Origin of the sequence: Streptomyces sp. NBC_00207 (assembly GCF_045160965.1) — a bacterium.
Classification (GTDB): Bacteria; Actinomycetota; Actinomycetes; order Streptomycetales; family Streptomycetaceae; genus Streptomyces.
The window spans coordinates 4,016,967-4,245,031 of sequence record NZ_CP130715.1; the positions used below are offsets into that span (position 1 = coordinate 4,016,967).

At 72.1% G+C, this 228,065-nt stretch carries 195 protein-coding genes, 3 tRNA genes, 2 pseudogenes and 1 riboswitch (1 of these 201 only partly in view); of the genes and pseudogenes, 75 read left to right on the plus strand and 125 right to left on the minus strand.

Going from position 1 to position 228,065, the window contains the following annotated elements:
* On the plus strand, positions 1 to 119 hold the 3' portion of the coding sequence (locus tag OG472_RS19080) for a UDP-glucose dehydrogenase family protein (RefSeq protein WP_401608800.1). The gene continues 1,225 nt to the left of window position 1, outside the view; only the last 119 of its 1,344 coding nucleotides appear in the window; its start codon lies beyond the left edge, outside the window; it ends in the stop codon at positions 117 to 119.
* A 65-nt stretch (positions 120 to 184) separates the two neighbouring features.
* Here the strand turns inward: OG472_RS19080 and OG472_RS19085 are convergent, their stop codons facing one another.
* The 4 genes from OG472_RS19085 to OG472_RS19100 form a co-directional block, all read right to left on the minus strand.
* A complete protein-coding gene (locus OG472_RS19085; RefSeq protein WP_401608898.1) occupies positions 185 to 1,255 on the minus strand; it encodes a membrane dipeptidase in 1,071 nt (356 codons plus the stop codon).
* A 140-nt stretch (positions 1,256 to 1,395) separates the two neighbouring features.
* Complete coding sequence (locus tag OG472_RS19090; protein WP_383575641.1) at positions 1,396 to 2,574, minus strand: dipeptidase; 1,179 nt, start codon at positions 2,572 to 2,574, stop codon at positions 1,396 to 1,398.
* Positions 2,571 to 3,107 (minus strand): 5-(carboxyamino)imidazole ribonucleotide mutase, encoded by a 537-nt coding sequence (purE, locus tag OG472_RS19095; protein WP_383575639.1) that lies wholly within the window; start codon positions 3,105 to 3,107, stop codon positions 2,571 to 2,573. The genes OG472_RS19090 and purE overlap by 4 nt, the downstream gene beginning before the upstream one ends.
* Complete coding sequence (locus tag OG472_RS19100) at positions 3,104 to 4,243, minus strand: 5-(carboxyamino)imidazole ribonucleotide synthase (protein WP_401608797.1); 1,140 nt, start codon at positions 4,241 to 4,243, stop codon at positions 3,104 to 3,106. The genes purE and OG472_RS19100 overlap by 4 nt, the downstream gene beginning before the upstream one ends.
* A 187-nt stretch (positions 4,244 to 4,430) precedes the next feature.
* On the opposite strand from OG472_RS19100, the gene OG472_RS19105 reads away from it, so the two are divergent.
* The gene (locus OG472_RS19105; protein WP_383575634.1) at positions 4,431 to 4,961 is read left to right on the plus strand and encodes a GtrA family protein; all 531 of its coding nucleotides are present in this window, start codon (positions 4,431 to 4,433) and stop codon (positions 4,959 to 4,961) included.
* A 9-nt stretch (positions 4,962 to 4,970) separates the two neighbouring features.
* On the opposite strand, the gene OG472_RS19110 is transcribed toward OG472_RS19105, so the two are convergent.
* Both OG472_RS19110 and OG472_RS19115 read right to left on the minus strand, forming a co-directional pair.
* On the minus strand, positions 4,971 to 6,236 hold the full coding sequence (locus OG472_RS19110) for an ATP-binding protein (protein WP_401608793.1): 1,266 nt from the start codon (positions 6,234 to 6,236) through the stop codon (positions 4,971 to 4,973).
* 53 nt (positions 6,237 to 6,289) lie between these two features.
* Entirely contained in the window at positions 6,290 to 6,967 is a 678-nt protein-coding gene (locus tag OG472_RS19115) for a response regulator transcription factor (RefSeq protein WP_030659823.1), read from the minus strand.
* Between the two features lie 499 nt (positions 6,968 to 7,466).
* Here OG472_RS19115 and OG472_RS19120 point away from each other — a divergent pair, with 499 nt between their 5' ends.
* Positions 7,467 to 8,987 (plus strand): peptide MFS transporter, encoded by a 1,521-nt coding sequence (locus OG472_RS19120; RefSeq protein WP_401608792.1) that lies wholly within the window; start codon positions 7,467 to 7,469, stop codon positions 8,985 to 8,987.
* Between the two features lie 64 nt (positions 8,988 to 9,051).
* Here OG472_RS19120 and OG472_RS19125 read toward each other — a convergent pair whose 3' ends face one another.
* The 8 genes from OG472_RS19125 to hutU form a co-directional block, all read right to left on the minus strand.
* Complete coding sequence (locus OG472_RS19125) at positions 9,052 to 10,320, minus strand: hypothetical protein (protein ID WP_405830417.1); 1,269 nt, start codon at positions 10,318 to 10,320, stop codon at positions 9,052 to 9,054.
* Positions 10,317 to 11,459 carry a hypothetical protein gene (locus OG472_RS19130; RefSeq protein ID WP_405830419.1) on the minus strand — a complete coding sequence of 381 codons (1,143 nt, stop codon included), beginning with the start codon at positions 11,457 to 11,459 and terminating at the stop codon, positions 10,317 to 10,319. The genes OG472_RS19125 and OG472_RS19130 overlap by 4 nt, the downstream gene beginning before the upstream one ends.
* Positions 11,456 to 12,508, minus strand: coding sequence for a hypothetical protein (locus tag OG472_RS19135; protein WP_405830420.1), 1,053 nt, complete (start codon positions 12,506 to 12,508; stop codon positions 11,456 to 11,458). The genes OG472_RS19130 and OG472_RS19135 overlap by 4 nt, the downstream gene beginning before the upstream one ends.
* A 17-nt stretch (positions 12,509 to 12,525) precedes the next feature.
* Positions 12,526 to 13,203, minus strand: coding sequence for an LPXTG cell wall anchor domain-containing protein (locus tag OG472_RS19140; protein ID WP_401608786.1), 678 nt, complete (start codon positions 13,201 to 13,203; stop codon positions 12,526 to 12,528).
* Between the two features lie 113 nt (positions 13,204 to 13,316).
* Positions 13,317 to 14,495: an imidazolonepropionase gene (gene hutI, locus OG472_RS19145; protein WP_405941784.1), complete on the minus strand. Its 1,179-nt coding sequence runs from the start codon at positions 14,493 to 14,495 to the stop codon at positions 13,317 to 13,319.
* A 115-nt stretch (positions 14,496 to 14,610) separates the two neighbouring features.
* Positions 14,611 to 15,990, minus strand: coding sequence for a formimidoylglutamate deiminase (locus OG472_RS19150; RefSeq protein WP_405941785.1), 1,380 nt, complete (start codon positions 15,988 to 15,990; stop codon positions 14,611 to 14,613).
* Entirely contained in the window at positions 15,981 to 17,171 is a 1,191-nt protein-coding gene (locus OG472_RS19155) for an allantoate amidohydrolase (protein ID WP_401608896.1), read from the minus strand. Before OG472_RS19155 ends, OG472_RS19150 begins: the two co-directional genes overlap by 10 nt.
* Positions 17,172 to 17,182: 11 nt before the next feature.
* Positions 17,183 to 18,847, minus strand: coding sequence for a urocanate hydratase (hutU, locus tag OG472_RS19160; RefSeq protein ID WP_327262797.1), 1,665 nt, complete (start codon positions 18,845 to 18,847; stop codon positions 17,183 to 17,185).
* Between the two features lie 104 nt (positions 18,848 to 18,951).
* Here hutU and OG472_RS19165 point away from each other — a divergent pair, with 104 nt between their 5' ends.
* The gene (locus tag OG472_RS19165) at positions 18,952 to 20,307 is read left to right on the plus strand and encodes a diaminopimelate decarboxylase (RefSeq protein ID WP_405830425.1); all 1,356 of its coding nucleotides are present in this window, start codon (positions 18,952 to 18,954) and stop codon (positions 20,305 to 20,307) included.
* A gap of 54 nt (positions 20,308 to 20,361) precedes the next feature.
* On the opposite strand, the gene OG472_RS19170 is transcribed toward OG472_RS19165, so the two are convergent.
* Positions 20,362 to 20,919 carry a TetR family transcriptional regulator gene (locus tag OG472_RS19170; RefSeq protein ID WP_401608779.1) on the minus strand — a complete coding sequence of 186 codons (558 nt, stop codon included), beginning with the start codon at positions 20,917 to 20,919 and terminating at the stop codon, positions 20,362 to 20,364.
* A gap of 105 nt (positions 20,920 to 21,024) precedes the next feature.
* On the opposite strand from OG472_RS19170, the gene OG472_RS19175 reads away from it, so the two are divergent.
* Positions 21,025 to 22,173 (plus strand): FAD-dependent oxidoreductase, encoded by a 1,149-nt coding sequence (locus OG472_RS19175; protein ID WP_401608776.1) that lies wholly within the window; start codon positions 21,025 to 21,027, stop codon positions 22,171 to 22,173.
* 9 nt (positions 22,174 to 22,182) lie between these two features.
* Here the strand turns inward: OG472_RS19175 and OG472_RS19180 are convergent, their stop codons facing one another.
* On the minus strand, positions 22,183 to 23,025 hold the full coding sequence (locus OG472_RS19180) for a MurR/RpiR family transcriptional regulator (protein ID WP_401608774.1): 843 nt from the start codon (positions 23,023 to 23,025) through the stop codon (positions 22,183 to 22,185).
* Positions 23,026 to 23,165: 140 nt separating this feature from the next.
* Between OG472_RS19180 and OG472_RS19185 the strand changes: the two genes are divergently transcribed.
* Positions 23,166 to 23,546, plus strand: a complete 381-nt coding sequence (locus OG472_RS19185; RefSeq protein WP_401608772.1) for a hypothetical protein — start codon at positions 23,166 to 23,168, stop codon at positions 23,544 to 23,546.
* 450 nt (positions 23,547 to 23,996) lie between these two features.
* Here OG472_RS19185 and OG472_RS19190 read toward each other — a convergent pair whose 3' ends face one another.
* Positions 23,997 to 25,379, minus strand: coding sequence for a cystathionine beta-synthase (locus tag OG472_RS19190; protein WP_361756208.1), 1,383 nt, complete (start codon positions 25,377 to 25,379; stop codon positions 23,997 to 23,999).
* 128 nt (positions 25,380 to 25,507) lie between these two features.
* Between OG472_RS19190 and OG472_RS19195 the strand changes: the two genes are divergently transcribed.
* The 3 genes from OG472_RS19195 to OG472_RS19205 all read left to right on the plus strand — a co-directional run bounded on the left by OG472_RS19195 (position 25,508) and on the right by OG472_RS19205 (position 29,417).
* Complete coding sequence (locus tag OG472_RS19195) at positions 25,508 to 26,521, plus strand: SGNH/GDSL hydrolase family protein (protein WP_405830427.1); 1,014 nt, start codon at positions 25,508 to 25,510, stop codon at positions 26,519 to 26,521.
* Between the two features lie 249 nt (positions 26,522 to 26,770).
* The gene (locus OG472_RS19200) at positions 26,771 to 27,991 is read left to right on the plus strand and encodes an acetyl-CoA C-acetyltransferase (RefSeq protein ID WP_405830428.1); all 1,221 of its coding nucleotides are present in this window, start codon (positions 26,771 to 26,773) and stop codon (positions 27,989 to 27,991) included.
* Between the two features lie 610 nt (positions 27,992 to 28,601).
* Positions 28,602 to 29,417, plus strand: a complete 816-nt coding sequence (locus OG472_RS19205; RefSeq protein WP_383575689.1) for a hypothetical protein — start codon at positions 28,602 to 28,604, stop codon at positions 29,415 to 29,417.
* Here OG472_RS19205 and OG472_RS19210 read toward each other — a convergent pair.
* Entirely contained in the window at positions 29,401 to 29,745 is a 345-nt protein-coding gene (locus OG472_RS19210) for a hypothetical protein (protein WP_405830430.1), read from the minus strand. The two genes, OG472_RS19205 and OG472_RS19210, sit on opposite strands and share 17 nt — an antisense overlap.
* 101 nt (positions 29,746 to 29,846) lie before the next feature.
* On the opposite strand from OG472_RS19210, the gene OG472_RS19215 reads away from it, so the two are divergent.
* The gene (locus OG472_RS19215; RefSeq protein ID WP_030724673.1) at positions 29,847 to 30,077 is read left to right on the plus strand and encodes a DUF4287 domain-containing protein; all 231 of its coding nucleotides are present in this window, start codon (positions 29,847 to 29,849) and stop codon (positions 30,075 to 30,077) included.
* A gap of 118 nt (positions 30,078 to 30,195) precedes the next feature.
* Here OG472_RS19215 and OG472_RS19220 read toward each other — a convergent pair whose 3' ends face one another.
* Both OG472_RS19220 and OG472_RS19225 read right to left on the minus strand, forming a co-directional pair.
* The gene (locus OG472_RS19220) at positions 30,196 to 31,047 is read right to left on the minus strand and encodes a Bax inhibitor-1/YccA family protein (RefSeq protein WP_383575600.1); all 852 of its coding nucleotides are present in this window, start codon (positions 31,045 to 31,047) and stop codon (positions 30,196 to 30,198) included.
* A gap of 146 nt (positions 31,048 to 31,193) precedes the next feature.
* Positions 31,194 to 31,275 (minus strand) — tRNA-Leu (locus OG472_RS19225).
* Between the two features lie 411 nt (positions 31,276 to 31,686).
* Between OG472_RS19225 and OG472_RS19230 the strand changes: the two genes are divergently transcribed.
* Together OG472_RS19230 and OG472_RS19235 are read left to right on the plus strand one after the other, a co-directional pair.
* On the plus strand, positions 31,687 to 32,451 hold the full coding sequence (locus OG472_RS19230) for an ABC transporter ATP-binding protein (protein ID WP_362238191.1): 765 nt from the start codon (positions 31,687 to 31,689) through the stop codon (positions 32,449 to 32,451).
* Between the two features lie 59 nt (positions 32,452 to 32,510).
* A complete protein-coding gene (locus OG472_RS19235; RefSeq protein ID WP_401608762.1) occupies positions 32,511 to 35,063 on the plus strand; it encodes an ABC transporter permease in 2,553 nt (850 codons plus the stop codon).
* Between the two features lie 80 nt (positions 35,064 to 35,143).
* Here the strand turns inward: OG472_RS19235 and OG472_RS19240 are convergent, their stop codons facing one another.
* The 9 genes from OG472_RS19240 to OG472_RS19280 form a co-directional block, all read right to left on the minus strand.
* Complete coding sequence (locus tag OG472_RS19240) at positions 35,144 to 36,526, minus strand: class I SAM-dependent methyltransferase (RefSeq protein WP_405941786.1); 1,383 nt, start codon at positions 36,524 to 36,526, stop codon at positions 35,144 to 35,146.
* A gap of 145 nt (positions 36,527 to 36,671) precedes the next feature.
* Positions 36,672 to 38,048: an NAD(P)/FAD-dependent oxidoreductase gene (locus tag OG472_RS19245; RefSeq protein WP_037806875.1), complete on the minus strand. Its 1,377-nt coding sequence runs from the start codon at positions 38,046 to 38,048 to the stop codon at positions 36,672 to 36,674.
* Positions 38,049 to 38,438: 390 nt separating this feature from the next.
* Positions 38,439 to 39,380 carry an exopolyphosphatase gene (locus OG472_RS19250; RefSeq protein ID WP_405830434.1) on the minus strand — a complete coding sequence of 314 codons (942 nt, stop codon included), beginning with the start codon at positions 39,378 to 39,380 and terminating at the stop codon, positions 38,439 to 38,441.
* The gene (locus OG472_RS19255; RefSeq protein ID WP_401608756.1) at positions 39,377 to 39,919 is read right to left on the minus strand and encodes a DUF501 domain-containing protein; all 543 of its coding nucleotides are present in this window, start codon (positions 39,917 to 39,919) and stop codon (positions 39,377 to 39,379) included. Before OG472_RS19255 ends, OG472_RS19250 begins: the two co-directional genes overlap by 4 nt.
* A 71-nt stretch (positions 39,920 to 39,990) precedes the next feature.
* Positions 39,991 to 40,479: a septum formation initiator family protein gene (locus OG472_RS19260; protein WP_327414369.1), complete on the minus strand. Its 489-nt coding sequence runs from the start codon at positions 40,477 to 40,479 to the stop codon at positions 39,991 to 39,993.
* 100 nt (positions 40,480 to 40,579) lie between these two features.
* The gene (gene eno / locus OG472_RS19265; protein ID WP_301370507.1) at positions 40,580 to 41,860 is read right to left on the minus strand and encodes a phosphopyruvate hydratase; all 1,281 of its coding nucleotides are present in this window, start codon (positions 41,858 to 41,860) and stop codon (positions 40,580 to 40,582) included.
* 279 nt (positions 41,861 to 42,139) lie between these two features.
* Positions 42,140 to 42,841: a transglycosylase family protein gene (locus tag OG472_RS19270; RefSeq protein WP_383575589.1), complete on the minus strand. Its 702-nt coding sequence runs from the start codon at positions 42,839 to 42,841 to the stop codon at positions 42,140 to 42,142.
* A 3-nt stretch (positions 42,842 to 42,844) separates the two neighbouring features.
* A riboswitch (cyclic di-AMP (ydaO/yuaA leader) is annotated at positions 42,845 to 43,017 on the minus strand.
* 279 nt (positions 43,018 to 43,296) lie between these two features.
* Positions 43,297 to 44,319: a transglycosylase family protein gene (locus OG472_RS19275; RefSeq protein WP_405830436.1), complete on the minus strand. Its 1,023-nt coding sequence runs from the start codon at positions 44,317 to 44,319 to the stop codon at positions 43,297 to 43,299.
* Positions 44,320 to 44,390: 71 nt separating this feature from the next.
* Entirely contained in the window at positions 44,391 to 45,698 is a 1,308-nt protein-coding gene (locus OG472_RS19280; RefSeq protein ID WP_401608751.1) for a cytochrome P450, read from the minus strand.
* 121 nt (positions 45,699 to 45,819) lie between these two features.
* Here OG472_RS19280 and OG472_RS19285 point away from each other — a divergent pair, with 121 nt between their 5' ends.
* Positions 45,820 to 47,040 carry a globin domain-containing protein gene (locus OG472_RS19285; RefSeq protein ID WP_405830438.1) on the plus strand — a complete coding sequence of 407 codons (1,221 nt, stop codon included), beginning with the start codon at positions 45,820 to 45,822 and terminating at the stop codon, positions 47,038 to 47,040.
* Between the two features lie 12 nt (positions 47,041 to 47,052).
* On the opposite strand, the gene OG472_RS19290 is transcribed toward OG472_RS19285, so the two are convergent.
* Positions 47,053 to 48,075: a nucleoside triphosphate pyrophosphohydrolase gene (locus OG472_RS19290; RefSeq protein ID WP_401608747.1), complete on the minus strand. Its 1,023-nt coding sequence runs from the start codon at positions 48,073 to 48,075 to the stop codon at positions 47,053 to 47,055.
* Positions 48,076 to 48,103: 28 nt separating this feature from the next.
* Complete coding sequence (locus OG472_RS19295; protein WP_401608744.1) at positions 48,104 to 48,727, minus strand: SurA N-terminal domain-containing protein; 624 nt, start codon at positions 48,725 to 48,727, stop codon at positions 48,104 to 48,106.
* A gap of 177 nt (positions 48,728 to 48,904) precedes the next feature.
* Between OG472_RS19295 and OG472_RS19300 the strand changes: the two genes are divergently transcribed.
* A complete protein-coding gene (locus tag OG472_RS19300; protein WP_405830440.1) occupies positions 48,905 to 51,259 on the plus strand; it encodes a YfhO family protein in 2,355 nt (784 codons plus the stop codon).
* On the opposite strand, the gene OG472_RS19305 is transcribed toward OG472_RS19300, so the two are convergent.
* The 3 genes from OG472_RS19305 to mfd all read right to left on the minus strand — a co-directional run bounded on the left by OG472_RS19305 (position 51,247) and on the right by mfd (position 57,133).
* Entirely contained in the window at positions 51,247 to 52,767 is a 1,521-nt protein-coding gene (locus OG472_RS19305) for a protein kinase domain-containing protein (RefSeq protein ID WP_401608740.1), read from the minus strand. The two genes, OG472_RS19300 and OG472_RS19305, sit on opposite strands and share 13 nt — an antisense overlap.
* Positions 52,764 to 53,387: a hypothetical protein gene (locus OG472_RS19310; protein ID WP_401608737.1), complete on the minus strand. Its 624-nt coding sequence runs from the start codon at positions 53,385 to 53,387 to the stop codon at positions 52,764 to 52,766. The genes OG472_RS19305 and OG472_RS19310 overlap by 4 nt, the downstream gene beginning before the upstream one ends.
* Before the next feature lie 215 nt (positions 53,388 to 53,602).
* Entirely contained in the window at positions 53,603 to 57,133 is a 3,531-nt protein-coding gene (mfd, locus tag OG472_RS19315; protein WP_405830442.1) for a transcription-repair coupling factor, read from the minus strand.
* A gap of 440 nt (positions 57,134 to 57,573) precedes the next feature.
* Here mfd and OG472_RS19320 point away from each other — a divergent pair, with 440 nt between their 5' ends.
* Entirely contained in the window at positions 57,574 to 58,833 is a 1,260-nt protein-coding gene (locus OG472_RS19320) for a DUF2079 domain-containing protein (protein ID WP_401608893.1), read from the plus strand.
* A gap of 97 nt (positions 58,834 to 58,930) precedes the next feature.
* On the opposite strand, the gene OG472_RS19325 is transcribed toward OG472_RS19320, so the two are convergent.
* Together OG472_RS19325 and OG472_RS19330 are read right to left on the minus strand one after the other, a co-directional pair.
* Positions 58,931 to 61,516 (minus strand): ABC transporter permease, encoded by a 2,586-nt coding sequence (locus OG472_RS19325; RefSeq protein ID WP_405830444.1) that lies wholly within the window; start codon positions 61,514 to 61,516, stop codon positions 58,931 to 58,933.
* Entirely contained in the window at positions 61,513 to 62,289 is a 777-nt protein-coding gene (locus OG472_RS19330) for an ABC transporter ATP-binding protein (protein ID WP_279399180.1), read from the minus strand. Before OG472_RS19330 ends, OG472_RS19325 begins: the two co-directional genes overlap by 4 nt.
* Before the next feature lie 560 nt (positions 62,290 to 62,849).
* Here OG472_RS19330 and OG472_RS19335 point away from each other — a divergent pair.
* The 3 genes from OG472_RS19335 (at position 62,850) to OG472_RS19345 (ending at position 65,678) form a co-directional block, all read left to right on the plus strand.
* Positions 62,850 to 64,307, plus strand: a complete 1,458-nt coding sequence (locus OG472_RS19335) for an MFS transporter (protein WP_401608891.1) — start codon at positions 62,850 to 62,852, stop codon at positions 64,305 to 64,307.
* A gap of 141 nt (positions 64,308 to 64,448) precedes the next feature.
* Positions 64,449 to 65,318 (plus strand): hypothetical protein, encoded by an 870-nt coding sequence (locus OG472_RS19340; protein WP_405830445.1) that lies wholly within the window; start codon positions 64,449 to 64,451, stop codon positions 65,316 to 65,318.
* A 207-nt stretch (positions 65,319 to 65,525) separates the two neighbouring features.
* Positions 65,526 to 65,678 carry a hypothetical protein gene (locus OG472_RS19345; RefSeq protein WP_405941787.1) on the plus strand — a complete coding sequence of 51 codons (153 nt, stop codon included), beginning with the start codon at positions 65,526 to 65,528 and terminating at the stop codon, positions 65,676 to 65,678.
* Here OG472_RS19345 and OG472_RS19350 read toward each other — a convergent pair.
* Entirely contained in the window at positions 65,675 to 66,229 is a 555-nt protein-coding gene (locus OG472_RS19350) for a CGNR zinc finger domain-containing protein (protein WP_401608725.1), read from the minus strand. The two genes, OG472_RS19345 and OG472_RS19350, sit on opposite strands and share 4 nt — an antisense overlap.
* Before the next feature lie 81 nt (positions 66,230 to 66,310).
* Here OG472_RS19350 and OG472_RS19355 point away from each other — a divergent pair, with 81 nt between their 5' ends.
* A complete protein-coding gene (locus OG472_RS19355; protein WP_401608723.1) occupies positions 66,311 to 67,207 on the plus strand; it encodes an alpha/beta fold hydrolase in 897 nt (298 codons plus the stop codon).
* 237 nt (positions 67,208 to 67,444) lie between these two features.
* Here OG472_RS19355 and OG472_RS19360 read toward each other — a convergent pair whose 3' ends face one another.
* From OG472_RS19360 to OG472_RS19370, 3 genes are all read right to left on the minus strand, one after another.
* Positions 67,445 to 68,317 (minus strand): cellulose-binding protein, encoded by an 873-nt coding sequence (locus OG472_RS19360; RefSeq protein WP_401608721.1) that lies wholly within the window; start codon positions 68,315 to 68,317, stop codon positions 67,445 to 67,447.
* Positions 68,318 to 68,452: 135 nt separating this feature from the next.
* Positions 68,453 to 71,014 (minus strand): SUKH-4 family immunity protein, encoded by a 2,562-nt coding sequence (locus OG472_RS19365; protein WP_405941788.1) that lies wholly within the window; start codon positions 71,012 to 71,014, stop codon positions 68,453 to 68,455.
* A 7-nt stretch (positions 71,015 to 71,021) separates the two neighbouring features.
* Positions 71,022 to 72,035, minus strand: a complete 1,014-nt coding sequence (locus OG472_RS19370) for an SMI1/KNR4 family protein (RefSeq protein ID WP_401608717.1) — start codon at positions 72,033 to 72,035, stop codon at positions 71,022 to 71,024.
* 230 nt (positions 72,036 to 72,265) lie between these two features.
* On the opposite strand from OG472_RS19370, the gene OG472_RS19375 reads away from it, so the two are divergent.
* A complete protein-coding gene (locus OG472_RS19375) occupies positions 72,266 to 72,844 on the plus strand; it encodes a YwqJ-related putative deaminase (RefSeq protein ID WP_405941789.1) in 579 nt (192 codons plus the stop codon).
* A gap of 2 nt (positions 72,845 to 72,846) precedes the next feature.
* Complete coding sequence (locus tag OG472_RS19380; protein WP_327414390.1) at positions 72,847 to 73,356, plus strand: SUKH-3 domain-containing protein; 510 nt, start codon at positions 72,847 to 72,849, stop codon at positions 73,354 to 73,356.
* A gap of 497 nt (positions 73,357 to 73,853) precedes the next feature.
* On the opposite strand, the gene OG472_RS19385 is transcribed toward OG472_RS19380, so the two are convergent.
* Complete coding sequence (locus tag OG472_RS19385) at positions 73,854 to 75,140, minus strand: sensor histidine kinase (RefSeq protein WP_405941790.1); 1,287 nt, start codon at positions 75,138 to 75,140, stop codon at positions 73,854 to 73,856.
* Between the two features lie 131 nt (positions 75,141 to 75,271).
* Between OG472_RS19385 and OG472_RS19390 the strand changes: the two genes are divergently transcribed.
* The 6 genes from OG472_RS19390 (at position 75,272) to pth (ending at position 80,391) form a co-directional block, all read left to right on the plus strand.
* Positions 75,272 to 76,183: a hypothetical protein gene (locus OG472_RS19390; RefSeq protein WP_405941791.1), complete on the plus strand. Its 912-nt coding sequence runs from the start codon at positions 75,272 to 75,274 to the stop codon at positions 76,181 to 76,183.
* A 12-nt stretch (positions 76,184 to 76,195) separates the two neighbouring features.
* A tRNA-Gln gene (locus OG472_RS19395) sits at positions 76,196 to 76,267 on the plus strand.
* Positions 76,268 to 76,377: 110 nt separating this feature from the next.
* On the plus strand, positions 76,378 to 77,823 hold the full coding sequence (glmU, locus tag OG472_RS19400) for a bifunctional UDP-N-acetylglucosamine diphosphorylase/glucosamine-1-phosphate N-acetyltransferase GlmU (protein ID WP_401608707.1): 1,446 nt from the start codon (positions 76,378 to 76,380) through the stop codon (positions 77,821 to 77,823).
* 133 nt (positions 77,824 to 77,956) lie between these two features.
* Entirely contained in the window at positions 77,957 to 78,934 is a 978-nt protein-coding gene (locus OG472_RS19405; RefSeq protein ID WP_030723354.1) for a ribose-phosphate diphosphokinase, read from the plus strand.
* A 182-nt stretch (positions 78,935 to 79,116) separates the two neighbouring features.
* Positions 79,117 to 79,701 (plus strand): 50S ribosomal protein L25/general stress protein Ctc, encoded by a 585-nt coding sequence (locus OG472_RS19410; protein WP_401608704.1) that lies wholly within the window; start codon positions 79,117 to 79,119, stop codon positions 79,699 to 79,701.
* A gap of 99 nt (positions 79,702 to 79,800) precedes the next feature.
* Positions 79,801 to 80,391: an aminoacyl-tRNA hydrolase gene (gene pth / locus OG472_RS19415; RefSeq protein ID WP_383577303.1), complete on the plus strand. Its 591-nt coding sequence runs from the start codon at positions 79,801 to 79,803 to the stop codon at positions 80,389 to 80,391.
* 57 nt (positions 80,392 to 80,448) lie between these two features.
* On the opposite strand, the gene ppc is transcribed toward pth, so the two are convergent.
* On the minus strand, positions 80,449 to 83,211 hold the full coding sequence (ppc, locus tag OG472_RS19420; RefSeq protein WP_361767259.1) for a phosphoenolpyruvate carboxylase: 2,763 nt from the start codon (positions 83,209 to 83,211) through the stop codon (positions 80,449 to 80,451).
* 349 nt (positions 83,212 to 83,560) lie between these two features.
* Between ppc and OG472_RS19425 the strand changes: the two genes are divergently transcribed.
* Positions 83,561 to 84,541: an acyl-CoA desaturase gene (locus OG472_RS19425; RefSeq protein ID WP_383577299.1), complete on the plus strand. Its 981-nt coding sequence runs from the start codon at positions 83,561 to 83,563 to the stop codon at positions 84,539 to 84,541.
* Positions 84,538 to 85,212: a TetR family transcriptional regulator gene (locus tag OG472_RS19430; RefSeq protein ID WP_401608700.1), complete on the plus strand. Its 675-nt coding sequence runs from the start codon at positions 84,538 to 84,540 to the stop codon at positions 85,210 to 85,212. The genes OG472_RS19425 and OG472_RS19430 overlap by 4 nt, the downstream gene beginning before the upstream one ends.
* 97 nt (positions 85,213 to 85,309) lie before the next feature.
* On the opposite strand, the gene OG472_RS19435 is transcribed toward OG472_RS19430, so the two are convergent.
* Together OG472_RS19435 and OG472_RS19440 are read right to left on the minus strand one after the other, a co-directional pair.
* Positions 85,310 to 85,702, minus strand: coding sequence for a VOC family protein (locus OG472_RS19435; protein WP_319729240.1), 393 nt, complete (start codon positions 85,700 to 85,702; stop codon positions 85,310 to 85,312).
* A 2-nt stretch (positions 85,703 to 85,704) separates the two neighbouring features.
* Positions 85,705 to 86,562 (minus strand): trans-aconitate 2-methyltransferase, encoded by an 858-nt coding sequence (locus tag OG472_RS19440; RefSeq protein ID WP_401608699.1) that lies wholly within the window; start codon positions 86,560 to 86,562, stop codon positions 85,705 to 85,707.
* Positions 86,563 to 86,723: 161 nt separating this feature from the next.
* On the opposite strand from OG472_RS19440, the gene OG472_RS19445 reads away from it, so the two are divergent.
* Positions 86,724 to 87,221 (plus strand): MarR family winged helix-turn-helix transcriptional regulator, encoded by a 498-nt coding sequence (locus tag OG472_RS19445; protein ID WP_030386194.1) that lies wholly within the window; start codon positions 86,724 to 86,726, stop codon positions 87,219 to 87,221.
* On the opposite strand, the gene OG472_RS19450 is transcribed toward OG472_RS19445, so the two are convergent.
* From OG472_RS19450 to rsmI, 13 genes are all read right to left on the minus strand, one after another.
* Positions 87,180 to 87,944, minus strand: coding sequence for a LuxR C-terminal-related transcriptional regulator (locus OG472_RS19450; RefSeq protein WP_405941792.1), 765 nt, complete (start codon positions 87,942 to 87,944; stop codon positions 87,180 to 87,182). The genes OG472_RS19445 and OG472_RS19450 overlap by 42 nt on opposite strands.
* Positions 87,945 to 88,424: 480 nt before the next feature.
* Positions 88,425 to 89,384 (minus strand): UDP-glucose 4-epimerase GalE, encoded by a 960-nt coding sequence (galE, locus tag OG472_RS19455; RefSeq protein ID WP_401608695.1) that lies wholly within the window; start codon positions 89,382 to 89,384, stop codon positions 88,425 to 88,427.
* Positions 89,385 to 89,598: 214 nt separating this feature from the next.
* On the minus strand, positions 89,599 to 90,291 hold the full coding sequence (locus tag OG472_RS19460; RefSeq protein ID WP_383577333.1) for a response regulator transcription factor: 693 nt from the start codon (positions 90,289 to 90,291) through the stop codon (positions 89,599 to 89,601).
* 127 nt (positions 90,292 to 90,418) lie between these two features.
* Positions 90,419 to 92,209, minus strand: coding sequence for a PQQ-binding-like beta-propeller repeat protein (locus tag OG472_RS19465; RefSeq protein ID WP_405941793.1), 1,791 nt, complete (start codon positions 92,207 to 92,209; stop codon positions 90,419 to 90,421).
* A gap of 43 nt (positions 92,210 to 92,252) precedes the next feature.
* Positions 92,253 to 93,908 (minus strand): PQQ-binding-like beta-propeller repeat protein, encoded by a 1,656-nt coding sequence (locus OG472_RS19470; RefSeq protein WP_405830460.1) that lies wholly within the window; start codon positions 93,906 to 93,908, stop codon positions 92,253 to 92,255.
* Positions 93,909 to 94,063: 155 nt separating this feature from the next.
* On the minus strand, positions 94,064 to 95,872 hold the full coding sequence (locus tag OG472_RS19475) for an ABC-F family ATP-binding cassette domain-containing protein (protein WP_405941794.1): 1,809 nt from the start codon (positions 95,870 to 95,872) through the stop codon (positions 94,064 to 94,066).
* Positions 95,873 to 95,925: 53 nt separating this feature from the next.
* Positions 95,926 to 97,254, minus strand: coding sequence for an acyltransferase (locus OG472_RS19480; protein WP_405941795.1), 1,329 nt, complete (start codon positions 97,252 to 97,254; stop codon positions 95,926 to 95,928).
* A 193-nt stretch (positions 97,255 to 97,447) separates the two neighbouring features.
* Positions 97,448 to 98,359 (minus strand): 4-(cytidine 5'-diphospho)-2-C-methyl-D-erythritol kinase, encoded by a 912-nt coding sequence (locus OG472_RS19485; protein ID WP_383577284.1) that lies wholly within the window; start codon positions 98,357 to 98,359, stop codon positions 97,448 to 97,450.
* Positions 98,356 to 99,276, minus strand: coding sequence for a 16S rRNA (adenine(1518)-N(6)/adenine(1519)-N(6))-dimethyltransferase RsmA (rsmA, locus tag OG472_RS19490; protein ID WP_383577282.1), 921 nt, complete (start codon positions 99,274 to 99,276; stop codon positions 98,356 to 98,358). The genes OG472_RS19485 and rsmA overlap by 4 nt, the downstream gene beginning before the upstream one ends.
* Before the next feature lie 79 nt (positions 99,277 to 99,355).
* Positions 99,356 to 100,603: a ubiquitin-like domain-containing protein gene (locus OG472_RS19495; protein WP_401608888.1), complete on the minus strand. Its 1,248-nt coding sequence runs from the start codon at positions 100,601 to 100,603 to the stop codon at positions 99,356 to 99,358.
* 501 nt (positions 100,604 to 101,104) lie between these two features.
* A complete protein-coding gene (locus tag OG472_RS19500; protein ID WP_401608678.1) occupies positions 101,105 to 101,986 on the minus strand; it encodes a TatD family hydrolase in 882 nt (293 codons plus the stop codon).
* Positions 101,987 to 101,996: 10 nt separating this feature from the next.
* The gene (locus OG472_RS19505; protein ID WP_401608676.1) at positions 101,997 to 102,497 is read right to left on the minus strand and encodes a hypothetical protein; all 501 of its coding nucleotides are present in this window, start codon (positions 102,495 to 102,497) and stop codon (positions 101,997 to 101,999) included.
* 161 nt (positions 102,498 to 102,658) lie between these two features.
* Positions 102,659 to 103,516, minus strand: a complete 858-nt coding sequence (gene rsmI, locus OG472_RS19510; protein ID WP_405834884.1) for a 16S rRNA (cytidine(1402)-2'-O)-methyltransferase — start codon at positions 103,514 to 103,516, stop codon at positions 102,659 to 102,661.
* A 149-nt stretch (positions 103,517 to 103,665) separates the two neighbouring features.
* Here rsmI and OG472_RS19515 point away from each other — a divergent pair, with 149 nt between their 5' ends.
* On the plus strand, positions 103,666 to 105,435 hold the full coding sequence (locus tag OG472_RS19515) for a dolichyl-phosphate-mannose--protein mannosyltransferase (RefSeq protein WP_401608673.1): 1,770 nt from the start codon (positions 103,666 to 103,668) through the stop codon (positions 105,433 to 105,435).
* A gap of 1,197 nt (positions 105,436 to 106,632) precedes the next feature.
* Here the strand turns inward: OG472_RS19515 and OG472_RS19520 are convergent.
* From OG472_RS19520 to OG472_RS19530, 3 genes are all read right to left on the minus strand, one after another.
* Positions 106,633 to 107,640, minus strand: coding sequence for a pentapeptide repeat-containing protein (locus OG472_RS19520; RefSeq protein ID WP_405830465.1), 1,008 nt, complete (start codon positions 107,638 to 107,640; stop codon positions 106,633 to 106,635).
* 277 nt (positions 107,641 to 107,917) lie between these two features.
* Entirely contained in the window at positions 107,918 to 108,187 is a 270-nt protein-coding gene (locus tag OG472_RS19525) for a hypothetical protein (RefSeq protein WP_401608670.1), read from the minus strand.
* 178 nt (positions 108,188 to 108,365) lie between these two features.
* A complete protein-coding gene (locus OG472_RS19530) occupies positions 108,366 to 109,061 on the minus strand; it encodes a histone deacetylase (RefSeq protein ID WP_405941796.1) in 696 nt (231 codons plus the stop codon).
* 141 nt (positions 109,062 to 109,202) lie between these two features.
* Here OG472_RS19530 and OG472_RS19535 point away from each other — a divergent pair, with 141 nt between their 5' ends.
* Together OG472_RS19535 and OG472_RS19540 are read left to right on the plus strand one after the other, a co-directional pair.
* Complete coding sequence (locus tag OG472_RS19535; RefSeq protein WP_405830468.1) at positions 109,203 to 110,828, plus strand: penicillin-binding transpeptidase domain-containing protein; 1,626 nt, start codon at positions 109,203 to 109,205, stop codon at positions 110,826 to 110,828.
* Positions 110,829 to 110,893: 65 nt separating this feature from the next.
* The gene (locus tag OG472_RS19540; protein ID WP_401608663.1) at positions 110,894 to 111,388 is read left to right on the plus strand and encodes a YbaK/EbsC family protein; all 495 of its coding nucleotides are present in this window, start codon (positions 110,894 to 110,896) and stop codon (positions 111,386 to 111,388) included.
* On the opposite strand, the gene OG472_RS19545 is transcribed toward OG472_RS19540, so the two are convergent.
* Genes OG472_RS19545 through OG472_RS19560 form a run of 4 tightly spaced genes read right to left on the minus strand, consistent with a single transcriptional unit; the run spans position 111,377 to position 115,121 of the window.
* On the minus strand, positions 111,377 to 112,540 hold the full coding sequence (locus tag OG472_RS19545; RefSeq protein ID WP_405834885.1) for a serine hydrolase domain-containing protein: 1,164 nt from the start codon (positions 112,538 to 112,540) through the stop codon (positions 111,377 to 111,379). The two genes, OG472_RS19540 and OG472_RS19545, sit on opposite strands and share 12 nt — an antisense overlap.
* Before the next feature lie 22 nt (positions 112,541 to 112,562).
* Positions 112,563 to 113,324 (minus strand): energy-coupling factor ABC transporter ATP-binding protein, encoded by a 762-nt coding sequence (locus OG472_RS19550; protein WP_401608660.1) that lies wholly within the window; start codon positions 113,322 to 113,324, stop codon positions 112,563 to 112,565.
* Positions 113,312 to 114,073, minus strand: coding sequence for a cobalt ECF transporter T component CbiQ (gene cbiQ / locus OG472_RS19555; RefSeq protein ID WP_405941797.1), 762 nt, complete (start codon positions 114,071 to 114,073; stop codon positions 113,312 to 113,314). Before cbiQ ends, OG472_RS19550 begins: the two co-directional genes overlap by 13 nt.
* Before the next feature lies 1 nt (position 114,074).
* Positions 114,075 to 115,121 carry an energy-coupling factor ABC transporter permease gene (locus OG472_RS19560; protein ID WP_405830473.1) on the minus strand — a complete coding sequence of 349 codons (1,047 nt, stop codon included), beginning with the start codon at positions 115,119 to 115,121 and terminating at the stop codon, positions 114,075 to 114,077.
* Positions 115,122 to 115,298: 177 nt separating this feature from the next.
* Between OG472_RS19560 and OG472_RS19565 the strand changes: the two genes are divergently transcribed.
* On the plus strand, positions 115,299 to 115,751 hold the full coding sequence (locus tag OG472_RS19565; RefSeq protein ID WP_405941798.1) for an SsgA family sporulation/cell division regulator: 453 nt from the start codon (positions 115,299 to 115,301) through the stop codon (positions 115,749 to 115,751).
* Between the two features lie 89 nt (positions 115,752 to 115,840).
* On the opposite strand, the gene OG472_RS19570 is transcribed toward OG472_RS19565, so the two are convergent.
* A complete protein-coding gene (locus OG472_RS19570; protein ID WP_383576530.1) occupies positions 115,841 to 118,039 on the minus strand; it encodes an MMPL family transporter in 2,199 nt (732 codons plus the stop codon).
* A gap of 128 nt (positions 118,040 to 118,167) precedes the next feature.
* The gene (locus tag OG472_RS19575; protein ID WP_401608651.1) at positions 118,168 to 118,758 is read right to left on the minus strand and encodes a TetR/AcrR family transcriptional regulator; all 591 of its coding nucleotides are present in this window, start codon (positions 118,756 to 118,758) and stop codon (positions 118,168 to 118,170) included.
* A gap of 167 nt (positions 118,759 to 118,925) precedes the next feature.
* On the opposite strand from OG472_RS19575, the gene OG472_RS19580 reads away from it, so the two are divergent.
* Positions 118,926 to 122,189: a S41 family peptidase gene (locus OG472_RS19580; RefSeq protein WP_401608648.1), complete on the plus strand. Its 3,264-nt coding sequence runs from the start codon at positions 118,926 to 118,928 to the stop codon at positions 122,187 to 122,189.
* Between the two features lie 121 nt (positions 122,190 to 122,310).
* On the opposite strand, the gene OG472_RS19585 is transcribed toward OG472_RS19580, so the two are convergent.
* The 4 genes from OG472_RS19585 to OG472_RS19600 all read right to left on the minus strand — a co-directional run bounded on the left by OG472_RS19585 (position 122,311) and on the right by OG472_RS19600 (position 126,013).
* A complete protein-coding gene (locus OG472_RS19585; RefSeq protein WP_401608646.1) occupies positions 122,311 to 122,487 on the minus strand; it encodes a hypothetical protein in 177 nt (58 codons plus the stop codon).
* Between the two features lie 75 nt (positions 122,488 to 122,562).
* The gene (locus OG472_RS19590) at positions 122,563 to 123,447 is read right to left on the minus strand and encodes an SDR family oxidoreductase (protein WP_405830477.1); all 885 of its coding nucleotides are present in this window, start codon (positions 123,445 to 123,447) and stop codon (positions 122,563 to 122,565) included.
* Positions 123,444 to 124,370, minus strand: a complete 927-nt coding sequence (locus OG472_RS19595; protein ID WP_405941799.1) for an alpha/beta fold hydrolase — start codon at positions 124,368 to 124,370, stop codon at positions 123,444 to 123,446. Before OG472_RS19595 ends, OG472_RS19590 begins: the two co-directional genes overlap by 4 nt.
* The gene (locus OG472_RS19600; protein WP_401608641.1) at positions 124,367 to 126,013 is read right to left on the minus strand and encodes a flavin-containing monooxygenase; all 1,647 of its coding nucleotides are present in this window, start codon (positions 126,011 to 126,013) and stop codon (positions 124,367 to 124,369) included. Before OG472_RS19600 ends, OG472_RS19595 begins: the two co-directional genes overlap by 4 nt.
* 123 nt (positions 126,014 to 126,136) lie before the next feature.
* Here OG472_RS19600 and OG472_RS19605 point away from each other — a divergent pair, with 123 nt between their 5' ends.
* A complete protein-coding gene (locus OG472_RS19605) occupies positions 126,137 to 126,844 on the plus strand; it encodes a MerR family transcriptional regulator (protein WP_401608639.1) in 708 nt (235 codons plus the stop codon).
* On the opposite strand, the gene OG472_RS19610 is transcribed toward OG472_RS19605, so the two are convergent.
* Positions 126,826 to 127,629, minus strand: a complete 804-nt coding sequence (locus tag OG472_RS19610) for an exodeoxyribonuclease III (protein ID WP_405830482.1) — start codon at positions 127,627 to 127,629, stop codon at positions 126,826 to 126,828. The genes OG472_RS19605 and OG472_RS19610 overlap by 19 nt on opposite strands.
* 126 nt (positions 127,630 to 127,755) lie before the next feature.
* Between OG472_RS19610 and OG472_RS19615 the strand changes: the two genes are divergently transcribed.
* On the plus strand, positions 127,756 to 128,247 hold the full coding sequence (locus OG472_RS19615; RefSeq protein WP_401608633.1) for a GNAT family N-acetyltransferase: 492 nt from the start codon (positions 127,756 to 127,758) through the stop codon (positions 128,245 to 128,247).
* 370 nt (positions 128,248 to 128,617) lie between these two features.
* Here OG472_RS19615 and OG472_RS19620 read toward each other — a convergent pair whose 3' ends face one another.
* Positions 128,618 to 129,961 carry a CoA transferase gene (locus OG472_RS19620; protein ID WP_405830483.1) on the minus strand — a complete coding sequence of 448 codons (1,344 nt, stop codon included), beginning with the start codon at positions 129,959 to 129,961 and terminating at the stop codon, positions 128,618 to 128,620.
* Between the two features lie 146 nt (positions 129,962 to 130,107).
* On the opposite strand from OG472_RS19620, the gene OG472_RS19625 reads away from it, so the two are divergent.
* Both OG472_RS19625 and OG472_RS19630 read left to right on the plus strand, forming a co-directional pair.
* A complete protein-coding gene (locus OG472_RS19625; protein WP_405830484.1) occupies positions 130,108 to 131,124 on the plus strand; it encodes a LuxR C-terminal-related transcriptional regulator in 1,017 nt (338 codons plus the stop codon).
* Positions 131,125 to 131,377: 253 nt separating this feature from the next.
* Positions 131,378 to 132,364, plus strand: a complete 987-nt coding sequence (locus OG472_RS19630) for an aldo/keto reductase (protein WP_383576508.1) — start codon at positions 131,378 to 131,380, stop codon at positions 132,362 to 132,364.
* Between the two features lie 67 nt (positions 132,365 to 132,431).
* On the opposite strand, the gene OG472_RS19635 is transcribed toward OG472_RS19630, so the two are convergent.
* From OG472_RS19635 to galU, 8 genes are all read right to left on the minus strand, one after another.
* Positions 132,432 to 136,343: a hypothetical protein gene (locus OG472_RS19635; RefSeq protein ID WP_405941800.1), complete on the minus strand. Its 3,912-nt coding sequence runs from the start codon at positions 136,341 to 136,343 to the stop codon at positions 132,432 to 132,434.
* Positions 136,344 to 136,684: 341 nt separating this feature from the next.
* Positions 136,685 to 136,758 (minus strand) — tRNA-Ala (locus OG472_RS19640).
* A 78-nt stretch (positions 136,759 to 136,836) separates the two neighbouring features.
* Positions 136,837 to 137,871, minus strand: a complete 1,035-nt coding sequence (locus tag OG472_RS19645; protein ID WP_405830488.1) for a hypothetical protein — start codon at positions 137,869 to 137,871, stop codon at positions 136,837 to 136,839.
* Between the two features lie 169 nt (positions 137,872 to 138,040).
* Entirely contained in the window at positions 138,041 to 138,670 is a 630-nt protein-coding gene (locus tag OG472_RS19650) for a GNAT family N-acetyltransferase (protein ID WP_401608879.1), read from the minus strand.
* Positions 138,667 to 139,206, minus strand: coding sequence for a molybdenum cofactor biosynthesis protein B (locus OG472_RS19655; protein ID WP_401608877.1), 540 nt, complete (start codon positions 139,204 to 139,206; stop codon positions 138,667 to 138,669). Before OG472_RS19655 ends, OG472_RS19650 begins: the two co-directional genes overlap by 4 nt.
* A gap of 62 nt (positions 139,207 to 139,268) precedes the next feature.
* A complete protein-coding gene (gene moaC, locus OG472_RS19660; RefSeq protein WP_215015680.1) occupies positions 139,269 to 139,748 on the minus strand; it encodes a cyclic pyranopterin monophosphate synthase MoaC in 480 nt (159 codons plus the stop codon).
* A gap of 74 nt (positions 139,749 to 139,822) precedes the next feature.
* Entirely contained in the window at positions 139,823 to 141,169 is a 1,347-nt protein-coding gene (gene glp / locus OG472_RS19665) for a gephyrin-like molybdotransferase Glp (RefSeq protein ID WP_405941801.1), read from the minus strand.
* Between the two features lie 4 nt (positions 141,170 to 141,173).
* On the minus strand, positions 141,174 to 142,076 hold the full coding sequence (galU, locus tag OG472_RS19670) for a UTP--glucose-1-phosphate uridylyltransferase GalU (RefSeq protein ID WP_383576500.1): 903 nt from the start codon (positions 142,074 to 142,076) through the stop codon (positions 141,174 to 141,176).
* A gap of 61 nt (positions 142,077 to 142,137) precedes the next feature.
* On the opposite strand from galU, the gene OG472_RS19675 reads away from it, so the two are divergent.
* Positions 142,138 to 142,785: a 5-formyltetrahydrofolate cyclo-ligase gene (locus tag OG472_RS19675; RefSeq protein WP_405830490.1), complete on the plus strand. Its 648-nt coding sequence runs from the start codon at positions 142,138 to 142,140 to the stop codon at positions 142,783 to 142,785.
* On the opposite strand, the gene OG472_RS19680 is transcribed toward OG472_RS19675, so the two are convergent.
* Positions 142,780 to 145,641 (minus strand): penicillin acylase family protein, encoded by a 2,862-nt coding sequence (locus OG472_RS19680; RefSeq protein WP_405830492.1) that lies wholly within the window; start codon positions 145,639 to 145,641, stop codon positions 142,780 to 142,782. The genes OG472_RS19675 and OG472_RS19680 overlap by 6 nt on opposite strands.
* 215 nt (positions 145,642 to 145,856) lie before the next feature.
* Between OG472_RS19680 and OG472_RS19685 the strand changes: the two genes are divergently transcribed.
* The 9 genes from OG472_RS19685 (at position 145,857) to mscL (ending at position 153,730) form a co-directional block, all read left to right on the plus strand.
* Entirely contained in the window at positions 145,857 to 147,395 is a 1,539-nt protein-coding gene (locus OG472_RS19685) for a potassium/proton antiporter (protein WP_401608875.1), read from the plus strand.
* Between the two features lie 366 nt (positions 147,396 to 147,761).
* Positions 147,762 to 149,126 carry an MFS transporter gene (locus OG472_RS19690; protein WP_405830493.1) on the plus strand — a complete coding sequence of 455 codons (1,365 nt, stop codon included), beginning with the start codon at positions 147,762 to 147,764 and terminating at the stop codon, positions 149,124 to 149,126.
* Between the two features lie 67 nt (positions 149,127 to 149,193).
* Positions 149,194 to 149,499 (plus strand): FmdB family zinc ribbon protein, encoded by a 306-nt coding sequence (locus OG472_RS19695; protein ID WP_401608608.1) that lies wholly within the window; start codon positions 149,194 to 149,196, stop codon positions 149,497 to 149,499.
* Between the two features lie 73 nt (positions 149,500 to 149,572).
* Positions 149,573 to 150,406: an S-methyl-5'-thioadenosine phosphorylase gene (locus tag OG472_RS19700; RefSeq protein WP_401608606.1), complete on the plus strand. Its 834-nt coding sequence runs from the start codon at positions 149,573 to 149,575 to the stop codon at positions 150,404 to 150,406.
* A gap of 69 nt (positions 150,407 to 150,475) precedes the next feature.
* Positions 150,476 to 150,967 (plus strand): hypothetical protein, encoded by a 492-nt coding sequence (locus tag OG472_RS19705; protein ID WP_401608603.1) that lies wholly within the window; start codon positions 150,476 to 150,478, stop codon positions 150,965 to 150,967.
* Positions 150,968 to 151,049: 82 nt separating this feature from the next.
* Positions 151,050 to 151,607, plus strand: a complete 558-nt coding sequence (locus OG472_RS19710; protein WP_401608601.1) for a carboxymuconolactone decarboxylase family protein — start codon at positions 151,050 to 151,052, stop codon at positions 151,605 to 151,607.
* 16 nt (positions 151,608 to 151,623) lie between these two features.
* The gene (pyrF, locus tag OG472_RS19715; protein ID WP_405941802.1) at positions 151,624 to 152,442 is read left to right on the plus strand and encodes an orotidine-5'-phosphate decarboxylase; all 819 of its coding nucleotides are present in this window, start codon (positions 151,624 to 151,626) and stop codon (positions 152,440 to 152,442) included.
* 139 nt (positions 152,443 to 152,581) lie between these two features.
* On the plus strand, positions 152,582 to 153,106 hold the full coding sequence (locus OG472_RS19720) for a hypothetical protein (protein ID WP_401608872.1): 525 nt from the start codon (positions 152,582 to 152,584) through the stop codon (positions 153,104 to 153,106).
* Between the two features lie 120 nt (positions 153,107 to 153,226).
* Entirely contained in the window at positions 153,227 to 153,730 is a 504-nt protein-coding gene (gene mscL, locus OG472_RS19725; protein WP_405830499.1) for a large conductance mechanosensitive channel protein MscL, read from the plus strand.
* Between the two features lie 49 nt (positions 153,731 to 153,779).
* Here mscL and OG472_RS19730 read toward each other — a convergent pair whose 3' ends face one another.
* From OG472_RS19730 to OG472_RS19760, 7 genes are all read right to left on the minus strand, one after another.
* Complete coding sequence (locus OG472_RS19730) at positions 153,780 to 153,992, minus strand: hypothetical protein (RefSeq protein WP_405941803.1); 213 nt, start codon at positions 153,990 to 153,992, stop codon at positions 153,780 to 153,782.
* Between the two features lie 108 nt (positions 153,993 to 154,100).
* Positions 154,101 to 154,469 carry a hypothetical protein gene (locus OG472_RS19735; protein ID WP_401608594.1) on the minus strand — a complete coding sequence of 123 codons (369 nt, stop codon included), beginning with the start codon at positions 154,467 to 154,469 and terminating at the stop codon, positions 154,101 to 154,103.
* Positions 154,466 to 155,140, minus strand: coding sequence for a ubiquinol-cytochrome c reductase iron-sulfur subunit (locus OG472_RS19740; RefSeq protein WP_405941804.1), 675 nt, complete (start codon positions 155,138 to 155,140; stop codon positions 154,466 to 154,468). Before OG472_RS19740 ends, OG472_RS19735 begins: the two co-directional genes overlap by 4 nt.
* Entirely contained in the window at positions 155,137 to 155,793 is a 657-nt protein-coding gene (locus OG472_RS19745; RefSeq protein WP_401608590.1) for a 4Fe-4S dicluster domain-containing protein, read from the minus strand. The genes OG472_RS19740 and OG472_RS19745 overlap by 4 nt, the downstream gene beginning before the upstream one ends.
* A gap of 6 nt (positions 155,794 to 155,799) precedes the next feature.
* Complete coding sequence (locus tag OG472_RS19750) at positions 155,800 to 158,130, minus strand: molybdopterin oxidoreductase family protein (RefSeq protein ID WP_405941805.1); 2,331 nt, start codon at positions 158,128 to 158,130, stop codon at positions 155,800 to 155,802.
* Complete coding sequence (locus OG472_RS19755) at positions 158,127 to 159,269, minus strand: MFS transporter (RefSeq protein WP_405830503.1); 1,143 nt, start codon at positions 159,267 to 159,269, stop codon at positions 158,127 to 158,129. Before OG472_RS19755 ends, OG472_RS19750 begins: the two co-directional genes overlap by 4 nt.
* A gap of 28 nt (positions 159,270 to 159,297) precedes the next feature.
* Positions 159,298 to 159,480 carry a hypothetical protein gene (locus OG472_RS19760; protein ID WP_405830504.1) on the minus strand — a complete coding sequence of 61 codons (183 nt, stop codon included), beginning with the start codon at positions 159,478 to 159,480 and terminating at the stop codon, positions 159,298 to 159,300.
* 63 nt (positions 159,481 to 159,543) lie between these two features.
* Here OG472_RS19760 and OG472_RS19765 point away from each other — a divergent pair, with 63 nt between their 5' ends.
* Both OG472_RS19765 and OG472_RS19770 read left to right on the plus strand, forming a co-directional pair.
* Entirely contained in the window at positions 159,544 to 160,710 is a 1,167-nt protein-coding gene (locus tag OG472_RS19765) for a low temperature requirement protein A (RefSeq protein ID WP_401608583.1), read from the plus strand.
* A gap of 109 nt (positions 160,711 to 160,819) precedes the next feature.
* A complete protein-coding gene (locus OG472_RS19770) occupies positions 160,820 to 162,067 on the plus strand; it encodes a cytochrome P450 (protein WP_383576465.1) in 1,248 nt (415 codons plus the stop codon).
* 85 nt (positions 162,068 to 162,152) lie between these two features.
* Here the strand turns inward: OG472_RS19770 and OG472_RS19775 are convergent, their stop codons facing one another.
* The gene (locus OG472_RS19775; RefSeq protein WP_401608578.1) at positions 162,153 to 162,647 is read right to left on the minus strand and encodes a DUF5949 family protein; all 495 of its coding nucleotides are present in this window, start codon (positions 162,645 to 162,647) and stop codon (positions 162,153 to 162,155) included.
* Between the two features lie 57 nt (positions 162,648 to 162,704).
* Positions 162,705 to 163,304, minus strand: a complete 600-nt coding sequence (locus OG472_RS19780) for a hypothetical protein (RefSeq protein WP_401608576.1) — start codon at positions 163,302 to 163,304, stop codon at positions 162,705 to 162,707.
* 172 nt (positions 163,305 to 163,476) lie between these two features.
* On the opposite strand from OG472_RS19780, the gene OG472_RS19785 reads away from it, so the two are divergent.
* Positions 163,477 to 163,944: a DUF6299 family protein gene (locus tag OG472_RS19785; RefSeq protein WP_405830508.1), complete on the plus strand. Its 468-nt coding sequence runs from the start codon at positions 163,477 to 163,479 to the stop codon at positions 163,942 to 163,944.
* Positions 163,945 to 164,095: 151 nt separating this feature from the next.
* Here the strand turns inward: OG472_RS19785 and OG472_RS19790 are convergent, their stop codons facing one another.
* The 5 genes from OG472_RS19790 to OG472_RS19810 form a co-directional block, all read right to left on the minus strand.
* A complete protein-coding gene (locus tag OG472_RS19790) occupies positions 164,096 to 164,263 on the minus strand; it encodes a hypothetical protein (RefSeq protein ID WP_327414479.1) in 168 nt (55 codons plus the stop codon).
* A 71-nt stretch (positions 164,264 to 164,334) separates the two neighbouring features.
* A complete protein-coding gene (locus OG472_RS19795; protein ID WP_401608571.1) occupies positions 164,335 to 166,422 on the minus strand; it encodes a SpoIIE family protein phosphatase in 2,088 nt (695 codons plus the stop codon).
* A 12-nt stretch (positions 166,423 to 166,434) separates the two neighbouring features.
* On the minus strand, positions 166,435 to 166,707 hold the full coding sequence (locus OG472_RS19800; protein ID WP_401608570.1) for a hypothetical protein: 273 nt from the start codon (positions 166,705 to 166,707) through the stop codon (positions 166,435 to 166,437).
* Between the two features lie 24 nt (positions 166,708 to 166,731).
* Positions 166,732 to 168,033 carry an NAD(P)-binding domain-containing protein gene (locus tag OG472_RS19805; protein WP_401608869.1) on the minus strand — a complete coding sequence of 434 codons (1,302 nt, stop codon included), beginning with the start codon at positions 168,031 to 168,033 and terminating at the stop codon, positions 166,732 to 166,734.
* 67 nt (positions 168,034 to 168,100) lie between these two features.
* Positions 168,101 to 169,483, minus strand: a complete 1,383-nt coding sequence (locus OG472_RS19810; RefSeq protein ID WP_401608568.1) for an ATP-grasp domain-containing protein — start codon at positions 169,481 to 169,483, stop codon at positions 168,101 to 168,103.
* Positions 169,484 to 169,777: 294 nt separating this feature from the next.
* Here OG472_RS19810 and OG472_RS19815 point away from each other — a divergent pair, with 294 nt between their 5' ends.
* The gene (locus OG472_RS19815) at positions 169,778 to 171,415 is read left to right on the plus strand and encodes a glycosyl hydrolase (protein WP_405830511.1); all 1,638 of its coding nucleotides are present in this window, start codon (positions 169,778 to 169,780) and stop codon (positions 171,413 to 171,415) included.
* Between the two features lie 5 nt (positions 171,416 to 171,420).
* On the opposite strand, the gene OG472_RS19820 is transcribed toward OG472_RS19815, so the two are convergent.
* The 9 genes from OG472_RS19820 to OG472_RS19860 form a co-directional block, all read right to left on the minus strand.
* Complete coding sequence (locus OG472_RS19820) at positions 171,421 to 172,563, minus strand: GNAT family N-acetyltransferase (RefSeq protein ID WP_383570964.1); 1,143 nt, start codon at positions 172,561 to 172,563, stop codon at positions 171,421 to 171,423.
* Positions 172,560 to 173,423 (minus strand): lipopolysaccharide biosynthesis protein, encoded by an 864-nt coding sequence (locus OG472_RS19825; RefSeq protein ID WP_401608563.1) that lies wholly within the window; start codon positions 173,421 to 173,423, stop codon positions 172,560 to 172,562. Before OG472_RS19825 ends, OG472_RS19820 begins: the two co-directional genes overlap by 4 nt.
* Before the next feature lie 47 nt (positions 173,424 to 173,470).
* Entirely contained in the window at positions 173,471 to 174,829 is a 1,359-nt protein-coding gene (locus tag OG472_RS19830) for a glycosyltransferase (RefSeq protein ID WP_405830512.1), read from the minus strand.
* On the minus strand, positions 174,826 to 175,602 hold the full coding sequence (locus tag OG472_RS19835) for a polysaccharide deacetylase family protein (RefSeq protein ID WP_405830513.1): 777 nt from the start codon (positions 175,600 to 175,602) through the stop codon (positions 174,826 to 174,828). Before OG472_RS19835 ends, OG472_RS19830 begins: the two co-directional genes overlap by 4 nt.
* Positions 175,592 to 177,367 (minus strand): lipid II flippase MurJ, encoded by a 1,776-nt coding sequence (locus OG472_RS19840; protein WP_401608867.1) that lies wholly within the window; start codon positions 177,365 to 177,367, stop codon positions 175,592 to 175,594. Before OG472_RS19840 ends, OG472_RS19835 begins: the two co-directional genes overlap by 11 nt.
* A gap of 575 nt (positions 177,368 to 177,942) precedes the next feature.
* Positions 177,943 to 179,349: an O-antigen ligase family protein gene (locus OG472_RS19845; protein ID WP_401608554.1), complete on the minus strand. Its 1,407-nt coding sequence runs from the start codon at positions 179,347 to 179,349 to the stop codon at positions 177,943 to 177,945.
* The gene (locus OG472_RS19850) at positions 179,349 to 180,887 is read right to left on the minus strand and encodes an exopolysaccharide biosynthesis polyprenyl glycosylphosphotransferase (protein ID WP_405830515.1); all 1,539 of its coding nucleotides are present in this window, start codon (positions 180,885 to 180,887) and stop codon (positions 179,349 to 179,351) included. Before OG472_RS19850 ends, OG472_RS19845 begins: the two co-directional genes overlap by 1 nt.
* Positions 180,884 to 182,083 (minus strand): glycosyltransferase, encoded by a 1,200-nt coding sequence (locus tag OG472_RS19855; RefSeq protein WP_401608549.1) that lies wholly within the window; start codon positions 182,081 to 182,083, stop codon positions 180,884 to 180,886. The genes OG472_RS19850 and OG472_RS19855 overlap by 4 nt, the downstream gene beginning before the upstream one ends.
* A gap of 19 nt (positions 182,084 to 182,102) precedes the next feature.
* The gene (locus OG472_RS19860; RefSeq protein WP_405830517.1) at positions 182,103 to 183,191 is read right to left on the minus strand and encodes a DUF3344 domain-containing protein; all 1,089 of its coding nucleotides are present in this window, start codon (positions 183,189 to 183,191) and stop codon (positions 182,103 to 182,105) included.
* Between the two features lie 174 nt (positions 183,192 to 183,365).
* Here OG472_RS19860 and OG472_RS19865 point away from each other — a divergent pair, with 174 nt between their 5' ends.
* The 5 genes from OG472_RS19865 (at position 183,366) to OG472_RS19885 (ending at position 186,428) form a co-directional block, all read left to right on the plus strand.
* Positions 183,366 to 183,620: a chaplin gene (locus OG472_RS19865; RefSeq protein WP_401608543.1), complete on the plus strand. Its 255-nt coding sequence runs from the start codon at positions 183,366 to 183,368 to the stop codon at positions 183,618 to 183,620.
* 118 nt (positions 183,621 to 183,738) lie between these two features.
* Positions 183,739 to 184,149 carry a rodlin gene (locus tag OG472_RS19870; protein ID WP_405830519.1) on the plus strand — a complete coding sequence of 137 codons (411 nt, stop codon included), beginning with the start codon at positions 183,739 to 183,741 and terminating at the stop codon, positions 184,147 to 184,149.
* Between the two features lie 241 nt (positions 184,150 to 184,390).
* On the plus strand, positions 184,391 to 184,624 hold the full coding sequence (locus tag OG472_RS19875; RefSeq protein ID WP_405941806.1) for a chaplin: 234 nt from the start codon (positions 184,391 to 184,393) through the stop codon (positions 184,622 to 184,624).
* 121 nt (positions 184,625 to 184,745) lie between these two features.
* Positions 184,746 to 185,885, plus strand: coding sequence for a chaplin (locus OG472_RS19880; protein ID WP_405941807.1), 1,140 nt, complete (start codon positions 184,746 to 184,748; stop codon positions 185,883 to 185,885).
* Between the two features lie 195 nt (positions 185,886 to 186,080).
* Positions 186,081 to 186,428, plus strand: a complete 348-nt coding sequence (locus OG472_RS19885; RefSeq protein WP_383570999.1) for a hypothetical protein — start codon at positions 186,081 to 186,083, stop codon at positions 186,426 to 186,428.
* Positions 186,429 to 186,513: 85 nt separating this feature from the next.
* Here the strand turns inward: OG472_RS19885 and OG472_RS19890 are convergent, their stop codons facing one another.
* Both OG472_RS19890 and OG472_RS19895 read right to left on the minus strand, forming a co-directional pair.
* Positions 186,514 to 186,753, minus strand: a complete 240-nt coding sequence (locus OG472_RS19890) for a chaplin (protein ID WP_401608534.1) — start codon at positions 186,751 to 186,753, stop codon at positions 186,514 to 186,516.
* Positions 186,754 to 186,908: 155 nt separating this feature from the next.
* Complete coding sequence (locus OG472_RS19895) at positions 186,909 to 187,421, minus strand: hypothetical protein (RefSeq protein ID WP_405941808.1); 513 nt, start codon at positions 187,419 to 187,421, stop codon at positions 186,909 to 186,911.
* Between the two features lie 271 nt (positions 187,422 to 187,692).
* Between OG472_RS19895 and OG472_RS19900 the strand changes: the two genes are divergently transcribed.
* A complete protein-coding gene (locus OG472_RS19900; RefSeq protein ID WP_401608528.1) occupies positions 187,693 to 188,103 on the plus strand; it encodes a rodlin in 411 nt (136 codons plus the stop codon).
* A gap of 83 nt (positions 188,104 to 188,186) precedes the next feature.
* Here OG472_RS19900 and OG472_RS19905 read toward each other — a convergent pair whose 3' ends face one another.
* The gene (locus OG472_RS19905) at positions 188,187 to 188,828 is read right to left on the minus strand and encodes a vitamin K epoxide reductase family protein (protein WP_405941809.1); all 642 of its coding nucleotides are present in this window, start codon (positions 188,826 to 188,828) and stop codon (positions 188,187 to 188,189) included.
* Between the two features lie 192 nt (positions 188,829 to 189,020).
* Here OG472_RS19905 and OG472_RS19910 point away from each other — a divergent pair, with 192 nt between their 5' ends.
* Positions 189,021 to 189,791, plus strand: coding sequence for a DUF6227 family protein (locus OG472_RS19910; protein WP_405830525.1), 771 nt, complete (start codon positions 189,021 to 189,023; stop codon positions 189,789 to 189,791).
* Positions 189,788 to 190,930, plus strand: a complete 1,143-nt coding sequence (locus tag OG472_RS19915; protein WP_405943195.1) for a CU044_5270 family protein — start codon at positions 189,788 to 189,790, stop codon at positions 190,928 to 190,930. Before OG472_RS19910 ends, OG472_RS19915 begins: the two co-directional genes overlap by 4 nt.
* Before the next feature lie 47 nt (positions 190,931 to 190,977).
* On the opposite strand, the gene pfkB is transcribed toward OG472_RS19915, so the two are convergent.
* The 3 genes and pseudogenes from pfkB to OG472_RS19930 all read right to left on the minus strand — a co-directional run bounded on the left by pfkB (position 190,978) and on the right by OG472_RS19930 (position 193,964).
* A complete protein-coding gene (gene pfkB / locus OG472_RS19920; protein ID WP_405941810.1) occupies positions 190,978 to 191,928 on the minus strand; it encodes a 1-phosphofructokinase in 951 nt (316 codons plus the stop codon).
* A pseudogene (locus tag OG472_RS19925) lies at positions 191,925 to 192,233 on the minus strand (D-beta-D-heptose 1-phosphate adenosyltransferase); the annotation flags it as partial. The pseudogene OG472_RS19925 and the gene pfkB, both read right to left, overlap by 4 nt.
* A 162-nt stretch (positions 192,234 to 192,395) precedes the next feature.
* Positions 192,396 to 193,964 carry an MFS transporter gene (locus OG472_RS19930; RefSeq protein ID WP_401608517.1) on the minus strand — a complete coding sequence of 523 codons (1,569 nt, stop codon included), beginning with the start codon at positions 193,962 to 193,964 and terminating at the stop codon, positions 192,396 to 192,398.
* A 62-nt stretch (positions 193,965 to 194,026) separates the two neighbouring features.
* Here OG472_RS19930 and OG472_RS19935 point away from each other — a divergent pair, with 62 nt between their 5' ends.
* Positions 194,027 to 194,986: a helix-turn-helix transcriptional regulator gene (locus OG472_RS19935; protein ID WP_405941811.1), complete on the plus strand. Its 960-nt coding sequence runs from the start codon at positions 194,027 to 194,029 to the stop codon at positions 194,984 to 194,986.
* 140 nt (positions 194,987 to 195,126) lie between these two features.
* Here the strand turns inward: OG472_RS19935 and OG472_RS19940 are convergent, their stop codons facing one another.
* The 4 genes from OG472_RS19940 to OG472_RS19955 form a co-directional block, all read right to left on the minus strand.
* A complete protein-coding gene (locus OG472_RS19940; protein WP_401608511.1) occupies positions 195,127 to 196,104 on the minus strand; it encodes an RNA polymerase sigma factor RpoD/SigA in 978 nt (325 codons plus the stop codon).
* Positions 196,105 to 196,631: 527 nt separating this feature from the next.
* Complete coding sequence (locus OG472_RS19945) at positions 196,632 to 197,456, minus strand: dioxygenase (RefSeq protein ID WP_405941812.1); 825 nt, start codon at positions 197,454 to 197,456, stop codon at positions 196,632 to 196,634.
* 107 nt (positions 197,457 to 197,563) lie between these two features.
* Positions 197,564 to 199,102, minus strand: coding sequence for an MFS transporter (locus OG472_RS19950; protein ID WP_405941813.1), 1,539 nt, complete (start codon positions 199,100 to 199,102; stop codon positions 197,564 to 197,566).
* A gap of 62 nt (positions 199,103 to 199,164) precedes the next feature.
* A complete protein-coding gene (locus OG472_RS19955; RefSeq protein WP_405941814.1) occupies positions 199,165 to 199,959 on the minus strand; it encodes a TetR/AcrR family transcriptional regulator in 795 nt (264 codons plus the stop codon).
* A 279-nt stretch (positions 199,960 to 200,238) separates the two neighbouring features.
* On the opposite strand from OG472_RS19955, the gene OG472_RS19960 reads away from it, so the two are divergent.
* Positions 200,239 to 201,516: a M6 family metalloprotease domain-containing protein gene (locus OG472_RS19960; RefSeq protein ID WP_401608500.1), complete on the plus strand. Its 1,278-nt coding sequence runs from the start codon at positions 200,239 to 200,241 to the stop codon at positions 201,514 to 201,516.
* A 142-nt stretch (positions 201,517 to 201,658) separates the two neighbouring features.
* Here the strand turns inward: OG472_RS19960 and OG472_RS19965 are convergent, their stop codons facing one another.
* Together OG472_RS19965 and OG472_RS19970 are read right to left on the minus strand one after the other, a co-directional pair.
* The gene (locus tag OG472_RS19965; protein ID WP_405830536.1) at positions 201,659 to 202,501 is read right to left on the minus strand and encodes a thioesterase II family protein; all 843 of its coding nucleotides are present in this window, start codon (positions 202,499 to 202,501) and stop codon (positions 201,659 to 201,661) included.
* Positions 202,485 to 203,285: a BTAD domain-containing putative transcriptional regulator gene (locus OG472_RS19970; RefSeq protein ID WP_405941815.1), complete on the minus strand. Its 801-nt coding sequence runs from the start codon at positions 203,283 to 203,285 to the stop codon at positions 202,485 to 202,487. The genes OG472_RS19965 and OG472_RS19970 overlap by 17 nt, the downstream gene beginning before the upstream one ends.
* Positions 203,286 to 203,968: 683 nt before the next feature.
* On the opposite strand from OG472_RS19970, the gene OG472_RS19975 reads away from it, so the two are divergent.
* The 7 genes from OG472_RS19975 to OG472_RS20005 all read left to right on the plus strand — a co-directional run bounded on the left by OG472_RS19975 (position 203,969) and on the right by OG472_RS20005 (position 214,512).
* A complete protein-coding gene (locus OG472_RS19975; RefSeq protein WP_405830540.1) occupies positions 203,969 to 204,535 on the plus strand; it encodes a hypothetical protein in 567 nt (188 codons plus the stop codon).
* Between the two features lie 472 nt (positions 204,536 to 205,007).
* The gene (locus tag OG472_RS19980; protein ID WP_401608490.1) at positions 205,008 to 205,460 is read left to right on the plus strand and encodes a hypothetical protein; all 453 of its coding nucleotides are present in this window, start codon (positions 205,008 to 205,010) and stop codon (positions 205,458 to 205,460) included.
* Between the two features lie 149 nt (positions 205,461 to 205,609).
* Positions 205,610 to 206,503 (plus strand): hypothetical protein, encoded by an 894-nt coding sequence (locus OG472_RS19985; protein ID WP_405941816.1) that lies wholly within the window; start codon positions 205,610 to 205,612, stop codon positions 206,501 to 206,503.
* A 12-nt stretch (positions 206,504 to 206,515) separates the two neighbouring features.
* Positions 206,516 to 207,862, plus strand: a complete 1,347-nt coding sequence (locus OG472_RS19990) for a peptidoglycan-binding protein (RefSeq protein ID WP_405830543.1) — start codon at positions 206,516 to 206,518, stop codon at positions 207,860 to 207,862.
* Positions 207,859 to 208,566, plus strand: a complete 708-nt coding sequence (locus tag OG472_RS19995; protein WP_401608482.1) for an ABC transporter ATP-binding protein — start codon at positions 207,859 to 207,861, stop codon at positions 208,564 to 208,566. Before OG472_RS19990 ends, OG472_RS19995 begins: the two co-directional genes overlap by 4 nt.
* On the plus strand, positions 208,563 to 209,831 hold the full coding sequence (locus OG472_RS20000) for an ABC transporter permease (RefSeq protein WP_401608481.1): 1,269 nt from the start codon (positions 208,563 to 208,565) through the stop codon (positions 209,829 to 209,831). Before OG472_RS19995 ends, OG472_RS20000 begins: the two co-directional genes overlap by 4 nt.
* A gap of 214 nt (positions 209,832 to 210,045) precedes the next feature.
* Positions 210,046 to 214,512, plus strand: coding sequence for a hypothetical protein (locus OG472_RS20005; protein ID WP_405941817.1), 4,467 nt, complete (start codon positions 210,046 to 210,048; stop codon positions 214,510 to 214,512).
* A gap of 77 nt (positions 214,513 to 214,589) precedes the next feature.
* On the opposite strand, the gene OG472_RS20010 is transcribed toward OG472_RS20005, so the two are convergent.
* Positions 214,590 to 215,213: a DUF6461 domain-containing protein gene (locus OG472_RS20010; protein ID WP_401608478.1), complete on the minus strand. Its 624-nt coding sequence runs from the start codon at positions 215,211 to 215,213 to the stop codon at positions 214,590 to 214,592.
* A gap of 546 nt (positions 215,214 to 215,759) precedes the next feature.
* Here OG472_RS20010 and OG472_RS20015 point away from each other — a divergent pair.
* Together OG472_RS20015 and OG472_RS20020 are read left to right on the plus strand one after the other, a co-directional pair.
* On the plus strand, positions 215,760 to 216,665 hold the full coding sequence (locus OG472_RS20015; RefSeq protein ID WP_383571055.1) for a hypothetical protein: 906 nt from the start codon (positions 215,760 to 215,762) through the stop codon (positions 216,663 to 216,665).
* Complete coding sequence (locus OG472_RS20020) at positions 216,662 to 217,174, plus strand: hypothetical protein (protein WP_401608474.1); 513 nt, start codon at positions 216,662 to 216,664, stop codon at positions 217,172 to 217,174. The genes OG472_RS20015 and OG472_RS20020 overlap by 4 nt, the downstream gene beginning before the upstream one ends.
* A gap of 71 nt (positions 217,175 to 217,245) precedes the next feature.
* Here the strand turns inward: OG472_RS20020 and OG472_RS20025 are convergent, their stop codons facing one another.
* The 4 genes from OG472_RS20025 to OG472_RS20040 all read right to left on the minus strand — a co-directional run bounded on the left by OG472_RS20025 (position 217,246) and on the right by OG472_RS20040 (position 221,510).
* Positions 217,246 to 218,019, minus strand: a complete 774-nt coding sequence (locus OG472_RS20025; RefSeq protein WP_405941818.1) for a hypothetical protein — start codon at positions 218,017 to 218,019, stop codon at positions 217,246 to 217,248.
* Positions 218,016 to 218,516, minus strand: a complete 501-nt coding sequence (locus tag OG472_RS20030; protein WP_405830549.1) for a hypothetical protein — start codon at positions 218,514 to 218,516, stop codon at positions 218,016 to 218,018. The genes OG472_RS20025 and OG472_RS20030 overlap by 4 nt, the downstream gene beginning before the upstream one ends.
* Before the next feature lie 6 nt (positions 218,517 to 218,522).
* Entirely contained in the window at positions 218,523 to 220,754 is a 2,232-nt protein-coding gene (locus OG472_RS20035) for a glycoside hydrolase domain-containing protein (RefSeq protein ID WP_405941819.1), read from the minus strand.
* A 318-nt stretch (positions 220,755 to 221,072) separates the two neighbouring features.
* On the minus strand, positions 221,073 to 221,510 hold the full coding sequence (locus tag OG472_RS20040; protein ID WP_401608465.1) for a MarR family winged helix-turn-helix transcriptional regulator: 438 nt from the start codon (positions 221,508 to 221,510) through the stop codon (positions 221,073 to 221,075).
* A gap of 290 nt (positions 221,511 to 221,800) precedes the next feature.
* On the opposite strand from OG472_RS20040, the gene OG472_RS20045 reads away from it, so the two are divergent.
* On the plus strand, positions 221,801 to 222,268 hold the full coding sequence (locus OG472_RS20045; RefSeq protein ID WP_301370282.1) for a MarR family winged helix-turn-helix transcriptional regulator: 468 nt from the start codon (positions 221,801 to 221,803) through the stop codon (positions 222,266 to 222,268).
* A 164-nt stretch (positions 222,269 to 222,432) separates the two neighbouring features.
* Here OG472_RS20045 and OG472_RS20050 read toward each other — a convergent pair whose 3' ends face one another.
* From OG472_RS20050 to OG472_RS20060, 3 genes are read right to left on the minus strand one after another with little or no spacing between them, the layout of a single operon-like run.
* The gene (locus OG472_RS20050) at positions 222,433 to 223,074 is read right to left on the minus strand and encodes an MBL fold metallo-hydrolase (RefSeq protein ID WP_405830555.1); all 642 of its coding nucleotides are present in this window, start codon (positions 223,072 to 223,074) and stop codon (positions 222,433 to 222,435) included.
* 6 nt (positions 223,075 to 223,080) lie between these two features.
* Positions 223,081 to 224,067, minus strand: coding sequence for a zinc-binding alcohol dehydrogenase family protein (locus tag OG472_RS20055; protein WP_405830557.1), 987 nt, complete (start codon positions 224,065 to 224,067; stop codon positions 223,081 to 223,083).
* 59 nt (positions 224,068 to 224,126) lie between these two features.
* Positions 224,127 to 224,498 (minus strand): 3-hydroxyacyl-CoA dehydrogenase family protein, encoded by a 372-nt coding sequence (locus OG472_RS20060; RefSeq protein ID WP_405830558.1) that lies wholly within the window; start codon positions 224,496 to 224,498, stop codon positions 224,127 to 224,129.
* 453 nt (positions 224,499 to 224,951) lie between these two features.
* On the opposite strand from OG472_RS20060, the gene OG472_RS20065 reads away from it, so the two are divergent.
* Positions 224,952 to 225,863: an aldo/keto reductase gene (locus tag OG472_RS20065; RefSeq protein WP_405830560.1), complete on the plus strand. Its 912-nt coding sequence runs from the start codon at positions 224,952 to 224,954 to the stop codon at positions 225,861 to 225,863.
* 121 nt (positions 225,864 to 225,984) lie between these two features.
* Positions 225,985 to 226,160 (plus strand): annotated as a pseudogene (locus OG472_RS20070) (acyl-CoA carboxylase subunit epsilon).
* 86 nt (positions 226,161 to 226,246) lie between these two features.
* On the opposite strand, the gene OG472_RS20075 reads toward OG472_RS20070, so the two are convergent.
* Positions 226,247 to 227,068, minus strand: a complete 822-nt coding sequence (locus tag OG472_RS20075) for a hypothetical protein (protein WP_405830561.1) — start codon at positions 227,066 to 227,068, stop codon at positions 226,247 to 226,249.
* Between the last annotated feature and the right edge of the window lie 997 nt (positions 227,069 to 228,065).

Sequence of the window (228,065 nt, forward strand, 5' to 3'; positions counted from 1 at the left end):
CGGAGCTGGCGGGCGTCGTGACGGACCGGCTGGTGCTGGACGGCCGCAACGCGCTGGATCCCGTGCGGTGGCGCGCCGCGGGGTGGACGTACCGGGCCATGGGCCGACCGCGCGCCTGAGCCTCTGAACGACCGGGGCTCCGGCCCGGGCCCCTCCCCCGGACTCCGTCCGGGGGCCCCACGCCTCAGACGCCTGCGGGGTTGACCTTCGCGCGGCGGGCCGTGAATTCGGTGTCGCGGACTACGCGGAGGGCGTTGCCCCAGGTCAGGAGCGCCAGGTCGGATTCCGGCCAGCCTCGTTCCAGGAGTTCCGCGATCAGTCGCGGGTAGCCCGAGGGGTCGGTCAGGCCGGCCGGGTGGGGGCCCTGCGGATCGGTGCCGAAGGCGGCGCCGAGGCCGACGCCGTTCGGGCCCACGACGGCCCGTACGTGGTCGAGGTGGTCCGCGACCGCGTGCAGGGAGTCCCCGGTGCGTGCGGCGTCGAAGGTGACCATCGCGAGGCCGTTCGCCTCGCCCAGCGCGAGCAGCACCTCGTCGGGCACGTTCGCCGGGTGCGGGTTCAGCGCGGCCGCCGCCGTGTTCGAGATGATCACCGGGGACTTGGACGCCCCCGCGATCTCGCAGGCGACCGCCGGCGGGCAGCCGTCGAGGTCCAGGATCATCGCCAGCCGGTTCGCCTCCCGGACCACCTCGTGGCCGAAGGCCGTCAGGTCGTCCTGCGCCCAGGGCGCTCCCGCGGGCGCGAGGATCCGTACGCCCAGGGTGTGGAAGGCGCGCAGCGGCCCCAGCGAGTCGGTCAGCGTGCGGCCGGGCACGGGGCCCAGGAACGAGGCGATCCGGCCGCGGTTGCGGGCGTCCGCCATGTCGTCGGCGCTGAGCGCCAGGCGCAGGCTGTCGGGGTAGCGGCGCACCAGGGCCAGCGCCACGTCGATCTGTTCCAGGGTGTCGGAGACCGCCCGGTCGCCGGTGGTGTCCGCGCGCGGCCGGCCCGGCGGTACGAGCAGGGACCAGAACTGGGCCCCCACTCCCCCGGCGCGCAGCCGCGGGATGTCGGTGTCGACATTGACGTCGGGGGTGTCGATGTCGTGGTACGGGCTCTGGCGCAGGGTCCAGACGAGGGTGTTGCACCCGTCCGCCACGGGATGGACGGACAGCAGTGCGACGGCCCGGTCGAGGGCGCTCGCCGGCACCTCGGGTGCGGGGAGGTCTTCGGCTCCGATGCCCACGGAGTGGGGTTCGTCCTGCAGGTCGGCCATGGCGTTGGCTCCGGTCTCGGCGGCAGCAGGGAGGAGAGATGGTGCCACCGTGACATGTGGGACGGCAGGGACGCCCGGCGGATGTGGCGTTCGGGTGAACCAACAGGTCACACCCGGTCACCGCATCCGCCGTGCCCCTGCTAGATCACCGCGTTCGACGGGCCCCGGGACGCCGAGAGGTCGCGCGACACCGCTTCCGCGTCGCGCAGCACCCGTACCGCGTTGGACCAGGTCAGCTTCGCCAGGTCGGCCCTGGACCAGCCGCGCGCCAGCAGCTCGGCGACCAGGTTCGGGTAGCCGGCCACGTCGTCCAGCCCGGACGGGGTGAAGGCCGTGCCGTCGTAGTCGCCGCCGATGCCGATGTGGTCGACCCCGGCCACCTCGCGCATGTGGTCCAGGTGGTCGGCCACCGTGGCGGCCGTGGCCACCGGGCGCGGGCGCTCCGCCTCGAAGGCCCGGTGCAGGGCCATCGCCTCGGGGGTGGTGTCCAGGTGGTGGAAACCGTGCGCCCGCAGGTTCTCGTCCGCGGCCAGGGTCCATTCGACCGCCGCGGGGAGGATGAACTTCGGGACGAAGGTGGCCATCGCCACCCCGCCGTTGGCCGGCAGCAGCGCCAGCACGTCGTCGGGGATGTTGCGCGGGTGGTCGCAGACCGCCCGCGCCGAGGAGTGCGAGAAGACCACCGGTGCGGCCGAGACCGCGAGGGCGTCCCGCATCGTCGTCGCGGCGACGTGCGAGAGGTCCACCAGCATGCCGACGCGGTTCATCTCCCGGACGACCTCGCGGCCGAAGCCGCTCAGGCCGCCGTGCCGGGGCTCGTCGGTCGCCGAGTCCGCCCAGTCGATCGTGTCGTTGTGCGTGAGCGTCATGTACCGCACGCCCAGCTGGTGCAGGGCGCGCAGCGTGGCCAGCGAGTTGTTGATGGAGTGGCCGCCCTCGGCGCCCATCAGCGAGGCGATCCGGCCGTCGGCGCGGGCCGCCTCCATGTCGTCCGCCGTCAGCGCCCGCACGAGGTCGCCGGGGTAACGGTCGATCAGCTGGGCGACGACGTCGATCTGCTCCAGGGTGGCGCTGACCGCCTCGTCGCCGGCGTAGTCGGAGCGGACGTACACCGACCAGAACTGCGCACCGACCCCGCCGGCGCGCAGCCGCGGGATGTCGGTGTGCAGGTGGGCGGACTGGTCGCCCGCGATGTCCCGTTGCGCCAGGTCGTAGCGCACCTGCTCGCGCAGCGCCCAGGGCAGGTCGTTGTGGCCGTCCACGACGGGGTGCTCGGCCAGCAGTTCGCGCGCCTCGTCCAGACGCTGCGCGGCGCTCACTTGCCGAACCCGAAGGACTCCGCGTTCGCGACCTTCGTACGCAGCCGCTTGCCCTTCTCGGTGGCCTGGTCGTTGAGCTCCTGCTGGAAGTCGCGCATCCGGGCGAGGAGGTCCTTGTCGTGGGCGGCCAGCATCCGTACGGCCAGCAGACCCGCGTTGCGCGCCCCGGCGACCGAGACGGTGGCGACGGGAACCCCCGCGGGCATCTGGACGATCGACATCAGCGAGTCCATGCCGTCGAGGTACTTCAGCGGCACCGGCACGCCGATGACGGGCAGCGGGGTGACCGAGGCGAGCATGCCGGGCAGGTGGGCGGCCCCGCCCGCGCCCGCGATGATCGCCTTCAGACCGCGGTCGGCGGCCTGCTCCCCGTACGCGATCATCTCGCGCGGCATCCGGTGTGCGGAGACGACGTCGACCTCGTAGGGGATCTCGAACTCGTCGAGGGCCTGCGCGGCCGCCTCCATGACGGGCCAGTCCGAATCGGATCCCATGACGATGCCGACGACGGGGGCTGCGGCGGAGGTGCTCATGCGGTGACCGTTCCTCTGAGGTAGTCGGCAGCGTGGCGTGCGCGCTCCAGCACATCGTCCAGATCGTCGCCGTAGGTGTTGACGTGGCCGACCTTGCGGCCGTGTTTCACGTCCTTGCCGTACATGTGGATCTTCAGCTGGGGGTCGTGGGCCATGCAGTGCAGGTACGCCGCGTACATGTCGGGGTAGTCCCCGCCCAGCACGTTCGCCATGACCGTCCAGCGGGCCCGGGGGCGGGGGTCGCCCAGGGGGAGGTCCAGGACCGCTCGGACGTGGTTGGCGAACTGGGAGGTGACGGCACCGTCCTGGGTCCAGTGGCCGCTGTTGTGCGGGCGCATCGCCAGTTCGTTGACCAGGATCCTGCCGTCGGTGGTCTCGAACAGCTCCACGGCCAGGTGGCCGGTCACGCCGAGTTCCTTGGCGATGCGCAGGGCGAGGGCCTGGGCCTCGCCCGCCAGGGCCTCCGAGAGGTCCGGGGCGGGGGCGATCACCGTGTCGCAGACCCCGTCCACCTGGCGGGACTCGACGACGGGGTAGGCCACCGCCTGGCCGTGCGGGGAGCGGACGATGTTCGCCGCGAGCTCGCGGACGAAATCGACCTTCTCCTCCGCGAGGACCGCAACGCCCGCCTTGAAGGGGGCCTCCGCGTCCTCGGGGGTGCGGACGAACCACACGCCCTTGCCGTCGTACCCGCCGCGCACGGTCTTGAGGATGACGGGGAACCCGCCCACCTCGTCCGCGAAGGCCGCCACGTCCGCCGGATCGCTCACGATCCGGTGGCGGGGGCTGGGCGCACCGATCTCGTCGAGCTTGGCGCGCATCACCCCCTTGTCCTGGGCGTGCACCAATGCGTCGGGCCCCGGGCGGACGGGGATGCCGTCCGCCTCCAGGGCCCGTAGGTGCTCCATGGGTACGTGCTCGTGGTCGAAGGTGATCACGTCACAGCCGCGCGCGAAGGCACGCAACGTCTCCAGGTCGCGATAGTCGCCGATGACGACATCGCTCACGACCTGGGCCGCCGAGTCCTGCGGGGTGTCACTGAGGAGCTTGAATCTGATGCCGAGGGGGATGCCCGCCTCGTGGGTCATGCGGGCGAGCTGACCGCCGCCGACCATGCCGACTACCGGGAACGTCACTCCTCCAGGGTATCCGCCGGTATTCCGCCATCCGGACGTGCCCTGGCTCGGACCCGTCGGTGTGCCGTGCGTCGCACGGTGTCCGAAGGCACAGACGGGGCTGTGGGGGGACACTTACGATGGGCAGGTTGACGGAGAACACCCGACGCCCTTAGCGGGGCCGTGACCGACAGGGACTGACCTTCTGATGAGCACGCCGGGGAACGGATCTGTTCTCGAACGCGTACGCGGTCTCGTGCGAGAGGTCGCCAAGTTCGGGGCGGTCGGTGGTCTGGGTGTCCTGGTCAACCTGGGCGTCTTCAACCTGATCCGGCACACGACCGACCTGCAGGTGGTGCGCGCGAGCGTGATAGCCACCGTCGTCGCCATCGCCACGAACTACCTCGGCTTCCGCTACTTCGCCTACCGGGACCGCGCCCAGAGCGGCCGCACCCGCGAGCTGGCCCTCTTCGCCGCGTTCAGCGGGATCGGCCTGGTCATCGAGAACGGCGTGCTCTACACCGCCACCTACGGCTTCGGCTGGGACGGCTCGGTGGCCAGCAACGTCTTCAAGTTCATCGGCATCGGCACCGCCACCGTGTTCCGCTTCTGGTCGTACCGGACCTGGGTCTTCAAGGCCCTGCCCGAGGCGCGGCCCGAGGCCGCCGAGCCGCTGCCGGGGCCCGCGCCGCTGCCCAGGCCGGAGCTCCGGCCCGAGCCGGAGCCCGCGAACAACTAGTACGGCCGCCTAGCGCACGGTCGCCTCCGGCTCGGCCCGCTGCGGCGCAGTCCGGCTGAGGAACAGCGCGAACACCGGCGGCTGCGTCTGGAGCAGCTCCAGGCGTCCGCCGTCGGCCTCCGCGAGGTCCCGGGCGACCGCGAGGCCGATCCCGGTGGAATTGCGGCCGCTGATGGCCCGCTCGAAGATCCGGTTGCCCAGGTCGGGCGGGACCCCCGGCCCCTCGTCCGTGACCTCCAGCACGGCCTGGTTGCCGATGACGCGGGTGCGCAGGGCGACCGTGCCGCCGCCGTGCATCAGGGCGTTCTCCACCAGCGTGGCCAGCACCTGCGAGACCGCGCCCGGGGTGCCGACGGCGCGCACGCCCTGCTTCCCGGAGCGCACGATGGCCCGGCCCGCGCTGCGGTAGGCGGGCCGCCACTCCTCCACCTGCTGCTTGACGACCTCGTCGAGGTCGAAGGGGACCGCGGAGCCGGTCCGCGGGTCCCGCGAGTTCGTGAGCAGCCGCTGCACCACGTCCGTGAGCCGCTCCACCTGCGTGAGGGCGATCGTCGCCTCCTCCCGCACGGTCTCCAGGTCGTCGGTGACCGTGATCTCCTCCAGCCGCATGGACAGTGCGGTGAGGGGGGTCCGCAGCTGGTGCGAGGCGTCCGCGGCCAGGCGCCGCTCGGCGGTCAGCATCCGCCCGATCCGCTCGGCGCTGGAGTCCAGTACGTCGGCGACGCGGTCGAGCTCGGGGACCCCGTACCGCTTGTGCCGGGGGCGCGGGTCGCCCGACCCGAGCCGCTCCGCCGTCTCGGCGAGGTCGGTGAGCGGGGAGGCCAGCCGGTTCGCCTGGCGTACGGCGAGCAGGACGGCCGCCACGACGGCCAGCAGCGCCACCGCGCCGACCACCGCGAGGGTCCGCCCGACCTCCTTGGTGACCGTGGAGCGGGACTCCTCGACGGTGACGATCTCGCCCTGTTCGCCGCGGGCGCTGCCGCGGATGACGCTCTCGGGGATCGGGGCGCCCACCTCCACGGCCCGCTGGCCGGGGATGGTGATGCGGGCGTAGTGGCCGGCGTCCAGCTGCTCGGCGAGGGCGACCGGGTCGACCGGCTTGTGCTCCAGGACGTTCGCCTCGACGATGCCCACCAGTCGCAGCGCCTCGGACTCGATGCGGTCCTGGGCGCTGCTGGTGATGGTCCGGGTCTCCACGATGACGAGGGAGACGCCGAAGACGGCGATCACGACGAGCACCACGGCGAGCGTGGAGTTGATGAGGCGGCGGCGCATGCCCTAGAGCATGCCCTAGCGCCGGTCCGGGGCGGACCGGAGCGGGCCGGGGCTCAGCTCTTCTCGAAGCGGAAGCCGACGCCGCGGACGGTGGCGATGTAGCGGGGGTTCGCGGCGTCGTCGCCCAGCTTCTTGCGGAGCCAGGAGATGTGCATGTCGAGGGTCTTGGTGGAGGACCACCAGGTGGTGTCCCAGACCTCGCGCATGAGCTGGTCGCGGGTGACGACCCGGCCGGCGTCGCGGACCAGGACGCGCAGCAGGTCGAACTCCTTCGCCGTGAGCTGCAGCTCCTCCTCCCCCATCCAGGCGCGGTGCGACTCGACGTCGATCCGCACGCCGTGGGTGGCGGGGGGCTGGGCGGCCTCGTTGGCGCCGCGGCGGAGCAGGGCCCGGACCCGGGCCAGCAGCTCGGCGAGGCGGAAGGGCTTGGTCACGTAGTCGTCGGCGCCGGCGTCCAGGCCGACGACCGTGTCGACCTCGTCCGCGCGGGCGGTGAGGACCAGGATCGGGAAGCCGTGCCCCTCGGCCCGCAGCCGGCGGGCGACTTCCAGCCCGTCCATGCCCGGCAGGCCCAGGTCCAGGACGACGAGGTCGACGCCGCCCTGCAGTCCCGCGTCCAGGGCGGTGGGGCCGTCCTCCCGGACCTCGACCTCGTACCCCTCCCGGCGCAGGGCGCGGGCCAGGGGTTCCGAGATGGATGCGTCGTCCTCGGCGAGCAGTACACGCGTCATGTGGGTGATGGTAGTCCGCGGTGACTGGATCGAGGGGCCTGCCTGCACACCCCTTCCGAACTGGGCTTATGAACTACTAAGCGCCTTCGAATATGACCGAACGGTTCCCGGCTCGCCTTGTGATCCATCTCTCAAGTCCTTTCATATGCCGCAGTGTCGTGTCGTATGGTGGCGAGACGCCTGATGCACTACCTCAGGGACCTTTGTGCCGAAAAGCGAGCCGAGGGTCTCTATTGCTGTCCTGACCGGACAGGCGGTCTTGTTGGGACTCACCTGTTCCGGTCTCGACGACAGTGAATGACCTCTGGGCCGGGCCCCTCGCGCGAAGGTGCGCGGGCGGGCGTGGATCCCGGTTACGGATGTTCCCTTCGCCCCCAACCCCATGGGGGGCGAGACCCCGAGGCGTGGGGTGGGAGATCCGTCCGCCGGTGCCGGCCACCCCCCACCGGGCGCGGATGAGCTCACGAAGCCAAGCGTCCCGAGCAAGCAAGGATCGACCATGGCTTCCAGCCTGACGACGGCTTCTCCGAGCCCCGCTCACGAGAAGACCCTCCTCGGCCACCCGATCGGCCTGGCCACGCTGTTCATGACCGAGATGTGGGAGCGCTTCTCCTACTACGGCATGCGTGCGCTTCTCGTCCTGTACTTGGTCTCCGGCGGCGTCGACGCCGCGACCGGCAGCCAGGGCGGTGGCCTCGGCTTCACTGCGGCGACGGCCACGGCGATCTACTCCGTCTACGTGGCCATGGTCTACCTGATGGCCATGCCCGGCGGCTGGTTCGGTGACCGCGTCTGGGGTGCCCGCAAGACGGTCGCCATCGCCGGTGGCGTGATCATGGCGGGCCACTTGTCGCTCGCGCTGCCCGGCCAGATGGCGTTCTTCGTCGGTCTGCTGCTGGTCGCGGTCGGCTCCGGTCTGCTGAAGGCCAACATCTCCACGATGGTGGGCCACCTGTACCGGGGTGTGGACGACCCGCGCCGTGACAGCGGCTTCACGATCTTCTACATCGGCATCAACGTGGGTGCCCTCCTCGCACCGGTCGGCATCGGCATCGTCGGCGAGACCGTGAACTGGCACCTCGGCTTCGCGCTGGCTGCCGTCGGCATGGCCATCGGCCTCGTGGTCTACCTGCTCGCCGGCCGCACCCTGAGCCCGCAGAGCAGCATCGTCCCGAACCCGCTGAGCCCGGTCGAGCGCAAGGCCGTGATCGTCAAGGCCCTGGCCGTCCTGGCCGTCATCGCCGTCTTCTACGGCGCCGTCGTCGCCGCGGACATGTTCACCATCAAGTGGGCGCTGTACCCGATCACCATCGCCGGTCTGCTCATCCCGGTCGCCGTCCTCGTGCGGATCAAGCGGGACAAGGACCTGTCCACCGTCGAGCAGACCCGGATGAGCGCCTACATCTGGTTCTTCGTGGCCGCCGCCGTGTTCTGGATGATCTACGACCAGGGCGGTTCGACGCTCTCGCTCTTCGGTGACAAGAACTCCGAGCGCGCCCTGTTCGGCTGGGAAGTCCCGACCACCATCTTCCAGTCGCTGAACCCGCTCTTCGTGGTGGCCCTGGCCCCGGTCTTCGCCGCCGCCTGGGTGGCCCTGGCCCGCCGCAACCGCGAGCCCAGCACCATCGTGAAGTTCTCGGTGGCCCTGGTCATCGTCGGTGCCTCGTTCTTCGTCTTCGCCCTGCCGCTGAGCCAGACCGCCGGCAACGACACCAAGGTCACCATGTGGTGGCTGGTGCTCATCTTCCTGATGCACACCCTCGCCGAGCTGTGCCTCTCCCCGGTCGGCCTGTCGGTCACCACGAAGATGGCGCCGCAGAAGTACGGCTCCCAGATGATGGGCGTCTGGTTCCTGGCCGTCACCGCCGGTGACTGCATCACCGGCCTGATGGGTCTGGCCGACGTGCAGCTGAACGGCGTCGGGGTCATCCTCTTCCAGGCGGTCGCCGCGACGCTCGCCGGCCTCGCGATCTTCATGTACCGCAAGAAGGTCAACGCCCTGATGGCCGGCATGGGCTGACGGGTTCGCGCCCCGTACGACGAACGGCCCGGCACACCGGAAGGTGTGCCGGGCCGTTCGCGTGTCAGCGGGTGCCGCGCAGGCGGCGCCACGGGGTGAAGGTGAACACCGCGCCGCCGAGCAGGATCACGGTGCCGGCGACCAGGGCCAGGGCCTTGATGCCGCCCTCGTCCTCGGCGCCGGTCTCGGCGAGGCCGCCGGAGGTGGTGCTGCCGGTGGTGCTGGTCGAGGAGCCGGAGCCGCCCGGCTGGGCGGCGGTGTCCAGCTCCAGGGAGACGCCGCTGCTGGCCGCCTTGCAGGGAACGTTGATCGGCGTGGCACCGGGGGCCATCGTGACGTCGATCGTCAGCTGGTCCGGGCTCAGCGTCACCTTGCCGGACTTCCCGGGCTTGTAGGTGCCGGTCATGTCGCTGAGGCTGACCGGAGCCTTGTCCGGGATCGGGTCCGCGTTGGCCGGGCCCGATACCTTGACCGTGCCGCTGTCGGCCCCGCCCAGCTTCACGTTCATCGAGGGCTTGAGGGCTCCCGCGGGCAGGGCCATGGGCGCGGCCATCGCGCCCTTCGCGGTCTTGACCGTCAGGTCGTAGCTGCCGCCGTTCTTCTTCGCGTTGATCGTGACCGGGGTCTTGATGCCGCCGGGGACGACCGGGCCGCAGTCGAAGGCCACCTCGACCGGCTTGCCCGGGAAGTCGGTCTGGCCGCCGCCTCCCCCGGTGGTCCCGCCGTCGGCACCGCCGTTCGTGGCACCGCCGTTCGTCGCGCCGCCGTTCGTCGCGCCGCCGCTGGAGCCGGCCGACACGTCGATGGTGGCGCCGCCCTTGACCTCACCGACCGGCGCGCACTTGGTGACGAACGTGCCGAAGGAGAAGGTGACGGCGACGTCGTACTTGCCGGGGGTCAGGGTGACCTTGCCGGCCTTGGTGAGCTTCAGCTTGCCCTTCATGGCGGACATGACCATGGGGGCCTTCTTGGGGATCGGCGGGTTCTTCTTCTCCCCGACGACCTTCAGCTCGCCCGCCTGGCCGCCGCCCACCGTGATCCAGCCGGTGGGCTGGACCGCGTCCTTCGGGATGTCCATCAGGTCGGTGTTGTTCGAGGCCGGTTTGACGGTCTCCCAGACCACGTCCACCTCGTCGCCGACCTTGGCCGTGGCCGGGGCGGTGACCTTGGCGGTGGTCTCGCCCTCCACCGGGTCCCCGCCGCCGGCCGGCGGCACGCATTTGACCTTGAACGTGGCCTCGGCGGCCTGGGCGGGAGAAGCCGTGATGGCGATGCCCGCGCCGCCGAGCAGCAGCGCGACCACGGCCGCGCTCACCCTCCGTTGGGTCTTCACAATGGTCCCTTCGTCGTCGAACGGTTCTCAGACGGTGCGGACGTCTGTGGTGCTGTCTCCGGCGCGCTGTCCGGGGTGAACCACGGCAGGACCGCCGTGGTGGTCGAAGGGGGCTCCGCCGGCTGCGCGGAGCGGGCCGGCCCGGCCGGGCGCAGGGCGGGCAGCCGGGGCAGCCGGGCCGTCACCGCCGACGCGGCTTCGGCGGGCCGCGCGCCCCGGTGGCGGCCGGCCGCGGGCACGGCGCGCGGCCGGACCTTGTCGACGACGGCCATGCCGATGCGGAAGAGCGCGGCCGGGATCACGAGCAGGAGCAGGCCCCAGAAGAGCAGCACCCCGTAGGAGCGGTCCACGCCCCAGGGCTGGGTGGCCACGACGGTCTCGCCGTACTTGAGCGAGATCGTGTAGTCGCCGTGGGCGCCGGCGGTGAGGGCGGCGTCGAGGGCGATCTCCGCCTTGCCGCCCGGCGGGATGGTGCCCTTCCACCGGACCTCCTCCCACAGCGGGGCGAACACCCCGTGGGCGGTGCCGAGCTGGAAGACCGGATCCTTGACCGGGGCCGAGCCGAGATTGCCGACGGTGACCTTGAACTTCCGGCTCGGCGGGGCGCCGAACCAGGTCAGCACCCCGTCCTCGCCCTCCAGCCGGACCCCGGTGAGCATCGCGAGGCGGGCCGTGCCGGATTCGGCGGGCAGTTCGGCCACCGGGTGGTCGGTGATCTTCAGCGGGACCGCGACGGTGGACTGGTCGCCGTTGACGGAGGTGACGTTGACGACGCAGGGGCAGGGCTTGGGCGGCGCGACCACGGCCAGCCGGGCGGTGAAGCGTCCGTCGTCGGCGACGGAGACGGCGGCGCCGTCGGCGTTGGCGCAGCTGTTGGTGCCGCCGATCATGTTCTGTCCGCAGACCAGGAGCATCACCAGCGTCTTGGCCCGCCAGCCGGTGCCGGTGACGGTGATCTCGGTGCCCTTGACAGCCTCCTGGAGCGAGAGGGCGGCGGTGGCCTTGCCCTCGTCGGCCGCGGCCGGGGCGACGGGGAACAGCGCGAGGGCGCACACCGCCAGCCCCACCAGCCCCGCCAGGAGGAACCGGACCGTGGTGCCGGCCTTGCCGCGGACCTTGCCGCCGACCATGGCGCTCACCTGGACGCTCCCGTCAGTTCGTGTTCCGGTGCAGAGGTCGGGCCGGGCCGCTCGGAGGTCTCTCCCGGCTCCTCTCCGCCGGGCGGGTCCTGCCGGGTGCGCCGGCCCCGTACGAGGAACAGTGCGGCCAGCGTGGTCCCGCCGAGGCCGAGCAGGCCGAGGCCCGTCCAGCCGGCGGCCCGCCACGGCACGAACCAGGCGGACGCGCTCCCCTCGGCCCGGGCGCCGCCCGGGGCGGTGACGGTGACGCTCACGCGGACCCGGTCGAACACCGGGGCTCCGGGCCAGGGTTCGGTCAGCTCGACGCGCTGGCCGGGGAGCAGTTCGACGGGCAGGGCCCGGGCGCCACGGCCGGGTACCTCGCCGAAGCGGCCCTCGGCGCGCAGGGACAGCTCGGGGGCGAGGGCGACGTTGCCGCGGTTGACCAGGGTGTACGCGACGACCGCGGCCGCGCCCCGGCCCCGTACGGCGACGTCCTCGACGGTGAGGGCGGCCAGGGTGGGGCCGCCGACCCGCAGGTGCACCCGTACGCCCACCTCACGGCCGGCCTCGGTGGCGACCACGGCGGCGGGGTGGTCGCCGGGCGGGGACGAGGGCGGCACGGTGACGGTGAAGGGGACCACCGCGCGAGTGTGGGGCGGGATCTTCACGGTGGCTCCGGCGCCGAAGCTGATCCAGGCGCCGGCGCCGGTGGACCCGGCGGCGGGGCGCACCGCGAAGGCCCCGTCGGCGGTGTTGTAGGCGTCGGCCCCGCGCAGGGTGACCGTGTGCTCCTGGTCGGTGGTGTTGGCCAGGGCGAGGTGGTCCTCCAGCACGGTGCCGGCGGTGCCCGCCATGTAGAAGAACGGGCGCGTGAAATACGGGCGCGTGGAGTGCGGGTCGGCGCCGGTGCGGGGGACGGCCTGGCCGGCGGCGGGTTCGGCGGTCCAGCCCGGTTCGTCGGCGGCAGCGCCGTAAGCGGGCCCGGCGGGGCCCGCGTACAGGGCGGTGGCGGCGAGCAGGATCAGGCCGGCGCGCTTGAGGCGGTGGGGGGCGTGGAGCACGGGCATGGCCGGGGGTGCTCCGTTCAGGACCGGGCCCGCTGGCCGCGCCGGGTCAGCCAGAGCACGCCGGCGACGCCGGAGAGCAGCACGGTGCCGCCGAGGGTGCCGAGGGCGAGGGCGGAGTCGGTGGGTCCGGTCTGCGGGAGGGTGTCCTCGTCCGAGCCGCCGCCGGACTGGGCGGCGGCGCCGCCGGCGGCCGTGACGTCGAGCTCCAGGGACGGGCCGGGGCTGTTGCCCGGGGTGCAGGTGGTCGTGGTGCCCATCGCCTTGATGGTGAGCACGCCGGCGGTGAAGGTGACCTTGCCGCTCTTCTTGGGCGTGTAGGTGCCCGAGAGGTCGGTGATCTTGATGGGTGTGTCGGCGGGCGCTGCCTCGGGGTTGGGCGGGCCGGAGACCGGTACGGACACCTTCTCGGCGCCGTCGACGAGGATGACGGCGCTGGGGCTCATCGCGCCCTTGCCCAGTTCGATGGGGCTGGACGAGACGCCCTTCTGGAAGGACATCGTCAGCTTGTACGCCTCGCCGTCCTTGACGGCCTTGATGTCGATGGGCGAGATCGCCGACTTGTCCCCGATCGGGGTCTTGCAGTCGTACGCCACGTCGACGACGGCGGCGTGGGCTGCGGGGGCGGCCAGCAGGACCGCCGATCCGGCCAGCGCGGAGGCCAGCGCGAGCGCGGTGGAGCGTTTGCGGTCGGACACCTTCGTCTTCCCCTCGGGCCACAAATAACTGACGACACATCAGATTGGTGGCTCAAGGTACGCCCGGGGTCTTACGGAGGGAAGACAAAGGACAGCCCCGGATTGACCGTTCGTCAGTGCACCCGGCGGCCCCGCTGCCAGACGGCCGAGACGAGCGGGACGCCCGGGCGGTAGGCGAGGTGGACGTGGCTCGGGGCGTCCAGGAGGGCCAGGTCGGCGCGGGCTCCGGGGGTCACGACACCGATGTCCCCGCGGCGCAGGGCGCGGGCGCCGCCGGCGGTCGCCGACCACAGGGCCTCGTCCGGGGTCATCCGCATGTCGCGCACGGCGAGGGCGATGCAGAACGGCATGGAACTCGTGTAGGAGGAGCCGGGATTGCAGTCCGTGGACAGCGCGACGGTGGCGCCCGCGTCGATCAGCCGGCGGGCGTCGGGCCACACCGCGCGGGTGGAGAACTCGGCGCCGGGCAGCAGGGTGGCGACCGTGGTCCCCGCGGCCTGCGCGAGGGCGTCCACGTCGGCGTCGGTGAGGTGGGTGCAGTGGTCGGCGGAGGCGGCCTCCAGCTCCACGGCGAGCTGGACGCCGGGGCCGTAGGACAGCTGGTTGGCGTGCACGCGCGGGATCAGGCCGGCGGCGGCGCCCGCGGTGAGGATCGCGCGGGCCTGGTCGCCGTCGAAGGCACCCTTCTCGCAGAAGACGTCCACCCAGCGGGCGTACGGGGCGCAGGCCGCCAGCATCTCGCCGGTGACGAGGTCCACGTACGCGGCCGGGTCCTCGGCGTAGTCCGGGGAGACGATGTGCGCGCCGAGGTAGGTGACCTCCTCGGTGTGCGCGGCGGCGATGCGCAGGGCGCGGGCCTCGTCGGCGACGGTCAGGCCGTAGCCGGACTTGGTCTCGAAGGTGGTGGTGCCCTGGCGGCGGGCCTCGTCGAGGTGCCGGACGAGGCCCGCCTCCAGCTCGGCGTCGGTGGCGGCGCGGGTGGCGGCGACGGTGGTGCGGATGCCTCCGGCGGAGTAGGCGCGGCCCGACATGCGGGCGTTGAACTCCTGGGTGCGGTCGCCGGCGAAGACGAGGTGCGAGTGGGAGTCCACGAAGCCGGGGATGACGGCCCGGCCCTGCGCGTCGAAGACCTCGTCCGCGGTGGGCGCCTTGGCGGCGGGGCCGACCCAGGCGACGGTCTCGCCGTCGATGACGACGGCGGCGTTCTCGATCAGACCGAGGGGGCTGCCGTCGCCGAGGGCGGGGTCGTTGGTGACGAGGCTGCCGATGTTGGTGATGGCAGTGGTGGTCATGGGGTTCCTCTCAAAGCTTGCTTGTCCCCCACCCCGCCCCTTCCCGAAACCGGGCTCCGCCCCGGGAAACGGCGAAAGGGCGGGGTGGGGGACGAGCCCGCCGCAGGCGCCGCGGTCAGGCGCGCAGGGCTGCGATGGACTCGGACAGGGCCGTCGGGACGTCCCCGACCAGGGTGTGGTGGCCGTCGCGGACCACGTGGCGGCCGCCGACCACCGTGTGGCGGACATCGGCGGCGGTCGCCGCGAAGACGGCCGTCTCGGCGCCCAGCCGGGCCGGCGGGCCCGCCGTGCGTACGGAGTCCAGCGCGATCGTGGTGAAGTCCGCGAGCGCGCCCGCCTCCAGGCGGCCCGCGTCGTGCAGGCCCAGCGCCGCATGGCCGTCGGCGGTGGCGGCGGTGAGCAGGGCGTTCGCCGTCCAGTGGCCCCGGGTCCGGCTGCGCAGGCGCTCGTTCAGCTCCATCGCGCGGGCCTCTTCCAGCAGGTCGATCACGGCGTGGCTGTCGCTGCCGAGCGAGAGCGGGCTGCCCGCGTGCTGGAGGCGGGTCGCCGGGCCGATGCCGTCGGCGAGGTCGCGTTCGGTGGTGGGGCACATGCAGGTGCCGGTGGTGGTCCCGCCGAGGAGGGCGATGTCCGTGTCGGTGAGGTGCGTGTTGTGGACGCCGGTGGTGCGCGGGCCGAGCACGCCGTGGTCGGCCAGCAGCTGGGTCGGAGTGCGTCCGTGGGCGGCCTGGCAGGCGTCGTTCTCCGCGGTCTGCTCCGAGAGGTGGACGTGCAGGGGCGCCCGGCGCTCCTCGGCCCAGCCGGCCACGGTGGCCAGTTCGGCTGCGGGTACCGCGCGGACCGAGTGGATCGCGGCGCCGATCAGGGCGTGCTCGCGGGGCTTGAGGGCGCTCGCGCGCTCGGCCCAGGCCTCGGCGGTGCCGTCGGAGAAGCGCAGCTGGTGGGTGTTGGGGGCCTCGCCGAAGCCCGAGGACAGGTACGCGGTGTCCAGGAGCGTGATGCGGATGCCGGCCGCGGCGGCGGCCTCGATCAGGGCCTCGCCCATCGCGTTCGGGTCGGCGTACGCGGCGCCGCCGGGCGCGTGGTGGACGTAGTGGAACTCGCCGACGTTGGTGATGCCGGCCAGCGCCATCTCGGCGTAGACGGCGCGGGCGAGCGCGAAGTAGCTGTCGGGGGTGAGGTTCTGGGCGACCTTGTACATGAGGTCGCGCCAGGTCCAGAAGGTGCCGGAGCCGACCTGGACCGTGCCGCGCAGGGCCCGGTGGAAGGCGTGGCTGTGGGCGTTGGCCAGGCCCGGCAGCGTCAGGCCGCGCAGGACTTCGGCGCCGGGCGGCGGGGTCTCGACCCCGGTGCGCAGGGTGCCGATCCGCCCGTCTTCGGTGACCTCCAGGGCCACGCCCGGCTCGGTGGGGGTCCCCCCTGCTCGAGCGGAGCCGAGAGCTTGGGGGAGGGTGCCGAGCCAGGCGTGCTCCAGCCAGTACGTCGTCAACGACATGCCAGGCCTTCCAGTACGTCGGCGAGGGCGAGGACGCCGGCCACGCAGTCGTCCTCGGCGGCGAACTCCTTCGGGGAGTGGGAGACGCCGGTGGGGTTCCGCACGAACAGCATGGCGGTCGGGACGGCCGCCGACAGGATCCCTGCGTCGTGTCCCGCCCCGGTCCCGAGGACGGGGACCGAACCGCCCAGGATCCGGTTCATCTCGTCGCGCAGGGCGTGCTCGAATTCGACGACCGGGGTGAAGGACTCCCGGACGATGCCGAGGTCGATGCCGTCCTGGTCGGCGCGCTCGCGGGCCGCCTTCTCGATGGCCGTGACGACCGTGTCGAGGGTGGCCTGGTCGGCGGCCCGGGAGTCGAGCCAGCCGCGCACGAGGGAGGGGATGGCGTTGACCCCGTTGGGCTCGACCGAGATCTTCCCGAAGGTGGCGACGGCCCCCGCGAGGGCCGCCTCCGTACGGGCCGCGAGGACGGTCGCCGCGTAGGTGAGCATCGGGTCGCGGCGGTCGACCAGCCGGGTGGTGCCGGCGTGGTTGGCCTCGCCGCGGAAGTCGAACCGCCAGCGGCCGTGCGGCCAGATCGCGGAGGCGATGCCGACCCGGTCCCCGGACAGGTCCAGGGCGCGGCCCTGTTCCACGTGCAGCTCGACGAAGGCGCCGATGCGGGCGAGCCGTTCGGGGTCGGCCCCGATGGCCTCGGGGTCGTATCCGGCGGCCTCCATGGCCTGGGGCAGGCCGATGCCGTCGGCGTCGCGGAGCTCGTACGCCTTCTCCTTGGTCAGCTGCCCGGCGGCGAGCCGGGAGCCGACGCAGGCGAGCCCGAAGCGGGCCCCTTCCTCGTCACCGAAGTTGGTGATGGCAAGTGGCCTGGAGAACTCCGTACCCCTCCTGCGGAGTTCGTCCAGGGCCGCGAAGGAGGACACCACCCCGAGGGGACCGTCGAAGGCCCCGCCGTCGGGGACGGAGTCCAGGTGCGAGCCGGTGACCACGGCGTCCCCCGCGAGGGGGTCGCCGAGCCAGGCCCACTGGTTGCCGTTGCGGTCGGTCTCGTACGTCAGCCCGCGCGCCTCGGCCTGCTCCTGGAACCAGGTCCGGCAGTCGGCGTCGGCCCCGCTCCAGGCGTAGCGGCGGTATCCGCCGGTGCCGGCGTCGCGGCCGATGGGCGCGAGCTCGGCCCACATCTCGTGGAAGGTCACGCGTCGTCGCCCTCGCGCATGGGGACGCGGACGCCGCGCTCGTCGGCGACGGACTCGGCGATGTCGTAGCCGGCGTCGACGTGGCGGATGACGCCCATGCCCGGGTCGTTGGTGAGGACGCGGCGGATCTTCTCGCCGGCCAGCGGGGTGCCGTCGGCGACGGTGACCTGGCCCGCGTGGATGGAGCGGCCCATGCCGACGCCGCCGCCGTGGTGGATGGAGACCCAAGAGGCGCCGGAGGCCACGTTGACCATGGCGTTGAGCAGCGGCCAGTCGGCGATGGCGTCGGAGCCGTCGAGCATGGCCTCGGTCTCGCGGTACGGGGAGGCCACCGAGCCGCAGTCGAGGTGGTCGCGGCCGATGACCAGCGGCGCGGCGAGGGTGCCGTCGGCGACCATCTCGTTGAAGCGCTCGCCGGCCTTGTCGCGCTCGCCGTAGCCGAGCCAGCAGATGCGCGCGGGCAGGCCCTGGAAGTGGACGCGCTCGCCGGCCATCTTGATCCAGCGGTGCAGGGACTCGTTCTCCGGGAAGAGTTCGAGCATCGCCTTGTCGGTCTTGTGGATGTCCGAGGCCTCGCCGGACAGGGCGGCCCAGCGGAAGGGGCCCTTGCCCTCGCAGAACAGCGGGCGGATGTAGGCGGGGACGAAGCCGGGGAAGGCGAAGGCGCGGTCGTAGCCGGCCAGCTGGGCCTCGCCGCGGATGGAGTTGCCGTAGTCGAAGACCTCGGCGCCGGCGTCCATGAAGCCGACCATGGCCTCGACGTGCTTGGCCATGGACTCGCGGGCGCGGGTGGTGAAGCCGGCCGGGTCCTTGGCGGCGTAGGCGGCCATGTCGTCGAAGTCGACGCCGACGGGCAGGTACGCGAGCGGGTCGTGGGCCGAGGTCTGGTCGGTCACGATGTCGATGGGCGCGCCCTCGGCCAGCATCTGCGGGAGCAGCTCGGCGGCGTTGCCGAGGAGGCCGATGGAGAGCGGCTTGCGGGCGTCGCGGGCCTCGACGGCCAGCTGGAGGGCGTGGCGCAGGTTGTCGGCCTTGACGTCCAGGTAGCGGTGCTCGATGCGGCGGTCGATGGCGCGCGGGTCGACGTCGATGCAGATCGCGACGCCGTCGTTCATCGTCACGGCCAGCGGCTGGGCGCCGCCCATGCCGCCGAGGCCGGCGGTCAGGGTGATGGTGCCGGCGAGGGTGCCGTTGAACTTCTTCGCGGCGACGGCGGCGAAGGTCTCGTAGGTGCCCTGAAGGATGCCCTGGGTGCCGATGTAGATCCAGGACCCGGCGGTCATCTGGCCGTACATGGTCAGGCCCAGGTGCTCCAGGCGGCGGAACTCCTCCCAGTTGGCCCAGTCGCCGACGAGGTTGGAGTTGGCGAGCAGGACGCGCGGCGCCCACTCGTGGGTCTGCATCACGCCGACCGGGCGGCCGGACTGGACGAGCATCGTCTCGTCCTGCTTGAGGGTCTGGAGGGTGCGGACCATCGCGTCGTACGAGCGCCAGTCGCGGGCGGCCTTGCCGGTGCCGCCGTAGACGACGAGCTTGTCGGGGTGCTCGGCGACCTCGGGGTCGAGGTTGTTCTGGAGCATCCGCAGCGCGGCCTCCTGCTGCCATCCCAGGGTGCTGAGCTCGGTGCCTCGCGCGGCACGTACGGGGCGGGGTCCTGACATGGCGGTGCCTCCTCCGATGTTGGTATTTCCATTCACATCCTGACGCGCTGAATAGATTCAGTCAACAGCTGCGGGCGGCCCCGTCGAATGATGGGATGACGGGCATGGCTGCAAACACGGATGTGGGCGAGGACGCCTCCGCCCGCCGGGACCTGGCCGTACGGGCCGCCGTCGAACAGGGACTCGTGGGCGGGACCGACTCCGCGGAGCCGCTGACCTGCCTGCTCGACACCGCCGGGATCCGCGCCTCCGCCGCCGCCCTGACCAGCGCCTTCGCGGCCGCCCTGGCCCCCGGCACCCCCGTCCTGCACGCCTTTGCCGTCAAGGCCGCCCCGCTCGTCCCGGTGCTGCGGCTGCTCGCGGACGCCGGGCTCGGCTGCGAGGTGGCCAGCCCCGGCGAGCTCGCGCTGGCCCGGGCGGCCGGGGTGCCCGCCGGGCGGACCGTCCTGGACTCCCCCGCCAAGACGGCCGCGGAACTGCGCGAGGCCCTGGCCCTGGGCATCGCCGTCAACGCCGACAACCCGCAGGAGCTGGCCCGCCTCGACGCGCTCGTCGCGCAGGCCCCCACCGGGGCCCCGATCGGCCTGCGGATCAATCCGCAGACCGGCGCCGGCACCATCGACGCGCTGTCCACCGCCACGTCGACCTCGAAGTTCGGGATCGCCCTGCGCGATCCCGGCGCACGCGAGTGGCTCGTACGGGCGTACCTGGACCGGCCGTGGCTCACCCGCCTGCACGTCCACTCGGGCTCGCAGGGCGTCCCCCTGCCCCTGATCGCGGAAGGCGTACGGGAACTGCACGCGCTGGCCGAGGAGATCAACACGGCCGCCGGGCGCCGCCAGGTCGACACCCTCGACATCGGCGGCGGCCTGCCGGTGAACTTCGCCTCGGACGAGGAGACGCCCCGGTTCGCCGCGTACGTGGCCGCGCTGCGCGAGGCGGCCCCCGCGCTCTTCTCCGGCGCGTACGGCCTGGTCACGGAGTTCGGCCGGTCGCTGCTGGCCAAGCACGGGCTGGTGCTGGCCCGGGTCGAGTACACCAAGACGACCGGGTCCCGCCCGATCGCCCTCACCCACGCCGGGGTGCAGCTCGCGACGCGCACCGCGTACGCGCCGGCGGCCTGGCCGGTGCGGATCCTGCCGTACGACGCGAAGGGGGCGCCGAAGACCGGCGACCCGGTCGCCCAGGACGTAGCGGGGCCGGCCTGCTTCGCGGGGGACCTGCTCGCGACGGCCCGTGAGCTGCCGCTGCTCGCCCCCGGCGACCTGATCGGCGTCCCGGACACCGGCGCGTACTTCTTCACCGCGCACTACGGCTACAACAGCCTGCCCCGCCCGGCGGTCCACGGCTTCGCCCTCACCCCGTCGGGCGAGGTCCGCTTCAGCCTCGCCCGCCCGGCGCAGGACCTGCCGTCGATCGTGACGGAGGCGGGCGGAGACTTCCGCGACGCCCTGCTGTAGCGCCGGGGCCCGCCCCGGACCCCCGGCAGCGGCCGCGCACTCCGGACGGCGGCCTCAGGCGGAGAGGGTGGCCGCCAGGGCCGGGGCCAGGCCCCGGACCACGCCCTCCGGGGTCAGGGCGACCACCGCGGGGAGCCGCAGGAGGTAGCGGGTCAGGGCCAGACCCAGCAGCTGCGCGGAGACCAGGCCCGCCGCGGCCGCGGCCCGCTCCGGGCCGACGGCGGCCGCCAGCGCCGGGGCGACCTGCGCCGCGAACACCTCCCGCATCCGGGCCGCGGCCTGCTCGTTCGTCACCGCCGAGCGCAGCAGCACCAGCAGGGCGTCGTCGGCGGGATCGCCCTCCCACCGCTCCACGAAGTGGCGTACGAGGGCTGCGGGGAGCTCCCCGGCCGGCACGGCGCCCAGGTCGGGCAGGCGCAGGTCCACCGCGAGGGCGGCGCCGAAGAGCTGCTCCTTGCTGCCGAAGTAGCGCATGACCATCGACGGGTCGATCTCCGCGTCGGCCGCGACGGCGCGGATGGTGGTGCGCTCGTAGCCCTGCGCGGCGAAGCGCTCCCGGGCCGCCCGCAGGATCGCCGTCTTGGTCAGGTCGGAGGTACGTCGTGCCGTCATGCCAACGATCGTAGGCCAACAAGCGTTGACATGCCAGCGAGGCGGGTGCACGCTCATGTCAACAGTCGTTGGCCAACAAGCGTTGGCCCGTCGGAGGAGGCTCGCATGACCAGCACCGCCGCACTCCCTGCCCGTACGGACGTGGCCATCGTCGGCGCCGGCCCCACCGGACTCGCCCTCGCCGTGACCCTGGCCGGGGCCGGCGTCGACTTCGTTCTCCTCGACAAGCAGGCCGAGGGTGCCAACACCTCCCGCGCCGCCGTCGTGCACGCCCGCACGCTGGAGGTCCTCGACGAGCTCGACCCGTCGGGTGCCCTCTCCGCCGAGCTCGTCGGCCGCGGCATCCCCGTCACCCGGTTCCAGCTCCGCGACGGGGCCCGCCCCCTGGCCCGAGTCACCTTCGACCGCCTGCGCACGGCCCACCCGTACGCGCTGATGGTCCCCCAGTACGAGACCGAGGCCGTGCTCCTGGAGCGCCTGCGCGCCCTCGGCGGCGACGTCCACCGCCCCTACGAGGTCACCTCCGTCACCCAGGACGCGGACGGGGTCATCCTCACCACCGCCACCGGCGAAACCCTGCGCGCGGCCCACGCCGTCGGCGCCGACGGGATGCACAGCGCGGTCCGCGAGGCCGCGGGGATCGGCTTCACCGGCAGCGCCTACGGAGAGTCCTTCGTCCTCGCCGATGTCGTCATGGACTGGGCCCCCGGCCCCCGGGAGGTCTCGCTCGCCTTCGGCGCGGCCGGGCTCACCGTGGTCGCCCCGCTGCCCGGGGGCCACTACCGGATCGTCACCACGGTCGCCGAGGCCCCCGCCGCCCCGGACCTCGCCTTCGTGCAAGGTCTGCTGGACGAGCGCGTCCCCGGCCAGGCCACGGTCCGCGAGCTCGTCTGGTCCTCCCGGTTCCGGATCCACCACCGGGTCGCCGACCGCTACCGGGCCGGGCGACTGCTGCTCGCCGGGGACGCCGCGCACGTGCACAGCCCGGCCGGCGGGCAGGGCATGAACACCGGCATCCAGGACGGCCACGCCCTCGGCCGCGCCCTGGCCACCGGGGACCTCGACGGCTATGAGGCGCGCCGCCGCCCGGTCGCCCTGCGGGTGGTGGCCCTCACCGACCGGATGACCCGGATCGCGACCACCCGCAGCCGGGCGCTGCGCACCGTACGCAACGCCCTGCTCCCGGTCCTCCTGCGGATCCCGGCGCTGCGCGACCGGCTGGCGAACGAGCTGGCGGAGCTGGACTACCGCTGAGACCGCGGACTACTCCACGAACAGCCCCCGCGCCGCGGCTCGGGCGTCGAAGGCCTCCAGGCGGGCCTGCGCGTCCGGGAGGGCGTCCGCCATCGCCTCCAGCAGCACCCGCCCCAGCAGCATCGGCGCGCACGCCGTGTCGAACGCCAGCCCCGTCCCGACCGGCGCCGGGATCAGCAGGTCCGAGTGGCGGGCCACGGGCGCGAAGGCCGAGTCGGCGACCGTCACCACGGTCAGTCCGGCCGCACGCCCGTGCTCCAGCGCCTCCGCCACCTCCCGGGGATGCCGGGGCAGCGCGAAGCACAGCAGCGCCGAGGCCCCCGCGCCGGCGGCCGCGTCGATCCGGTCGGCGAGCATCGAGCCGCCCTCGTCGAGGAGGCGTACGTCCGGGTGCACCTTGGCCGCGAAGTACGCGAACCCGCGCGCCTGCGAGGACGCCGCCCGCAGCCCGAGCACCGGCAGCGGGGCCGAGGCGGCGAGCAGCCGTCCGGCCTCCTCGACGGGCGCGGGATCGGCGAGCATCTCGGCGAGCTGCCGCAGGTTCTCGATCTCGCCGAGCACGGCCTGCTGGTACTCGTTGTACGAGTCCTCCTGCGCGGCCTCGGCCCGCTCGGCGGGAGCCACCTCGCGCAGGTGCCGGCGCAGCGCGGGATACCCGTCGAAGCCCAGCGCCACCGCGAAGCGCGTCACCGACGGCTGGCTCACCCCGGCCAGCTCGGCGAGCTCGACGCTCGACAGGAAGGGCACGTCCGCCGCTCCGCGGACCATGCAGTGCGCGATCCGCCGCTGGGTCGGCGTCAGCCGGTGCCCCTCGAACAGCTTCTGCAGCCGCGTGGCCGGGCTGTCACTCATGCCGTCCCCTCCGTCCCGGTCAGATATTCAGTCACGGAGCACTCTGCATGCGGTTATGCAGCGGGGCAAGCCGTGCCCGCGATCCGGATACGGGGGCTAGCCCCAGTGCCGGGGCCCGCGGCCGTTCCTACCGTGGAGGCATGGACGCCCACGCCCAAGAGCTGAAGAAGGAACTCGACGCCACGATGGACGCCCGGCGGGAGCTGGGGCCGGAGTACGAGGCCGCGCTGGTGGACTCGTTCGTCGAGAAGGTCGACACCCAGGTCCGGCGGCGCCTCGCGGAGGAACGCCTGTCCGCGGCCCGCGGCGACACCCGCCCCTCCGCCTCGCCGGCGGACGGCAACTTCGGCGAACGCTTCGGCTTCGCGATCATCACCCTGGTGCTGGCGATCCCGCTGTCGGCCATCGCCGCAGCGGAGGCGCACCTGAGCGGCCTCCTGGTCAGCTGGGCCGGGATCGTGGGCGTGAACTTCATCCATGCCCGTCGCTCCCGGCTCGGTACGCAGACCCCCCGGGACTGACCCCGGGCCCGCCACCACCGCCGCACGGGCGAGTGAGCCGAAGGGGCGCGACGGGGGGTGGCGGCGAACGCGCGGAGGAAACCGTGAGGCACGAGCGGTTTTCGAGCACGTACGCCGTCACGAGCCGGCACAAGGCGCCCCGGAGGCGAACCGAGCCCAAAAAGAATGTGCGCGGGGACCGCCGCACCCTCGGTTGCCCGAGGGGCGGGACGACGGCGGTCCCCGCGAAGGACACGGCCGGGTCAGGGCCGTCCGCGTCCGTGGCGTCCGCGCGGTCCGGGAGCCGCTCCGGAAGTACGCGTACGCCGTTCTGTGGTGCCGGCCGGGATCCGGTCTCCCGGGCTTCCCTGCCGACAACCACCACTGTGCCGGAGCCGTGTTAAGCCGGTGCTGCCGTCACGTGTCATGCCCGTACCGTTTGCGCGAAGGCCACGCGCGGCCCCGTAAGGGCTACTTGGAGGACTTGGCGAGGAACGCCAGCAGGTCCTGACGGCTCACCACACCGGTGGGCTTGCCCTCGACCAGCACGATCGCCGCGTCGGCCTCGCCGAGCACCGCCATCAGTTCGGACACCGGCTCGCCCGAGCCGACCTGCGGCAGCGGCGAACTCATGTGCTTCTCCAGCGGGTCGGTCAGCGAGGCCCGCTGCGCGAACAGCGCCGCCAGCAGCTCCTTCTCGACGACCGAGCCGATGACCTCGGCGGCCATCACGTCCGGGTGACCGGCGCCCGGCTTGACGATCGGCATCTGCGAGACGCCGTACTCCCGCAGGACCTCGATCGCCTGGCCGACCGTCTCCTCGGGGTGCATGTGGACGAGGGAGGGGATGCCGCCCTCCTTGTCGTTCAGCACGTCGCCGATGCGCGCGGCCGGTCCGGCCTCCTCCAGGAAGCCGTGTCCGGCCATCCACTCGTCACTGAAGATCTTGCTGAGGTAGCCGCGGCCGCTGTCCGGCAGCAGGACGACGACCACGTCGTCCGGGCCGAGGCCCTCGGCGGCCTTGAGCGCGGCGACGACGGCCATGCCGCAGGAGCCGCCGACGAGCAGGCCCTCTTCCTTCGCCAGGCGGCGGGTCATCTGGAAGGAGTCCTTGTCGGACACCGCGATGATCTCGTCCGTGACGTTCGGGTCGTAGGCGGTCGGCCAGAAGTCCTCGCCGACGCCCTCGACCAGGTACGGACGCCCGGAGCCGCCGGAGTAGACCGAGCCCTCGGGGTCGGCGCCGATGACCTTGACCTTCCCGCCGCTGACCTCCTTGAGGTAGTTGCCGGTGCCGGAGATCGTGCCGCCGGTGCCGACGCCCGCGACGAAGTGGGTGATCTTCCCGTCCGTCTGGTCCCACAGCTCGGGGCCGGTGGTCTCGTAGTGCGAACGGGGGTTGTTCGGGTTGCTGTACTGGTCGGGCTTCCAAGCGCCGGGCTCGCGCGCGAGGCGGTCGGACACGTTGTAGTACGAGTCCGGGTGCTCGGGGTCGACGGCGGTCGGGCAGACCACGACCTCGGCGCCGTACGCGCGCATCACGTTGATCTTGTCCATGGACACCTTGTCAGGGCAGACGAAGATGCACTTGTAGCCCTTCTGCTGGGCCACGATGGCGAGTCCTACACCCGTGTTGCCGCTGGTCGGCTCCACGATGGTGCCGCCGGGCTTGAGGGCTCCGCTCTGCTCGGCGGCCTCGATCATCCGTACGGCGATCCGGTCCTTCACGGATCCACCGGGATTGAAGTACTCGACCTTCGCAAGGACGGTGGCCTGCAGGCCTTCGGTCACACGGTTGAGCTTCACCAGCGGGGTGTTGCCGACGAGGCTGATCATCGAGTCGTGGAATTGCACCATGTTCTCCAAGGAGGGGACTCCACGGGTTCTCCGGGAGGTCTGGCCAGAGTATGCGTAAAGGGATTGGCCGACCGTGCGTACGGGGCAGGTAGGGATCAATGAGGACCGAGGAGGTGGCCTGAAGGGTGTCCAGGGCGAGAACGGCCCGCCGGATCGCGGCGGGGGCAGCGTACGGCGGGGGCGGACTCGGACTGGTCGGGGCCGCCGCGGTGGGGCTGGTGCTGGCCGAGGTGCAGTTCGCCAAGCGGACGGTGGGCACCGGGCTGGGCGAGCCGCCGCGCGCCGACGGGCTCTACGGGAGCGAGTTCGGCGGCCCCGAGCAGAGCCCGGGCCCGCTGCGCCTGGGCATGCTGGGCGATTCCACGGCCGCGGGACTCGGCGTACGGCGGGCCCGGCAGACTCCGGCCGCCCTGCTGGCGTCCGGGCTGGCGGCGGTGGCCGAGCGGCCGGTGGAGCTGCGCAACGTGGCCCTGTCGGGGGCCATGTCGGACGACCTGGACCGGCAGGCGGGGCTGCTGCTGAACGGCGCGGGACCCGCCCCCGACGTGTGCGTGATCATGATCGGTGCGAACGACGTGACGCGCCGGATGCCGCCGACCCATTCCGTGCGCTGCCTGACCTCGGCCGTGCGGCGGCTGCGGATGGCCGGGGCCGAGGTCGTCGTGGGCACCTGCCCGGACCTGGGCACGATCGAGCCGGTGTACCAGCCGCTGCGCTGGGTGGCCCGGCGGGTCTCGCGCCAGCTGGCCGCCGCGCAGACCATAGGAGTGGTCGCGCTGGGCGCCCGTACGGTCTCCATGGGCGACCTGCTGGGCCCGGAGTTCGCCGCGAACCCGCGCGAGATGTTCGGCCCGGACTCCTACCATCCGTCGGCGGAGGGGTACGCGACCGCCGCCATGGCCGTGCTGCCGACGCTGTGCGCGGCGCTCGGCCTGTGGCCGGAGTCCGACCGGCTGGACGTGTCCCGGGACGAGGACATGCTTCCGGTGGCGAAGGCCGCGTCCGCCGCCGCGGGCCAGGCGGGCACGGAGGTCACGGCCGCCCGCGGCCCGTGGGTCCTGCTCAAACACCGCCGCCGGCGCCGCGTCCGGGCCGAAGACCCGTCAACCCCCGCGGCCGACGTCTCCGGCCCCACCTGACCCCTGCGGCGTTCGAGGCGCGGGACCCGGGGCAGCGCCCCGCTCTTGCAGCCCCGCCGGCGTTTGAGGCGCGGGGTCTGGGGCAGGGCCCCAGCAGCGGCGCCGCACATCTCGACACGCAGAGCCCGGCCCGATGGACCGCAACCCCCGCGGGAGCGACCGGCATCACACCCCCCGGCCGGTGACCTCGACCGTACGGGGCGGTAACTTCGCATGCGGTCCCGCAACGACGCACCCCTTGGAGTCCCGATGCCCGAAGCCGTCATCGTTTCCACCGCCCGCTCCCCGATCGGGCGTGCCGGCAAGGGGTCCCTCAAGGACGTGCGCCCGGACGACCTGACCGCGACGATCATCCAGGCCGCCCTCGCCAAGATCCCCGAGCTGGACCCGCGCCAGATCGACGACCTGATGCTCGGCTGCGGCCTCCCCGGCGGCGAGCAGGGTCACAACCTGGCCCGCATCGTGGCCGTGCAGATGGGCATGGACTACCTGCCGGGCACCACGATCACCCGCTACTGCTCCTCCTCGCTGCAGACCTCCCGCATGGCGCTGCACGCCATCAAGGCGGGCGAGGGCGACGTCTTCATCTCCGCGGGCGTCGAGACGGTCTCCCGGTTCGCGAAGGGCTCCTCGGACGGCCTGCCGGACACGCACAACCCGCTCTTCGGCGATGCGGAGGGCCGTACGGCCGCCGTCGCGCAGAGCGAGGGCTCCTCCTGGCGCGACCCGCGCGAGGACGGCCTGATCCCCGACGCGTACATCTCGATGGGGCAGACCGCCGAGAACCTGGCCCGCCTCAAGGGCGTGACCCGCCAGGACATGGACGAGTTCGGCGTGCGCTCGCAGAACCTCGCCGAAGAGGCCATCAAGAACGGCTTCTGGGCCCGCGAGATCACCCCGGTCACCACCCCGGACGGCACGGTCGTCTCGACCGACGACGGTCCGCGTGCCGGCGTGACCCTGGAGGGCGTGCAGGGCCTCAAGCCCGTCTTCCGCCCCGACGGCCTGGTCACGGCCGCCAACTGCTGCCCGCTCAACGACGGCGCCGCGGCGCTGGTCATCATGAGCGACACCAAGGCCCGCGAGCTGGGTCTGACCCCGCTGGCCCGGATCGTCTCCACCGGCGTCACCGCCCTCTCCCCCGAGATCATGGGCCTGGGCCCGGTCGAGGCGTCGAAGCAGGCTCTGAAGCGGGCCGGTCTGACGGTCGGCGACATCGACCTCTTCGAAATCAACGAGGCCTTCGCGGCCCAGGTCATCCCGTCGTACCGGGACCTGGAGATCCCCCTCGACAAGCTGAACGTCAACGGCGGGGCCATCGCCGTCGGTCACCCCTTCGGGATGACCGGTGCCCGCATCACCGGCACGCTGATCAACAGCCTGCAGTTCCACGACAAGCAGTTCGGCCTCGAGACGATGTGCGTCGGCGGCGGCCAGGGCATGGCCATGGTCATCGAGCGGCTGAGCTGAGCCGTAGCGGAGGGTAGGGGTCGCCCGGAGGAACGAGGGGCGGCACCTGCCCGCAGCGGTGGCGAAGCTCAGCGCGACCAAAAAAGCGAGCGGCTGAGCTGAGCCGTAGCGGAGGGTAGGGGTCGCCCGGAGGAACGAGGGGCGGCACCTGCCCGCAGCGGTGGCGAAGCTCAGCGCGACCAAAAAAGCGAGCGGCTGAGCTGAGCCGTAGCGGAGGGTAGGGGTGGCGAAGCTCAGCGCGGCCGAAAAGGCGAGCGGCCGAGTTGCCCCTCACCCGCAGCGCTAAACCTGCCGGTTTGAACCGATCCGCAGCGATCTGATCAAGAGCAGGCCCCAGTTGCCCCAAGGGATCCGGCCCGATCCCCGGGGGCGTACTGACACCGGATCTAATCCCGTCGCGGCCGACCTGTGACCGAATCTCCCCCAGGATGTGACCTATCTCCTGGGGGATTGGCATGTGTGCAGGTCAGCGGCAGTACGGGGGGTCCGGGTGTGACCAAAGCCCTGTCCAATTCGTGACGTAATGCACTGCACGCCATTCCCAGGTCGGGACACTCTGATGTAGGAAGTCGGGGGATCGAATCACCTCAGGAGTTAGTCAGTGAGCGCCATGTCTCTTGCCCTGCTGCTGACCACTGCCGCTGCCGCGGCCGTGGGCGCTGCTGCGCTGCACGCCGTCCACGGTCTGCGCAAGCAGGTCACCGCCCTGCGCACTGAGCTGGCTGCGCCGGTCCACCTCCGCGGTGCGACCGTCCCGCACGCCCGCAGCGCCGTGGAGTCCCCCGCCGCGGAGATACGAGCCGCCGTGGCCGAAGCCCTCGCCGAGGAGCGCGAGCGCGAGCTGGCCGAGGCGCGTGCCTTCTGGGCCGCGCAGGAGGCCCGTGACGCCGCCGACGCCCCGTCGCTGCTGGGCGGCCTGGCCGGGCTCGGCGAGGACAGCCCCGTCTTCCTGCCCCGGCAGGCCGACATGGTGGGTCTGGAGCCCGTCCTGGGCGAGGACGCCCTCGACGAGCTCCCCGGCTACCCCGAGGATTCGGCCGAGCTGGCCGCCGCCCGCCGGCGCCACCCCTCGCACCCCGACTTCGTACCGGTCCAGGCCTCGCACCCCGGCGCCGACCACGAGCGCACCGTCAACCGCCTGGAGGAGCTCGCGGAGGCCCGCACGGCCCTCGCGGACGTCCGCCCGGGCCCGCTGGGCACGCTCGACGTGTACGTCTTCACCGACGGCACGACGCTGTGCATGACCCCCGGGCACCGGGAGACCGCGGAGCGCCTCGCCGAGGCCCTGCGTTCGGGCACCGCCCCGGTCCTGCTCGGCGGCTCGGGCATCTCCGGCGCCTACGCGCTGACCTTCTCCTGCGGTGACTCCGAGGACCCCGACAGCAACGTCTACATCCTCGCGGACCGCGTCATCGCATCGCTCTGATCTCCGCCTGCTCCACCAGCCTCACGGCCTCGTCCAGCATCCCGGACGGGGCCGTCGCGCTGTCCGGGGTGCCGGCGGCGGCGCGCAGCGCCTCTGCGAGGTCCAGCCCGGTCACCGCCACCTGATCGCCGACCACGAAGATGCCGGCGTCCGGCACCTCCTTCGGCTCCTGCCCGGGGCTCTCGATCCGCTGGGCCCGTACGGAGAGCTCGCGGGCCAGCTCCAGGGCCGCGGCGGCGGCTCCCTGCTGCAGGCGGCTCTGCGGCGCGGCCCGCAGCCGGTCGGCGAAACGTTCCACGACGGCGGTCAGGGGCGAAGTATCAAGCACCCGGCCGACCTTACGCGCCGCCCGGGCCCCATTGCCAACGGGCGAACTCTCCGGCACGGTGGCGTGAAGAGAACAGCACGGCGATACCTCCGGAGGCGCCCATGTCCGTAGAGTTCTCCGAGCAGACACACCGCAACATGATCGACAGAATCCCCCAGACCACCGGTCGTGAGGTCTCCGACTGGCTCCGCACCGTGGACGACGGCCCCTCACTCGTCCGGTTCGAGGAGAAGGTCAGCTGGCTCCGCGGCGCGCACGAGCTGTCGTACGGCCAGGCCAAGGCGATCATCCACGAGTACGACCTGCGCAGAGCCGCACGCCGGCTCGGCTGAGCCCATCTCCCCCGACCCCGTTGTCCGTACCCCTATACGCGGGAAGGCCCCGCGAGCCGTGAGCTCGCGGGGCCTTCCCCATGCTGTGCGCAGGCCGGTGGTCGGCCTGCGGGTCCTGCTAGTCGTCGCCCGAGAGGATCGAGAAGATGCGCAGCATCTCCACGTAGATCCAGACCAGGGTCATGGTGAGGGCGAAGGCCGCCAGCCAGGCCTCCTCACGCGGGGCACCGTAGGTGATGCCGTCCTCGACCTGCTTGAAGTCGAGGGCGAGGAAGCAGGCACCGAGGATGACGCCGATGGCACCGAACAGCAGGCCGAGGCCGCCGCTGCGGAAGCCGAGGCCGTCACCGCCGCCGAACACCGCGAAGAGCGTGTTCGTGAGCATCAGCAGGATGAAGCCGAGGGCCGCGGCCATCACGAAGCCGTAGAAGCGGCGGGTGACGCGGATCCAGCCCATCTTGTACCCGAGGAGCACGGCGGCGAAGACGCACATCGTGCCCATCACGGCCTGGACGACCACACCGGCGCCCAGCCAGGTGCTGACGGCGGCGCTGATGACCCCGAGGAAGACGCCCTCGAAGGCCGCGTAGGCCAGGATCAGGCCCGGGGAGGGCTTGCGCTTGAAGGACTGGATCATCGCGAAGACGAACGCGACCAGCATGGCGCCGATGGCGATGCCGTACGACTTGTTGACGTTGGCGGCGTCGACGGGCAGGAACACCCAGGAGAGGGTGGCCGTGACGATGAGCGTGCCGAGCGTCATGGCCGTACGGCTCACGACGTCGTCCATGGTCATCGCGTTGGCGCGCGCCGGTGCCTGCGGCATGCCCGTGGTCGGGTCGGTCGCGTACGGGTTCGTCGCGTACGGGTTGGTCCCGGCCTGCTGGTGCTGCGGCGCGTCAAAGCCCGCGTAGCCACCGTTGTCGCGGCTGAACCCCCGTCGCGAGAAGACCGGGTTACTGCTCCTCATCTCACTCCTCCGTGGCCGCCGAGCGCGGCCTTGCAACAAGAGTAATGCGCTCGCAAAGAAAGCACCCTACTGCTGGAGGAGGATCTTAGGAGAAGGCAGGGCGAAGCGCAGAGGATAAAGGAGCGAGCCTCGCGAGAGCTGCGGAGTGCCCGGAGCCGGACTTGAACCGGCACGGCCCGAAGGCCAGCGAGGTTTAAGCTCGCCGTGTCTGCATTCCACCATCCGGGCAGGGCGTGGCGGCCCCCGTGGAAAAAGCCTTCAACGCTGATCCGAGCCTATCTGGAACGACGTCGCCGCTGACCGGCCGTCAATCCGATGTTGTCTGATTTTATTGGCGCTTGAGGGATCGTCAGGCCCGAGAATGCACGGTCGGCCCGTTCTGGGCGCCGATCACCACGTGTACGGGATTGACGGGATTTCGATGGCCCGCGCCACCCCGCGCGCCACCCTTCCCGCCACCCCGGGACACCGCCCCTCCGATCGGGGCTCCTGTCATACCAGAGGAGGAGGCGCGCGCGCCCTCCGTCAGACTCCAGTGGGCCGGGAAACAGGCTTGGCGGCTGATCCGGAGCGGGGGTACCCGCGGCGAGGATGGAATCGTCCCCGCACCGCAGATCGAGGAGCCGTCCTGTGACCACCATGAACTACGCCCCGCACACCGCCCAGGCCGTGGCCGCCCGCGCCACCGGCCTCTCCAAGGTGTACGGCCAGGGCGAGACCCAGGTGGTCGCCCTCGACAACGTCTCCGTGGACTTCGCACAGGGGCAGTTCACCGCGATCATGGGCCCCTCGGGCTCCGGCAAGTCCACGCTGATGCACTGCGTGGCCGGCCTGGACACCTTCTCCGCCGGCTCCGTCCGGATCGGCGACACCGAGCTGGGCACCCTCAAGGACAAGCAGCTCACCCAGCTGCGCCGGGACAAGATCGGCTTCATCTTCCAGGCCTTCAACCTGCTGCCCACCCTGACGGCCCTGGAGAACATCACGCTCCCCATGGACATCGCCGGCCGCAAGGCCGACAAGCAGTGGCTGGACAACGTGATCAGCATGGTCGGCCTCTCCGAGCGCCTCTCCCACCGCCCCACCCAGCTCTCCGGCGGCCAGCAGCAGCGCGTGGCCGTGGCCCGCGCCCTGGCCTCCCGCCCCGAGATCATCTTCGGTGACGAGCCCACCGGAAACCTCGACTCCCGCTCCGGCGCCGAGGTCCTGGGCTTCCTGCGCAACTCGGTGCGCGAGCTCGGCCAGACCGTCGTGATGGTCACCCACGACCCGGTCGCCGCCTCCTACGCGGACCGCGTCATCTTCCTCGCCGACGGCCGGATCGTCGACGAGATGTACGGGCCCACCGCCGACGGCGTGCTCGACCGCATGAAGGCCTTCGACGCCAAGGGCCGCACCAGCTGACCCGGGATCTCCCTCCCCGGCCCTCCTCCAGACTTCCAGCCCCAGGACTGAGATCCCCCATGTTCCGTACCGCCCTGCGCAACGTCCTCGCGCACAAGGCCAGGCTGCTGATGACGGTGCTCGCCGTCACCCTCGGCGTCGCCTTCGTCTCCGGCACCCTCGTGTTCACCGACACCCTCAAGAAGTCCCTCTCCGGCCAGAGCGCCAAGGACTACGCGGGAGTCGCCGTCTCCGTCACCTCGTACGGCCAGGGCCGCGACGAGAACGGCCAGAAGGAGGGCGAGCCCGGCCTCAGCCAGCAGACCCTCGACAAGGTCAAGGCGCTCCCGGGCGTCGACTCCGTCTCCGGCCGCGTTTCCGGCTTCGCCGGCGTGGGTGACGAGAACGGCAAGCTGATCGGCTCCGGCTGGTCCAACAAGGGTGGCAACTACACGCCCGTCAAGGACGGCAAGGACCCGCGCTACGCCTTCATACAGGGCGCGGGCCCGGCCAAGGCCGACGAGGTCGCGCTCGACAAGGCCACCGCCGACGCGGGCGCGTACAAGGTCGGCGACAGGGTCCGCGTCGCCACCAACGGCCCGGTCAAGGAGTACTCCCTCGCCGGCGTCTTCACGACCGAGGACGGCGCCGTCCAGGCCGGCGGCAGCCTGGTGCTCTTCGACACCAAGGTCGCCCAGGAGCTCTACCTCAAGCCCGGCTACTTCCAGGAGCTGTCGGTCGGTGCCAAGAACGGCACCTCCGCCGACAAGCTGCTCGCCGACATCAAGCCGCTGATCGACGGCAAGCACACCAAGGCGCAGACCGGCGCGGCGCTCGCCGAGGAGCAGGCCAAGCAGATCGAGAAGGGCCTCGGCCAGATGGGCACCATGCTGCTCGTCTTCGCCGGCATCTCGCTCTTCGTCGGCATCTTCCTGATCTACAACACCTTCACCATGCTGGTCACCCAGCGCACCAAGGAGCTGGCCCTGCTGCGCGCCGTCGGCGCCAACCGCGGTCAGGTCATGCGCTCGGTGCTCGCCGAGGCCCTGGTCGTCGGCTTCGTGTCCGCCGCCATCGGCCTGATCAGCGGCGTCGGCCTGGCGGTCGCCATGCGCTCGGTGATCGGTTCCTTCGGTGCCAAGCTGCCGGGCGGCGACCTCGTGATCGCCCCGGGCACCGTCATCGCGGCCCTGGTCATCGGCGTCCTCGTCACCACCCTCGCCGCCCTGCTGCCGGCCTGGCGCACCGGCCGGATCGCCCCGGTCGCCGCCATGGGCAGCGCCCACCTGCCGGCCACCGCGAAGTCCCTGGTCGTGCGCAACGTCCTCGGCTCGATCATCAGCGTCCTCGGCATCGGCCTCGTCCTGCTCGGCGTGTCCTCGGGCGGCGACACCGGCCGCATGACCATCGGCGCGGGCGCCTTCTTCATGCTCATCGGCATGATCGTGATGCTGCCGCTGCTTTCCAAGCCGGTCATCGGGGCCGTCCGCCCGCTGCTGCAGAAGGTGTTCGGGGTCCCCGGCAAGCTGGCCTCCCAGAACGCCGTCCGCAACCCGCGCCGCACCGCCGTCACCGCCGCCTCCCTGGCGATCGGCCTGACCCTGGTCACGACCCTGTCGGTGCTCGGCATCACGGTGGGCAAGGTCGTCGACCGCATGAGCACCGAGAAGCTCAAGGCGGACTACCGGGTCTCCATGGCCGGCGACATCGGCGGCCTCGACAAGTCGGTGGCCGAGACCCTGGCCAAGGCCCCCGGCATCAAGGCCGTCTCCCCGCAGACCGCCGGCTACTTCATGGTCGGCGAGAACTACCGGTCGGCCTCCGGCGTCAACCCCGCCACCATCGGCCAGCTGCTCAACGTGGAGGTCCTCAGCGGTTCGCTCGACAGCCTCGGCAAGGGTGAGCTCGCGGTCGCCGAGAAGACGGCCAAGGACCAGAAGCTCAGCGTCGGCTCCACGCTCCAGGTCCAGTACGAGGACGGGGAGAAGGGCTCCCTGAAGGTCGGCGCGGTCTACAAGGACATGGAGGGCCTGCTCTCCCCGTACGTGATCGACGACAAGATCCTCAGCCCGCACAGCGAAGAGCCGTTCGTCCGCGAGGTGTACGTCAACGTCGACGGCGGGGCGTCCAAGGCCGGCCAGCAGAAGGTCGTCGACGCCCTGGGCAAGAACCCGGCGATCACCGTCGCCACCCAGCAGGACATGCGCAACGAGATGGGCGGCATGATCAACACGATGCTGAACATCATGTACGGCCTGCTCGGCATGGCGCTGATCATCTCCGTGCTCGGTGTCGTCAACACCCTGGCGATGTCCGTCTTCGAACGCACCCAGGAGATCGGCATGCTGCGGGCGATCGGCCTCGACCGCAGCCGGGTCAAGAACATGATCCGCCTGGAGGCCGTGGTGATCTCGCTCTTCGGAGCGGTCCTGGGCATCGTCATCGGTGTCTTCCTCGCCTGGGCGGTCGGCACCACGCTGGCGAAGGCCATGCCCAGCTACGAGCTGGTCCTCCCGTGGGACCGGATCGGCATCTTCCTCCTGCTGGCCGCCGTGGTCGGCGTACTGGCCGCCATGTGGCCGGCCCGCAGCGCCGCCCGCCTGAACATGCTGACGGCCATCAAGACCGAGTAGCGGGACGCGGGACGGTGACGGGACAGGGCCCCGGGGCGACACGCCCCGGGGCCCTGTCCCGTTGTGCACATACGTTTCCGCTACGCCCCCCAGGTGCGCAGCCGCAGCGGCAGCCCGGACGTGCCGGCGGCCGAGGGCTTCACGGCGAGCACCTGGTTGACCCCGAGCCGGCCGTGCTCGAAACCGAGCGCGCAGGCCGCCATGTAGAGCTGCCAGACCCGGGCCCTGCCCGGCGAGGTGAGCCGTACCGCCTCCTCCCAGTGCTCCTCCAGCCGCGCCACCCAGGCCCGCAGGGTCAGCGCGTAGTGCTCGCGCAGCGCCTCCACGTCGCGGACCTCGAAGCCGGCCCGCTCCAGCTCCCCCACGGTGGTGCCGAGCGGGGAGAGCTCGCCGTCGGGGAAGACGTAGGCGTCGATGAACTCGTCGATCCGGTGAGCCTCTTCGTCGGGCTCCGGCGGGCGGGCGATCTGGTGGTTCAGCAGCCGCCCGCCGGGGCGCAGCAGGGCGTGCAGGGTGCGGGCGTACTCCCGGTAGCGGTCGGCTCCGACGTGTTCGGCCATCCCGATGGAGGAAACCGCGTCGTACGGGCCGTCCTTGACGTCCCGGTAGTCCTGGATGCGCAGCTCGACGAGGTCGGCCAGGCCCTCCTCGGCGACCCGCTTGCGGCCGTACGCCGCCTGCTCCCGCGAGAGCGTGACGCCGGTGACCCGGACCCCGTACTCGCGGGCTGCGTGCAGCGCCATGGAGCCCCAGCCGCAGCCGACGTCGAGGAGGCGGTCGCCGGGCTGCAGGGCGAGCTTGCGGCAGACCAGGTCGAGCTTGTCCCGCTGGGCCTGCTCCAGGGTGGAGCCGGGGCTCCAGTAGGCGCAGGAGTACACCATCGAGGGTCCGAGCACCCGCTCGTAGAAGTCGTTGCCGACGTCGTAGTGGTGGCTGATGGCCTGGCGGTCGCGGCCCTTGCTGTGGCGCGGCCCGCCGCGCCGGGCCGCCTCCTCCGCGGGGGGCGCGGGCGGCGGCAGCGGTCCGGCGAGCGCGATCAGCTCCCGTATGGCGGACCGCTGCGCCGGGTCCCGGAGCAGCCGGGCGGCTTCCGGCACGGCGATCGGGCGGGCCGGCCCGACGCGCCGCGCGAGGCCCCCGAGGGCCGCGAGCGGCCCGCCGCGGCCGGCGGGGGGCGGCGGCCCGTCCTGCGGGGGCCGTTCCCACAGGACGCCCGCCACGTGGTCCAGCAGGGCGAACAGGTCTCCCTCGACGGTCAGGTCCCCCGCCACCCACGCCCGGGCCAGGCCCAGTTCGCCGGGCTTCCACAGCACCCGCCGCACGGCTCGGCGGTCGTGGATGACGAGTACGGGGCCGGTGGGCGGGCCGGCCTCGCTGCCGTCCCAGGCCCGGATGCGCACCGGCAGCGGGGCACCCAGCAGAGTCTCGGCAACAGCGGCCAGCCGCGGCGCGGCGTCGGTCATGGCGCACCTCCACAAAAGCTCCGACCCCTCCGTCTACCCATCCCGGAGCCCGAGTACGCCGAAGGGGCCGCCCGCACCACGGATGGCGGGCGGCCCCTTCGGGGACGTGCAGGTACTGCTCAGGCTCCTGCCGGCTGGCGCCGGGTCAGGAAGCCTTGGCCTTCTGGGCCGTGGCGGCCGGAGCCGGGGCGGGCTTGGCGGCCTCGTAGAACTCCTCGCGCGGGGTCTCGAGAGCACCCAGCGAGACGACCTCGCGCTTGAGGAACATGCCGAGGGTCCAGTCGGCGAAGACGCGGATCTTGCGGTTCCAGGTCGGCATGGCCATGCCGTGGTAGCCACGGTGCATGTACCAGGCGAGCCGGCCCTTGAGCTTGATCTTCATCTTGCCCATGACGATCATCGCGACGCCCTTGTGGAGGCCGAGGCCCGCCACCGCACCCTTGTTGGAGTGCGAGTACTCGGCCTGCGGGAAGCCCCGCATGCCCGAGATGACGTTGTCGCCGAGGACCTTGGCCTGGCGCAGCGCGTGCTGGGCGTTCGGCGGGCACCAGGCGTTCTCGACGCCGGCCTTGCGGGCGGCGACGTCGGGAACCTGGGCGTTGTCGCCGGCGGTCCAGATGTAGTCCGTGCCCGTGACCTGGAGGGTCGGCTGGGCGTCCACGTGGCCGCGGGGGCCCAGCGGCAGGCCGTAGCGGGCCAGCACCGGGTTCGGCTTGACGCCGGCGGTCCAGACGATGGTGTTGGAGTCGACCTCGAGGCCGTTCTTCAGCACCACGTGGCCGTCCACGCAGGAGTCCATGGAGGTGTTGAGGTAGATCTCGATGCCGCGGGACTCGAGGTGCTCCTTGCCCCAGGTGCCGAGCTTGGGCCCGACCTCGGGAAGGATCTTGTCGGCCGCGTCGACCAGGATGAAGCGCATGTCCTCGCGCTTGATCGTGGAGTAGTACTTCGCGGCGTCGCGGGCCATGTCCTCGACCTCGCCTATGGTCTCCGCACCGGCGAAGCCGCCGCCGACGAAGACGAAGGTGAGGGCCTTGCGGCGGACGTTCTCGTCCGTCGTGGACTCGGCCTTGTCGAGCTGCTCGAGGACGTGGTTGCGCAGGCCGATGCCCTCTTCGACGCCCTTCATACCGATGCCCTGTTCGGCGAGGCCGGGGATCGGGAAGGTGCGGGAGACGGCGCCGAGCGCGATCACCAGGTAGTCGAAGGGCAGCTCGTACGCCTCGCCGACCAGCGGCGTGACGACGGCGACCTTGCGGTCCTGGTCGATGCTGGTGACCCGGCCGGTGAGAACCTCTGCCTTGGGCAGCACGCGTCGCAGCGGGACGACGACGTGCCGAGGCGAGATGCTGCCTGCGGCCACTTCAGGGAGGAAGGGCTGGTAGGTCATGTACGAGCGCGGGTCGACGACCGTGACGGTCGCCTCGCCGTAACGCATCTTCTTCATGATGCGCTTGGCTGCGTACAGGCCTACGTACCCACCTCCTACAACGAGGATCCTGGGACGCTCCGTGGTGCTCATGGAACGAGTATCCAGCACCCAAAGGGGTGCCGCTCGTGAGCCCCTTCACAAGGAGTCGGAGGGGCTCTGCTACACTCCGCCGCCCGCGTGACGGACGTCATGGCGCGCAACGGGAACCACCGTGTATCAGGAGTCGTTGTTCACCCGTCCTGAACTGGCCTCCAAGGCTTCAACCGGACTGGACCACAGGGGTTCGTCGGTACCTCTGACACGGAGCCCGCGGCGTCCGCCGATCGCACGAACACACGCGGAAAGGGGCCTGAGGGCCTCCGGAAGGCCCCAAACGGACCTTCCGATGACCCCGCAGGCCCCTTTTCCTTGTGAAGAACTTCACGAAGTTGATGTAGATCATGGGTCCGAAGACCCCTCAACCCCTGGTTCGAAGGTCGTTCAGGCGATGGACCAGGCGATTCCGTCGAGGATGTCGTGCTCGGACACGATGACCTCGGTGGCGCCGGTCCTTTCCATGATCGCCATAAGCACCAGAACGCCGGCCCCGATCACGTCCACCCGGCCCGGATGCATCACGGGGATCGCCGCGCGCTCGGCGTGCGTCGCCGTCAGCATCCGCTCGCCGACCTCGCGGACCTGCTCGTAGGAGATCCGCGAGTGGTGGATCTCCGAGGAGATGTACTCCGGCAGGCCGAGGACGATCCCGGCGACCGTGGTCACCGAACCGGCCAGGCCCACCAGGGTCCGCGCCTCGGCCAGCGGGACCGTCTCGGCCGCCAGGTCGAGGGCGGCCTCGATGTCGGCCCGCATGGCGGCGATCTGCTCCGGGTCCGGCGGGTCGGTGACGACCCCGTCCACCACCAGGTGACGCTCGGTCATCCGGACGCAGCCCACGTCCACCGAACGGGCGGCGCGCACGTGCTCCTCGCCGACCACGAACTCGGTCGAGCCGCCGCCGATGTCCACCACCAGGAACGGCCGCTCCAGGTGATCGTGCGCCGCGAGTTCCCTGGTGGCGCCGGTGAAGGAGAACTCCGCCTCCTGGTCGCCGGAGATCACCTCGGGCTCGACGCCCAGGATGCCCAGGACCCCCTGGACGAACTCGTCGCGGTTCTCGGCGTCGCGGGAGGCGGAGGTGGCCACGAAGCGCACCCGCTCCGCACCGAGTTCCCGGATGACCGACGCGTACTCGCGGCAGGCCGCGAAGGTGCGCTCCAGCGCCTCCGGGGCGAGGCGCCCGGTCCGGTCCACGCCCTGGCCGAGGCGGACGATGGTCATCCGCCGGTCCAGCTCGACCAGCTCGCCGGTGGCGGGGTCGCAGTCCGCGACGAGGAGCCGGATGGAGTTCGTACCGCAGTCGATGCCGGCGACCCGGGTCACCGGGACTCCTCTTCCTTCTTCTCCGCGCACGGGGTGACGCACGCGCCCTTGGCCCACCACTCCGGCAGCATCGCCAGGGCCTCGTCGCCGAACGGGTTCACGCCCGGGCCCGCGGCCAGGGAGTGACCGACCAGCACGTGCAGGCACTTCACCCGGTCCGGCATCCCGCCGGCGCTCGGGAAGCCCTGGAGCACCTCGATGGCGTCGCGGCGCCGGATGTAGTCCTCGTGCGCGGCCTGGTAGGCGGCGGCGAGTTCCGGGTCCTCGGCGAGCCGCGCCTGCATCTCCTTCATCACGCCGTTGGCCTCCAGCGTGCCGATCGCGGAGGCCGCGCGCGGGCACGTCAGGTAGTACAGCGTCGGGAACGGGGTGCCGTCGGGGAGCCGCGGGGCGGTCTCCACCACATCCGGCTGCCCGCAGGGGCAGCGGTGCGCGATGGCGCGCAGCCCGCGCGGCGGGCGGCCGAGCTGCTGCTCGAACGCCTCGATGTCCGCGTCGGTCGGCTCGGTCCGGTCGGTCTGGGGCGGGGGCGTCTGCATGCCTGGAGGAAGTCTCTTCGTTCTCGTGGATGGGTGCTGCGGTGCCGGGGTGCCGGCGTGCCGGGTGCGCTTCAGTCGCCGGGGCGGTCGGCCTTGTCGACGCCGTCCCAGACGTTCGAGTACCAGGGCCGGTCGGAGCCGGCCTGGCCTGTACGGTGCGGTTCCGGGGGCTGGGCCCCGGGGTCGCTCATGATGTAGCCGATCTCCCCCGGGCGCAGGAAGTGCAGGTGCCTGCGCGCCTGCTGCTCCGCGTAGGCGTCGTCCTGCCAGCGGGCCTTCTCGTCGCGCAGCCGCTCCAGGCGGACCCGCGCGGTGGCGGCCGCCCGCTGCTGCTCCGCGATCTCCGTGCGCTGGGAGACGTACTGGCGCATCGGATACGCGAGGGCGACGACCAGCGTACAGAGGACGAGCACCAGGAGCGCGGCGCGGCCCGTGAGCCGGCTGCGGCGGACCTGCCGGCGCGACTGCGAGCGGTAGACGTGGGCGGCGGTCCGCTCACCGAGCTGCTTGAGCCTGGTCGCGGTGGAGAAGGTGGAGAACCGATCCCGGTTCCCGGCCATTGGTCCGCCTCCCCTGTGTACGCACTACGCAAATACGTCCCCGCACACGGTACGGGACCGAGTGCGGGGACGTACGGAGGCCAGCCCCTCAGGGGGGTGATTAGCCCTTGAAGCGCGGGAAGGCGCTGCGGCCCGCGTACACCGCGGCGTCGTCGAGGATCTCCTCGATGCGCAGCAGCTGGTTGTACTTGGCGACGCGGTCCGAGCGGGCCGGGGCGCCGGTCTTGATCTGACCGCAGTTCACGGCGACGGCGAGGTCGGCGATGGTGACGTCCTCGGTCTCACCGGAGCGGTGGGACATCATGCACTTGAAGCCGTTGCGCTGGGCCATCTCGACGGCGTCCAGGGTCTCGGTCAGCGAGCCGATCTGGTTCACCTTGACGAGCAGGGCGTTCGCGGAGCCCTCCTCGATACCGCGGGCCAGACGCTCCGGGTTGGTGACGAACAGGTCGTCACCGACGATCTGGACCTTGGCGCCGAGGCGGTCGGTGATGGTCTTCCAGCCGTCCCAGTCGTCCTCGAACAGCGGGTCCTCGATGGAGACGAGCGGGTACGCCTCGACGAGCTCGGCGTAGTAGTCCGTCATCTCGGCGGCCGAGCGGGACTTGCCCTCGAACTCGTACTGGCCGTCCTTGTAGAACTCGGACGCGGCGACGTCGAGCGCGAGCGCGATGTCCGTGCCCGGGGTGTAGCCGGCCTGCTTGATGGCCTCGATGATGAGGTCGAGCGCGGCGCGGTTGGACTCCAGGTTCGGGGCGAAGCCGCCCTCGTCGCCCAGGCCGGTGGAGAGACCCTTGGTGTGCAGGACCTTCTTGAGGGTGTGGTAGACCTCGGCACCCCAACGCAGCGCCTCGGAGAAGGACTCCGCGCCGATGGGGGCGATCATGAACTCCTGGATGTCCACGTTGGAGTCGGCGTGCGACCCACCGTTGAGGATGTTCATCATCGGAACGGGCAGCAGGTGCGCGTTCGGACCGCCGAGGTAACGGAAGAGCGGAAGGTCCGAGGCCTCGGACGCGGCGTGCGCGACGGCGAGGGAGACGCCGAGGATGGCGTTGGCGCCGAGCGAGCCCTTGTTGTCGGTGGCATCCAGGTCGAACATGGCCTGGTCGATCAGGCGCTGCTCGGTGGCGTCGTAGCCGACGAGCTCCGGGCCGATCTGCTCGATGACGGCGAGGACGGCCTTCTCGACACCCTTGCCGAAGTAACGGTTGGGGTCACCGTCACGGAGCTCGATGGCCTCGAATGCACCGGTGGAGGCGCCGGACGGAACTGCAGCACGGCCGGTGCTGCCATCGTCGAGGCCCACCTCGACCTCGACCGTGGGGTTGCCTCGGGAGTCCAGGATTTCCCGGGCTACGACGACGTCGATGGACGGCACGAGCATCTCCTTCTGGGATGTGACGCTGGGTGTGCGGTGGCATGTCAGGCCGTGGGACGGCCTTGCCGCTTAGAGCCTAACCGGCCCGGAGCACTCGACCGCCCGACCGCCCGACCCCTGGGACGAAAAAGGGACCGAATACCCCTCTTCCGGGACATAGGTCTCCGGATATCGCCCCGGCACCCGGTACGCACACCGCCGCCCGGCGCGTGGGGGAGACGCGCCGGGCGGGGGTGGTGCTGTGCGTTGCGTACGCTCCTGCGGCTATTGCCGCAGTGTTCAGCTGAGCTTCAGCTTCTGACCCGGGAAGATCAGGTCGGCGTCCGAGACGATGTCCTTGTTCAGCTCGAAGAGCTTCTCCCAGCCGCCCTTGACGCCGTTGGCCTCGGCGATGGTGCCCAGGGTGTCGCCGGGCTTGACCTCGTAGGAGCCGTTGCCGGTCTTCGGGGCCTCGGGGGCGGCGGGGCGCTCGGAGCGGGTGGTCGGGGCCTCGGAGCGCTTGGTCTCCTTCTTCGGCGCGGCCTTGGGGGCGACCTTCTGCTCGGTCTTCTTCGAGTCGGCCTTCGGCTTGTTCTGCGTCGAGCTCTCCGTGCCGCCACCGGTGTAGGAGGAGTTCGACAGACCCTTGCCGCAGCTCGGCCAGGCGCCCTTGCCCTGGCCCTTGAGGACCTTCTCGGCGATGGCTATCTGCTGGGACTTCGAGGCCTGGTTGGCCTGCGCGGCGTACGACTTGCCGCCGTACGCGGCCCACGTGGAGGACGAGAACTGCAGGCCGCCGTAGTAGCCGTTGCCCGTGTTGATGGACCAGTTGCCACCGGACTCGCACTGCGCGACCTTGTCCCACTCGGACGCGGTGGCGGCGCTGGCGGAGCCCGCGGCCATCAGGGGGGCGGCGACGGCCACACCGGCGACACCGGCGAGCGTGACGATGCGGACGGCCTTGGAGCCGCGACGGTGCTTGCCCTTGCCGGAAAGCAGCATGGATTTTCTCCTCACCGACGCCTACGAGGTGAGCTGTCGGGTTCGGGCGAGTGAGTTGCCCGGCCGTGCGACCTAGCGCACGTCTTAACCCCTAGCCGGTGGCGTGACCGTCTCTCAACGGCCGCTCCCGGCACCTACCTTGGTTCCCCCGCTCCTGCCTTCGGCGCTTGACGCGACGACTGTTCCCCCCGTCCGCCGGCAGGATTCGGCGATGCGGTCGAAGGAGCCCGCGGTGGCGGGCGATTCAGAAGGTAGACAGGTCTCTCCCCGATGTTCAACGAGGAACATCGGGGAGAGGGGGCCCCTACTTGCGCTCTCCTCAGGGGCGTTTGCGCAGGTGAGGGCGGGGTTTGCGGAAGCCCCGAGGCGGGACACGCCAGTTGACCGGAAGAGACGCATGTCTCACTTACAGATAACCGACAATCAGGTCTTTCCGCTTGCCCGAAGTGTCCTTATTACGTGGTTAGATCCAGGTTCTGTCCGGGCTTGATCAGGTTGGCGTCCTCGCCGATGACCTGCTCGTTGGCCTCGTAGAGGCCGTTCCAGCCGCCCTTGACTCCCTTGGCAACCGCGATGGTCGCCAGGCTGTCGCCCTCCTGCACCGTGTACACGGGTGCCGCCGCGGCGCCGGACGGGACCGGGGCCTCGGCCGCGGGCGCACCGCGGTGCTTGCCGTTGCCTTCGCCCGGAGTGCCTTCCGGAGTGGCGCCCGGGGTCGCCGGAGCGGTCGGGGAGGCCGGGTCCACCGGGGTGGCGGGCGGGGTGGTGGGCGACGAGGGGTCCACCGGGAGGGTCGGAGCCGTCGGGTCGACGGGGGGCAGCGGCGTGGTGCCGGGGGTGCCCGGGAGCACCGGCTGGGACGGGTCGACGGGAGGCGTCGTCGGGGCGTCCGGCGCCGGCATGACGGGCAGTCCGACGGAGGGCGCCTCGGGGATGAGGAAGGGGCTGCCGGTCGGGCTGGGCGCCGCGTGGGTCGGGGCGCCGAAGTCCTTGGCCGGCTCGCCGCCGGTGGTGGACGGCACCGAGTCGTCCGGGCGGGACGGCGAGGGGGCGATCGGGCTGGAGGTGCCGGGCAGACCGGGGTCCACCTTGGCGGCGGGGCCCTGCTGCTCCAGACCGGCCGAGGTGGCGCACAGCGGCCACGCCTGCGGCCCCTGCGAGGCCAGCACCCGCTCGCCCACGGCGATCTGCTGGGACCGGCTCGCGAGGTCGGCCCGCTCTGCGAAGTCGAGTCCGCCGGCGTTCTGCCACTCCTCCTGGGTGAACTGCAGCCCGCCGTACGCGCCGGTGCCGGAGTTGGCGCTCCACGAGCCGCCGCTCTCGCACTCGGCGACCTTGTCCCAGGTCGCGGTGTCGGCAGCGGTGGCATTGGTGGCGGCTAGCAGCGGCAGAGCCAGCGCGGAGCCAGTGACTCCGGCTGTGACTACCAGCGCGGGGACCTGACGGGGGCGTCTGTGGCGGCCGTTCCCGGAACGCATGAGGCGTGCACCTTTCGCATAACAACAAGGTAACGGCAGAACCTAGCGGCCTTCGAACGATTGTCACAAGTTCAAGCGGGATCTGACTTTTCATCAGAAGTCGCACAAGTGTTTTGAGCCGCGAAGCGAACGGGAAGAGTACGTAGCCCTCGCATGATCAACCCCCCACGCCAGCGCAGGTCTTGGGGCGGAACAGCGAGTTCCAGATCGGGCAGACGCGTCAGCAGGGTCGCGAGTGCCGTCTGTCCCTCGAGTCGCGCGAGCGGAGCGCCCAGGCAGTAGTGGATGCCGTGCCCGTACCCGAGGTGCTGGTTGTCGGTCCGGGAGAGGTCGAGGGTATCCGGTTCCGCGAACCGCTCGGGATCGCGGTCGGCGGCCGCGAGGACGACCAGGACCGGATCCCCGGCCTCGATCCGCTGCCCGCCGAGGCTCAGCGACTCGGTGGCGAACCGCCACGTCGCCAGCTCCACGGGGCCGTCGTAGCGCAGGAGTTCCTCGACCCCGGTGGCCAGCAGCCCGGTCTCGCCGGCGGCGAGGGAGCGCTGGAGGCGCTCGCGCTGGCCGGGGTTCATGAAGAGGGAGTGGACCCCGTTGCCGATGAGGTTCACGGTCGTCTCGAAGCCGGCGAAGAGCAGGATGAAGGCCATGGCGGTGGCCTCGGCCTCCGTGAGGTGGTCGCCGTGGTCGCTCGCCCGGATCAGGTCGGAGATGAGGTCATTGCCCAGATCATCCCTTTTGCGGTGGATGAGTTCACCGAGGTAGGTCCGCATCTGCTTCACCGACCGGGCGACCCCGCCGCGCGGACCGCCGCCGTGGCGGATCATCATGCCGGCCCAGTCGCGGAAGTCGTCCTGGTCCTCGCGCGGTACGCCGAGCATCTCGCAGATGGCGTAGATGGGGAGCGGGAAGGCGAACTCGTGGATGAGGTCCGCTTCCCCCTTCGCGGCGAAGCCGTCGATCAGGTGGTCGGTGAGCGCCTGCACCCGCGGGGTGAACTCGGCGACGCGGCGCGGGGTGAACGCCTTCGACACCAACCGACGCAGCCGGGTGTGGTCCGGCGGGTCGATGTTGAGCAGGTGCGTCATCAGCTCCGCCTTGCGCTCGCCCGGGATCCCGGTCTTGCCCTTGGCGTGCGCGGGCTCCGCGTGGTGCGCCGGATTCTTGCTCAGGCGCTGGTCGGCGAGGGCCTGGCGGGCGTCGGCGTACCGGGTGACCAGCCAGGCGTCGACTCCGCTGGGGAGCTTGGTGCGGTGCACCGGGGAGTGCTCGCGCAGCCAGGCGTAGGCCGGGTAGGGGTCGGTCGCGAACTCCCAGTCGAAGAGGGTCGGGCCCTCGGCGGAAGGGGTGTCGGCGGGGTCTGCGGGGGTCTGCTCATGCACGGCACGACCGTATCCCGGCGCCGGACCGCCATCCCATATGGCCCGTTCGTCGCGGCTGTCCGCAGATCACCCATCACTTGACCTCGCCTCCCCCGGCATTCCTACTTTCGGTTTTGTGGATGTGAGGATCTTGAAAAGCAGTTTCGCGGTGGTGGAGAGGCGGGCCGAGCACGCGGTCAAGTTCTTCTACTCCCACCTCTTCTGGCACAACCCGGGAATCCGCGACCTCTTCCCGGCCTCCTTCGAGGACATGGAGCGTCAGCGGGACCGCCTCTTCGCCGCGCTCACCCACGTGATCGCCCACCTCGACGACGAGAGCCTCGTCCCCTATCTACGCGACCTGGGGCGCGACCACCGCAAGTTCCTCGCCCGCCCCGAGCACTACGCGGCCGTCGGCTGCAGCCTCCTCGCCGCCCTCGCCGAGACCTCCGGAGAGGCCTGGGCCCCGCGGGTCGAGAAGGCCTGGGGCGAGGCCTACCAGGTGATCGCCGACGCGATGATCGCCGGCGCCGACGCGAGCGAGGACCCGCCGTGGTGGGACGCGGAGGTCGTGCGCCACCTCCAGTACGGGCCGGACATCGGCGTGCTGACGCTGCGGCCGCACGCCCCCTTCCCCTATCTCCCGGGCCAGTACACGAGCGTGAGCAGCGAGCGGGTCCCCACGACGTGGCGCACCTACTCCATCGGCAACGCCCCCCGCCCCGACGGCACCGTCGACCTCCACGTCAGCCGGATCGACCAGGGGCGCCTCAGCACCGCCCTGGTCCGCGAGACGCAGCCGGGCGACGTCCTGCGGCTCGGCGCCGCCGGCGGGCGGCTGACCTTCCGCCGCGCCGACCGCCCCGTCAGCTTCATCGCCGCCGGCACCGGCTGGGCGCCGATCCGGGCCATGCTGGAGGAACTGGCGGAACACCCTCCCGATCAGGACGTACGGCTCTTCGTGGTGGCGCGGGACGGCGCGCACCTCTACGACCGCCCCCTCATCGACGCGTACGCCGCCCGGTGCGGCTGGCTCGGCGTCACCTACATCACGCCCGCCCCCGGGCGGCACCGCAACCAGGCCACCGACCGGCTCGCGACGGCGCTCGGCAACCGCGGCATGTGGCCGGACCAGGACGTGTACCTCAGCGGCCCGCCGCAGTTCATCGAGGAGACCGTCCACCTCCTCCAGGAGCTGGGCGCCCGCCCCGGCCGCCTCTTCCACGACTCCGTACCCGCCGCCGGCAAGGGCCAGGGGCCCGGAGGCCGCCCGCTGGGCTTCGGCGAGTGGTTCCTGAACCGCCCGTCGCCGCACTGGCACAACCCCGCGGGCCGCGCGCCCCGGGACCACGGGACCGGCTGAACCCCGCCGGTCCTACTCGCCGACGCCCTCGGCGGCGCGGATCGCGTCCCGGTAGACGCGGGCCGCCGCGCGCAGTGCGGTCTCGGGGTCGGTCCCCGCCGCCTCGGCACGTGCCGCCAGTGCCAGCAGCTCGTACCCGATCCCCTCGCCGCGGGGCAGCTCCACGGCCACACCGCCCGCACGGACCCGGCCCGCGAGCTTGGCCGCGAGCGCCAGACCCGGCTGGCCCACCGGGATCCCGTCGGTGACCGACTCCCGCTGCTTCTCCACCGCCTTGGTGCGCTGCCAGTGCGCGTTCACGTCCTCCGGGGTCTCGGCCTCCGCGTCGCCGAAGACGTGCGGGTGGCGGCGGATCAGCTTCTCCACGAGGGTCGCGGCCACGTCGTCGATGGAGAAGGCCCCGGCGGCGTCCTCGCCGTCCTCGCCGTCCTCGGCATCGCCGCCGCCCTCCTCCGCGATCCGCGCGTGGAAGACCACCTGGAGCAGGACGTCGCCGAGCTCCTCGCGCAGCTCCTCCCGGTCCCCGTCCTCGATGGCCTCGACGAGCTCGTACGCCTCCTCGATCGCGTACTTGGCCAGGCCCTTGTGGGTCTGCCGCGAGGTCCACGGGCACTCGCGCCGGACCCGGTCCATCACCTGGACCAGGTCGAGCAGGCGCGCGCCGGGCAGGTCGTAGGAGCCGGGCAGCAGCTCCAGGTCGGGCATGGAGACGCGGCCGGAGCCGGCCAGCCGGGCCAGCCCGTCGGTGAGGCGCCGGTCGCCCTCCCCGCTCGGGAGCAGCACGACCGTACGGCCGCCCGCGCAGGCCTCGACCAGCTCGTGCGCGTCCGGGGTCCCGAAGGCGACCTCGATGCCCGCCTCCCGCAGGTACGGCAGCTGCGGGTGCCCGGGGTCGGCGCACAGCACCCGGTCCGCGGCGTGCAGGGTCTGCCACGCCGGCCAGGACAGCACGCCGGGGGCGACCCGGTGGCTGGTGGTCAGCAGGACGATGCGGCCCGTGGGCTCGGCGGCGGTGGGCTCGGAGTGCTCGGTCACCCTCCGAACCTACCTCCGGCGGGGCGCCTCAGGCTCCGGCGGGTGCCTGCTCGGGCCGGGTCCGCTGGGTGATCCAGGGGGTCTCGCCGGCGCCGAGCCTGATCTGCCCGACGTCCCAGGAGCCGTAGCGCGGGTTGACCGCGATGTGCAGGTCGGTCGCGGCGGCCCGGGCGGGCTCCTCCAGCTTCCCCTGGCCGTACTTCGCGGTCAGCTTGGTCAGCAGGACCCGGTCCCGCAGGAAGCGGTCGACCTGGCCGGGGGCCATGGCGCCCTTCTGCAGGAGCAGCGCCTCGAACTGCTCGGTCCCCTTGTTCTCGTCCACGTACGCCGTGCGCTCGTCCTCGATCTCCTTGACGGAGGCGGAGACCCCGGCGGTTTCGGCCATCTTGTCGATGACGTGGCTCTGGAGCATCGAGTCGAGCTTCTGCCGCTCCAGGTTGGGGGTGCTCGCGATGAGCTCGGCGGCGGCCTGCCCGGTGCGGTTCTGCGCCGCGCGGACGTCGTTGACCTGGGCCTGGAGGGCGGAGGTGGTGATCCGTTCGCCGCCGACGACGGCCGCGGTGCCGGGCCGGGACTCGCCCGAGCAGGCGGACAGCAGGGGCGCCGCCAGGAGCAGGGCGGCGGATACGGAGAGCGCTGTGCGACGGTGCAAAGGAGCCTCCAGGGCCGGGAGATTGTGCGTCGGTGCACAAGGGCCGTGCGGTGATCGATGGTATGCAGTCAGGGTGGTCCGAGCCACCGGTTCGACCAACGATTCCCGAGGTGTCGGGGTGCGCGTTCATCTGGCGGCCATCCTTCGGTCCCCCGGTGGTGCCAGGGTCGGCCCACCATGTCGACACCGCACCGCTCACAGCACCGCTCGCCGCGCCGCCTGAGCCTGTCCGGCTCGGCGCTCGCCGCCCTGCTCACGGCGGTGGCCGTGTGCGCCGGGGACGCCGCCGCCCGCGTCTTCCCCTACGGATCGCGCCACCGCAGCATCAACGACCTCGGCAATCAGTTCGTGCCCTTCCACGCGCACCTGTGGGACCTCCTGCACGGCCGCGCGGAGGGCGGGCTGCTGTTCAACTGGCAGTCCGGGTACGGCACCAGCTTCCTGCCCGACCTGGGCACCTATCTGACGAGCCCGCTCTCCGTCCTCGTCGGGCTCTTCCCGCGCGCGGACATAGACCTCGCGGTGTACGTCGTCACCGTGCTGAAGATGGCGGTCGCGGCGGCGGCGATGGCCTGGCTGCTGCGCACCCAGCGCCGCGGGCCGTGGTGGGCGGCGGGGCTGCTCGGGGCCTCGTACGCGCTGTGCGGCTGGTCGGTGATCGAGGCCTCCTACAACCCCATGTGGCTGGACGGGCTGATCGCCTTCCCCCTGCTGTGCCTGACCGGCGAATGGGCCCTGCGCGGGCGCCGGCTCCTGCTCGCGCCACTGGTCGTCGCCGTCTGCTGGACGGCGAACTTCTACACCGCGTACATGGCGACGCTCGGTGCGGCGCTGGTGCTGGTGGTACGGGTGGTGCTGACCCGGGAGGGCCTGCGGACCCGGGCGGCCTTGATCGCGCGGGCGGCCGGGACGACCCTGCTGGGGATCGTGCTCGCGGCGCCGGTGCTCGTTCCCCTCTTCCTCAGCTCGGGCCGGGCCTACCCCGGGTGGGTCAAGGAGTTCCGGCCGGTGTCCTGGGCCGACCTCTTCGCGCGGCTGATGCCCGCGACGTACTCCTTCTCCTCCCCCGCCGTCTTCGTGGGCACCGGGACCCTGCTGCTGGTGGCCGCGCTGCCCTTCCACCGGGCGGTACCGGTACGCACCCGGCTGTGGTGGGCGGGGCTGACGGCAGCCGTGGCGCTCTCGCTCCAGTGGGCCCCGACCCACCTGGCCTGGCACCTCTTCGCGACCCCGAACGGAAGCCCGTACCGGCAGACCTTCGTGCTCGCCGGGATCGCCGTGATCGCCGCCTGGACCGGGCTGGCGGCGGGCCCGCCCCGGCTGCCGGCGCTGGCGGCGGGCGCGGGCCTGCTCGCGGCCGCCGTGCTGTGGGCGCGCGGGAGCACGCTCGGGACGGACTGGGGGTACGCGCTGTTCGCGGGCGGGCTCGCACTGGCGGGCGCCGCCTGGTGGGCGCTGCGCCACCGCCGGCTGGCACTCCCCGCGGCCGGGCTGCTGGCCGTGGTCCTGCTGGCCCAGGCGGCCGCGACGACCGCCTACGGTCACAAGGGAAAGCTGGGCGGGCTCGACGACTACCCGTCCTGGGGGGCGGCCCACACCGCGCGCGCCGAGGCCCTGGCCGGCGCCGAGGGCTGGCCGGCGTACCGCACCGACCCGAGCCGGCCCGCCCTGTCGGGCAACGACCCGATGCTGCTGGGCGGGGAGGGCGGCTCGTACTACAGCAGCCACACCCCGGAGGTGTTCACGCACACGATGGTCGCCCTCGGTGCCGGCTGGACCTCGCGCGGGCGCAACGTCCAGAGCATCGACAACCCGGTGACGGACGCCCTCTTCGCGGTCGGCGCGCGCCTGCAGCCCGACGGCACGGTCCGCCGCGCCGAGGTCCCCCCGCTGGTGACGACCCGCCCGCCCGGAGCACCCCTCTCCTACGGCGACTCCCCCTTCGCCAACCAGGAACTGCTGCTGGGCGCCCGGGTGTACGAGGACCCGCTCGCGCCCGGGGTCTGCCGCGCGGGCACGGAGGCCTACCTGTGGGCCCCGGAGTACAACGCGACGGCCCGCCTCGCGGACGGGCCCGCCTTCCGCCTGAACGGCAACGCCCCCCGCAACCGGGCCGCCCTGCAGCCGATGGGCGCCTCCCACGGGGCCACCTCGGCCCTGGTCTTCGACGCGGCCCCGCCCCCGCGGTGGACCCTGTCCTGCCTGGACCGCGCCCGCCTCGACACCGCGGTGGCCGGCCTGCGCGCCACTGCGGCGACCTCCCTGCGCGTCGGCTCCTCGCAGATCCGGGCCGAGCTGCCCGCGGGGGCCACGGGCACGGCGGTCCTCTCCGTCCCCGCGATCGCCGGCTGGACCTGCAACGGCCGCCCGGCCGCGGCCCATCTGGGACTGGTCGCCCTGCCCCTGGACGGCCGCACCACCACGCTCAGCTGCTCGTTCCGCCCGCCGGGGCTGCTCCCGGGCGCCGCGGCGGCGGGGCTGGCCCTGGTCGTCCTGGCGGGCCTGGCGATCGGGCGGCGTCAGCGCACCTGACCCAGCCAGTGCAGGGTCCGGCGGATCTCGGCGGGGAAGGGGTGCGCCGGGCCGTGCAGGCGGTCCGCGTCGAACAGCAGCCGGGCCAGGGTCTCGTGGGCCGCCTGCCGGTCGCCGAGGGAGAGCAGCAGGTGGGCGATCCGGCGGCGGACCTCCAGGGGCAGGCCCGGGTCCGGGTTGGCGTAGTGGTTCTCGAAGAGCGGGAGCAGCGAGCGGTACTCCGCCAGGGCGGCGGCCGGTTCGCCGAGCTGCTCCAGGCACTGGGCCGCGTCGTAGCGGAAGCGCAGGGACTGCGGGTCGCCGGCCGGGAACTCGTCGGCGAGGCGGCGCAGTTCCGGCAGGGCGCGGCGGTACTGGCCGTCGTCCATCAGCGTGGCGGCGTACTGCTTGCGCAGGGAGCGGACCACCGGGGAGTGCTCCCCGTGCTCGGCGGCCGCCGCCGGGAGGATGCCGCCGAGGATGTCCCCGGCCTGGGTGAGCCGCCCCTGGTCCAGCAGCTTGCGCGCCTCGTCCACGGCGCCGGGGATGTCGGGCCGGGCGGGCGTCGGGACCGGGGTGGGCGGTGAGGTCGGCTGCGGCGGGATCACCGTGGCCCGGTCCGGCCAGGGGGCGTGCGGACGCAGGAACGGGCGGGTCGGGTCGAGCGGGCCGGCGGGGGCCCGGCTGCCGCTGGCGGGCAGCAGCGGGGCGAGCGCCTCGTACACGGCCTGCGCGGAACCGGGGCGGTCCTGCGGGTCCTTGGCGAGCAGGCGCATCAGCAGCGCCTCCAGCTCCTGCGGGATCTCCGGGCGCTTCGGGCGGACCGGGGCCGGGGGCTCGTACAGGTGGCGGTGGAGCACGCCGAGGGCGGTCGATCCCGCGAAGGGGACGTTGCCGCTGAGGAGTTCGTAGAGCAGCACGCCCAGCGCGTACAGGTCGGTGTACGGGCCGACCGCGCCGCTCATGGCCTGCTCGGGCGCCATGTACGCGGGGCTGCCGATGGGTGTGCCGGTGCTGGTGAGGCGGGTGGTGTCGGTGTCCATCACCGAGGCCACACCGAGGTCCAGGACGAGCACGGTGCCGTCCGGGCGGATCATCACGTTGCGGGGCTTCAGGTCGCGGTGCACGATCGGCACCGCGTGCACCGCGGAGAGCACCGAGCACAGCTGCGCGACGACGGCGACCGCCCACTGCCAGGGGTAGGGGCCGTGCTCGGCGAGGTGGTCGGCGAGGTCGGTGCCCTCGACGTAGCCCATGACGAGGAACAGTTCGTCGCCGTCGCTGCCGGCGTCGTGCACGGTGACCAGGCCGGGGTGGTCGACCTGCGCGGTCACCCGGCACTCGCGCACGAAGCGGCGGCGCAGCTCCTCGGCGACGGTGCCGGGGCCGGCGACCTTGTCGGGGCGCAGCAGCTTGACGGCGACCCGGCGGTCCAGGCGCTTGTCGTACGCGGTCCAGACCTGGCCCATGCCGCCCTGTCCCAGGATGGAGGCCAGCTGGTAGCGGTCTCCGATGAGCCGGTCGGTCACTGATTCGGGTCCTGGATCGCGGTCTGGTTCGGGTCCTGGTAGGGGCCGCCGGGCGGCGGGGTCTGCTTGCGCAGCAGCTCGCTGAGCTCGTCGAGTTCGGCGCGGACCTGCCCGATGCGCGGCGGCGGGGTCGGCTGCGGGGGCACCTGCGGCGGGACCGGCGCGGCACCGGGCTGCCGGGGCACGGGCGTCTGGGCGTGCGGGTACCCGTAGGCGGGCGAGGCCTGCTGCGGGTGGTAGGGCGCGGCCGGGTAGCCGTAGGCGGGCAGCGCCGCCCTCCGGGCCTCGTGGTGCTTGATGTCGGCGACGAGGAAGTACACGCAGATCGCGAGGCCGGTGAAGATCGAGCCACCGGCCCCGAGGTTGCCCTGCCAGCCGTTGACGTCGGGCGTGGGGTCGAGCTGGATCAGCGTCATCCACAGGACGGCGAGCGCACCGCTGACCACCAGCAGCACCCAGTCACGGGACTTGCGGGTGACCAGGGCGAGCCGCAGCATCGAGCCCCAGGCCAGGAAGCCGCAGCTCAGGATGGGCAGCAGCATGAACACCACGCGCAGTGCCACCACGCCCCCGTCGGTGGACTGGGGGGCGTGCTGCGGCGGAAGGCCGGGGCCGTGCATCGCTGCTCCTGACGGGCCGTGCGGAAGAAGTTTCGGGTCTGAGGGTATACAGCGTTCCCGGCCATGAGTGAGGGGATGCGCGCAACCGTTGCACGCTCGCTGCACGGCGGTTCACCCGCGCCCGGAACGCCCCCTGAAGGGCGGTTCGCCCGGGATGCGCACGGCGGTGCGGCGGGCCGGGCGTCCGTATCGCGGACGCCCGGCCGCCGCGGCCGTCAGGAGCCGAGGATGGTGGTGAGGAACTCGCCCGTCCAGGCCAGCAGTTCCCGGCCGACCACCGGCTTGCCGCCGATCTTGCCCGCCTTCGGGCGCGGGACCAGCACCTGCGAGGTGGCGGGCTTGAGCACCGTTCCCGGGTAGAGGCGCTTGAGGCGCAGCTCCTGCGACTCGCGCAGCTCCACCGGGCCGAAGCGGATGTTGTTGCCCTGGAGGGTGATGTCCCCGACCCCGCAGGCCCGGGCGAGCATCCGCAGCCCGGCCACCAGCAGCAGGTTCTCCACCGGCTCGGGCAGCTTGCCGTAGCGGTCGGTGAGCTCCTCCCGAACGGCCTTGATGTCCGCCTCGGAGTTCGCCGACGCGATGGACCGGTACGCCTGCAGGCGCAGCCGCTCGCCGGGCGCGTAGTCGTGCGGGACGTGCGCGTCGACCGGAAGCTCGATCTTGACCTCCAGCGGCGGCTCCTCCTCCACCCCGCCCTCGACGGCGGCCCGGTAGTCGGCGACGGCCTCGCCGACCATGCGGATGTAGAGGTCGAAGCCGACGCCGGCGATGTGACCGGACTGCTCGCCGCCGAGGAGGTTGCCCGCACCGCGGATCTCCAGGTCCTTCATGGCCACGTACATGCCCGCGCCCATCTCGGTGTGCTGGGCGATGGTGGCCAGGCGCTCGTGCGCGGTCTCCGTGAGCGGCTTCTCCGGCGGGTAGAGGAAGTACGCGTAACCGCGCTCGCGGCCACGGCCGACCCGGCCGCGCAGCTGGTGCAGCTGGGACAGGCCGAAGTTGTCGCCGCGCTCCACGATCAGCGTGTTCGCGTTGGAGATGTCGATGCCGGACTCGACGATCGTCGTCGAGACGAGGACGTCGAACTTCTTCTCCCAGAAGTCGACGACGACCTGCTCCAGGGCCTGCTCCGACATCTGGCCGTGCGCCGTCGCGATCCGCGCCTCGGGCACGATCTCGCGCAGCTTGGCGGCCGCCCGGTCGATGGACTCGACCCGGTTGTGGATGTAGAAGCACTGGCCCTCGCGCAGCAGTTCACGGCGGATGGCCGCGCCGATCTGCTTCTCCTCGTACGGGCCGACGAAGGTGAGCACCGGGTGCCGCTCCTCCGGCGGGGTGGTGATCGTCGACATCTCGCGGATGCCCGTCACCGCCATCTCCAGGGTGCGCGGGATCGGCGTCGCGGACATGGTGAGCACGTCGACGTTGGCGCGGAGCTTCTTCAGCTGCTCCTTGTGCTCCACACCGAAGCGCTGCTCCTCGTCGACGATGACCAGGCCCAGGTCCTTGAACTTCGTCTCCTGCGAGAAGAGGCGGTGGGTGCCGATCACGATGTCGACCGAGCCCTCCTTCAGCCCCTCCAGGGTGGCCTTGGACTCCGTTTCGCTCTGGAAGCGGGACAGCGCCTTCACCTTGACGGGGAACTGCGCGTACCGCTCGGAGAAGGTGCCGAAGTGCTGCTGCACGAGCAGCGTGGTCGGCACGAGGACGGCGACCTGCTTGCCGTCCTGGACGGCCTTGAAGGCCGCCCGGACCGCGATCTCGGTCTTGCCGTAGCCGACGTCGCCGCAGATCAGCCGGTCCATGGGGACGGACTTCTCCATGTCCTCCTTGACCTCGGCGATGGTGGTGAGCTGGTCGGGCGTCTCCGCGTACGGGAAGGCGTCCTCCAGCTCGCGCTGCCAGGGGGTGTCCGGGCCGAAGGTGTGGCCGGGGGCAGCCATGCGGGCGCTGTAGAGCTTGATGAGGTCGGCGGCGATCTCCTTGACGGCCTTCTTCGCGCGCGCCTTCGTCTTGGTCCAGTCGGCGCCGCCGAGCCGGTGCAGGGTCGGGGCCTCGCCGCCGACGTACTTGGTGACCTGCTCCAGCTGGTCGGTGGGGATGTAGAGGCGGTCGCCGGGCTGGCCGCGCTTGGCCGGCGCGTACTCCACCAGCAGGTACTCGCGGGTGGCGCCCTGCACGGTCCGCTGGACCATCTCGACGTAGCGGCCCACGCCGTGCTGCTCGTGGACGATGTAGTCGCCGGCCTCCAGGGTCAGCGGGTCGATCGTCTTGCGGCGCCGGGTGGGCATCCGGCCCAGGTCCTTGGTGGCGGTGCGCTGCCCGGTCAGGTCCGTCTCGGTGAGGACGGCGATCTTCAGGGCCGGGTCGACGAAGCCGGTGTCGACCGAGCCGCAGGCGACGTGGACGATCGACGGCTCCAGGGTGCGGAGCTCGGCCTCCAGCCGGGCCGGGATGCCCTCGCCGCCGAGCACCTCGACGGTACGGGCGGCCGGGCCGTGGCCCTCGGTGAGGTAGACGGTGTGCCAGCCGTCGGCGATCCAGCCCTTGGTGTCGGCCAGCGCCCGGGCGGTGTCGCCGCGGTAGGCCTCCGGCGCGTGCATGCCGAGCTTCAGAGTGTCGCCGCCCACCGTCTCGTCGGCGGCGAAGGGGGAGACCGACCACCACATCATGTTCAGCTCGCGGGCGCGGTCGCGGACGTCCGCGATCCCGCGCAGCGAGGCCGCGCCGACGTCGATGGGGGCCTCGCCGCCGCCCGCCGTGGCCGCCCAGGAGGCCATCAGGAACTCCTGGCTCGTCGCGACCAGGTCGGCGGCCCGGGTGCGCACCCGCTCGGGGTCGCAGACCACGGCCATCGACCCGGCGGGCAGGACGTCGATCAGCAGCTCCATGTCGTCGACGAGGACCGGGGCCAGGGACTCCATGCCCTCGACCACGATCCCCTCGGCGATCTTGTTCAGCAGCTCGCCGAGCTCGGGATGGGCCTCGGCGAGGGCCGCGGCCCGCTCCCGTACGGCGTCGGTCAGCAGCAGCTCGCGGCAGGGCGGGGCCCACAGCCCGTGCTCGGCGACCTCCAGGGAGCGCTGGTCGGCGACCTTGAAGTAACGGATCTCCTCGACCTCGTCGCCCCAGAACTCGATGCGCAGCGGGTGTTCCTCGGTGGGCGGGAACACGTCGAGGATGCCGCCGCGCACGGCGAACTCCCCGCGCTTCTCGACGAGCTCGACGCGCCCGTACGCGGCAGCGGCCAGCGCCGCCGTGATCTCCCCGAGGTCGGCGCTCGCGCCCTGGCGCAGGCTGACCGGCACCAGGTCCCCGAGCCCCTTGACCTGCGGCTGGAGCACGGACCGGATGGGGGCGACGAGCACGCTCACCGGCCCCGCGGCCGGGTCGTCCTTGCTCGGGTGCACGAGCCGGCGCAGTACGGCGAGCCGACGGCCCATGGTGTCGCTGCGCGGGCTGAGCCGCTCGTGCGGGAGGGTCTCCCAGGACGGGTAGTCGACCACCTCGTCGGGCGGCAGCAGGGAGCGCAGCGCGGCGGCCAGGTCCTCGGCCTCGCGCCCGGTGGCGGTGACCGCGAGCACCGTCCGCTCGGTGCGACGGGCCAGCGCGGCGATCGCGAAGGGCCGCGCGGCGGCGGGGCCGACCAGGTCCACGTGCATGCGGTTGCCGTCCCCGGCCGCGGTGACCGCCTCGGCGAGGGCGGGATCCCGGGTGACGGCGTCGAGCAGTCCGTGCAGGCTCATGAAGGAGGCTTTCCGTCCGGTGAAGGGGCAACGCGAAGGGCCCGACACGTCGCACGGGCCGGGGGTTCCCACCCTACGACGCGCCCCGCCGCCACGCGCGGGGGATTCAGGTCGCCCGTGCGGGTGACGGGTCCGGTGCCCGGAAGGGCCCGGATCGGAGGGCCCGCAGGAGCAACCGGAGGCGTGTTCGCACCCCTCTACGATGTCGAGGTACTGACGTCCGAGCTCGCCGAGGGGGCACGAAGGCCGTGACGAGCGATGCCATAGTCCGGCCGGAAGCCGCGGCGGATCCGGCGCGTCCGGACCCGGTGCAGGCGAAACCGGCGCAGGCCGGACCGGTCCGGGCGAAGCCGGCCGGGGGCCGGTGGGCCGGACCGTACGCGGTCGCCGGCGGCCTGTTCCTCGTGTACCTCGTCCTCTCCGTCGGGCGGTTCCGGCGGATGGACTGGGCCTCGTGGGACCTGGGCATCTTCGAGCAGGCGATCCGCGCGTACGCGCACCTGCAGGAGCCCGTCGCCGACCTGAAGGGGCCGGGGGCCAACATCCTCGGCGACCACTTCAGCCCGATCATCGCGCTCGCCGCCCCCGTCTACCGGCTCTTCCCCGGCCCGCTCACCCTGCTCGTGGTGCAGGCCGCGCTGTTCGCTCTCTCCGCCGTCCCCGTCACCAGGGCGGCCGGACGGCTCCTGGGCCGGGCCCGCGGGGCCGCGATCGGCATCGCGTACGGGCTGTCCTGGGGCGTCCAGCGGGCGGTGGAGTTCGACTTCCACGAGATCGCCTTCGCCATGCCCCTGCTGGCCTTCTCCCTCGAGGCGGTGCTCGCCCGGCGCTGGCGGGCCGCTCTGCTGTGGGCGCTTCCGCTGGTCCTCGTCAAGGAGGACCTCGGCTTCACGCTCGCCGCCCTGGCCGTGGTCGTGGCCTGGCGGGCATGGACCACCGACCGCCGGACCGCGTGGACCGCGCTCGGCGTCGCCGCCTTCGGCGCCGTCTTCGCCGTCCTCGTGTTCACCGTCTTCATACCGGCCTTCGCCACCGAGGGCTACGGCTACTGGCACAAGATCGACGGCGGCGGCCCGTTCGCCGGAACCGGCACCAAGCTCGCCACCCTGGGGTGGGTGCTGATCCCCACCACCGGACTGCTCGCCCTGCGCTCGCCGCTGCTGCTGGTCGCCGCGCCCACCCTCGGGTGGCGGTTCCTGTCCGGGGACGACCACTACTGGTCCACCGACTGGCACTACAGCGCCGTGCTCATGCCCGTCGTCTCCCTCGCCCTCGTCGACGCCATCGACACGTTCCGGCGCAGCGAGCGGCCCCGGCTGCGCGCGTACTCCCTCCAGCTGCCCACCGCCGTCCTCGCCGCCGGCCTCGCCCTGGCCGCGACGGCCATGCCCACCGCGAAGCTCGCGGAGGCGCGTACGTACGAGAAGCCGGACCGGGTCACCGCCATCGAGCGGCTCCTCGCCCGGATCCCCGACGGGGCCACCGTGGAGGCCGACACCACGCCGCTGACCCGGCTGACCTCCCGCTGCCGGGTCCTGTGGATCGGCGGCAGCAAGGGCGTGGTCCCCGACTGGATCACCATCGACAACTCCTCCAAGTGGGCCGGTGACCCGGTCGTCTACGCCGGCCAGCTGCACCCCGGTGAGCGGTACACCCTGGTGGGCGAGGCCGCCGGGATCGTCCTCCTGCAGCGCGGCTGACCGGCGGCCGGCACGCGGACGAGGGGCGGACGAAAAGGCGCCGGCCCGGAACCGAAGGTCCCGGGCCGGCGCCCTCCCCCGAACGACCGCGCAGCGGTTACTCGCTCGCGATCGCGTTCAGAACGTTCATCCGCCCTGCCCGGAAGGCCGGGACCAGTGCGGCGAACAGGCCCACGAAGGCCGAGGCGGCGAACACCCCGATGATCGTCGGCCACGGGATCTCCAGGACCTTCAGGCCCTCGAGCGCCAGCAGCTGCTGTGCGCTGGCTCCCCAGCCCATGCCCAGCCCGAGGCCGAGCAGGGCGCCGAAGAGGGCGATGACCACCGACTCCAGGCGGATCATGCGGCGCAGCTGGCGGCGGGAGAGGCCGATGGCGCGCATCAGGCCGATCTCGCGGGTCCGCTCGACCACCGACAGGGCCAGGGTGTTCACGACGCCCAGGACCGCGACGATGATGGCGAGGCCGAGGAGCCCGTAGACCATGTTGAGCAGCTGGCCGACCTGGTCCTTGAGGGACTGCTTGTAGTCGGCCTGGTTGCGCACCGCGTACTGCGGGTACTCCGCCATCGCCGCCTTGACCGCCTTGTACGCGGCGGCGTCGGACTGCCCGTCCTTCGCGCTGGCCAGCAGCATGAAGGGCAGCGGCAGCCGGTCGGCCGGGACGTTGGCCCGGGCGACGTCGGTGCTGATGTACTTCATGGTCTTGTCGATGTTGCCGCCGTCGCTGGTGATCGCCGCGACCTTCAGCTTGACGGTGTTGCCGCCGGTGAAGGCGACCGTCAGCTCGTCGCCGAGCTTGATGTTGTGCTTGGTCGCGTACTCCGAGCCCACCGACATGGAGTCCTTGTTGTACGCCGCCGCGTGCTCGCCGGCGACCATCTTGCGCCGGATGTCCTTGGCGTACGTCGGGTCGTTGGCGCCGAGGCCCTCCTCCTCGGTGCTCCCGTCGGGGGCGGTGATCTTGGCCGGCACCTCGCGGTAGGCGGTGACGTGGTCCAGGCCCGCGGTGGCGCGCAGCGCCTGCTCGGCCTGCGGCAGCATGGGCTGCCCGGTCTCGGAGTTGATGATGTAGTCCGCGCCGACGGACTTGTCGAGCTCGTCGGTGGCGGAGGCCACCATCGAGGAGCCGACCACCGACAGGCAGGCGACCAGCGCGAGGCCGATCATCAGCGCGGCGGCGGTGGCGCCGGTGCGGCGCGGGTTGCGCAGGGCGTTGCGCTCGGCGAGCCGGCCCACCGACCCGAAGGGCCGCAGGACCACTCCGGAGAGCACCCGCACCACGCCCGCGGCGAGCAGCGGGCCGATCACGATGAAGCCGATGAGGCTGAAGAGGACGCCCAGGCCCAGCCACAGCGATCCGGTGCCGGCCTTGTCGGCGGCGGCGGCGAGGAAGAGCCCCGCGGCGCCGATGCCGGTGAGGACCAGGCCGAGGGCGGCACGGATGCGGCCGGCCTTCTTGTCGCCCGGGGTGCCGGACTCGCGCAGCGCGGCCATCGGGGAGACCTTGCCGGCGCGGCGGGCCGGGACGAAGGCGGAGACGACCGTGACGAGGACACCGAGGACGATGCCGACGACCGGGGTGGTCCAGGCGACGGTCAGGTCGTCGGTGGACAGGTGCATGCCCATCTGGCCCATGATCTTCATCAGTCCGACGGCCAGGCCCACGCCCGCGCCGACACCGAGGACCGAGCCGACGACGCCGAGCAGGAAGGCCTCGACGACCACGGACTTGAGGACCTGTCCGCTGTCGGCGCCGATGGCCCGCATCAGGCCGATCTCGCGGGTGCGCTGGGCGACCAGCATGGAGAAGGTGTTGAAGATCAGGAAGATGCCGACGAGGAAGGCGATGCCGGCGAAGCCGAGCATCACGTACTTCATGACGTTCAGGAAGGAGCCGACGTCCTTGCGGTTGGCGTCCGCGGCTTCCTTGGCGGTCTGCAGCTTGTACGTGTCCGCGCCGACGGCGGTGGCGATGTTCTGCTTGAGCTGCTCGTCGCTCACGCCGTCCTTGGCGGTGACGTTGACGTGCGTGAAGGAGCCGGCGGAGCCGAGCAGGGCCTGCTGCGAGGTGGCCGTGTCGAAGTAGACGACGGCCGCACCCGGGTTGGTCACGGTGAAGGTGGCGATGCCGGTGATCTTGGCGCGGATGTCGCCGGTGACGGCGATGGTGCGCAGCTCGTCACCGATGCCCAGTCCGTGCTTCTCCGCGGTGTCGGCGTCGACCATCATCTCGGTGGGGCCGCGCGGGGCCTGACCCGAGGTGATCTTCATGGACTTGAGCTCGTTGTCGCTCCAGTTGCCCGCGATGGTCGGGGCACCGGTGGTCGAGCCCATGTTCTCGTTCTTGCTGTTGACCACGGTGACGGACATCGAGACGACGCCGCCCTCGGCGCTCTTGACACCCTCGGCCTTCTTGACCTGCTCGACGACCGAGCCCGCGAGCATCTCGGGCTTGCCGCGGTCCGGGGTCTCCTCCCCGTCCTTGGCCGCCTTCGGGCTGACGGTCACATCGGAGTTGGTGACGGCGAACAGCTTGTCGAAGGTGGTGTTCATGGTGTCGGTGAACACCAGGGTGCCGCAGACGAAGGCGACGGAGAGCAGGACCGCGATGGCGGAGAGCGCCATCCGCCCCTTGTGCGCGACGAAGTTGCGCCGCGAGGTCTTCAGGACGGTGTTGCTCATGAGGTCCGCCCGCGCGCGTCGAAGTCCTTCATGCGGTCCAGGACCTGGTCGGCGGTGGGCCCGTACATCTCGTCGACGATCCGGCCGTCGGCCAGGAAGATGACGCGGTCCGCGTACGAGGCGGCGACCGGGTCGTGGGTGACCATGACGATGGTCTGGCCGAGCTCGTCCACCGAACGGCGCAGGAAGCCGAGGACCTCGGCGCCGGCGCGGGAGTCCAGGTTTCCGGTCGGCTCGTCGCCGAAGATGATCTGCGGGCGGGCCGCGAGGGCGCGGGCGACCGCCACGCGCTGCTGCTGGCCGCCGGAGAGCTCGGTCGGGCGGTGCTTGAGCCGGCCGGCGAGGCCCACGGTCTCCACGACCCTGTTCAGCCACTCCGCGTCGGGCTTGCGGCCCGCGATGTCCATGGGGAGCGTGATGTTCTCCAGGGCGTTGAGCGTGGGCAGCAGGTTGAAGGCCTGGAAGATGAAGCCGATCCGGTCGCGGCGCAGCTGCGTGAGCTTCTTGTCCTTCAGCCCGGTGATCTCGGTGTCGTCCAGGTGGATCTGCCCGCTGGTCACCGTGTCGAGACCGGCGAGGCAGTGCATCAGCGTGGACTTGCCGGAGCCGGAGGGGCCCATGATCGCGGTGAACTGGCCGCGCATGATGTCCACGTCCACGTCGTCGAGGGCGACGACGCGCGTCTCCCCGGAGCCGTAGGCCTTGACGACCTTGCGCGCCCGGGCCGCGACGGCTGCATGCCCTCCAGTACCCCCGTGCCTGGTTTCGGTCATAGCCGTTGTCACGGTCTTTCTCCCTTTTCGCCTGTGTGCGTCTGCGTGCCGAGTACGTGCTGTGAAGTCTGCGGCGGGTGGGGGTCCGGGCACGCTGGTGCCCATCGCCGTATCCACCCGGGGGTTATCCCCACCCCCCACCTCCCCGGCCGTATGTTCCAGTTAAGGAGGCGCCGGGGTCCCTCACCTCCTCCGCCGGGAGGAACCGCCCCTGGCCCGTTGTGTGGAGGCACCCCTAGGGGATGTCCACCCTTCGGGGCAGAAGGCCTGGGGGATATCGCGGGACGCGGGGGCGGTGAGAAGGTGTTCCCCGCAGTTACGTGCAGGGGGAAGGAATCTCGGTGGCCGCAGCGGAGAGCACGGGCGGAGGCCAGGACGGCATACCCGAGGGGCGTCCGGACCACGTGCCGGGGGCTGCGGGGGCGGCCGTTTCGGCCACGGGCCCGGAGGCACCGGCCGGTGCGCGCGGCGCCGGTGCGACCACGGCGGCCGGTGCGGGCGGCGCCGGGGACGCCCGGAAGGCCGGGGGCCGGCCACCGGCCGCCGTGGTCGCCTCGCTGATGCTCGGCATGGCCCTCGTCGCCCTCGACAGCACCATCGTCGCCACCGCCGTCCCGCAGATCGTGGGCGACCTCGGCGGCTTCTCCGTCTTCTCCTGGCTCTTCTCCGGCTATCTGCTGGCCGTCACCGTCACCCTGCCCGTCTACGGAAAGCTGTCCGACACCTTCGGCCGCAAGCCCGTCCTCCTCTTCGGCATCGGCCTCTTCCTCGTCGGCTCGCTGCTGTGCGCCCTCGCCTGGAACATGGCCGCCCTGATCGCCTTCCGGATCGTCCAGGGCCTGGGCGGCGGCGCCCTCCAGGGAACGGTCCAGACCCTGGCCGCCGACCTCTACCCGCTGAAGGACCGCCCGAAGATCCAGGCCCGGATGTCCAGCGTCTGGGCCACCTCGGCCGTGGCCGGCCCGGCGCTCGGCGGGCTCCTCGCCTCGTACGCGCACTGGCGCTGGATCTTCCTGCTCAACCTGCCGCTGGCCGCCCTGGCCCTGTGGATGGTCGGCCGCCACCTGGTGGAGCCCGTACGGTCCCCCGGGCGCCGCGGTCCCGTCGACTGGGCGGGCGCCCTGGCCGTCTTCGCCTGCGGCGGGCTGCTGCTCTTCGCGCTCGTCCAGGGCGGGGTCGCCTGGCCGTGGCTGTCCGCGCCCTCGCTGGGGCTGCTGGGCGGGAGCGCGGTGCTGGCCGCTGTGGTGGTCGTGGTGGAACGCCGGGCCGAGGAACCGATTCTGCCGGGCTGGGTCTGGCGGCGGCGCACCATCGCCGCGGTCAACCTGGCCCTGGCCGCGCTCGGGCTGCTGATGGTCGCCCCGATGGTGTTCATGCCGACGTACGCCCAGTCCGTGCTCGGCCTCGGGCCCGTCGGCGCCGGGCTGGTGATGTCCGTGATGACCCTGAGCTGGCCCATCAGCGCCGCCCTCAGCCAGCACGTCTACCGGCGCATCGGCTTCCGGAACACCGCGGTCGTCGGGATCGGCCTCGCCGCGGTGATCCTCTACTCCTTCACCCTGCTGCCGCACCCCGCCCGGCCCTGGCAGCCCGCGCTGATCATGCTGCTGCTGGGCGCCGCCCTCGGCCTCTTCCAGCTCCCGCTGATCGTCGGGGTCCAGTCCACGGTGGGCTGGGCCGAGCGCGGGACCACCACGGCCTCGGTGCTCTTCTGCCGGCAGGTCGGCCAGAGCGTCGGCGCCGCCCTGCTCGCGGCCGTGGCCAACGCGACCATCGCCGCCCGCCTGGCCGGCGCCCCCGTGCCCGGGCTCCCGGACCACCTCGACGACGTGGCGAAGGCCTTGGAGCGGCCCGAGCTGCTCCAGCGGGCCGCCGCCGACTACCTGCGCGAGGCCGTCGCCGCCGCCGTGGAACACATCTTCCTCGGCGCGAGCGCGGCCGCCGTGGCCGCGCTGCTGATCCTGCTGCTGGTGGCGCCCCGCAGGTTCCCGGTCCTGCCGGAGCTGCGCGAGGAGTAGCACGGCGCGAGGGGCGGCAGCCGGAAAGCAGCAGGCACGTCGCGACTGCCGAGTCGCAACAGCCGGGCCGCCGCGCCGACTTGTCATGGCCCCGGCCAGTGGGAGACCCTCGTACGCAGCACCGTTATCCGGGGGGACGACATGGCATCCGCACTGTGCGCACTGCTGTTACTGGCCGCGCTGGCCGGCCCGATCGGCCTGCGGCTGCGCCGCAGCCCGGCCTTCGTCACCGGCCGCGACGGCCGGCTCTCCACTTCCACGGCGCTCGCCCTGGCCTGGACGGTGATCCTGGTCTGGCTGCTGCTCGCGATCCTCGCCTACGGGCTCACCGCGGGCGGCGGAGTCGCGTACTTCCGGGGCACCGACGGCCCCTTGTCCCAGCTGACCACGGTGTACCTGCCGCTGCTCGGCGGCCCGTACGTGGCGCTGATCGCGGCGAAGACGGTCGTCGGCCTGCGCGTGGAGAACGGCTCCCTGGCCAAGCCGGCCGCGAAGCCCACGGAGTCGGGGCGGCGGCCGCTGCGGGAGCTGATCGCGAACGACAGCGGGCGCACGGACCTCGTCGACCTCCAGTACGTCGCGCTCAGCGCGGTCACGATGCTGTACGTGGTGCTGTTCTTCCTCGCGGACGTGGGCGGCGGGCTCCCGCGGCTGCCCGCCGAGATGTGGGCCCTGACGGGCGCCCCGGCGGGGGCCTACCTGGTGAACAAGATGGCCGTCCGCGCCAACCCGGTGATCACCGACGTCTCCGTCGCCGACGGCCTGCTCACCGTCTCGGGCGGCGGCTTCGGCCCCGGCCCCGCGGGCGCCCCGGCCCAGGTGAGCGTGAACGGCGCCGCCGCCCCGGCCTTCCTCGACCCCGCGACGGGCACCCTGAGCGCCCCGCTCCCGCAGGGCACGGCCGCCCCGTTCGAGGTGACGGTCACCGCCCGGGGCCTGCGCAGCGACCCCTACCGCTACGAGTCCCCGGCGAAGCCCGCCGTCCCGGCGCAGCAGCCGCCGGCGGGCTGACCCGTACCCGACTCCCGGTGAAGCCGTCCTGGCGCGCACCCCGGCGGATGCGGCTCCAGCCCGCGGCCGAGCGCCGAGACCGAGGCGTGGGAGCGCCGGCAGTTCCGCCTCGGTGAGGAAACCGTCCTGGAGATCGACGACGCCGCGCTGCCGTGGCGGCCCCTCCGCACGAGGCTGCGCCGCGGCCTGCGCGGCCGCCTCGACGGCGTGCCGTTCACGGCGCGGGACGCGGGCGGGTCGCTGCCGCCCGGCCGCCGGGGCATCCGCTTCGCCCTCGACGACGGGGGCACCCCGTCGTGCACGGCGCACCCCTTCCCCCTGCGCCCCGTCCGGGAGACCGGCGGCGAGGAGGTCTTCTAGTCGCCCTTGTGGCGGGCGTAATAGCGGGCCACCCGGGCCCGGTTGCCGCAGACGGACGCCACGCACCAGCGGCGGCGGGGGTGCGCCGGAAGGAACAGCAGCACGCAGTCGTGCGCCTCGCACGCGCGGACCTGCCCCACCCGGGGGTCCGTCAGGAGGTCGGCCACCGCCTCGGCCAGTTCCGCCGCGAGCCGGGGGGCCGGGTCGGCCGGCCGGTGCGCGGGCGCGGTCGTGCCGCCCTCCTGCGTCCAGGCCAGCACCCGGTGGGACGGCGCCGCGGCCAGGGCCCCGTTCAGCGCGGCGAGCGCCCCGGCCGGGGGCCGCTCGCCGCGCCGGACCGCGGCGAGCGCCGGGCGCGCGGCCTCCCGAACGGCCCGTACGGCGGCCACTTCGGCCGGGCCCGCCGAGCCGACCGGGGTCAGCCGCCCGGCCTGCGCGTCCAGCCAGGCCGCGAGCCCCGCCGGGTCGGCGACGAGGTCGCCTTCGGCGGTAAGGGTGTTGAGGAGGTCGAGCGCGAGCAGCTCGCCGGTGAGCGGGAAGGTCACTGTCACTCGACTAATGCTACTGCAGCCACTTGACCCATTAGCGATCACCGGCAAGACTAATGGAAACGAAGCCGCAGGAGGCATGTGATGACCGCTCGCCGCACCATCCCGACCGTCCAGCACCGCACCGTCGACGTGGACGGAGTCCGCGTCGCCTACCGCGAGAGCGGCCCCGCCGACGGCCCCGTCCTGCTGCTCCTGCACGGCTTCCCCACCGCCTCGCACCAGTTCTCCCGCCTGATGGACGCCCTCGGCGACACCCCCCACCGCCTGATCGCCCCCGACTACCCCGGCTTCGGCCGGACCGAGACCCCAGCCGGATTCACGTACACCTTCGACCGGCTCGCCGACATCGTGGAAGGCTTCACCGACGCCCTCGGGCTCGACCGCTACGCCCTGTACGTCTTCGACTTCGGCGCCCCCGTCGGACTGCGGCTCGCCGCGCGCCGCCCGGAGCGCGTGACCGGCCTGATCGTCCAGAACGGCAACGCGTACGAGGAGGGCCTGTCCGACGCGGCCCGCGAGTTCGCCGGGCTCCGGCGCGAGGTCCCCGGCAACGAGGAGCGGATCCGCGGCCTCTTCACCCTGGAGGGCACCCGCTTCCAGTACGAGACCGGCGTCGCCGACACCGGCCTGATCTCCCCCGACAGCCTGACCCTCGACGTGCACCACCTCGGGCTGCCGGGCCGCGCCGACGCCCAGGCCGACCTCGCCTTCGACTACGCCTCGAACTTCGCCCACTACCCCGCCTGGCAGGCGTGGCTGCGGAGCGCGGGGGTGCCGGTGCTCGTCGTCTGGGGCGCGGGCGACCCCTTCTTCACCCCGGCGGGCGCCAAGGCCTACCTCCAGGACGCCCCTGACGCCGCCGTCCACATCTTCGAGGGCGCGGGCCACTTCGCCCTCGAAACCCACCTCCCGGAAATCGCCCCGCTGATCGAGGACTTCCTCACCGAACTGGCCACTTCCAGCCCCGCCGGCGTATGAGGCGCGAGGTCCGGGGCCGGCTCGGGCAACGGCGCCGCTGCGCGGAGCTGCTCCCCTCCCCGCCCTTTCTCCGTTCCCGGGGCTCCGCCCCGACCCCCGCTCCTCAATCGCCGGAGGGGCTCCATCTCAGCCCCGCCGACGCTTGAGGCGTGGGGGTCCCCCGGACGGGCTCCGCGGCGGAGCCCCGGTGTTTCAGCCACGCCGGCGTTTGGGGCGCGGGCGCGGGTCGGCCGCGCCTCAGCCCTCCGCAGGAGCCCGGCCCGTGAGCGCCGCCAGGCTGGAGCGGACGTGGTTCATGTGGGCCCGCATCTCCTCCTGGGCCTCCGCATGCTCCCGCAGGATCCGCTCCGTGTCCCGCCCCGCCCGCTCCTCCCGCACCCGCGCCGCCGCCACCAGCTCCGCAGCCCGCGCCTCCGCGTCCTCCTGCCCGTGCCGCGCCGACTCCTCCGCCTCCGCGAACCCCCGCCGGGCCTCCGCCAGGCGGGCCTCCGCATGCTGCTCCAGCTCGTCGTGGCGCGCCTCCAGCTCCGCCTCCTGCACCGCCAGGCTCCGCTCCGCCGCCTCCCACCGCTCCGCCTGCTCCTGCTCGCGCTCCGCCAGCTCCGCGTCCGCCCGCCGCCGCGTCTCCGCCAGCGCGGCCCCCGCATCCGCCCGCCACGCCGCCGCGTCCTCCCGCGCCTGCGCCCGTACGTCGTCCGCCTCGCGCTGCGCCCGCAGCAGACCCTGCCGGACCCGGACCTCCGTCTGCTCGCGCACCGCCTCCGCGTCGGCCCGGGCCAGATCCGCCGCCCGGTCGGCCCGCGCCTCGGCCGCGCCCAGCGTCGCGAACGCGTCGGCCCGCGCGTCCATCCGCAGGGTGTCCGCCTCCTCCTCCGCCAGCAGCAGGATCCGGCGGGCCCGCTCGCTCAGTTCGTCGTACGTCTGCGGGGCGAGCCCGGCCACCACCTCCCGCAGCCGGGCCGCCTCCGCCTCCATCTGCTTGGCCAGGACCGTCAGCCGTGCCACCCGCTCCCAGGCGTCATCGCGGCTCCCGGAGAGCCGGGCGAGATACCGGTCGACCTCTTCCATGCGGTAGCCGCGACCGCGCACGGTCGCAATGGGTGCACTCATCCTGGATGCGCCTCTCTCGCGGGGATTCCCGTCAAGGATGCGCCATTTGAACCCAGAAGCCGGAATGGCCGGGCCAAAGACCCCCTCCGAGGGTCTCGGCCCGGCCATTCCACCGGTCACCCGATCAGGACGGCCTCAGAGCAGTCCGTCCCACATCTGCTCCAGCAGCACCGACCACCAGCTCTCCGGCGACGCCAGCGCCGCACTGTCGAGGCCCGCCAGATTCGCCTGGAAATCGACGGTCCACCGGCCGGCCTGCTCCGGCGTCAGATGCTGGCGCAGCCGCCACATGTGACCCAGCATCGCCAGCGACCGCACGAACTGCGGCAGGCTCGAGTTCACGAACTGCGGCGGCACCGGGGCACCCCCGGGACCGCCCTCGACCGGCACCGCCACGATGTGCGCGGTCCCGTACTGCACGCAGAGCGCCTTGCCGAAGTCGCTGCCGATCACCAGGTACGAGCCCGCGTCCGACGCCGGCTGCACCTGCCGCTGCGCGGCCATCTCGGCCAGCGTCGGAACCGGCTGACCCGGCACCGCCTGCGCCCAGAAGAACGGCCCGAAATCGACCGGCAGACCGGACCACATCAGCGTCTGCGCCACGATCTCCGGCACACCCTGACGGGACACCGCCCGCTGGTCGAAGCGGAACACCCCTTGCGGACCGAAGGCCCCCGTCAGTTCCTGCGCGATCGCCTCCAGCGGGATCGCCGGCTGCAGCGGAACCTGCGGCAGCGGAGCCCGTACCGGCGCGGGGCGCGCCGGACCGTCCGCCACCTGGTGCAGCTCGCCCTGGTGGGTGAGCAGGTGCCGCATGCCCGCCTGACGGCCCGCGTGGTCCTTCCCGTACGGGGCCACGCTGGTGATCCGCACCTGCGGCCAGGTCTCCCGGATCATCCGGGCGCAGTAACCGCCGGGCAGCTCACAGGACTCCAGCTCGGTGTGCAGCTCCAGGACCTGCTGCGGCGGCACGTTCATGGCGCGCAGCTCGTGCAGGATCTGCCACTCCGGGTGCGGGGTACCGGGCGCCGAGCGGCGGATGAGCTGCTGCTCGGAGCCGTCGGGCGCGCGGTAGCGCAGCACGGCCTGGTAGCCGGGGCCGACCGTGGGCGCACCGGTCGGGACCGGAGGCTGCGCCACGGGTCCGCCCGGCGGCGGGCCGGGCGGCGCGGGGGGCTGGCCCGTCACGGCGGGACCGGCCAGCATCGTCGCGGCATGGTCCAGCCCGCCACCGGGCGCACCGGGCGCACCCGGCGGACCGGGAGGCTGCGGTACGCCGGGACCAGCGAGCATCGTCGCGGCGTGATGGGCCCCGCCACCGGGCGCCCCGGGCGGGCCGGGAGGCGCCGGAGGCTGACCCGTCACGGCCGGGCCGGCCAGCATCGTCGCGGCATGGTCCAGCCCGCGGCCGAGCGATCCGGGAGCACCGGGCGGACCCGGAGGGCCGGGAGGCTGCGGCGCGCCGGCACCCGGGGCACCGGGCGGGCCGGGAGGCGCGGGCGGCTGACCCGTCACGGCGGGACCGGCCAGCATCGTCGCGGCATGGTCCAGCCCGCGGCCGAGCGATCCGGGAGCACCGGGCGGACCCGGAGGACCGGGAGGCTGCGGCGCGCCCGCACCCGGGGCACCGGGCGGGCCGGGAGGCGCGGGCGGCTGGCCCGCGCCCGGAGCACCGGGCGGACCGGGAGGCTGGGGCACACCGGGGCCGGCCAGCATGGTGGCCGCGTAGTGCGCCCCGCCACCGGCCGAGCCGCCGGCGCCGGGAGCGCCGGGCGGACCCGGCGGCGTCGACTGCTGACCCGCGCCCGCGCCGGGCGTACCGGGCGCACCGGGAGGCGTCGGCGGCCGGTCGGCCGAGCCGCCCGGCCGGGAGACCTGCGCCTTGCTCGTCGGCGCGTCGGCGATGTCGGCCGCCGGCGAGCCCAGCGCGGGCACCACGGCGGTCCTCGGCAGCTGGCTGCCACCCGGCATCAGCGTGGTCTTCGCCTCCGGGGCCACGCCGGAGGACGGCCGGTCCTCCAGGTCCGAACCGGACAGCGGCGGCGCGAACACGGTCGCGGGCAGCGGCACGGACGCGTCGTCCGTACCGGAGTTCACATCGGTACCCGCCCACGGCGTGGCGCCGGTCGGCACCACGGCCGGAGCCGGAGCCGGGGCCGCCGGTACTCCGTCGTTGGCCGTGGGCTCGTAGGGGATCTCGCCCCCGCGCCGCAACGGCACCGCTTCCACCGGCGCCGAAGGCGGGGCCGGAGCCGCGGCAGCGGCCGGCGCGGCATCGGCCGGCTCCCCGGGACCGGAAGCCGGCGCGGGCGCCGGCGGGATGCCCGCCCGGTCCGCGGCCTCCTGCAGCCACTCCGGCGGACTCAGCATGAACGAGGTCTGCTCCGAGTCGATCCGCGGCGGCGGAACCGAAGCCTCGGACGCCGCGGCGGCGGCCACGGCCCCGTACTCCTCCTCGTACCGGCGGATCACCTCACCCACCGGCAGCCCCGGCCACAGCGTCACCTCCCCGCTGTCCCGCGCGATGACCAGCCGCTGCCGGCCACCCCCGGACACCGGACCCGCCGCACGGTCCTCCGCCCACACCACGAACCCGAGCCCGAACTCCCGTACGCGCACCTCGCGGTGCTGGTACGCGGGCACGTCCCCGTTGATCCACTCTTCGGCGCGCTCCTGCGCCTGCGCAAAGGTCACCATCGCGCCGTCACCCCTCATCCGAACCGGGACGCACCGACGGAACCGGTCCCGCCACGGGAACCGAGCGTGCGAATCCGCCGTCCACCATCAGACCGGCCACCGTCTCCAGCTCCGGCGGATTGCCCGCGAGCCGCTCCAGAAAGGCGTCGAAATCAGCACCGCACGGCAGCAACAGCCGCTCCACGCGCTCCTGTACCGACCAGCCGTCCTGGTCGCGCGCATCGTCGTACGGGGAGAACCACACCGAGCCGATGCCCTGGCCCTTCACCTTGAGCGCGAGCAGCCCGCCCTGCGCGAAGGCCACGCACAGGTAATCCTTCGTCAGGTGGTCCCGCAGGCACTTGTTGACGTACACCAGGTCGTTGACCGCCGCCTCCTCACGCACCGTGAAGAACGGCTGGTCCACCAGCAGACCGAGGTCCACGTCCAGGCCCGCGCCCACCGGCGCGCAGCCGCCCGCGGCCTTCAGGAACGAGCGGTACGCCTCCGGCAGCCGGTAGCCGAGGTCCTCCTCGACCCCCTGCACCTGCTCCTCGGACACCGACACCACCGACTTAGGCAGTCCCATGTGCACCGGACGCACCTCTTGCAACGGCCGCGTCCCGCGCTTCTCGTGGTCCACCGGAGCCGTCGCCAGCCCCGCGTGGTGCCGCAGCAGCGCCTTCACCTCGACCGGAACCAGCTCCATGCGCCGCGAACCCGCCACGTGGTGCCAGGTCCAGCCGTGCGGGGTCGCCACCGGTCCGACCGTGTCCCACAACTCGTGGCCGGCGGCCTTCATCGCCGCGTTCGCGGACACGCAGTCCGTCAGCCGCAACTCGTCCACGCCGAAGCCCTCCGGCGGCTCGGCGATCTCCACCGCCGCGCGCGCGTACGCGGAGAAGTCCGGATGCCCGTTGCCGTCCATCCGCACCCCGTGGGGATGCCGAGCGGCCCGGACCGGGTCCGGGAAATGCACGACCTGCCCCGAGTAAGCGGCGTTGGGTGGCGCGGCCTGCTGCCCGAGCCGACCTGTCGTCATGGCGGTAGCCCCCTGCTGGATCTGGCTGGTTCACCACAGCCTATGCGCTGGGGCAAGAGCCTCACCCGCACCCGACCGGCACACCCGCCCGAGGGCCAGGAACATCCGAATTGATACGAATATTCGACCCCGCTTCCGCATGACAGGTGACATTTGACAGGCTGTCCCCGCAGCACGGGGGCGTGCGCGACAGCGGTCACCACCGCCGCCACGGGAGGGAAGGCGCGACCATGCACCACACGGCAACACGCACAGAACCGGGCGACACCGCCCCGGAGGCACCCGGCACGCCGCCAGCCGCAAGCCCGGCCAGCGAAGCGACCGGCCCCGCCGGCGACCCCCGCCTGCGCTGGAGCAGCACCGACGGCCGCCCCGTCGCACCCGTCCTGCGCTTCCGCCGCGACGGCATCCTCCCCACCGTCGCCGCCGCCCTCTCCGTACGCGGCGAAACCCTCACCGGCACCGCCGGCAAGGCCGACCAGCCCCCCGCGCTCCACCCGCTCGTACAGGACTTCCTCGACACCCTCACCAGCGGCCAGCGCGAACGGTTCACCGGCCGATGTCCCGAGGCGATCCTGCTCTCCCGCCACCTCGCCGCCGTCGAAGCCGCCCGCTCCCGGCGCGCCTCCCGCAAGCCCCTCTCCGCGAGCGAGGCCCGCCGCTCGCTCAAGCACGCCAAGATCACCGCCCGCCGCATCCGCGAGGACGGCGACCCCCTCCACGGCAGCTACGCACCCCCCTGCCGCTCCTGCGACGCCCTCCTCGCCCACTTCGGCGTACGCCCCGTCGACCTCACCCCAGCCGAGTAGCCATGACCCCCACCTCCGCCTCCTACGACCGCTCCTCGGCCACCCGCTTCCCGGTCGCCGTGGACTCCGCCCTGCGCACGGCCGGCTGGGAACCCGGCCGCTGGGACATCAAGCAGGCCGAGTACTGGGCCGACGCGCTCAGGGACCACACCACCCCCGCCGGACACCGGCACACCGTCTTCCCCGCCGCCGTCGAGGCCTGGGCCGAATTCGGCGGCCTCACCGTCACCGCCCCCGGACCCGGCCGCCAGATCGCCCCCACCCCGGTCCGCCTCGACCCGCTCACCGGACTCCACCTCGCGCGCACCTTCGCCGACCTCGGCCGGGCCCTGTCCACCCAGCTCTGCCCCCTCGGCGTCGAGGCCGACGGAGGCTCCCACCTCGCCCTCGACCGCGAAGGCCGCGTCTACGGCATCGACCACACCGGCGACTGGTACCTCGGCTCCACCCTCGACGAAGCCCTCACCCTCCTCCTGACAGGCCTCCAACCCACCCGCCTCACCACGGCCTGACCGTTCGGCTCCCACCGCCTCGCTGCGCGGGCCCCGCCCGACCCGCGCCTCAAACGCCGACGGGGCTGGAGCAGTGCGGCGGAGCTGGATGGTGCCGCTCAAAGATCCGGGGCTCCGCCCCGGACCCTCCCCCAGACTCCGTCCGGGGGGACCCCCACGCCTCAAACGCCGGCGGGGCTGGATGGTGCGGCGAGGCTGAATCCGGCACCCGCCGGGTCGGGTGTGTGCAGGGGCGCTCCCCGCAGGGCGCCGAACGCAAGGTGCCCCGGCCCGCCGGCCCCCCGACACGTTCGGCGCCCGAGGAGACGCCCCAGCACGCGCCCGGCCCCACCCGCACCGATCCGCCAGCCTCCGCAGCGCACCCCGGCCGGCAAAGCCACCGGCGCGCCCGGCCCCACCCGAACGAGCGGCGCAGCCCACCGGCCCGGCCCCGGCGCAGCCGACCCCTCCACCGGCCCGATCCGAAGGCACGGCCCAGCCGGCCGAGGCCGCCGCGGCTAGCGGACCGGCAGCACCGCCGACACCCGGAAACCCCCCGCATCCGTCGGCCCCGACACGAAGACCCCGCCCAGCCCGAGCACCCGCTCCCGCATGCCCAGCAGCCCGTTCCCCCCGCTCGGCAGCCCGACCCCGTCCGTCTGCCCCTCGCAGGGCCCGTTCTCCACCTGCATCGCCACCTCCGCGTCCCGGTGCGCGAGCCGCACCACGACCCGCGCGCCCGGAGCGTGCTTGTGGCAGTTGGTGAGCGCCTCCTGCACCACGCGGTACGCCGTCTGCTCGACCTCCGCCGCGTACGCCACCCCCTCGCCCTGCACCAACATCTCCACGACCATCCCGGCCGCCCGCGACTGCCCGACCAGAGCCTCCAGCTCGTCGAGCGAGGGCCCCTCCTCGGCGCACCCCGCGAGCGCGACGGCAGCCACCGGCACGGCGGCGGCCACCGCGGTCGCCGGAGCGGGCGCGGCCACCGGCGCGGCCGGCTTGGGCGCCGCCCTGAGCACGCCGAGCATCTCCCGCAGCTCCGTCAGCGCCTGCCGCCCCATGTCACCCACGAGCGCCGCGTTCTTCGCGGCCCGCGCCGGGTCCTTCGCCACCACCGCTTCCAGCGCGGCCGCGTGCACCACCATCAGCGACACCCGGTGCGCGACCACGTCGTGCATGTCCCGCGCGATCCGGGTGCGCTCCTCGGTACGGGCCCACTCGGCCCGCTCCTCCGCCCGGTCCGCCAGCAGGGACAGCTCCCGCTCCAGCGAGTCCGCCCGTTCCTGCAGGCTCTCCATCAACCGCCGCCGGGCCCCGATGTAGAGCCCGAGCAGCAAGGGCGGCACGGTCAGCGCCACCGCGACGAACCCGGACAGCGCGACCACGAGCGTCGGATCGGCCTCCACGTCCCCGCGGGTCTGCAGGTACATCACCACGAAGGTCGCGGCCAGCGACATCGAGGCCAGCGTGGCGATGATCCGCCGGGGCACCTCGGAGGAGGCGAGCGAGTACATCCCCACCACCGAGAGCAGGAACCCCATCGCGGCCGGCGCCACGGCGATCCCCACCAGCACCACGGCGATCGGCCACCGCCGCCGCAGCACGAGCGTGCTCCCCACCACCAGCCCGAACGCCACCCCGACCGCGGTCGGCAGCCCGGCCTCACGGGCGAAGGTCACGCCCTCCCACGCACACTCGACGGCGGACACCCCGCCGAGCAGCACGTCCACCACGGCATCCCGCCGCTGCGCCCACCACAAAGGCGGCCCAGCGCGGCCTTCCACTTCCCCCGTACTGGTCATGCGGTCCAGCGTACGCAGCGCCCCCAGCACACGGTCGAACGAAAATCCCAAGAACCTCGAGTAATCGCACGTACGACGGAAACGCCCGCTGGTCGAGACCTGAATCCCACATTCCGGACGACATTGGGGACATGACCGAAATCCGACGTCGTCCCGGCGACGGCACCGGCGGCCTCCGCACCGGGAGCGCGACCTTCGAGGACCTCCGCGAACAGGCGGTCGCCCTCCGCCGCGAAGGCCTCAGCCGCCGCCAGATCCGCGACCGCCTCGCCGTCCACAACAACGACATCCTCAACCGTCTCCTCGACGGCGAAGAGCCACCCGAATGGACGAAGCGCCCGAACGCCAAGGACGACGTCCGCGCCCGCGCCCGCGAACTCCGCCTCCAGGGCATGACCTACGACCAGATCCAGGTCGAACTGGGCTGCTCGAAGAGCTCGATCTCCCTCTGGGTCAGAGACCTTCCGAAGCCCACCCCGCAGCGGACCCCCGCCGAACAGGCCCAGCTCGCCTCACGGAAGCGCTGGGAACACGAAAACGCGCTCCGGGACGAGCAGCGGACCCACATCAAAGAGTCGGCACGAGCCGAGATCGGAAGGCTCAGTGACAGGGAGCTTTTCATCGTGGGGGTCACCCTCTATTGGGCGGAGGGGGCGAAGGACAAATCCTACGATCGCCGCGAGAAGGTGCAGTTCATCAACAGCGACCCCGGGGTCATCCTGGTATTCCTGGCCTGGCTGGATCTCATCGGCGTCGACAGGAAACGGATTCGCTATCGCGTGATGATCCACGAATCAGCCGACGCGAAGGCGGCCGAGGAGCACTGGGCCGCCCTCGTCGACGCGGACGCGGCACAGTTCGCCAGGGCAACCCTCAAGAAGCACAACCCGAAGACCACCCGGAAGAATGCGGGCGAGAACTACCAAGGCTGCCTGGTCCTTTACGTCAGCCGAAGCGCCGACATCTACCGTCGCGTCGAGGGCGCCTGGTGCGGCATAGTAGGGGCGTCTAGCCGAACCGGACAGATCCAATGTCCGCTTTAGACTAGATTGCCATCCCCTGTGGTGTAATTGGCAGCACTGAGGCTTTTGGTGCCTTATGTCCGGGTTCGAGTCCTGGCGGGGGAGCTCAGTCAAGTTCGGGTCCTGACCATCACGGTCGGGACCCGCGTTCGTTTGGGGTCACCGGGGCCCCGGTATCCTTCACGGGTCCACCCCCGAAGCCGAAGGGCATCCCCGTGAGCGCCAACCGCCCGGCAGCCGTCGTCGTACTCGCAGCGGGTGAAGGCACCCGCATGAAGTCGGCCACTCCCAAGGTTCTGCACGAGATCTGCGGGCGCTCGCTCGTCGGTCACGTCGTCGCCGCCTCCCGTGAGCTGGACCCCGCCCACCTCGTCGTGGTCGTCGGGCACGCCCGGGAGCAGGTCACCGCGCACCTGGCCGACGTCGACGCCGGCGTCCGCACCGCCGTCCAGTACGAGCAGAACGGCACCGGGCACGCCGTCCGCATGGCCATCGAGGAGCTCGGCGGCCCGGTCGACGGGACCGTGATCGTGGTCTGCGGCGACACCCCGCTGCTGACCGGGGAGACGCTGCGGCAGCTGGCGGCGACGCACGAGGCCGACGGCAACGCCGTCACCGTGCTCACTGCCGAGGTGCCGGACTCCACCGGCTACGGGCGGATCGTCCGGGACGCCGGCGGCGCCGTGACGGCCATCGTCGAGCACAAGGACGCCTCCGACGCCCAGCGGGCGATCCGCGAGATCAACTCCGGCGTCTTCGCCTTCGACGGGGCCCTGCTCGCCGACGCGCTCGGCAAGGTCCGTACCGACAACAGCCAGGGCGAGGAGTACCTCACCGACGTCCTCGGCATCCTGCGCGAGGCGGGGCACCGCGTCGGCGCGGCCGTCGGTAGCGACCACCGCCAGATCCTCGGGATCAACAACCGCGTCCAGCTGGCCGAGGCCCGCGCGCTGCTGAACGCGCGCCTGCTGGAGCAGGCCATGCTCGCGGGCGTGACGGTCGTCGACCCGGCGAGCACCTTCGTCGACGTGACCGTCACCTTCGGGCAGGACGCGATCGTGCACCCCGGCACGCAGCTGCTGGGCGCCACGCACATCGCCGAGGGCGCCGAGGTCGGCCCCCACACCCGGCTGAAGGACACACAGGTGGGCGCGGGCGCCCGGGTCGACAACACGGTCGCGGAGGGCGCGGTCGTGGGCCCGCAGGCGACCGTGGGGCCGTTCGCCTACCTGCGTCCGGGCACGAACCTCGGGGCGAAGGCCAAGGCCGGCACGTACGTCGAGATGAAGAACGCGACGATCGGCGAGGGCACCAAGGTGCCGCACCTGTCCTACGTGGGCGACGCGACGATCGGCGAGTACACGAACATCGGCGCCGCGAGCGTCTTCGTGAACTACGACGGTGAGCACAAGCACCACACCACCGTCGGCTCACACTGCAAGACGGGCTCGGACAACATGTTTGTGGCTCCCGTCACCATCGGGGACGGCGCCTACACGGCCGCCGGATCCGTGATCACCAAGGATGTGCCGCCCGGTGCGCTGGCCGTGGCCCGCGGCCAGCAGCGGAATATCGAGGGCTGGGTGGCCCGCAAGCGTCCGGGAAGCGCGGCCGCCACGGCGGCGCAGTCGGCGGCCTCGGAGGATTCCGAGCGCCACTGAGGTGAACTGACCGGAAACAGGTACGCCCGCGACGGCGTACCGTGATAGGTGCACGCAATTCGGCTGGCTCACCGTGTGCGGGACGGACGCACATGGGGGCGAGCAGCTTCAACACGTCTGAGGAGACAGTGCTGTGACCGGGATCAAGACGACCGGCGAGAAGAAGCTGATGCTCTTCTCCGGCCGCGCCCACCCCGAGCTGGCCGAGGAGGTCGCGCACCAGCTGGGAGTCGGCCTCGTGCCGACCAAGGCTTTCGACTTCGCGAACGGTGAGATCTACGTCCGCTTCCAGGAGTCGGCTCGTGGCGCGGACTGCTTCCTGATCCAGAGCCACACGGCTCCGATCAACAAGTGGATCATGGAGCAGCTGATCATGATCGACGCGCTGAAGCGCGCGTCGGCGCGTTCCATCACCGTGATCATCCCGTCCTACGGGTACGCCCGCCAGGACAAGAAGCACAAGGGCCGCGAGCCGATCTCGGCCCGCCTGGTCGCGGACCTGCTGAAGACCTCGGGTGCGGACCGCATCCTCACGGTCGACCTGCACACCGACCAGATCCAGGGCTTCTTCGACGGCCCGGTGGACCACCTTTCGGCCCTGAACGTCCTCGCGGACTACGTGGGCGCCAAGGTGGACCGCACCAAGCTGACGATCGTCTCCCCGGACGCCGGCCGCGTGCGCGTGGCCGACCGCTGGTGCGACCGCCTGGACGCGCCGCTGGCCATCGTGCACAAGCGCCGCGACAAGGACGTCGCCAACCAGGTGACCGTCCACGAGGTCGTCGGTGAGGTCAAGGGCCGCGTCTGCGTCCTGGTCGACGACATGATCGACACCGGTGGCACCATCTGCGCCGCGGCCGACGCGCTGTTCGCGCACGGCGCCGAGGACGTCATCGTGACGGCCACGCACGGCATCCTGTCGGGCCCGGCCGCCGACCGTCTGAAGAACTCCAAGGTCAGCGAGTTCGTGTTCACGAACACCCTGCCGGACCCGTCCGACCTGGAGCTCGACAAGATCACGGTGCTGTCGATCGCCCCGATGATCGCGCGCGCGGTGCGCGAGGTCTTCGAGGACGGTTCGGTCACCAGCCTCTTCGAGGAGCAGCAGTAACCGCTCCGCGGTAGATCCTTTTTGGTACGGCCTCCCCCGCCGGGTACACTCCATGAGTTGCTCGGCGAGGGAGGCCGTACCTGTTTCCGGTACGGACGCTCCGTTATCGACGCGCTCTTCGTAGCAGGCCGTTCCGGCCGGGTGACTGTCGTCCTTTTTCCGTCACCCCACGAGGAGTGAGCATGTCCGAGGTCAAGCTTTCCGCCAAGGTCCGCACCGAGTTCGGCAAGGGCTCTGCCCGTCAGGCCCGTCGTGACGCCCTGACCCCCGCCGTCATCTACGGCCACGGCACCGACCCGAAGCACGTCAACGTCGACGCCCACGCCCTCCAGCTGGCGCTGCGCACCCCGAACGTCCTGATCTCCCTGGACATCGCGGGCGAGGGCACCGAGCTGGTCATCCCGAAGGCCGTGCAGAAGCACCCGCTGAAGCGCTCGGTCTCGCACGTCGACTTCCTGATCGTCAAGAAGGGCGAGAAGGTCACCGTCGACGTCGCGATCGTCACCGAGGGCGAGCTGGCCGCCGGCGGCAACATGCTGGAGACCCTGCAGAACACGATCTCCGTCGAGGCCGAGGCCACCCACATCCCGACCGAGGTCACCGTCTCCATCGCGGGCCTCGAGGCCGGCGCCACCATCCACGCCAGCGACCTGGTCCTCCCGGCGGGCACCACCCTGGCCGTCGACGGCGACATCGCCGTCCTGCAGGTCGTGGCCCCGCAGGCCGAGGAGCCGGCCGCCGAGGCCGCCGAGGGCACCGAGGCCTGAGCCTCGCCTTCTCCCCTCAGCAGTTGCTGACCGACCGCCGTCCGGCTCCACTGGAGCGGGACGGCGGTCGTCTTCGTTCAAGGCCTTAAGGAGCTTTTGATGTCGGACGACGCGGCACCCTGGCTGATCGTCGGCCTCGGCAATCCCGGACCGGAGTACGCGGGCAACCGCCACAACATCGGCTTCATGGTGGCCGACCTGCTGGCGGAGCGGATCGGCGGGAAGTTCAAGGCGCACAAGGCCCGGGCCCAGGTGGTCGAGGGCCGCATCGGTGCGCCGGGACCGGCGAACCGCCGGGTGGTGCTGGCGAAGCCGATGACGTACATGAACCTCTCCGGCGGCCCGGTGACGGCCCTGCGCGACTTCTACAAGGTGCCGCTGGAGCGGATCGTCGCGGTCCACGACGAGCTGGACATCGACTACCCGACGCTGCGGCTGAAGCTGGGCGGCGGGGACAACGGCCACAACGGTCTGAAGTCGATGACGAAGTCGATGGGCCCGGACTATCACCGGGTCCGCTGCGGCATCGGCCGGCCGCCGGGCCGGATGCAGGTCGCGGACTTCGTGCTGAAGGACTTCTCGTCCACGGAGCGCAAGGAGCTGGACTGGTTCGTGGACCGGGCCGCCGACTCGGTGGAGTGCCTGATCCAGGAGGGCCTGGAGCGCGCGCAGTCCACGTACAACTCCTGACGGACACGACGGAGCCCCCGTACCGGCCGGTGCGGGGGCTCCGTCGTGTCCGGGGGCTCAGCCGGTGTTGCGCAGGCCCGCGGCGACGCCGTTGACGGTGAGCAGCAGGGCGCGGGCGAGGAGGGGGTCGGCCTCTTCGCCGCGGGCGGCGGCTGCGCGCTGGCGGGCCAGGAGGGAGACCTGGAGGTAGGAGATGGGGTCGAGGTAGGCGTCGCGGACGGCGAAGGTCTGCTGGAGGACCGGGTTGGAGTCCAGGAGTCGGCTGCCGCCGGTGATGCGCAGGACCTCGTTGACGGTGAGCTCGTGCTCGGCCTCGATGCGGGTGAAGACGTGCTTGAGGTGGTCGGGTACGAGGGTGTCGACGTAGTGGCGGGCGATCCGCAGGTCGGTCTTGGCCAGCGTCATCTCGACGTTGGACAGGAAGTTGCGGAAGAAGTGCCAGCGTTCGCCCATCTCGGTGAGGGCGTCCTGCTGTCCGGCTTCGCGCAGGGCCTTGAGGCCGGAGCCGACTCCGTACCAGCCGGGGACGATCTGGCGGGACTGGGTCCAGCCGAAGACCCACGGGATGGCGCGCAAGCCGTCGAGGCCGGCGCCCGAGTCGGGGCGGCGGGAGGGGCGCGAGCCCAGGTGGAGGTCGGCGAGCTGGTCGACGGGGGTCGCGGCGAAGAAGTACGCCGGGAGGTCCGGGTCCTCGACGAGTGCGCGGTATGCGGCGTGGGCGGCGTCGGAGACGGTGTCCATGGCCGCGTCCCAGCGGGCGAGGGCCTCGTCGGACTGGCGGGGCGCGGTGTGCAGGGCGGAGGCCTGCAGGGTGGCCGCGACGGTCAGTTCGAGGTTTTCGCGGGCCAGCGACGGGACGAGGTACTTGTCGGAGATGACCTCGCCCTGTTCGGTGACCTTGATCTCGCCTTCGAGGGTGCCCCAGGGCTGGGCGAGGATCGCGTCGTGGGAGGGGCCGCCGCCGCGGCCGACGGTGCCGCCGCGGCCGTGGAAGAGGCGCAGCCGGACGCCGTAGCGGTGGGCGACGTCGCGCAGCCGCCGCTGGGCGCGGTGGATCTCCCACTGGCTGGTGGTGATGCCGCCGAACTTGCTGGAGTCGGAGTAGCCCAGCATGACCTCCTGGACGTCGCCGCGCAGGGAGACGAGGCGCCGGTAGGAGGGGTCGGCGAGCATCTCGTCGAGGATGACGTCGGCGGCGCGCAGCTCGTCGGTGGTCTCCAGGAGCGGGACGATGCCGATCTTGGCCCAGCCGCCGTGGAGGTCGATGAGGCCGGCTTCGCGGGCGAGGACGGCGGCGGCGAAGACGTCGTCGGCGCCCTGGCACATCGAGATGATGTAGGACTCGATGACCTCGGGGCCGAACTTCTCGAAGGCGTCCTTGATGGCGAGGAAGACGCCGAGGGTCTTCTGGCCGGCGGCGTCGAGGGGCGCGGGGGTGGGGGCCAGCGGGCGGCGCGAGCGCAGTTCCTTGGCGAGGAGCTTGCCGCGGTAGTCGCGGGGCATGTCGGCGTAGCGCCAGGATTCCTCGCCGAGGCGGTCGAAGAGCTGCCCGAGCGCGTGGTGGTGGGCGTCCGCGTGCTCGCGCACGTCCATGGTGGCGAGCTGGAGGCCGAAGGCGGCCAGGGTGCGGATGGTGCGGTCCATGCGGCCGTCGGCGAAGAGGGCGCCGCGGTGCTCGCGCAGGGAGGTCTGGATGAGGGTGAGGTCGGTGAGCAGCTCGGCGGTGCCGAGGTAGTCGCGGCCTTCCTCGTGCGGGGTGCCCTTGGCGAGGCGCTCGCGGGTGTTGAGGAGCTTCTGGCGGATGCAGGTGGCCTTGAGGCGGTACGGCTCCTCGGCGTTCAGCCGCTTGTAGCGCGGGCTGATCTCGGGGAGGCGTTCGAGGTCGGCCTGGAGGGAGGCGAGGAGTTCCTCGGTGGCCCCGGTGTAGCGGATGGAGTTGGAGAGCAGGCCGCGCAGGAAGTCGATGAGTTCGAGTGCGTCGGTGATGCCGTGCTCGTGCTGGAGGATCAGCACGTCCCGGGTGACGTCGGGGGTGACGTTGGGGTTGCCGTCGCGGTCGCCGCCGATCCAGGTGCCGAAGGTGAGGGGGCGGGTGCCGGCGGGGATCTCGACGCCGACGCGCTGGAGCTCGGCGGCGAGGTCTTCGAGGACGTCGCCGACGGCGCCGGCGTGCAGCTCGTCGAGGTAGTAGATGGCGTTGCGGGCCTCGTCGGCGGGCTCGGGGCGGACCACGCGCAGCTCGTCGGTCTGCCAGACGAGGTCGATGTTCTCGGCGAGCCGCAGGTCGTGGCGGCGGCGGTCGCCGGCGCCGGTGACGGGCTCTTCCAGGAGGGCGGCGATGCGGCGCAGCTTGTTGAGGACGCTGCGGCGGGCCGCTTCGGTGGGGTGTGCGGTGAAGACGGGCCGGACGTTGAGGTTCTTGACCGTCTCGCGCAGGTGTTCGGGGTCGGCGTCCTTCAGCATGTCGGCGGTGCGGGCGAGGAGCCCGCCCTCGGCGGCACGGTGGGCGCGCAGTTCCTTGCCGCGGTGCACCTGCTCGGTGACGTTGGCGAGGTGGAAGTAGGTGGAGAAGGCGCGTACGAGCTTGGCGGCGGTCTCCAGGTCGGTGTCGCCGAGCAGCTCGGCGGCGGCCTCGCCGTCCGTGCGGGTGAGGGCGCGCACCTTTTCGACGAGGTCGAGGAGTTCCTGGCCCTCCTGGCGTACGAGGGTCTCCCCGAGGAGGTCGCCGAGGCGGCGGATGTCCGCGCGCAGTTCCGCGTTGGCGGTGGCGGCCGGGGTGACGGGGGCCTGGCCCTGGGGGGCCTGGTCAGCACTGCTCACAGGTGCGGCTCCTTGCAGTGTTCGAGCGCTACTGGGCGGTGGGCGGCCGGCCGCGCGCTCCGATGCCCTGCGGACTCCGTCCGGGGGATCGTCGCTCCTGATGCGCAGCTCGGGCTGCCCGTGCGGACCGCGCTGTCCGACGGGACCAGGATAGGTGTCCGGCGCGTGTGCCTGGGCAGACGTCTCACCAGGCGGCGCGTGAACGGTCGGCGTGTGCGTCGCGCCCCGGTCGCGCTCCTCTTGCCCCGGGACCCGGCTTTGCCATACTTACGATGCCGTAGGTTACGGGTCCGTAGGGTTCGCCGTAGCCAGGGAGCCTGCCGACTTCTCTCACCCCCCAGGGGACCCCATGACCACCAGTCCCGATCTGATCGAGGGTGCCGCGGCGCCCTCCGACACCTCTGCGCCGTCCGCGACGCTCGGCGGCGAGAACAAGCGGTCCATCGAGCAGATCGCTCTGCTGCTGTTCATCACCGTCCCCTTCGTGGCCCTGCTGGCGGCCGTCCCGCTGGCGTGGGGGTGGGGGGTGAGCTGGCTGGACCTGGGCCTGATGGTCTTCATGTACTTCCTGGCCTGCCACGGGATCACCATCGGTTTCCACCGTTACTTCACGCACGGTTCCTTCAAGGCGAAGCGGCCGCTGCGGATCGTCTTGGCCGTGATGGGTTCGATGGCGGTGGAGGGGCCGCTGGTGCGCTGGGTGGCGGATCACCGCAAGCACCACAAGTATTCGGACCACGAGGGCGACCCGCATTCGCCGTGGCGGTTCGGGGAGACGCTGCCGGCCCTGATGAAGGGGCTGTGGTGGGCGCACATCGGCTGGCTCTTCGACGAGGAGCAGACCGATCAGCAGAAGTACGCGCCCGACCTGATCAAGGATCCGGCGATCCGGCGGATCTCGCGCGACTTCATCTTCTGGACGATGCTGTCGCTGGCGATCCCGCCGCTGGTGGGCGGTCTGGTGACGATGTCCTGGTGGGGTGCGTTCACGGCGTTCTTCTGGGGTTCGCTGGTGCGCGTGGCGCTGCTGCACCACGTGACGTGGTCGATCAACTCGATCTGCCACGCGGTGGGCAAGCGGCCGTTCAAGTCCCGGGACCGCAGCGGCAACGTGTGGTGGCTGGCGGTGCTCTCCTGCGGGGAGTCCTGGCACAACCTGCACCACGCCGATCCGACCTCGGCGCGGCACGGTGTGCTGCGCGGCCAGGTCGACTCGAGCGCGCGGCTGATCCGCTGGTTCGAGCAGCTGGGCTGGGCCACGGACGTGCGCTGGCCGTCGGCGGCCCGCATCGACGCCCGGCGCAGGGAAAGCGACGCGAAAGCGGCATGATGGGGGACGTGGCGATCGACGGCGGTAATTCCAGCAGCGACAAGCCCAGGCGCGGCCGCCGGGTTCGGATGACGGGCGCGGAGCGGCGCCAGCAACTGCTGGACATCGGCCGGACCCTGTTCGCCGAAAAGGGCTTCGAAGGCACGTCGGTGGAGGAGATCGCGGCGAAGGCCGGGGTGTCCAAGCCGGTGGTGTACGAGCACTTCGGGGGCAAGGAGGGGCTGTACGCGGTGGTCGTGGACCGGGAGATGCGCCAGCTGCTGGACGGGGTGACGGGGGCGTTGACGGCCGGGCATCCGCGGGAGCTGCTGGAGCAGGCGGCGTTCGCGCTGCTGGACTACATCGAGTCGTACACGGACGGTTTCCGGATCCTGGTCCGGGACTCCCCCGTGGCGCAGTCGACCGGTACCTTCGCCTCGCTGATCAGCGACATCGCCACGCAGGTCGAGGACATCCTGGGTCTGGAGTTCAAGGCGCGGGGCTTTGACCCCAAGCTGGCGCCGCTGTACGCGCAGGCGCTGGTCGGGATGGTGGCGCTGACCGGGCAGTGGTGGCTGGACGTCCGCAAGCCGAAGAAGGCCGAGGTGGCCGCGCACCTGGTGAACCTGGCCTGGCACGGGCTGGACGGGCTGGAGTCGAAGCCCCAGCTGGTGGGCCGCCGCAAGAGCTGAGCGCCGGCTTCGAGTGCTGAGCACCGCAGCGCACCACACGACGGCGCCCCGTCACCGGATCCTCGGTGGCGGGGCGCCGTCGTGTGGTGCGGTCCGGTCAGCCGCACTCTTCCAGGGCCTGCTGTTCCAGGCTGTGCTCTTCCAGGAATTCGAGCCGGTTGCCGACGGGGTCCTCGGAGTAGAAGCGGCGGTGGCCGGGCAGGTCGTCGTCCCAGACGACCTTGGCCCCCCGCTCCTCCAGTCTGCTCGCGTAGGCCTCGATCCCGGTCACCCGCAGCCCCGGATGGGCTTTGCGGGCGGGCCGGAAGTCCTCCTCGATGCCGAGGTGCAGCTGTACGGGCCCGGCGGCGAACCAGCAGCCCCCGCGCGCGGCGAGGACGGGCGGTTTGGGGATCTCGGTCATGCCCAGTACGTCGGTGTAGTAGGCGCGGAGCCGGTCCTCCGAGTCCGGCGGCGCGGCGAGTTGTACGTGGTCGACGGCGGTGAGCACGGTCAGGCCTCCTTGCGGGCGACGGCGAAGATCCGGCGGAACGGGAAGACGGTGCCGCGGGGCCCGGCCGGGTAGGCCACGCGCAGCCGGTCGCGGTATTCGGCGAGGAAGGCGTCCGCGGCTTCGCGGTCGTCGCCGAGGGCGGTGAGGACGGGCCGCAGGGCGGTGCCCTTGACCCAGTCGAGTACGGGGTCGGGGCCCTGGAGCAGCTGGTGGTAGGTGGTGTCCCAGACGTCGGCGGAGCAGCCGAGCGCGGTGAACCGGGCAAGGTATTCGGCGGGTTCGAGGATGTGGATGTAGCGGGCGCCGTGGCCGGCGAGCCGGGCCCGCCAGCGCGGGGTGTCGCACAGTTCGGCGAGCAGGGCGTGGCTGGGGGCGGTGAAGTTGCCGGGGATCTGGAAGGCGAAGGTGCCGCCGGGGCGCAGGCTGTTGATCCAGGCGCCGAAGGAGCCGGCGTGGCCGGGGACCCACTGCAGGGCGGCGTTGGACACGATCAGGTCGTAGGGCTCCTCGGGGAGCCAGCCGGCGAGGTCCCCGTGGCGGAAGTCGAGGCTGCCGCCGCCGCTGGTGGGCCCGGCGTGCTCCTGGTTGGCGCGGTGGAGCATCTCCGGGGAGAGGTCGAAGCCGGTGATGCGGGCGCCGGCCCAGCGGTCGGCGAGGAGCGCGGTCACATTGCCGGGGCCGCAGCCGAGGTCGGCGATGCGGGCGGGCTTGCCGGGGAGCTCGGGTATGCGGGTGAGGAGGTCCAGGAAGGGCCGTGTGCGATGGCCTGCGTGCCGGAGGTACTGCTGGGGATCCCAGGTGGGAGCGGAGGGCGCGGTGGACGTGGGGGTCCCGGAGTGCGCGGTATCGGAATACATGTTCGAGCCTCCCTGCTGGCGGGGCGGTCGGAAGCGGAATCTGTTCCGGCCCCCTCCATGCCCCATGCTCGCGCGATTTATATCTCGATGTCAAGATACTTGTGATCAAGATACTTGGTATGAAGAGACTTCACGTCGACAGACCCCTTACACTGATCCGCATGGAGGACGAGGTCGACCGACTGGTGGCGGCATGGCGGCGCGAGCGCCCTGACCTCGACGTGGAACCGCTCGAGGTACTGAGCCGCGTCAGCAGGCTCGCGCGCCACCTCGACCGCGCCCGCAGGCTGGCCTTCTCCGAGCACGGCCTGGAGCCGTGGGAGTTCGACGTCCTGACGTCCCTGCGCCGGGCCGGCGCGCCCTACCAGCTCTCCCCCGGCCAGCTGTTGACCCAGACCCTGGTCACCTCCGGCACCATGACCAACCGCATCGACCGGCTCGCCAAGAAGGGCCTCGTCGAGCGGCTCCCGGACCCCAGCGACCGCCGGGGGGTCCTGGTGCGGCTCACCCCCGAGGGCCGGGACCGTGCGGACCAGGCCCTCGCCGGGCTGCTGGCGCAGGAGCGGGCGATCCTGGCCCAGCTCTCACAGAACCAGCGCGGCGATCTCGCCGGGCTGCTACGCCAGTTGACCGCTCCGTTCGACAACATCCCCGGCTAGGTCCGCCGGTCGTACGCCGGCCCGCCGGGCCAGCGCCACCGCCGCCAGGGTGGAGTGCACACCGAGCTTGCCCAGCACGTTCTGCATGTGGGTGCGGACGGTGTGCGGGGACAGGAACAGGCGTGCGGCCACGTCCTTGCGGCCCAGGCCCGCCACCATGCAGCGCAGCACCTCGTGTTCGCGCGGGGTGAGCGACTCCACGAGCCGTTCGCTGTCCGTGCGGTGCTTGCGCGCCGCGGTCAACTCCCGGAGCACTCCGGTCAGCAGCGCGGGCGGCAGGTGGGTCTCCTCCCGCAGGACCCCGCGGATGACGGCCAGCAGCCGCGAGAGCGAGCAGTCCTTCGCCACCCAGCCCGAGGCCCCGGCCTGCAGCGCGTGCGCGGCCCGGCGGGGGTCGTCGCGCTCGGCGAGCACGACCGTACGGACCCCGGGGTGGGTCACCCGCACCCCGGCGACCAGCGCGATCCCGTCCGAGCCGGGCGGCGGCCCGGAGCCCGGCTCCCGCTGGGCGGGCACGGCCCCGGCGACCACGCCGAGATCGGCGTCGACCAGCAGGACGTCGAAGCGGCGGCCCTCGGCCACCGCGCGTTCGAGACAGCGCAGCGCGGCGGGGCCGCTGCCGGCCGCGGACACGTCCACGTCCGGCTCGGCCGCGAGCGCGGCTGCGAGCGATTCGGCGAAGATGCGGTGATCGTCGACGACGAGAACCCGGATACGAACCACAAAACCCCCAAGGGTAGGGGAACGGACGACGGCGGGTACGGCGCCCGGACCGGGTGATCCGCAGCTGCCCCGGCCGCCGCCGCGACACCTCTGCACTACCCCGGACCGGACGCCGTACCCGACTTGTCTCGACCCCTGAATCAACACCGGCCCCCACCGGTGTCACGCATCAGCGTAGGGCCGGGGGCTGCTCACGGTTGGCCGAATAGCAGAAGTTTTCCCAGCGATTTTCCGGCGCAGCCGTTCTGAACTGCCTTTACGGTGGCTTGAAATCACCCGCACCAGAGGTCCGGATGGCGGCCTCCGCACCGGCGCGTGCCATGGGCAGTTGCACGGGGGGTAATTCACCCGGCGTGTGCACGCCGGGCGCCCGCGCACAGCGCCCGGCCGCAGCGCACGGCCCGAACGCACGCGCCCCCCGCACCGGGCAGGGTGCGGGGGGCGCGCAGGGCAGCGGTGTTCCGGGGGGCTACCCGTGGGTCAGGAGGTGTGGGTGCGCGCGAAGTTCCACGCGTCCGTGATGATGCCGGTCAGGTCCGAGCGGCTCGGGGTCCAGCCGAGGCGCTCGTGGGCCGTGCGCGCGGAGGCGACCAGCATCGCGGGGTCGCCGGCCCGGCGCGGGGCGACGACTTCGGGGATCTCCCGGCCGGTGACCTTGCGGACGGTCTCGACGACCTCGCGGACCGAGAACCCGCTGCCGTTGCCCAGGTTGCAGATCAGGTGCTCGCCCCCGGCGGCGACCCGCAGGGCGGCCAGGTGGGCCTCCGCCAGGTCGGCGACGTGGATGTAGTCGCGCACGCAGGTGCCGTCCGGGGTCGGGTAGTCCTCGCCGAACACCGAGATCGACTCGCGCTCGCCCAGCGCGACCTGCAGGACCAGCGGGATCAGGTGCGTCTCGGGGGTGTGCCGCTCGCCGAACTCCCCGTAGGCCCCGGCCACGTTGAAGTAGCGCAGGGACACCGCGGCCAGGCCGTGCGCCACGCACTCCCCCGCGATCATGTGGTCGACGGCCAGCTTCGAAGCGCCGTACGGGTTGGTCGGCGCGGTCACCGAGGCCTCGGTGAGCAGCCCCTCCGTCGGCTCCCCGTAGGTGGCGGCGGTGGAGGAGAACACCAGCTTGCGCACGCCCGCCTCGCGCATGGCGCCGAGCAGGGCGAGCGTGCCGCCGACGTTGTTCTCCCAGTATTTGCCCGGGTTCACGACGGACTCGCCGACCTGCGAGGAGGCCGCGAAGTGCAGCACCGCGTCGTAGGAGGAGTCCAGGTGGCGGGCGGCGTCCTGGATGCGGCCCTCGATGAAGGCGGCGCCCGCCGGGACGCCGACGCGGAAGCCGGTGCTGAGGTCGTCGAGGACGGTGACCTCGTGGCCGGCCTCCAGGAGGTGGGCCGCGACCACGCTGCCGACGTATCCGGCGCCACCGGTTACCAGGTACTTGCTCACTCGCCTACTGCCTCTCGCGGGGGAGCACGCGCGGGAGCGTGCGCGTGCTAGGACACTGGCTTACCCGATTCGGCGCCCGCGGGGAAATCGGCGGCGGGCAACCGGCGGGCCCGCACCCGGAGCGCAGCCGGCCACACCCGGCCACACCCGGACCGCCCACGGCCGCTCGCCCTGCCGGCGGGCCCGTGCGGCCCATCGGTCCCGCGCCGGTCCGTCAGTCCCGCACGGCGGCGGCCGGCCGCACCGGCAGCGCCCGGTCCAGCAGGCCGGTACGGGCGGCCAGCGCGGCCGCCTCCAGCCGCGATCCCACGCCCAGTTTCATCAGCACTCGCTGCACGTGCGTACGGGCGGTGCTCGGCGCGATCTCCATGCCCGCGGCGATCAGCCGGGTGTCCTCGCCCTCGGCGACCCGCACCAGCACCTCCACCTCGCGCGGGGTGAGCAGGCGCAGCAGCCGGCTGCCCTCGTCGTCGGGCTGGGCTGCGGGGTTCAGGAGCTCGGCGAAGGCACCCTGCAGCAGCTGCGGGGCGATCGCCACCTCGCCCGCCCGCGCCTTGGCCAGCGCCCGCTCCACGCCCTCGATGCGCTCGTCCTGGCGTACGTACCCGGAGGCGCCGGCGGCGAAGGCGGCCGCGATCCCGCGCGGGCTGGGCACCGGTCCGAGGACGACGACGGCGATCTGCGGACGCTCCCGCTTGATGCGGACGACGGGCTCGAAGACCCCGGCCTCGGCGGGGGTGGCCGTCCCGAACAGGCAGACCTCCGGGGCCCGTCCGATGACCAGCTCGGCGGCGCCCGCGGCCGGGGCGGCTGCCGCCAGGACCCGGTGGCCGCGCAGTTTCAGGGCAGAGGCCAGTGCCTCGGCCAGCAGCCGGTGCTCGTCGACCACCACGACCCGTACGCCCATTGCGGTACCCACCCCCCACCCTTCTGACCCGGCAAGCTACACGCTTGTTCGACGGTGCGCGGGGGATACCGCGCAGAAGCCCCCGGAAGGCGGACCTTCCGGGGGCTTGCGGCGGTGTGCGGGCGGATCAGCTCGCGGTGAAGGCGGTGAAGATGAACTCCGGGTCGGACGTGGCCGAGTACGGCTTCTTGACCGCGGTACGGGCGAGGAACAGCTTGCCGTTGTGGTAGCGGTACTCGTGGTAGCCGGGCGAGTAGGCCGTCTCGATGCGCTGGGTCGTCTTGTCCGACGGGTTCTCCATCAGGACGGTTTCCTTCATCGTCTTGCCGTCGATGCTGACGACCTGGCCGCCCTTGTCGTAAGGGGGCTCCTTGTAGGCGATGATGTTCGACCCGTCCATGCGCAGCGGGTACAGCTTGTACCGCTCGCCCGCGTCGGCGCGGTCGGTGGTCTGCTTGCCGGTCTCCAGGTCGAAGGAGAGCAGCTCGTTGGTCTTGCCGTAGGCGTCCTTGCCCTGGTGCTCGTAAGAGGGCAGGTAGAGCTTGCCGTTGCCGACGATCATGCCGGCGCACCGCTCGACCTCGGTGTGGCACTCACCGCCGAAGGTGCCGGAGGAGAGCGAGATCTTCGTCTTCAGCTGGCCCGCGGCGTCGAGGACGAAGAGGTCGCTGACGCCGCTGGCGTTCTTGGCGGTCTTGCCGACGTCGGCGGAGACGATCAGCGGCTTGGTGGAGACGATGCCGGCGTTCTCGATGCCCGCGGAGAGCTTGTACGAGTACTGCGGTGCGCCGGTGGTCGGGTCGAGGGCCTGCGCGTACAGGGTCGGGCTGGAGCTCTGGCCGCACCTGCGGATGACGGCGAGGGCCTCGCCGCCGCCGTAGCCGACGTCGCGGCAGCCTTCGCCGTCGACCTTGGGCAGCCACAGGGACTTGCCGTCGGCGAGGTTCCAGGCGGCGCCGCCCGAGGGGCCGCCGGCGGCGACCGTCTGCCCGCTGAGGGTGACCTCGTAGTAGGACACGGGCTTGTCGCCGCTGGTGGCGCCCTTGGCCTGGCCGGTCCACAGGAGCTTGCCGGCGTTCAGGTCGATGACGCCGACCTCGGTGCACGACGGGTACTTGACCTCCGGCGTGGGCTTCGCGGGCCGGAAGATCACCGCCGTCTTGTTGTCGGAGACGTGCCGGGAGGCTCCGCAGAGCTCACCGGGGAGGGGGACCTCCCACTTCATGGCGCCGTCGACGGTGTTGTAGCCGACGATCTTGTAGACGTCGGACTTGATGTAGGTGGACTCGGTCAGCCAGGAACCGGGGACCTGGACCATCTCGTCCGGGGTCGGGCTCGGCTGGTTGACCAGCACCTTCGACTTGGTGTTGGAGGGCACCTTCTCGCTGCCGCCCGCACCGGCCTGGGACTTGTCGTCCCCCGGCTTGGCGGGGCCGCTGTCCGCGGTGTCCTTCTTCCCCTCACCGTCGCCGGAGACGTACCAGAGGCCGCCGCCGACGATGAGGACGATGGCCAGCAGGGCCGCGCCGACGATCATCAGCTGGGTGCGCTTGTCGTTGCCGCCGCCGGCCGGGGGCCGGGCCGCGGGGGCCGCGGCACCCGGAGCGCCGAAGGGCGGCGGGGTGCCGGGGGCGCCGAAGGGCGGCGGGGTGCCGGGGGCGCCGAAGGGCGGCGGGGTGCCGGGCTGCTGCGGGTAGCCGTAGCCGGGCCCGGTCTGCGGGTAGCCGTACGCGGGCTGCGCGTCCGGCTGCTGCGCGGGTGCGGGCGGTCCGGCCGGCGGGGCGGGGGGTCCGGCCGGCGGCACGGGCGCGCCGAACCCGCCCGGGGCGGGCTGCCCCCCGGCCGGGGCCGGGGGCGGATCCTGCGGCGCGCCGAAGCCGCCGGACGGCGGCTGGCTGGGGGGCGGCGGGGTACTCATCGGTTGCTCTTGCCTCTCGCTGGGCTGCTCTTTGGACGCGTTGTCACTTGCCGAAGACCATCAGGAGCTTCTCGTCCGTGCCCTTGGCCTGCAGACGGGAGGTGGAGATGAAGAACCGTCCGTCCACGTAGTCGAGCTTCGGGGTGCGGAAGGAGCTCTCGATCGGCGCGGCCGGGCCCGACGGGTGGCGCAGGAGTGCGGTGGGGGTGCCGCCGCCGGCCGGGATGGAGACGACCTCGCCGCCCTGGTCCTCCTCGGCCTTGCGGTAGGCGATCAGCTGCCCGTTGGCGGCCTTGATCGGGGTCAGGGTGCGCTTGTCGCCGGCCGGGGTGCGCCACTTGGCCTTGCCGGAGGCCAGGTCGAAGGCGACGATCTCGTTGGCCTTGCCGGCCTCCGCCGCGGTGGGCAGGTACAGGGTGCCGGCGTCGACGACGGCCGAGGGGCAGGTCGTCAGGGCCCGGAAGAGCCCGGTGTCGCCGCAGCCGACGGCGAAGCTGCCCTCTCCGGCGAGGGTGGCGGTCTGCTTCCCGTCGGGTCCCAGGACCACGATGGAGCGCTGCTTGGCCTCCTCGTTGCCGATGTCGAGGACGAGCGGGTCCACCGAGTAGATGCTGGTGACCTTGAACTTCTTGGGGAGCCGGAAGGCCCAGGCCTTCTGGCCGGTGACGGGGTCGACCCCGTGGACCTCGGCGCTGGCGTCCGCGTCGCTGCAGGTGGCGAGGGCGATCATCTTGCCGTTGCCGGCTTCGTAGCCGTCGGGCTTGCAGCCGGTGCCCATGGCGCTCCCGAAGAGCTTGTCGCCGTTGCTGATCTTGAAGGCGCTGGCGGTGCCGCCGCGGCTGACGGCGACGGTGTCGCCGATCATGGCCAGGGTGGGGCTGGTGAAGAGGTCGAAGAGCCCTTCCTTGGGCACCTCCTTCGACCAGACCTCCTTGCCGGTCTTGAGGTCGACCACGCGCAGCTGCGTGCAGGTGGCGTTCTCCCCCTCGCCGTCGCGGTACATGACGGCCGTCTTGCCCTCGGGGGTGGTGCCCCGGGCGACGGAGCAGACCGGGGCGGGGAAGGGAAGCGTCCACTTCTCCTTGCCGTCGGTGACCGCGTAGCCGCTGAGGGACTTCCAGACGCTCTTGACGACGGTGTCGCCGACGACCCACTGGCCCGCGGACTCGACGCCCATGCCGGGACCGTCGACCTTGGCGGTCTTGAGCCAGAGGACCTTGTCCTCGCCCTGCTTGCGGCCGGAGTTGAGGTCGGCCTGCTCGCCGGTGCCGTTGCCGTTGCCGTCGCCCTGGTCCACGGAAGGGGAGCCGGAGGGCTTGGCGTCGGTGGACTCCTGCGCCACGGGCGGCTTGGGGTCCTCGTCGGACCCGGCGAAGCCGACGTAGCCGATGACCGCGACGGCGAGGACGGCTGCGGCGGCCGAGGCGGCGATCAGCACGGTCCGCTTCTTCTTCGGCGGCATCCCGGGACCGCCGGCGACGGCGGGCGCGACGGGCACGGTGGGCATCCCGGGCGGCGGCGGGTAGGCGTGGCCCGGCGGCTGCTGCTGGACGGTGGGCGGCTGTTGCGCGTACGGGGCCTGCTGCGCGTACGGGTTCTCGCCCTGCGGGTATCCGTACCCCTGCTGCGGCGGGCCGGGCAGGTGACCGTAACCGGAGGGAGCCGGTGGCTGGTTCGGCGGCTGGGGCGGCTCGGTCATCAGCGCACGCTTTCGGCTTCGGCGGGTCGGGGAGGATGACCTTTCTATCACTGACGGCACTCGAACACCGGGCCGGTCCACCCCCTGTTCCCAAGGGAGGACCGGCCCGTGATGCCGTCGTTATCCCGCCAGTTGGCCCGGCCGGGTGAGGATGCCTAGGCCTCCTCGGCCAGCTCGAGCCAGCGCATCTCCAAATCGTCGCGGTCCGAGAGCAGTTCGCGGAGCTCCGCGTCGAGCTTGGCCACCTTGTCGTAGTCGGTGGAGTTCTCGGCGATCTGGGCGTGCAGATTGCCCTCGCGGTCGGCGAGCTTGTTGAGCTGCCGCTCGATCTTCTGGAGCTCCTTCTTCGCGGCGCGGGAGTCCACCGAGGCGGCGGTCTTCGCCGCCGCGGCGGCGGTGGCCGGGACGGGCGCCGGGGAGGCCGCCTCGATCATCCGCCGGCGGCGCTCCAGGTACTCGTCGAGGCCGCGCGGCAGCATCCGCAGGCTCGCGTCGCCGAGCAGCGCCATCACCGTGTCGGTGGTGCGCTCGATGAAGAACCGGTCGTGGGAGATCACGATCATCGAGCCGGGCCAGCCGTCGAGGAGGTCCTCCAGCTGGGTCAGGGTCTCGATGTCGAGGTCGTTGGTGGGCTCGTCGAGGAAGAGGACGTTGGGCTCGTCCATCAGCAGGCGCAGGATCTGCAGCCGGCGCCGCTCACCGCCGGAGAGGTCGCCGACCGGCGTCCACTGCTTCTCCTTGGTGAAGCCGAACTGCTCGCACAGCTGGCCCGCCGTCATCTCGCGGCCCTTGCCGAGGTCGACGCGGTCGCGGACGCGCTGGACGGCCTCCAGGACCCGCAGGGACGGGTCGAGTTCGCCGACCTCCTGCGAGAGGTAGGCCAGCTTGACGGTCTTGCCGACGGTGATCTTGCCGGCGGCGGGCTGGACGTCGCCCTGGGTGCGGGCGGCCTCGGCCAGGGCGCGCAGCAGGGAGGTCTTGCCGGCGCCGTTGACGCCGACGAGGCCGACGCGGTCGCCGGGGCCCAGGTGCCAGGTGAGGTGCTTGAGCAGTTCCTTCGGACCGGCGTGCACGCTGACGTCCTCGAGGTCGAAGACCGTCTTGCCGAGGCGGGCGTTGGCGAACTTCATCAGCTCGCTGGTGTCGCGCGGCGGCGGCACGTCGGCGATCAGCTCGTTGGCGGCCTCGATGCGGTAGCGGGGCTTGGAGGTCCGGGCGGGGGCGCCGCGGCGCAGCCAGGCCAGCTCCTTGCGCATCAGGTTCTGCCGCTTGGACTCCTCGGTGGCGGCGATGCGGTCGCGCTCGGCGCGGGCGAAGACGTAGTCGCTGTAGCCGCCCTCGTACTCGTGCACGTCACCGCGCTGCACGTCCCACATGCGGGTGCAGACCTGGTCGAGGAACCAGCGGTCGTGGGTGACGCAGACGAGTGCGGAGCGGCGCTCCTGGAGGTGCTTGGCCAGCCAGGAGATGCCCTCGACGTCGAGGTGGTTGGTGGGCTCGTCGAGGATCAGCAGGTCCTGGTCGGCGATGAGCAGCTTGGCGAGGGCGATGCGGCGGCGCTCGCCGCCGGAGAGCGGGCCGATGACCGTGTCGAGGCCCTGGCCGAAGCCGGGCAGGTCGAGGCCGCCGAAGAGTCCGGTGAGGACGTCGCGGATCTTGGAGTTGCCGGCCCACTCGTGGTCGGCCATGTCCCGGATGATCTCGTGGCGGATGGTCGCCTTGGGATCGAGGGAGTCGTGCTGGGTGAGGACGCCCATGCGCAGGCCGCCGGACTGGGTGACCCGTCCGGTGTCCGGCTCCTCCAGCTTGGCGAGCATCCGGATGAGGGTGGTCTTGCCGTCGCCGTTGCGGCCGACGACGCCGATCCGGTCCCCCTCGGACACGCCGAGGGAAATGCTGTCCAGCAGGGTACGTGTGCCGTACACCTTGCTGACTGCCTCGACATTGACCAGATTGACGGCCATCAGACGCGCTCCAGGTGGGGTACCCCCGGACGGACTCTGGGGGAGGGTGTGGATCAGCCCCCCAGCCTAACGCTCCGGGCCGGGGCTGACCGTTCCACGAGCAGGGCGCCTGCGAGGGCCATCCCGATGGCGACCGGTGCGGTGACGGGGAAGGCGATCAGGGTGGCGCTGTGGCCGTCGAGCAGACCGCCGAGTCCGGTCATGGACAGGCCCAGGATGCCGAGGAGGCAGAGGGTGATGCCGAGGGCGGCGACGGGGCCGGCGGCGGTGCCGGCCGGGCCGGTGCGCGGCGCGGCCGGGGCCTCGAAGCGGCGGAACAGCGTGACGAACACGGCCGTCAGGGCGGCCGCCGCCAGGATCCGTACGGGGACCTGCGCCCACCAGGCGGCGCCGGCCGGGGCCGGAAGGTCCAGGCCGAGGGCGAGCTGGGCCCCGTACACGCCGAGCATGGCGGTGAGGTGCCACAGGAAGGCGGTCATGGCGACGCCGTTGGCGGCGACCACCCCGCGCCACACGCGGGGGCGGGCCAGCCGGCCGGTGGCGGGCCGGGCGAGCAGCTGCACGGCGCCGACGAGCCACATGCCGTGCGCGAGCAGGGCGAGGGTGGGCGGGGCCATGTTGGACACCTTCTCGCCGGGCATCCCGACCATGGACAGCGGGTACGGGCCGTACGCCACCAGCAGGACGGCCCCGGCGAGACCCGCGGCGGCGAGGACGGCGGGCCGGCGGATCCGGCCGTCGGCCCGGAGGAAGCCGAGCTGGTGGACGGCGAGCCAGACGAGGGCGAAGTTCAGGAACTCGACGTAGGGGACGCCGAACGCGAAGCGCAGTACGTCGACCAGTGCGGCCGCCCCGGCCAGGGCGGCGAAGGCGGCCCAGCCGTGGCGCTCGTGGAGCTTCAGCAGGGGCGGGGTGAAGGCGACCATCGCGAGGTAGATCCCGATGAACCACAGCGGCTGGGTGACGAGGCGCAGCGCGGCCCCCGTCAGCCGGCCGTCGCCGCGGCCGGCGAGCTGCACGGCGAGCGCGGCGGCGGCCCACACCAGGACGAAGACGAGGGTGGGGCGCAACAGCCGCTGGAGCCGGGCCCGGAGGAAGGCGGCGTAGACGGACGTTCCGCTGCGGCGGGCGAGGGAGCGGTAGGACAGGGCGTGCGAGAACCCGCCGACGAAGAAGAACACGGGCATGACCTGCAGGCCCCAGGTGAGCACCTGGAGGGCGGGCACGAGGGCGAGCAGGTTCCCTATGCCGTCGCTGCTGACGGCGGCCATCAGCCAGTGCCCGCCGATGACGGTGCCGAGCGAGACGACCCGCAGCAGGTCGACGTACCGGTCCCGACCGGGTGGGGTGGCGAGGGCGAGGTCGCGTGCGCTGGCTGTCATGCAGCCACGGTCGCCTCCGGCGCGGCGACTCCGACAGGGTGCGGGTACTCAACTCCGCCCTAGGTACCGGGGCTCCGCCCCAGACCCCCTACGGCGCTCCGCGCGGGGTCTGGGGCGGAGCCCCGGTCTTGAAGCCTCGCCGGCGTTTGAGGCGCGGGGTGCGGGGGCTGGCCCCCGGCAGCGGGCCCGCGGGTCAGGACGGCAGGACCGTGGCGCCCGGGGCGGGGCTGGTCGCCACGCGGGTGGCACGGCAGGTGCCCGAGGCGTCCAGCGCGGCAGCGACCTTGGCGGCCGACTCCTCGTCCGCGACCAGGAACGCCGTCGTGGGGCCCGAGCCCGAGACCAGCGCGGCCAGCGCCCCGGCTCCGGTGCCCGCCGACAGCGTGTCCGCCAGGGAGGGCCGCAGCGACAGGGCCGCCGCCTGCAGATCGTTGGTCAGCGCGGCGGCCAGCGTCTGCGCGTCCCCCGACGCCAGCGCCGCCAGCAGCGCCGGCGAGGCTTCCGGCTCCGGGACCTCCACCTCGGCGGTGAGCCGGTCGAACTCGCGGAACACCGCCGGGGTGGACAGCCCCCCGTCGGCCACCGCGAACACCCAGTGGAACGCCCCCGCGGCCACCGGGGTCAGCAGCTCGCCGCGGCCCGTGCCGAGCGCGGCGCCGCCGACGAGGCTGAAGGGGACGTCGCTGCCGAGTTCCGCGCAGATGTCGAGGAGTTCGGCGCGCGGGGTGTCCAGGCCCCACAGGGTGTCGCAGGCCAGCAGGGCCCCCGCGCCGTCCGCGCTGCCGCCCGCCATGCCGCCCGCCACCGGGATGTTCTTCGCGATGTGGAGGTGGACGGCGGGCTCGATGCCGTGGCGGGCCGCGAGGATCTCGGCGGCCCGCGCCGCGAGGTTGGTGCGGTCCAGCGGCACCTGGTCGGCGTCCGGGCCCTCGCAGGTCACCGTGAGCGTGTCGGCCGGGGTCGCCGTGACCTCGTCGAACAGCGACACGGCGAGGAAGACGTTGGCCAGGTCGTGGAAGCCGTCGGGCCGGGCCGCGCCCACCGCCAGCTGCACGTTGACCTTCGCGGGGACCCGTACGGTCACACCCGTGGTGCGCGCGCTCACAGTGCGGGCCTCTCCGCCGCGGGCTTGTTCTCGGCGATCGCGGCGAACTCCTCCACCGTCAGGGACTCGCCGCGTGCCTGCGGCGAGATTCCGGCGGCGACCAGCGCCGACTCGGCGCCCGCCGCCGAGCCGGCCCAGCCGGCCAGCGCGGCGCGCAGCGTCTTGCGGCGCTGTGCGAACGCCGCGTCCACGACCGCGAAGACCTCAGCCTTGGAGGCGGTGGTCTTGATCGGTTCGGTGCGCCGCACCAGCGAGACGAGACCGGAGTCGACGTTCGGGGCGGGCCAGAAGACCTTGCGGCCGATGGACCCGGCGCGCTTGACGTGCGCGTACCAGTTGGCCTTGACCGAGGGGACCCCGTAGACCTTGTTGCCGGGCTCGGCGGCCAGCCGGTCGGCGACCTCCGCCTGCACCATCACCAGGGTCCGCTCGATGGTCGGGAAGCGGTCGAGCATGGTCAGCAGGACGGGCACCGCCACGTTGTACGGCAGGTTCGCGACGAGCGCGGTCGGCGCCGGACCGGGCAGTTCCGTCACCAGCATCGCGTCGGAGTGGACCAGCGCGAAGCGGTCCTTCTTCGCGGGCATGCGGGCCTCGATGGTGGCGGGCAGCGCGGCCGCCAGGATGTCGTCGATCTCGACGGCGACGACCCGGTCGGCGGCCTCCAGCAGCGCGAGCGTCAGCGAGCCCAGGCCCGGGCCGACCTCGACGACCACGTCGTCCGGGCGGACCTCGGCGGTCCGCACGATCCGGCGGACCGTGTTGGCGTCGATGACGAAGTTCTGCCCCTTCTGCTTCGTCGGGCGTACGCCGAGTGCGGCGGCCAGCTCCCGGATGTCGGCCGGGCCGAGGAGGGCGTCGGACGTGCCGGGGGTACTGGAGGAGGGGTTCTCGGGCTGCTGCTCTGCGGTGCTCACCGGTAAAGCGTCTCAGATCGGCCGGGTGATCCCGAGCCGGACCGGGTGTCCGGCTCGTGGATGCGTTCCGGCGTGCCCGCTACGACGTGAGCCTGCGGCCGCAGTGGGGCCACGGGCTCGCTCCCCGCTGCACGTAGAGCTTCTTCGCCCGGTAGGTCTGTTCGGAGCCCGACGCGTCCTGGGGGCGGCCGCTGCCGCCGAGGCCCTGCCAGGTGCGGACGTCGAACTGGTAGAGGCCGCCGTACGTTCCCGAGGCGTCGGTGGCCGCGGGGCGCCCGCCGGACTCGCACTGGGCGAGGGCCGCCCAGTTGAGGCCGTCGGCGCCGGAGACGGAGCTGGGCAGTGGTTTGGTGCCGACCTTGACGAGCTGGGTGACGGGCTCGCGGACGACCTCGTCGGCGATGGCGCGGGGCGTCTGGCGGACCCCGTTGACGGTGCGGAGGGTGTAGGTGACCCGGCGCGCCCCGGGCCGGCCGGCGCGTTCGACGACCTCGGTGCCGGCGAACAGGTCGGGGTCCTTGACTTTCTCGGTCTCGAACGGGATGCGCTCCTCGCGGACCTCGCGGGTGCCGGTGATGCGGAGCACGGTGACGGTCTGGCCGTCGCGCGGGAAGGCGGTGGGGGGTACGGAGGTGGTGTCCTGGCCGTGCAGGGTGATGCCGGCCTGGTCGAGGGCCTCCTGGACGGTGGCGGCGTTGGTGCGGATGGTGCGTTCGCGGCCGTCGGCCATGAAGGTGACGCTGCGTTCGGTGCGCACGCTCAGGGCGAGGCCGGAGCGCGGGACGGGCGCGCTGCGGGGGGCGGAGAGGTAGGCGCCCTCGGCGCGGATGCCGAACTGGCGCAGCGCGCCCTCGACGGTGCGGGCGGTGGTCCACACCTGGCGCTGCTGCCCGTCGAGGGTCAGGCGCAGGGGGCGGCCGTAGCGGACGACGATCTCCTCGCCGTCTTCGAGGGGTTCGCCGGGGGCGGGGGCGACGAGGTCGTGGGGGCCGACGCCGAGGCCTTCGGCGGCGAGGAGTTCCTCGACGTCGCCGGCGAAGGTGTGCAGGTTCCTCGGGACCCCGTCCACGGTGAGCCGTACGGACTTGTCTGCGGCGACGAACGCGGTCGTGCCGCCCGCGAGGAAGGCGACGACGAGGGCCTGGGGCACGATCCGCCGCCAGTTCCCGCCGGGGGGTTCGGCGGGGGCGCCGCGGCCCCGGGCGGCGCGGCGGCGGCCGGTGCCGGGCGCGACGGCCGGGGCGTCGGCGGGCGCCCCGCGGCCGCGGGCGCGGCGGCCGGTCCCGGGAGCCGCCGGGGCGGCGGGAGCGGCGGGGGCGGGTGCCACGGCGGCGACGGCCGGGCTCGCGGCCCGGCGGCGGCCCGAGCCGGGCGCGGCCAGTGTGTCGGCCTCGGAGAGCCGGGCCAGTTCGGCCAGTTCGGCCAGCTCCGCCACGGCGGCCAGCTCGGCGAGTTCGGCCTGCGTCCTGCCGCCCTGGCGGCCGGGAGCGGTGGCGGTGTCCGCGCCCCGGCGGCGACGGCCGGCCCGCCGGCTCCCGGTGCGCGGGGCGGGGACTCCGGGATCCGGGTCCCGGAGCGTGGCCCCGGGATCCGCCGGACCGGACGTCCAGGCCGGGGGCTCGGCCCCGTACGCCTCCGGGACGGGACCGGCACGGCGGTGACTGCCCTGCGTATCGCTCACGACGCTTGCTCCACTGGTGATCCGGCACCCCCGGGTTCGGGCACGGCACCCTAGCGGAGGAGTCGTCACGCTCCAAAGCCGGACGGCCACTCAGCGTGTCGGAACGGGAGGGTGCGGCGCCGGTGGATCACCCGTGGCGGGGCGGATTCAGTAGGCGAAGGCGCGCGCCGTATTGGCGGCCAGCGCGGTGGCCATGGCGTCCTCGTCGATGCCGCGGACGGCGGCCATCGCCCGTACCGTCAGCGGAATGAGGTACGGCGCGTTGGGCCGTCCGCGGTACGGCGCCGGGGTCAGGTAGGGCGCGTCGGTCTCGACGAGCACCAGCTCCAGCGGGGCCACGGCCAGCGCCTCGCGCAGCGGCGCCGCATTCTTGAAGGTGACGGTGCCGGCGAAGGACATGTAGTACCCGGCGGCGGCGCACTCGCGGGCCATGTCGGCGTCCCCGGAGTAGCAGTGGAAGACGGTGCGTTCCGGGGCGCCCTCCTCGCGCAGGACGCGCAGCACGTCCGCGTGGGCGTCCCGGTCGTGGATGACGAGGGCCTTGCCCTGCCGCTTGGCGATCTCGATGTGCGCGCGGAAGGAGCGCTCTTGCGCGGCCATGCCCTCCGGGCCGGTGCGGAAGTAGTCCAGCCCGGTCTCGCCGACCGCCTTCACGTGGTCGAGGGCGGCCAGTGCCTCGATCTCGGCGAGCGCCTCGTCCAGCGCGCCCTCGCCGCCGCCGGCCCTGGCCCCCTGCCTCGACCAGCCGTCCGGATCCCCGAGGACGATCCGGGGGGCTTCGTTCGGGTGAAGGGCGACGGCCGCGTGGACGTTCTCGTACGCGGCGGCGGTCTCGGCGGCCCACCGGGAGCCCTTCACGTCGCAGCCCACCTGGACGACGGTGGTCACGCCGACCGAGGCGGCCTTCGCGAGGCCTTCCTCGACGGTGCCCGCCTGCATGTCGAGGTGGGTGTGCGAGTCCGCCACCGCCACCCGGAGGGGTTCGGGCAGCGGAGGCAGTGCGTCCTTGGAGGCGGAGGAAGGGCTCATACGGCCGATCTTATGACCGGCGGAAGACGCCCATCAGGCGGGAGAGCCAGCCCCGGCGCTCCCGGGCCCGGTCGACGGCGACGGGCCCGGGGGAGTCGTGCGTCCCCTTGCGGGGCTTCGGGGTCCGGGGCACGTCCACTCCGGCCGGCACCGGTCCGGCGATCCCGGGGGCGATGCGGTGGTGGTAGAGGTGGTCGATCATGCCGAGCACCGAGGAGACCTGGCCCGCGCGCATGATCCGTACGACGTGTCCGCCGCAGTTCATGCAGGTCGGGTTGGACAGCGGGGAGGGCACCCGCTCGCCGTTGACCGTGTACATGATGAACGGCTCGCCCCGGCCGTCGACGTGGTGCTCGATCGCGTACGCCTGCTCCCAGCCGTACCCGCACCTCATGCACGCGAAGGAGTAGGCCTCGTGCACGGTCTGCACGCCGGGGCTGGAAGCGGCGGCAGGGACTGCGGCGGGTACCGCCACGGGGACGGGTACCGGGGTGTCAGCGATCTCACTCATGCCAGCTCCTCTTGTTCCACTGGTGCCATTGCCAGTGGACGCCTCTTCAGGCGGGAGCGCATCAGGCCCTGTCCAGTGTTGGACGGTCTTTGGGCGAGTCCATGCCGAAAGCGCCCGGTGCGCGGTCTGAGCTTTGCTTTTCAGGTTAGCTCTTTACCGACTTACGGCACCTTTTGTGCCGCATTCTTTGCCGCGACCACGGCGTCGAACACCTCGCGCTTGGGTACCCCGGCCTCGGCCGCGACCGCAGCGATGGCCTCCTTGCGCCGCTCCCCCGCCTCCTCGCGCACCTGCACGCGGCGCACCAGCTCGCCGGCGTCCACATCGCCGGGTCCGGCGGCGGGGGCGCCCTCCACGACGACGGTGATCTCCCCGCGCACCCCTTCGGCGGCCCAGGCCGCGAGTTCGCCGAGCCCGCCGCGCTTGACCTCCTCGTACGTCTTCGTCAGCTCGCGGCAGACCGCGGCCCGCCGCTCGGCGCCGAAGACCTCGGCCATCGCGGCGAGGGTGTCGTCGAGCCGGTGCGGGGCCTCGAAGTAGACGAGCGTGCGCCGCTCGCCCTCGACCTCGCGCAGCCGGCCGAGGCGCTCGCCCGCCTTGCGCGGCAGGAACCCCTCGAAGCAGAACCGGTCCACCGGCAGCCCGGACATCGCCAGCGCGGTGAGCACCGCGGACGGCCCGGGGACGGCGGTGACCTTGATGTCCTTCTCCACGGCGGCGGCGACCAGCCGGTAGCCGGGGTCGGAGACCGAGGGCATGCCGGCGTCGGTCACCAGCAGCACGCGCGCGCCGCCGATCAGGGCCTCGACCAGCTCGGGGGTGCGCGCGGACTCGTTGCCCTCGAAGTAGGAGAGGACACGTCCGGTGGTGTGCACGCCGAGCCCCTGGGTCAGCCGGCGCAGCCGCCGGGTGTCCTCGGCGGCGATCACGTCGGCCCGCTCCAGCTCGGCCGCGAGGCGCGGCGGGGCGTCGGCGAGGTCGCCGATGGGCGTGCCGGCGAGGACGAGCGTGCCCATCAGGCCTTCGGTCGCGGCGTCGACGGGGGTGCTCTGGGTACCGCGGGGCTGGTCAGTTGTCACCCGCCCATCCTCTCAGTCCCGCGCCCCGCCGCCCCCCGTCAGGCCCCCGCCACTGGGGCGCACACAGATCTCTTCCCTACGATGTGCCGGTGACCAGTACCGCGACGCCGTCGCCCAGCCCCGCGAGGGCCCCTGCCGCCTCGCCGGCCGGGCGCGAAGTAGAGCCGCCCACCTGGCTGCGCCGGCTGCGCGGCTTCGGCTACGCGCCGGCCGCCGCCGCGTCGCCGCGTGCGGACGTCCGCACCCGGCTGGTGCCCCCGTACGCCAGGCCGTCCCGGCAGCTGTGGCTGACCTTCGGTCTGCCGCCCGAGACGTGGGGGATCTGGCAGCGCATCTTCTCGTGGGCGGGGCCGCTGCTGGTGGCGCTGGTCGCCGGGGTGCTGCGGTTCGTGCACCTGGGCAGCCCGAAGGCGGTGATATTCGACGAGACGTACTACGCCAAGGACGCCTGGGCCACGGTCCGGCAGGGCTACGAGGCGAGCTGGCCCAAGGACATCGACAAGTCGATCCTCGCCAACCCGGACGGGGTCGCGCTGCCCGTGGACCCGGGCTACGTGGTGCACCCGCCGGTCGGGAAGTGGGTCATCGGGCTCGGCGAGTGGATGTTCGGCTTCACCCCCTTCGGCTGGCGGTTCATGACCGCCGTCCTCGGCACCCTGTCGGTGCTGATGCTGTGCCGGATCGGACGCCGCCTCTTCCGCTCGACCTTCCTGGGATGTCTGGCGGGCACACTGCTCGCGGTGGACGGCCTGCACCTGGTGATGAGCCGCACCGCGCTGCTGGACCTGGTGCTGATGTTCTTCGTGCTCGCCGCGTTCGGGGCGCTGCTCATCGACCGCGACCGGGCCCGGGCCAGACTCGCCGACGCACTGCCGGTGGACGAGGAGGGCCGGACCCGGCCCGACACGAAGATCGCCGAGTCGCTGCGGCTGGGCTGGCGGCCGTACCGGATCCTGGCCGGGGTCTGCCTGGGGCTGGCCGCGGGCACGAAGTGGAACGGCTTCGTCGTCCTGGCCTTCTTCGGGGTCCTCACCGTGCTGTGGGACGCGGCCGCGCGCCGCACCGCGGGCGCTGGGGCCCCGTACGCGGCCATGCTGCGCCGCGACGCGCTGCCGGCCTTCGTGTCCACGGTGCCGGTCGCGATCGTGACGTACGTGGCCTCGTGGTCGGGCTGGATCTTCAGCCCGGACAACGGCAAGGGCGGCTACCTGCGCGACTGGGCGGCCAAGAACGACCAGAACAGCGCGCTGTCGTTCCTGCCGGAGTGGGTGCGCAGCCTGTGGCACTACGAGACCGAGGTCTACGAGTTCCACGTCGGCCTGACCTCGGGGCACACCTACGAGTCGAACCCGTGGAGCTGGCTGGTCCTCGGCCGGCCCGTCTCCTATTTCTACGAGTCCCCCGAGCCGGGCACCGACGGCTGCCCGGCGACCGCGGCGGGCAAGTGCGCCCGCGAGGTGCTGGCGCTGGGCACCCCCCTGCTCTGGTGGGCGGGCTGCTTCGCGCTGCTGTACGTGCTGTGGCGGTGGTTCTTCCGCCGCGACTGGCGGGCGGGCGCGATCGCGTGCGCGGTGGCCGCGGGTCTGCTGCCCTGGTTCAACTACCAGGAGCGGACGATCTTCTACTTCTACGCGGTGGTCTTCGTCCCGTACCTGTGCCTGGCGGTGGCGATGATGATCGGCGCCCTGCTGGGCCCGGCGGGCTCGTCCGAACGACGGCGCGCGCTGGGCGCGATCGGGGCGGGGGTACTGGTCCTGCTGATCGTGTGGAACTTCATCTACTTCTGGCCGATCTACACGGGCCAGACCCTGCCCATGGACTCCTGGCGCGGCCGCATGTGGCTGGACACCTGGGTCTAGCAGCGAAAACGACGGGCCCGGCACCTTCTGGTGCCGGGCCCGTCGTGGTTGTTGCCGGTGGCCGCCGGCCGTCCTGGGCCGCCCCTCGAGGGCCCACAGACGGGCCCGCTCCGGCGCAGTACCTGGCACGGGTCGCGCACGGCTGGCCTTCAGATGCGTAGCCCTACAGAGATAGGTCAGAGACGGGTCATGCCGGCAGCTTCAAGGCCCTGCCGGACGGTTGCCGGCCAAACAGGGCCTCTGTGGTTGCGGTACGTCGTGGCTGAATCGCTGACTAGCCCTACGGCCCTTCGTGGATCTTCTGGGGATGCTGTCAACCGGTCCCCACACAGTGAACGGCGGTGCGCGGTGACTGCACCTTCTTCCCCGCCCGGCGTGTTTCCGTGTAGACCCGCCAGTCTCTGGTGTATTTGCACCTATAGGACAGATCGATTCTGACGTTGTAGCTGCCCACCTCTGACTTCTCTGTGAGCGTCTTGTCCCACCACCAAGGAATGTCCCTGCGCAGCAACACATGAACAACGGCGCTCTCTGGGCAGTGGGCACCGCCATGACTCTCGATCACGGTGGGCACCCCTGATTCAGTTGGCTGACTCGCAGCCAGAATGCAAGACGGAACTGCAGGCAATGCCCTGCTTCCTCGTATACGTCTCGCTGTGAAGACGCCCAGAGGTACTACCAATGCGGCCGCGATAACAGCTGTACGGAGTCGGGTTCGCCTCTCCATGATTGGCCATCCTTGCGATGAGGAGTGCTAATTCTGGCCTGCATGCGCTCACGACCCACCTACTTCAAGGTGACGCTCAACTCGCTTGGATCGCAAGTCGGATACGGCAAGCTACGAGGCGGATCGGCGCCTGCCGCCAGACGCAACCAGCCCGGCACACGACACCAGAACTTCGGGCGGTGTAACCAGCTGAGAGCAACTTGCAGTGCAGCCCATCGTGGTGCAGGGGCGCCGACCAGCCTGCTGGTGGACCCCTCGTCGCACAGGCGTTGATATGCGGCGAGCTCGCGGGGGCCGGCACATTGTTCCGGCGGCTTGCCGTCGCTGCAAGGGACGTGCCGCGCAGCGGCTCCCCTCTTCATGCTAGGGACTCTCCGGCCCACGCCCGCGGCTCGGAGATGGCCCCGTAGGGCCTCGGCGACCCTGGTGGCGGCGGAAAACCTCTGGTCGGGGCCGCCTGGGCTAAGCGTTCATCCGTCTAGTCCTTCAGTAGGAACCCCCTTCGCCCCTTCTAGTAGGGCTCCCTTCAGGTTCGCGCCGGTTAGATCAGCGCCGGTTAGGTCTGCCTGGCGCAGGTCCGATCCGCTTAGGTCGGCACCGCGCAGGTCCGATCCGGTTAGGTCGGCACCGCGTAGGTCCGTTCCATATAGGTCAGTGCTTCTCAGGTCAGCCAGGAGCAGGTTCGCGTCCCTCAGGTCCGCGCGACTCACGTTGGCGCTGTTCAGGTCAGCCAGGTCAAGCTTCGCGCCCCCCAGGTCCGCACGGGTCAGGTTGGCGCCGACCAGGATCGCGTTGGAGAGGTTGGCCCCACGCAGACTCGCGTCCTCTAGCACCGCTTTCGTCAGGTCTACCCCCTCCATCTGGGCATCCTTCAAGCTCACATCCGACAACTCGGCATAGGCCAAATTCGCCCCCGTACACAGCGCATTGTGCAAGTCCACACCCAAGAAATAAGCGTGCCGCAGGTCCGCCTCCGCCAGGTTCGCAAAGCTGAACGGAAGGTAGCTAGCAACCGGCGATTCGTCTCCGCTCGTGTTGACATAGGGGGACTGCAGAGACAAGCCGCGCAGGTCCGCGCCTTGCCAATTGATCTCTGCCTGGCCGTCCCGGCCCGACGGGCGCGCAGCGAGCACCTCCGTCACGGCCACGACGTCGGCGTCGGGCGGAGGAGGAAGTTCGTCCGGCTTCATCTTCGGGAAGCCGTCCGCCGGGACGGGGGTATGAGTCCGTGCGTACGCTGACAGCACTGAAATGATCCGGGGCTGATCGCGCGGCGAATCCTGCATGATGCGCTCAAGCGCGTAGATGCCCCCGAACCTCACATCCAGCGACTTCGATCCTAGGTGTGAAACCGCTTCGTTGAACCGGCTAGTGATTTGGCCCTGTTCCGCGATCCGAAGCTCCGTCCCGGTTTGCCCAACCGACACCCAGGTGAACACCAGCGCGACCAACGCGACCAAACCAGGCAGGGAAGCCATCAGAGACAGCCACCGCGTCCCGTCGGCGCCGCCCCTTCTGCGCTGGCCTGCGCGGATACGGCGCCGCCGCCTAGCTGCCTGTCGGTGCGCGATCCACTGCCTCAGCCGTGGCCGCCTAACGCTCACCCTTCCATCGCACTCGAAGAAGCCGGATCCCGCGCGCTGGAAGGATCGGACCGCTGGCCAGCTTGGGGCACTGGTTGCCACCCTGGGTCTAGCAGCCGGAAAGCCGGAAAGAGGGCCCCGACGCCGGACGGCGTCGGGGCCCTCTTCGTCGTTAGCGGGACGCCTCGCAGGCTTGCTCCGCGACGTCCTTGGAGGCGCCGGCCGCAGTGAGGCTGCTGGTGCAGCTGGTCTGGTTGCCGATCTGCCCCTGGTAGCAGGCCTCCGCGACGCCGCTCGTGACCTTGGCATCGTGCTTCGCGACGTACTGCTCGCAGGCCTTCATGTCCGCGTGGGCGGCTGGGGCGGTGAAGACGGCTCCGCCGACGGCGAGGGCCAGGCCGGCGAGGATGCTGGGGATACGGGCCGACGGACGCATGCGCATGCACCTGCTCTCTCGGTCGGTCACGCGGCCGGCGGGTGCGCCGGACCGCGGGCGGGGGCGGCGGCGCAGAGCGGCAGTCGCAGGGGCGACCGGCTCGATGCAGCGGTCACCCTCGCCCTTTCGACGCTAGAGCACGGCCCCGGTGCACGCACGTCCGGCCGAGCGGGTCACGGGCGGGTCAGGGGGTGGTCAGGAGGGCTGCGATCCGGTCCGCGTGCCAGTGGCCGGCCGCGCCGGGGCACCGGGCGAGGTAGTCGGCGATGGACCGTGCGTCCCAGGCCCCGGACTCCAGCAGGCCTGCCGCCAGGTGCGTCACGTAGGCGGCGGCCGGGCTGACCCACTCCACCTCGTGCATGCCCCAGGGCGCGGTGAAGGTCAGCACGGGGATGCCGTCCAGGGCGCCGGAGCAGACCAGCGTCTCGTACCGGCCGGGCCCCAGCTCATCGCGTCCCGTGCGCAGGACCCGGGTGAGGTCGATGTCGGCCCCGGGCTCCCGGTACATCTCCTGGGCGGCGATGTCGGAGAACTGCTGGACGGTCACCAGGTGGGCCCGGGCGCGCACGCGGCCCGGCGCCGCCGGGTCGTAGAAGGCGCGGCCGCCCGTCCACACGACGGACTCCGTGGCGAAGTACAGGCGGCCGGGCAGTTCGACGGGCACCGACCGGGCCGGCGCGCGCGGGTCGCGGCACCCGGGATAGCCGCGGGCGGTGCCCGCCGGGGTGCCTCCGGCCAGGTAGGCCGGGGTGCCTCCGGCGAGGTAGCAGGCGAGTCGGCCCCGGTGCATGTTCGAGCCGTAGGAGGTGTACCAGATGCGCTCGGGCAGCGGTCCCCCGCTGCCGAGCGCTTCCACTGCCAGGAGCCTCTTCGTGGTCATCAATTGCTTCAACGGTCTTCGCAGTCGCGATGTTCCGGTCCGGTAACAACGCCCGGAACGATTCGCTCCGCCGCGTAAGGTCCACACCAAGGGTTCTTTGAACATGTTCAGGGAACCATTGGCTCCTGGGGAGGGGACGCAGTGAACGGGGCAGCGAAGGGTGCCATCGTCGGCGGGGTGTTCCTCGCGATGCTCGGCGGCACCGGATACGGGGTGTACGCCCTGGTCGGGGACAGCGGCGGCGCGAAGGACGGCGACACCACCGTCCAGGCGGAGAAGGGCAGCGGGCCGGTCGGCGCGAAGGAGACCGCCGCGACCGCAAAGGCCTTCCTGGCCGCCTGGGCCGCCGGGGACGAGCGGGTGGCCGCCGACCTGACGAACAACGTCGCGGCCGCGCAGGCCGCCGTCGGCGACTTCAGGACCAAGGCGTACGTGTCCAAGGCCGTGATCACCCCCGGCCCGGCGAACGGCACCACCGTCCCCTTCAAGGTCGAGGCCGAGATCACGTACGAGGGCACCACCAAGCCGCTGGCCTACGACTCCCAGCTGACCGTCGTGCGCGGGGTGACCAGCGGGAAGCCGCTGGTCGACTGGCAGCCCTCGGTGATCCACCCCCAGCTCCAGAAGGACGAGAAGCTGCGCGCGGGCGCCGCGTCGAACCCGCCGGTCAAGGCCGTCGACCGCAACGGCGACGAGCTGACCCCGGAGAAGTACCCCTCGCTGCGGCCGATCCTCGACGAACTGCGCCAGAACTACGGCAGCAAGTCGGGCGGCAGGGCCGGCGCCGAGGTGTGGATCGAGCCCGCCCTCAAGGAAGCCCCCAAGCGGACCCTGCTGACCCTGGTCGAGGGCGAGCCGAGCACCCTCAAGACGTACCTGGACGCCACGGTGCAGGCGGCGGCCGAGCAGGCCGTCGCCAAGTACCCGGAGGCCTCGGTGGTCGCCGTCCAGCCGAGCAACGGACACATCCTGGCCGTCGCCAACCACCGCACCGACGGCTTCAACGCGGCCATGAGGGGTGCCAGGGCCCCCGGCTCCACGATGAAGATCGCGACGGCGGCCATGCTCATCGACCGGGGTCTGGTGGCGGCCGACAAGCCGGCGCAGTGCACGAAGGAGGTGCAGTGGGGCGGACGCACCTTCCACAACCTGGGCAACTTCGAGCTGCCGGGCGCCAACTTCGCGACGAGCTTCGCCAAGTCCTGCAACACCGCCTTCATCAAGCCGGTCGGCGTGATCCACGACGACGCGGCGCTCTCCAAGGAGGCCAAGGAGGTCTTCGGCATCGACCTGGACTGGAAGACGGGCATCCAGTCCGTCGACGGCAAGGTTCCGACGGCCACGGGCGCGGAGGAGGCCGCCGGGTACATCGGGCAGGGCAGGATCACCATGAACCCGCTGAACATCGCGTCCATCACCGCGACCGCGCGCACCGGCACGTTCCGCCAGCCGCTCCTGGTCTCGCCGGAACTCGACGGCCGGAAGATCGCGACGGCGCAGCGGAAGATGAAGCCCTCGGTGCAGCAGCAGCTGGTCTCGATGATGCGGCTGACGGCGACGTCGGGCACCGCCGAGAAGGCGATGCGGTCGGTGGGCGGCGACAAGGGCGCGAAGACGGGCTCGGCGGAGGTCGACGGCGCCGGCAGCCCGGACAGCTGGTTCACGGGTTACAGCGGCGACGTGGCCGCGGCCGCGATGGTCGAGGCCGGCGGCCACGGCGGGGACGCGGCGGGGCCGATCGTCGCCGAGGTCCTGAAGGCCGGCTGACCGGCGTCGGCCCGCGGGCCGAAAGCCGGATGACGCCTCCTCGCGGAAGGCGCTAGCGTCCCGGCATGACGACCACAGCGCACCCCCGTTTCGCCGAGGCACTGACCGCCCTCGGCATCGACGCCGAGGTACGGGCCTTCCCCGAGGCCACCCGGACCGCCGCCGAGGCCGCGGCCGCGATCGGCTGCGAGCTCGGCCAGATCGTCAAGTCGCTGATCTTCGCGGCGGACGGCGTACCCGTCCTGGTGCTGATGGACGGGGCCTCCCGCGTGGACGTCGCGGCGGTCGGCCGCGAGCTGGGCGCGGCCCGGGTGACGCGGGCGGACGCGGCCGTGGTCCGGGAGACCACCGGCTACGCCATCGGCGGGGTGCCGCCCTTCGGGCACCGTACGCGCACGCGGGTGCTCGCCGACCGGGCGCTGCTGGTCCACGACACGGTCTGGGCGGCGGCCGGGACCCCGCACACGGTGTTCCCGATGGCCCCCGGCGAGCTCGTCAGGTACGCCGGGGCCACCGTGGCCGACGTACGCGAGCAGCCGTCGCAGCCGTCAGAGGGCTGACCGCAGGGCGCGGACCAGGGCCTGGGCGCGCGGGTCGGCGGTGACCGACTTGGCCAGGGCGTTGGTGACGTAGCCGAAGCCGATGCCCGCGTCGGGGTCCGCGAAGGCCAGGGATCCGCCGCGGCCGGGGTGGCCGAAGGAGGCCGGGGAGAGCAGCGGCGAGGCCGGGCCGTGCAGCATGTAGCCGGGGCCGAAGCGGGTGTTCACGACGAGCACCCGGTCCGGGCCCGAGGAGAGTTCACGGCCGGCGAGTGCGGTGGTGGCCGGGGTGAAGATCCGCGCGCCGTCCTCGACCACGCCGATCGTGGCCCCGTAGAAGCGGGCCAGGCCGCGGGCCGTGCCGATGCCGTTCGAGGCGGGGAGTTCGGCGGCCCGGTAGGAGGGGGCGTTCTCGTCGGGCAGCGGGTCGATGGCGGTGAAGGCGCGGCGGGTGAGGGAGTCCGGGTCGGCGTAGGCCTCGGAGACGTTGCGCCGCGGGCGGGTCCTGAGCATGCCCGCGCTCGACGGCGGGTCGACCGGGGCCACCCGGCCCACCCGGTGCGCCGCGGTCTCCGGCAGGCCTATCCAGAAGTCGACGCCCAGCGGCTCGGTCATCTCCTCCGCCAGTACGGTGCCCAGCGTGCGGCCGGTCACCCGCAGGACCAGCTCGGACAGCAGCCAGCTGTAGGTCTGGGCGTGGTAGCCGTGCTCGGTGCCCGGCTCCCAGAAGGGCTGCTGCGTGGCGACGGCGTGCGCTCCGGAGACCCCGTCCGCGGCCTCGGCGGCGGTCAGGCCGCGGTCCAGCACCGGGACCCCGGCGCGGTGCGCGAGCAGGTCGCGGACCAGGATCCGCTCCTTGCCGCCCGTCTTGAACTCCGGCCAGTACGAGCCCACCGGGGCGTCCAGGTCGAGCAGCCCGCGCTGGTGCAGCAGCAGGGGGACGGCGGCGGCCACGCCCTTGGTCGCGGAGCGGACGATCTGCGCGGTGTCCCCGGTCCAGGGGTCCGTGCCGTCGGCGTCCCTGGTGCCGCCCCACAGGTCGACGACCTTGCGGCCGTCGCGGTAGACGGCCACGGCCGCCCCGCGGTCCCCGAGCACCTCGAAATTGCGCACGAACGCGTCCCGGACCGGCTCGAAGCCTTCCGCCACCACACCCTGGATGTCCACGAGCAGTCCAACAACGCGCGACCGGGGCTTATGCCACCGATACCGAACGGGGGTCGAAGCCGAACGGGAGCTCCAGCCGGTGGGCCCGCATCAGCTTCTCGTCGCACAGCAGGTCCTGCGTGCGGCCGTCCGCCGCGATGACCCCCTCGCTGAGGATCACCGAGCGCGGGCACAGCTCCAGTGCGTACGGCAGGTCGTGCGTCACCATCAGCACGGTCACGTCGAGCGAGCGCAGGATGTCCGCGAGCTCGCGGCGCGAGGCCGGGTCCAGATTGGACGAGGGCTCGTCCAGGACCAGGATCTCGGGCCGCATGGCCAGGACGGTCGCCACCGCGACACGGCGGCGCTGCCCGAAGGACAGGTGGTGGGGCGGCCGGTCGGCGAAGTCCGCCATGCCGACCTGGTCCAGGGCGGCCCGCACCCGCTCGTCCAGCTCCGCGCCCCGCATTCCGGCCGCGGCCGGTCCGAAGGCCACGTCCTCCCGCACGGTCGGCATGAACAGCTGGTCGTCGGGGTCCTGGAAGACGATCCCGACCCGGCGCCGGATCTCGGCGAGGTTCCGCTTCTCCACGGGCAGGCCGGCCACGGTCACCGCGCCGACCCCGCCGCCCAGGATGCCGTTGAGGTGCAGCACCAGCGTGGTCTTGCCGGCGCCGTTGGGACCGAGCAGGGCGACCCGCTCGCCGTGCCCGACGGTCAGGTCCACGCCGAAGAGGGCCTGGTGTCCGTCGGGGTAGGCGTAGGCGAGGCCGGAGACTTCCAGCGAAGGGGTGAGGTTCACAGCGTCCATCCCATCAGACAGACGGCGAGGGCCGTCACCGGGAGTATGGCCGCGTACGCCCACTGGGTGCGCGTGGCCACGACCTCGTCGATCACCGGCATCGAGCCGGCGTAGCCGCGGCTGACCATCGCGAGGTAGACCCGCTCGCCGCGCTCGTAGGAGCGGATGAACAGCGCGCCCGCGGTCTTGGCCAGCACCCCCCAGTGCCGGATCCCGCGGGCTTCGAACCCGCGCGAGCGGCGGGCGATGGACATCCTGCGCAGCTCGTCGCTGATCACGTCGCCGTAGCGGATCATGAAGGAGGCGATCTGGACGAGCAGCGGCGGCAGCTTCAGTCTCTGCAGTCCCAGCAGCAGGGCCCGCAGCTCGGTCGTGGAGGCCAGCAGGACGGACGCGGCCACGCCGAGCGTGCCCTTGGCGAGGACGTTCCAGGCGCCCCACAGGCCGGAGACGCTGAGGGACATGCCGAGCACCTCCACCTGCTCGCCCTCGGCGACGAAGGGCATGAGCACGGCGAAGGCGACGAACGGGACCTCGATCAGCAGCCTCCGCAGCAGGAAGCCGGCCGGGATCCGGGCCACGGCCGCGGCCGCGGTGATGAGCACGGCGTACAGGCCGAAGGCCCACACCGCCTCGCGCGGCGTGGACACGACGACCACGACGAAGCCGAAGGTCGCGGCGAGCTTGCAGTGCGGGGGCAGGTCGTGGACCGGAGTGTGCCCGTGCCGGTAGAGCTTGTGGGCATGGCCGGCTCCCACGTCAGCCCGCCGAGACGGAGGTGGCGGTCAGCTCGTCCGTACGGCGCCGGCGCACGGCCCAGAAGATCCCGGTGCCGGCGGCGACGGTCACGCCGACGCCGATGACCCCGGCGAGGCCGCCGGACAGCCGGGCGTCGTCGACGTTCTTGACGCCGTAGTCGGCGAGCGGGGAGTCGGCGGCCGCGTGGTCCTCGACCTTCTCGTCGATGCCCTTGTCGGCGGCGACCTTCTCCAGGCCGTCGGGGCTGGCGGAGGCGTAGTAGGAGACGAACCCGGCGAGGACGAGCGCGGTGACCAGGCCGGTCGCCCACACCTTCCGGGTGGAGCGGGCGGCCACCGGGGTGGCGGCGGCCGCGGGGGCGTCGACGAGCTCGCCGCCGACGCGCAGCTTGAGCGGCGCGGTCAGCCCGCGGGCCCCGTGCACCAGGTCGGGCCGTACGGCGATCACGGCGCCCACGGTCGCGGCGGTGATGGCGGCCTCGCCGATGCCGATGAGCACGTGCACGCCGACCATGGCGGTGAACACCTTGCCGATGGCCACGTCGGTGGTGCCGCCGATCGCGTAGATGGCGGTGAAGGCCGCGGCCGCGGCGGGCACCGAGAGCAGGGCTCCCGCGAAGGCGGCCACGGTCACGGAGCGGCGGGTGGGCGGCAGGATCCCGAGCAGCCCGCGGAAGATCGCGTAGGCGACGACGACGGTGACGACGCCCATGACGGTGACGTTCACGCCGAGGGCGGTCAGGCCGCCGTCGGCGAAGAGGATGCCCTGCATGAGCAGGACGACGGACACGCACAGCACACCGGTATAGGGGCCGACGAGTATCGCGGCGAGGGCCCCGCCCAGCAGGTGGCCGCTGGTGCCGGCGGCGACGGGGAAGTTGAGCATCTGCACGGCGAAGATGAAGGCGGCGACGAGGCCGGCGAGCGGCGCGGTGCGCTCGTCGAGTTCGCGCCGGGCACCGCGGAGGCTGACGGCGACCGCGACGCCGGCCGCCACTCCGGCGGCCACCGAGACGGGTGCGTTGATGAAACCGTCGGGCACATGCATGGAGTGGCTCCGCTTCCGTACGCCTTAACGCAGTCTTTAACCGTTCAAGAATAGTGCCCAGTTGCAAATGGTTGGCAAGAGCGGGTCCGTCACAAAAACTTGCGTGCGGTTTCGTCGGAATGTGCGAGGCTTGAGGACAAACGGACGCAAATGTTCCGATTTTGAGGAGCCTGGTCGATGTCAGCCACCGCCGAGAATCCACCAGCCACCGCGACCGCCACCGCGACCGCCACCGTCACCACGACCGCCGCCGCGTCCACGACCACGAAACCGGTCGAGGAGCGGGTCCGCGCCCGGGTGATCACGGACGATCCCCTCTACCGGACCATCCCCGTCGCCCTGCGCTTCGCGCCCGCCGAGCCGCTGGCCGTGCGGATCGTCTTCCCGGCCGACCTCTCGCCCGAGGGCACCGACAACGAGTGGGTCTTCCCCCGCGCCCTGCTGGAGGCCGGCCTCCAGGCGCCGACCGGGACCGGGGACGTACGCATCTGGCCCTGCGGCCGCGTCCAGGCGGTGGTCGAGTTCCACTCCCCCGAGGGCGTCGCCGTGATCCAGTTCGACATCGCCGCGCTGCGCCGCTTCCTGCGCCGCACGTACGCTCCGGCCGGCGCCGCCACCCGTAGGGCGTAGGGCGCGGGCAGGAAACGGGCCCGGCCCCGCACCGCCTGGTGAGCAGGCGGTGCGGGGCCGGGCCGTCCTGTCGGCCGGACGGTGCGAGGTCAGGCGTTGACCAGCTCGCGGTCCTTGTCCGGGCCCTCGGGCGACTGTGCGGACCGGGAGAGGTGCTTGCGCAGGCTCTCGCCCTCCACGTCCACGTTGGGCAGCAGCCGGTCCAGCCACTTCGGCAGCCACCAGGCCTTGTGCCCGAGCAGTGCGAGCACCGCGGGGACGATGGCCATGCGGACCACGAAGGCGTCGAAGAAGACGGCGACGGCCAGACCGAAGCCGATCATCTTGACCATCTGCTCGCTGGCTCCGATGAAGCCCGCGAACACCGCGATCATGATGACGGCGGCGGCCACGACGACCCGCGCGCTGTACTGGAAGCCGGTCACCACGGCCTGGCCCGGGCGCTCGCCGTGGACGTACGCCTCACGCATGCGGGTGACGAGGAAGACCTCGTAGTCCATGGCCAGACCGAAGACGACGCCCACCATGAAGATCGGCATCATCGACATGATCGGGCCGGTCTGCTCCACGCCGAAGAGCGAGCCGAGCCAGCCCCACTGGAAGACCGCGACGACCGCGCCGAGGGCGGCGACGACCGAGAGCAGGAAGCCGAGGGCCGCCTTGAGCGGGACCAGGATCGAGCGGAACACCAGCATCAGCAGCAGGAAGGCGAGGCCGACGACGAGCGCCAGGTAGGGCAGCAGCGCGTCGTTCATCTTCTGCGAGAAGTCGATGTTCATCGCGGTGGCGCCGGTGACGAGGACGTCGTCGCCGCTGCCGTCGCGGATCTCGTGGACCAGGTCCTCCGTCTGGGTGGAGGACGGGCGGTCCTTCGGGATGACGGTGATGACCGAGGCGTCACCGCTCTCGTTGGGGGTCGGCGGGGTCACCGCGACGACGCCCTCCAGGCCCTTGATCCGGTCGACGGTGGAGTCGGCGAGCGCCTTGTCCCCGTCCACGACGACCATCAGCGGGCCGTTGAAGCCCGGGCCGAAGCCCTCGGACAGCAGGTCGTACGCCTGACGCTGGGTGGTGGAGACCGGCTGGGCGCCGTCGTCCGGCAGGCCCATCTCCAGCTTGCTCGCCGGGATGGCGATGATGCCGAGGCCGATCACACCCGCCAGCAGCACCATGACCGGGCGGCGCAGGACGAAGCGGGCCCAGCGGGTGCCGCCGTTGGCCTTCTTCTCGTCGGCGGGCTTGCCCTTGCCGAACAGCCTGCTCTTCTCGCCGGCCGGCAGGACCTTCTTGCCCGCGAAGCCGAGGATGGCCGGGACCAGGGTCAGGGCGACCAGAACCGCGATGACCACCGTGCCGGCGGCCGCGACGCCCATCTTGGTCAGCATCGGGATGTTGACGACGGCCAGGCCCACGAGGGCGATGACCACGGTCAGACCGGCGAAGACGACGGCGGAGCCGGCGGTTCCGGCGGCCCGGCCGGCGGCCTCGTCCCGCTCGCGGCCCTCGGCGAGCTCCACGCGGTAGCGGGAGACGATGAAGAGGGCGTAGTCGATGCCGACCGCGAGGCCGATCATCATCGCGAGGGTGGAGGTGGTGGAGCCGAGGTCCAGCACGTTGGCGAGCGCGGTGATGGAGGAGACGCCGATGCCCACGCCGATCAGGGCGGTCAGCAGCGGCAGCCCGGCCGCGATCAGCGAGCCGAAGGTGATCACGAGGACGATCGCGGCGACCATGATGCCGATGATCTCGCCGGAGCCGGTCTCGGGGGCCGCCATCAGCGCGTCACCGCCGATCTGGACGTTCAGGCCGGCGGCCTTGGCCGCGGTGCCGGAGTCCTTCAGCGCCTCGCGGGTCTCGTCCTTCAGCTCCATGCCGCTGACGTCGTACTTGGCGCTGACGTAGGCGGTGGAACCGTCCTGGCTCACGGCCTGGGCCTCGTACGGGTCGGCGACCGAGGAGATCTGCTCCGCGCCCGGTCCCGACTTCAGGCCGGCGACGATCTTCTCGACCTCCGCCTTGGGGCCGGGGTCGGTGACCTTGGCGCCCTCGGGTGCCTTGATGACGATGCGGGCGGTGGCGCCGTCGGCGGCCATGCCCGGGAACTTCTTGTCCAGCAGGTCGAAGGCCTTCTGGGCCTCCGTGCCGGGTATCGAGAACGAGCCGGAGGTGGGGGCGCCGGCCGAGGCCGCGCCGAAGCCGGCGGCGAACAGCAGCGCCACCCAGATGAGGGCGACGAGGCCGCGGCGCCGGAAGGCGCCCCTGCCGAGCCGGTAGAGGAAGGTAGCCACGTCGGTGGTTCTCCCGTTCAGGTCGTGGGATGGATCCGGATGGATCAGGGCGTAGAGAGCCGGCCCGACGACGAGAGCGGCGTGTCAGGAGCAGCAGGAAGCGGTGGAGCCGAAGGGGACGGGGTGGATCAGACGCCGAGGGCGGGGAAGACCACGGCATCGATGAACTCACCGAGGAAGGCCCGGTCCACGGGACGGTCCTCGATCAAGGGGAGCGCGATGAACGCCCCGATGAGCATGTGCGGTACGAAATCCAGGGCCGGACAGTCCGGCCGGATCTCGCCCCGGTCCACCGCGCGCCGGAGCATCTCCTGGAGACCGTTGATCTCCGGGTCGACCAGCAGGTCGCGCAGGGCCTTGTGGAGCTCCGGGCTCTCGTGGACGGCATGGGCCAGACCCCGCATCAGCGCGGTGTCCTTGGCCATCTGCGCGTCGTCCGAGTGCTCCACCATGAGCGCGAAGTCTCCGCGCAGGGTGCCCGTGTCGATCTCCCGCAGCGAGACGGGCTGCGTGCATCGCAGGGCCTTGGCGACCAGCTCCGGCTTGCTCCCCCACTGGCGGTAGAGGGTGGCCTTGCTGGACTTCGTACGGGCGGCGACCGCGTCCATGGTCAGCGCCTCGTAGCCGACGTCACGCAGGAGGTCGAGGACCGCCTCGTGCAGTTCGGCCTGTCGTTCGGGGGTGATCCGGCTGCGCCGGGCCGCCATCGCCTCGGTCATCTCCGTGCCTCCGTCCGAACGCGCCTCTTATCGAAACGAATGTGTTCCGTACGTTGAAACGATACCCCGCCTCCAAGCGAAACGAAACCGTTCCGTTTCGCTTGGAGGAGTGGCATGGATCACCTGTACGAGTTGCCAGGGCCCCCTGCCGCGGAAAGCATTGGGGGGTGAGTCACGACGTCGCGTACCTCCGGTTCCCGCACCTGCACGACGACCTCCTGTGCTTCGCCACCGAGGACGACCTCTGGGTCGCCCCGCTGGTCCCCGACGGGCAGACGCCCGGCCGGGCCTGGCGGATCACCGTCGACCGCACCCGGGTCAACCACCCGCGGTTCTCCCCCGACGGCAAGCACATCGCCTTCGCCACCTGGCGCACCCTCGACCCCGAGATCCACCTCGCCCCCGTCGACGGCGGCCCCGCCCGCCAGTTGAGCCACTGGGGTGCCACCGACACCCGGGTCTGCGGCTGGGACCCCGACGGCAACATCCTGGCGGTCTCCTCCCGGGCACAGCCGTTCTCCTACTACTCCTGGGCCTACAAGCTGCCCACCGACGGCAGCCCCGGCGGACGCCTCCCCTGGGGGCCCGTGTCCGACATCCAGGTCGCCGACATCGACGGCGAGCACCGCACCCTGCTGCTCACCGGCAAGCCCCCGCACGAGCCCGCCGCCTGGAAGCGCTACCGCGGCGGGGCCACCGGCCGGCTGTGGCTGCACGGCCGGCAGCTGCTGGAGGACGTCGAGGGTCACCTCGACGCGCCGATGTTCGTGGGCGGCCGGATCGCCTTCCTCTCCGACCACGAGGGGATCGGCAACCTGTACTCCGTCCGGCCCGACGGAACCGACCTGCGCCGCCACACCGACCACGAGGAGTTCTACGCCCGGCACGCCTCCAGCGACGGCTCCCGGATCGTCTACCAGTGCGCCGGGGAACTCTGGCTCGTCGAGTCCCTGGCCCCCGACGCCGTGCCGCGCAGGCTCGAGGTCCGCCTCGGCGGCCCCCGCGCGGGCCGGCGTACGTACCAGGCGTCGGCCGCCAGCAACGTCGACTCGCTCTCCGTGGACACCACCGGCCGGGCCAGCGCGGTCGTGGTCCGCGGCAGCCTGTACTGGCTGACCCACCGCGACGGGCCCGCCCGGACCATCGCCGACACCCCGGGCGTGCGCGTGCGGCTGCCCGAGATGCTCGGCAGCGGCGGGCAGGTCGCCTACGTCACCGACGCCGAGGGCGAGGACGCGATCGAGATCGCCTACCTGCCCCGGGCCTCCGGGGAGCGCGAGCCGCGCCGGCTGGCCTCGGGCGAGCTGGGACGCGTCACCGAACTGCTCTCGGACCCGGACGGGGAGCGGCTCGCCATCGCTTCCAACGACGGACGGCTGCTGCTCGTCAACGCGACGGAGGAGTCCAACGGAGAGGTCACCGAGCTGATCCGGTCCATCAACGGACCCGTCACCGACCTGGCCTTCTCCCCCGACGGTGCCTGGCTGACCTGGTCGCATCCGGGCATCGGCCGTTCGCTGCGGCAGATCAAGATGGCCCGCATCTCGGGACCGGGCGCGCGGCTCATCGTCGACGTCACCAACGGCCGCTTCGAGGACGAGAATCCGGTCTTCACCCGGGACGGGCGCTACCTGGCCTTCCTGTCGTGGCGCGGCTTCGACCCGGTCTACGACGTGCACACCGGCGACCTGTCGTTCCCGCTGGGCTGCCGCCCCTACCTGGTGCCGCTGTCCTCCGCGACCCCCTCCCCCTTCGCGCTCTCCGCCGAGGGCCGGCCCGCGGCGGGGGGACTGGACCCGGTCGAAGGGGACTCGGCCGACGGCGACGGCGCCGTGATCGTGGAAGTGGAGGGGCTGGAGAGCCGCGTCACCCCCTTCCCGGTGTCCGCGTCCAAGTACTCGGCCCTGTACCCGGTGCACGGCGGCGGGCTGGTGTGGCTGCGCTGGCCCATCTCGGGCGCGCTCGGCGAGACCTTCGCCAACCCCAACGACATCAGCGGCAAGCCCACCCTGGAGCACTTCGACCTCACCAAGGCCCGCAAGACGGAACTGGCCTCGGGACTGGACTGGTTCGCGGTCAGCGGCGACGGCACCCGGCTGGTCGTCAACGACGACGGGGACCTGCGCGCGGTCCCGGCGACCGAATCGGGCGACAGCGACTCGACCGTCTACCTGGACCTGCGGCGCATCCTGCACGAGGTGGACCCGGCGGCCGAGTGGCGCCAGGCCTTCGAGGAGGCCGGGCGGATCATCCGCGCCTACTTCTGGGAGCCGAAGATGTGCGGCATCGACTGGGACGGGGTGCTGCGCCAGTACCGCCCCCTGGTCGAACGGGTCGCCTCCCCCGACGAGTTCGCCGACCTGCTGCGCGAGGTCCTCGGCGAGCTCGGCACCTCGCACGCCTACGTCTCCCCCGCCCGCCGCAACGAAGGCCCCCCGCACTACCAGCGGGCGATCGGCCTGCTCGGCGCCAATCTGTACCCCAAGGACGGGACCTGGGTGATCGCCCGGATCCTGCCCGGCGAGTCCTCGGACTCCAAGGCCCGCTCCCCGCTGGCCGGCACCGGCATCCGGGAGGGCGCCGTGCTCACCCATGTGGACGGACGGCCCGTGGACCCGGTCGCGGGTCCCTATCCGCTGCTGTCGGCGGCGGGCGGGACCACGGTCGAGCTGACGTTCCAGCCCGCGGAGGGCGAGGGCCGCGCCCGGCGGGTCGCCATCGTGCCGCTGATCGACGAACGGCCGCTGCGCTACCAGGACTGGGTGTCCAAGCGGCGCGACGTGGTCCGGGAGATCAGCGGCGGCCGGTGCGGCTACCTCCACATCCCCGACATGGGCGGCTCGGGCTGGGCGCAGTTCAACCGCGACCTGCGGATGGAGATGTCCCGGCCGGCGCTGATCGTGGACGTACGCGGCAACGCGGGCGGCCACATCAGCGAGCTGGTGGTGGAGAAGCTGACCCGCTCCATCCTCGGCTGGGACCTGACGCGTGACGCCCAGCCGGTCTCGTACGCCTCCAACGCGCCCCGCGGTCCGATCGTGGCGCTGGCCGACGAGGCGACCTCCTCCGACGGGGACATGATCACCGCCGCCTTCAAACTGCTGGGCCTGGGACCGGTGGTGGGCCAGCGCACCTGGGGCGGTGTGGTCGGCATGACCGGCCGGCACACCCTCGGCGACGGCACGGTGATCACGGTGCCGATGAACGCCGCCTGGTTCCCGGAGTACGGCTGGTCGGTGGAGAACCACGGCGTGGAGCCGGACCTCGCGATCCTGCGCACCCCGCTCGACTGGGCGGAGGGGCGGCACGCCCAACTGGACGACGCCGTGCACCTGGCGCTGGAACTGCTGGAGCAGGACCCGGCCGCGGTGCCGCCCGGCTACACGGACGTACCGGACCGGCGCCGCCCGAAGCTGCCGCCCCGGGAGTGACGGGCCGCCGGGGCCCCGGAACCGTAACGGCCCGCCGGGGCCCCGGAAAAGGAGCATGCGGAAGGGGCGCGATCCACACCATCGGGGATCGCGCCCCTTCGCAGGTCCTACGGCAGTCCGGTCAGGCGTCGAACTCGTCGCGCACCCGGTCCGCTTGCTCCTGCTGCGGCCTGCGCTTCGACTTCTCCTGGAGCTTGGCGGTGCGCTCGGTCGCCTCGTCCTTCGCACCCTTGGCGCCGTTCTGCGCCCTGTCCCTGAGCTCGTCGGCCTTGTCCTGGAACTGGTCCTTGATACCCATGCTGTTCACTCCATGAGGGGTGTTGGTGGTGGGGCTCGACCAGACTTGCACGGGCGGACAAAGCTCGCATTTCGATCAGTAACGCTCTGTGCGCTCCTTCTCGTCCGCGGCCCCGCCGGCGCCCACAAGTCCCTTGGAAACACCGGCCAGCCGCGGCTCGAAGCGCTTCATCTCGCGCTGTCCGACCGTGGCGATGAGCCCGGGCAGGTAACCGCGCACCCCCTGCATCCCGCGCAGCCACCACTGCGCGTACACGTGCGGGGAGCGCCGCTCGATGCCCGCGACGATCCGGTCGACGGCGGGGCCGAGCGGGTACGTGCGGTTCGACGGCCAGGGCAGCCGCTGGCGCAGCTCCCGCATGACCTCGTCCTGGTCGGCTCCGCGCACCATGTCGGTGTCGGTCCAGGAGAGGTAGCCGACGCCGACCTTGACGCCCTTGTAGCCGACCTCGGCGCGCAGGCAGTGGGCGAAGGCCTCGACCCCCGACTTGGACGCGCAGTAGGCGGTCATCATCGGCGCCGGGGTGATCGCGGCGAGCGAGGCGATCTGCAGGAAGTAGCCGCGGCTCTCCGTCAGTACGGGGAGGAAGGCGCGGGCGGTGACGGCCCCGCCGATGAGGTTCACCTCGATCACCCGCCGCCAGGCGTCGGGGTCCGAGTCGGCGAACGGCCCGCCCGCGGCCACGCCCGCGTTGGCGACGACGATGTCGACCTTGCCGAAGCGCTCCTTGACCTCCTGCGCGACGCGGGCCATGGCCTCGTGGTCGGTGACGTCGGCGTACCAGTGGTCGCTGTCGGTGTGCAGCCGCTCGGAGACCTCCTTGAGGGCCTCCGGCTCCAGGCCGACGAGGGCGATCCGCGCACCGCGGGCGGAGAGCTTGCGGGCGAGCAGCTCGCCGACCCCGCGGGCGGCGCCGGTGACGACGGCGACCTGGCCTTCCAGACTCCTGCGAGCACTCACGGCGTCTTCTCCTTCTCGGTGGTGTCGAGATACAGCTCGGTCAGCTCCCGCACGGCCCGGGTGACGGCCTCGGGCGCCTCGACCGGGGTCATGTGCCCCATGCCGGTGAGCTCGGTGAGGCCCACGCAGTTCGGCAGCGCGGCGGCGAGCGCCCGGGCGTGCACGATCGGGGTGAGCCGGTCCGCGGTGCCGCCGATGACGGCGGTGGGCACGGAGAGGCGGGCCACCTCGGCGTCGAGGTCCAGCCCGGCCAGCACCCGGGACCAGGCGTGGCGCACCCCGGTGGGGCAGGCGTGGACGATACGGGCGCACGCCTCGACCTTGTCGGGCGCGGAGCCGGGGCCCATCGTGGCGTACTTGAGGATCTTCCTGGCGACGGGCGTGACCGGTCCGAGAGGGGCGCGGGATCCGAGGACCGCGCCGGTGATACGGGTCCGGGCGCGCCCGGCGCGCACCGGCAGCACCTGCGCCTCCGCGACCAGCCGGGAGCTGCCCGTGCTGCACAGCAGGGCGGCCGCGGCGTGCTCGGCGAACTCGGGCCGGCCGGCCGCCGCCATGATCGTCATACCGCCCATGGAGTGCCCGGCGACGACCGCCCGCTCCCCGGGGGCGAGGGTGGCACCGAGCACCGCCACGAGGTCGTCGGCGAGCGCGGTGGTGCTGTGCGCCCGGGCGGCGGGGCTGCGCCCGTGGCCGCGCTGGTCGTAGGCGATGACCCGGTGGGTGGCGGCCAGGGCCCGTACCTGCGCGGCCCAGAACGCGGTGGAACAGGTCCATCCGTGGGCCAGCACCACGGCCGGCGCCCCCTCGTCCCCGTGCACCTCGACGTGCAGGCGGGCCCCGTCGGCGGAGTCGGCGACGAGCTCGCGCCGCGCGGCGGGCGGCGCGTAGGGCCCGGAGACGACGTGCGTCAACCGGCTCACGCGACCTCCTCCGCCGCTTCGGCCCCGCCGACGGATCCAGCCTCGCCGGCGTTCGAGGCGCGGGGGTCCGGGGGCAGCGCCCCCGGCAACGCCGCCACGGCAACCGGGACCCGCTCGCGCTCCGGCACCCGTACGACCTCGTACTCCGCCAGATCGACGCTCCGCGTCTCCCGGCGGAACTCTCCCGTCGTGCCCGGCCAGACCGTCGTGTTGCGGCCCTGCGCGTCCAGGTACCAGCTGGTGCAGCCGCCGGTGTTCCACACGGTCCGCTCCATGCGGGCCTGCACCTGCCGGTTCCAGCGGTTGACGGCGGACGGCCGGGCGCCGAGCGCGACCTTCCCGCCCAGGCTGCTCCCACCGAGGAGGGCCAGCTGCCGCAGGTAGTCGGCCATGTAGTTGAGCTGCGACTCGATCATCAGGATCATCGAGCTGTTCCCGAGCCCGGTGTTCGGGCCGATGATCGTCATCCAGTTGGGGAAGCCGGCCGCGGTGGCCCCGCGCAGCGCCTGCATCCCGTCCTTCCAGGCGTCCGCGAGTGTCTGGCCGTCCGCGCCGACCACCCGGTCGGCGATCGGCATGTCCGTGACGTGGAAGCCGGTGCCGAAGATGATCGCGTCGACCTCGGTCTCGGTCCCGTCGGCGGCGACCAGCACCGAGCCGCGGATCTCCTTCAGCCCGGAGGCGACCAGGTCCACGTCGGGCCGGGCCAGGGCCGGGTAGTACTCGCTGGAGAGCAGGATCCGCTTGCAGCCGATCCGGTAGGACGGCGTCAGCTTGGCGCGCAGCGCCGGGTCCTTGATCGAGCGGGTCATGTTGGCCTTGGCCAGCGATTCGATGATCCCGAGCTGGTTCGGCCGCTTGCAGAACGCGTTGACCTGGAGCTCCCGGATCCCCCACAACAGCCCGCGGCGGGCCGTCTGCGTGAAGGGCAGCTGCCGGTGCAGCCAGCGCTCCGCCGTGCTGATGGCCCGGTCGGTGCGGGGCAGTACCCACGGCGGGGTCCGCTGGAAGAGGGTGAGGCGCTCCACCTCGGGGGCGATGGCGGGCACGATCTGAATGGCGGAGGCGCCGGTTCCGATCATGGCCACGCGCTTGCCGCGCAGGTCGTAGTCGTGGTCCCAGCGGGCGGAGTGGAAGACCTTGCCGGGGAACTCGGCGAGACCGGGGATCTCCGGCATCTTCGGATCGGAGAGCGGCCCGGTCGCCGAGACGACCACGTCGGCGGTGAGGTGCCCGGCGGAGGTCTCGATCTCCCAGCGCAGCTCTTCGGCGTCCCAGCGCATCATCCGGACCTCGGAGTTCAGCCGGATGTGGCGGCGCAGTCCGAAGGTGTCGGCGACGTGCTCCAGGTAGGAGCGGATGGCCGGCTGGCCGGAGAAGGTGCGCGGCCAGTCCGGGTTGGGCGCGAAGGAGAAGGAGTACAGGTGCGAGGGGACGTCGCACGCGCAGCCCGGGTAGCTGTTGTCGCGCCAGGTGCCGCCGACCGAGTCGGCCCGTTCCAGGACGACGAAGTCCGTGATCCCCTCGCGCCGCAGGCGTACGGCCGCGCCGAGCCCGCCGAAGCCCGACCCGATCACCGCCACCCGTACGTGCTCGCGTCCGCGCTCGTCCTTGCCGCCCATGCCCGCCGCCTTCCGCATCATCCGCAGATACCATCGGAACACTGCCAGCAATCACTGGCACAATCGGGAGGGTAGAGCAGCCCCGTACTCATGGGTAGGGGTCACGCCGGGAAAGTTACTGTCGGTACGCCATAAGGTGCGCCTGTGGCGAAGGATGAGACGGAAGCGAAGACGGAAGCGAAGACGGCGCGCGAGTACCGCACGGAGGAGCTGGCCGAGGCGGCCGGCATCCCGGTCCGCACCCTGCGCTTCTACCGCGAGCGCAAACTGCTCCCTCCGCCGCGCCGCGAGGGGCGGATCGCCTGGTACGACGACCACCACCTGGCCCGGCTGCGCACCATCGCGGCCCTGCTGGAGCGCGGGCACACCCTCGGCGGCATCGCCGAGCTGACGGCCGCCTTCGAGAGCGGCCGCGACGTGAACCAGCTCGGCGAGCTGCTCGGCATCGGCTGGTCGGAGGAGACCCCGGTCCGGCTGACCCCGGAGGCCCTGGCCGACTACTTCGAGGGCGAGGTCACCCCGGAGAACCTGGCGGCCTCCCTCGACCTGGGCTACCTCGCCGTGGACGGCGACGCGATCGTGCACGTCAGCCGACGGCTGCTGGACGTCTCCTCGGCGCTGGTCCGCGAGGGCGTCCCGCTGGCGGCGGTCCTGGAAACGGGACGCCGCGTCCGCGAGCACGCGGACGCGATGGCGCTCCTGTTCACCGAGCTGATATCGACCCACATCTCGACGTCGCCGGACGCGCTCACGCGGCTGCGTCCGCTGGCGAAGAGCGTGGTCGAGGCCGAGCTGACGATGGCGATGGACCGTCTGCTGGCCTCGGCCGCCGGTCAGGAACCGAGCTCGTAGACCACGGTCACCGGTGCGTGGTCCGACCAGCGCTCGGGGTGCGTCTCGGCCCGCTCCACGAACGCCTTGACGGCCTTCGCGGCCAGCCCGGGCGTCGCCACCTGGAGGTCGATCCGCCAGCCGGCGTCGTTGTCGAAGGCGCGGCCCCGGTACGACCACCAGGAGTACGGGCCCTCGGTGTCCGGGTGCAGCTCGCGCACCACGTCCACGTACCCGGCCTCGTCGTACACCTTCCCGAGCCACTCCCGCTCCTCGGGCAGGAAGCCGGCGTTCTTCCGGTTCGTCTTCCAGTTCTTGAGGTCGGCCTCCTGGTGGCAGATGTTCCAGTCACCGCAGACCACGACCTCGCGCCCGTCGGCGGCGGCCCGCACCTTCAGCGCGGCGAGGTAGGTCAGGAACTCGCCCATGAACCGGTACTTCTCGTCCTGCTTCTCCGTCCCGGCCTCGCCCGAGGGCAGGTAGAGGCTGGCCACGGTCACACCGGGAAGATCGATCTCCAGGTACCGCCCGGCCGTGTCGAATTCCTCACTGCCGAATCCGACCTGCACCCGCTCGGGCGCCCGCCGCGTGTAGAGAGCGACACCGGCCCGCCCCTTGGCGGCGGCCGGCGCGAACACGGTGTGCCATCCGGCGGGGGTCCGGACCTCGTCCGGAATCTGCGCTTCCTCGGCCCGCACCTCCTGCAGGCAGACCACGTCGGCGTCGGATCCCTCGAGCCACGCCCCGAAGCCCTTCTTGGCGGCGGCGCGGATCCCATTCACATTCACGGACGTCACAGTGATCAAAACAAGCTCCCCACATCGCACAAAACGGGGGCAGCCTACCCGCCGGACCCCCGGCCGGGCGTTCCCGTCTCACGGCGGGCCCGCCGGGCCCGCGGGCCCGGCGGGGTGGTTCCGTACGATATTCAGATGCCTCACCGGATACAGCTCCGCACCGTGCCGTACGACCACCCGGACGCGGTCAAACTCAACGACCAGGTCCAGCTCGAATACCGGGTGCGGTACGACGGCGAGGGCGACGCGACCTACCTGGACCCGGCGATGTTCGAGCCGCCGCGCGGCCTGTACCTCCTCGCGTACGACGCCACGGGCGCCCCGGTGGCGAGCGGCGGCTGGCGCATCCAGGACGAGAACGACGAGGGCTACTCGGACGGCGACGCCGAACTCAAGCGCATGTACGTCGTCCCCGAGGCCCGCGGCCTGGGCCTGGCCCGCCGCATCCTGGCCACCCTGGAAACCGACGCCCGCGCGGCGGGCCGCCTCCGCATGGTCCTCGAAACGGGCGACCAGCAGCCGGAGGCGATCGCCCTCTACCTCTCCTCGGGCTACACGATGTCCCGGAAGTTCGGCCATTACCGCTTCCACGACTCCAGCCGCTGCATGGCGAAGCCGCTGCAGTAGCCCGCCCGGGACACATCCGGCCCCGCCGCACATTCCAGCCCCGTCGGCATTCGAGACGCGGGGGCCCAGGGCGGAGCCCGATCTTGCAGCCTCGCCGCACATTCAGCCGCCGGCGTTCGAGGCCCGGGGCCCGGGGCGGAGCCCGATCTTGCGGCCTCGCCGCACATTCCAGCCCCGCCGGCGTCCGAGACGCGGGGTCCGGGCCGGAGCCCGATCTTGCGGCCTCGCCGCACATTCCAGCCCCGCCGGCGTCCGAGACGCGGGGTCCGGGCCGGAGCCCGATCTTGCGGCCTCGCCGCACATTCCAGCCCCGCCGGCGTTTGAGGCGCGGGGTCGGGGGCGGAGCCCCGGCGGCCGGTGCGCAGGCGGCCTAGCGCGGAAGCCAGACGGCGGGGTCCGTGCCCCACCGCGACGGCCCCGCCGCCCACTCCCCGAAGGGACTGGCGGCGTGCCGCAGCACCCCGTACCCCGACGCCGTCTCCCGCAGCCACGGCTCTGCCGCGTATCCCCCGGCCGCAGGGGGAGAGGCCGGCGCCAGATCCCGCACCAGCCACGACGCCGTCCCCGCGAGGGAGAACCGCAGCCGCCGCCCGCCCCCACCCGCCAGCGCCCTCAGGACACCGGCCGCCACCAGGTACCCCGTCCCGTGGTCCAGCGCCTGCGCGGGCAGCACCCCGGGCGCACCCCCGTCACCCGCACAGCGCGCAGCGATCCCGTAGCCGGCCTGCACCAGCGAGTCGAACCCCCGCCGCGCGGCCCACGGCCCGCGCCACCCCCACGCGCACAGCTCGGCCACGACCAGCCCCGGCCGCCGCTCCAGCAGATCCTGCGGGTCGAGCCCGAAGCGCCGCAGCGCCCCGGGCCGGTACCCCGTCACCACCACGTCGGCCTCGGCCAGCAGTCCCTCGAAGACCGCCCGGTCCCCCGGCGCTGCCAGGTCCAGCCGCGCCGACCGCTTCCCGAAGCCGGTGTCCGCGTAGGCGTCGTCCGCCTCGGGCAGCCCCGGTGAGTCGATCCGCAGGACGTCCGCGCCGAGCAGCCCGAGCGTCCGCGTGGCGACGGGCCCGGCGATGACCCGGGTCAGGTCCAGCACCCGCACCCCCGTGGCGGGTCGACCTGCCGGGGCCGGGCCGAGCTTCCGTCCCCGCGCGCCGGTCCGGCGTACGGACTCCACCAGCGGCTGCGGCTCCCCGTACCCCCGCGCGACGGCGACCGCGAGTCCGCCCTCCCCGTAGGCGAGTTCCTGTACTTCGACGGCCGTCCGCCCCGCCAGCGCGGCGCGCAGCGCCTCCGGTGTCGCGGTCGGCAGGCCCAGCGCCCGTACCAGCGCGGCTTCGTGGTGCGGGTAGTTGGCGTGCGTACGGACCCATCCGTCGGCCGTCTGCCAGAAGCCCGACAGCGGCGCGAAGACCACCGGCGCGCGGCCTTCCACGCGCAGGTGCCGTTCGCTGACGAAGGCCGTCGCCACCGCACCCTCGTCCACCACGAGGGGAGACGCGTCCTCCGCCTCGCCTCCGCCCCGCACCGCGGCGAGCTCTGCCGCCGCCAGTCCGCAGACGCCTACAGTGGCTCGCGCCAACTCCCGCACCGGCAGCGGACCTTCTCCGAGGTCCCCGGCTCCGGCGAACCGGACGCGACGGGCGAGTTCCGGTGCTCCTCCGAGCGCCGCCCAGGCCCCCGCCGTCCCACTGTCCCGTTCTTCACTGATCCCCATGAACCCATCATTTCCCACCTTCCCGGCCTATGGACGCGATGTGGTTCCCCCGCGGAATTCATGCTCGCGCCAGACGTTCCCGTAGTCAGCGGGGAGCGGGCAGGATGATCGCGCATTGCGCAAAGCAGCAGGGTGGACATATGTGCATGGACACGGACACGAGTGGCGCGGCCGTCACCACAGGGGCCGGTGGGGCTGGTGGAGCCGCCGGTGGCGAGATCTGTCCGGACGGGCTCCGCTACTACGCGGACCTCCTGGGCGAGCGGGTCCCCTCCGGCGACTGTCCTCCCTGCCTGCTCAGCCTGGGGCTCGTCCGGCGGCTGCCCGACGGCTCCCTCGCCCCCGTCCCGCCGCGGCTCGCCGCCGGCACCCACGTGGACCGCCTGGAACGGGCCATCGAAGAGAAGAGGAACGCCCTGGAGGCCGTCCGCACCTCGATCTCCCGGGCCCAGGAGGTCTATCTGGACAGCCACGACCGCACGGACGCCCATCCGGTCCGCACGGTCCGGGGTCCGGGCACCATCACCGCCACCCTCGCCGCGGCCGTGCAGTCCTGCCAGGACGAACTGCTGACCGCCCAACCCGGCGGCGGGCGCCCGGAGAAGACACTCGGCGAAGCGCTCCCCAGCGACCTCGCCGCGCTCGGCCGCGGCGTCCGCCAGCGCACGATCTACGAGCACACCGTCCGCTCCCACCAGCCGACCCTGGCCTACGTGGAGCAGATCTCGCAGGCGGGCGGCGAGGTCCGCACCCTGGACGAGGTGTTCGACCGGCTGATCATCTGCGACCGCAGGATCGCCTTCGTCCCCGATCCGGGCGCGGAGCGCAGCCAGGTCGCGCTGGCCATCGAGCATCCCGGGGTCGTCCGCTACCTCGCCGGCATCTTCGAGCACACCTGGCAGCGCGCCGCGCCGCTGCGGGACGCCCCCGGCGGCAGGCTGCCGGCCGAGCTCACCGACGACGTCCGCCGCACGATCCTGCGCCACATGGTCAACGGCCACACCGACGAGGCGATCGCCGCGCGGCTCGGCATGAGCCCGCGCAGCGTCTCCAACCACATGCGCTGGGCGGCCGAACTGTTCGGCAGCCGCAGCCGCGCGCAGCTCGCGTACCTCATCGCCCGGAGCGGCTTCCTCGACGAGCGGCCGTCAACAGGCAGGTGAGAAGGGGCGCTTCGGCTTCCCCGGACCGTCATGTACGTTGTGCGGGCAGCGACCTCCGTGCCCGGCTTCCCCCGCCGTGGCACCGCGCAGACCGGCTGGTTCCCCGTCACGCGCCACGACGGGCCGCACTCCGGTGCCCGTCATCACGCTGTCCTCGCAGGCGCCCCTCCTGCACGCCGCCGCGGGTCGTCCAGGCGGCCCCGGGCCGTGCACACGCGGGGGTGTTCAGCGCCCTGATCCGAAAGGCATCACCGTGAAATACCGTGTCATCGGCACCGCTGCCGAGACCCGCCGCGAAGTGAGCGTGCTGAGCCTCGGCACGATGACCTTCGGCACCACCGTCGACGAGGCCACCGCGTACGCGATCCTCGACCGTTTCGTCGAAGCGGGCGGCACCTTCATCGACACCTCCAACAACTACGCGTTCTGGGTCAACGGCACCCGGGGCGGCGAGAGCGAGGAGCTGATCGGCCGCTGGCTGCGCAGCCGCGGCATCGGTGACGAGATCACCGTCGCCACCAAGCTCGGCGCCCGCCCCAACCAGCCCACCAGCGGCTTCAGCCTCGACGTGGAGGGCCTGTCCGCCAAGGTCATCCGGGAGTCGGCGGAGCGCAGCCGGGAGCGGCTCGGCATCGAGCGGATCCACCTGCTGTACGCGCACATCATGGACGAGAACACCCCGCTGGAGGAGACCGTCCAGGGCTTCGCCGAGGTCGTCGCGGACGGGACGGCGGGCCTGCTGGGGGCCAGCAACCACTGGGCCTGGCGCGTGGAGCGCGCCCGTACGCTGGCCGCGGCGGCCGGTGTACCCGGCTACGAGGTGCTCCAGCACCACCACAGCTACCTGCGCCAGCGCACCGACGTCCCCAGCCTGCGCTCCCCCGACGGCAACCAGGGTCTGGTCAGCGGCGACCTGCTCAGCTACCTGCGGGACAACCCGTCCCTCACCCAGGTCTCGTACTCCCCGCTGCTCGCCGGCGCCTACGTCCGCACCGACAAGCCGCTGGGCCCGGGCTTCGACCACGCGGGCACCGACCCCCGCCTCCGCGCGGTCCGCGAGGTGGCCGCCGAGACGGGCGCCACCGTCAACCAGGTCGTGCTGTCCTGGCTGATGGGCGGCGACATCCCGGTCCTCCCCCTGATCGGCGCCTCCACGGTGGCCCAGCTGGAGGAGAACCTGGGCGCGGTGGACCTCGACCTCACCCCGCAGCAGCGCGCCCGGCTCGACTCGGTGAACTGACCCGGACACGCAGAAGGGCCCGCCCGATCGTCGGGTCGGGCGGGCCCCTCGTCGTCGCGCGGGTCCGTCAGGAGGTGAAGTAGCCGTTCAGGTCGGCGATCACATCGGCGGAACCGGTGTTGTTGTAGAAGGTCACCCGGCCGTCCACGACCGGGACGACCACCAGGTTGGAGACCGTCTGTCCGGCCGTGAAGTTGAGGTTCGACACGTTGGGACGCGGCACCCCGTGCGGCTGGACGATCAGGTGGCCGTCCTGCGTCGGACCGGTGACGGTGACGTTGAGGACCACCGCGGTTACCCCGGTCAGCGGCACGCCCTCGACGCCTGCGATCTGCAGGCTGACGACGCCGCCCTGGCCGACGGAACCGGCGCGGGCGCCGAGACCGTAGCGGGTGTCCAGCAGCCGCACCGGCGAACCGGCCGAGAACGTCGACCCGGTGGCCGAGTAGTACCCGGTCACGTCAGCGATCAGGTCGACGGAGCCCGAGTTGTTGCGCAGGTCCACCTTCCCGTTCACGACCGGCACCGTCACCAGGTTCGGGACGACCTGCCCGGCGGTGAAGTTGAGGTTCGACACTCCCGGCGCCGCCTGCCCGTTCGGGTAGACGGTGACGTGGCCGGCCTCGGTCGGACTGACGGCGGTCACGTTCATGACGACCGCGGTCACCCCGCTCGCGGGGACCCCCTTCACACCGGCCACCTGAAGCGTGGCGACCCCGCCCGGGCCGACGCGCTCCTTCTTGGCCCCGGTGCCGTCACGCGTGTCCAGGAACCGGGTGGGCGTGATCGGCGTCAGCGCGGAACCGGTTGCCGCCTTGTCGGTGTAGTACCCGGTGACGTCCGCGATCAGGTCCACCGAACCGGCGTTGTTGCGCAGGTCCACCTTCCCGTTCACGACCGGAACGGTCACCAGGTTGGGCACGATCTGCCCCGCCGAGAAGTTGAGGTTCGACACCGCGGGCTTCGGCTGCCCGTTCGGGTAGACCATCACGTGCCCGGCCTCGGTCGGGTACACGGCGGTCACGTTCATGACGACCGCGGTCACCCCGGTCGCCGGGACGCCCTTCACACCGGCCACCTGGAGCGTCACGACACCGCCGGGACCGACCCGTGCCTTGGTGGCTCCGGTGCCGTCACGCGTGTCCAGGAACCGCGAGGGGGCGATCGGCACGAACCGGCTCTTCGCGAGCGCGGCCGCGGCCGTCACCGTGTACGCCTTGGGCAGGTAGCCCGGGGAAGGCACCCCGGGAGTGGACACGTAGCCGTCGCGCACGACGTCGTAGGTGCCCGGCGCCAGCCCGTTGGTGTCGACCAGCACGTCGAGCGCGGTGCCGTCGGCGTTCACGGAGAGCACCTTCATGACGGGCCGCGGATCGCCACCCGTGTCACTGCGCACCAGGTGGAGCTTGGTGTCCAGGGTGAGCCCCGTACCGCGCACGACGGAGTGGGTCCGCGTTCCGGCGGCGCCCGTCGCGGGGCTGATCGACGTGGGCAGGGCCCCCGGCTGCGGGTGGGTGCACTCGGAGTCGCACAGTCCCTGCATGCTGTACTCCACGGGCGTGGCGCTGCGGCCGGCGCTCATCAGCAGTACGGCCTGGCCGGCCTCGGCGTTGCCGAGGGTCAGGCACCGGGCGCCGAACACGCCCGAGAACTGGGTGCACTGGAACTCGACGCCCGTACTCGTCCACTGAGCCGCACCGTGCAGGTTCAGGGACGGGTGCTCGCTGGAGGTCGTGCTGCTGCTTCCGGCGACCTTGAAGGCCTGGCCGGGCTTCACGTCCACCACGGCGCAGTAGCCGGTCGAGGACTCGGAGAGCACCCCGCTCCGCGCCGGGAAGCCGTTGACCGAGATGGGGTTGGCCGTGCACTCCGGCACCCATCCGGTTGCCGTGCCGACCTTCCAGGTGTCCACGTTGGTGTGGATCGGCTTGTCCTTGTAACCGGAGGCGAGCACGATCACGACGTACGAGGTCGACCCGGTGACCCGGCAGGAGAGGCCCCACTGACGGCAGGCGACCTTCCCGTTGGAATCGACCGCGGTCAGCAGCGTCGACGGTGCGTACCGCGGGTCCTCGAGGGTCCGCGAGCTCAGCCAGAACCTGTCCGTGGCGGCGCCGGTGATCCGGACGCAGCGGGCGTCCAGGGCCGAGGTCAGGTCGAAGGGGGTCGACTGGCCGCCGACGGTCGTCGAGGCGGGCGTGGTGCACTTCGCGGTGGGCGAGATGTCACGCCGGACCACCTTGTAGGTGTCCGTTCCCCAGCCGGTGAAGACGACCATCGCGGTGTACGGCACACCGGCGCCGAGGGCGCAGGTGGTGGTCGAGCCGCCGACGGTCGAGCACACCGTGGTGCCCGTGGGGTCGACCACCTGGATCGAGCCGTTCACCTTGTTCTGCTCGTTGGTGTAGTCGAGGATCTCGGCCGTGGAGTGCTTGTCGGCCGGCAGGCTCAGGCACTGCTGCCGCGCCTCCCCGCCGAGCGGGACCTCGGCACCCCAGGAGCCGTCGAAACCGGTCTGCGGCCAGGCGGCGCAGCCCGCGGCGTCACCGGTCCGGTGGATCACCAGGCGGAACGCCTGGGATTCCGCGCCGCTCAGCACCGCACGGAACGGGGCGGTGCCGGTCAGCTTGCAGACGTAGTAGGAGTAACCGTCCTCTTCGCACTGCTTGGCGCCAGCGGCGTCGTAGACCGTGGCAGCGGCGCTGGTGCCCTCGGCGGGCGGCCGGTTGAGCAGGTAGACGCCCTGGCCACTGGCGGTCGGCAGGGTCAGGCAGAGCTGCTGCCCGGGCCCGCCGAAGGTGCCGGTGACCGGACCGGCCACCAGGCCGTTGTCGTGCGTCGCGGTGCAGCCGCGGGTCTCCTTGGCGGAGTGGAACGCCATGCCGAACGCGCCGGCGTCGGTGCTCCGGGGGTCGACGGCCCAGGTGTGGTCACCGGGGGTCAGCTCGCAGGCGCCCTGCCCGCAGGCGGTGATCGCGGTGCCCTGGGCATCGAACAGCGCGCCGTACGGAACGCTTCCGGAGGCAACCGGAGCGAACGTGTGGTGCGCAGCCTGCGCCACCCGCAGGGTGCGGCAGCGGGCCGTGGAGCTCAGGTCCGGGGCGGCCCCGAACGCCTGCGGTTCCACCACCGCGCAGCCCTCGGGCTTGGAGAGCCGTGCCGCGGTGAGGTCGTAGGCCTCGGCAGTGCCGGAGCCCTGGAGCACCGACATCCGGAACGGCGCGGTACCGGTGAGCTTGCAGTCGAGGGTCTCGCCGCGGTGGCTCTCCGTGCTGCAGACCATCTTGCCGGTGGCGTCGAAGACGTCCTGACCGACCCGGTACGTGGACGCGTAGCTGCGCAGCACGTCGTCCGCGGCCAGGTCCAGCGTGTAGCAGTCGCCCGCCGAACCGGCGGCCAGGGAGCCCTGGAACACGGTCGGGGCGCCGAGCTTGCGGTCGGCGGCGCCGACCGCCTTGCAGGCGGTGGAGGAGAGCAGCGGGACGTACGAGACGGAGATGGCGTTCTCCGCGCCGTAGGAGTCCGTGACCTCCAGCTTGTACGTGCCGGCCGTGCCCGTCGGGCAGCGCTGCGCCCCACCGGCGCTGCCGGAACCGAGGACGCTCTCACAGGTGACCGTGGAGCCGTCCGGGGCCACCAGCTTGTAGTTGGCCCACCGTTGGGTGACGACCTGGTACAGGACCACGTCCTTCTGCTGCGGCAGTGCGAGCGTGAAGGAGGCGGTCTTGTACGGGTCGACCGTGCAGGTGACGGTCGTGTGCGGCGCGAGGGCCGCCGGGCAGGCCTCGGCGGCGTCGCTCTTCCCGAGCGCGCGCACGGCGGCCTCGTGGTCGGCCTTCGGGTCCGCCTTCGGCGGAGCCTTGGGCCCGGCCGGCGCGGCGGGCTCCGCCTGCGCCGAGGCGCCGGCCTCGGGCGGCACCGCCGCCGCGAGGGCGGATCCGGTCTGGCCGGTGAAGGCGGTCAGGACGGCAAGCAGCAACGCCCCGGAGACGACGCCCGCACGGGCCCCTCTCCCCCGTCTGTCCCGCGGTCTTCTGCCGATCGGCAGCAAGCTCATGAACCCCCCAGTTAGAGCAGCCCCACCCCGGTGACCATCACGGGAGTTACGGGCAGGCGGAGTTTATCCACCGCCAACTGCCGGGACACAGAGGGTTTACCCGCGGGTACGGTCACACCGGGAGCCCCACCGGAAGGCCCGGTCGTGGGCACCGGTGATGCGGCCCGCTCCGAACACCCCTGGAAACGCCGAGATCCCGCCCGGTCTTTCGACCGGACGGGATCTCGTGACGTTCACGAGAGCTACTCGCGAACTGTCGTCTGTGGACCTGTGGGGATTTGAACCCCAGACCCCCTCGATGCGAACGAGGTGCGCTACCAGACTGCGCCACAGGCCCTTGCGACGTGTGAAACATTAGCATCCCCGCGCGGCTGCTCCAAAACGCGTATTCCGGAGCGTCCGTGCAGGTCACCCATCACTCGTTGGCGGCGCGCGGGCGGTCGTCGCTCTCGTACTGGTCGAACAGCGGGGTGCGGGCGCCGACCTGGCCGCGGGGGCGCGGGGTGGTCTGCGGCTTCGCGTCCGGCTTGGGGGCCGCGGGCTGTGCGCGCAGGCGGGGTTCCGTCGGCTCGGCCGTGCTGGAGCGGGTCGCGCTCCAGGCGTCCGGGGACGCCGGGCCGGTGGCGCGGGGGGCGACCGGGGCCGTCACGTACGTCGGCAGCGGGACCGGAACCGGCTCCCAGCTGTCACCGCGGGCGGGTCCGCGCTCGCGTTCGCGCTGCTGGTCCACCCACTCGGCGTGGTCGGTCTGCTCCACGAGCGCGCGGCGCCCGGCCTCCTGCGGGGAGACCGGTGGCGCAGGGTCCGGTTCGGTGTTCGCGGGAGTGGTGTCCCCGGAGTCGCGGCGGCGCGGGCGGCTCTCCCGCAGCTGCCGCGCGGCCGCCTCGGCGCGCCGCCGGTCCATCGTGAACTCGTAGCGCCGTCGCTCCTGGACCCGCAGGTGCACGATGTACGTGCTCAGCAGGAGGGCGGGCACCGCGGGGGCCCACAGGAAGCGCAGGCCGCCCACCGCCGCGACGACCGCGCCGAGGGTGAAGACCAGGAAGAGGAGCGCGGTGGTGCGCCGGCGGCGTGCGAGGACCTGGAGGCGCTGTTCGCGCCGGGCCCGCTCCGCACGCTGCTCCCGCTCGGCGGCGGCCGGCCGCGGCTCCGCCCTGGTCGGGGGCACGACGACGGCCCGGGCGTCGGCGTCGACGGAATTCACCTTTTCCGTCGCGGCGTCCGGGTCCGCGTGGGGCTGGGGCCCCGCCTCCTCGTCACCGCGCTCACGCAGCCCCTTGGCGTAACGGCGCTCCATTCCCGCCCGGCCGGAAAGCAGCCGAATGGCAGTGGAGAAGCGTTCCGTCGGACGGGCCTCGTTCAGCTCGTCCTGCCTCCGGAGCCACATGGGCACCAAGTAGGCGGCCCAGGCCCCGACAATGACTGCGTAGATGAGGCCGCTGCTGCTCACACCTCACACCGTAGAGGGGCGCGGGCGGGGGGATCGGCCAATTGGGCCGGTGTGTCGCGCGATCTCGCTGATATCACGGACTTTTTTTGTGATTCTTCGGATCAGGTTATGGGCGAATCGGTCCCCGGCCCCTTGCCGCCCTCATCAATTCGAACGGAGATTCGGTTATCTATTTGGGCGGCGTCTGCGTGTGACGTGCCCGGTGCCAGCGGCGCAGCAGCCCCTCCGGCACCTCTTCCACCGTGACCGCGTAGACGAGGTGGTCGCGCCAGGCGCCGTCGATGTGCAGATAGCGCGGCCGCAGCCCCTCCTCGCGCAGGCCGAGCTTCTCCACGACCCGCCGGCTCGGCCCGTTCTCGGGGCGGATGCACACCTCGATCCGGTGCAGGCCGACCTTGCCGAAGCAGTGGTCCACGGCCAGCGCGACCGCCGTCGGCATCACGCCGCGGCCCGCCACCTCGCGGTCCACCCAGTAGCCGACGTGGGCCGCGCACATCGAGCCCCAGGTGATCCCGGCGACCGTCAGCTGGCCCACCAGGCGGCCCTGGTACTCGATGACGAAGGGCAGCATCCGGCCCGCGTTCGCCTCCGCCCGCAGGTGGCGGACCATCTGGCGGTACGTGGGCCGTTGTATCACCGGCCCCCACGGCGCGGGCGGCGGAATCGTCGCCTCCCACGGCCGGAGCCAGTCCCGGTTGCGCCGGTTGACCTCGCGCCAGGCCTTCTGGTCCCGCAGTCGTATCGGCCGGAGGGTCACGTCGCCGTCCGTCAGGACGACCGGCCAGGAGGGGCCGTTCAGCTCTCGCTCCCGGAGGGTCCCGCCGGTCTGGGGTGGTCGCCGCCCCGGATCTGGTCCACGGCGTGCGGAAGGATGCGGGAGAGGACGGCGAGGCCGTCGCGCACCCCGCCCGTCGAGCCGGGGAGGTTGACGATGAGGGTGTGTCCGGCGACCCCCGCCAGGCCCCGGGACAGGGCCGCGGTCGGCACCTTCGCCAGGCCTTCGGCGCGGATGGCCTGCGGAATCCCCGGAATCTCGTAGTCCAGCACCCGTGCGGTGGCATCGGGGGTGCGGTCCGTCGGCGAGATGCCGGTCCCGCCGGTGGTCAGGATGACGTCGTAGCCGCCGGCCACGCCCTCGCGCAGCGCCTGCTCGACGGGATCGCCGTCCGGGACGACCCGCGGTCCGTCCACCGTGAAGCCGAGCTTCTCCAGCGCCTCCGCCAGCAGCGGGCCGCCCTTGTCGGCGTACACGCCCTGCGAGGCCCGGTTCGAGGCCGTGACGACGAGCGCCCGGCCGGTGGCAGCGGGTGCCGGTGCGGCCGCCGGTGCGGACACGGTTTCCGGGGTCTGCGGGACGTGGCCCACGTGGCTGTGCACCTCGCCGCCGCGCGGGGCGTTCACGAGCGCGCCCAGTCGCCGGACTTGCCGCCGGTCTTCTCCTCCACCCGGACGTCCGTGATGACGGCGCCCTTGTCGACCGCCTTCACCATGTCGATCACGGTGAGGCCGGCGACCGCGACGGCGGTCAGCGCCTCCATCTCGACGCCCGTGCGGTCGGTCGTCTTCACGGTGGCGAGGATCTCGACGGCGTCGTCGGCGACCGACAGGTCGACCTTCACGCCCGAGACCGCCAGCGGATGGCAGAGGGGGATCAGGTCGGGGGTCTTCTTCGCGCCCATGATCCCGGCGATCCGCGCGGTGGCGAGGGCGTCGCCCTTGGGGACGCCCTCCCCGCGCAGCAGCTCGATCACCCGGGGGGAGACGAGCACACGTCCACTGGCCCGGGCCGTCCGGGTGGTGACGTCCTTCTCCGAGACGTCCACCATCCGGGCCGCCCCGGCCTCGTCGATGTGGGTCAGCCTGCTCTGCGTACTCATACTCTGCGCGTCGCTTCCGTCCGGGCCCCCGAGGGGCCTGTGTGGTGCAACACGCTACCCGCACCGGCCCCACTTCAGCCGAGCAGGACCACTTCCAGCTCGGTCCCGGGCTCCACCGAGGTGACGTCCTCCGGTACGACCATCAGCGAGTCGGCGTGCGCCAGCGCGGCGATCAGGTGGGAGCCCGATCCGCCGACCGGGCTGACCGTGCCGCTCTCGGCGTCGTACTTGCCGCGCAGGAACTGGCGGCGGCCGGCCGGGGAGCCGAGCGCCTTGTCGGCCGTCAGCACCGCCCGCACGCTCGGCCGCCGGACCTCGGGCTCCGGCAGGCCCATAAGGGTGCGGATCGCGGGGCGCACGAACAGCTCGAAAGAGACGTACGAGGACACCGGGTTGCCGGGCAGGGCCAGCAGCGGGGTGTGGTCCGGGCCGATCGTGCCGAAGCCCTGCGGCTTGCCGGGCTGCATGGCGAGCTTGCGGAAGTCGATCCCGCCGCCCTCCACGTCCCCGGAGGCCTCGTCCCCCGAGCCGACGGAGGACAGCGCCTCCTTGACCACGTCGTACGCGCCGACGCTGACCCCGCCCGTGGTGACGAGCAGGTCGGCGCGGATCAGCTGGTCCTCGATGGTGGCGCGCAGGGTGTCGGCGTCGTCGGCGACGGCGCCGACGCGGTAGGCGATGGCTCCGGCGTCCCGGGCGGCCGCGGCGAGCGCGAAGCTGTTGGAGTCGTAGATCGTGCCCGAGGTGAGCGCCTCGCCGGGCTGGACCAGCTCGCTGCCGGTGGACAGGACCACCACGCGCGGCCGCGGCCGTGCGCGGACGGTGCCGCGTCCGATGGCGGCCAGCAGGGCGATCTGCGGCGGCCCGAGGACCGTGCCGGCCGCCAGCGCCAGGTCACCGGCCTGTACGTCGCTGCCGCGCGCGCGGACGTGCGCCCGGGCCTCGGCGGCGCGGTGCACCCGTACCTCGCCGCCCGCCTGCTCGGGGGCGGCGCTGGCCGGGGTCATCCCGGCGGCGGCGCCCCCGCCCGTGCCACCGTCGGTCCACTCGACCGGTACGACGGCTTCCGCGCCGGGCGGCAGCGGGGCGCCGGTCATGATGCGGGCGGCCTCGCCGGGGCCCACGGTGGGCAGCTCACCGCTGCCCGCCGCGACGTCCCCGATGACCGTCAGCACCGCGGGGAACTCCTCGCTCGCACCCTGGACGTCGGCCGTGCGGACGGCGTAGCCGTCCATGGAGCTGTTGTCGAAGGGCGGGAGGGCGACGGGCACGGTGACGTCCTCGACGAGGACACAGCCCTGGGCGTCCAGCAGCTGGAGCTCGATGGGCTCCAGCGGCCGGACGGCCGCGAGGACGTCCGCGAGGTGCTCGTCCACGGACCACAGACGGTGGCCGGTGTCCTGCGGTGCGGAACTGCTCAAGGTGCTACATCTCCTCCGTGACGTAACGGTGAAGCCAGGTGCGGAACTCCGGGCCGAGGTCCTCGCGCTCGCACGCGAGGCGGACGATGGCCCGCAGGTAGTCGCCGCGGTCCCCGGTGTCGTAGCGACGGCCCCGGAAGACCACGCCGTGCACCGGACCGCCGACGCTCTCGTCGGCGGCAAGCTTCTGCAGGGCGTCGGTGAGCTGGATCTCCCCGCCGCGGCCCGGCTCGGTCTCCCGCAGTATGTCGAAGATCGCGGGGTTGAGGACGTAGCGTCCGATAACCGCGAAATTGCTGGGCGCGTCCTCGGGCTCCGGCTTCTCGACGAGGCCGGTGATGCGGACCACGTCCTCCTCGTCGGTGGCCTCGACCGCGGCGCAGCCGTAGAGGTGCACGCTGGCCGGGTCGACCTCCATGAGCGCGATGACGGTGCCGCCGGTGCGGGCGTAGATGTCGGCCATCTGACGCAGCAGCGGGTCGCGCGGGTCGATGAGGTCGTCGCCGAGCAGGACGGCGAAGGGCTCGCGGCCGACGTGCGGCTCGGCGCAGAGCACGGCGTGGCCGAGGCCCCGCGGGTCGCCCTGGCGGACGTAGTGCATCGTCGCGAGGTCGCTGGATTCCTGGACCTTCTTCAGCCGGTCGTCGTCGCCCTTGGCGATGAGGGCCGACTCCAGCTCGTAGTTCCGGTCGAAGTGGTCTTCCAGGGCACGCTTGTTACGCCCAGTGATCATGAGTACGTCGTCGAGCCCGGCCCCGACGGCCTCCTCGACCACGTACTGGATGGCCGGCTTGTCCACAACCGGGAGCATTTCCTTCGGGGTCGCCTTGGTCGCCGGAAGGAAGCGAGTACCGAGGCCAGCGGCCGGAATCACGGCCTTCTTGATCACGGGGTGCAACATAGTCATGCCCCGAACGATAGTGGGTCCTGCCGAACGCCAGACGAGATCGCAGCAGGTAGATCCACGTATGACCCGATTCGCAAGGATATTTGATTTCCTCGTGACCGAGAACCCGCCCACCGCGTCCGCCAAGGCCGGGCTGCGCCGAGAACTCCTCGCCGCACGCCGCGCCTTGTCCCCCGAAACCTGCCGCACGTCGGCCGCCGCGCTCGCCGTCAGGGCCCTCGAACTGCCCGAACTGGCCGACGCCCGCACGGTGGCGGCGTACGTCTCCGTCGGCACCGAGCCCGGCACCCGCGCACTCCTCGACGCCCTCCGCGCGGCCGGCAAGCGCGTGCTGCTGCCCCTGCTGCTGCCCGACAACGACCTCGACTGGGCGGCGTACGAAGGTCCGCAGAGCCTCGCCGAGACCGCCCACCCCGGGAAGATGCGGCTGCTGGAGCCCACCGGGCCGGCGCTCGGGCCGGACGCGGTGACCGGGGCCGACACCGTGCTGCTGCCCGGCCTCGCGGTCGACGGGCGCGGCATGCGGCTCGGCCGCGGCGGAGGCTCGTACGACCGGGTGCTGGAGCGGCTGGAGCGCGCCGGGGCCCATCCCGCGCTGGTGGTGCTCCTCTACGACGACGAGGTGGTCGCGCGGGTCCCGGAGGAACCGCACGACCACCCCGTACAAGCGGTGGCGACCCCGTCGGGGGTGCGCCGCTTCAGCTCATGAACCCTCCGGCTTGAGGGTCAGGGTGTCGACCGTGGCCTTCTCGACGGCGTCCTTGCCGAAGGGCCACTCCAGCAGCTCGCCCTTGGCCCACATCGTCGTCTGGTCCGTGTAGTGGGAGTTGTACGCGTGCCCCGAGGCGCCCGTCAGGTTGATCCAGCGGGACTTGTCGAGGTCGTTGAGGTTGACCACCATGCGCATCGACGGCACCCACGTGACCCCGTACCCGCTGGAGGCGTTCCAGCCGGTCGCGTTGACGGTGGCCTCGCCGCCGCCCAGGTTCCACGGGCCGCGGTTGAGGAGCCACTGCATGAAGCCGGGGCCCTCGGTGCCGATCGTCTGGTTCTTCAGGTTCAGCTGGTGCAGCCGGCCCCAGCTCCAGGTGGACTGGTCCTTGCCGAGCTTGGCGGTGAGCTCCCAGCGGGCGTCCTTCATGGCCCGGGCGAACAGCTCGTCGCGGGTGGTGGTCTCCGGCTGGGTCAGCGTCCTGGGCGAGCTCCACCACTGCGACTTCTCGTCCTTGACCAGGCGGCGGACCACCTCGAACCAGCGGTCGCCGCCGTCCGGCTGCGCCGAGTCGGGGCCGCGGGTGCCGCATTCGCGGACGGTCTTGGCGAGGTCGTCGGCGGGGCCGGTGCCGTTGCCGAGGACGTTCATGCAGCTGCCCTCGATCCGCAGCTCCTTGGGCATCTTGTCGCCGAAGGACAGCTTGAGGATGTTGCGCCAGACCGCGTTGAAGTAGGCGGCGGCCGCCGAGTCGGGCTCCTGGGTGTAGTTCCAGCCGTCCAGCAGCTTCTGCGCGGCGCGCACGCCCGGGTCGGAGACCTGGATCTTCGCCAGCATCGGGGTCAGCAGCGCGGCGATCTCGCTGCTGTTGTCCATCTGCATGGTGCGCATGTCATCGGTCGAGATCTTCCCGCCGTCCTTGATCTTCGCCTCGATGAGGTCGTTGATCCGCTGGCTGCGGGCGCCGTAGCCCCAGTCGGTGGTCAGCAGGTACGGGTACTTGCCCGCGCCGGTCCCGCTCTCCACGACGGCCTGGTTGGCGGTGACGATGTAGCCGCGAGACGGGTTGGAGTCCCAGGGCATCTCGCCCTGCGGGATGTAGCCGACGTTGCTGTCCTTGCCGCCCTTCCAGGCGTACTTGGAGTCCCAGCCGGGGGTGGGCATCCGGCCGTCGCCCTGGCCGCGCATCGGGATGCGGCCCGGGGCCTGGTAGCCGATGTTGCCGTTGAGGTTCTTGTTGTCGGCGTAGATCAGGTTCTGCGAGGGCACGTCGAAGTCGGCGGCGGCCTTGCGGAAGTCGTCGAAGGTCTTGGCGCGGTTGAGCTTGAAGACCGAGTCCATGGTCTTGCCCGGGTCCAGCGCGGTCCAGCGCAGGGCGACGGCGTAACCGTCGCCGCGGTCGGGGGCCGAGCTGGCGACCGGGGCGCGGGTGCCGACCGTGGCGAGCTCCTCGCTGCGGTCGGAGACGAGCGGACCGTTGTTGGTGGTGCGGACGGTGATCTTCTTGCTGTCGCCGCCCGCGACCTTGATGACCTCTTCACGGGTGGCGAAGGGGAGCACCTTGCCGTCGTAGACGTAGCCCTCGGGCTTGACCTGCTCCAGGAAGAGGTCGGTGACGTCGGCGCCGAGGTTGGTCATGCCCCAGGCGATGTCGGCGTTGTGGCCGATGACCACGCCCGGCATGCCGGAGAAGGTGTAGCCGGCCACGTCGTACTGGCACTGGGGCGAGACGGCGCGGCAGTGCAGGCCCATCTGGTACCAGACCGAGGGCAGCTGCGGGGACAGGTGCGGGTCGTTCGCGAGCAGCGGCTTGCCGGTGGTCGTGTACTTGCCCGAGACGACCCAGGAGTTCGATCCGATGCCGCTGCCGTTGGGGCCGAGGATCGCGGGGACCTTGTCCAGGGTGGCGGCGAGGGCGGTCAGCTGGTTGCGCAGGCCCACGGTCGCGCCCTGGGCGGTGACGTTGTCGGCGAGGCCGGTGCCGGTGCCCGTTCCCGTGGCGGCCGGGCCCGTGGAGGCCTGGGAGCCCAGGGCGGCGGCGCCCGAGCCGGTGCCGGTGGATCCCGACCCGGAGCCCGTGGCGCCGGAGGCCTGGGGCGCGTACTTGCCGCCCTCGACCTTGCCGCCCTCGACGATCGGCTTGTTCCGGTCGAAGGGGTACGGCGGGTAGAGCTCGTCGATCTGCGCCGTCGAGAGCTTGCTCGACATCAGCGCGCGGTCGATCTCGTCCTGCATGTTGCCGCGCAGGTCCCACGCCATCGCCTTGAGCCAGGCCACCGAGTCCACCGGCGACCACTGCTCGGGCTGGTAGCCGTCGCTCAGCTTGAGCGCCGCGTGCTCGACGGAGAGGTCCTTGCCGGACTTCCCCTTCAGGTACGCGTTGACCCCGTCGGCGTAGGCCTGCAGATACTTCTTCGTCTCGGGCGACAGCTTGTTCTCGTACTCGGCCTGCGCGACCTGGCGCCAGCCGAGCGTGCGCAGGAAGGCGTCGGTCTCGACCTGGCCGGAACCGAACATCTCCGAGAGCCGCCCGGAGGTCATGTGGCGGCGGACGTCCATCTCCCAGAACCGGTCCTGCGCGTGCACGAAGCCCTGCGCGCGGAAGAGGTCGTCGTCGTTGTCCGCGTAGAGCTGCGGAATGCCGTGGGCGTCGCGCTTGACTTCGACGGTCCCGGTCAGGCCCGGCACCTTGAGGGAGCCGGTCGTCTGGGGGAACGAGGCGCGCACGCTGTCCACGCCCCAGTACGCCCCGTATCCGAGGCCCGCGAAGAGCGCCAGGACCAGTACGAGCACGATCAGACGGGCGCGTCGTCCCTTCTTCTTGGCGGGAGGAGCGGTTTCGTTGGCGGGCATCGCTGTCCTTAGAGGGGCAGGGTGGTCCTGGGAGTTCTGGGAGCAACCATAGGCGCAGGACCGGCTTCGTTGATCCTCCAGGGGTAGAGGTCCGAACGACAGGGGCGAACAGGCGTTTCACAATGTGGTTATCGCGTAAAGGGCGCGTCAAAGATTAGGTAAGGTAACGAACTACTTGCCGAACTTGTCGCCGGGAGGATCGATCCGCCGGGCGCATTGAGGAGGGCCGCCCGCTGACTGTCCACACGCTCAATGAGCTTCTGCTGGTCTGCTCGCTCGTACTGCTCGTCGCCGTCGCGGCGGTGCGCATCTCTTCACGCAGCGGCCTGCCCAGCCTGCTCATCTACCTCGGCATAGGCGTCGCGATAGGCCAGGACGGCATAGGCAACGTCGTATTCGACAATGCCGAGCTGACCCAGGTCATCGGTTATGCCGCGCTCGTGGTGATCCTCGCCGAGGGCGGTCTGGGCACGAAGTGGAAAGAGATCAAGCCGGCCCTGCCGGCGGCGATCATGCTGTCACTGGTGGGCGTGGCGATCAGCGTGGGCGTGACGGCGGCAGGAGCGCATTACCTGGTCGGACTGGAATGGCGGCAGGCCCTCCTGATCGGCGCGGTCGTCTCCTCGACCGACGCGGCGGCCGTCTTCTCGGTGCTGCGGAAGGTCCCGCTGCCCTCCCGGATCACGGGCGTCCTGGAGGCCGAGTCCGGTTTCAACGACGCACCCGTCGTCATCCTGGTGGTGGCCTTCTCCACCGTCGGCCCGGTGGACGAGTGGTACGTCCTGCTCGGCAAGATCGCGCTGGAGCTGGCGATCGGCGCCGCGATCGGCCTGACGGTCGGCTTCCTGGGCGCGTACGGCCTGCGGCACGTGGCACTGCCCGCCTCCGGCCTCTACCCGATCGCCGTCATGGCCATCGCCATCACGGCGTACGCGGCCGGCGCGATCGCGCACGGCTCCGGCTTCCTCGCCGTGTACCTCGCGGCGATGGTGCTCGGGAACGCGAAGCTCCCGCACTGGCCGGCCACCCGGGGATTCGCGGACGGGCTCGGCTGGATCGCCCAGATCGGCATGTTCGTGCTGCTCGGCCTGCTGGTCACCCCGCACGAGCTGATCCACGACTTCTGGCCCGCCGTGGTCATCGGGCTGGTGCTCACGACGGTCGCCCGGCCCCTGGAGGTCTTCATCAGCCTGCTGCCCTTCCGGATCCCGTGGCAGGAGCAGGCCCTCATGTCGTGGGCGGGCCTGCGCGGCGCCGTGCCCATCATCCTGGCGACCATCCCGATGGTGTCCGGGATCGAGGGCAGCGACCGCGTCTTCAACATCGTCTTCGTGCTGGTCGTCGTCTACACCCTGGTCCAGGGGCCGACCCTGCCCTGGCTGGCGCGCAAGCTGAACCTCGGCAAGGGCGAGGAGACCGCCTCCGACCTCGGCATCGAGTCGGCGCCGCTGGAGAAGCTGCGCGGTCACCTGCTCTCCTTCGAGATCCCGCCGGCCTCGCGGATGCACGGCGTGGAGGTGAGCGAACTGCGGCTGCCGCCGGGAGCCTCGGTCACGCTGGTGGTCCGGGAGGCGAAGAGCTTCGTACCGCTGCCGTCGACGGTGCTGCGGCGCGGGGACGAGCTGCTGGTGGTGGCCACGGACCCGGTGCGGGACGCGGCCGAGGCGCGGCTGCGGGCGGTGGCGCGGGGCGGCAAGCTGGCGGGGTGGCTGGGCACGGGGAACGGGACGTCAAACGGGACCGCGCCGCGTTAGAGCAACGTTCTAATTCGGCATTTTCACTGCGATCTGCCCGATTTTATCCCTATTTCCAAGCTCCTCACGTGCGAAGCTCCCGTTAATCGCAGGTGAAGACACGGCTTGTCACCGTAATCACAGGGCCTGGTAGAGGCTTCCCCTGTACGATGAAGGCACAACAGATCGAACCAACTCTGCCTGACGCAGAGCTGGCGCGACCGCAAAGCGGCCGTGGCACCCTCCCGCAGTGGGCGCCCAGGTATCACTCGGTTCTGCGCAAGAGGACAGCTCTCGGGGCTCCCACATGTACGGGTGCGGCCGCTCACAAAGCGAAGCACCGTCCGCAGACGGGGAAGCTCTACCAGGCAGCGGAAAGGCAAGGCCGTGACATCCGCGGTCACGACCGACAAGTCCGCCCGCCCCGGCTACGGGCAGCTCATGCGCACGCCCGGCGCCCTCGGCTTCGTACTCCCCGGCTTCGCAGCACGACTCCCCTTCGGCATGCTGACCATCAGCATCCTGCTGCTGGTCCAGCACACCACCGGTTCCTACGCCAGCGCCGGCATCGTCGCCGCCGTCACCGGCGTCTCGATGGCGCTCTCCGCCCCCGTGATGGGCATCTTCACCGACCGCTTCGGCCAGAGCGCCGTCCTGCTCCCCGTGGTCCTCACGCACGCCGCCGCCGTCAGCGGCCTGGCCGCGCTCGCCCTCGCGGGCGCTCCGGTCTGGGCACTGGCACTGGCCGCCGTACCCGCAGGCGCCTCGGTGCCGCAGGTCGGCCCGATGGTCCGGGCCCGCTGGGCCGTCAAGCTGGAGGGCTCGCCGCTGCTGCCCACGGCCGCCGCGTTCGAGTCCGTCACCGACGAGTTCACCTTCGTCGTCGGCCCGGTCCTCGCGACCGCCCTGTGCACCGGCGTCCACCCGGCGGCCGGCCTGGTCACCGAGGCCACGCTGACGCTGCTCGGCGGCCTGCTCTTCGCGGCGCAGCGCGCCACCCAGCCCAAGCCGCACGCCCCGGCGGCCGCCGGCGAGAAGCGCGCCTTCGCCCTGTCCTTCCCGGGCCTGCGCGTCCTGATCTTCGCCTTCCTCGGGATCGGCGCCGTCTTCGGCGGCATGCAGGTCTCGCTCGCCGCCTTCTCCAACGAGATCGGCAACCCCGGCGCCAACGGCCTGCTCTACGGCGTCTTCGCCGCGGGCAACATGATCGCCGGCATCGCCATGGGCGCCATCGCCTGGAAGATCGGCCCGCGCCGCCGGCTGATCCTGGGCTACATCGGCCTCACCGCCGCCGCGTCCGTCCTGTGGGCCGCCCACTCGGTGATCCTGCTGGGCGCGCTCGGCCTGGTCGTCGGCCTGTTCATCGCCCCGGCGCTGATCACCGGCTACACGATGGTCGAGCAGCTGGTGCCCGCGAACGCCCGGACCGAGGCCTTCACCTGGCTGACCGGTTCGATCGCCTTCGGTCAGGCCATCGCCGTCATCCTGGCCGGCCGCCTGACGGACGCGCACGGATCCTCGTACGGCTTCCTGGTGCCCATGGGTGCCACCGCGCTCGCGCTGGCCACCCTGCTGGCGCTGCGTGCGAAGCTGGCGCCGAAGGCCCCGAGCCGGATCGTGAACTCGTCCGGTCCGGCGGATGCGACCGCCGCTGCGGCCGTCCCGGCGGTCTCGACCGCCCCCGCGCCGGCCTCCCGTAACCGGGTGAACGAGCGTGGGATGGGTCACCGCGTACCGGTGACGGTGGACTGATCCGCCGGAATACGTCACCATGGAGCGTCGTTAGCACTCATTGAGTCAGAGTGCCAGGAGGAAATTCGTGCCGACCTACCAGTACCAGTGCACCGAGTGCGGTGAGGGCCTTGAGGCCGTGCAGAAGTTCACCGATGACGCACTGACCGTGTGCCCGAGCTGTGACGGACGCCTGAAGAAGGTGTTCTCCGCGGTCGGCATCGTCTTCAAGGGCTCCGGTTTCTACCGGAACGACAGCCGTGGCGCCTCGTCGAGCAGCACGCCTGCCTCGAAGCCGGCCTCGAGCTCGTCCTCGTCCACGACGTCGACGGCCGCCGCTCCTGCCGCCTCGTCCTCGACGTCGTCGAGCAGCAGCTCCACGTCGGCCGCCTGATCGCTTGACCGAAGGCCCCGCCCGCCCCGACCGGGCAGCGGGGCCTTCGGCATGCCCGGTTAGGGTGGGCCGCATGGTGAACGCAGAGATCGGTGTCATCGGCGGCTCGGGCTTCTACTCCTTCCTGGAGGACGTCTCCGAGATCCAGGTGGAGACCCCCTACGGGCCCCCCAGCGACTCCCTGTACGTAGGTGAGCTGGCCGGCCGCCAGGTGGCCTTCCTCCCCCGGCACGGACGCAGCCACACCGTCCCGCCGCACAAGATCAATTACCGGGCCAACCTGTGGGCCCTGCGCTCGGTCGGCGTCCGCCAAGTGCTGGGGCCGTGCGCGGTCGGCGGCCTGCGGGCCGAGTACGGGCCGGGCACGCTGCTCGTACCCGACCAGCTGGTCGACCGTACGAAGTCGCGCGTGCAGACCTTCTTCGACGGTGAGCCGCTGCCGGACGGTTCGGTGCCGAACGTCGTGCACACCACCTTCGCCGACCCGTACTGCCCGGTGGGCCGGTCGGTGGCGATCGCGGCGGCCCGGGGCCGGGACTGGGAGCCGGTGGACGGCGGAACCATGGTCGTCATAGAGGGGCCCCGCTTCTCGACTCGCGCGGAGTCGCAGTGGCACGCCGCGGCGGGCTGGTCGGTCGTCGGCATGACCGGGCACCCCGAGGCGATCCTCGCGCGCGAGCTGGGGCTCTGCTACACCTCGATGGCCCTGGTCACGGACCTGGACGCGGGCGCCGAGACGGGCGAGGGCGTCTCCCACACCGAGGTCCTGAAGGTCTTCGGCGAGAACGTCGGGCGGCTGCGCGAGGTCCTCTTCGACGCGGTGGCGGCCCTGCCCCCCACGGAGTCCCGCGCCTGCCTGTGCACGCACGCGCACGACGGCTGGGACCTGGGCATCGAGCTGCCGTAGTCCCCATGGCCGCGGGCTTCGCGGCGGCTTCGCGGCGGCTTTGTCAGTGGCCTCCCCTAGCCTGCGCGCATGGGCAATTGGGGCGGGATGGCCGTGGCGCATGCCACGGTGGCGGAGCTGCGGGAGTTCGCGGCCGAGATCGGGTGCGCGGTCGACTGCGACGAGGACATGGGCGGCGGCTGGTCGGCCGTGCACTACCCCGACCAGCCGGACGGCGCCGCGGCGGCGCTGGCGCGGCGGACCGGGGCGCCGGTGCTCACGGTGGCCTACCTCGACAGCGACGTCGGCTTCGTCGAGGCCGCCACCTTCGCCGGGGGCCGCTGGAAGGCGCTGCTGAACCGGCGCACGGCCGAGGACTACGAGATACCCGTCGACCGGTTCCCCGTGGAGGCGGCCCTGGCGGGCGCGCTCGACTGGGCGGCCGCAGCCGGATTGAGCGCCGACCCGGAGGGGATCCGGGCGGCGCTCACCGGCTCCGAGGCCTTCGCGGAGGACCTCACGGCCCGGCTCCTCGGCGCGATGGGGATGGACCGCGCAGGGCTCGGCGGGGAAAGCGCGTAGCGGCTGTCACATTCGCCGCGGCTGTCCGGTCCTCCTTGGTGAAGGCGGAAACAAGACCGCCCCTGCCCGGGAGATGACTGTCATGCCGCGTATCTCGCTCACCCCGCCCCGCACCCTCCTCATGCGCATCGGTTCCTGGTACTCGCGCCGTACGTACGGCAAGGTGCTCGACCCCGGCCAGGCCTACGGGCACAACTCGCGCGTGCTGTTCTCGTACGTCCGCCTGGAACAGCAGGCGGCGAAGTGGAACGCCCTCGACGCCGGTCTCAAGCACCTCGCCGTGATGGCCGCGGCGGCCCGCATCAACTGCTCGTGGTGCATGGACTTCGGCTACTGGGAGGGCCACGAGCAGGGCATGCCGGCCGAGAAGATCGAGCAGGTGCCGCGGTGGCGGGAGGCCCGCGAGGTGTTCACCGACCTGGAACTGCTGGTCATGGAGTACGCCGAGGCCATGACCGAGACCGAGCCGGCGGTCACGGACGAGCTCGCCGCGGAACTGATCGCGCGGCTCGGCGAGGCGGCGTTCGTCGAACTCACCGCGATGGTCGCCCTGGAGAACTGGCGCTCGCGCGTCAACAGCGCCTTCGGCCTGACCAGTCAGGGCTTCGCCGAGGCCTGCCGGATCCCGGCCAGGCCGTGACCCTGACAATGACGGCGTGACCACGGACTCCCCCTTCGCCGACCGCAAGGTCATCGTCGCCCTCGACTTCGACGACCGCCGGGCCGCCGAGGAGCTCGTCGAGCGCCTCGGCGACGCGTGCGACTCCTACAAGATCGGCCTGGAACTCCTGACCGCCGCGGGCCCCGGGCTCGCACGGGACCTGGCCGAGCGGGGCCACGAGGTCTTCCTCGACCTGAAGCTCTTCGAGATCCCGAACTCCGTCGCCGGCGCCGTCCGGGCCGCGGGCGCGCTCGGCGCGTCCATGGTGACCGTGCACAGCATGGGCGGTACGGGGATCATGGCCGCGGCGGTCGAGGCGGCGCGGGAGTTCCCGCGGCTGCGGGTGCTCGCGCTGACCGTGGTCACCAGCATGACCGCCGGCGACCTCGCCGACATCGGCATCGGGGCGGACACCGAGGAGCAGGTGCTGCGGCTGGCCCGGCTGGCGGTGGGCGCCGGATGCGACGGGGTCATCGCCTCGCCGCGGGAGGCCGGGCTGCTGCGCCGGCTGCTGGGACCGGACCGGCTGATCGTGACGCCGGGGGTGACGCTGGGGCCGGACGGGCCGGTCGGCGGCGCGGTAGCCGGCTCGGCCGGCGGCGGGGCAGGCGGCGGCGTGGTGGGCGGATCGGCAGGGCGTGTGGTGGGCGGCTCGGCCGGGCGTGTGGTGGGCGGCTCGGCAGGCGGGCACGCGCGGGCGGGGACGCCGCAGGCCGCCTTCGCGGCCGGGGCCTCGCACGTCGTGGTGGGCCGGTCGATCGCGCGGGCCGCGGACCCGGTGGCCGCGCTGCGGCGGGCCAGGGCCGCCTCTTAACTCCTGCGGGTGACGGGGTTGTCCACAGGCTGGGGACCGTCCACAGGCTCCGGAGGGATCCCCGGGGAGGGCGGATCGTGGGATGCGTCCGGGCGACGGGTCCGGGCACGGCAGCTCACTCGGTCTGGTGGTGTTCTTCATGTCCCTTTGCTCCACGGCATCTTCGACTCCCTCCGCATGTCCCCCCGCACGCCCGGTCCCGCCGTTCCCGCCGCTCCGTGTGGGGCGGGGCGGGAACCGGCTGCGGCGGGTCGTGCGGCGCAGGCGGCGGGCCGCCTCGGCCGGGCTGGCCGTCGTGGCGGCGGCCCTGGCGGTGGGCGGGACGGAGGCGCAGGCTTCGCGGGGCGCGGCGCCACCGCCGGTAAGGGCCCCGCACGGTGCCGCCCCGCCCGCGGCGGTACGGATGGTGTCGGCCCCGGTGCGCATCGCGGACGCCGCGACGGTGCGGCTGCTGCGGCCCGGCGACCGGGTCGACGTGGTCGCGGCCGAGCGCGCCGGACCGCCCAGGGTGGTGGCCGCGGGGGCCCGGGTCGCCGAAGTGCCCCGTCCGGACACCGGCGTTGGGGACGGCGGGGCTCTGGTGGTCCTGTCCGTGCCCCGGGACACCGCGCGGGATCTCGTGGGGGCGGGCGCCGTGACGCGACTGGCGGTGACGTTGTGTTGATCCGCACGCGCGGTCGGTCAATTCACCGTGAGATGGGGGTCGATTGGACACGCTGCGCCTGGACTGCCGTAGCTTTCGGAACCGTTGGCTCCGTGTTCGGCACATGCGAAGAAAGGCTCAGTGGTGAGCGAGAAGAAGAAGGAGAGCGTGCTGGCAGGCTTCAAGGCCTTCCTGATGCGCGGCAACGTGGTCGACCTGGCGGTGGCCGTGGTGATCGGCGCCGCGTTCACGAACATCGTGAACTCGGTGGTCAAGGGGATCATCAGCCCGGTGATCGGCGCGGTGGGCACGCAGAGCCTGGACGGCTACAAGTCCTGCCTCAAGAGCCCGTGCGCCATCGGCCCGAACGGCCAGCCGACGGGTGTGGAGATCCTCTGGGGCTCGGTGCTGAACGCCACGCTGACCTTCCTGATCACCGCGGCGGTCGTGTACTTCCTCATGGTGCTGCCGATGGCGAAGTACCTGGCCAAGCAGGAGGCCCGCCGCAAGGCCCGGGAGGGCGTCCAGGAGCTCGTCGAGATCACCGAGCTGGAGGTCCTCAAGGAGATCCGGGACGAGCTGGTCGCACAGCGCGCCAACGGTGGCGGCAGCGCCGGCCCCGGGGGGTCGCGCGGCGCCTACTGACCGGTCCGGCTGGTCCGGCCGATGCGGCCGTCGCGGCCGCCTCGGCGGGTCAGATGTGGTGCGGGGGCTTCTCGTCGAGGAAGCGGGCCAGGTCGGCCGCACTTCCGCCGGCGGTCGGCCGCTCGCCCCAGCCCCGGTCGGTGTCGTCCGAGGACTGCTGGTCCAGCGGGTCGTCGAAGACCAGCTTCGGCTTCGGCCGGGGCCGGTCGGCCGCGGGGACGGGACGCGAGGACTGCGGGTCGGAGGCGGGGACGCTGCTCATGCCTCCAGGGTACGGCCGCCCCCGCCCGCGGCCCGGCTCGGCTGGGGGCCTCGGCGCGGTGCGAGCGCACCGGGCGCGGGGCGGGAGCGGGGGCGGGTATGGACATGGTCATCGGTCCTTCGGGTCGAGGAGCCACAGTCCGATCACGACGAGGAAGGACAGGATCAGGAATCCCGCGCCCCACCAGGCCGTACCGGTGTTGCCCTTCATCCACTCGTTGACGGTGACGGTGAGCGCCCAGAGCTGGCCGATGACCACGGTGAGGGCCAGGGCCAGACGCGCGTTCAGCCTCGAGGACCGCTCCGGCTCCTGCTCGGTGCCGGCCCCGGGGCCGGGGCCGGTGTGCCGGATCCGCGGGTCTCCGTATCCGCTGGTGGAGCGGATCTGCGGATACCGCTCCCGCACCGGCCGGTTCAGCCGGGGCCGGGCACTGCCGGGGTGGTACTCCGGGCGCGGGGGCAGCTGTGCGTCGCTCATGTCCGCCTCTTCTCGGACGGGGCGCTCGCGCTGCCCCGGCCCGCGCCGGGGCAGCGCAGCTGCTGGGCGGCCTCGGGGTGGGAATCGCCGAACTGCCGGCAGAGGGCCTCCCTGGCAGGCTCTCCCGACCGGGAGGTGGCGAGGGCCCAGACGCTGCCGTCCGCCTGTTCGGTCAGGAAGACCTTGGGGAGCGGCCGTGGCGGCGGGCCCGCGGTCACCTCGCCGGTGCGGGCGTCGAAGACGCCCTCGTGGCAGGGGCAGTACAGCTCCCCGTCGGCGCCCCGGTCCTCGCGCCAGAGCACGGCGCAGGCCAGGTGGGTACAGACGGCGGAGTAGCCGACGAGGGAGCCGTCGCTCAGCCGTACGGCGAGGGCCCGGTCCTCGTCGCCGGGGAAGCGGAAGGCCACGGACTGGCCCGGCGCCAGCCGGTCGGTGACCTTCTTGGGCTCGGGCAGCGTCTCGCTGTCGCCGTGCCGGTGCAGGATGCCGGCGGCGACGCCGATCCCGCCGACGGCGAGGCCGCCGGAGACGGTGGCGACGATCCGCAGGTAGTCGCGGCGGGTGGTGAGGGAGTCGGCGCTGATCCGGTCGCGCAGCTGCTCGGCGGCCGCGTCCCCGTCGGGTTCGGGGCCCGGGGCCGGGGACGGAGGGGGCTGTTCGGTCACGCTCACCGGACGTCGCCTCCGCCCACCCGTCGCCCGCCGCCACCCTTGGTCGAAGGCTCTTCGCGCATGTCCACTCCATTGATCTCGACCACCGGCAGACCGCCGGGGACCGGCCATTGGACCTTGTCGGCGGGGACGACCATCGCCACTCCGGTGCTGACCATCACGTCACCGAAGACGAAGGAGTCGGCGACCTGGACGCCGGGGCGCTCGGCCTGGAGCTCCTCCAGGGTTCCGTAGAAGAGGGCGCCGGTGGGGCAGACGGTGGCGCACATGGGCGCCAGGCCGTAGGCGGTGCGGTCGTAGCAGAGGTTGCACTTCATCTGCAGCTTCGCCTGGAGGTCGATCTTGGGGACGCCGAAGGGGCAGGCGTTGACGCAGTTGGCGCAGCCGATGCAGCGGGTGGTGTCGGCCTGCTGGACCACTCCGTCGGCGGTCACCAGGATCGCGTCGGCGGGGCAGACCTCGGCGCAGGGTGCGACCGGGTCCTCGCAGTGCATGCAGACGGTCGGAAGGGAGGCGACGGACAGGCCGGGCTCGGTGTAGTCCAGGTGGATCATCGACTTGCCGCGGTGGGAGTCGCATTCGCGGCAGGCGGAGACGCAGGCCTGGCAGCCGATGCAGCGGCCCGGGTCGATGAAGATCGTGCGGCCCATCATGGCGGGTCAGCTCCTCTCCGCCGTGCCACGGCCCTGCGAGGACGTGGGGGGCAGGGGATCGGTGCGCGAGACCTGGGTCGCCGGATAGGCCTCGTGGCCCGGGGCCGTGGGAGGCGCGGGGACCTCGTCGATCCGCTCGGCGGGCTCGATCCGGGCGGCGCAGACCTTGTACTCGGGGATCTTCGAGCGGGGGTCGAGGGCGTCGATGGTCAGGGCGTTCGCGGCCGTCGGCACGGGCCAGTGGTAGGGGATGAAGACGGTGTCCGGGCGGATGGCCTCGGTGACCAGGGCCGGGAAGACCTCGCTGCCGCGGCGGGTGGTCACCCGGACCGGATCGCCGTTCCGGTAGCCGTGCGAGGGGTGGATCTCCACCCAGGGGCGCGGGGTCTGTTCGACGAGGGCGCCCAGGCGGCGGGTCTGGTTGCCGGAGAGGAAGTGCGCGACGGTGCGGCCGGTGGTGAGGGAGAGGGGGTACTCCTCGTTGTAGGGGTCCATCGGCGCGTGCCACTCGACGACCTGCATGTGGATCTTGCCGTCGGGGTGGTAGGTCCTGCCGCCCTCGAACAGCCGGGGGGTGCCCGGGTGGTCGGTGGAGGGGCAGGGCCACATGATGCCGCCGGTCTCCTCCAGGCGCTCGTAGGTGATGCCGTAGTAGTCGTTGACCGTGTCGGCGGAGGCGATGCGCAGCTCGTCGAACACCTCGCGGGAGCTCGTGAAGGCGAATTTGTCTCCCGCGCCCAGGCGCTTGGCGAGTTCGCACATCACCCAGGTGTCGGTGCGCACCCCGGCGGGGGGCTCCTGCGCCTTGTTGTGCTTGACGACGCGGGCCTCGGTGTTCGCCATGACGCCCTCGTCCTCCGCCCAGACGGTGACGGGGAAGACCACGTGTGCGTTGGTCGCGGTCTCCGAGAGGAAGAAGTCGAACTGCGCGTGGAATTCGAGGGTGTCGTAGCCCTTCTTGACCGCCGTGTAGTTCGGGAGCGAGACGAAGGGGTTGTTGCAGATGCCGATCAGACCGCGGATCTCCTGGCGCTGCATCTGCCAGACCATTTCCATCATGGAGGTGCCGGCGGTGGGGAGTTCGGACTCCTCGATGCCCCAGATCCGGCAGATCTGGCGGCGGTGCTCCTCGTTCAGGATGGAGCGGCCGCCGGGGAGGAGGTCGGCCTTCTGGCCGTGTTCGCGGCCGCCCTGACCGTTGCCCTGGCCGGTGATGGTGCCGTAGCCGGCGCCGGGTTTGCCGAGGTTCCCGGTGGCCACGCACATGTTGATGACGGACAGGCAGTTCTCGACGCCCTGCGAGTGGTGTTCGATGCCGCGGGCATGGAAGGCCATGGCCTTGCCGGCGCCGCCGAACATCCGGGCCACCTGGACGATCTGCGCTTCGGGGATCCCGCAGATCCCGGCGGAGCGGGCGGGCGGGTAGTCCTGGACGGCCTTCCTGACCTCGTCCCAGCCGGTGGTGTGGGCGGCGAGGTACGGCTCGTCGGTCAGGCCTTCGGCGACGATCACGTGGAGCACGGCGTTGAAGAAGGCCGAGTCGGTACCGGGCTTGAGGGCGACGTGGACGTCGGCGGTGCGGGCGACGGCCGTCTCCCGCGGGTCGACGACGATCAGGGCGGCGCCCCGGTCGCGGGCTCCCCAGACGTACTGGGTCATCACCGGGAAGCACTCCCCCACGTTCGACCCGGCGATGAGCAGGCAGTCGGTGAGGAGGATGTCGGAGAAGGGGTTGGCGGCCCGGTCGATGCCGAAGGACAGTTTGTTGGCGCCCGCGGCGCTGACCATGCACAGGCGGCCGTTGTAGTCGACGTGCCGGGTCTTGAGGGCGACCCGGCCGAACTTGCCGACCAGGTAGGTCTTCTCGGAGTAGAGGCTGGCGCCGCCGAGCAGGCCGAAGGCGTCGTTGCCGTGGGCCTCCTGGATCCGGCGGATCTCGGAGACGGTGAAGTCCAGCGCCTCGTCCCAGGAAACCTCGCGGAACTCCTCGTCCCGGGAGCGGCGCATCAGCGGCGCGGTCAGCCGGTCGGGGTGGTTGACCTGCTGGTAGGCGTTGATCCCCTTGGGGCACAGCCGCATCCGGTTGATGTCGTGGTTGCGGGGCTCCACGCCGAAGACCTTGCCGCCCTTGTCCACGCGCAGGTACATCCCGCACTGCACTCCGCAGAAGCAGCAGTGGGTGGGGACGAGGGTCTCGCCGTCCTGGTCGGCGTGCCACTGGTCGGCGGGGATGCCGCCCGCGTCGCGGAAGTTGCGCGTGCCGGGCGGGGCGATGGAGGGGTCGAGGGAGATCGGCACGGGCCGGGAAGCGGCCTCGGCGGGGTCGGTCGCGGTCACTTGAAGCCCTTCTTGACCTGGGTCAGATAGGCGTTGCCGCGCAGGACCCGCTTGCACCGCGGGCAGTATTCGACGAAGGCGTTGAAGTCGAGCTTCAGGTCCTGCATCGTGCCGCGCAGGTTCTCCACGTAGGGGGTGGTGTCGATGGGCTCCCCGCAGCGCTTGCAGGCGAAGACCTGCTCGTCCCGGCGGGCCGTGTACTTGAACAGCTGCATGCCGACGGCGGCCGGGCGCTGGACGATGTGGAAGAACTTCCCGAACGGGATGTAGATGAGGGTGAACACCACGGACACCATGTGCAGGATGGCCAGGAACTCGTAGCCGCCGCCGTGCAGGAAGATCGAAGAGAAGGTCAGCAGCAGACCGGTCACGGAGATCACGATCAGGCAGATCAGCGGCAGCAGGTCGTAGGCGAAGCGCTGCCCGGTGATGGCGCCGCGGTCCTTCATCCTGCGCCACAGGAAGTACGAGGCCCCGGGGATGACGAGCACGGCGGCGATGTCCAGGCCGTGGAACATCAGCCAGCCCAGGAAGTTCAGGGCGTCGAAGCCCATCACCTTGTAGCCCCAGATCCGCATCTCGTAGCCGGGGCCGGGGCCGCTGTCGGAGGTGAAGGTGAACCAGCCCCAGGTCAGCGGGAAGGTGATCGCCGCGGCCAGCAGGCAGCCCCAGAAGATGAACTGGTGGGCGATCCAGCGGCCGCGCGAGCGGGCTCCGAGGAACTTCTGGAAGCCGAGGTAGGTGGCGATCATCTTCGGCAGGGCGGTGGGTGCCTTGCGGAAGTTGTCGGCCGATAAGAAGCTGCCGAAGCCCTTCTCGAAGAGGCGGCGCGCGGCGGGTGCGGAGACCCAGACCGTGTACCGGTAGGCCACGCCGAAGGCCAGGAAGACGGTGGCTACGGCGTACGGCAGCAGCGCCGAGTCGAAGTCGCGCAGCAGCCGGCTGCCCAGCACGATCGCGGCGACGAGCAGGAGCGAGACGACGGTGCCGGCCAGCGTGGCCCGTGCGGTGACCGACCGCCGTGCGCCCGGTTCGGACGGGGGCCGGGCCGGGTCCGGCTGGGCCTCCGCGGCCCCGGCGGCGCCCGCGGCGCCGGGGGGCGGGGGCGGGGCGGCAAGGGCTTCTGATGGCTCGGACACAGCCCCACGCTAGGTGACCTGTGCCGATTCAGCCCGTTATGCGGCACTCATCATTAGGCCGAATGCGGTCGACCGGAGCGCGCACGTCGGTGAGGCCCGGCACGAGCACGAAGCGCAGGTGCACCTCCTTGCCGAGGTCCGCGAGGCGCTGCGCGAAGTCCGGGGTGGGCCGCAGCGGACGGCCGGTGACCTTCCGGTACGTCCGGGGCACAGGGGCGGCGCCGGCAGCGCGTCCGACCTGCCGGGGGCCGGTCCCTCTGGTCTCCTGGCCGGTATGGCCTACTCCCCCATGACCGCCCGCAGCCCCGACGAGGACCACCGCGCGTCCACCCCGCTGGAGCTGTTCTTCGACCTCTGCTTCGTCGTCGCGATCGCGCAGTGCGGGGCACGGCTGGTGCACTCGCTGGCGGAGGGCCATCCCGTCACCGGGGTGATCGGCTACTTCTTCGTCTTCTTCGGGGTGTGGTGGGCGTGGATGAACTTCACGTGGTTCGCCTCCGCCTACGACTGCGACGACGTGCCGTACCGGATCGCGACCCTGGTGCAGATCGCCGGCGTCCTCGTCTACGCGGCGGGGGTGAGCCGCGCCTTCGACGAGAACAACTGGGCCGTCGCCGTCGTCGGCTACATCATCATGCGCGTCGCGCTGACGGCGCAGTGGCTGCGGGCGGCCTCCGGGGAGAGCGGCACGGCCCGTACATCGGCGCTGAAGTACGCGGCCGGACTGGTGCTCTGCCAGCTCGGCTGGGTGACGCTGCTGTTCGCCCCGGACGACTGGAAGCGGTGGCTGTTCCTGGTCGTGGCCGCCTGCGAACTGCTCGTTCCGGTGATCGCCGAACACGGGCACCAGACGCCCTGGCACGCCCACCACATCGTGGAGCGGTACGGCCTGTTCACCATCATCGTGCTCGGCGAGACGATCGCCGCGAGCACGGTCGCGGTCAAATCGGCACTCGACGAGCACGAGGCCCTCGACCTGCTGCTGCCCATCGCGGCGGGCGGGCTGCTGATCGTCTTCGCCGCCTGGTGGATCTACTTCGCCGTACCGATGCACGAGCACCTGACGTCCAACCGCGAGGCGATCCCGTGGGGGTACGGCCACCTGCTGATCTTCGCCTCGGGTGCGGCGATCGGCGCCGGCATCGAGGTCGCGGTGGAGCACGCCGTCCACAAGGCGCACGTCTCCCAGCTCGCCGCCAACGCGGCCGTGACCGTCCCGGCCGCGCTGTTCCTGCTGATGGTGTGGCTCCTGCACTCCCGCCACTTCAAGCGCGGCCTCGCCGAGCAGCTGGTGCTGCCGGTGGCGGCGCTCGCCGTACTGGCCTGTATGTGGACGGGCCCGTACGCGGTGCTCTGGGCGGGGCTGGTCTCGACCGCGACCGTGGCGGTCGGCGTGACCATGTCGACAAGGTCCAGCCGATTCAGCCCCGCCGGCGTTTGAGGGGTGGGGGTCCCCCCGGACGGAGTCTGGGGGAGGGTCTGGGGCGGAGCTCCGGCAGACGGGCCGCGCGGAACCGTCACTCCCGCGCCCCCGCCACCGTTTCCAGGCCATGACACTCCCCGCACAACGCCCCGGCGAAGACCCCGCCAGGGAACTGGCCGAGCCCGGCTTCTGGCAGCAGCCCCCCGCCCACCGCCTCGCCGCCTTCGCCCGCCTGCGGGCGGTCGGCTCCCCCGTCTTCGTCCCCGAAGGGCCCGGGCACTGGGCCCTCGTCCGGCACGCCCAGGTGCAGGAGGCCAGCCGCCTCCCCAAGGTCTTCGCCAGCGCCCCCGGTGTGACCACCCCCGAACCGGCCCGCTGGGTCCGCGCACTGTTCGGCGACTCGATGGTCAATCTGGACGGCGCCGACCACGCCCAGCTCCGCAAGATCGTGCAGCGGGCGTTCACGCCCCGCCTGCTGGCGGCGGCCGAGGAGGACATCCACGCGGTCGCGGCCCGCATCGTGGACGACGTGCTCGCCGACGAGCCGGACGAGTTCGTATCGGCGGTGGCCTCACGGCTGCCGCTGGACGTCATCTGCAACATGATGGGCATCCCCGAGCACTACCGCGCCGAGATCGCCGACCGCGTCAACCACGCCTCGGAGAACATCGGCGTGGAACGGGGCCTGACGGCTCGGCTGCGGATGCCCGGGCGCGGGCTGCGCGCGCTCGCCCGTATGCAGCGGATGGTCGCGGGCATCGGACGGGAGCGGCGCAAGAACCCCACCGACGACCTGATCTCGGCGCTGGTCTGCGCGAACGTGGACGGCCAGGCCCTCGGGGCCCGCCAGCTCGGCGCCTTCTTCTCCCTCTTGATGGTGGCCGGGGTGGAGACCACCCGCAATGCGATCACCCACGGGCTGACCCTGCTCACCGACCACCCGGACCAGCGGGACCTGCTGCTCTCGGACTTCGAGAAGTACGCGGACGGCGCGGTGGACGAGATGATCCGCCACTCGACGCCGATCATCCAGTTCCGCCGGACGGTGGCCGCCGAGCACACCATGGACGGGCACGTGTTCCGGCCGGGCGACAAGGTGGTGCTCTACTACGCCTCCGCCAACCGCGACGAGGCCGTCTTCCCCGACCCCGACGCCTTCGACATCACCCGCTCGCCCAATCCGCACCTGGGGTTCGGCGGCGGCGGCCCGCATTTCTGCCTGGGCGCGCACCTGGCCCGGGTGGAGATGAAGGCGCTCTTCCGCGAGCTGCTCACCCGGCCGGTCGGACTGCGCGCGGTGGGGCTGCCGGACCTGGCGGGGTCGAACTTCGACAACCGGGTCCGCTCGCTCAAGTTCGCCTTCGAGCGCCCCTGACGGGCCCGGGAAGGAAAGGAACCGGCCACCGGGCAGGCTGGGAGCCCGGCGGCCGGAGCGGGTGGTGGCGGCACCCGCCGTGCGGCTACTTCTGCAGGCGGCGCACGGCGAGGACGCAGTGGGCGCTGCCCGTGAGCACGGACTCGTCGCCCGCGAACCTCTGCAGGGTCTCCGCGTCGACCGGCTGCCCGGGGACCGCCTCGGGCCAGGCGCGCGTGGCGAACAGGAAGTAGGCCTGCCCGCTCTCGTCCGCGGCGTCGACCCACTCCTTGGGGGCGGTGCACTGCGCGTTCATCCCGGGCAGGGTGAGCGCGATCTGGTCGCCCTCCAGCAGGATCTGCACCGGGAAGGCGGCCGGGTTGCGCGTACCGTCCATGACGACGTCGCCGATGGGCAGGCCGATCTCCTCGAGCAGCCCGCGGGCCGCCGCCTCGCCTGCCTCCCGGCCCTTCGGACCGTCGCCCAGGGTGTAGGCGAGGAGGTACGGGATGTCGTGCGCCTCGGAGGGGTCGCCGATCCAGGCGAGCACCGAAAGGGTGCCGAGCTGGGACCGGTCGATTTCGGCTTGAGTAGAAGTCATGCGCCGCACCCTAGTGGTCCCGCCCCCGGGCCTTTCACGGCCTTTCACCCGGGCGGGCTAGACCGCCCAGAATCCCTCTCCGGAATTCGTCTGCATGTTCGCGTCCTGGTACTGCAGACGCACAATGCGCGTGTTTTCCGGGATTTCGAACACCACCCATCCTTCGGCCCGCTCACCGACCTCCAGGGAATCGAAGACGAGCGGTTTGCCGGTGGTCAGCTCGCCGGTGGACACCACCGGGTGGCGCCGCCCCGCGCTGTCGTGCGCCCACATGCGTCCGAGGGCCCCGTACGAGGTCCCGCCCACGTTGACGAAGGACATCTGGGCGGCCACCCAGCGCTTGCCGGCGGGCGGGGCGTAGTTCTTCTCGACGCTGATCGCGGGGTCCACGTACGAGGCCAGCACGGCCTGGAGGTGTCGGCCGACCTGTGCACCGTCCACCCGTACGGAGTCACCCACATGGGCTTCCTTCACGGCGGTCCGTACGGGTGCCTCCGCGCCCGGCGCCCCGTCGTCCACCGGGACGGCGGGCGCCACGGCCGGGGCGAGCGCGGCTTCCTGCGGGGCGCTCTGGCAGGCCGTGGCACCGAGGAGGAGGAACGGGAGGAGGGCGGCGGCGAGGACGGGGGTGTGGCGGCGGGCGGCGGACTGACGCATTCGCGATCCCTTCGGGGATGTATTTCGGTCAGTCTCACGCGCCCGAGCGGGCAATTGCACTCACCGACACGAGTGCGCCCGGGGAGTGCGTGCGACCGGTTGCGGCCAACTGCCAGCACAATGCGTTCCGGCGGATTCCCGCCACACGGATCCATCTGGAGGAAGAATGCGCATGTCCGGCCGCCGAATGACACTGGCAGCTCTCGCCGCACTGGCCGCCACCACGGTATTCACCGTCCCGGCCGGGGCCACCGTTTTCAACCAAGGTATTTCCGTACATCATGACGCTCACATCGAAGAGGACGGCGGCGTCATCCTTTCCGGCACCTACCACTGCGAGCAGGCGTCACCCTCAGGGGCGATGCAGATCAAGGCGACCGTCGAGCAGGACGGCACCCAGTTGAGCATCAACGCGGAGCAGCCCGTCTGCGACGGCACCGAGCGCAGGTGGGTGGCGCACGCCCCGGCCGGCGTCGAGGGCCTGCCGGTGGGCGCGCTGGCCGTCGGCGCGCGCCTGCACCCGGGCCGCGCGGAGGTCACCGCGGAGCTCCAGGAGATCCGCCTCTCGGGTCTGATGCCGCGGTCGGTCGACACGGTCGCCCAGGACACGCAGGACGTCGAGGTCCACGCCGGGCACTGAGCGCCAGCGGGCCCGTGGCACGCGCCCGTCCCGTCCGGTAGCCGCCGCTACCGGGACCGGGCGCTCGGGCCCCGGCCCGCCCGGCAGACCCGGCCTGCCCGCCCTGCGGCCGCACCTGGCAGCACACCGGCACCCCGCACCCCGACGGGCGTCAGCGGCACTCGGGGGCGACGTCCGTCATCGACATGAAGGCCACCGACCGGCACTCGGCGTCCGCGTGCGGACGCCCCGTCGTCCAGTCCACGACGGTCGGCGCCCCGGCCGCCAGCAGGACCAGGGCCAGGACTCCCGTCACGGCGGCCTTGCTCAGCCCGCGCACAACACGATCCGTTCCATGGACCGCATCATCACTCCACCTCCGGCGCCCCACAACCCGGGGTGACCGTCCGGTCACCCGGCGCTCCGGGGGCTGCCGCCGACGGTGAACTCGCACCACACAGCCTTGCCGTCGCCCCGGGACTCCACTCCCCAGTGCGTGGCCAGCGCGTCCACCAGCAGCAGCCCGCGCCCCGTGGTGGCCGCCTCGCCCGGCGTGCGCCGGCGCGGCCACACGCTGGAGCGGTCCTTGACCCACAGCCGGATCCGCCGGACCGGCTCGGGCAGCACCTCCATGGTCAGCACCGCCCCGCCGTCGGTGTGCAGGAGGGCGTTGACCAGCAGCTCCCCGGCCGCCACCTCCACGTCGTCGGCCAGTTCCGGCATGCCCCAGTCGCGCAGGGCCTGGCGCAGGGCGTAGCGGGCCTCCGAGAGGCCTTCCGGGTCGGCCTGGTGGACGTACTGGTGGATGCGCGGCGCCCGGTGGGTGCCCGGGTCGGGGGCCCGGCGCAGCACCAGCAGGGCCACGTCGTCGCCGGAGCCCCAGCGCTCCCAGAGCCGGTCCGAGAGGTGGTCGGCGAGCGCCCCGGCCTGCTGCGGGCCGCTGCGCACCGCGTGGGCCAGCGCCTCCATGCCCTGGGTGATGGTCGTGCCCGGCTCCTCCACCAGGCCGTCCGTGCACAGGACGAGCGTCTCCCCGGGGACCAGGTCGAGCCGGGTCTCGGGGAACTCCTCCTGCTCGAAGACCGTGGCCAGCCCCAGCGGCAGGCCGCCGCGCACGTTCGGCCAGCCCGTACGCCCGTCCGTGTGCCGGATCAGCGGGCCGAGGTGACCCGCGCGGACCGCCCGTACGCCTCCGGTCTCCAGGTCCACCTGCGCGTACATGCAGGTGGCGAAGCGCTCGGTGTCCAGTTCGGCGAGGAAGCGCGAGGCCCGGGCCAGCACGGTGGACGGCGGATGACCCTCCCCCGCGTACGCCCGCAGCGCGATCCGCAGCTGGCCCATGATGGCCGCCGCGTGCGTGTCGTGGCCCTGTACGTCGCCCACCACGATGCCGACGCGGTCCCGGGGCAGCGCGATCACGTCGTACCAGTCCCCGCCGACCTCCCGCCCGCTCCAGGCGGCGTGGTAACGGACCGCGATCTCGCCGCCGGTGATCTCCGGGATCCGGCGCGGCAGCATGGCGGCCTGCAGGCCCGTGGCGAACTCCCGCTCCTGGTCGAAGAGGAGCGCCCGCTGCAGGGACTGGGCCACGATGCCCGCCAGGCCCAGGCACAGGTTCCGCTCCTCCGGGCTGAACTCGCTGCGCCTGCGGTAGAAGAGGACGAGTCCGCCGATGGCCTTGGCCTGCGCGATCAGCGGCAGGTAGGCGGCCGCGTCGTACCGGATCCGGCTCAGGTAGTCGGCGAGGAGCGGAAACTCGCCGCCGAGGTCGGCGAGCGAGGTGACGAAACGTGCCTGCCGGGTGAGCACCGCGTGCGACAGCGGCAGCGAACCGTCCAGCCTGGTGAACCGCCGCTCGCTGAGGATCTCCAGGGTCTCCCCGCTCAGCGCGATGATCTTGATGGTGCCGCCCTCGACCAGCCCCAGGGCCAGCCCGTCCGCACCGAGCCGCTCCAGCGCGCCCGCCCCCGTCAGCGCGGCCGTGACGTCGTCCACCGTCACCGCCCGCGACAGGGCCTCCGTGGTCCGCTGCACGATCGTCGTCTGCTGGGCCCGCGCCGCCTCCAGCTTGCGCAGCAGCGTCGCATGGGCCAGCTCCGCCGTCGCGTCGCGGACGATCCCCACGATGCGCTGCGGCTGCCCCTCGCCGTCGCGCAGGACCCGGCCCGAGGTGTGCGTCCACTGGTCGAGGCCGTCGCGCCGCTGCACCGTGAAGTACGCGCCGTACGTGTCCCCGCCGCCCTCCAGGACCCCCGCGATGGTCTCGGTCAGCCGGACCCCGTCCTCGGGCGGGATGTGCAGCCCGACCCCCTCCGGGGAGCCGTCGAACTCCTCCGCCCCCAGGTCGAAGACGGACATCGCGGCCTCGTCCAGCGCCACCGTGCCGGCGCCCAGGTCCCACTCGAAGCTGCCCATTCCGTTCAGCGCGAGCCGCTCGCCGGGCGCGGTCACGGGGGGACGCCGGACCGGCTCGGGTCCCTCGCGCTCCGCCGCTGCCACCTTCCACACCACCTAACGGCCGGGCCAGCACGGCTGCGAGATCAGCCGCTCCCACTCCTCGTCAGGATGCCCCGGAAGGGTGCGCCCGGCCTCCCGCCAGCGCTTGACGACCGAGAGGTAGATCGTGGCCTGGTCGGCGGACGGGGCCGTCGCGTACGGCCCTCCGTACGGGGCCGCGTACGGGGCACGTTCGAACCCGCCGGACCTCGCCGTCGTGGCGGGCTGTTCCGCGCGGCTGGCGGGAATGCGTACCCAGCCGCGGCCCTGTGCTCGCTCCGCGCTCATCACGGACCCCTCTCACCGCGGATCTCACCGCAGATACGTCGTCGGATGCCCTGGGGGTACCCCCGGAGAAGGCCCGGGGGAAGCAGCCCGGTCGAACCGGGCGACACCGGTGGAGCCCGGCCGCGGACCCCGGGCACCGAGGCGCTTGCGGACTCCTCCCACCAGTCTCCCCGCCGTGAAGCCCGCACCGTGCACGAATCGCATGGAAGGGCCGAATGAGGGAGCCGCCAGCAGCCCCGCGAAGAACAGTCCGGGCCACGAGGACTCGAAGCAGGCACTCAGCTCCGGCGCCCTGCTGTCCCCCACAGTCTCCAGCCCCGCCCGCAGCCCCGCGTCGAGCAGCTCCAGCCGGGCCAGGTCCGGGACGAAGCCGGTGGCCGCGATGACGTGCGCGACGTCCAGGACCACGGACTCCCCCGCCCGGGTGGTCAGCCCGAGCCGGGTCCGCTCGCCCACCGCGACCGCCCTCTGCAGCCGGTGCCCGAGCAGGACGGGGACGCGCCGCTCGAAGCGGTCCCGCAGCCACCAGGCGCCGGCCGGACCCAGCGCGGTGGCCGCGATCCGCTCCCGGGTGGACGCGGGCAGCCTGTGCACCGCCCAGGGCAGCTCCGACCACACCCAGCTGCGCCAGCCGGTGCCGAGACCGCTGTGGGGATCGCGCAGGGCACGCAGCGCGGGCCGCTCCAGGGGCTGCGGGACGCTGTTCCAGTTCAGCCGGGAGCGCCGGGCGACCAGGCACGGCCGGGCGCCCTGCTCGGCCAGCAGGGCGGCGGTCTCCAGGGCCGCCTGCCCGGCTCCGAGCACGGCGACCTCGCGGCCTGCGAAGCGGGTCAGGTCACGGTGGCCGCTGCTGTGCGAGTAGTGGGCGGGCGGGAGCTCGCCCAGCCCCCCGGGGTGGTGGACGAAGGGCATCACCCCGACCGCGAGGGCGACCGTACGGGCGAGCAGGGGCGGTCCCTCGGCGGTGCGGACGCGGAAGCCGTCGCCCTGCGGGGTCACCTCCGTGACGGTCACCTCCTCCACCTCCGGCGCGGCCTGCCGGGCGAACCACATCCCGTACGCACTGAACGTGTCGATCGGCAGCGGAGTGCCGTGTTCCGCGGCCAGTCCGCGCGTGGCGCAGTATTCGGCCAGGGTGTGCCGCCCGTCCGGCGCGGACAGGTTGGAGGACCAGGGCTCCGACTTCAGGTACATGCCGCCGGGCATGTGGTCGCGCCACGAGGCCATGGGCCGCCCCAGCAGCCGTACCCCGAGTCCCGCACCCGCCGCGTGGGCGGCGATGGACAACCCGTACGGGCCCGCGCCGATCACCACGAGATCGTCGATCCGCGTCACGGCCGCTCCTCCAGCTCGATGGTCACCGGCCCGGCCCGGTCCGCCGCGCCGGCCGTGGTCAACGCGTCACCAGCTCGTCCGGCTCGGCCGACGCCTCCGGCGGTACGGGGCGGGAGGCGGGCGCAGCGGGTCCGGCGGCGGGTGTGGTGGCGGGCCCGCTGCCCGGCGCGGTCGCAGGCCGCTCCCCGGCGCGCTGGCGGGGCGTACGAACGACCGCGCGCGCCGTGCGGCGGCCCTGTGCCGGGACCCCGCGCAGGACCCGCACCCCCTTGCCCGCACCACGCCCCAGGAAGGCGCCGAGCATCGCGAGGAACGGCCGCAGGTCGTCGGCGGCGAACCAGGCCGTCTCGACGCCCCCGCCCCGCTTCGGCGCCGGCCCCGCCGCCGGCCGGCCCTGGCCGGTCCGCTGACCGGCGACCACCGGCGGGTCCGGGTCCGCGGCGCCGTCCGCCCGGTCGGCCGCCGCCGGACCCGCGGGGCCCACCGTCCGGTCCGCCGCGCGGCGGCGCGGCAGCGAGCCGCCCCGGACCGCCGCCAGCAGCGCGTAGTTCTCGGCGACGAAGACCCGGCCCGGACCGCCCGAGGGCTGCGGCACCCGCTGGCCCGTCAGATCCATGTACATCGCCTGGACCACGTCGAGTCCGGCCGCGTCCGTGAACAGCCTGAACTGCGCGCCCGGACGGGGGTTGAAGTCCACCAGCCGGAAGCACCCCTCCTCGTCCCGGCGGAAGTCCAGGTCCAGGATCCCCTGGTAGCCCAGCCGTTCGGCGAGCCGCAGCGCCGCCTCCTCGACCGCCGGATCCGGCAGCCAGCGCCCCACCGCCGTCAGCCCCGTCCGCACCGGCCAGGACAGCTCCTTGCGGCCGGATCCCGCGAGCAGCGGAAGACCGCCCCGGGTGAAGGCGCCGTGGAAGAACCAGTCGGTGTCCGGACCGGCCGGCAGGAACCGCTGGAGGAGCAGCCGGCTGCCGGCCTCGGCGGAGCGTTCGTACAGCCGGCGCGCCTCGGCGGCGGTGTGCACCAGCGTGGTGCTCCGCAGCCCGTCCGCCCCGGTGGGCAGCAGCCAGGGCCTGCTCCACTTGGCGACCACCGGCAGGCCGAGCCGCCAGGCCGCCTCGGCCGCCTCCGCCCCGCTCGCCGGGATCACGGTCTCCGGGTGCGGGACGTCCCAGCGCGAACAGAGCCTCGACAGCTCGGCCTTGTCGGCCACCCGCGCGGGCAGGTTGTCGGGCTGATGGGGAATCCGGAACCGGTCGCGGAGCATCGGCGCGACCCGGGACACGGCGATGGCGCTCAGATCGTCCATGGCGATGAGCACGGCCTGACGGCCGATCCGCTCCGACACCCCGGTCAGACACTCCAGCAGCGCCTCGGGCGCCTCCGGGTCCAACCCGCCGGCCGGCCCGGCGTGCACGGCGCGCAGGTACCGCGAACGCCCCATGGGACCTCCCCCGGCCTCGACGACGGCATGGACCTCCACGCCCTTGCGGCCAAGGGATCTGACGGCGCCGAGGGTTCCGTGGTGGAACGGATTCCGATCGAGTCTGAGCACAACGGCGGGCACATGGTTGAGATACGCGTGCATGGCAACGGTGTCTTTCACCTAGTCGGACCAAGCGGGGGTGGTGTGCACCTGCTAATGGCCTACGCGGCAGTCACCGAACAGGCCATTCGTCAGATCTGATGCCTAACGTCTTTGGTAAGCACACCGATTCAGGAAAGCTCGGGAGACGCCATGCCCAGACCACGCCGCCGACTGGCGAGCACCTGCATCGGTACGGTCACGGCCGGACTGCTCGCCACCGGGGCCGCACTCGCGGCCCCCGGCGAGGACCGGTCCGAGGGCTCGGACATCGCCATGGGCGCCTATCTCGACTACGGGCCGCCCGGAGTGGCCCGGATCCCGCACCTGTCGGACTGGCTGGGCGGCAAGGAGATCCGGGTCGGACACACCTATCTCCCCGGTGACCAGTGGGCCGGCATCGAGGGCAGGGTCTCCTTCCTGGCGGACTGGGCCGAATGGCGCCAGGCCGAGGACGACCGGATGTTCGTCCTCAACGTGCCCATGCAGGAACGGAACGAGAGCCGGGTGCCCGACTACGAGGTGGCCCGGCTGATCCGGGCGGGCGCCGAGGGGCAGCACGACCGCCACTTCAAGAGGCTCGCCGAGCGGCTGGTGTCGCTGGGCGTCCCGGACACGGTCATCGTGCTCGGCTGGGAGATGAACGGCGTCACCTACACCCACCGCTGCGCGCCGGACCCGGAGAACTGGAAGGCGTACTGGAAGCGCATCGTCACCACGATGCGCTCGGTGCCCGGGCAGGAGTTCAAGTTCGACTTCGCCCCGAACAGGGGTACGGACGCGATCGGCTGGACGAAGTGCTACCCCGGCGACGACGTGGTCGACGTCATCGGGATGGATTCGTACGACCAGGCCCCCGGCAAGACCTTCGACGACCAGATCACCCAGCCGTACGGGCTCCAGCAGCACGTCGACTTCGCGAAGGCACACGGCAAGGAGATCTCGTACCCGGAGTGGGGGCTGTACCGCCGCGGGGACAACCCGGAGTACGTACGGCGCATGCTGAAGTGGATCGAGCAGCACAAGCCGCTCTACCACACCATCACCGACTACTGCCCGCACGGCGTGTGGCAGTGCAAGCAGAATCCGGAGTCCGCGAAGGTCTTCCGCGACGCGCTGATGCCCGAGCGGCCCGGGCCGGTGATCCCGACCCCGGTGGTGCCCACGCCCGTGGTCCCGACCCCGGTGGTCCCGACCCCCGTGGTGCCCACGCCGGTCGTGCCCACGCCGGCGGTCCCGACGCCGCAGATCCCGACGCCCCAGGTCCCCACGCCCGAGGTCCCCAAGCCCTCGCCCGTGGCGCCGAGCCCCGTGACGCCGAGCCCGCTCGTCCCCACGCCGGTCACCCCGAGCCCGGACGTCCCGGCGCCCGTCACCCCGAGCCCCGAAGTCCCGGCGCCCGTCAGCCCGGCGCCGGTCACCCCGAGCCCCGAGGTCCCGCTGCCGGTCACTCCCAGCCCGCTCGTCCCGACGCCGGAGGTCCCCGCTCCCGAGGTGCCCAAGCCCTCGCCCGAGGTCCCGACACCCGAGGTGCCCAAGCCATCGCCCGTGGCCCCGAGCCCCGAGGTCCCGGTCCAGACGCCCAGGCCCTCGCCCGTGGCGCCCTCGCCGGCCGTGCCGAAGCCCGAGCCCACGCCGCCGAAGCCCCTGCCGGAGCCGCAGCCGCCGGTCAACAGCCCGCAGTGGTGCGTGCCGCTCAACTTCGGCGAGTGGCTCTCCAAGCTGGTCGGCACGCAGTCGGTCTGCGTCAGGCTCGACTGGGGCAAGGACTACGGCTTCTGGCCCTTCTAGACGGGTCATCGCACCCGCAGTTCGTTGAGCCGCGCCCGCCAGTCCCTGGCGGCCGGCAGCGCCTCCCGCAGCGCGCCCACCGCCCGCTCGCGCCCCGTCACCTGCGACTCGTGCAGCCGCAGCAGGGGTGCGAGCGCGGTCGTGGCCAGCAGGAACCGCTGGTTCACGACCGTCTCGGGCCGCCAGTGGTTCTTGTACGGCTCGTTGCCGCGCAGGAAGCTCACCACCGGCCGGCCCTCGGCGAGCGCCCGCCCGGCCTCGTAGCGCAGCAGCAGCGTCGCCACGTCCACCTTCCGCGTCCGCAGGTCCGGGTCGGCCCCGTAGAGGTAGCCGCCGCTGAGTCCGGCCGACAGCAGCGTCACGTTGGCCGCCACGACCTTCCCGTCCAGCCGGAACTCCGTCAGGCGGCCCTCCCCCGCCCGCACCATCCGCCGGGTGGCCCGGGTCAGGTGCTCGGCGAAGCGGGGCCTCAGGTGCTCGGGGGTCACCCCGCGGCCGCGCCACTGCTTCTCGTGGAGCCGCAGCAGGCTCCGTACGGCACGCGGCACTTCCTGCTCGGTGACCTCGTGCTCCTCGATCCCGGCCGCGTCGGTCTTGCGCAGCTTGGCCCGCACCCGCTGGGCGCCCGACGCCGGCATCCGTTTGACCAGTTCGTCGAACGGCAGCGTGGGCAGCTCCATGCAGGTGGAGTCGGCGAGCCTGCTGGAGACCCCGGGCCACTGCCGGTACAGCTCCTCGGCCGCGGCCCCGGGACGCACCTCCCGCAGGTCGACGACGGCCCCGCGGGCGGCCCGGTGCAGCCCGCGGGCCAGCGCCGGGACGACCTGGTCGGCGTACTCCGCGGCCACGAGCACGTCGGAGTAGTCGGTGATGGGGCCGCCGAGCGGCACCAGCAGCGGCATCGGCCGGTGTACGAGCATCAGCGCGGCCGCGCCGACCAGTTCCTCGCCGCGCCGGACGAGGACGATCCGGAGCCGGCCGTCCTTCCCGTACGACAGCCACCAGGAGTGCAGCCAGGCGTGGCTCTGGAAGGGGGTGGCGGTGGGACAGCCGCGGAAGAGCCGGTTCCACGGCTCTTCGAGCGCGGCGAACTGCCGGGGGTCGCGGCACAGCGTCACCGACAGGGCCCCGGCGGAGCCCGAACTCATCGCACGGACTCCTTCTCCTTGGCCGAGGTGGGCTCACTCTGGGCGGGGAGCGAGGCGTACTCCTCGACCGGGGAGGTCACCGCGGGCTCGGCCGGGGACGCGGCCACGGCCTGGACCGGGGCCTGGACCTGGGCCACGGGCCCGTCCGCGTGCTCCTCGGGGCGCCGCGTCCGGCCCGGCCGGGCGAGCAGCCACAGTCCGCCGAGCAGCCCGCCGGCGCACATCCCGACGGCGCCGCTGATGGTGGCGGACGGGGAGGCGGGCTCGGCCGGGGCCACGGCCTGGTTGAAGAGGAGCAGCTGGACCCCGGTGTTCTTGGCGGCCTGATTGCTGCTCAGCGACAGGGCGTCGGCCACCGCGTTCGCGACGTCGGCGGCCTCGGACGGGCTCTTCGAGGTGCCCGTGATGGCGATCATCGGGGACTCGGGCGAGGTCTCGGCCCGTACCTGGGTCCGCAGCTGCCGGGCGGTGATGCCCGCACGGGGCTGGGCGTAGGCGAGCGTGGAACTGCTGGTGGCGATCCGGGCGTACGCCTGCGCGAAGCCGAGGGCGGTGGCCGGCTCGGTGTTCTCGTCGGGCACGGCGACGACATAGCTGGTGGCGGCGTACTCGGGGGCCTTGAGCACCCCGTACGCCCCTCCCGCGGCCAGCCCCAGCACGGCGCAGACGGGCAGCGGCCACCACGCGGGCGCGGACGGCAGCCGTCGCCGCGTCTTCTTCTCGGAGCGGTGGTCCGGCTTCTTCTCGGCGGACCTCCGCTCGGACCTCCGCTCGGACTGCTCGGACTTCTGCTCGGACCTCGGCTCGGACTTCGGCTCGGACTTCTTGTCGGACTTCTTCTGGTCGGCGGTATCGGCCATGAACGTGCTCGCTTCCTGGGTGGAGGGTGGTTCGGGGAGGGGACGGATCAGCCGGTTCCGGTCGGGCTCTCCGCCGGTCCGGGTCCGACCGGCTTGCGGCGGGCACCGACGACGGTGCCGGCGGCGGCGCCGGGCACCCGCTCGGGCACGGCCGCGCCCGAGGCCGTCGGGTCCGGGACCGACACGGCCGGTCCGGACGCGTTCGAGCCGGCCGCGTTCGGCTCCGACGGGCCGGCCGGACCCGGATCCGGATCCGCCGGGCTCCGAACGAGCCCGGCGGTGCCCGGCGCGGCCGAGAGGGCGAGGTCGTACACGTCCAGCAGCTGCCGCGCGCTGCGGGCGATGTCGTAGCGGCGGACCACTGGCGGCGGGGGCAGCCGGCGCGCGCCCGCCTCCATGTGCCCGCGCAGCGCCGCGACCAGTTCTTCCGTGCCGGTGCCGATGCGGCGGGCTCCGGGGGCCTGGGCGGCCGGCAGGTCGTCGATGGCCGGGCAGGTCACGTGCAGGACGGGGAGTCCGGCGGCCAGCGCCTCCACGACCGCGAGCCCGAAGGCCTCCTCCCGCGACGGGGAGACGAAGACGTCCATGGCGGCCAGCAGCGCCGGGATGCCCGGGGTGCGGCCGTCCGCGCTGTCGCCCAGCGGGTCCCGCTCCCCGAGCAGGTGGATCCGGCTCTGCGCGCCGAGCTCGGCGGCCAGTCGGCGCAGCCCCGCCCGTTCCGGGCCGTCCCCGGCCAGCAGCAGGTGCGCCCCGGGCAGCGCGGCCACGGCCCGCACCAGGACGTCGAACCGCTTGCCCGGGACCAGCCGCCCGACCCCGCCGACGACGAAGGCGCGTTCGGGCAGGCCGGTCCGGGCGCGGGTGGCCCGCCGGACGCCCTCCTCGAAGCGGAAGCGGACGGCCTCGATCCCGTTGGGTACGACGTGCACCCGCGCGGCCGGCACCCCCCACCCCTCCAGCCGGGCGGCGACGGTGTCGGACACGGCCACCGTCGCCGCGCCGAGGCGTTCGCTGGCCAGGTACAGCGCCCGTACCCCGCCGGACAGCGGCCGGCCCTCGATCTCGCCCTCTCCGAGGGAGTGTTCGGTGGCGACGGTCGCCCGGGCGCCCGCGAGCCGGGCGGCGAGGCGCCCGTACACGCAGGCCCGGTACAGGTGCGTGTGCACGAGGTCGTACTGGCCGCGCCGGATGAACCGCACCAGCCGCGGCAGCGCCCCCAGGTCCCGGTTGCCCTGCATCCCCAGATGCACGACCCGGACCCCGTCGGCGCGCAGCCCCTCGGCCACCGGCCCGGGGTTGGTCAGCGTCAGCACGTCGCACTGCATCGGCATGTGCCGCAGCAGCAGCCGCAGTTGCTGCTCGGCGCCGCCGACCCCGAGGCCGGTGATGATGTGCAGGGCCTTCACCGGTACACCACCCGGCGCAGCTCGCGCGCCTGGTGGCGCAGCTGCTTGACGCGCAGCCGGGCGCCGCCGTCGGCCTGGCTGACGTGGGTGCGCGGCAGGGCGTGCGGGCCCGCGAGCCGCCCGGGGTCGATGGCGCAGGCGTAGCCGTAGCCGGCGGCGCGGGTGGCGTCGACGACCCGGGCGTCGAGGTGCCCGTACGGGTAGCAGAACCCCACGGGCAGGGTTCCGGTCAGCTCGCGCAGCAGGTCGCGGCTGCCGCGGAGCTCCTGCTGGAGGACGTCGTCGGCGGCCGCGGTGAGGTCCTGGTGGAGCAGCCCGTGCGAGCCGATCTCCTGTCCCGCGTCGGCGACCTCGCGGATGCCCTCGGCGGTGAGCAGGGACTTGCGCGGCCCCAGCGGGTCCCACACGTTGTCCACGCCGAGCCGCCCGGGCAGGACGAAGAGGGTGGCGGTGCAGTCGTAGCGGCGCAGCAGCGGCAGCGCATGGGTGAGGAAGTCGGTGTAGCCGTCGTCGAAGGTCAGCCCGACCAGCCCGGCGCCGTGGCCGGCCGCGCGGGCCCGGAGCAGTTCGCCGACCGAGACCCCGCGCAGGCCGCGGGAGCGCAGCCACACCAGCTGGGCCTCCAGGGCCAGCGGGGTCACGGTGATCCCGTACGGGTCCTCGGCGGGGTCGGTGAACTCGGCGACCGAGTGGTACATCAGGACCCACGGCGAAGCGGTCCGGCGGGCGGGGACCAGCACGGCGGCGGGGGCCGTGTCGGTGTCAGCGGACATTGCGGAACCTCTGCGTGAACTGGGAGATCTGACCGGGCAGGGCGGTGACTTCGAGGGCGCGTATGGCCATGCCGGTGGCTCCGAACATGGCCGGGACCAGCAGGCAGCCGAGGGCTGCGCTGAGCATCGGGTCGGGGATCATCGGGCCGGCGATCCAGCCGGTGACGCAGGCGGCAACGGCGGCCACGGCGAGCCGTCCGATGCTGACGGCGACCCGGCGGACCTGGATGGCGATGATCCGCGAGCCGAGCCCGGTGAGCAGCAGGGCGGCGGTGGTGGAGATGCCGGCGGCGTTGGCGGCGGCGATCCCGTAGATGCCCCACCAGCCGACGGCGAAGGCTCCGGCCACGATGTTGACGAGCAGTCCGGCACCCATCGCGAGCGCCGGGAACCAGGTGGGCCGGGCGGTCGAGAAGAAGGGCCGGGACAGTGCCCCGACGAGGCAGTGGCCGAGCAGTCCGAGTCCGTAGACCCGCATGACGGAGGCGGTGGCGAGGGTGTCCTGGTGGGTGAAGGCGCCGCGTTCGAAGAGGACCTGGATGATCTGGGGCGCGTAGCCGATGACGAGGGCGGTGCCCATGAGGACGGCGAGCGAGGCCAGGGCGAGGTCCTGTTCGACCCGTCGCCTGGCCTTCTCCCGCTCGCCCGCGGCCATGGCCTGGGCGACGACCGGGAAGGTGACGGTGCAGATCATCAGGGAGAGCACCATCGGCATCTGCGCGACCTTCTGCGCGTAGTTGAGGTGCGAGATCGCCCCGGGCGGGAGCGAGGCGGCCAGGAACCGCTCGACGAGCACCTGCGACTGCCGGAAGACGGCGAAGAAGATCACGGGGGCGATGACCCCGAAGGCGATGAGGGTGGGGCGGTCGCGGTCGCGCTGGCTGCGCGGGGCCCTCTTGGCGCGGGGCGGGCCGAAGCCCACGTTGCGGATGAAGGCGGGCAACTGGACGAGGACCATCAGCAGTCCGCCGACGGCCACGCCCGCGGCGGCCGCGCGCACGCCCCACAGGGCGTGCAGGGCGACCATCGTGCCGATGATCCCGACGTTGTACGAGACGTAGATCGCGGCGGGCGGCACGAAGGAGCGGTGGGCCCGCAGTGCGGCGCTGAAGTATCCGGCGATCCCGAAGGAGATGACGGTCAGGGCCGTCATCCGGGTGCACTGGACGGCCAGTCCGGGGTCGGGCAGGCCGGGCGCGAGCACGGCGACGACCGCCGGCGCGGCCACGATGAGCACGGAGGCGACGGCGGCCACGAACACGGCGAGCCGGGGCAGGGTCGCCCCCACGAGCAGCCGTACGGGGTCCTGTGCGCGGGCCTCCTGGCGGGTGAGGCCCGCCCGGCTGGCGGCCCGCCGGGCCAGGGCGTGGCTGAAGGCGGGCACCATCAGCAGCGCCATCGCGTCCTCGATGAGGAGCGTCGAGGCCATCTCGGGCACGGTCCAGGCGATCAGGAAGGCGTCGCTGTCGTGCCCGGCCCCGAAGAGGTGCGCGATGGTCTGGTCGCGCACCAGCCCGAACACCGCCCCGGCGGCGGTCAGCCCGGCGGTGACGGCGGCGGCCTTCGCCAGGAACCGCCCGAGCGGCGGACTCCCGCCGGGGGTGGCGGGATCGGGGAGCCCGGCGGACCCGCCCGGCCCGCTGCCGCGGGGGGCGGCGGGCGGGGACGCCTCACCGGCGCGCCGGACATGGCCCGGCCGCCCGCCCGCGGGCGCCGTCTGGGCTTCGGGGGCGTCGGTGGAGCCGCTCGCGGCTCGCGCCGCCACCCGCAGGCTGCGCTTCCCCGAGGCCCCGCCCGGATACGCGGCGGAGCCGAACAGGGGCTCCCGCACGGCGTGCTCACCGCCGGGCAGGCTCCCGGCCACGAAACCGGGGTCCGCCGGAACCGGCGCGGCGCCGATCCGGCCCGTACGGCTTCCGGCGGCGAACCGCGGGGCCGCCGGAACCGGTACGGCCGGATCTGCCGCGGTGGCCGAACGGGGCGCCTGCCCGTGGCCGCCCGGGCCCGGCCGGCCCCCGACGGCAGGACCGGGGGACGCCGGATCCGCCCCGCTGCCGGGTGGCCCGGCCGCGGGCGCGTTCCGTGCGTACCCGGTGGAGCCGAACAGGGGCTCCCGCGCGGCCGGCTCGCCGCCCGGCACGGCCCCTGCCGCGAACTCGGGAGCCGCCGGGACCGCCGTGCCCGGCCCCCCGGTCGGGTCCTGCCCGGTGTGGCGTCCGGCCGCGGGGCCGGTGGAGCCGGGGGCCGTCCACGGAGGACGGGAGTCCTGGGCGGACGGGACACGGGCGTGGCCCGCCCCGGCCGGGGGGCCGGAGGCGGGCCGCCAGGGCGTGGTGTCCGTCACCGGCGAGCCGCAACCCCGGGGGCCCTACCCCGTGCACCCGCACTGCCGGCGGCCCCGGACACCGCTGCCGCCCCGCGCAGTGGACCCGCGTCGCCCGGGGAGGGCAGCGCCCACCAGGCCGCCAGGCCGATGATCACTCCGGTCAGCACGGTGGACGGCCCCCCGATGTCGGCGTAGAGGAAGTCGGTCAGCTGCCACACGAACAGCCCCGTCGCGATCAGTCCGCAGTCCCGGATCGCCTCGCCGGCGGCGAGCCTGCGGAGCCCCGCGACCAGCAGCGCCGCCCAGCCGCCCGCCAGCGCGATCAGCCCGATCAGGCCCTGCTCGCTGAGGATCAGCAGGTACATGTTGTGCGGGGAGAGCAGCGGCTGGCGGATGTACGCCTGCCCCGCGCCCGCGGTGTCACTGCCGGAGGAGAGCCCCAGCGAGGAGTGGCCGTCGCGGTGGGCGGGGAAGCCCTTGAGCCCCACCCCCACCGCTGGCCGCTCCCGCCACATCGACTCGGCGGCGGCCCACATCGTGTAGCGGTCGGTCACCGACTGGTCGGGGGCGCTGGAGACCTGGGTGATGGAGGTCAGCCGCTCGGCGACCATCTCGGATCCGACGCCGAGCCCGCCCACCAGGACCACGCCCGCCGCGGCGAGCGCGAGGAGCACCTTCAGCGCCCGCCGGATCCCGGCCAGCACCATCACCAGCACGGCCGCGCCGGCGGTGGCGATCCACACGCCCCGGCTGAACGAGAGGACCAGCGGCAGCACCAGCGCCAGCGCCAAGCCCCCGGCGATCCGCCGGACCCGCCGCGGCAGCCCCGGCGCCAGCGCGACCGCGGTCGCCACGACCAGCCCGTACGCCACCACGGTGGCCATGCCCATGACGTCACCGGGGCCGAAGGTGCCCACGGCCCGGATGTCCTGGCCCTGGTAGGAGGCCCCGGTGTGGGTCACGTACTGCACGACCCCGACCGCTCCCTGCATCAGCGCGAGGACCACGAAGCACCCTGCGGCCAGCCGGAACTCCGCGGCGTCGCGCACCAGCAGCACCACGGCCGCCGGGACGAGCACGAAGACCTGGAGGTAGCGCACGAAGCCGGGCAGGGCCGCGTACGGATCCCCCGCGGTCATCGTCGCGATAGCGAGGCCCACGGCCGGCGCGCCGAGCACGAGCACGCCCAGCGGGGTCAGCGTCCGCACCCGGCCGCGCAGCGCCTGCACCCCGCAGACGAACGCCAGCAGCAGCGAGGCGGCGTCGGCCGGTCCGACCTTCCCGGAGGCGGTCGCGTCCCCCGCGGGGAGCGGGGCGAGCAGGAAGAGCACGGTCGCGGCCAGCGGCAGCAACGGCCAGTGCCGGCGCAGCAGTCCCGGTAGGTCGGGCCGGGTCCAGGGACCGGTGACGACGAGGCTCATCAGCTGCCCCCGAGCCGGAAGCGGAAGAAGGAGGCCGCGGTGCGGGCGAGGATCCACAGGTCCTGCCACAGCGACCAGGTGTCGATGTAGTGGTTGTCGAAGCGGGCCCGGTCCTCGATGGAGGTGTCCCCGCGCAGGCCGTTGATCTGGGCGAGGCCGGTGATGCCGACGGGCATCCGGTGGCGGGCCTCGTAGCCGGGGTGGACGGTGGAGAACTTGGCGACGAAGAAGGGCCGTTCGGGGCGGGGCCCGACCAGGGCCATGTCACCGCGTACGACGTTCCACAGCTGCGGCAGCTCGTCCAGCGAGGACTTGCGCAGGAAGGACCCGACCGGGCTCATCCCGCGGTCGCCCGCCACCGTCCAGCGGGTGGCGGCCTCGTGCTCGTCGGCGCGCAGGGTACGGAACTTCAGCAGGGTGAAGGGGCGCCCGTACAGGCCGACCCGTTCCTGCCGGAAGATCACCCCCGGCCCGTCCCAGACCCGTACGGCCAGCGCGCACAGGCCCATCACGGGTGCGGCGCCGATCAGCGCGACCAGGGCCAGGACGGAGTCGATGCCCCGCTTGGCCCAGCGCTCCAGCGGCCGGGCCGGGCGCGGCAGCAGCGGCTGGACGGCGTACCCCCACAGCTGGTCGGCGGGGTGCGCGAGGCGCATCCCGGTGACCTTGGCGGTGCCGGCCGGGTCGGCGAGCCACATCCGGCATCCGTGGTCGTGGAAGAGCCGGACCAGGGAGGCGGTGCGCTCGTCCGCCTCGGGCGGGCGGGTGAACACCGCGTGCCGGACGGAGTTCTGGATGACCGCGCGCCGGATGTCCTCGTGGGTGGCGAGGTACGGCAGGGCGCCGTTGTCGGCCTCGGCGGCGGCCGCCGTGTCGGCGAGGCCGACCGGGCGCAGCCCGAACTCGGGGCGGCCGTGCAGGGCGGCGGCCACTGCGCTCGCCCCGGCGCCGGGTCCGACGACGAGGGCGGAGGCGGGCCGGCGTACGGCCGCGCGGCGCTGGAGCTGGTTGACGAGGCCGCGTCCCGCGCAGGCCAGGAAGACCTGCAGGCAGACGGCGGTGAAGAGGGCGTTCCAGCCGAGGGCCCGGGCCGGGTCGACGGCGGCCAGTACGGCGGCCGCCCCGCACCACAGGACTGCGGACCGGCCGGCCAGCGTGGGCAGTTCGAGGAGTGCGGAGGGGGCGAGCCGCGGCCGGTACAGCCCGGCCTGCGCGTGCAGCGCGGCGAGCAGCAGGGGGAGGGCGGCGACGACCGGCACCGCCACGGGGTCCGGCAGTGCCGGTCCGGGCAGGGTCGTCGCGGTGAGTACGGCGGCCAGCGCGTCGGCGGTGAGCAGCGGCAGTACCCGCCCGCTGCGACGGATCCGCCGCGGGCGTACGGCGGACCTGGCCTGGTCCGTCCTGGGCCCGCGCGGGGGGTGGATGGCGGTCGCGGAACGGCGGGCCGCCGCGTGTGGCGCGGGCGCGAAGGCGCTGCCGCCGGTGGGCCCCGTGCCGCCCTGCCCGGTGTGCCGGGCGGGTGCGCTGTCCATCGTCATCGGCTGATGCGCTCCTGGTTCAAGGGCCGGGGCCTGCCCAGCAGTTCGTGGTACAGGCCGGTGACCGCTTCGGTGGTCCGCCGCACGTCGAAATCGGTCCGGGCGTGCTGCCGGGCCTGCTCCCCCAGTTCGGCGAGGAGCCGCGGCTCGGCGAGCAGCCGTCCCAGTGCCTTGGCCAGCGCCGTCGGGTCCTCCGGCGGCACCAGGCACAGGCGTCCCTGGCCGGGCGGCAGGCTCTCCCGGGCGCCGCTGACGTCGGAGACCAGGACCGGGCGACCGCAGGCCATGGCTTCGAGCGGGGCGAGCGCCATGCCTTCCCACCGCGACGGCAGTACAACGAGATCGGCGGCCCGAAGCCACGGTCGGATGTCGGCGGCGGCGCCCGCGAAGTGCACTCCGGGCGGGGCCGTGCAGCGCAGCCGTTCGGAGTCGGGGCCGTCGCCAACGAGGGCGAGGCGGGCTCCCGGGACGGTGCCCAGCAGCTCCGGCCAGGCCCGCAGCAGGATGTCCTGCCCCTTCTGGGGGCAGATCCGGCCCACGCAGACGGCGAGCAGCCCCCCGTCTGCCAGGCTGCTCCGGAAGGCGGCGGGCAGCGGCAGTTCGGCGCGTGCCCTGGCCCTGTCCTGTCCGGGGTCGGGTCCGCCGGGGCGGAAGTGTTCGAGGTCCACGCCGTTGCGGATCACCGACCACCGGGCGCTGATGCCCTCGGTCTCGCCCGCGCGGCGTTCGGCCTCGCTGACACAGAGCACCCGGTCGGCCCAGCGGGCCCCGTACCGCTCCCAGCGCAGGGCGAGCGCGGCCGTGGCCCCGCCGACCGCGTCGAAGGACCAGGCGTGGGGCTGGAAGACGGTGGGCACGGAGCCGCGCGCGGCGAGCCGTCCGGCGAGTCCGGCCTTGGCGCTGTGGGCGTGCAGCAGGTCGGGCCGCACCTCGCGGAGCAGCCGCCGGGCGCCGATCAGCTCGGCGGGCAGCCCGGGCCCGGGGGCCCGCCCGGCCCGCCAGGTGAGCACGTCGGCCCCGGCGGCGCGGGCGGCGTCGCCGAGGGTGCCGCCGGGCGGGCAGCCGACGACGGCCCGGAGGCCGTCGGCGGTCTGTGCGCGGACGAGGTCGGTGACGACCCTGGCCACGCCGCCGTCGACGGGCTGTACGAGATGGAGGACGGTCGTGGGCTGTGCCGCCCGAGGTTGTGTGGGCACGTGGAGTGGTCTCCTACGTTCAGCGGCGCGCGTCTGTCTGAACGAAGAGCACACCGAGGAAATGACCCTGACTTTCACCCGTGAACCTGAAGTTCAGACTGCGGGCGCCACCGGACAGCGCGGGACTCAGGTCGAACACGTCCGCGTCATATCCGAGATTATTCATATGTTCGGGCTGTCGCACGAACGAGCGATCTCCGAATTCCGTGATCGTGGAATTCATAACATCATTAAAAGGATTTTCTCCGTCGCTCAGGCTCACGCGGCGCCCACTGTCGGCCGTCACGGTGAGTGAATCTCCGAGGGTGCCCCGGTCTCCGTCGTACGCGACCACCCCGACCCGGCCCGCGGACCCGGCCGGCGCGTTCAGGCCCTTGATCTCGACCGTCCCGTCGCCCGCCCGGGCGGCGATCCCCTCGAAGCCGTCCCACAGCGAGAGCCGGCGGACCGGCTCCTGCGGGTGCTCGTAGGCGACGACCAGCGTCCAGCCGCCCCAGGCCCCGACCTCGGAGTGGCCCATGGCGATGTTGAGCTGGGCCACCGTCCACATGCCCGCGCCGCCCTTGCGGACCAGCGGGGTCACGTCTGCGGAGGCCTGGTAGGCATCGCTGCCCGCGTCCGTGCGGTGGCCCATCACCGTGTCGGCGAGGACCTCCTTGTACTCGCCGCTGGGCTCGGCGACCAGCACCCGGCCGTTGTCCTCCGGCGGCTTCTGCTCGCCCACCCGCAGGTTCCCGCCCCAGTAGAGGCGGGCGTACGAGACCTTCGCGCCCTGGGGGACCTTGAGCTCGGCGCGGGTGGAGTTGTAGGTGTCGGGATCCTTGTCGACCTCGCTGTAGAACATCTCGAAGTCGCTGTTGACGCCGGCCGCGCCGCGCTTCACTTCGGCGCACGGCTCGGCCTGTGGGGACTCCTCCTTGCGGCAGCTGATGCCCGAGTTGGAGGCCCGTACCAGCCCGCCGTGCTGCACGGACTGGTAACGCTGGGTGAACGGTACCCGCGGCAGCTCCTTGGGAGCGGGCGCAGCCCACGCCGCCGGGGCGTTCACGGAAAGGGTCAGGCAGGACAGCAGGCCGAGCGTGCCGAGGATTCTGCGGGAGGAACCCATGACCCTGTCTCCATTTTCGATCAAGGGGACAAAACAGGAGTGAACTTTGGCAGAAATCGGGCGGGAAATCACGCCGGACTCGCTCGTACGGCCTTTTGGGCGATCACACGCACCCTCGCAACGGGCGGGTCGTTATGCGGTGCACCATTGTTCGAACCGAAAGGAAATACGGAGATGAAGAAGAGCCTGGTACGCGGCACCACCATCGCCGTCGCGGGCGCCGCCGTACTGATGGGCGGCGCGGGCCTCGCCTCCGCGCACGGCGGGGACGGAGCGACGGCCAGCGGCTTCGCCGGCGGGTCCCCCGGCGTCCTGAGCGGCAACCTGCTCCAGGTCCCCGTCGACGTCCCGGTGAACGTCTGTGGCAACACCGTGAACGTGATCGCCCTGCTGAACCCCTCCTTCGGCAACGTCTGCGTGAACGCCTGACCGTCAACCGCGTCGGCCGAAACGGCTGCATCCGGGTGAATACACGCAACCCGAGCCGGCGCCGAGCCGTTGATCCGGGTGCTCCACTACCGGGCAATCCTGCAAAAAAGGGACCACAATGATCAAGAAGATGATGGCCTCGGCCGCGGTTGCCGCCTCGGTCGTGGGCATCGGTGCCGCCATGGCGCCCCAGGCGATGGCCATCGGCAACGACGGCGGCGTCACCAGCGTCAACGGAAACAACGCCGCGCAGATCTACGGCAACCAGGCCACCTACGGCAACATGAGCCCGCAAATGGCGCTGATCCAGGGCTCGTTCAACAAGCCCTGCATCGCCCTCCCCGCGAAGGCCAACGTGCAGTCCCTGCTGGCCGCGGCCAACATCGGCCTCCAGGAGCTCAACCTCCTGTCCAACCCGCAGAACCAGCAGTGCACCGAGAACTCCACCCAGGCCAAGGGCGACGAGGCCCTCTCGCACATCCTGGACAACATCCCGATCCTGTCCGGCAACGTCTCCCAGGGCAGCTGACCCGAGCCGCGCCAGCGAGGCCGCCGCACCTTCGGGCCGCGGCGGCCTCGCCGCTTGTGGAGCCCGACTTCCGTGCTGGCGTTAATCGGCGGCACAAATCCGCCGACCCGCCAAGAATTCAGGCGCCGGGCATTGGGATGAATTGCCGGAAGGCCGCCGAAAACATGCGGTTTCCTTTTCCCGAACCAGTCGTTGTTAATTCTGCAGTGGACACGCCTCTGCGGGAAGGATCTAAATCAAAATGACGTACAAGAAGGCAGTGGTGCTGGCCGCCGGCGCCCTGATGGCAGTCGGTGCAGCCTCCCCCGCCATGGCCAACGCGGATGCCTCGGGCGTGGCCGCGGGCTCCCCCGGCGTCCTGTCCGGCAACAACGTGCAGGTGCCGATCAACATCCCGATCAACATCTGCGGCAACACCGTGAACGTCGCCGCGCTGCTGAACCCGACGTTCGGCAACGTCTGCATCAACCGCTGACGAAGCGGTTGCGCCCACCAGGGCAAACCTCCTCGGGGTGGCCTCGGAGTGCACGGCGGTGCACTCCGGGGCCACCTTCGATTCAGCACCGGCCGCAGCGCCGGTAGACAGGGAAGGACCCATGCGACAGGTACTGAGCCGACAGGTACTGGGCAAGGGGATGCTCACGGCGGCGGCCGCGTCCAGCCTGCTGTCGATCGCGACCGGCGCGGCCTACGCGCACTCCGGGGCGACGGCCGAGGTCTCGCATTCGCCGGGCGTGCTGGCCGGCAACAGCGTCTCGGTACCCGTCACCTTCGCGCCGAACGTGTGCGGCAACAGCGTGGACGGCGGTGCGGCGCTCAACCCTGCGATGGGGAACACCTGCGCCACCACGTCCGGCTCGCACGCCGGCGACGGCTACGACTACGGGCGCTACCTCAGCCCCGAGAACGCCGAGGCCTTCGAGCGCTACCTCGAAGAGCGCCCGGGCCGGCACGCGGTACCGGAACAGCGCCAGGAGTCGCGGCCCCAGGAGGCACCGCGGCACGAGGCGTCCCGGAACGACGGGCCCCGCCCCGGGGGTCCCCGGCACGCGAAGCCGCGCCACGAGGAGCCGCGCCACGAGGGCGGCTACGGCGAGGAGCAGGGCAAGGAGCAGGGCGAGGAGGAGTGCGACGACCACCCCGGGTCCGCGCCGCCTCCGCCCGAGCACCACGCACCCTCGCCCGAGGCGCCGCACCCGATGCCGGAGCCCGTGGAGGAGCAGCCCGCCCCGCTGCCCGCCCCGGAGCCGGTCCAGGAGGCGCCCGCGCCGCCCGCCGAGGAGGCCCCGGCCCCGCTCCCCGCACCGGAGCCCGTCCCGGCACCGGCCGAGGAGCCGCCGCATACGCTTCCGGCCCCGGCGCCCGGCCCGGCACCGGAGGCCCCGGCCCCCGTCGTGGACGAAGGTCCCGCGCCCCGGCCGCCGCACGGGAGCCAGCCCGTGGAGCACCCGGCGCCCGTCCCCGCGCCGGCACCCGAGGCCGTACCGCCCGCGGACCAGCCGCCGGCCGCCCCCGCCGGTGACACCCCCGTCCACCTGCCCCCGGCACCGGCCCCGGCCGCCCCCGCTCCGGCTCCCGCCCCGGTCCCGGCGCAGGCTCCGGTTCCCGCTCCGGCGCACGTGAGCGCGCCCGTTCTGGCGGAGACCGGTGCGGGTCAGCCCGCGGCCGCGGCGGCGCTCGCCACGGCTCTCATCCTGGGCGGCGCGATTCTGTACCGGCGGTCCCGTATCGCCTGACGGGCAATAACGGTAATCAGAAGAAATATCGGCCGGAGAATCCTCGTCGGATTCTCCGGCCGTTGCCGTGATCGCGTTCTCCGCCGCGCACTCGTTCGCGTTTCCGCAGCGGCGGGGAATCGTTACCCAGGGCGAAAGCGGCGCGACGGTCGCCGCTCACGCCTCTGCCCACGGAAAAAGAAGAGGATTTCGATAATGAAGCTCACGAAGGTCGCCGCTGTCGTCGCCGGCTCTGTCGCCGCCCTCGGCGCCTCCACCACCGCCTTCGCCGCCGAGCCCCCGGCCGCGATGCCCCCGATGAGCCTGACCAGCGGGGCGACGGAGGCGGTCAACGCCTTCGGGCCCTTCACCGAGTCGGCCCCGCAGACGGTGGGCAACGCGCTGGCCGAGCAGGGCGAGGGCGTCAACAAGGTCGTGGACACGGTCCAGAAGGTCAACAAGGTCCGCAACGAAGTGCCCGCCACCGTGCTGGGCCTCGCGAACGGCGCCACCCAGACGTCCCCGCTGCTCGGCGGAGTGAAGCTCAACGGCGGCCAGGGCTGAACCGCCCCGGCTGAAACGGGTACCGACACGACTGTGGGCGCCACCGGCAAGGCCGGGGCGCCCACAGTCGGTCGTGCAGTGAACGTCAGTCGTTGAAGCAGTGGTTGCCGAACGCGGGGTTCAGCGCACCGATGATGTTCACGGTGTTGCCGCAGAGGTTGATCGGGATGTGCACCGGCACCTGCAGCAGGTTGCCGGACAGGACGCCGGGGGACCCCACGGCTGCGCCCTCGGCCTGCGAGTCGGCGACGGCGGAGCCGGCGGCACCGGCCGCAGCGAGACCAGCGGTGGCCAGGACCAGGGCGGCCTTCTTGGCAGAGTTCATGGGAAGTGCACCTTCTGTTCGATGTTCTGCCCCGAACCGGGGCTCACAACGAGCGAAACGGTCCACCCTCCCATGACGACACGGCCACGCGCACAATCAGACCTGTTCGGCTCAATTGTCGTAACCATGCGAGGGGTTCACGGTCGCCCCCTGCCCTACGGCAGGACGGGAAGGTCGGGGATGTCCGGAATCTCGGGGATCGCGGGGAGCTCCGGAACCGCGGGCACTGCAGGAACCGCAGGCACCGCAGGCGCTGCAGGCACCGCAGGCGCTGCAGGCACCGCAGGCACCGCAGGCACCGCAGGCACCGCAGGCACCGCGGGGATCAGGTCGGACAGGTCGGGGAGCTGCAGGTCCGGGAGGTCCGGGAGCTTCGGCAGTTCGAACGACGGCAGTTTCACCCCGTCCGGCAGCAGGCCTCCCACGGACGCGAGCAGGTCCTGCAGGGTCTTGGTGAGGCCCGCGAGCAGATCGTCGATCGGACCGGCCGCCGCCGCACGCCGCTCGATCTTGTCGACCTGCTGCTGGACGGAGGCCACTCGACCGTTGAGCGCCGCGGAGCCGTCACCATCCGCGGCGCCCGCGGGGGCGGCCGCGCCGGACAGTATGACGACGGCGAGGGCCGACGGGACGAGGAGGCGGGCGCGGGACGGCTTCGTGCGGCGCATGAGCGTTCCTTCTGGGTGGTGACACACAAACGGACCGGAATGATCCGCTTACTCACCCACCGTGCGAACACCTCGTACGGAGCGCAACCGGAACCTGGGCGGGTACGGGCTGCGTACGGGCTTCGCGCACGCGTCCGCAGGCCACTCACCCGGGCCGGGGAAAATCTCGGCGCGCGCACGCCGTTTGAGTGAAGGACCGGAACCAACCCTCTGACAGGGCAGTTGACCAGGGCGCTCCATCAGCGGGCACTCGTGCGACAGAAGGATCAAGATGTTCAAGAAGTTCATGACCGCCGCCGCGGTCTCCGCCGTTGCCATCGGCGCGGGCGCTGCTGCTGCGGCCCCGGCCATGGCGATCGGCAACGACGGCGGGGTCACCACCGTCAACGGCAACGGTTCCCAGCAGATCTACGGCAACCAGAAGACCCACGGCGACCTGAGCCCGCAGCTCGGCGTGGTCCAGGGCACCCTGAACAAGCCCTGCATCGGCCTGCCGGTGAAGATCAACGCCCAGTCGCTGCTCGCCGCGGCCAACATCGGCCTCCAGGACTTCCAGATCGCGTCGAACCCGCAGAACCAGCAGTGCACCGAGAACTCCACCCAGGCCAAGGGCGACGAGACGCTCTCGCACATCCTGGACAACATCCCGATCCTGTCGGGCAACGCCTCCGCCGGCAGCTGATTTCCGCTCCGCGCGACGAGGGCCCCGGCGGCGTCCAGCCGCCGGGGCCCTCGCACGTGCCGTGCCGTGGCTGCCGCCCGCGGTCAGCCGGTCCAGAAGTCCCACCACCGGGTGAGGATCAGCATGCCGATCACTCCGATGTGCAGGGCGGGCGGGGCCCAGCCGAACTCGGTGAAGAAGCCCCGCAGCGGGCCGGGGGCGGGGAGGGTGCGCGTACGGACGTTGTGCGCGGTGACCGCCCAGAACATCAGCAGGGTCGCCACCCAGGCCAGGCAGCACCACAGGCAGAGCGCGTTGATCTCGTAGAGCGACTGGACCATCAGCCAGGTGCAGAAGCCGACGCCGAAGAACGTGCCGGCGTTCAGTCCGAGCCAGAACCAGCCGCGGTAGCCGGCGCCGGCCAGCAGGCCCGCGCCGACGCAGACCACGACGGCGTACCCGACGAGCCCCAGCATCGGGTTGGGGAAGCCGAATGCCTCCGCCTGCTCGCTCTGCATCACGCTGCCGCACGAGACGACCGGGTTCAGACTGCAGGCGGGCTTGAAGTCCGGGTCCTCCAGCAGGAGGAACTTGTCGAGGGTGATCACCCAGGAGGCCAGCAGCCCGGCCGCCCCGGTGAGGGCCAGCAGCCAGGCCAACCCTTTGGGCGGGGTGCCCCGTTCGCCCTCGTGTCCACTGCGGGGCCGTTCCTGCTGGCGCGGGAGGCCCACTGTATTCGTTGCCATGCGGCCCATAGTCCCGCGCTCCCGCACAGAGCAGGCCTAACCGTGCCCATCCGTACGCAAGTTGACCTGAAGGGGTGGCGGGAACCTCCGATGCTTCCCGGACGTTTTACCGAACCCCGGACGTGATGTCAGAGCCAGGGGTTACGTTGAGCGTCCGCGAAGTGACAAGCTGCGACGGCCTGGAGACCCCCCTTGAGCGATCCGTACGAGACAACCGAGGCGCACCTCGACCGACTCCTCGGCCGCGCCCTCAACTCCTTCGACCTGCCGGACCGGTTGGTCGAGCGCCTCGGCACGGCGCTCGCCCACAGCTCTTCGCTCTACACCACCCACCACAGCCCGGCGACGGGGATCTGGCGGGAGACCCACCGGCACACCTATCTGCTGGCCGACGGCGGTTCGGTCTCCCTCTGGGAGCTGACGTACCTGCTGGAGGGCGACCGCAGGGTCCGCCACGAGGTCTTCGCGAGCAAGGCGGAGACCTGCCTGGCGGTGTCCCGGCTGTTCGGAGAGGCCTCCGCCGGGGCGGCCCCCGATCCGGTGCTGCTGCCCGGAGACGAGGAGCCGGCGAACGACATGGCGGGGCTGAGCGAGCTGTTCGCGGACCCGGCGCCGGCCCGGCGGCACCGGGAGTACGCGGTCGAGCAGTCCGCCGACCACGCCCGGCGGGTGCTGCGCCGCGCGGAGAACGGGGACCGGCCCGGCGAGCCGGTGGCGGCGCTGCTGCGGTCGGCGTACGCGCACCAGATCACGCAGGCGTTCGGCGGCCGGCAGCCCCTCTCGGACGGGCGGGACGCCGGCTTCAGCCTGTACGAGCACGCCTTCGTGCTGGTGGACGGGACCGAGGTCAGCCTCTGGGAGGTGGAGCACACGGCAACGCCCGACGGACGGCACATGTGCGAGGTGTACGAGAGCGAGGCGGCCGCGCGCGAAGCCATGGAACTGCGCGCCCGCGTGCGCTGACGCTCCCGCCGGGGGGCGGCGGAACCGAAGGAGAACAGGCGGGAACTCGCGGCTCGGCGCCGACAGATACATGGCGACCGCGCGAACGCGGTCCGGTCCGCAGCGAGCTTTCCGCGGGCCGCCACCGGTTCCCCAAGGAGCGCCCGATGGCCCAGTCCCACGAAGACCTCCGAGACGCCGCCCCCGTCCCCGCCACCAGGTCGCGCAACCCGTTCCTGCGGGCCGCGGTCCTCGTGCCCGCCACGGCCTTCGCCCTGGTCGGCGCGCTCGCCGCCGGCTTCCTCTCCTACGCGGACCGGGGCACCGCGGACGGCCCCGGCTCCACGATCGCCACGGGCCCGGCGCTGACCACCCGGATCGGCACGGCCGACTCCCAGGGCACGCCTCAGCTCCTGGACCGCATCTCCCTTGCCGCCGCCTCCTCTTCCTCGTCCTCTTCCCCCGGCCCGGTGGTGCGCGCGGACCAGTTCGTCTACATCGGCAGCAGGACGGCCACCACGTACGTGAAGACCGTCGGCGACAAAAGCACCCTGGTCAGCGAAGAACTGCACATGCGCCACCAGTGGAACTCCCCGGACGGCGCCAAGGGATGGCTGATCGAGCCCGGCAACACCGGCCCGGAGGGGCTGACCCTGGAGGGGACCGACGAGAAGGGCCAGACCCCGACGCCGAGCCTCAACTCGCCCAGCCACGACTACCTCGCCGGACTGCCCACCGACCCGGCCGTGCTGCTGCGGCGGATCTACGAGGAGACCAGGGGGCACGGCAACAGCCCCGACCAGCAGGCCTTCACCACGATCGGCGACCTGCTGCGCGGCAGCCACCCGCCGGCCGGGCTCACGGCCGCGCTCTACAAGGCGGCGGCGAAGATCCCCGGCGTGGTGACGGTGGACGACGCGGTCGACGCCGCGGGCCGGCACGGGCTCGCGGTCGCCCGGCTCGACGAGCAGTCCGGCCAGCGCGAAGAGTGGATCTTCGACAGCCAGACCCTCGCGTTCCTCGGCGAGCGCACCGTCCAAGTGCAGGGCGAGTCCGGTGAGCAGGGCCTGATCAAGCCCGGCACGGTCGTGTTCACCAACGCCGTCATGACCCGGGCGGTCGTCGACCGGATCAAGGAGATGCCGGCCACGGCCGGCTGACCACCAGGCAGGTCACGGGGTCCGGTCCCGCTCCCCGCCCGGCCCTCTCACGGTGTCGCGGGGTCGGTGAGGGGGAGGTCCAGGGGCAGGCTCCGGGTGATGCGGATCTGATCGGGGCGCAGCTCCGCCGGCACCGGCATGGCGCTGCCGGGCAGCTGCACGGCGGCCGCGCCGTGGGCCAGGGCCGAGGCGAGGGCGTCGGGTCCGGCGCCTCCCGCGAGCAGGAAGCCGGCCAGGGCCGCGTCGCCCGCGCCGACCGTGCTGCGGACCGCGGGGGCGGGGGCGGTGCCGTAGTAGGTGCCCTCGGCGGAGACCAGGAGCTGGCCGTCCCCGCCCAGGGAGGCCAGTACGGCCCCGGCGCCCAGGGCGCGGAGCTCCTCCGCGGCCTTGACCACGTCGGCCAGGGTGGACAGCGGGCGGCCCACCGCCGTGGCCAGCTCGGACGCGTTCGGCTTGATCACCTCAGGGCGGGCGGTCAGCGCTGCGGCCAGCGCCGTGCCCGAGGTGTCCAGGGCCGTACGGGCGCCGGCCGCGCGGGCCCGGGTGACCAGGTCGGCGTACCAGCCGGGCCCCAGGCCGCGCGGGAGACTGCCGCAGCAGGCGACCCAGGCGGCGTCGGCGGCTCCGGCGGCGGCGGTCTCCAGGAGGAGGCCGGCTTCCTCCGGTGAGAGCTCCGGTCCGGGCGCGTTGACCTTGGTGAGAGTGCCGTCCGGTTCGGCGACGGCGATGTTCGAGCGGGTCTGGCCGGCGATCGAGACGGCCGTGACGTCCACGCCGTGCGCGCCCAGGAGTTCGGCGAGCAGGATGCCGGCGGCGCCGCCGAGCGGGACGACCGCCGTCGTACGGCCGCCCGCGGCGGCCACCGCGCGGGAGACGTTGACGCCCTTGCCTCCGGGGTCGACCCGATCGGCGGTGGCGCGCAGCACCCGGCCTCGGTCCAGCGAGGGGACCTCGTAGGTCCGGTCGAGGGAGGGGTTGGGCGTGACGGTGAGGATCATACGAGCTCGGCTTCCGTACCGGCGGCCTCGATCGCCGCCTTGTCAGCGGGGGCGAGCCCCGTATCGGTGATCAGGAGGTGGACGTCCGCGAAGGAGCCGACGCGCGCGAAATGCTCCTGGCCGGCCTTCGCGGAGTCGGCGAGCCGGGCGACCGTGCTGCCGGCGTCGAGGACGACGCTGCCTCCGTCGGCGAGTTCGGCGAGTGCGGCGAGGGCGATGCGGTCCTTCTCGTCCGCGGCGCCGACGGCACCTCGCTCGCCGGGGTCCGGCTCGAAGTCGAGGCGGCCGGCCGGGTTGGCCCCGCCGCGCTCCGGTGCGTACATGTGGGTTTGCGTCCGTTCGATGCCCGTGTCCGTGGCTTCCCCTCACCGTACGCCGATTCCGGAACGCACCAGAGAAAAACGGACATGCCCACCCGATGGGGGTGGGCATGTCCGTGGGGTGTCCCTTGCCGTGGGACGGACGGCCTAGGCGACCGGGACCCTCTCGGCGGCGCCGGTGCGCTCGGCATGCTCGGCGGCGCCCTCGCGCTCCTCCATCGGGAGCGCCCTGCGCGGCAGGACGAACATCAGCGCGAAGATCACGACCAGCACGGCCGCGACCCACCACAGCGCGCCGCGGAAGGCCTCGACGTACTGCGGACCGAAGACCATGTCGTTCTCGATCAGGCCGAAGAAGACCACGGAGGTCAGGGCCAGACCGAGCGCGTTGCCCATCTGGCCGGTGGTGTTGATCAGGCCCGAGGCGGATCCGGCGTGCTCGCGCGGCACCTCGGAGAGCACGGTGTCGTTCAGCGGGGCCACGATCAGGCCCATGCCCACACCCATGACGACCAGCGGGGCGGCCATCTGCCAGGAGGCGATCTCCATGCCGTAGTGCTGCGACTCCCAGATGTAGAGGAGCAGGCCGGCAGCCATCACCAGCGCGCCGGCCTGGAGCACCTTGCGGCCGAAGCGGGGGACGAGCTTCTCGACCGAAAGGCCGGCGGCGACCGAGACCGCGATGGAGAACGGGATGCCGGTGAGGCCTGCACGCAGCACGCTCCAGCCGAGGCCCATCTGCATGTACATCGTCCAGACCAGGAAGAAGATGCCGGTGGCGATGCCGAAGGTCAGCTGCACGGCGATGCCGCCGGCGAAGCTCTTGACCTTGAAGAGCGAGAGCTCGACGAGCGGGGAGCCGTCCTTCTTGATCTTGTACTTCTCGTACGCGATGAAGGCGGCGAAGACGAACGGCGCCACGCCCATGCAGACGAAGCCCCACGCCGGCCAGTCGTTCTCGTGGCCGTGGGTCAGCGGGAAGATCAGCAGGACCAGGGCGAGGGTGGCGAGGACGACGCCGATCAGGTCCAGGCGCAGCGCCTGCGGGGCCTTGGACTCGGCGATGAACTTGCGGCCCAGGATCACGCCCATGATGCCGACGGGCAGGTTGATCAGGAAGATCGGGCGCCAGCCGAGGCCGAAGAGGTCCCACTCGATGAGCAGTGCGCCGAGCAGCGGGCCCGAGACGGCGGCGAGGCCCACGATCGCGCCGAACATGCCGAAGACCTTGCCGCGCTCCTGGGGCGGGAAGGTGACATGGATGATCGCCAGGACCTGCGGCACCATCAGGGCGGCCATGCCGCCCTGGAGGAGGCGGGCGACGACGAGCACGTCCGGGTTGGCGGCGATGCCGCAGAGCAGCGAGGCTGCGGTGAACCCGGCGATGCCGATGAGGAAGATCCGCTTGCGGCCGTAGATGTCACCGAGACGGCCGCCGGTGATCAGACCGGCGGCGAAGGCGAGGGCATAGCCCGCGGTGATCCACTGGATCGCGCTGGTGGAGGCGCCGAAGTCCTCGCGCATGGTGCGGATGGCTATGTTGACGATCGTGACGTCGACCAGGTCCATGAAGGCCGCGGTCATCACGATGGCGAGCGCCAGCCAGCGGCGGCGGTCGGCGGGCGAGCTGGGTGCGTCGTGGGCTGTGTCGTTCCGCTCTTCTTGTGTGGGCCCGTTCGATCTTTCGGGCGATGTCTTGGACGTCTCGGTGCTCATGAGGAGAAACTTAGACGGCGTCTAGGTCAGTTTGTGTCCTATTTCGCTGGCAGCCTGGATTCATGACCGACACACCTGCACGGCTGCTCTCCCTGCTGTCCCTCCTGCAGACCCCGCGCGAATGGCCCGGGAGCGAGCTGGCGCAGCGGCTGCGGGTCAGCTCGCGGACCATCCGGCGCGACATCGAGCGGCTGCGTGACCTCGGCTACCCGGTGGAGGCCACGCTCGGCGCGGAGGGCGGCTACCGGCTGGTGGCGGGGGCGGCGATGCCGCCGCTACTGCTCGACGACGAGGAGGCCGTGGCGATCGCGGTGGGGCTGCGGGCCGGGGCCGGGCATGCGATCGAGGGGGTCGACGAGGCCTCCGTACGGGCCCTGGCGAAGCTGGAGCAGGTCCTGCCGTCGCGGCTGCGGCACCGGGTGAGCGCGCTGCAGTCGGCCACGATCGCGCTGACCCGGGGGGACGGGGCGAGCGTGGACCCGCGGACGCTGACCGTGATGGCGTCGGCGGTGGCGGGGCGGGAGCGGCTGCGGTTCGCCTATCGGGCGGGGGACGGGGCCGAGTCGCGGCGGCTGGTGGAGCCGTACCGGCTGGTGAGCACGGGCAGCCGGTGGTACCTCGTCGCCTACGACCTGGAGCGGGAGGACTGGCGGACCTTCCGGGTGGACCGGGTGTCCGAGGCCTTCGCGACGGGGGCGCGGTTCGCGGCGCGGGCCCTGCCGATGGATGCGCAGGAGTTCGTGCGGCGGGGGTTGCGGGGCGGGGAGAAGCGGACGTACGTGGTGGAGATCGACTTCGAGGCGGGCCCGGCGGAGCTGCCGGAGTGGTTGCGGACGGCGGCTCTCCCTGGCGGGGGCGGGAGCGGGCAGACCTCGGTGCGCTTCGAGAGCGCGGACGCCCCGGAGTGGGTGGCGGCGCGGCTGGCGCTGACGGGGCTGCCGTTCACCGTGCGGGGGCCTGCGGGGCTGCGGGACGCGGCCGGCGCGCTGGCGACCCGCCTGACCGCGGCTGCGACCCCGTAGCCGGGGCTCCGCTCCCAGACCCTCCCCCAGCTCCTCGAACGCCGGAGGGGCTGAATCACGGGCCCGGGAAGGGGGGAGCCCCGGCACCTGGGGGGGATAGGCACCGGGGCTCGTACAGGGGGGCTTGGCTGCGGGCCGCTCTAGGCCACGGCGTCGAAGCCCGTGTCGCGCGCCATCCGCTTCAGTTCCAGCAGGGCGTGCTTCTCGATCTGGCGGATCCGCTCGCGGGTCAGGCCGTGCTGCTTGCCGACCTCCGTCAGGGTCCGCTCGCGGCCGTCGTCGATGCCGTACCGCATCTTGATGATCGACGCGGTGCGCTTGTCGAGCTTGCCGAGCAGGTCCTCCAGCTCCTCGCTGCGCAGCAGCGAGAGCACGGACTGCTCGGGCGAGATCGCCGAGGTGTCCTCCAGGAGGTCGCCGAACTGCGTGTCGCCGTCGTCGTCCACCGACATGTTGAGGCTGACCGGGTCGCGCGCCCAGTCCAGTACGTCGCCCACCCGCTTCTCCGTGGTGTCCAGCTCGGCGGCGATCTCGGCGTGCTCCGGGTCCCGGCCGTTCTCGCGGTTGAACTCGCGCTGGACGCGGCGGATCCGGCCGAGCTCCTCGACCAGGTGGACGGGGAGGCGGATGGTGCGGGACTGGTCGGCGATGGAGCGGGTGATGGCCTGGCGGATCCACCACGTGGCGTACGTGGAGAACTTGAAGCCCTTGGCGTAGTCGAACTTCTCGACGGCGCGGACCAGGCCGGCGTTGCCCTCCTGGATCAGGTCGAGGAGGGGCAGGCCGCTGCGCGGGTAGCGCCGGGCGACGGCCACGACGAGGCGCAGGTTGGAGCGGATGAAGACTTCCTTGGCGCGCTCGCCTTCGGCGGCGAGCGCCTCCAGCTCCTCGCGTGCCGGGGACTTGCCCTTGCGGTCTATCTCGCCGTCGAGGATCTGCCGGGCGTAGACGCCCGCCTCGATGATCTGCGAGAGCTCCACTTCCTTGGCCGCGTCGAGCAGCGGGGTGCGCGCGATCTCGTCCAGGTACATGCCGACCAGGTCGCGGTCTGCGATCTCCCCGCCCACAGCGCGGGCGCTGCTCGTGGACTGACGACGGGCGACGGCGCGGGTTGCCATGCGTGCTCCCTTGCGATGAAGTTCGGTCGCGGTGCGGCTGGTGGACGCCACCGGGACGGCTGCCAACCGGTCCGGTGTGTCACGGACACTCTCCCGAGTGCCCGCTTCCGAAGGAAACAACGACTGGAATCGGGACAGAATTCCCAAGCCGCTCTCTCTTTTTCGAGATCTTGCAGTATCCTGCCCCGCCGCGCCGCGTCCATCGAGGAGCCGGAACGCCGCAAGAACTCGAAGAAGTGCAGGTCAGGCCAGGGATGAGGCGGATCCGGAGCCTCGTGCTGGTCTTTACGCCCACCACACCCCTGAGACCACCGTCACCCTTGACACGGCCTCTTTCACCGGAACAGCGCCTGCCTTCGGCAGCACTCCCGCCCCTGAAGACGACCCCCACGGGCTTCCGGTTGCCTGGACGGACGATCGAATGCCCGATACGCCACAACCAGCCCATTTCACCCGTTCGAATGAGCCCTCGGCCCATGCCGGCGGCATGGGACGGACCAGTCGGTCACCGGGGCGCTCCGCACGTCCTAGCCGAACTGGAGGGAGCGCTTCGAGAGGCCCATCCAGAAGCCGTCCACCGGGTCGCGGCGGGCGGTGAGGTCGCCGGTCGCCTCGGCCGCGCCGAGGGTGACGAAGAGCGGGGCGAAGTGTTCCGTACGGGGGTGGGCGAGGCGGCCCGACGGGGACTTGGTCTCGAAGTCGAGCAGGGAGTCCAGGTCGCCGGCGGCCAGGGCCTCGTGGCCCCAGGCGTCGAATTCGGCGGACCAGGAGGGGACGCCCGGGCCCTGGTGCCGCAGGGCGGCCAGATTGTGGGTGAAGAAGCCGCTGCCGACGATGAGGACGCCCTCGTCGCGCAGGGGTGCCAGCTTGCGGCCGATGTCCATCAGGCGGCGCGGGTCCAGCGTGGGCATGGAGATCTGGAGCACCGGTATGTCGGCCTCCGGGAACATCTCCACGAGGGGGACGTACGCGCCGTGGTCCAGCCCGCGGTCCGGTATGTCCTGGACCGGGGTGCCGGGGGCCTTGAGGAGCACCCGGACCGACGCGGCCAGCCGCGGGGCGCCGGGGGCGTCGTAGCGGACCTGGTAGTAGTGCTCGGGGAAGCCCCAGAAGTCGTAGACGAGCGGGACCCGTTCGGTGGCGCCGAGGGCGAGCGGGGCCTCCTCCCAGTGGGCGGAGACCATGAGGATCGCCGTGGGGCGGGGCAGGTCCGCGGACCAGGCGGCGAGCTCGCCCGGCCAGACCGGGTCGTCGGCGAGCGGCGGCGCCCCGTGGCTGAGGTACAGCGCCGGCATGCGGGTCCCCTGCGGGGTCGCACCCGTGGGGTTCGGGGGTGCAGTGGCCGGGGTCATGGGGCGCTCCTCCGTCGTCGGTACAGGGCTGCCCTGAAAGACTAACCCCGCTTGGTTCAAATTTGAACCAAGCGGGGTGATCAGTCATTCCCGTGCGGGCACCGCCGTCAGTGGGCGATCACCGGGACCTTGAACTCCGCGTCCGCACGCTCGCCGTCGCCGGAGGCCACCGGACCGCCCATGTTCGGCCGGCCGGTGTTGATCAGCGTCAGGGCGATGACCGAGCTGGCGACCAGGATGCCGACCGCCCACCAGATGGCGGAGGCGTAGCCCTCGACCATGGCCTGCGCCTGGATCAGCTGTCCGGCCGGGCCGCCCGCCGCGGCCGCGGCCGCGTGGTCGGTCAGGTACGCCGTGGTCGCCGAGGCGGCGATCGTGTTCAGCAGCGCGGTGCCGATGGCGCCGCCGACCTGCTGCGAGGTGTTGACCATGGCGGAGGCGACTCCGGCGTCGGCCGGGTCCACCCCGTGCGTGGCGAGGGACATCGCCGGCATGAACGCCGTGCCCATGCCGAGGCCGAGCAGCAGCTGCGCCGGGAGGATCAGCGCCGGGTACGAGGACCCGACCTCCAGCTGGGTCAGCAGCAGCATGCCGAGGCCGGCGACCAGGAAGCCGGGGCCCATCAGCAGGCGCGGCGGTACCCGGGTCATCAGGCGGGCGCCGATCTGCGTGGAGCCCAGGATCATGCCCGCGATCATCGGCAGGAAGGCGAAGCCGGTCTTGACCGGCGAGAAGCCCTTCACGACCTGGAGGTAGTAGGTCAGGAAGAGGAACAGGCCGAACATGGAGATGACGGCCAGGCCGAGCGAGAGGTAGACACCGCCGCGGTTGCGCTCCAGCAGGACGCGCAGCGGCAGCAGCGGGGACTTCACCTTGGACTCGACGAGGACGAAGGCCGCCAGCAGCAGCGCCGAGGCGACGAACATGGCCACGGTCACGGCGTCCGACCAGCCCGCGGACTCGGCGCGCGTGAAGCCGTACACGAGGGCGACGAGACCGAGGGTGGACAGGACCACACCGGGGATGTCGAGCGGAGCGCGGTTGCGGGAGCCGGCGGGCTCGCGGATGACCATCCAGGCACCCACGGCCGCGACGATCGCGAACGGGATGTTGACGAAGAAGGTCCAGCGCCAGTTGAGGTACTCGGTGAGGAAGCCGCCGAGGATCAGCCCGACGGCGCCGCCGCCGCCCGCGATCGCGCCGTAGATGCCGAAGGCCTTGGCGCGCTCCTTGGCGTCGGTGAACATCACCGCGAGCAGCGAGAGGGCCGCCGGTGCGAGCAGTGCGCCGAAGGCACCCTGGAGGGCGCGGGCGCCGAGCATCATGGCCTCGCCGTTCGCGGCGCCGCCCAGCGCGGAGGCCAAGGCGAAGCCGATGAGGCCGACGACGAAGGCGTTCTTACGGCCCCACTTGTCGGCGATGCGGCCGCCGAAGAGGAGCAGTCCGCCGAAGGCCAGCGCGTACGCGGTGATGACCCACTGGCGGTTGCCGTCCGAGATGCCGAGGTCGGTCTGGGCGGACGGCAGGGCGATGTTCACGATGGTCGCGTCGAGGACGACCATCAGCTGGGCCAGGGCTATGAAGACGAGCGCCTTCCAGCGGCTGGGATCGGCAGCCAGCGGCGGTGTCGCGGCTGTTTTTGACATGGGGGTACCCACTTCACTGTGCGGAATGACTGAAAAAGGCTATTTGGCGAGCTTTGTGCGCGTCACATGGTCTTTTGCCGGAGGTCGTCGAAAGTGGCCGCCGAACCCGGCAGTTCGGAGCGGGCCGGAGCCCTCAACCCGTCGAGGAAGAGCTGGAGGTGACGGTGGGCGAAGCGGTCGGTGTCGAGGCAGGCGGTTCCGGGCAGCGGGCGGCTGAGCTGGGACAGGGCGACCATCAGGTCGCCGACGCCGATGTCCGTACGGATCGCTCCGGCGTCCTGGCCGGTGGCCAGCAGTGCCTCGACGGCCGACTCCAGGGCGGTCTGCGCCGCGAGGAGTTCGGGGTGTTCGCGGTCGAAGTCGTCGGCGAGCATGGGGCACAGGGCGCCGATCCGCTCGTCGGCCGCGGCGTGCGTGAAGCGGCACAGCGCGGCGAAGGCGTCCGACTCCTCGGCGAGGGAGGCCTCGGCCGACGCCGTGACCCGGCCCATCACGAAGAGCACGACGTGACGGACGAGGCTGGGCCGGTCGGGGAAGTGCCGGTAGAGGGTGGCGTTGCCGATGCCGGCCCGCCGGGCCACCTCGTCGAAGGGGGCCGCGGAACCGAACTCGACGAAGGCCTCGCGGGCCGCCGCCAGGATCCGCTCACGGTTGCGGACGGCGTCGGCGCGCGGACGCGGGACCCCGGAGCCGGCCCCGCGGGACGCACGCGGCGCACGGGCGCCGGCCGCCTCCCGCACGCGCACCGGCTCCGAGGCCGGGGCCTGCGCCGGCGCTGCGACTGCGGCCTGCGCCGGGGCCGCGTTCGCCACGAGGGCGGACGGGGCCGCCGGGACGGTGGCGGTGGGGCGCTTCATTCCGGGGCCTCCCTGGCACGGTGACACGCAGTACGGACGGACGGCCGCACGGACAGTTCGCCCGGCCCGCCCAAACGGGGAGCCGGTCCCCGCTTTGCGGGACTCACGTACAAACGGGGATCCGGTCCCCGGTTATTTCACTCCCCCGTGTGACCTGAGCCACAAGCCCGTCCACGTTCGGCCTCTCCCGACGCGCGGGCGCGCCGCGCCCGTCGGAGGGTGATCGAACAGAGCGCAGACCGGAGAGGGCCGGCTGCCGCGGACCCGAAGGCGATCTCCATGCCGCAGACCCGCCACCGGATACGCAAGCCCCGCCGCACCAGCGCGTTCATCGGCCTGACCGCGCTGGCCCTCGGCGTCTCCGCAACCGCGAGCACCGGGATATCCAGTCGCGGGAACTCGGCGGCCGGCCCCGTGGCCACGACCGTCGAATCGGCTCTCGCGCCCTGCCGGATCGCCGGCACGATGGGCGTGCAGATGTCCGAGGGCCTGCCGACCCCGCCCGGGTACTCGCGCTCGACCGGCGAGGTCCGCGCCCTGAACCTGATGATCGACTTCCCCGACGCCAAAGGGGAGGGCGCGGCCGCGGACCGGCTGGCCGAGTTCTTCCCCCAGACCGCCGACTGGTTCCGCACCAGCTCCTACGGCCGGCTCACCTACCGGCCCGAGGCCCCCATAAGGAACTGGCTGCGGATGCCGATGCCCTTCGCGGCGTACGGGATCGAGCGCGGGTCCCCGTACGAGCCGGGCTACCGGCAGCTCGTCGAGCACATCGCGAAGGCCGCCGACCCCGAGGTGGACTTCAGCCGGTACGACCTGATCAACATCCTGATCACGCCGAACGCCGGGCCGTCCGCCCTGGACACCGTCCTCTCGGTGACCTTCTCGGGCAACGGCGAGGCCCCCGTCGCCGACGGGGTGCCGCTGGCCAACACGTCCTTCGTCTACAGCCGCCAGGACGACGGCTCCGGTACCTACCGGGAGACCGGCTACCGGGTGCTCCCGCACGAGAACGGGCACGTCTTCGGGCTGCCCGACCTCTACACCTCCGACGGAGGGAGCACCGTCGGGCACTGGGACATCATGAGCGAGGACTGGGGTGCCAACAACGACCTCATGGGCTGGCACAAGTGGAAGCTGGGCTGGCTGGACAGCACGCAGATCAGCTGCGCGTCCAAGCCGGGCACCAGCGACCACACCCTGTCCCCGCTGGGGGTGCGGGGCGGCACGAAGCTGGCCTTCATCCCGTTGTCGGAGAGCGCCGGGTACGCGGTGGAGGTGCGGACCCGGGCCGGGAACGACGAGGCCGTGTGCAAGCCCGGCGTCCTCGTCTACAAGGTGGACTCCGACGTGGACACCGGGCACGGCCCCATCACGGTGTCGGACAGCTCAGGCGCGAGCGGCGGCTGCACGCGCCGGCCCAATGTCCACGCGGAACTGTCGGACGCCCCGTTCCGGCCGGGCGAGACCTTCACCGACGAGAAGGCGGGCATCAGCGTCTCGGTGGTGGGCCAGCTGCGCAACGGCAGTTACCAGGTCCGCGTCACCCGGCCGTAGGCACCGGAGGGAACCAACGGCCTTCGCCCGGTGGGGTCCTGAGTGTCCGCACTCGGGACCCCGGCCCGCCGCCGCGCGAGGCGGCGAGCCGACCCCGCCCCGCGCACCGGCCGGCGCGTGCTCCGAACTGCCGGGCCGGGTCTCAGCGTTCCGCCGCGAGGGCCTCGCGCAGGACGTCCCCGACCTCGCCCCGGTGCTCCCGGGCCAGCAGGAAGAAGTGGTCCCCGGCGAAGCGGCGCACCCGGCACGGCCCGGTCGTGTGGTCGGCCCAGCCGTCGAGCGGCTCGTGCGGGACCAGCGGATCCGCCGTGCCGCCCAGCACGTGGAGCGGCACGTCGAGCCGTACGTCCTCGAACCCCGCCGCGGCCTCCCGGCTGAGTGCGATGTCGGCCCGCAGCACGCGCGTGACGTGGGCCAGCATGTCCGGGTCCTGCAGGACCCACTCCGGCGTGCCCCCGCCGTCGCGCAGCAGCCGGACGGCGTCCTCCTCGGTGACCGTGGCGTGGGCCCGGCGCGGGGTCCGGCCGGGCACCTGGCCACTGACGACGGCCGCCCGGCACTGCGGGCCGAGGAGCAGGGCCGCGCGGGCGGCGAGGAGCGCGCCGAGGCTGTGCCCGAAGACCACCGTGGGCAGCGGGTCGCGGCCGAGCACCTCGTCGGAGACCGCGTCCAGGACCTGGTCGAGCCGGCAGCCGGGAGGCTCGCCGAAGCGGCGTTCCCGCCCGGGGAGCGAGAGTCCGAGCACTTCCACGTCTGCGGGCAGCGCCTCGACGACCGGGTAGAGCGTGCTGGGCCCGGACCCGGAATGCGGGAACACCAGGAGGCGTACGCGGGGCGCGGCTGCCGCGCCCGGCGGCCGCAGCAGCGGCCACCAGGGGACGGTGGGGGCGTTCATCGTCGTCACCTCGAAGCTCCCGTTCGCGGGCAGTTGATGATCCGGGTCGGCCTGCGCAGCGGGCCGGTCCGCCTCACGCGGCGTTGGCACCGACCAGTTGATCCGCGCCACAGTCGTCCAGCGCGGGGGCGTGCGTCAAGATCGCGTGCTGGAGCCGCTGGAGGCGCGGCGCGGGTTCGATCCCGTGGTCCTCGACCAGGTTGCTCCGGAGCCTGCCGTACGTCGCCAGCGCCTCGGTGGTCCGTCCGCTGCGGTAGAGGGCCACCATCAGGTAGGCATAAAGGTTTTCCCACGTCGAGCGGCTGTCGAGCAGGGCGCGGATCTCACCGACGAGGGCCTGGTGATTCCCGAGTTCGAGTTCGAGCTCGAAACGCTGCTCATGGGCGAAGGAGCGGCGCTCGTCCAGCCGCCGGCCGATGGATTCGAAGGCGGGAATTCCGCGCAGGTCTTCGAGGGCCTGTCCGCGCCACAGGGAAATGGCTTGCCCCAGGGATTCCGAAGCCTTTTCCCGCTCACCCGCCCGACGGAATTCACGGGCCGTTCCCAGCAGTCGGTCGAATGCGTGGACGTCCAGATCGCACCCGCCGAGCCGCAGCCGGTATCCGGGCGGCTGGGTGGTGACGAGCGCGGCGGCGTCGAGGCCGAGCGCCCGGAGGTGTTTGCGCAGCTGGGAGACGTAGACGTGCAGGGCGGTGGCGGCGGTCTGCGGAGGAGTGCCTGACCAGAGGGCCTCGATGAGCCGTCCGGAGGACACGGCTTCACCGTGGTGCGTGCAGAGATAGGCCAGGAGGGAGCGGACCTTGAGCGGTCTCGGCGATACCTGGGTCCCGTCCTCCGTCTCCATCCCCACCGGTCCGAGCACCTGGAACTTCACGGCATTTCCCCCTGGTAGATCTCTTGGCCACGAAGGGGGGCGCAAACGACCGGCCTCCATCGCGCGGCCCCCTTCCGCACTGCATAGATCTTCATTGGGGATCCAGGCCGAGTCAAGCCGCCGAACTCGTACCCGAGGAACGCTGAAGGCGCCTTGGCCAATTGGCGGCGCCGCACACGATCCATGCGAATGAGCCGTATCTCACATCCATTTCGGAAGGGTCGGCCCGATCTCCCGGGACCGCCCGATGGACTGTTTTTCGCCAGTAGACCGGGCTTGTTCAAGCCAAGTTCGAAGGGCGTGAAAAGCGTCCCGCACGAGCGGCACACCGCCCCGGACAGCCGGTCCACGGCCGGCGTGCGCCGAAACGCCGTCGGCCTGCACCTCTTTGCGGCTATCGTCCCGGCCGACACCCGCCTCCGGGGGCTGCGCGAGCCCGGCGACACCGCGGATCAGCACGGACACCGGCTGTGGTTGACTCGGCGACGCACGCGCCCGGGGGTGGACCTCCACCGGGCACGGCGAAGCCCGACGGCGAGACGGCTCGTGCACCGACCCGCCGCAGCGGCAGGGGGTGATCCCGCCGCGGAGCCGACGCACACCATCCGCCCGCTCAGGGGGATGCGTACCGTCACGCCGCATTCGACTCTTGCAATTCGAGTACCACGAGGGGGAGTTCTCTCATGCATTCCATCAAGGCCGTTCGCCTGCTGGCAGCCGGCGTCGCCGTCACGGCGAGCGCGCTGTGCATAGCCGTGCCGCAGGCCCAGGCGGCCGGGCTCACGGCGCCGGCCGCCGCGCCCGGTGCGTCCGTCGCGGCGGCCACCCCCGACTGCTACGGGACCTGCGTCCTCGGCGTCCGCGCCGCGACCCACCCGACCTTCGACCGCTTCGTGATCGACCTGGGCGAGGGACCGATCCCGCAGTGGACCGCAACCACGCAGACGACCCCGCTGACCTGCTGCGGTGACGAGTCGAGCGAGCACGTGGTCCCGATCACGGGCAAGCAGTACCTGAAGATCAAGCTGTCCAAGGCGACCGGATTCGACTTCGCCAACTCCAAGCCGGTGTACACGAGTCCGGACTACTCCACCTACAACTTCCCGAGCCTCAAGGGGCAGGGCCGCACCGGCAGCACCGACCCCGAGGGCCGTGAGTTCAACATCGGACTCGCCCTCGGTGACCACTCCTCGTACCGGATCTCGAAGCTCACGGCTCCGAACCGCATCGTGGTCGACATCAACCGCTGAGTGCCGCCGACGGGGCCGGACGCCGGAACCCGCTTCGCCTCGGTTCGCCACGAACGCCGCATACCGGGATAATTCAAATATTCCGGAAATAAACCGTAGGGGCACGCCGCCCGGCGTGCCCCTACGGCATTCCCACGGCGATTCCGGATAGGCGCCCCGATGCCAAATCGTGACCACCCCTTGAGGGATCAATGCCCGAATTGCCGGATCTTAATGATGTTTAAATGATCCGGTCGCCGGGAGAGGTTCGACCAACCCCTCCACAGACCAGGCGATTCACCAAGACTGCGCACCCAGGGGGGCTGTCCGCGTCTGGGTGCACAGGGGGGAAGGCGTGGAGGTCGTGCTGCTCGCGCAGCGCCGCCGACGCCCGTCCGACAACGCTGCGGGATCGGGTTCCCGGGCGGACTCTTCCGTGCTCGCCCGGACCGCACCGGCCACTCGCGGGTGCGACCTGGAAGGGCAATTGATTATGGGTATCGCAGGATCTCGCCTCGTCATGGCCGCGGCCGCCGCCGCAGCAGCAACGCTGTTGATCGCACCTTCCGCCCACGCGGGATCCCCCGAGGACGAGGCGAACTACTGGCACAAGGACATCTGCGTGGACCCGGGCTACGGGGACTTCAAGTTCACGCTGTTCTACAACTCCAACTTCATGGGCTCCTACCGGAACATGGGCTACAACGTCTATGACTTCGGCGGCCCGCGCCCGCTGACGTTCTGCCAGCTCGGCGCCAGCGCCCCGCACCCCGGCTCCGGGCAGAACATCAAGAACAACGCCGCCTCCGCGAAGAACTTCCACGCCACCTACGTCGCCGACGTGTACTACAACAGCGGCTTCAAGGGCGCGGTCGACGACGTCGCCTGGGGCCGCAACCTGAACTACACGAAGAACAACAACGCGTCCTTCCGCTGGCGGGGCTGACCCCTGCCCGCCCGCCGGAACGGCGCGTGGGCCCTCGGCAGACACCGTCCCCGCCGGCTCGAAGCCGGCGGGGCCCGTGCCGTGGTCCCCGCCCGTTCCGGCACCAGTTCGCCTGAGCACATCCCCGCAGTACGAGAACGGTAGACCGCATGCGTTTCCTGAATTCCCTCTCCGCAAGGTCGGCAGCGGCATGCGCCGTTCTCGGCCTGACCGCGGCCGCGACAGCCGGTTGCTCGTTCTCGCCCGACTCATCCGCCGCGGGCGGTTCGCTCCGGTCCGCCCCCTCGCGCAACTTCAACGAGGCGGACCCCGCGACATGGACCCTGCCGATGGAGGCGTACCTGCCCTCGGACGACGAGCGGCGGCAGATGGCCCAGGCCAAGGCCGCCCTCATCGGCGACTGCATGAAGAACGCGGGGTACGCCCAGTGGCGTGCGGCGCCCGAGCTGCCGAAGGTGGGGCCGAAGACCCTGACCGACTGGCGCTACGGCATCCATGACGGGGACCTGGCCAAGAGGCGCGGCTACAAGCCGGAGGCGGCCGAACAGGAGGCGTACGACGCGGCCGTGAACGTGGGGGCGGTCGACGGAACCTCGGCCAACGGCCCCGACGGCCAGGCCTTGCAGGCGTGCCGGGGCGAAGTGCACACCAAGCTCAAGGGGGACGTCGTCGACTACTCCGAGGAGGCTCAGAAGCTGGGCAACGAGGCTTACGTGCGCTCCAAGGAGGAAGCCGAGGTCGTCGCCGCGTTCCAGGCGTGGTCCTCGTGCATGAAGGAAGGGGGCTACGACTACAAGCAGCCTCTGGACGCCAGTGACGATCCCCGTTTCGGCGGCCCGGACGTCACTCCGGACGAAATCGCGGCAGCCACCACCGACATCGCCTGCCGCGACCGGACCAAGGTGGCGAAGACGTGGTGGGAGGCCGAGACCAGGCTCCAGACCGCCGCGCTGGAGAAGCACGCCGAGTCGCTGAACAAGGCGCGCAAGGACATGGACGCCGCGTCGAAGGCCGCCGCCGATGCCCTCGCCGGCCAGCAGTAGGAGCGTCGGACCGTGACAGACTCTTCGTCCCCGGACGGCTCCCCCATGGAGACCCGTGCACCGGGACACAAGCGGACCGCCGAGCAGCGCGGAGGGCTCGTCCGTCGCCGTCGGATCCTGATCGGCGTGATCGGGGCGACGCTGGCGCTCACGGGCGTGGGGACCGCAGCGGCTTCCCTGCTCAAGTCCCCGGCGCAGGTGGCCGCCGAGACCGCACCTCCCGCTCCCGACGTGCTGACCGCACCGGTGGAGAAGAGAGTGCTTTCGGCGTCGCTGGTCACCCGCGGCAAGGTTGCCGCGTCCCAGCGCGTTGAGGTCCTCTCCGCCGGGCTCACCGGCCCCGACACCACCCGGCCCGTGGTGACCAAGGTGAACGCGAAGCCGGGCGAAGTCGTGAAGCCCGGCTCGGTGCTCGTGGAGGTGGCCGGCCGTCCGGTACTGGCCCTGCGCGGTGCACTGCCCAGCTACCGGAACCTGTCGGGCGGCGCCGTCGGACCGGACGTGGTGCAGCTCCAGCAGGCCCTGGCCGAACTGGGCCACCGCCGCGGGAGCGACGCGTCGGGCACCTTCGGGCCCGGTACTCAGGAGGCGGTCCGCGCCCTCTACAAGGCCGCCGGCTACACCGCTCCGACGGGCGCGTCCGGAAAGGCCGATCCACCGGCCAAGCCGGACGGCGGCAAGCCCGGGGAAACTCCCGGCAAGCCCGCCTCCCCCGAGCCGCCGGCCACCGGGTCCACCGGGTCCGCGGGCGTGACCCTGCCGGCCTCCGAAGTGGCGTTCGTGTCCGACGGCCCGGTCCGGGTCGAGTCGGTCGATGCCGTGGTGGGCACCACCGCCGGCGAGAAACTCCTGACGCTCACGGCGGGCGCGCTGGTCGTCGACGGAGCGCTGGAGAGCTACCAGAAGGAGACGGTGCGGCCCGACCAGAAGGTCGAGATCTTCGCCGAGAGCACGGGGGCCCGGGCCGTCGGCACCGTGACGGCGGTCGTCGCCGCGCCCGCACCCACCGCCAAGGACGCCGCCGCCTCGGCAGCGCCCGCCCTCGTGGTCAAGGTCAAGCCCGACACCGCGCTCCCCGCCGAGTTCGCCGGCCAGAACGTGCGCCTCACCATCACCGCGGCCGCCTCCAAGGGAGAGGTCCTGGTCGTCCCGGCATCGGCCGTCTCCTCCGGAGCGGACGCTCGCACCACCGTCACCGTCGTATCGGGCGGCGGCAAGCAGACCCGCGTGGAGATCCGCCCGGGCATGACCGGCGACGGATACGTGGAGGTCACACCGGTCGGCGGCACGCTCGCGCCCGGCAACCGCGTGGTCATCGGCGTGACCCAGGCCCCGGTCCCCTCCGGAGGCAAGCGGTGATCCACGCCGAGCCGACCCCGGTGATCGAGTTCCGCTCGGTGGGGCTGACCTATCCCGGACCGCCGCCCGTCCCCGCGCTGCTGCCGTGCGACCTGACCGTACGGCGCGGCGAGTACGTCACGATCGTGGGGCCCTCCGGGTCGGGGAAGTCCACCTTCCTGAACATCGCAGGTCTGCTGGACGCCCCCACCTGCGGCACCTACCTCATCGACGGCATCGACACCACCGGCATCCGCGACCGGGACCGCACGACCCTGCGCGGATCACGGATCGGATTCGTCTTCCAGGCCTTCCACCTCCTCGCACACCGCAGCGCCCTGGAGAACGTCGAACTGGCCATGGTCTACCAGCGCGTTCCGCGTGCCCAACGGCGCACCCGCGCCCGGGCCGCACTCGGCCGCGTGGGCCTCGGCCACCGCCTCGAAGCCCTGCCCACCCGGCTCTCCGGCGGCGAACGCCAGCGGGTCGCCATCGCCCGGGCCCTGGTGACCGAACCCTCCCTCCTGCTGTGCGACGAACCCACCGGGAACCTCGACACCGCCACCGCCGAATCGGTACTGCACCTGCTCGACCAGTTGCACGCCGACGGCGCGACCATCGTCGCCATCACCCACGACCCGCAGGTGGCGGCCCGGGGGCAGCGCACCGTGTCCATCCGCGACGGGCGCCTCACCGACAGCGCCGCCGCAGGGGTGGGCGCATGACCGGGCGTCGGCGTTCCCGCCCCGCTCCCAGGCGGTCGGCGCTGGGCCGCCGTTCGGGACTGTCGCCGCGCGACCTGGTCGCCGAGGCCCTCGCCGGAGTGCTCCAGCGTCCCGCCCGGTCCGCCCTCACCGGGCTCGGCACCGTCCTGGGCGTCGGCGCCTTCATCGCCGTCCTCGGACTGACCGGGACCGCCGCCTCGCAGATCGACGGCCGCTTCAACGAACTGACCGCGACCGAAGTGACCGTGAAGGACACCGGCGGCCGCGACGCCGCCCACGTCCCCCTGGCCTTCCCGCCGGACGCCGACGAGCGCATCGCCGCGCTGAACGGCGTCTCCGCGGCCGGCGTCTTCTGGAACGTCCGGCTGCGCCCGGACCAGAGCGTCACCACCTCCCTCCACGGCGCGGGCGGCGCCGGCCGGAACGACCTGCGCCCGCAGATCACCGCCGCGTCGCAGGGAGCCCTCCTGGCAACGGGCCCCCGCCTGGCGCAGGGAAGGACCTTCGACGCCTTCCACGAACGCGAACGCCAGCGGGTCGCCGTCGTCGGCTCGGCCGCCGCCGCACGACTGGGCATCACGGGCGTCCAGAACAGTCCCGCGATCTTCATCGGCGGTACGCCCTTCACCGTCATCGGCATCCTCAAGGACGTCGACCGCAAACCGGACCTGCTGATGGCCGTGATGATCCCCCGCTCGACCGCCGAGCACATCTGGGGACCGCCCGCCGACGACCGGGCCACCATGCTCATCTCCACCCGGCTCGGCGCCGCCGGCCAGGTGGCCGGCGAGGCCGCCCTCGCGCTGCGCCCGGACCACCCCGAGTACTTCAAGGCCCTGGCACCCCCCGACCCCAAGACCCTCAGGTCCGGCGTCGGGGGCGACCTCGGCTCCCTCTTCCTCCTCCTGGCCGCCGTATGCCTGGTCATCGGAGCGGTGGGCATCGCCAACACCACCCTGGTCGCCGTGATGGAACGGACGGGCGAAATCGGTCTGCGCCGCGCTCTCGGCGCCCGCGGACGGCACATCACCTGGCAGTTCCTGGCGGAGTCCACCGCCCTCGGCCTGATCGGCGGGCTCATCGGCACGTCCCTGGGCACAGGGGTCGTGGTGGGCGTGTCCGCCGCCCGCGCATGGACCCCGGTGCTCGACCCGACGACGCTCGCCACCGCGCCCGTCCTCGGCCTCGTGACCGGCCTCCTGGCGGGCCTCTACCCCGCCTGGCGCGCCTCCCGGATCCCACCGGCGGAGGCCCTCCGGCGCTGACCGGAGCGCCGGACCTCCCACAGGCCCGCCGGCGGACACCCCTGTCCGCGCGGGTCGCGGCCCCCGCATGGCGGAGGGTCCGCTTCGCCCTGCGCCGAGCCCGGCCCTCCCCCTCCCGCACCGCGGCGCCACCACCCCGTTCTTCGCTCGCCAGGACGTGCTCCAGCCCTGTCCTGAGCGGCGAGTCCCCCATCCGACAACTGAGGACATTTCCTTGAGGCATGAGGTAAGAAGGCGGCGCGCACCCGCGGCCGTCCTCCTGAGCACCGCGCTGATATGCGGTCTGGTGCAGAGTCAGGCATGGGCCGATCCGGCACCCGCCGCCCCTTCGGCACCCGCCGGCGCCCAGCCCGCGGGCCCGTCGCAGATCGCGCCCGCGGACCGCGACCAGGTCCTGGGCAAGGAGTGGAAGAACTCCACGGACCGCGCCTGGACCACCAGCAGCGACGTCACCGGTTTCCACATCCTCGTCGCCGACAAGAAGGCCGGCTACGGCTGGCGCACCGCCGCGTCCCTCGCCGAGCCCGGCTTCGACACGGACATGTGGGTCGGCAATGCGTGCGTGACCGGCTCCGGCAAGCGGGCCGTCGTCGCCTACGCCCCCCGGACCTTCACGAACAAGCCGGAGCTGATGGCCCGCGGCGCGTTCACCGCCATCGTCGACCTGGACTCCGGAGCCGTCACCAAGCTCAAGGAGCAGGGTTCGCTGGCGTACTTCAGCCCCGGCTGCGGCACCGGCGAGAGCGCCGTGTTCACCCAGTCCGGGGGCGAGACCAGGAACGCCACCCGCCTGCTGAAGGTCGATGCGGCGTCGGCCAAGGTCGCCACGCCCATCGAGCTGCCGGGTCAGGTGACCTCGGCGGTCCCGGTCGGCAAGGACATCGTCGCGGCCGATGGCGCCCGGCTGTCCCGCATCGACACGAGCGGCCGCCTCACGCCGATCGCACGAACGGCACAGGTTCCCTTCGCCCTTGCGGCGGACTCCGACGGCGGCGTCGTCTACATGGACCGGCCCGCCGGCTCCGGCGACAAGGCCGAGGTCCGCAGGGTCAGTTCCGGCGACATCTCCCGCGGTGACGACGCCAAGGCAAAGCCGCCGGTGCTCGCCAAGGGCGCGCTCACCCAGATGGACGTGACGGCCAGCGCACAGGGCAAGGTGTTCATCACCGGTGCCAGCAAGCCCGCGCAGGAACTGCCGGGCAGCGTGAAGCGCCGCCCGGACATCCCGAAGGACTCCGTTCCCAGCACGCAGGGCGATGTGCTGGTGACCAAGGTGGCCTGGGCCGACGGTGTCGACCCGCGGGCCAAGACGGCGGTGGCGCCGCGCGCCGCGAACATCGACGTCACGGTGGTCAAGACGGCCAAGCAGGCGAAGTTCACCGTGACTCCCCCCGTTCCGGACGACGCGAACCGGCCCGCATCCGGCCTGGCCCTGTCCCCGGCCCTCGCCGCGACCGCTCCGGCCGCCCCCCAGGCGAAGTCGGGGCCCTCGGCGCTCGCCGCGGCACCCGCTGTGGACGCGACGGCCGAACCGGACGCGTACTGCTCCGTACCGCGCAACAACCCGCGCAAGCAGGCCACTCAGCCCAAGCCGCGGCAGGTCGAGTGGGCGGTGAACCGGGCGATCACCAACACGCTGAACATGCACATCTCGCGCCCGTCCAACTGGAAGAACCTGGGCATGGGCGCCTACCAGCCCCAGAGCCTGTTCCCGCTCACCACGCTGGAGGGCGGCGGCCGCATCCCGGCCCAGGTGATGCTCGGCATCACCGCCCAGGAATCCAACATGTGGCAGGCGTCCCGCGTGGTCGTCCCGGGTGTCACCGGCAACTCGCTCATCGGCAACTTCTACGGCATCAAGTACAGCGCCAGCGGTACGCAGAACGACCCGTGGGCCATCGACTGGGCCGAGGCCGACTGCGGCTACGGCGTGACCCAGGTCACCGACGGCATGCGCATGCACGGCAAGGAGAAGCCGGGCGAGCGGGCCCTCAGCACGCTCCAGCAGGAAGCAGTCGCGCTCGACTACACGGCGAACATCGCGGCCGGCGTGAACATCCTCGCCGACAAGTGGAACATCACCCGCAAGGACGGCCTGGTCGCCAACAACGGTGACCCCAAGTGGGTGGAGAACTGGTTCTTCGCCCTGTGGGCGTACAACTCCGGCTACTACCCGAAGGCCGACGCGGGCCAGAACGGCGGCCTCTGGGGCGTCGGTTTCACCAACAACCCGGCCAACCCGCTGTGGAAGGCCAACCGCACCCCCTTCCTGGAGAACGCGAGCGGCAAGGACGACTACTCCCACGCCGCCCACCCCCAGGACTGGCCCTACCAGGAGAAGGTCATCGGCTGGGCCGCCCGCCCGCTGGAAGCCCTCGAGTCACCGGGCAAGATGGTCTCCGGCTTCCGCTACGCCTGGTGGAGCACCCCGGCACTGCGCACCGCCTCCAAGCCTGCCGAAGGACTGTTCTGCACCGCGGCCAACAGCTGCGACCCGAGCAAGATCGGCCCGGACGACAAGAACGACCCGGGCCTGGGCGCCTGCACCCGCGAGGACCTCAAGTGCTGGTGGAACCAGCCCGTCCAGTGGAAGGACTGCACCAAGAACGAGTGCGGTAACGAGACCTTCCGCTTCAACGACACCTATCCCGAGGAACTCGACGGCGCGGCCTACCCGCCGAACTGCAACAACACGCTGCCGGGCAACGCCATGATCGTCGACGACGTCCCCGGCACCTTCCTGCCCCCACGGGGCGGATGCTCGATGCTGAAGGCGTCCACCGGCACCTTCGACCTGGACTTCGCCACACCCAACGCGAAGATCGACTTCCAGCAGCTGGGCGGCGGCTACGGCGGTCACTTCTGGTTCGCCCACACGCGCAAGGCGGGCGCCGACGACCGGATGACGGTCACCGGCACCTGGAAGCTCGGCCAGCAGCTCGACAGTGACGCCAAGGTCTGGGTGCACATGCCCGACCACGGGGCGCACACCACCCAGGCGGTCTACGAGGTCCTCACCACGCAGGGCTGGGTCCAGCGGACCGCGTCCCAGCCCAGCATGGTCAACCGCTGGGTGAGCCTGGGGGCCTTCCGGTTCCAGGGCGTGTCCCCCCAGGTCCGGCTGTCCAGCATCACGGCGGACGGCACCGGCGACCAGGACATCGCCTTCGACGCCGTCGCCTTCGAGCCCGGCAACTTCTCCGACGTTCCGCAGGTCACCTTCCCGGACGCCGACGAGAACGCCTCGGACGAGCCGTACGACACCGCACCGGACCAGCCCGAGTCGCTCGGCTCGAAGACCTCGCTGTCCTCGCTGTCCTCGGCGCCTTCGCCGGCCTCACTGTTCCTGAAGCAGCCCCGGAGCCCCCAGGATCCGCTCGTCTCCCTCGCGCGCAAGCCGAAGGAGCAGGACTGCAAGCCGATCGAGGGCAGGAAGGGCGAGGAGCTGTGCTACGTCCGCAAGGACGTCGTCCAGAAGCCCGCGGCTCCCGCTCCGGCGCCGGCGCCGGCGCCGGCTCCCGGCGCGAGGTTCGCCCCGCAGTCGCTGACCGGTCCTGGAGTCGGAAACCCCGACCCCCTGTGCTACCGGGCCACCACGCTGATCACGCTCACCCGTGATGCCTCGTGCACGATCCAGAACCACCTGTGGACGCGGAACAAGGACGGGGTCCCGGCAGGGACGCTCAGCATCCGCGTGATCGCGACCATCGCGCTGGACAACCGCAGCGGCAAGTTCGAGCAGAAGATCAACATCTCCCGGGACAAGCACGACGCCTTCATCGGGCCGATCAACGTCAACGTCCGGGCGAACTGCAGCGGGCCGTGCTCGTCCGATCCGATGCAGTGGAGCGGGGTGCCGGACTGGGTCCCGGGCGACCCGCACAGCGCCACCGCCTCGATCGTCCACACCTGGACCAACAGCAACGGCAAGGACGTCCTCAACCCCACCTGGGGTCTGAGCGTCACCATGGCCGGCAAGAAGTCGGAGGTCGACTTCTCCGATCCCCAGCTGCGCGTGCGGTGCGACGACGTCACCAAGGGCACGAAGGACTGGAACAAGACCGGCTGCGTCTTCCCCGAGTACACGCCGAGCTACCTCGTCAACAGCGTGAAGTACCCGTCGGCCGCGGCTCTGTACTGGGTCTTCCAGGAGAAGCTGCCCAACCACCCGGGCAGCAAGAAGCACAACAGCCCCCTGCGGTACCTCGGCCCGGGGAACATGAAGGGGACGTCTGCCACCGGTCAGAAGATCGACCAGACGAACCAGCTGAACCGCAACGTCATCTGCCCGAGCTCCGGTCCGTACAAGTGGGTCGGCATCAACAACTGGAGCTGCGACGAGTACGCCTTCGCCATCACGCACGAGAGCGGCGGCATGCCGGGCGGCCCGAACCAGGTGTCCGATCCGACGAAGTGCGTCACCCTCTTCGCCGAGAAGAGCGGCGGGGTCAACCCGACGTGGACGATCAAGGATGATCTCCGCTTCGCCCCGCCGACCTGGACCGAGAGGTGCGGGCGCGGATCCATTCTCGTCAAGGAGAACACCGGAGCCGCGAGCCGTATCGGCACGATCTTCGTCCCGACGAAGCGCATGCTCGACGAGGACCCCTTCTTCGTGAGCACTCCCGGGTTCGAGGACTGCAGCATCAGCACGGTGTGCGTGATGCAGCCCCGCCCGTAGCGGGACAGCCCTTCCAGGGCGGCAGTGATCGACGGCGGGGTGGCTTCCACCCCGCCGTCGATTCGTTCCCCGCGGGCCTACTCGTCGTCGGAGAAGCCCTCGGGCTCGAGGTTCACGGCCGCCAGTTGCCCGCCGTCGTAGCCGATCTGCGGCACCGAGACCCGGAACTCCTCCTCGACGAGCCTCAGTACGCACCGGGCCGCATCCTCCGGGTGGGCCGACAGGCCGTCCTCCCCGAGGATTCCGACGCGGGTCATCGCCGGGACCAGCAGCCCGGGAAGCTCCCCCGTGACGGTGTCCGCGTCCAGGTCCGTCACCTCGAAGCGCACGAGCGCCCGACCGTCCCGGAACATCCGGAACATCGACGGTCCGCTCGAACTGTTGGTCACCACGACCGCCTCGGTGCCGGCCGAGACGGATTCGACGATGTCCTCGTCGTCGCCCTCCAGGCTCCACGGCTCCAGCGCGAACGCCCATCCGTCCGCAGAGCCGACCAGGGCGACCAGCCCGTACCCGCCGTCGATCTGGCCGGCTTCGCTCAACGTGACCGGTTCCGTGATCCGCGAGGGGTCTCCGCCCATGCGGCGAACGAGCTCCGCCACCTGCACGCCTTTGGCCAGAGTGAGGCAGTAGTGATCGAACCGTCCGTCCGAAATCCACTGGAGCCCTACCGTCACGATCCCGCCCTCCCTGGACACCATCTTGTCGGCATGCACTCTACGAGGGCCGGAGGCGAGCCGGCGCGGGGCCCCGTAGGCGGGAGAATTCCGGGCACCCGCCCCTCTGGCAGCACATTCTCACCCGGAATCCGCAGATTCGGCGGAACCTTCAAACGGAATCATTTACCCCGTAAGCACAAAGGCCTTCACAACCGGAATGTACGGCGACGAAAATCCGGCCACTTATCCGCCCGCGATATGTCGCACACGTACGGTCCGTCCGGCCCGCCACCGGCGCTCCCGCACTCCCCGTACGGCCCTACCAGGACTTCGGCCAGACGTTCGACAGCAGGTCCAGACCTGGAATCGCCTATTTCAATGCACCCTGTGGAGATACCCGACCACCTGCTCCACCGAGTTGGCCGGATCGCACCGGACGCCGCAGAAATCCCATGGGCAACGTGAGCCCGGCCCGAAATGCTGGGAGCGCTTGAAGCACCCCTCCGCCGAAGTTCGGCAGCAGACCGATCACGCGAAAGGCCCTTCACGTTGAGACCGATCAGAGCCATAGCGGGTACCGCCACTCTCGTGGCACTACTCGCCGCATGCGGAACGCAACAGGCGGGCAACCCGCCGCAGGACCCGGGTGCGCCGGTGAACGCCGCGCCCGCGCGGATGGCGCTCGACCAGATTCCTTCGGCTCCCACCAAGGGCCTGGCGGTGGGGCTCACCCTCCCGCTGGACGAATTCACCGCCAAGCCGGCCGACGGCTACGCCTGGAAGGTCGCCGTCCAGGACCAGTGGCGGTCCTGCATGGCACGCTACGGATTCAAGAACTTCGGCCCCCCTCAGGCTTCCGACCAGGCGGCGCGGGCCCAGGCGGACGCGACCATGGGGCGCCGCTACGGCGTCTCCGATCTCGACCTGGCCAAGAAGTACGGACACCACCTCCCGAACGACATCAAGGAACCCGCGCGCTGGGAGCCCGCTCCCGGTGCCGAGACCGCGGTGTTCACCGGCAAGGGTCCCGAGCTCAAGGGCAGCACCTACGCGGGCAAGGAGGTCCCGCAGGACGGCTGCCGCGGCGAGGCCCGCCGCCAGTTCCCGGTGCCCCAGAGCCCGGAGGCCGAACAGGTCGGGGTGAGGGTCTTCGACGAGACCAAGACCGACCCGGACGTCGTCAAGGCGTTCGCGCAGTGGTCCTCCTGCATGAAGGGGAAGGGCTACCAGCAGAGCCACCCGCTCGAGGACCTCGGCGCCCTCGGCATCTCCCTGTCCACCCCCACCGCCGGCAAGGAGGAGATCGCCCACGCGGTCGCCGACGTCGAGTGCAAGCGGGAGACCGACCTCATCAAGGTCTGGAACGGCAAGGAGACCGAGAAGCAGCGGAAGGCGATCGAGCAGAACGCGCCGAAGCTCTCGCAGGAGCGGGCCGCGAAGGACAAGAACGCGGCGAAGGTCGCGCAGGCGTACACAGTGGCGGGGAACCGATGAACATCATCAAGAGAATCGCCACCGTCGCGGCGGTCGGCGCCCTGAGCGCGCTGTCCTTCTCGGTGACGCCGGCCTCGGCGGCCACCTCCTACGAGTCGGACGTGTGCGGCTCCTCGGGCAACCGCTACTGCTTCGCCATCCACTACAACAGCCGGGGCGGGCAGACCTGGTACTCCGCCAGCCCGTGCTTCGTCGCGGACCGGGACGTCCCGGACTACTTCGGCTACTCGCCGAACCAGGCCTCCCTGGTCCGGTACGTCTTCCGTTCCGGGCAGATCTCCGGAACGGCGGCCGCCTGCACGCTCTCGAACGAGGGCGACGGCCAAGGGGTCAAGAACAACGCGGCCTCGGCGTCGAACGGCGAATGCGTGGCCGACTACCGGGTCTACTTCAACTCCGGTTACAGCGGCCCGAGCCAGAGCTTCTCCCCCAACTGCGGGGACTACTGGCCTGCGGAGAACCTGGTCTCCGGTCTCTACAACGAGAACGCCTCGCACGACCGCTACTAGGCCGCGCCGCGTCCCGGGAAGGTCCGCGCCCGAGGGAGACGACTCCCCCGGGCGCGGACCTTTCGGCAGGGTCAGGCTGCGTTGCCCTGCTTCTTCTCCAGCGACTTCGCGGCGCCGCGGCGCTTGGCGTCCATGACGTCGACCTCGGTGCCCGGGCCTGCGTCCGGCTGTTCGTTCCAGCCGCGGAGTCGGGCCGCGACCTCGGTCAGGCGCCGGTCGCCCGGACCCACGGCGAGGTAGAAGAGGGCCTCGTCGGGCTTGCGGTCGTCGCCGCCCCAGCGGACGACGCCGTCCAGCTCGGCGAGGACGTCCCGGATCACGAGCAGTTCGTAGGGGTAGAAGCCCCCCTTCGCGCCGGCCGGATAGTGGCCGGGACGGATCCGGATCGCCGTACCGGACGCCAGATTGCCTTCGGGAAGTCCCTTGCGGACCTTCCCGGGCGCCTGCCAGCCCGCCGCGTCGCCCTTGCGCAGCGCGTCTATCTCGTAGTGGAAGCGGCGGATCACGTGGAAGAGGAGGGTCTCCACCTCTCCGAGGCGGACGGCGACTCCGTCGAGCCCGGTTCCGGGGACGGGACGCGTCCAGATGGACCCCCCGCCGTCCGCGACCTTCTCCATCTCCCAGCCGTTCGGGCTCGGCTTGCCGGTGAAGATCTTGGCGCGCTCCTCCTCGAGCCGCCGCAGTGCCTTCTGGATGTCGTCCCGTTCCGGCACCTTGGGGGACGGGTCGGCGTATGCGGGTGTGGCGAGCAGAGCGGATCCGGGAATCGTTCCCAGACCCGCGAGGGCGAGGAGGCCGCCCGCCCGCCCCAAGGCCGCACGACGAGATATGCCCGGCTGGTTCAACGCTCGTTTCCCTTCATCGGGGGCTTCTTCTTGAGCTCAGTACGTTTGGCCGTCGCGACGGCGCCCGTGGCCGCGGCGCCGAGGGTCAGGACGGCCACGACCGGATTGACGTAGCCCGGCACGCCCGCGGAGTAGCTTCCGCCCTTGTCGATGTGGCACAGCAGGCGCAGGGGGACGAAGTCCCCCTGGAACGCGTCCACGCGCGCCGCCTTCGCCGGGCCGCCCGCTTCCAGGCAGGCGTCGAACTGCCGGGTCTCGTCCAGGAACAGGAGGTGCAGGCATCCCCACAGGTAGAAGGCGAGGGCTCCGCAGGCGCAGAGCAGGGCCACGTCCCGCCACTGGCCCCAGACCGTGTCCGCGCGCCCGCCGCGGCGGGTGGTCGTGACCATGAGGTACACACCGCAGACGGCCAGGGCCGCGAAGCAGAACAGGATGACGAGGAGCAGGACTCCCGGGTCATGCCCCGAGACCGGGCCCGAGGCCGCCACGAGCACCATCGATCCTCACAGTCCGCGCACGATGAGGTTGTACTTCTCGAACAGCTGGTAGAGGGGCATCCGCTTCCCCGCGTGCGCCTCCGCCTCGTCGCCCCACCCCTGGTACCGGCGCAGGATCTCGAAGGTCTCCTCGTCGGTGTAGTCGAGCTGCGGGATGCGCTGCGTCTTCTCCCCGCCCGGAGGGTTCTTCCCGCCCGGCTTGCCGCCCGCTCCCCAGATGTGGATGAGGGGAACCGTGGTGAGACTGAACGCGTTGTCCTGGTTGACCTTGTGCCACATCTTCCAAATATCGCCGTCGACGGCGGAATTGAGGATCTCCCCCGTCGTGTAGCCGGCGTCGATGCAGTAGTTCCAGGCCCGGATGCCGACTTCCCCGCTGATCTGGGCGATGCCGGTACTGGAGTCCCGTACGGGCACGACCCCGCTCGCGCCGGCACCCGTGTGGTAGAGCGTGACCCCCGCGTCCACGCCCAGGTCCACGGCGTCGTAGTGGCGCATCTCCCAGTAGGCCGAGGTCTGGATGAGCGCCTTGCGCATGTGGTGCTTCCGGGCGAGCGAGGTGACGAGGGCGTCGTTCGCGATGATCGTCTCCAGGCACTGGGTGTGCGTGAAGATGCGGGTGGCGCTGCTGTTCGGGTAGCCGATGGACACCATGTAGGAACTGATGTCGTCGTGCAGCGGCTGCCAGTACTGCATGGCGAAGTTGGCGTCGTCCTTCTCCGTGGCCGGGGTGTTGAAGGAGCCCTGGCCGGTGTCCCGCTCGGAGGCGATGTTGTTGTCGATGTTGATGGCGCCGGCGCCGCTCCCGACATTGATCGTGACGACCTGGTCGTACGCCCAGTCTGGGGGCAGCGGGTACCCGTAATTCCCGGAGAATCCGCTGGACATGTCTGAGACGAAGCTGGCGGTGCTCAGACCCGCCTGGCCCACCCGGATGCACACGTTGCGGGGACCGTAGACGCCGACGGCGTACGGGTTCCCGAACATGGCGAGGCCTTCCTTGACCCCTTGGAAATACGGGATCACGTTGTCCGTGATCTCGAAGTCGTACGCGTCGAAGTCGACGGCGAAGAAGATGCGGGCGCCCTCCTTGAACCCGTGGTTCTTGGCGGCGTTGGCGGCGGCGAGCGCCGCGTCCCTGCCCCGCGTGCGGGTGAAGCCCGAGGCCGCCCGCCCGTAGGTCTGGTAGATCGGGAAGCACCGGAGGCCGTTGGCGGCGATGGTGGCCAGCTCGCCCGGCCGGATGGCCTTCTCGGGGAGCCCGATGGGGTCGGGGTTGGTCAGGTAGCGGCCGATGTACTTGTACCCGGCGGCCTTCAGCGCGTCGGCGCGCGCCTGGGTGATCTTCGTGACCCCGTCGCAGGCGGTGCCCCGGCGGTCCTGGTCACCGTAGGAGACGAGGAGGGAGGCCCAGGTGGAGAAGTCCCCGTTGCCGGTGATCGGCAGCTCGCAGAAGTCCTGGAACGCCCTGACCTCGGTCGACAGGGCCCCGTTGAAGGTGCCGCCGAAGGTCACGTTGCGCTGGTTGAGGATCATGGCGGCGCTGAAGAGGAGCACCCAGGTGCCCGTGGACTGCAGGGAGAGGGAGTGCCTGCGCAGGCCGGTGCGGGTGCCCGGGCCGAACACGCCGTTGGCGACGCCGTCGGCCATGCCCAGCTCGTACTGGATGGCGAGGAGCATCGACTTGGCCACGGTGCGGGAGTGGTGCCCGTCGCAGGGGATGATGAAGAAGTCCGCCCGCTGGACGTAGCGCCCGTTGAGCCACTGCTGCACCTCGCGGACGCTGCTGCTGCCGCCGTTGACCACGACGTACGGGTCCATGGTGAGCAGGGCCTTGAACACCTTCGGCGTCAAGTCGGCGCCGGGGTAGGCGAGGTTGACGCCCATGTCGGCCTTCAGCTTGGTGACCGAGGCCTGCACCCGCGCGTTGTAGAGCCCGTCGATTTCACCGCCGTCGTAACCCTTGCAATAGAGGGCGGACTGGATGAGGCGGCAGAAGTCGGCCGAGGGCATCGTCGCGGAGTTCAGATTCGGATGCTTGGAAGTGAGCGCCGAGAGGGTACCCGGTCCGAAACTGTCGGACTGGGGGGATATGCCGAGCTCGTACTGCAGCGCTCTGGTGAGGGCGTACATCAGATTCCACGAGGTACGGCCGTCTTCCGCCACGGTGGGTACGCCACGGGGACCGTAGACCTGATTGATGAACCTCTGGGCCCTGATCACCATTTCGTCGGCCACGTGTATTCCTTTCAAGACTTCGCAGGAAGGACACGCGAGATCCAATCAACCGGGCAGGGATATTCCCACACCATTTCGCCTCGCTGGCCGATTCTCACTCACCGCAAAGGCACAAAACCGCCGCGAATCGGCTGACCCTTGATAGGGAATGTCCTATTCCCCCTCGTTGCCGTGCCCTCACCCGCACAGATGCCGCCACGCCCCGCGACGCCCGCCACGCCCCGCGGCGCCCGCCGTCGTCCGGCGGGGCCGGCCCGGCGGGATCGCGGCCAGGGAGTCAGAGGGCAGCCCGGCGCCTTCGGAGGAGGGGCTCCGGGCTCACGGCCGCGGGTCAAGCCGCCGTACGCACCGGCCCAGCAGCCGGATGAGCAGCTCCCGCTCCTCCGCCGTGAACTCCTGCGCGAGCGAACGCTCCACGGCCACGGCCCGCGCGTCCGCCACCTCCATCACGGCGCGCCCCTCGTCCGTGAGCCGGGTCTCCAGCACGTTGCCGTGCAATTCGTGCGGGGTCCGCTCGATGAGGCCGCGCTCCTGGAGGTTCTTCAGCACGGTGTTCATGGTCGGCGGTGTCACTCCGCACAGGCGGGCGAGCCCGGCCGCGGAGATGCCGGGCTTCTCGGAGAGCCAGAGCAGCGCGGTGTACTGCGGAACCGTTACTGCGGCCGCTTTCACGGCGGCGCTCTTGGCCGCGAGGAGCGCCTGTTCGGCGCGCTTGATGTGGGAGCCGATGCGCTCCTCGGCGGGCATGGAGGTCATTGCGGCATCCTACGGGGCCCTTGTGCGAATGAGGGCTCTCACACGCATTCGCCCTCACCTGTTCGGAAGGGAACGCCCGACGCGGCACTTCGGCTCGCCGCGCCAAGCCCGCCCACGGCCCTTCCGTGCCTTCCGTGGCGGATTCCTCTCGGCGAGTTAACAGAACCCTGTCACTGAACAGAGTATTGCCTTCTATGAGATGCATGGTAGCGTTGTCGTGGGGCTTGGCTCGGCACATCTCCATACGCCTCAGCGGGGGGATTACCTGTCTCTGTAAATAAAGGAGCGGCATGAGCCGGTCGTCCAGAGTGGCTGAATTCGAACAGGAAGTGGCTGCTCGAGTAGGACACGTCATCAAGCGTGCCGAACAGGCATTGATCGGAGAGAAGAGCAGAGTTCTCCGCGATCTCGGCCTGACAGTTCCACAGTATGCAGCGCTGATGGCGCTCTCCTATTCGCCGGGCATGTCGGGTGCGCAGCTGGCGCGCGTCTGCCTCGTGACACCTCAGAGCATGGCCACGGTGCTGGCCAATCTCGAGTCGAAGCGCTTGATCGAGCGACAGACCTCCGATCTTCATCAAAAGGTGCTCGTCACCAAGTTGACGCCCGCCGGACGCGCTCTCGTCAAGAAAGCGGACACCGTCGCCCGCAAGGTGGAAGCGAAGCTTTCCAATGCCTTGTCGGCCGATGAGCAGAAGCAGTTGCGGGATCTTCTGGAGCGGTGCATCACCGCTCTGACGGAAGAGGAAACACCGTAGCCTCCGGCAGAATTCAGGAGTCTGGCCCCGGCCCGTCAAGGGTCGGGGCCAGACCGTTTCCGGGCCCCCGCACAGCGCCCTGCACGCCGGAACTCCGGCCCTCCAGCGTGACTTGTGAGGTCGCCCGGAAGGACCGGAGTCCGGTCGCGCAGCAGAGCCCGGCGCTAGAGGAACCCGCGTACCGCGCCCACCGTGGTGGTGCCCCCGTGCCCCGGCAGCAACGTGGTCCGGTCCCGTCGCGGGCCGCAGACCCTGGACATCGAGCCGGCCAGTACGTCCGGGTCCCCGACCGGCGGGAACGCCCGCCCGAGGCCGTCCGCGAGCAGACTGTCCCCGGTCAGCAGCAGCGCGTCCTCGCCGTCCTGCAGCGAGTACGCCACCGACCCCGGGGTGTGGCCCGGGGCGTGGTGCACCTCGATGTCCAGGCCCGCGAGGGTGAGCAGGCCCTCGTCGGGCAGCGGGCGCACCAGCTCGGGCTCCGAGCGGGGGAAGCCCCGCAGCACGGCCGCCGGGAAGTCCGCGGGCAGCCCCGCCTCGGGGCGGACCAGCATCCCCCGGTCCAGGGGGTGGATGTACGCGGGCACGCCGAGCTCCTCGCACAGCGGCGCCACGGACCAGGTGTGGTCCATGTGCCCGTGCGTCAGCATGACCGCCTCCGGCCGGAGGCCGCGCTTCCCCAGGACGGCGCGTACCGAGGCGGTCGCGTTCTGCCCCGGGTCGACGACGACGCACGGGCCGTCGGGGCCCGCCGCCAGCACGTAGCAGTTCGTACCGAAGGAACCGGCCGGGAATCCGAGGACGAGCACGTCACGTCACCGGCCGTCGACGGCTACGACGTACTTGCCGACGGAGGCGCGCGACTCCAGCAGCTCGTGGGCCTTGGCCACGTCGTCCAGCGGCAGCTCGGTGACCTCGATGCGGAGCGAGCCGTCAGCCACCGCGCGCAGGGCGCTGCGCAGGTGGTCGCCGAGCACCGCGGGGCGGCTGTTGGCCAGACCGCCGAGGTTGTAGCCCACCAGGGCGGTGCCGGTGAACCAGACGTGGTTGGCCTGGTAGGAGGTGTCCTGCGCGGCCGCGTCGCCGAAGACGACGTGCCGGCCGAGGGTCGCGAGCAGCCCGTTGGCCGTGCCGCGGGTGTCGCCGCCGACGGAGTCGAGGACGACGTCGACCCCCGCGCCGTCGGTCAGCCGCCGGACCTCCTCCTCCAGCCGGTCGTACGTGACGACCGCGTCGTAGCCGAACTCCAGGGCCTGCGCGGCCTTCTCCGGCGAGCTGGTGGCGCCGATGACGCGGGCGGCGCCGGCGGCCCGGGCGAGCTGGGCCGCCGCGGTGCCCACGCCGCCGGCCGCGGCCAGGACGAGCACGGTGTCCCCCTGCTCGACGCGGCCCGCGGCGTGCACGACGCCCCAGGCGGTCGCGCCGTTACACAGGGCGGCCGCCGCCAAGGCGGACGGCAGCCCGGCGAGCTCGTCCTCCAGCGGTACGGTCAGGTCGGCGCGGGCCGAGGCGAACTCGGCGTTGCCGCCGCCCTCGAGGGTGAGCGCGGCGACCCGCTGGCCGGGACGCAGGCCGGTCACTCCCCCGCCGACGGAGCGGACGGTGCCGACGGCCTCCAGACCGGGCACGTGCGGCAGGCCGACGGGGAACTGGCCGCGGCGGAACATCACTTCGGCGAAGTTCACGCCCGCGTGGCTGACCTGGATGACCACGCGGCCGGGCGCCGCCTCGGGCTCGGGCGCGTCGTGGACGACGGTCAGGACATTGTGGTCGCCGAATTCGGCGAAACGTGCGGCGCGCATGGCCACCTCCGGGGGGAGAGAGATCGATGGTGTGTGGGACGAGAAGGACGAGCTGAGGATCAGAAGCAGGGGTGCCGCGGGCTCAGGCGGGCCGCAGGTGCTGCCGGACGCTGCGGCGCGCCTTCATCCCGAGGACCCCGTCGCGGACGGAGTTCTTCCAGGAGCGGCGTCACGTCGAGCTCCGAGCCGCCCAGGCCGCGCCGCAGCCCCTGCGGTACGGCGAGTGCGATGTCGGCGCCGACCACGTCGAGCAGGCGGAAGGGGCCGTGAGGGAAGCCGCAGCCTCCCGTGACGGCCGCGTCGACGTCCTCCACCGTGCCGCGGCCCTCGCCGACGACCCGGGCGGCGTCGTTGAGGAGCGGGAACAACGGCGGCGTCCGGTCGACGGTCCGTACGTAGGAGAGCGGAAGCTCCTCGGAAATAACACTCACGTTCGATTCGAAGCGATCGATCCCCACTCTGACACCCACCCGAAGCGCTAAGGGCGACGGCCCGCCCGTACGGCGGCCCTCACCAAGAAGACAGGTTCCCCTTCGCGGCCGTGCCGGCCGGTCGGATCCTCGGCGGCCCGGCGACGCTGCACGGGCGGTGCCACGATAAACGTTCGACTTCGGACGAGTATCAGAACCCTGACACGACGCAGGACGCTATGCGTCAACAACCCCACCGTCAAGGGATTTGATCAATCATTTGAACGACACGCCCCGTTGACCACCCGAGGGCATCACCACAGGTCACATCTGACGCGACGGATGGTAGAACTCACAGTAGTGTCAGACATCTGAGATAACCTTCGATCCGATGTGAATCGGCATCCACCTCAAGCAACAAGCCACTTGGAGGCCCCTGTGCACACCGTCAACTTGGGAACCGAAGGGCCTTCCGTGGGTCGGGTGGGGCTGGGCTGCATGGGCATGTCCTGGGGCTATGACCAGGAGGGATGGGACGACGCGACCTCGGTGCGCGTCATCCACCAGGCCATCGACATGGGCGTCCGCTTCTTCGACACCGCCGACCAGTACGGCCCGTTCACGAACGAGCGGCTCGTCGGCAAGGCGCTGCGCGACCGCCGCGACGAGGTCGTACTCGCCACCAAGGGCGGTCTGATCGTCGACGGAGCCCGCCGCACCCACCGCAACGGCCGCCCGGAGCACCTGCGCGCCGCGTGCGAGGCGAGCCTGCTGCGGCTCGGGACCGACCACGTGGACCTGTACCAGCTCCATCGCGTCGACCCGGCCGTCCCCCTGGAGGAGAGCTGGGGCGCCATGGCCGAACTCGTCGAGGCCGGCCTGACCAAGGCCATCGGCCTCTCCGAGGCCTCCGTCGACGAGATCTCCCGCGCCCACGCGATCCACCCCGTCGCCTCGGTCCAGTCCGAACTCTCCCTGTGGAGCCCGGACGCCACCGGGGACGTCGTCCCGTACTGCGCGGAGCAGGGCATCACCTTCATCGCCTTCGCCCCGCTGGGCCGCGGCTTCCTCTCCGGCCGGATCACCACGGTCGAGGACCTGCCGCGCGTCGACGCCCGCCGCGGGATCCCCCGGTTCCAGCCGGACGCCATCGCCGCCAACCAGGCGATCACCGAGACCACCGGCAGGATCGCGGCCCGCCTGGGGATCACCGTGCCCCAGCTGGCCATCGCCTGGGTGCTGGCCCAGGGCCCCGGGGTGATGGCACTGCCCGGCACCAAGACCCCGAAGTACCTGGAGGAGAACGTGGCGGCCGGCGCGGTCACCCTCCCCGCCGAGGTCCTGGCGGAACTGGCCGACCTGCCCGCGGCGGTCGGCAGCCGCTGACCGGGCGACTGTGACCGGCCGCCTACGATCGGCCTCCTCCCCCACCGAGCGAGCACTCAGCACTCAACCGGCTGGCGGAGCTGCGGCAGATCAAGGAGGAGGCGCGGCGCGGCCCCACACCCTGCTGCGCAGAGAGAAGGGCGACGCGGCCCCCGAGGAACCGGCGGCGATCACCGCGATCCTCCTGGCCCGCGCCGCCGCCACCGCGGAACCCCGCCCCGCCCCCGCCCCCGTGCGGCCTGGCGCCGCCTGGAGCGCACCCGGGGCTTCCGCGCCCCGCACAGCTGGCAGGACTGAGCGACCCGCTGTTCACCCCGGAGCCGACGGCTACTGCCATCGACGCCCAGTGTTGTCGTAACGCCAAGGTCGAACTGGCCTCGAAGTCAGTCCTGTTCCCAAGGCGTGGGATCCGGGCGGCGCCGCCACCACCAGCCGACCGCAACCTGTTCTGCAGACGCACCCGCCAGTTCCCTGCGGAGACTCCCTGACGGGTCCTCCTCTGTTGCCGCGACAAACCGCCTGTCCAATTCCTCCAGCGCCTCGCCGAGCAGCTCGGTGACCTCACGCGGCAGGCGGGTACCCATACTGGCGAGCTCGTCGCGGGCTTCCAACCTCTCTCGATAGAGGTCGGCCGGATGCCATCCCGATGGCGCCCACCCGGATTCCAGCTGCCGGATGACCCGCTCCCACACGACCAGGTTGTCGTTCGCGGACCAGATGGGGCTGCCTGTACCACCGTCGAGGGAAAGCTGCGCCAGGGCCGAGGCCGCCTGCCGCACCTTCTCCACCGATGCCATGAAGGCCTCGGCCACCGGGGTGTCCGGCCTCTGTTCCCGCACGATCTCGGCAAATCGCGCCACAACTGCCCGGGGGAGCTGAGGCACTGCCGCCTCGACGGCAGTGACCGTGTGAAGAGGGGGCTCGTCGTCCGAGAGTTCGAGCCGGGCACGGGTGAGAAGACCTTCCGGCGTCACGGCCCAATAGGCGCTCGGGAGCGCTTCCGCAGCAGGGAAGAGGACGGTCGTCGTGGCGGCCTTCGCGAACTTCGCGGCGAGTTCGCACTCAGACGGCCGCTCACCCACCTCGTCCTGGACGTAGATGTCCAGCGACCATGCGACATCACCATGGACCGCCCGGTACTCACACGCGACGGCCGCATCCCAGTTCCGGAGGTCGGGGTCACCTTCAGGATCGGCCACTTCCACATCGCTGACCGCGATACCTAGACAGCCGGCAAGGGCGCCGGCCGGCCATGGTCTCGGGGCTGACGGAGGCGACGGTAACGAGGTCGTAGGTCACGGATACATCCTGTCGAGCTTGCTCCTCTACCCCTACCGCGCCGACTCGCAGAGCGCCACCAGCCACCAGGTCCACCTCGAGGCCCGCAGCGACGCCCTGCAGGAGCTCCGTGTCACCTGACACACGCACACGCACACGGCCCCAGACCTTCAGAACCCCCAGGTCACGACCGTGCCCTCGCCTCAGACCCGCTCCTGCGGCAATCCATGCGACCACTCCCAGCACGATCCGCTAGGCTGTCAGCGGTCAGACGACTACCAGGCGTGTACCGCTATGCGCACGTCATCTGACCGGCATGTTTGTCGAGACAGCTCGCGCGATCCCTCTGGGGTTTCCGAGAAGGCCTCCGACAAGCCCCCGCCTTCGTGGGGCTTGACGGAAATACCAAAACCGCAGGTCAGAAACCTGGCACCGAGGTCACTCAAAACGCTCTGCCGTCCTTTCTGGAACGCAGTACGCAACGCCCCAGGTCAGAGCCCACGCTGATACCTCACCCGCCAGCGCATCCATGCCGCGGCTCCCAGGGGGCTGGATGCCCTTCCGGGTCCCCCAGATGGACGCGTGAAGTCCCGTTACTGACGGCCCACCAGCCACGGCCGTGGGCACCTGCGGGGCTGCTGTTCGCCGGCGACGATCAGAAGGGTGGTCGGCGACGGGTCACCGCGCGGGTGGCGTAGCTCCGGTGCGGGCGTGGTGCGTAGGCCGACTCACGTGATGTCCAGTGCCCAGAGACATCATCCCTGACGGCTGATCCTGAAGTCGCCGCTCGGCATCACCACCTGGAGCCAATCCAGGCCTTCCGCCCGGAGGGCGGCTGCTGAGGGGCTGATCCCTCGTACTCAGTTTCCACGCCCCAGACCCCGAGCAGGCCCGGTACGCGACTCCCATCGCGCACCAGGCCTG

What these genes read in the sequence shown, in the direction of transcription:
- OG472_RS19585 (WP_401608646.1), bottom strand. Translation starts at nt 122,487, where the DNA reads ATGGGTATCAAGGACCAGTTCCAGGACAAGGCCGACGAGCTCAGGGAC.
- OG472_RS20020 (WP_401608474.1), top strand. Translation starts at nt 216,662, where the DNA reads ATGAACATCATCAAGAGAATCGCCACCGTCGCGGCGGTCGGCGCCCTG.
- OG472_RS19900 (WP_401608528.1), top strand. Translation starts at nt 187,693, where the DNA reads ATGTTCAAGAAGTTCATGACCGCCGCCGCGGTCTCCGCCGTTGCCATC.
- OG472_RS19730 (WP_405941803.1), bottom strand. Translation starts at nt 153,992, where the DNA reads ATGAGCAGCGTCCCCGCCTCCGACCCGCAGTCCTCGCGTCCCGTCCCC.
- mfd (WP_405830442.1), bottom strand. Translation starts at nt 57,133, where the DNA reads ATGAGCCTGCACGGACTGCTCGACGCCGTCACCCGGGATCCCGCCCTC.
- OG472_RS19425 (WP_383577299.1), top strand. Translation starts at nt 83,561, where the DNA reads ATGACCACCAGTCCCGATCTGATCGAGGGTGCCGCGGCGCCCTCCGAC.
- OG472_RS19675 (WP_405830490.1), top strand. Translation starts at nt 142,138, where the DNA reads ATGACCCGATTCGCAAGGATATTTGATTTCCTCGTGACCGAGAACCCG.
- OG472_RS19180 (WP_401608774.1), bottom strand. Translation starts at nt 23,025, where the DNA reads ATGAGTGACAGCCCGGCCACGCGGCTGCAGAAGCTGTTCGAGGGGCAC.
- OG472_RS19880 (WP_405941807.1), top strand. Translation starts at nt 184,746, where the DNA reads ATGCGACAGGTACTGAGCCGACAGGTACTGGGCAAGGGGATGCTCACG.
- OG472_RS19170 (WP_401608779.1), bottom strand. Translation starts at nt 20,919, where the DNA reads ATGACGGCACGACGTACCTCCGACCTGACCAAGACGGCGATCCTGCGG.
- OG472_RS19955 (WP_405941814.1), bottom strand. Translation starts at nt 199,959, where the DNA reads ATGAAGCGCCCCACCGCCACCGTCCCGGCGGCCCCGTCCGCCCTCGTG.
- OG472_RS19710 (WP_401608601.1), top strand. Translation starts at nt 151,050, where the DNA reads ATGCCGCGTATCTCGCTCACCCCGCCCCGCACCCTCCTCATGCGCATC.
- OG472_RS19275 (WP_405830436.1), bottom strand. Translation starts at nt 44,319, where the DNA reads ATGCGTTCCGGGAACGGCCGCCACAGACGCCCCCGTCAGGTCCCCGCG.
- OG472_RS19770 (WP_383576465.1), top strand. Translation starts at nt 160,820, where the DNA reads ATGACACTCCCCGCACAACGCCCCGGCGAAGACCCCGCCAGGGAACTG.
- OG472_RS19360 (WP_401608721.1), bottom strand. Translation starts at nt 68,317, where the DNA reads ATGAGTGCACCCATTGCGACCGTGCGCGGTCGCGGCTACCGCATGGAA.
- OG472_RS19940 (WP_401608511.1), bottom strand. Translation starts at nt 196,104, where the DNA reads ATGGCAACCCGCGCCGTCGCCCGTCGTCAGTCCACGAGCAGCGCCCGC.
- OG472_RS19390 (WP_405941791.1), top strand. Translation starts at nt 75,272, where the DNA reads ATGACCGAAATCCGACGTCGTCCCGGCGACGGCACCGGCGGCCTCCGC.
- OG472_RS19245 (WP_037806875.1), bottom strand. Translation starts at nt 38,048, where the DNA reads ATGAGCACCACGGAGCGTCCCAGGATCCTCGTTGTAGGAGGTGGGTAC.
- hutU (WP_327262797.1), bottom strand. Translation starts at nt 18,847, where the DNA reads ATGTCAGGACCCCGCCCCGTACGTGCCGCGCGAGGCACCGAGCTCAGC.
- OG472_RS19150 (WP_405941785.1), bottom strand. Translation starts at nt 15,990, where the DNA reads ATGTCGTTGACGACGTACTGGCTGGAGCACGCCTGGCTCGGCACCCTC.
- OG472_RS19200 (WP_405830428.1), top strand. Translation starts at nt 26,771, where the DNA reads ATGCCCGAAGCCGTCATCGTTTCCACCGCCCGCTCCCCGATCGGGCGT.
- OG472_RS19845 (WP_401608554.1), bottom strand. Translation starts at nt 179,349, where the DNA reads ATGAGCCTCGTCGTCACCGGTCCCTGGACCCGGCCCGACCTACCGGGA.
- galU (WP_383576500.1), bottom strand. Translation starts at nt 142,076, where the DNA reads ATGACTATGTTGCACCCCGTGATCAAGAAGGCCGTGATTCCGGCCGCT.
- OG472_RS19700 (WP_401608606.1), top strand. Translation starts at nt 149,573, where the DNA reads ATGGTGAACGCAGAGATCGGTGTCATCGGCGGCTCGGGCTTCTACTCC.
- OG472_RS19185 (WP_401608772.1), top strand. Translation starts at nt 23,166, where the DNA reads ATGGACGCCCACGCCCAAGAGCTGAAGAAGGAACTCGACGCCACGATG.
- OG472_RS19505 (WP_401608676.1), bottom strand. Translation starts at nt 102,497, where the DNA reads ATGAGTGAGATCGCTGACACCCCGGTACCCGTCCCCGTGGCGGTACCC.
- OG472_RS19550 (WP_401608660.1), bottom strand. Translation starts at nt 113,324, where the DNA reads ATGGACGCTGTGAACCTCACCCCTTCGCTGGAAGTCTCCGGCCTCGCC.
- OG472_RS19775 (WP_401608578.1), bottom strand. Translation starts at nt 162,647, where the DNA reads ATGACTTCTACTCAAGCCGAAATCGACCGGTCCCAGCTCGGCACCCTT.
- OG472_RS19850 (WP_405830515.1), bottom strand. Translation starts at nt 180,887, where the DNA reads ATGACGATGGACAGCGCACCCGCCCGGCACACCGGGCAGGGCGGCACG.
- OG472_RS19825 (WP_401608563.1), bottom strand. Translation starts at nt 173,423, where the DNA reads ATGGCCGATACCGCCGACCAGAAGAAGTCCGACAAGAAGTCCGAGCCG.
- OG472_RS20010 (WP_401608478.1), bottom strand. Translation starts at nt 215,213, where the DNA reads ATGGTGTCCAGGGAGGGCGGGATCGTGACGGTAGGGCTCCAGTGGATT.
- OG472_RS19890 (WP_401608534.1), bottom strand. Translation starts at nt 186,753, where the DNA reads ATGAACTCTGCCAAGAAGGCCGCCCTGGTCCTGGCCACCGCTGGTCTC.
- OG472_RS19340 (WP_405830445.1), top strand. Translation starts at nt 64,449, where the DNA reads ATGGCATCCGCACTGTGCGCACTGCTGTTACTGGCCGCGCTGGCCGGC.
- OG472_RS19800 (WP_401608570.1), bottom strand. Translation starts at nt 166,707, where the DNA reads ATGAGCGCGGAGCGAGCACAGGGCCGCGGCTGGGTACGCATTCCCGCC.
- OG472_RS19975 (WP_405830540.1), top strand. Translation starts at nt 203,969, where the DNA reads ATGCATTCCATCAAGGCCGTTCGCCTGCTGGCAGCCGGCGTCGCCGTC.
- OG472_RS19560 (WP_405830473.1), bottom strand. Translation starts at nt 115,121, where the DNA reads ATGCATGTGCCCGACGGTTTCATCAACGCACCCGTCTCGGTGGCCGCC.
- OG472_RS19475 (WP_405941794.1), bottom strand. Translation starts at nt 95,872, where the DNA reads ATGGCCGTCAATCTGGTCAATGTCGAGGCAGTCAGCAAGGTGTACGGC.
- OG472_RS19525 (WP_401608670.1), bottom strand. Translation starts at nt 108,187, where the DNA reads ATGCGCATGCGTCCGTCGGCCCGTATCCCCAGCATCCTCGCCGGCCTG.
- OG472_RS19260 (WP_327414369.1), bottom strand. Translation starts at nt 40,479, where the DNA reads ATGGCCGGGAACCGGGATCGGTTCTCCACCTTCTCCACCGCGACCAGG.
- OG472_RS19270 (WP_383575589.1), bottom strand. Translation starts at nt 42,841, where the DNA reads ATGCTGCTTTCCGGCAAGGGCAAGCACCGTCGCGGCTCCAAGGCCGTC.
- moaC (WP_215015680.1), bottom strand. Translation starts at nt 139,748, where the DNA reads ATGAGTACGCAGAGCAGGCTGACCCACATCGACGAGGCCGGGGCGGCC.
- pth (WP_383577303.1), top strand. Translation starts at nt 79,801, where the DNA reads ATGTCGGACGACGCGGCACCCTGGCTGATCGTCGGCCTCGGCAATCCC.
- OG472_RS19470 (WP_405830460.1), bottom strand. Translation starts at nt 93,908, where the DNA reads ATGACCGAGCCGCCCCAGCCGCCGAACCAGCCACCGGCTCCCTCCGGT.
- OG472_RS19325 (WP_405830444.1), bottom strand. Translation starts at nt 61,516, where the DNA reads ATGAGCAACACCGTCCTGAAGACCTCGCGGCGCAACTTCGTCGCGCAC.
- OG472_RS19330 (WP_279399180.1), bottom strand. Translation starts at nt 62,289, where the DNA reads ATGACCGAAACCAGGCACGGGGGTACTGGAGGGCATGCAGCCGTCGCG.
- OG472_RS19735 (WP_401608594.1), bottom strand. Translation starts at nt 154,469, where the DNA reads ATGAGCGACGCACAGCTGCCCCCGCGCCCGGAGTACCACCCCGGCAGT.
- OG472_RS19220 (WP_383575600.1), bottom strand. Translation starts at nt 31,047, where the DNA reads ATGAGGAGCAGTAACCCGGTCTTCTCGCGACGGGGGTTCAGCCGCGAC.
- OG472_RS19365 (WP_405941788.1), bottom strand. Translation starts at nt 71,014, where the DNA reads ATGGTGACCTTTGCGCAGGCGCAGGAGCGCGCCGAAGAGTGGATCAAC.
- pfkB (WP_405941810.1), bottom strand. Translation starts at nt 191,928, where the DNA reads ATGATCCTCACCGTCACGCCCAACCCCTCCCTCGACCGGACCTACGAG.
- OG472_RS19235 (WP_401608762.1), top strand. Translation starts at nt 32,511, where the DNA reads ATGTTCCGTACCGCCCTGCGCAACGTCCTCGCGCACAAGGCCAGGCTG.
- OG472_RS19935 (WP_405941811.1), top strand. Translation starts at nt 194,027, where the DNA reads ATGACCGACACACCTGCACGGCTGCTCTCCCTGCTGTCCCTCCTGCAG.
- OG472_RS19120 (WP_401608792.1), top strand. Translation starts at nt 7,467, where the DNA reads ATGGCTTCCAGCCTGACGACGGCTTCTCCGAGCCCCGCTCACGAGAAG.
- OG472_RS19255 (WP_401608756.1), bottom strand. Translation starts at nt 39,919, where the DNA reads ATGCAGACGCCCCCGCCCCAGACCGACCGGACCGAGCCGACCGACGCG.
- OG472_RS19765 (WP_401608583.1), top strand. Translation starts at nt 159,544, where the DNA reads ATGGCCTACTCCCCCATGACCGCCCGCAGCCCCGACGAGGACCACCGC.
- OG472_RS20045 (WP_301370282.1), top strand. Translation starts at nt 221,801, where the DNA reads ATGAGCCGGTCGTCCAGAGTGGCTGAATTCGAACAGGAAGTGGCTGCT.
- OG472_RS19820 (WP_383570964.1), bottom strand. Translation starts at nt 172,563, where the DNA reads ATGAGTTCGGGCTCCGCCGGGGCCCTGTCGGTGACGCTGTGCCGCGAC.
- OG472_RS19720 (WP_401608872.1), top strand. Translation starts at nt 152,582, where the DNA reads ATGTCCCTTTGCTCCACGGCATCTTCGACTCCCTCCGCATGTCCCCCC.
- OG472_RS19355 (WP_401608723.1), top strand. Translation starts at nt 66,311, where the DNA reads ATGACCGCTCGCCGCACCATCCCGACCGTCCAGCACCGCACCGTCGAC.
- OG472_RS19500 (WP_401608678.1), bottom strand. Translation starts at nt 101,986, where the DNA reads ATGAGCCCTTCCTCCGCCTCCAAGGACGCACTGCCTCCGCTGCCCGAA.
- OG472_RS19320 (WP_401608893.1), top strand. Translation starts at nt 57,574, where the DNA reads ATGGACTGGGCCTCGTGGGACCTGGGCATCTTCGAGCAGGCGATCCGC.
- OG472_RS19410 (WP_401608704.1), top strand. Translation starts at nt 79,117, where the DNA reads ATGTCCGAGGTCAAGCTTTCCGCCAAGGTCCGCACCGAGTTCGGCAAG.
- OG472_RS19465 (WP_405941793.1), bottom strand. Translation starts at nt 92,209, where the DNA reads ATGAGTACCCCGCCGCCCCCCAGCCAGCCGCCGTCCGGCGGCTTCGGC.
- OG472_RS19565 (WP_405941798.1), top strand. Translation starts at nt 115,299, where the DNA reads ATGTCAGCCACCGCCGAGAATCCACCAGCCACCGCGACCGCCACCGCG.
- OG472_RS19540 (WP_401608663.1), top strand. Translation starts at nt 110,894, where the DNA reads ATGACGACCACAGCGCACCCCCGTTTCGCCGAGGCACTGACCGCCCTC.
- OG472_RS19520 (WP_405830465.1), bottom strand. Translation starts at nt 107,640, where the DNA reads ATGGCTTCCCTGCCTGGTTTGGTCGCGTTGGTCGCGCTGGTGTTCACC.
- OG472_RS19945 (WP_405941812.1), bottom strand. Translation starts at nt 197,456, where the DNA reads ATGACCCCGGCCACTGCACCCCCGAACCCCACGGGTGCGACCCCGCAG.
- OG472_RS19335 (WP_401608891.1), top strand. Translation starts at nt 62,850, where the DNA reads ATGCTCGGCATGGCCCTCGTCGCCCTCGACAGCACCATCGTCGCCACC.
- OG472_RS19905 (WP_405941809.1), bottom strand. Translation starts at nt 188,828, where the DNA reads ATGGCAACGAATACAGTGGGCCTCCCGCGCCAGCAGGAACGGCCCCGC.
- OG472_RS20040 (WP_401608465.1), bottom strand. Translation starts at nt 221,510, where the DNA reads ATGACCTCCATGCCCGCCGAGGAGCGCATCGGCTCCCACATCAAGCGC.
- OG472_RS19375 (WP_405941789.1), top strand. Translation starts at nt 72,266, where the DNA reads ATGCACCACACGGCAACACGCACAGAACCGGGCGACACCGCCCCGGAG.
- OG472_RS19440 (WP_401608699.1), bottom strand. Translation starts at nt 86,562, where the DNA reads ATGTATTCCGATACCGCGCACTCCGGGACCCCCACGTCCACCGCGCCC.
- OG472_RS19625 (WP_405830484.1), top strand. Translation starts at nt 130,108, where the DNA reads ATGGACACGGACACGAGTGGCGCGGCCGTCACCACAGGGGCCGGTGGG.
- OG472_RS19370 (WP_401608717.1), bottom strand. Translation starts at nt 72,035, where the DNA reads ATGACGACAGGTCGGCTCGGGCAGCAGGCCGCGCCACCCAACGCCGCT.
- OG472_RS19615 (WP_401608633.1), top strand. Translation starts at nt 127,756, where the DNA reads ATGCCTCACCGGATACAGCTCCGCACCGTGCCGTACGACCACCCGGAC.
- purE (WP_383575639.1), bottom strand. Translation starts at nt 3,107, where the DNA reads ATGAGCACCTCCGCCGCAGCCCCCGTCGTCGGCATCGTCATGGGATCC.
- OG472_RS19680 (WP_405830492.1), bottom strand. Translation starts at nt 145,641, where the DNA reads ATGCCCGCCAACGAAACCGCTCCTCCCGCCAAGAAGAAGGGACGACGC.
- OG472_RS19445 (WP_030386194.1), top strand. Translation starts at nt 86,724, where the DNA reads ATGGAGGACGAGGTCGACCGACTGGTGGCGGCATGGCGGCGCGAGCGC.
- OG472_RS19745 (WP_401608590.1), bottom strand. Translation starts at nt 155,793, where the DNA reads ATGATGGGCCGCACGATCTTCATCGACCCGGGCCGCTGCATCGGCTGC.
- OG472_RS19480 (WP_405941795.1), bottom strand. Translation starts at nt 97,254, where the DNA reads ATGACAGCCAGCGCACGCGACCTCGCCCTCGCCACCCCACCCGGTCGG.
- OG472_RS19705 (WP_401608603.1), top strand. Translation starts at nt 150,476, where the DNA reads ATGGGCAATTGGGGCGGGATGGCCGTGGCGCATGCCACGGTGGCGGAG.
- OG472_RS19600 (WP_401608641.1), bottom strand. Translation starts at nt 126,013, where the DNA reads ATGATGCGGAAGGCGGCGGGCATGGGCGGCAAGGACGAGCGCGGACGC.
- OG472_RS19875 (WP_405941806.1), top strand. Translation starts at nt 184,391, where the DNA reads ATGACGTACAAGAAGGCAGTGGTGCTGGCCGCCGGCGCCCTGATGGCA.
- OG472_RS19215 (WP_030724673.1), top strand. Translation starts at nt 29,847, where the DNA reads ATGTCCGTAGAGTTCTCCGAGCAGACACACCGCAACATGATCGACAGA.
- OG472_RS19895 (WP_405941808.1), bottom strand. Translation starts at nt 187,421, where the DNA reads ATGCGCCGCACGAAGCCGTCCCGCGCCCGCCTCCTCGTCCCGTCGGCC.
- OG472_RS19810 (WP_401608568.1), bottom strand. Translation starts at nt 169,483, where the DNA reads ATGGGGCGTTCGCGGTACCTGCGCGCCGTGCACGCCGGGCCGGCCGGC.
- OG472_RS19985 (WP_405941816.1), top strand. Translation starts at nt 205,610, where the DNA reads ATGCGTTTCCTGAATTCCCTCTCCGCAAGGTCGGCAGCGGCATGCGCC.
- OG472_RS19105 (WP_383575634.1), top strand. Translation starts at nt 4,431, where the DNA reads ATGAGCACGCCGGGGAACGGATCTGTTCTCGAACGCGTACGCGGTCTC.
- OG472_RS19870 (WP_405830519.1), top strand. Translation starts at nt 183,739, where the DNA reads ATGATCAAGAAGATGATGGCCTCGGCCGCGGTTGCCGCCTCGGTCGTG.
- OG472_RS19205 (WP_383575689.1), top strand. Translation starts at nt 28,602, where the DNA reads ATGTCTCTTGCCCTGCTGCTGACCACTGCCGCTGCCGCGGCCGTGGGC.
- OG472_RS19930 (WP_401608517.1), bottom strand. Translation starts at nt 193,964, where the DNA reads ATGAGCACCGAGACGTCCAAGACATCGCCCGAAAGATCGAACGGGCCC.
- OG472_RS19165 (WP_405830425.1), top strand. Translation starts at nt 18,952, where the DNA reads ATGGCTGCAAACACGGATGTGGGCGAGGACGCCTCCGCCCGCCGGGAC.
- OG472_RS19085 (WP_401608898.1), bottom strand. Translation starts at nt 1,255, where the DNA reads ATGGCCGACCTGCAGGACGAACCCCACTCCGTGGGCATCGGAGCCGAA.
- hutI (WP_405941784.1), bottom strand. Translation starts at nt 14,495, where the DNA reads ATGACCACCACTGCCATCACCAACATCGGCAGCCTCGTCACCAACGAC.
- OG472_RS20030 (WP_405830549.1), bottom strand. Translation starts at nt 218,516, where the DNA reads ATGGTGCTCGTGGCGGCCTCGGGCCCGGTCTCGGGGCATGACCCGGGA.
- OG472_RS19230 (WP_362238191.1), top strand. Translation starts at nt 31,687, where the DNA reads ATGAACTACGCCCCGCACACCGCCCAGGCCGTGGCCGCCCGCGCCACC.
- OG472_RS19860 (WP_405830517.1), bottom strand. Translation starts at nt 183,191, where the DNA reads ATGGGTTCCTCCCGCAGAATCCTCGGCACGCTCGGCCTGCTGTCCTGC.
- OG472_RS19155 (WP_401608896.1), bottom strand. Translation starts at nt 17,171, where the DNA reads ATGTGGGCCGAGCTCGCGCCCATCGGCCGCGACGCCGGCACCGGCGGA.
- OG472_RS19380 (WP_327414390.1), top strand. Translation starts at nt 72,847, where the DNA reads ATGACCCCCACCTCCGCCTCCTACGACCGCTCCTCGGCCACCCGCTTC.
- OG472_RS19430 (WP_401608700.1), top strand. Translation starts at nt 84,538, where the DNA reads ATGATGGGGGACGTGGCGATCGACGGCGGTAATTCCAGCAGCGACAAG.
- OG472_RS19385 (WP_405941790.1), bottom strand. Translation starts at nt 75,140, where the DNA reads ATGACCAGTACGGGGGAAGTGGAAGGCCGCGCTGGGCCGCCTTTGTGG.
- OG472_RS19835 (WP_405830513.1), bottom strand. Translation starts at nt 175,602, where the DNA reads ATGTCCGCTGACACCGACACGGCCCCCGCCGCCGTGCTGGTCCCCGCC.
- OG472_RS19115 (WP_030659823.1), bottom strand. Translation starts at nt 6,967, where the DNA reads ATGACGCGTGTACTGCTCGCCGAGGACGACGCATCCATCTCGGAACCC.
- OG472_RS19950 (WP_405941813.1), bottom strand. Translation starts at nt 199,102, where the DNA reads ATGTCAAAAACAGCCGCGACACCGCCGCTGGCTGCCGATCCCAGCCGC.
- OG472_RS19240 (WP_405941786.1), bottom strand. Translation starts at nt 36,526, where the DNA reads ATGACCGACGCCGCGCCGCGGCTGGCCGCTGTTGCCGAGACTCTGCTG.
- OG472_RS19785 (WP_405830508.1), top strand. Translation starts at nt 163,477, where the DNA reads ATGTCCGGCCGCCGAATGACACTGGCAGCTCTCGCCGCACTGGCCGCC.
- OG472_RS19460 (WP_383577333.1), bottom strand. Translation starts at nt 90,291, where the DNA reads ATGGGCGTACGGGTCGTGGTGGTCGACGAGCACCGGCTGCTGGCCGAG.
- OG472_RS19815 (WP_405830511.1), top strand. Translation starts at nt 169,778, where the DNA reads ATGCCCAGACCACGCCGCCGACTGGCGAGCACCTGCATCGGTACGGTC.
- OG472_RS19175 (WP_401608776.1), top strand. Translation starts at nt 21,025, where the DNA reads ATGACCAGCACCGCCGCACTCCCTGCCCGTACGGACGTGGCCATCGTC.
- OG472_RS19135 (WP_405830420.1), bottom strand. Translation starts at nt 12,508, where the DNA reads ATGCCCGTGCTCCACGCCCCCCACCGCCTCAAGCGCGCCGGCCTGATC.
- OG472_RS19780 (WP_401608576.1), bottom strand. Translation starts at nt 163,304, where the DNA reads ATGCGTCAGTCCGCCGCCCGCCGCCACACCCCCGTCCTCGCCGCCGCC.
- OG472_RS19530 (WP_405941796.1), bottom strand. Translation starts at nt 109,061, where the DNA reads ATGACCACGAAGAGGCTCCTGGCAGTGGAAGCGCTCGGCAGCGGGGGA.
- OG472_RS19885 (WP_383570999.1), top strand. Translation starts at nt 186,081, where the DNA reads ATGAAGCTCACGAAGGTCGCCGCTGTCGTCGCCGGCTCTGTCGCCGCC.
- OG472_RS19620 (WP_405830483.1), bottom strand. Translation starts at nt 129,961, where the DNA reads ATGGGGATCAGTGAAGAACGGGACAGTGGGACGGCGGGGGCCTGGGCG.
- OG472_RS19300 (WP_405830440.1), top strand. Translation starts at nt 48,905, where the DNA reads ATGTCGACACCGCACCGCTCACAGCACCGCTCGCCGCGCCGCCTGAGC.
- OG472_RS20055 (WP_405830557.1), bottom strand. Translation starts at nt 224,067, where the DNA reads ATGCGCGCCGCACGTTTCGCCGAATTCGGCGACCACAATGTCCTGACC.
- OG472_RS20000 (WP_401608481.1), top strand. Translation starts at nt 208,563, where the DNA reads ATGACCGGGCGTCGGCGTTCCCGCCCCGCTCCCAGGCGGTCGGCGCTG.
- OG472_RS19575 (WP_401608651.1), bottom strand. Translation starts at nt 118,758, where the DNA reads ATGACCGAGGCGATGGCGGCCCGGCGCAGCCGGATCACCCCCGAACGA.
- OG472_RS19980 (WP_401608490.1), top strand. Translation starts at nt 205,008, where the DNA reads ATGGGTATCGCAGGATCTCGCCTCGTCATGGCCGCGGCCGCCGCCGCA.
- OG472_RS19960 (WP_401608500.1), top strand. Translation starts at nt 200,239, where the DNA reads ATGCCGCAGACCCGCCACCGGATACGCAAGCCCCGCCGCACCAGCGCG.
- OG472_RS19865 (WP_401608543.1), top strand. Translation starts at nt 183,366, where the DNA reads ATGAAGAAGAGCCTGGTACGCGGCACCACCATCGCCGTCGCGGGCGCC.
- OG472_RS19110 (WP_401608793.1), bottom strand. Translation starts at nt 6,236, where the DNA reads ATGCGCCGCCGCCTCATCAACTCCACGCTCGCCGTGGTGCTCGTCGTG.
- OG472_RS19310 (WP_401608737.1), bottom strand. Translation starts at nt 53,387, where the DNA reads ATGCACGGCCCCGGCCTTCCGCCGCAGCACGCCCCCCAGTCCACCGAC.